The sequence below is a fragment of the Brucella sp. NBRC 14130 genome (assembly GCF_040371715.1).
GTDB lineage: Bacteria > Pseudomonadota > Alphaproteobacteria > Rhizobiales > Rhizobiaceae > Brucella > Brucella intermedia.
Genome location: NZ_BAABTE010000007.1, coordinates 1 through 227105, shown reverse-complemented (window position 1 = coordinate 227105; position 227105 = coordinate 1). Strand labels below are relative to the sequence as shown.

Sequence of the window (227105 nt, the reverse complement as noted above, 5' to 3'; positions counted from 1 at the left end):
ACCAGATTACGGGTCAATCGTGTGAAGCGTTCCAGAAGCTTTAAAAGATTTGGGACGGATTCCAAAGCTGTCAACTTGGTGCTATAAGATCTCACCTGGCGGTTCGGCCCGATCACTTTACCGCCTAATTTCGACCTGTTCTTTGGCACCCGTATCTGTAGTCGGTCCTCACCAAAAATAGGATGTTCACCGATCTGCGCCCAAGTTAAACCAAGTAATCCCTCCGCGTTGAAAAGTGTTTCAAAACCTAACAGAACGATATATGGAACAAGGTGGCGGACTGAAAAATGTAAACGGTCCATTACTTCACGGATTGTACCGTAAGGTTGCCTTAGAGACCGACTAAATCCAGGATAAACCTTCGGATCTATTTTGGTATAACTTGCATCAAAAATCTTAACCAACAAGTTTAGCTTGATACCCATTTCTTTGAACGGAACGACACTCCGCGAACGGATATCTGGTAACGATATAGTATTGTCATTAAGTACGTTGAGCGTTGTCTCGCGAAGCGCTATATCGGCAACGATTTCATTTATCGCGGCCGCACGGATTTTTGAACAGGATATTGGGTCTAGTATATTGGTCGCGATAATCTGATGATGTGCACCTGGCCAAAGATTTTTGCTTGTTAGAACTGAGCTAGGCAAGAGCGCTTTATAACGTTCAGATCTGGCCCAGTACAAAAAAATATTTCTAATCTTATTGTAATGCTTCGCTTTCACCGACTTCGTTAGTTGTTTTGAAGGATCATGTTCTATTTCCCGATTGCCATTCAGCCAGTTTCCAAACATTAGCAGAACGTTGTTGGGGAATTCGGCTACGCTCAACCGAGACCCGGTACTTTCGAGATCAAGCGAACTAAGGAAAATTCTAAACTTTGTAAGGCTCTTCTTGAACGAAATACGAGTGGTATGTGCTTGACCACGCCCCCAATCGGCCAAGTAGTCAGCGATACCTAAACCAATATCCCCGAAAGAGACCCAATCACTGAGATCTATTTCCCCAACCGTGTCATTTGGTCCATTATGAAAACGTACCTTGAGCATCCCAGCCCTTGAAATAACGCCAAATTCTTCATTCGTTTGAAGGGCGTGAACATTTGAGAACACCTTTGAAGGACGCTGCGTGAGATGCCTTGGTACACCGTTTGTCTTTCTTTTATCACCGAACGCCATACAAGCCCATCCTGGCATAGTGAGCGGTAATATCAGAGATTGCTGCTTCTTCCGTATCGATATACTTTAAGTATATTTTGCGTGTCGTTTCTGCGATCGAGTGACCTAAGAGTTGCCTCAGCTTCTCCCAAGGCTCACTGTTGCCCCGCAAAACTTCTGATTTGTAAAACATAACGGCGAACGTATGCCGAAGGTCGTGAAAGGTGTGTGCGGCAAGGTTTATTAAGAATGTGACAGGCCTGCCGTCTGAGTCGAGTAGTTTGTCTCCGCTTTCAGGGTCCAACTTAAAGCCTGAGCTTCTAATAATTAACCCTTCAGCCAACACAGCTTTGGTAAATGCTCTCGACGGCGTCTCGGCACTTACCGGTTTACCAACATCTCGAAAATTTGCACAAACCCCGTTGACGAATAGTTGTGTCGGCTCTTTAAAAGCGAGATGGTCCAGGTTATGCTTTTTTGCACAAAGAATTGCCTCATACCGTTCCGTGTCGTGGTACGTCACCAACGCTCTTAGCACGACTGAGGAAACAACCACTTTTCGCGTTGCTCGCCCCTTTGTTCGAACCGTAAGAACAAATTGCTGCCACTTGTCGGTCGAACTCAGTTTTCTTGCTTGATTAAGAACGTCCGATGTAGAGATGCTGGCGATTTCATCTACCCGCATCCCTGTGTGATAGGCGATTTCAGCCATTAAACGATTTCTCTTGGATGGATCCCCGACTTTCCATGGCAATACTGCACCATCAGAACCGAATATTCGGGGACCCAACCTATTCAGAACACCACGAAGTTCATTTACCTTAAGCGGTCTAGGATTATCTTCAGGATCCCGCCCTCGTGGACCTCTCCGTTTTCGTTGAACAATACTGGCGGTACCAAGATGTGGCAAAAGCGCTGATTTCGGGCCAATCGGAAATCTCGATATACTATCTTGACATCCCTCTTGAGGATTCTCCGACAGCATTCCTGTTTGCCACGCCCAAGAGTAAAAATTTTGGATACTAGCTAATCGGCGACTAACTGTACTTGTGCTGTATTGTCGATGGGTGAATGGCGAAACTGATTCTGCCATCAAATACCCGTACTCTGAAACATCTTCAGCACTAATGGCGTCCCATTCCAGATTATTGACTAAAACAAAACGCCACCATTGTGCCAAATCGTGAGCGATTGCTTTTTGAGTGTTTTGCCAACGAGCACTCTTCATCGGCTTATAGATTCTCTGCATTGAAAAAAGGTTGGCAGGCATGATGGGATGCCAATCGTTTGTGAAAAGCATCTGAAGCCCAGTTGGAGTAATCGTCTGTGGCTGAGGTAAAGGGCCAGCAACATCGTGACCATCCCGACGTGCTTTAACTACACGGACATCACAAACGTGAATAGAGATTGGTTCTGACATGTGTTGCTCCTCTCTTCTTCTAGCAATTCGAGTGGATTCAATATCTGCATACAAGCTGCAATTGTCATTTCTCACTGCAATTACCTGCTGCAGCGATACCGGAATAAGTAACAGGATCATGAATGCGAAAAGAAATAAATCAAGTATAAAATTAAAAATATACAATTATTTCAATATGTTAAACTATCAGAAAAACAAATTGTTAATCTAACAAACTAACAATAAACTATACTTCTCAGAACAAAATGGGGTTGCAATAAGTCGAGTGCTTGCACGGCAATACCAATTCCCAAATAACTGCTGCAGATCGTTAGATGAACTCGTAGTGCAAATTCGGATTTCACGAGAGGAAGCACTTTTCAAGTAAGAGTCAGCGCAAACTTTGATCGCCACGCGAGAATTCAAAATTCCAAGCGGCGATGCCGCCTAGAATTTCCAATTCTCTTGTGACGATGCTGAAAAGAGGGTGATTGAACGTAGCGCAGATATAAGGAAAGCTTAGCTTTCTAATCACTTTATACAGTTCGACTCCGTATAAAGTTCGAATCCCGCCGCTCCGACCATTTTTCCCCTTAAAATTTAATGCCTTGCGATTCCTTTCAATCGGGACTGCAATGGCATTGAAGGGAACGAAACGGAATCCAGGTCCCGTAAGGAGCGCCAGAAGTCCGGAATAATACTGAAAATTCCCGCACCGTTTCCCGACTCACTCCCCGCTGTTTCAAAAGAAAAATCCACTACCAGTAATTAGCCCCGCAAGGGGAATGTGGGTAGCCAATCCCCGAACACGGAAATTCGTTCAGAACGAGTGAAGAGGAGTTTGACTACACTATAAGATTGCGGTTACTTGCAGCGCGTTGGGGGAACGATCGGGAGGGGGCCAATGATCGCCAGGCGTGACAATAATCGTCGCAATTGGACGTATAGCGAATTTGCGTCAGAAAGATTTGGCGCGTGGGTCGGTTATAAACTCGACCCGATCAAGAAATCCGAAGGCAAGACCATTTATATTGCTGGAGCTGTTCGCTCCAATGGCAAGGTTATGGCTAATACCCAAATCGGCCTTGGTCACACGCCGGAATTCGCCATTGAGGAGTTTCTTAGAAATAACGGAATGCCGGTATCCGAAACAGCGCAGAAGAATCTCGCCGGGCTATTGTAAATTAAAACAAAGATTCGGAACGAGAGAAAAACTCGTGCGGCGCCCCCGTGTTCAAGTCAAGCGGGAGGCCAATCGCGCGTTTTCCAACGGTTGGATTTTTCACTTCGGATGCGCAACAAAATGACCCGATTGAAATGATCGAGCATCCCTGCAAGGGTTTGGAATAGTACCCGGCACAAACGCTTGTACTCGGAGAGATTTCAAAGTGTGGCGCTCGGCAGCATCGCGCAGTGAAAGCGAACGAATCAAGTTCTGTCTTCGAACCTATATTTTCGTACGATCTTTCCTTTGCACATAAAGTGCAAATCGGATTACCTCTGCCATGGTTGGCATGGAGGAGAGCATGAGGAACGTTCTGGTCACCGGTGGAAGTCGCGGCATCGGTCGCGCTGTTATCCTGCGCAGCGCGGCGCAGGGTTGGTCCGTGGCCTTGAATTATGCCGGGAACGAACGGGCTGCACAGCAAACAGCGGCCGAAGCAGCGAGGCTTGGTGCGAAAGCGCTGGCCATCCAGGGCGACATATCCAGCGAAGAGGACGTGATCGCCATGTTCGACAAGGCCGAAGCGGAGCTTGGTCCGCTGAAAGGCGTGGTCCTGAACGCCGGCATCGTGGCCCAGACGATGCCGCTTGCGGACATGAGCGCCGAGCGCCTGAAAACCATGTTCGACGTGAATGTTTACGGCACCTATCTATGCGCCCGCGAGGCAGCGCGACGCTTGCAGCCCGACAGCGCCATCGTCATCGTTTCGTCCATGGCGTCACGTCTCGGGTCGCCCTTTGAATATGTGGATTATGCCGGAACAAAAGGCGCGCTCGATACGCTGACCATCGGCCTGTCGAAGGAACTGGCGCCAAAGGGCATCCGGGTCAATGCGGTGCGACCGGGCCTGATCGATACCGATATTCATGCAAGCGGAGGCAACCCGGATCGCGCGGCGCGACTGGGCGCCGGTACGCCGGTGGGGCGGGCCGGAAAGGCGGAGGAGGTCGCCGAAGCCATTTTCTGGCTGTTGAACGACGCTCCCGCTTATGTAACCGGCACATTCATTGATGTTGCCGGCGGACGCTAGAGCGCTTCGGATTTAACGGAATCGCCGGAAGCGCTCCAAGTATTTGTTTTCCGCATTTTCCAAGGCAAAACCGCTTCGCACTTTTGCTGGAAATGCTCTGGACGAGCGGTCATCGCTCGAAACTATTTCTCACGGAGCTGATAGGTTTCCGCGATGTAGCGATAGCCCTCACCTTCCCGCTTGAGATAGGCCAAGGCGGGAAACGGCATATGATAGCCGATGAAGGGCAGCCTGTCCGTCGCGATCATGTCGAACATGCGCTTGCGGGTCTGGACGGCGGCTTCCTTGTCGATATCGAAGGAAACGTGCCATTCGGGCCGCTGCAAGGTGATGACGAAATGGTTTGCCGTGTCCGAGATGAGCATGAGTGACTTGCCGCCCGTTTCGATCCGGAAAGCGAGGTGACCCGGCGTGTGGCCGTAGGCGGCCACGGAACGGATGCCGGATACGACCTCGCTGTCATCCCCCAGAAACGTCATCTTGTCGGCCAGAGGCTTGACGTTTTTTGCCACCATTTCGGCAACTGTCTTCGCGGTACTGTCAAGCCGCGCGGGGTCTGTCCAGAAATCGAACTCCTTCTGTCCGGCCGCGTATCGGGCATTGGCGAAGGCTGGCTTGCCGTCTTCCATCAACCCACCGATATGATCGGGGTGGAAATGGCTCAGCACGACCAGCGAGACATCATCCGTCTTGTAACCAGAGGCTTCCAGCGCGCTGGCCAGCCTGCCGAGCCCCGCCTCGCGAGCGCCAGCCCCCATGCCTGTGTCGAACAGCACAAGCTCCTTGCCTGTATTGATGAGCACCGGTGTGAAACTGTTGACGAAACGGTCAGCGGGCAGAAGGTTTTCCTCGAGAAGTGCGGCGACCGCCTTCGGGTCCTGCCCCACCGCATAAGTCTTTTCAGGCGCCTCGCCTGCCCTGCGCCCATCGGAAAGCGTGGTGATTTCGAAATCACCGAACTGGAAACGATGGAAGCCCGGATTTTCTACCTGGGAAGGATTTTGCACTTTGGAACCGCCTGTTTCGGCTGCTGCCCTGGCAAGCTCCAGCGGCGACAAGGCCAGTCCGGCCCCGGCAGCAGATGCTGTAACAATGAAATTACGTCTTGAGATGGTCATCGATCGATCTCCCGGCATAATCTGTGGTTAAGAACGGTAGAATACGCGAAAAAGCTCCCTGATACATGGGATGCGAGATCAAGTTTCTGTTGAACGCTCCAGAAGCGTCAATTCTCTTGCCTCTCCCAGCAAGAATCACTATTTAAAATGCCGCGCGGGACGACCTGCGCCAGTGTTCGCATCGGGGACGGCCCCATAGGAGGAAGTCCTATGGCAGGACCGATCGAACAATTTGCAATCAAGCCCATCGTTGAACTTGGCGAAATCGGCGGACAGCCGGTTGCTTTCACCAATTCCGCACTTTTCATGGTGCTGACGGTGCTGGGCGCGGCTGCATTCATGTTCCTCTCGTCCAAAAGGGGCGGCGTGGTCCCCGGACGCTGGCAGTCCTCCGCCGAAATCCTCTACGAATTCGTGTCGAAGACATTGCGCGAGAATGCCGGTGAGAAAGGCATGACCTTCTTCCCTCTCGTCTTTTCGCTGTTTCTGTTCATCCTGTTCGCCAATCTGATCGGCATGTTCCCCTACGCATTCACGGTGACGAGCCATATCATCGTGACCTTCGCGCTGGCCATGCTCGTCTTTCTGACAGTGACGATCTACGGGCTTGTGCGCCACGGCTTCAGGTTCTTCCGCCTGTTCATGCCTGCGGGCGTACCGATCGTGCTCGCACCGATCATCGTGCCGATAGAGATCATGTCCTATATCTCGCGCCCCGTCAGTCATTCAGTCCGTCTCTTCGCCGTCATGCTGGCGGGGCACATCACGCTGAAGGTCTTTGCCGGCTTCGTCATCGGGCTCGGCAGTCTTGGAACGCTTGGCATATTGACCGCCGTACTGCCGCTTGCCATGACCGTCGCGCTGACGGCGCTCGAATTGCTGATGGCGATCATTCAGGCTTATGTCTTCACCATGCTGACCTGTATGTATCTCAACGATGCACTTCATCCGTCGCACTGATCAAGGACTTCGCGGGAAGGACGGCCTTCCTGCCCTCATCAACGAACGGGACGGCCCGTTCAGAACCCTCATCAGGGAGCATTAAAATGGCATGGATTTATCTGGCCGTGGCCGGGATTCTCGAAGTTGTCTGGGCCTTCTTCATGAAAAAATCGGAAGGGTTTTCCCTTCTCACACCGAGCGTCATCACCATCGTGACCATGATCGGCAGCTTCGCTCTGTTGTCGATAGCCATGCGCAGCCTGCCGCTCGGCACGGCCTATGCAATATGGACGGGCATCGGCGCGGTGGGCGCTTTCGTGGTGGGGATCGTCATCCTCGGCGAAGCAGCCACCTTCTTCCGCGTCGCAAGCGTGACGCTGATCCTCGCCGGTATCATCGGATTGAAACTCTCATCAAGTTGATCCAGTTCGGCTACAAAAGAAAAGGGAGGCAAAAGCCTCCCTTTTTCATGGGTTAGAAGTCGATCATCGCACCTGATCGAGAAGACGCTTGCATTCGAGCAGATCGAATAATGCCTCCTGCAGCAGCGAGCGATTATCCTTCGACGGACGCCGTCCATCGGCACCGATGGGACCATCTTCCTCGCCCTTCAGGAGACCGAAAAGCTTGCGGGCCGGTTGCGGCGCCTTGATGCCGCTTGGCAAAGCCATTTCATTATCCGCCGCCTCTTCGGCAGCGCGCTTGTCGGCGGCGGCCTGCTTCTGGCGCGTGATCGCCTCTATGGCCTGCACATCGCCATTGCCAAGCGCGATGATGAACTGCGCATTGTTTTCGCGGAGCAGACGCTGCACACCCTTGATGGTGTAGCCCTGATCATAGAGCAGATGGCGAATGCCCTTCAGCAATTCCACGTCGAGCGGGCGATAATATCGGCGGCCACCGCCACGCTTCATTGGCTTGATCTGGGTAAAGCGTGTTTCCCAGAAACGCAGCACATGCTGCGGAAGATCGAGGTCCTCCGCTACTTCGCTGATCGTCCTGAATGCATCAGGGCTCTTGTCCATTCCACTTGCCCTTTCCAGAGGTTCGGGTTTCGCCGTCGCGGCGCAACCTCGCCGATCCAGATAGTTCAACTCGCCAACGCGAACGCGCTTGCTACACAAAAGGCGTTTCAGCATCGGATTTTAAAGGACGGGAGTTAACAATCTCCAGCATGCAAAAAGGCACGGCTCAACGTCATTCAAAACCGGACGGCGCTCAACGCAAACTCTTTCTGAAAAACCTGCCGTTTTTCAGATTGCAATATTAGCAAAGCGATTCGCCCTGCAAAATCCATTATATAATATCAGAGCTTTATAAGCATCCCTTCACGCAGAACGGAAGGCAGCGCGGCTGGCACCGGCGCACAGTAAGAGCCGGTTCCTGTTCTAACAGAATCGCCGGAACCGCTCTGACTACTTGTTTTATCGCATTATCCAACACATCGAAGCGAGTTAAGAAATCAGTCCAGTGAACTGATTTCCCCGCGTAGACGTTTCACACTTTTGCTGGAAATGCTCCAGCCATGCAATGGCAACCTGCATCAGGCAAAAGCCAGTCCTTGCGCTTGACCCAGGGGCAAGCGCAGAAGGAACCGATGTCAGTTTGAGATGATGGCGCAAAAACAAAAATGCCGCCCGTTGGGCAGCATTTCAGGAATTATTTCTGGCTTTTGGCTTCGCGCTTCTGATGTTCCTGCAGGATACGCTGCTTGAGAACGTTGGAAGCTTTGAAAGTCATCACACGGCGGGGAAGAATTGGAACTTCCTCGCCTGTTTTCGGATTACGGCCAATGCGCTCGTTCTTGTCGCGAACCTGAAATGTCGCGAAGGACGACAATTTCACCGTTTCGCCGTTGACGATAGCGTCACAGACTTCGTCGAGGATCATCTCGACAAGAGCCGCCGACTCCGTTCTGGAAAGGCCTACCTTCCGGTAAACAGCCTCTGCCAGATCAGCTCGCGTGACCGTTTTACCTCCCATGACCGAACCTGCCTGGTTAGCGTTTGAACAGATAATATCCTTACGTGACAGGACGTTACACAAATAAAAGCGCAACGGTCAAGCAGCGAGTTTCCTCACGGCAGATCAAATTTATCGCTTACCAACGCAACAGAACCGCGCCCCAGGTGAATCCGCCGCCCATTGCCTCCAGAAGAACGAGGTCGCCCTTCTTGATGCGACCGTCCGCAACAGCGGTTGCGAGCGCCAGCGGAACCGAGGCAGCAGAGGTGTTGCCATGACGGTCAACGGTGATGACCACCTTGTTTTCCGCAATATTCAGCTTCTTGGCGGAAGCGTCGATAATGCGCTTGTTGGCCTGGTGCGGGACGAACCAGTCGATATCCTCGGCAGTAAGGCCGGTTTCGTCGAAAGAGGCCTCGATAACATCGGTGATCATGCCGACTGCGTGCTTGAAGACTTCGCGGCCTTCCATGCGCAGGTGGCCGACGGTCTGGGTCGTGGACGGGCCGCCATCGACAAAGAGCTTCTCCTTGTGATTGCCGTCCGAACGCAGGTTGGCGGCGAGAACGCCGCGATCCGAGGTCAGGCCATTGCCCTCGGCGGCTTCCAGCACGAGCGCACCAGCGCCATCGCCGAAAAGAACGCAGGTCGTGCGGTCACTCCAGTCGAGAATACGCGAGAAGGTTTCCGCGCCGATGACCAGCACCCGCTTCGCCATGCCGCCGCGGATATAGAGGTCCGCCGTGGTGATGGCATAGATGAAGCCGCTGCACACGGCCTGCATGTCGAATGCAAAACCACTGGTGATTCCCAGCTCGCGCTGGATTTCCACGGCACTGGCCGGAAACGTATGGTTGGGTGTAGAGGTGGCCAGCAAGACGAGATCGATATCGGTCGGCTGCAAGCCTGCATTCTCGATCGCCGCGCGCGCTGCTGCGGTGCCAAGCGAAACCGTAGTTTCATCGTCGCCTGCAATGTGACGTTCACGGATACCCGTGCGCTGCACGATCCATTCGTCCGAGGTTTCGATGATACCTTCGAAATCGGTATTCTTCATGACCCGCTTCGGCAATGCCGAACCGATACCCCGCACGACAGATCTTATCATCTCTTATTTCCTGTCCTTACATGCGACCGGCGCGGCGAACATCGTGCGCGCAGTCGAGAATTCTGGCCCTACACATAACCGGCAAAAGTTACTTCACCGCTTCGGCGCCGAAGGATATCCGGCAATCCGCAAGTCTTTCAAATGCACTTCCTGGATGGCGTTGCGGAATTCAAGCCTTCGCAGCCTCGTCACCTTCACTCGAAACATGCGGATGACTGTGGTGGAAATGCGCCAGATCGGCCTCGATCTTTTCCAGAAGGCGATTTCTCACCATGTCATAGCCGACTTCCACCGCCGAACAGAAGCCTTCGGCATTCGCGCTGCCATGACTTTTGATGACAATTCCGCTCAAGCCAAGGAAAACCCCGCCATTGACCTTGTTCGGGTCCATTTTCTCACGCAGGCGGTCGAACGCACCCTTGGCGAAAACATAGCCGATCTTGGCAAGCAGCGTGCGGCTCATGGCCTGACGCAGCAGCTCCGCCATCTGCCGGGCCGTACCTTCCGCGGCCTTGAGCGCGATATTGCCGGTGAAACCTTCGGTCACAACCACATCCACCGTACCTTTGCCGATGTCGTTGCCTTCAACGAAACCGGAATAGGCAAGTCCTTCAAGCGGCGTATCGCGCAGAATCTGGCCTGCCTCCTTGATCTCGTCGAGGCCCTTGACCTCTTCCGTGCCGACATTGAGAAGCCCGACGGTCGGCTTGCGCACCTCGAACAGGGCACGCGCCATACCGGCGCCCATGACGGCGTAGTCGACAAGCTGGCGCGCATCGGCGCCGATGGTAGCGCCAATGTCGAGCACGATGCTTTCACCACGTAGCGTTGGCCAGATGCCCGCAATCGCCGGACGTTCGACATCCGACATCATGCGCAGGCAAAACTTGGACATGGCCATAAGCGCGCCGGTATTGCCGGCGGAGATACACGCCTGTGCGTCGCCGGTCTTTACGGCCTCGATGGCCTGCCACATGGACGATTTGCCACGACCGGCGCGCAGGGCCTGGCTTGGCTTGTCGTCCATGCTGATGGCAACCTCGCTCGCGCGGAACTCCGATGCGGCCTTCAGCTTCGGATAGCGCGCCAGCACCGGCTCTACCTGCGCGGGGAGACCGAAGAATATAAAGCGGATGTCAGGATGACGCTCAAGCGCCTTCGCTGCGCCGGGGATGACCACTTCAGGGCCAAAATCACCGCCCATCGCGTCAATCGAAATTTTGATCACTCTTGATTATTCCTGTGCGACCCTGCTCCTGCTCTGCCTTTTGCAGCAGACAGGTTTTCGGCGAAAATAGTGCTTTTGCGTTTCCACACAACCAAATTCTGACAAACTCACTGTGAATTACGGCTTCTTTTGCCATTCCGAAAGTTTCGCAAATGGCGAAACGGGCTTCTCTTCCCCGTCATCGTCCCCGAAAACCTTCGGCTCGCTATCGTCCGGCAAACCCGGCTTGCGGGGATAGGGATCAATGGCGAGATCGAAGAATTCCTCCGCAATCGCACCGACATCGATCTTGTCGCCGACAAAAACTTCTGGACTGTCCGCGCCTTCCGCATCGAGCAGCATTTCGCCGCTATCATCAAGCTGAATTCGCGCCAGCCGTGAATTTTCCGGCACGAAAATCGTATCGACTTCCTCGGCAATGCTGTTGGTCAGCGGTTCCAGCGTCACGACGCAGGATTGAACGATTTCCGCGTCGATGCGGCCACGCACCCGGATACCGTCCTTTTTCCAAGGCGTAATCAGAAACTCCGCGGCAAAGGCATTCACGGCCTCAAGCCCATGGTCTGCCGCGAGCGCTGCGCGCTCTTTCTCATCCGTGCCTATTTTCACCGTCACGCCCTTTTGCGGCAGGTGAAGAACCGGAACAGGATAGGTGAGCGCCGGTTTATCAGTCATTCTCATTGGCCTTTTTCAGCATTGTTCGTTGGCGCAAAGTCGCCTTTGGCGCGCATCTTATCCGAAACCGTTTTACACTTTTCAGGATGCGCTCTTAAGTTTTGTTCCCAGGCAAGTCTCCCAAAACTGGTTCCCACTTTTAGGAGACATGCTTTAGTCTGCATCCATATAGGAAATGTCGCCTGCCGCCAAAGCGTCGTCTGCAATTTTTTGCAGCCGGTCGCGGCACGCCAGAACATATTCAGCCAAATGGTGGGCGTGCGGCCAGAATTCGAGGTCCGGGCGGATGTTTCGCGTCAGGGCCGCCGCCAGCGCATCGCCATCATTTGCGTCGAGCGCCTCGCCATAAGCCGCGACGCGGCCATAGAACATGCGCGCAAGCTTTTTCATGCGCTTCGGCACGCCCTGGTCGCCGATGCCCAGTTCGCGAAGCGAATGGTCGACATCCTTGAAAAACTCGTCGGCGATTTCCTGCGCGAGGTCGGCCAGCGCCCTGTTTTCTCCCCTCATGCGGTGAAGCGCGAGGAAAATATGCAGGGAAAGCATTTCATAACGGCCCAGCGGCGTGTCAGGCACCTGAAATTGTGCATAGAACCGTTTTTGCCGCGCCGCCGCCACGATCACCTCGTAAACGCGAAGCATAATTGCCTCGTTTGCTTTGGATTTGCGGCGGAAAAGTTGGAGAATCATATCCGTACGACCGTTCCAGTTGCATAAATAAGCAAGGTGGTTTACCGAAGTTCTCCCGACGGCGAAAGTGCCGCGCTGATTTAGAATGTATGGAGAGGTCTTTGTTGCAGCGAATTTTTCCAAGCATGCGCACGCAGCGTGCTCTTCTCGCAGGCACGACAATTCTCGTCTCAGTGGCGCTTGCGGGGTGCAATACTGCATCCACGCTCAATCCGTCCGAAACTCTGACAGAGGGTTACGTGCTCGATCAGAACGCGCTTGATTCGGTCCCTGTCGGCTCCAGCCGCGAGCAGGTGCTTCTGGCGCTCGGCACGCCGTCGACCACCGCGACCTTCGACAATGAAGTGTTCTATTACATTTCGCAGAAGCGTTACCGCGCCGCGCAGTTCATGAAGCCGAAGATCATCGAGCGACAGATCCTCGCCATCTATTTCGACAAGGACGGCAAGGTCGAGCATATCGCCAATTACGGTCTGAAGGACGGCAAGCTGTTCGACTTCGTGTCGCGCACGACGCCGACCGGCGGCAAGGACCAGAGCTTCCTCGGTCAGATCATTCAGGGCGTGTCCAAGGCCCCGACATCCCTGCCGGGCGCCGCAGGCGGCCCCAGCAACTGATCCTGCCGATACCTCCAAAACGAAAAACCCGCCTTCAAGGCGGGTTTTCTTTGTTTGAAGCTCAGTCCGTCAGGACATATGCGCCAGCACAGCCAGCAGCAACAGGGCCACGATGTTGGTGATCTTGATCGCCGGATTGACGGCTGGACCGGCAGTATCCTTGTAGGGATCGCCGACCGTATCGCCCGTCACCGATGCCTTGTGCGCTTCCGAACCTTTCAGGTGCTTCACGCCATCGGCATCGGTAAACCCGTCCTCGAAGCTCTTCTTGGCGTTGTCCCATGCGCCGCCACCAGATGTCATGGAAATTGCCACGAACAGGCCATTGATGATGACGCCCAGAAGCGATGCACCAAGGGCTGCAAAGGCCGCAGCCTTGGAGCCTGAAATAAGCAAAACGCCGAAATAGACGACAATCGGCGCCAGCACAGGCAGGAGCGACGGGATGATCATTTCGCGGATTGCCGCCTTCGTCAGAAGATCGACCGCGCGGGCATAATCCGGGCGTTCCTTGCCGGTCATGATGCCCGGCTTCTCGCGGAACTGGCGGCGCACTTCCTGAACCACCGCGCCCCCGGCCCGGCCCACGGCGGTCATCGCCATGCCACCGAACAGATAAGGGATAAGCCCGCCAAAGATCAGTCCCGCGACCACATAGGGGTTGGAGAGATCGAAGGAGACAGGCCCCATATCCGCGAAATAGGGATAGGTCTGCCCGTTGGCGGCAAAATAGGCCAGGTCGTTGGAATAAGCCGCAAACAGAACCAGCGCACCAAGCCCCGCCGAACCGATGGCGTAGCCTTTGGTGACAGCCTTGGTTGTGTTGCCCACGGCATCCAGTGCATCGGTGGCCTTGCGGACTTCCGGGTCGAGACCGGCCATTTCCGCGATGCCGCCCGCATTGTCGGTAACCGGGCCGAAGGCATCGAGCGCCACGATCATGCCCGCAATGCCGAGCATGGCGGTGACGGCGATAGCGGTCCCGAACAGGCCCGCAAGCTGGTAGGTCGAGATAATGCCGCCAACGATCACGATAGCCGGAAGCGCGGTCGATTCCAGCGAAACTGCCAGCCCCTGGATGACGTTGGTGCCGTGCCCTGTCACAGAGGCCTGCGCGATGGAATTGACCGGGCGCTTGTTGGTGCCGGTATAATATTCCGTAATCACCACGATCAGCCCGGTAACGATGAGACCGATCAGCCCGCAGATGAAGAGATTGGTGCCCGTGATGCTTTTTCCGGCGACCGTTCCGATCTCGCCCCAGCCGATTGTCAGCGTGTTGGCGACGGCAAGCCCGACAATAGAAAGCAGGCCCGTTGCGATCAGCCCCTTGTAGAGCGCGCCCATGATGGAGCCATCGACGCTGAGCTTGACGAAGAAAGTGCCCACGATCGACGTAATCACGCAGGCGCCGCAGATCATCAGCGGATAGAGCATGACGCTTGAAAGAACGTCCGATCCGTTGAAGAAGATCGCGCCCAGAACCATGGTGGCAACGACTGTCACCGCGTAGGTTTCAAACAGGTCGGCGGCCATGCCTGCGCAATCGCCGACATTATCGCCGACATTGTCCGCAATGGTCGCGGGGTTGCGCGGGTCATCCTCCGGGATACCGGCTTCCACCTTGCCGACGAGATCTCCGCCAACGTCTGCGCCCTTGGTGAAGATGCCGCCGCCAAGACGCGCAAAGATCGAGATAAGCGAAGCGCCGAAGCCGAGCGACACCAGCGCATCGATAACGGTGCGGTCAGAGGGCGCGTAACCAAGCCAGACGGTGAGAATGCAATAGTAGACGGAGACGCCAAGCAGCGCGAGCCCTGCCACCAGAAGACCGGTAATGGCCCCGGACTTGAAGGCCAGTTCAAGCCCTCCGGCGAGGCTGAGCGATGCCGCCTGCGCAGTGCGCACATTGGCGCGAACCGAAACGTGCATTCCGATGAAGCCGGTGACGCCCGACAGAACTGCGCCGATCAAAAAGCCGATTGCCGCACTGATCGACAGCAGATACCAGGCGGCGAGGAAAACCACGACGCCAACGATGGCAATCGTTGAATATTGTCTTGTGAGATAGGCTGAGGCACCCTCGCGGATGGCTTCAGCAATTTCCTGCATGCGCTGCGTCCCCTGATCGGCTGCGAGAACCGAACGGATCGCCCATATGGCGAAAAGAACGGAAAGCACGCCGCAGGCAATGACGAGAATTAAGACTGCCACTCCCATTTGCATAAAGGCCAACTCCCATTGAGCGCATCCCGAAAAATGTGAAACGATTTTCGGGAAATATGCGCGGCCACCCAGACAATTGGAGCGCCGGCCTGTCGCAACAGATCGGAACGCGCTCCATAGCTCGCGCTGGCTGCCGTCTGACCGCGAGCCGCGATTGTCGGCAGACACGTGCGCAGGATAGGCCCGAAAACCCCTCCCCGGACCCGACTGAGCGGCATGGAAGTGCCTGAAGCCAATGCAAGATACCGGGCTTCTTCGGTATATTCGCCAGGAAACTTACGCCTTGGATTCAATGAATTGGCGCGATTCCCTGCATTTCAGCATTCTCAATGCCGCGCGACCAACATGCGAAACGGTTTAACAAACGTCAAGTCGTTCTTTGCCAGCGTACAATGAAAGAAGGGCTGCGATTTCTCACAGCCCTTCTTTCATGATTATCGTCGGCGAAGCCGGATCAGCGCGGCTTCACGCCACGGCTCTCGCCACGAATGACAAACGCCAGACGATCGAGCACGGCATTGACCAGCTTCGGCTCTTCCTCCGTATAGAAGGCCTTGGCGATATCGACATATTCCGACACGATGACTGCCGTCGGCACGTCCTTGCGCGTCTGCAATTCCCATGCACCCGCGCGGAGAATGGCGCGCAGCGTCGAATCGAGACGCGACAGCGGCCAGTCCTCCGTCAGCGCCTGATGGATCATTGGGTCGAGCTTCAGCTGCTCATCCACGACACCGGCTACGATTGCGCGGAACCATTGCGGATCGGCGTCGAGATACTGCGTGCCGTCCACTTCCTTGCCGAGGCGGAAAGCTTCGTATTCGGCCACCACTTCCAGGACGCCCGTCCCGGCCACATCCATCTGATAGAGCGCTTGCACGGCAGCAAGACGGGCGACGCCGCGCTTGTTGGCCATGCGCGGTGCATTGGGAGTCGGGCGGCCTCCGGTAGAAGAACTCATAACGATCAGACTCCGAACTTCTTGCGCAGGTCGATCATGGTCAGTGCGGCGCGGGCAGCAAAACCGCCCTTGTCCTTGTCAGCGCGGCGGGCGCGAACCCATGCCTGCTCTTCGTTCTCGACGGTCAGGATGCCGTTGCCGATGGCGATGCTCTCCTCGACCGAAAGGTCGGTGAGCGCGCGGCAGGATTCATTGGCAACGATATCGAAGTGATAGGTTTCACCACGGATGACCGTGCCGAGCGCGACATAGCCATCATATTCCGTGCCGCCATTTTCTTCACCGTCGAGCGCGAAGGAAATCGTCGCCGGAATTTCGAGAGCGCCGGGAACCGTCACGACATCATAGGTCGCCCCTGCCTCATCCAAGGCTGCCTTTGCGCCATCCAGAAGCGCGTCGGCGAGATCATCGTAGAAACGCGCTTCAACAATAAGCAAATGCGGCGCATGCGCCTCGTGCTTGGACATGAGAGACTCCATGACAAATCTTGCGGACCGCAACGATTGCGGTCAACGCTTAAAATCGGGAAATGCTGTTACAGCTTTAGAGTTTTAGGCTCTAAGCCTATTTCTGATATTGCGCAAGCCTTGCTGCGTATCGTGCCAGCTGGTCGATCTCGATATTTACCTTATCGCCCGCTTTCCGCTCGCCCCATGTCGTGACTTCCAGCGAGTGGCGGATCAGGAGCACATCGAACTCGTTTCCATCGACACCATTGACCGTCAGCGACGTACCATCAAGGGCAACCGACCCCTTCTGGGCGATGAACGGCGCCAGTTCTTCCGGCGCGCGCAAGGTGAAACGCACGGCGTCGCCCTCTTCCTTGCGGTCGATGATTTCAGCCTGTCCGTCAACATGGCCGGAAACCAGATGACCGCCCATTTCGTCGCCAAGCTTCAGCGAACGCTCCAGATTGATGTTGCGTCCGTTCTGCCAAGCGGAGATCGTGGTGAGACGCAGCGCCTCTTCCCATGCCTCCACCTCGAACCAGCGGGCATTGGTGCCTTTTTCCGGCAGCGCCACCACCGTCAGGCAGACGCCGGAACAGGCAATCGACGCGCCCAGCTCGATCGTTTCCGGGTCATAGGCGGTCTCGATACGCAGAAGGACTCCTTCATTCAGCGGCTTGATCCGGTCAACCTTGCCTATATCGGTGATAATGCCTGTAAACATCAAATCTTCCTTACATATTCTGCATAGGCATCGTCGCCATAGCGCGCCTGCCTCAGAATTTTGAATTCGTCTGCGATATGGGTTTCAAGGCCGTCCACGGCAACCCCATGTTCCGAGCCGATTTCAACCGGCGAACGGAAGATGGCAAGCCGATCCACCAGCCCCTCATCCAGAAAGCTCTTTGCAACACCCGCGCCGCCCTCAACGAGAACCGAGGAAATGCCCTGCGCGGCAAGGTCGTCCATCAACTCGGGCAATGCGATGCGGCAATCGTCGGCTTCGGTCGCGAGGATGCGGCAACCGGCAGCCGTCAACTCATAACGCCGTTCGGGCGAGGCCTCCTCGCCGCAGGCGATCCACAAGGGCTGGGCATCGGTGGTCTGTACGAGTCTTGACGAAAGCGGCAGGCGCAATCCGCCATCGAGCACAACGCGGACCGGCGAACGCTGTTCCAGTCCCGGCAGGCGGCAGTTCAGAACGGGATCATCCGCAAGCGCGGTTTCAATACCGATCAGGATAACATCCGTCTGTGCGCGGAGGATATGGGACTGCGCACGCGCAATCGGTCCCGTTATCGCGACCTGTCCCTCGCCCCGCCTGCCGATCATGCCATCGGCGGAAAGCGCAAGTTTCAGAATCACTTCCGGGCGTTTCTTCGCAGATCGATTCAGATAGCCCGCCAGATCGTCGGCAGCCTGATCGGCGAGAATGCCGGGCACGACCTCTATCCCTGCCTCACGCAGGATGGCGAAGCCCTTTCCGCTGACCCGTTCGTCCGGATCGGTCGCCGCCGCCACGACACGCGCCACCCCTGCCCGCACCAGCGTTTCGGCGCAGGGCGGCGTGCGCCCGTGATGGGCGCATGGCTCCAGCGTCACATAAGCCGTCGCGCCACGCGCGGCGTCTCCCGCCTCCGCCAGCGCCTGTGGTTCCGCATGGGGCCTGCCGCCCAGTGCGGTAACGCCGCGCCCGACGATGACGCCATCCTTGACGATGATCGTGCCGACGGACGGGTTGGTGCCGGTCAGCCCCTTGTGACGGCGCGCATATCGGATCGTCGCCTCCATGAAGCGAACATCATCCGAAGTCACGTCCGAATGCGGAAACTTGCTGCCACTCATGCTCAAGCGTCCAGATCGTCCTCGGTTTCAGGAACCGTCAGCTCGTCGATGACATTGTGGAAATCGACAGCCTTGCTGAAATTGCGATAGACCGACGCAAAGCGGATATAGGCGATATCGTCGATGCCTTTCAGCGCATCCATGGCCAGCCGCCCGATCTCGTCGGAGGTGACTTCCGCTTCGCCTGAACTTTCAAGCTGGCGGACAATGCCTGAAATGGCCCGTTCAACCCGGTCATTATCGACATCGCGCTTGCGCAACGCCACCTCGATGGACCGCGTGAGCTTGTCGCGATCGAAAGGAACGCGACGCCCGCTTTTCTTCACGACCATCAGGTCGCGCAACTGCACACGCTCGAAGGTCGTGAAACGCCCGCCGCAAACCGAACAGACACGACGCCTGCGAATGACAGCACCGTCTTCCGCCGGGCGGGAATCCTTCACTTGCGTATCTTCAGACTGGCAATAGGGACAACGCATGGAACTCTTTCAATTTCAATATCGGCAGCTTCAAAACTGGCAACCTTAACACTGGCAATGGACCGCTCATATGTGGGGTCACTCCCCTTGAAAACTCAAGAGCGCGCCCTCCGTAGCCGATTCCTGCCAATCATAGCCGATTAGTGGCAATCCACCTACCGGATGGGAGAATGAAAAAACCCCGCTCAACAGGGTTGAACGGGGTTTTCTCTCGATCATGGAAACCGGCTTATCCTTGATAACCGTACATCGGGAAACGGTCGGTGAGCGCGATGACCTTTTCCTTCACTGCCTGTTCGACAGCGGCATTGCCTTCGTCGGAATTGGCAACCTTCAGGCCGTCAAGAACTTCGGCGATCAGCGAACCGATTTCCTTGAATTCAGCAACGCCGAAACCGCGCGTCGTGCCGGCAGGCGTGCCAAGACGAACGCCGGACGTAACAAACGGCTTTTCAGGGTCGAACGGAATGCCGTTCTTGTTGCAGGTGATGTTGGCGCGGCCAAGAGCAGCTTCTGCACGCTTGCCCGTCGCGTTCTTCGGGCGCAGGTCAACCAGCATCAGGTGGTTGTCGGTGCCGCCCGAAACAATGTCGAGGCCGTGGGACTTCAGCTCTTCGGCCAGTGCGCGCGCATTGTCGACGACGTTCTTCGCATAGAGCTTGAACTCCGGCTTCAGTGCTTCCGCGAAGGCGACAGCCTTGCCGGCGATGACGTGCATCAGCGGGCCACCCTGAAGGCCGGGGAAGACAGCCGAATTGATCTTCTTGGCGATGTCGGCATCGTTGGTGAGGATCATGCCGCCACGCGGACCACGAAGCGACTTGTGCGTCGTCGTGGTGCAGACATGCGCATGCGGGACCGGCGAAGGATGAACGCCACCGGCGACCAGACCGGCGATATGCGCCATGTCGACCATGAGATAGGCGCCGACTTCGTCGGCAATCTCACGGAAGCGCTTCCAGTCCCAGATACGCGAATAGGCGGTGCCACCGGCGAGAATGAGCTTCGGCTTGTTTTCGCGTGCAAGGCGGGCAACTTCGTCCATGTCGAGCAGGTGGTCGTCCTTGCGGACGCCATAGGAAACGACATTGAACCACTTACCGGACATGTTGACCGGCGAACCATGCGTCAGGTGGCCACCGGAATTCAGGTCGAGGCCCATGAACGTGTCGCCCGGCTGGAGCAGCGCGAGGAACACGGCCTGGTTCATCTGGCTGCCGGAATTCGGCTGAACGTTGGCAAATTCGGCGCCGAAGAGCTTCTTGGCGCGTTCGATGGCCAGTTCTTCCACGACGTCGACATACTGGCAGCCGCCGTAATAGCGCTTGCCCGGATAGCCTTCGGCATATTTGTTGGTGAGGATGGAACCCTGTGCTTCCAGAACAGCGCGCGAAACGATGTTTTCCGAGGCGATCAGCTCGATTTCATGACGCTGGCGACCGAGTTCGTTGCGAATTGCACCGAAAATCTCGGAATCGATGTCCTCGAGGCTTGCATTGAAGAAAACGTCGGAAGACGCGTTCTTGGCGGCGGCGTTGGCTTGAGACATGTTTCACACCCTCCGGGTTAGCCGGTAAAAGCTATATGGATGAGGCGCATTATCACACTTGAGCGCACAAGGCCAATGGCCGCAAAGCGAAAAGCTTATTCCAAAATGCGGCAAACCGATTTGATAATTGAGCCAAGACGAAAAAGCCGCCCGGAACGGGTCCGGACGGCTTGAAACTCGCAGTCGAGATGAGAATCAGGTGTCAGTGCCAAGCGCGAGGGCCGTTGCACCGTCCATCTTGTAAATGTCGTCGCGGAACTGCACCACGCCGTCGCCGGTGGACCATGCGGAAATGTAGACGAAGTGCAGCGGAACCGGATCGGCAACCTGGATCGGCGTGTTCGTACCCGACTTGATCGTGTTTTCGATGGTCTGGCGATCCCAACCAGCCGTGTTCTTCAACAGCCATACGTCGAGATCGCGGACATTCTGGACGCGGACGCAGCCGGAAGAGTCGAAGCGCATGAGCTTGTTGAAATAGCTCTTCTGCGGCGTGTCGTGCATATAGACCTGATGCTGGTTGTGGAAGTTGATCTTGGTCGAGGACATGGCGTTGATCTTGCCCGGGTCCTGACGGAACATCAGCTTAACTGCATCATCCGTGTTCCAGTCCACGGTTTCAGGCGCAACTTCCTGGCCGGACTGGTCGTAGAGACGAATCTTGTTTTTCGCCAGATATTGCGGATCCTTCCGCATCAGCGGAATGATGTCCTTCTGGATGATCGACTTAGGCGCGGTCCAGTAAGGATTGAGAATGACCTCGTGAATCTTTGAGTTCAGGATCGGCGTCTGGCGGTCGATCTTGCCGACAACCGCCGTATGACGCTGCACGACGCTGCCGCCTTCAACGGCTTCGATGCGCGCGGCCGGAATGTTGACCATCACGAAACGCTGTTCCTGCATGCCCTGATCGGCCAGAGGCGAAAGCCGCTGGAGATTGGTCTGGAGCTGTCCGAGGCGCGTATTCGCGTCCACGTTCATCGCGGCATAGGTGAACTGCCCCATGACGCCATCGGCAGGCAGCCCATGACGGGACTGGAAGCGCTTGACGGCTGCATCGACATAGGTGTCGAACGAGCTGGAAAGACCGGCTTCCTGTGGGAGGTCGCCGGAAATCATGAGACGCTTGCGCAGTGCCTGCACGGCGGGATCGGTCACGCCGATCTGGAGCTTTGCATTGCCCGGCACGCTCGGCCAGCCGCCGCGACCGGCAATGTCGGTATACTGCGCGATGGCAGTCTGGAGATTGCCGACCGTCTGGGGGCTCAGAACCGGCTGGTTGGTCGCGACGCGTTGCCCGCCCGTCGCACGGGCATCGAACTGGTCGTCCCAGTTGCCGCGCCGCGGCGCTGCGATAACATCAGTCAGAACCTGCTGGGCATAGGCCGAGGAAACCATGGCGGAGGCTGCCACGGAAAGGCCGGCGGTTGCCGCGCCGCGCAGGAAACTGCGGCGATCTACTTTCAAAGCATCGGCTGATCTGTCGGTCTTGGTCATCTTGCGTAGTCCCAAAAGGCTAACCGCTCGCGCGGGATCTTCCCAGAGAATATCAGCAATAGTTCAGCAAGGCGATATCCGGACAGAAAGCGATGCGACGATGCCCGCTTATCCGAAATTCGACTTTCGAGCCCATTCCTGAATGAAGGAGGCACAATATTGCCCGTGCCACTGTAAAACGCTTATGTCGTTTTTTATGGCTTAATCATGTCGCATGGCCGGAATTTCAAGCCATGCGCCTTACGATTGAGAGCTTCACAGCGCCTTATTCTTCTCAATGGCAGCCTGTTGTGACAGTTCTGCAACAAACCATCAGTCAGCCAGCGGCGGCGAGCCGCTCAGAGGCGGTATGCGATGCTGTCGTTCCAGAAGCGGTCGAGACGCTGCAGCGACTTATTCATCGCCATGAATTCATCGACCTGAATACCGCCAATCTGTTCGATGGAAGAGATATGGCGTTCGTAGAGCGCGGCCACCTGATCGGCGATGGCATTGCCCTTGTCCGTCAGGCTGACGCGCACCGAACGGCGGTCGACACGCGAGCGCTGATGATGGATGAAGCCCATCTCGACCAGCTTCTTCAGATTGTACGAAACGTTGGAGCCGAGATAGTAACCGCGCGAGCGCAGTTCGCCTGCCGTCAGTTCCGAATTGCCGATGTTGAAAAGCAGAAGCGCCTGCGTCGCATTGATGTCGCTCTGGCCGTTGCGGTCGAACTCGTCCTTGACGACGTCGAGCAGGCGGCGATGCAGGCGCTCGACCAGCTGGAGGGCTTCCAGATAAAGCGAGCGAAGTGCGGTTTCCGGTGTCGTGAGCGGAACGGACAAGTCCGTCTTGCGCTGTGCGTTGATCATTTCTTTTGCCTCTCTGCCGGAGCCACATTCCATGAAACCATGATGCAGCTCCCTGTCCTGTTTTACGCGGTGTATTGTTTCTCACCGTCTTGAGAGCAATTTGGGGGAGATGCATAAAATTCGACTTAAAAGTCAGCCTTAACAGTAACTTACCGGCAAAATTGGCCATTCAGGCTTAATGTTTGCTTACTCCGCGCCGTCCTTGAGCCTGCTCCGCAATGCGCTGTTTTGGCGTAAAATGCCGGTTTTCCGGGGCTTGGAAAGCGCGTCACATTAAACTTTCGTCATTTGAGAAGTATGTGGACAGGCGCTAGTTACCGGCTATCAACATTCCATTGGAGGGACCATGACGCTTCGTTTCGCACAGTATTTTGTGGTCGGCGGACTGATAAGCTTTACCGGCTTCACGAATTTTGCTCATGCCGAACCCGTTTTCGCCGCTCCGCAAATGACCATGTACAAGGACCCTTATTGCGGCTGCTGCGACGGCTGGGCCGAACATATGAAAGCCGCCGGGTTCAATGTGACCGTGAAGGTCGAGGAAGCGATGGAAAGCGTAAAGGCAAAACATGGCGTCGCCGCCAATCTTGCCTCGTGCCACACGGCGGTCGTCGATGGATATGTCATTGAGGGGCATGTGCCGGCTGGAGCGGTCAAGCGGCTACTGGCGGAACGTCCGCAGGCAACGGGGCTGACCGCGCCCGGAATGCCCATGGGTTCGCCGGGGATGGATATGCCGGGCAGCAATACCTATGATGTGCTGCTTTTCAAAGGGCAAATGACGAAGCCCTTCGCCCGCTATGAAGGAACGCAGCCCCTATAAATCTATATCGGCAGGCTCGCGCGGGCCTGCCGTTTCTTCTCGAAGAAGAGCAGAATACGAAATGCGATAAATATGACGATGCAGACCGCGTTGAACCCGACCGTCAGCGGCTTGTATTCGAAATGCCGCGAAAAAACGGAATAGATGGCGATTTCGCCGAGCGCTGCCACGAACCATAGCACAGGCCCCCAGGGCGCCCGCATCCATAGTCCCGTTGCCGCGACCGGCATCAGAACAGCCAGAGCGACCACCGCCGTCTGCCAGGTCCATGGCATCAGGTCGAACCGCCACAGAAGCCCGGGATGAATACCGATCAGCCTGACCCAATAGAACACACCGCTGGCCAGCGCCACGAGAGCGAGTATCCGGACGAACCATGTGAAGGCCCATTCGGTTCCGCTCGGCTGGATATGCTGGCGCAGCTCGTTCATATGCATCAGGAGATCCTCACAAGGTCAGTTCCCCGTCGCCGAGATTTGCAAAATAGGCGTTGACCTGTTCGGGCTTCACGTCATCGAGCGTTGCAGGCTTCCATGTCGGCGCGCCGTCCTTGTCGATAAGCAATGCGCGAACGCCCTCATAGAAATCATACCCTTCCAGCATGCGGTTGGCGATGCGGTATTCCATGCGCATGCAATCGTCGAGATCGAGCGCGCGCCCATCGGCAATCTGGCGGAAAGTGACAGCGACACTGGTCGGGGAGCGCGTGGCGATCACCTTTACAATGTCCATTGCGGCCTTGTTGCCGGCTTCCGCTTCCTTTTCCAGCGCGGCTATGCAGTCGGCAAGCGTTGCGCCGGAAAAACACTCCGCAATGATCTGGCGGGTTTCGACAGAGGTTTCAAAATCGGGGTACTGGCTGCGTGTCAGCGCCGCGTCGATGTCAGCGGTAGCGATGATGTCTTCGCGCAGGTCATGCAGATCGCTTGCGGCGACCGCATGGGTAGCGATCCCGCTCTGCAGGCAGTCGCCCCAGCGGATGCGGTTGCCGGTGAGCGCCAGATAATACCCGAAATTATCATGCAGATGCGGGAGGAACGCGCTGCCGCCTACATCAGGAAAGAAGCCTATGCCGGTTTCCGGCATGGCAAACATGGTGTTTTCGGTCACGATACGATGCGAACCGTGAACGGAGATGCCGGCGCCGCCGCCCATGACGATGCCGTTGATCAGGGAGATATAAGGTTTTGGAAAACGGCCAATGCGCGCATTGAGCCGATATTCGTCGCGGAAGAATTCGTAAGCTGGTGTTCCGGCCTGACCGGCCTTGTAGGCAGCGACCACATCGCCGCCGGCACAGAAGGCCCGCCCCTCGCCTTCGAGAATGACGCATGCCACTTCAGGATCGTCTTCCCAAGCCTGCAATGCGCGGTCGAGCGCCAGAATCATCTTATGCGTGAGCGCGTTGAGGGCTTCGGTCCGCGTAAGCTTCACAAGCCCCGCTTTTCCCTTGCGTTCAAAGCTGATTTCGCTGCCACCGCCGAAGTCAATCTGCATATCGTGTCTCCCGTTCCTGTAAATGGGTAGAAAGTGAGACGCCCCGCGTCAATCCTGCACAGGTCAATGTTCTTGGTTTCGGCACTTTTCCCATGATAAACGAAGCGCATCCGATACTAGTGGATTGAATTTGACGTTTGATATCCGTCCGATATTAATCCCGTTTCAAACGTCAAATTCGAAAATCCACTAGATTCATAAAGTTACCGGTGGTCTTTTTGACCAGCCCTGCGATTTCATGTTCCAGGGCCTCCATTCTCGGGAATAGCCTCATGACCGATCGCCAGTCCAAATATCTGCCCGCCAATATCAGCCAGCATGTCGATGACGTCACCGGCAGCAGACGCCTGCGCCGCATGCGCAAGGCCGACTGGTCGCGCAGGCTCGTGCAGGAAACCCGTTTGACGGTCGATGATCTTATCCTGCCGTTCTTCCTGACCTATGGCACCGGCGTTGCCGAGCCTGTCGAAGCCATGCCCGGCGTCGAGCGCTATTCGGTCGACATGGCAGTGCGCATGGCGGAGAAAGCCGCCAAGCTCGGCATCCCCGCCATTGCCCCCTTCCCGCGCGAGAAGCTGGAAGTGAAGACCGAGGACGGCGCTTTCGTCGCAAGCCCCGACAATCTGATCAATCGCGCCGTGCGCGCAATCAAGAAGGAAGTGCCGGAAATCGGCATCATCACCGATGCGGCGCTCGACCCGTTCACCACGCATGGCCATGACGGCATCCTGCGCAACGGCGAAATCATCAACGACGAATCCGTCGCCATGGTGGTTCGGGGCGCGCTTTCGCAAGCCGAAGCAGGTGCCGATATCATCGCACCTTCCGACATGATGGACGGCCGCGTCGGCGCCGTGCGTAAGGCGCTGGACGAACACGGCTTCTGCCACATTCCAATCATGTCCTATGCAACCAAGTTCGCTTCCGCCTTTTACGGGCCATATCGCGATGCCATCGGCACACAGGGCCTGCTGAAAGGCGACAAGAAGACCTATTATCTCGATCCGGCCAATCCGGAAGAAGCCGTGCGCGAAGCCGAGCAGGACATTGCCGAAGGCGCGGACATGCTGATGGTCAAGCCGGGCCTGCCCTATCTCGACATCATCCATCGCCTGAAGAGTGAATTCCGCCTTCCCACCTATGCCTATCAGGTGTCGGGCGAGTATGCGATGATCAAGGCCGCCGGGATCAATGGCTGGATCGACGAAGAAAAGGTGATGATGGAAAGCCTGCTCGCCTTCAAGCGCGCCGGCTGTGACGGAATTCTCACCTATTTCGCAATCGAAGCAGCTGAAAAGCTTAAACAGCAAGGCTGACCGGCAAGGCACGCTTTCGGGAAATCATCACATTTCCTTGAATCCGCCGGTTTTGGTTCCCATGTTGATGACTGTTCCGCCGAGGTGGCTGGGCAGCGCCGGTTGTCACATCCCCTGGGCGCTTCTTTTGAAACGACTGGAAGGAAAAATGTCCGACCATATCCTGCACGGCGAAGTCATGGGCCCGCGTTATGAAAGCCGCGCATTTTTTGAAGGCGTGCGCACGCGCCGCATTATGGCTTTTCTCATCGATTACCTGATTGTTTTCCTGCTCTGCATCCCGGCAGCAATCGTCATCGCGATCCTGGGCATAATCACGTTCAGCCTCGGCTGGATGCTCTACGGCATTATGTTCCCGATGGTGGCGCTGTTTTATGTCGCGCGGACCCTGGGCGGGCCGCAGCAGGCCACCAAGGGCATGCAGATGATGAATATCAAGCTCGTCCGGCTTGAAGGCGGCACGGTCGATCCCATGCTCGCAATCGTCCATACGGTCCTTTTCTGGGGTCTGAATGTCGTCCTGACGCCGCTGATCCTGCTTGCAACGCTGGTTCTCGACCGCAAGCGCACTGTGCACGATCTTCTGCTCGGCACGGCTGTCATTCGTTCTGATCGATAAACGACAGAGCATTTCCTGATTTTCATGAAACACCGGAAATGCTCTGCTTTTTATCGCGCATCCTGACCCGAAAACCGGGTCCCACTTTTCGGGGTGCGCTTCAGATCAAAAAAATTCAGAGCCGGCTGCGCAAAATGCCTATTGACGTTTTGTGCGGTCGGCTCAATCCTTACAAAAAGTATCGTGATGGTTTCGGTATTGCCATTTCGTGGATATTGAATGACCCATCAACCGCAACAGTCTCCGCAGTTCTTTCTGACAGCTCCGTCTCCCTGCCCGTACCTCGAAGGCCAGATGGAGCGAAAAGTCTTTACGCATCTGGTCGGCGACAAGGCGAACGAAATCAACGATCTCCTGACGCAGGGCGGTTTCCGCCGATCCCAGAACATAGCCTATCGTCCGGCCTGCGAATTGTGCCGGGCCTGCATATCCGTTCGCATCCTTGCCGAAGAGTTCAAGATGACGCGCAACATGCGGCGCGTCTGGACGCAGAACAACGATCTGATCGGACGCGTGCACAAGGCCCAGCCCAGCACCGAGCAATATGCGCTTTTCCGCGATTATCTCGATGCTCGCCATCGCTCGGGCGGCATGTCGGACATGACGGTTCTCGATTATGCGATGATGATCGAGGATACGCATGTGAACACGCAGATCATCGAATATCGCAAGCGCGGCCCGGAAAGCTTCATCAGCGCCAAGGGCGATGGAGAGCTGGTCGCGGTAGCACTCACCGACGTGATGGCCGACGGGTTGTCGATGGTCTATTCGTTCTTCTCACCGCATATGCATGAGCGGTCGCTTGGCACCTATATGATCCTCGATCATATCCAGCGCGCCCATGCGGCCGGCCTGCCGCATGTCTATCTCGGCTATTGGGTCGAGGGATCACGCAAGATGCAGTATAAGATCCGCTTCACACCGCAGGAGCATCTGGGCCCCCGCGGCTGGCAGCGGTTCGAGGGCTAGTCTACCAACGGCTTTTCCATGGGGTATGAGAGCTCTCCGCCGCGCCTTATCTCCGGTTCTCCTACCGCTACATACCCTCGGCCGGTATAAAAACGGCGCGCTGTTTCGGTACTGACAAGACGCGCAACAGCCACCTTTCGAAATAAAAGATATTCCTCGAGTTTTGAAATGAGCGCCTTGCTGACACCATGAAAGCGAAATTCCGGCGCAACATAATTCAGCAGGACTTCTCCCTCATCCGTCGCCAGTCCCACACCGGCCATGACATTCCCTATTTCAGCAACGAGCATCAGTTGAGATGGAGCTTCAATCCACTTGCACACGTTTTCAGGCGTCTTGTTGGCTAGCCACGGCGCGAGGATATCATCGCGATTATGGTGATCTGCCTCGCACAGTTCACTGATCGAACGCCTTAAAATCTCGCAAATGAGTACAGCGTCGTTGAGTAAGACCGGACGAACCTGCATGATTTTCTCCTTGCAACACAACCCGCTGGGTCGTGTTGCAAGTAAAGCCGCAATCAGCTCGAAAATCGATCACAACTTGTAGGCTCTCGAGCAGCCTCCAACTGCAAGTTTAAAACTTGCCTGAACGCGGGAAGCCCTTCGGCACCAGACGGCCCGCAGAGGCGCGCGCGCCGATCCATTCCACAAGCTCTTCCTTGCTGCGATTGAACGTGCGCTCTGCCGAATCCTGCCAGGAAAGCCCGTCGGAAATTGCAAAGGTGCGGACGTCGGACACACCGCCATCCTTGTATTTTTGCAGGCGCACGCCCTTGCCGCGGGTCATTTCCGGAATGTCGGAAAGCGGGAAGACCACCATCTTGCGGTTCTCGCCCACCACAGCGATATGATCGCCGGAAACACGCTGGCAAAGCTTCGCCTCGTCCGGCGCCTTGACGTTCATCACCTGCTTGCCCTTGCGGGTGTTGGCGACGGCCTCGCTTTCGGGAACGATGAAACCGTTACCCTCATGACTGACGAGAAGCAGTTTCGCCGCTGGATCGTGCACGAAGGCTGTCAGAATGTCCTGATCGTTTTCCATATCGACAAGGATGCGGATCGGCTCTCCATGGCCGCGACCGCCCGGAAGCGTGTTCGCGCCGATGGTGAAGAACTTGCCGCCTGTCGTGAAGAACAGGAGCTTGTCGGTCGTCTCGGCATGGAAAGCGAGCTTGAGCTTGTCGCCCTCCTTGAAGGCAAGCGTCGAGAAATCGGCCAGATGCCCCTTCATCGCCCGCAGCCAGCCCTTTTCGGATACAACGATCGTGACCGGCTCGCGCTCGATCATTGCCTGATGGATATCTTCCAGATCGTGGGTCGGCGCGTCGGCGAAGGTCGTGCGGCGCGCACCAAGCTCGGTCTTCGGGCCGAACTTTTCGCGTACCGACTTGATTTCGGCGCTGATCTTCTTCCATTGGCGCGTTCCGGAAGCGAGCAGCCCTTCAAGGTCCGTCTTCTCAACCGTGAGTTCATCGAACTCCTTGCGGATTTCGAATTCCTCAAGCTTACGCAACGAACGCAGGCGCATGTTGAGGATCGACTCGGCCTGAACGTCGGTCAGTTCAAAGGTGCGCATCAGGTCCTGTTTCGGCTCATCCTCCTCACGGATGATGCGGATCACCTCATCAAGGTTGAGATAGGCGATCAGCAGGCCGCCGAGAATTTCCAGGCGCCGTTCTATTTCCGCCAGACGGAACTGCGACCGGCGGACGAGCACTTCCTTGCGATGGTCGAGCCACTCGCGCAGGACAGCGCCCAGCGACAGGACATTCGGCACCTTGCCGTGCGACAGCACGTTCATGTTGAGCGAAACGCGGCTTTCAAGCTCGGTCAGCTTGAACAGCGATTCCATCAACAGCTCGGGATCGACCGTCCGGTTCTTCGGCTCCAGAACGATGCGAATGTCTTCCGCCGACTCGTCGCGAACATCGTCGAGCAATGGAAGCTTCTTTGCCAGAAGCAGTTCGGCGATCTTTTCGATGAGGCGGGACTTCTGCACCTGATAGGGAATTTCGGTGATGACGATCACCCAGGTGCCGCGATTGCCCTCTTCCTTTTCCCAACGCGCGCGGACGCGAAACGCGCCGCGGCCCGTGCGATAGGCATCGAGGATATTGCCGTGCTCTTCGACAAGAATGCCGCCGGTCGGGAAATCCGGGCCTCGCACCTTGCATTTCAGCAGAGCAGCCGGATCGGTCTCGGCTTCGCGCTTCAACTCTTCCCATTGTTCCGGCGAGGTCACAAGTTCCTCCACCGGCGCTTCGGGATGATTGATCAGATAGAGCGCTGACGAGCAAAGCTCCGCCACATTGTGCGGCGGAATGTTGGTCGCCATGCCGACCGCGATCCCGGCGGAGCCATTGGCCAGCAGGTTCGGAAAAGCGCCGGGAAGGACGATGGGTTCCTCGTCTTCCTCGTTATAGGTGGGGCGGAAATCGATGGCGTTTTCGTTGATGCCTTCGAGCAGCAGCGTCGCGACTTCCGTCATACGCGCTTCTGTGTAACGCATGGCGGCAGCATTATCGCCGTCGATATTGCCGAAATTGCCCTGCCCGTCCACCAGCGGATAACGCACCGCGAAATCCTGCGCCAGACGCACCAGCGCATCATAAATCGATGCGTCGCCATGCGGATGGAACTTACCCATCACGTCGCCGACGATACGGGCGCATTTCGCATAGGCCTGATCGGGATTGAGGCGCAGCAGGCGCATGGCATGCATGATGCGGCGATGCACGGGCTTCAGGCCGTCGCGCACGTCCGGCAGTGCGCGATGCATGATCGTCGACAGCGCATAAGCGAGGTAACGTTCCTCGAGAGCCGATTTGAGATCGACCCGCTCGATGTGTTCTTCGCCGTCGTCCGGCGGAATCAGACTTTTTCCCATGTCTCTTCGTACCAACTGCGCGATTCGCCAGCAAGAGTTCAGGAGAACCAATCCAGTACATTAGTGTGCAATAGTCGCAATCCTGCCGCCATTTGCGTCCTATAGAGCTATCAGGGTGAATTTCCCCCGCTGCAATCGCAGGCTGAGGAAATCATGTTGTTATTGCGAGTGATTTCCGCCTATGAATGCCGCGCTACATCAGAGCGCCGATCCGATTGGATCAGATCGGCGCTCTGATCCTTTGTTTTGATGCGCATCTCATCCGAAAGCCGTTTACGCTTTTCGGGATGCGCTCTAAAGATCAGGCAGGAGCTTCGAATGCAGGTTTTCGTCAATATCAGGCCAGCGGCACGTGTTCTGGCTGCCGGAACAGCGCTTTCGCTCGTATTCGGCAGTGCTGCCATGGCCGCAGACGCCAATGCAGTCGCCGAGCGCATCAAGGCGCTCTACGCTAAACAGGGTGGCGAACTGAGCTTCGCCAATGTCCAGGCGAGCGGCTCCGACATCGTGCTTCAGGGCACCAAGATCAAGCTGCCGACGATCGGCGAAAAGGAAACCGCCATCGGTGACGTGACGCTGCAGAACGTTCAGGATGCACCGGACGGCGGCTACAGCATCGAGCAGGTCACCGTGCCCGACCTGGCGCTTGCCGGTGAGACCGACAAGAACGACAAGGCCGAGATGAAGGGCCTTGCCATGCAGAACGTGCACATTCCGTCGGAAAAGGCCAAGGGCCCGCTCGACAGCATCGTCATGTATGACAAGCTGAAGATCGATGAAATCCAGTTCGGCACGCCGGGCAAAGACGGCGCCACGGTGAAGGGCTTCGATCTGTCGCTCGACACCACCAACAAGGCCGAGAAGATCGGCTATGTCTGGACCATCGCCAATATCGACGCGACATTTGAAAAGGGCGGCAAGAACCCGCTCGCGCCGCTCGACATGAACACGTTCAACGGCTCGCTGACCTCGAAGGGCAGCTGGTCGCCGACTTCCGGCGACACGTCGCTGGACCAGCTGGAGCTTGAGGCGAAGGAACTTGGCAAGATCAACATCACCGGCAGCCTCGGCGGGTATGATCTGGCATTCCTCGAAGCCGTCCAGAAGACTCAGGAAAACATGAGCAAGGCCGATGCGGACAAGGACGCCGCCGGTCTCGCCATTCTTGGTCTGGCGGAACAGCTCAACCTCAAGAACCTGTCGATCCGCTTCGATAACGATACCCTGACCCAGAAGGTCCTGGATTATTATGCGAAGCAGCAGGGCGCGGACGGCAAGCAGCTCGGCGAGCAGATGAAGATGATGGTTCCGCTGATGGCGACACAGCTCAAGAACCCGGAATTCGCCCAGCAGCTCAAGGTCGCGGCCGACAAGTATTTCACCGATCCGAAGTCGCTGACCATCAGCGCATCGCCGGATCAGCCGGTGACCTTCGCGTCCATCGTTGCAACCGCATCGCTGGATCCGACCAAGATTATCCAGCTTCTGAAAATCAGTGTCGACGCCAACAACTAGAGCATTTCCAGCAAAAGCGCGAAGCGGTTTTGCGCTGGATAATGCGGCGAAAACAAATACTTGGAGCGGTTCCGACTATCCCGTTTCAGTCGAAAGCGCCCCAGAATGAAAAAAGCCCGGTGCATTTCCACCGGGCTTTTCTCTCACCTAATAAAAAACCCGGCTCAAGGCCGGGTTTTTCTTTCTGTAAAACCGCTTAGCTCTTCTGTACCGGAGCCAGACGAATATGCAGGTCGCGCAGCTGCGCGGGCGTCACATCCGAAGGCGCGTTCATCAGGAGATCGAGCGCCTGCTGGTTCATCGGGAACAGCGAGATTTCGCGCAGGTTCTTCGCGCCGACCAGAAGCATGATGACGCGGTCGATGCCGGCGGCCATGCCGCCATGCGGAGGCGCACCGTACTGGAATGCGCGATAGAGACCGCCGAAGCGCTCTTCCACGTCCTGCTGGCTGAGGCCGACCTTCTCGAATGCCTTGACCATGACGTCCGGCAACTGGTTACGGATCGAGCCGGAAGCAATTTCAAAGCCGTTGCAGACGAGATCGTACTGGTAAGCCTTGATCGCCAGCGGGTCCTGGTTTTCCAGCGCGTCCATACCGCCCTGCGGCATGGAGAACGGGTTGTGCGCGAAGTCGAGCTTCTTGTTGTCCTCGTCCCATTCGTAGAACGGGAAGTCGATGATCCATGCCAGTTCGAAACGGTCACGATCGATGAGGTTCAGTTCTTCACCGGCGCGCGTGCGGGCGTCGCCCGCGAACTTGTAGAACTTGGACGGCAGGCCAGCCACGAAGAAGCAGGCGTCGCCATCGCCGAGGCCGAGCTGATTGCGCAGCGCTTCGGTGCGTTCTTCGCCGATGTTCTTGGCAATCGGGCCGGCGCCTTCAAGCTTGTCGCCTTCCTTGCGCCAGAAGATATAGCCGAGGCCCGGCTGGCCCTCACCCTGCGCCCAGGAATTCATGCGGTCGCAGAATGCGCGGCTTCCGCCGGTCTTGGCCGGGATTGCCCAGACTTCGACCTTCGGGTCGTTGGCGATCATGTTGGCGAAGACCTTGAAGCCCGACCCTGCAAAATGTTCGGTCACGGCCTGCATTTCAATCGGGTTGCGCAGGTCCGGCTTGTCCGAACCATAGGTGCGGATCGCATCGTCATAGGCGATGCGGCGGAATTTCTGCGTCACCGGCTTGCCTTCGGCAAACTCTTCGAAGATGCCGCGCATGACGGGCTCCATCGTTTCCCAGACTTCTTCCTGGGTCACGAAGCTCATTTCGAGGTCGAGCTGGTAGAACTCGCCCGGCAGGCGGTCGGCACGCGGGTCTTCGTCGCGGAAGCAGGGCGCAATCTGGAAGTAGCGGTCGAAACCGGCGACCATCAGAAGCTGCTTGTACTGCTGCGGCGCCTGCGGCAGAGCGTAGAACTTGCCCGGATGAATACGGCTCGGCACGAGGAAGTCGCGCGCGCCCTCCGGCGAGGAAGCAGTCAGGATCGGCGTGGTGAACTCGTTGAAACCGATCTCGGTCATGCGGCGGCGCATCGCGGCAATGATCTTCGTGCGGCTCATGATGTTCTTGTGCAGCGTTTCGCGGCGCAGGTCGAGGAAGCGGTACTTCAGGCGAATGTCTTCCGGATAGTCCGGTTCGCCGAAGACCGGCAGCGGCAGTTCCTTGGCAGCCGCCAGCACTTCGATTTCCGTTGCGAAGATTTCGACTTCGCCGGTCGGCAGGTTGGCGTTGACCGCATCGTCTGCGCGGGCCTTCACTTCACCATCGACACGGATAACCCATTCGCCGCGAACGGTTTCGGCAACCTTGAAGGCGGGCGAATCGGGATCGGCCACGATCTGGGTAATGCCGTAATGGTCGCGAAGATCGATGAAGAGAATGCCGCCATGGTCACGGACGCGGTGAACCCAGCCGGAAAGGCGAACGTTGGAACCAACGTCCGTCTTGCGAAGGGCTGCGCAGGTATGGCTGCGGTAACGGTGCATGATTTCTGCCTTTTGGTAAGATAAATCAGTGCAGGCAAAGCGCTGCAAATTCTGGCGGAAAAGCGCATTTTGACCAGGTTTTGTCAAGTCTGCACTCTCTGCAAGCGTCGAGGTTCGGGCGCCTTGACGCAAAGTATCGACAAAAAACACTATTTGCACTTGTTATACGGCGCGTTTTGCGCATTCTTTCGCGACAAGCGGCCGCGCTTTCTCTAAAAGGTAACCATGCATCTCATTACGACGACAGAGGCCCTCGAAGAGGCCGTATCCGCCCTTGCCAAATCCGATTTCGTCACAGTCGATACGGAGTTCATCCGCGAAACGACGTTCTGGCCGGAATTGTGCCTGATCCAGATGGCCTCGCCCGACCACACAGCGCTTGTGGACGCTCTCGCGCCCGGACTGGACCTCGCACCCTTCTTCCGCCTGATGGCCGACGAAAAGGTGGTCAAGGTTTTCCATGCCGCGCGGCAGGACATCGAAATCGTCTTCCACCTCGGCGACCTGATCCCCTCTCCCGTCTTCGACAGTCAGGTGGCAGCAATGGTCTGCGGGTTTGGCGACGCCATTTCCTACGACCAGCTCGTCCAGAAGGTTACGGGCAAGCACATCGACAAGTCATCGCGGTTTACCGACTGGCGACGCCGCCCCCTTTCCGAGAAGCAGCTCGACTATGCGCTGGCGGACGTGACCTATCTGCGCGACATCTATCTCTATCTGAAGCAGGAACTTGTGAAAGAGGGACGCAGCGAGTGGGTGAACGAGGAAATGGCGGTGCTCACTTCCCGCGAAACCTACGACCTTCATCCCGACGACGCATGGCGGCGGGTGAAGGCGCGCGTTCGCAAGCCAATCGAGCAGGCGATCGTGCAGGCCGTCGCCGCCTGGCGCGAGCGCGAAGCCCGCGAACGCAATGTGCCGCGCGGACGCATCATCAAGGACGACACGATTGCCGAAATCGCCCAGCAGCAGCCGCGGGACGCGGAAGCGCTTGGACGTCTTCGTTCCATCCCCAAGGGCTGGGAGCGTTCCGCGCAGGCTGCGGGTCTGGTCGCTGCGATCCAGTCGGCGCTTGAAATCCCGAAGGAAGACCTGCCGAAATTGCCAAAGCAGTCGCATTCGCCGGAAGGCAGCGCGGCGGCAGCCGATATCCTCAAGGTGCTGCTCAAGCTTGTGACAGAGGAACACGGCGTCGCGGCAAAGATCGTGGCGAGTTCCGACGACATCGACAAGATCGCAGCGGAAGGCGACAATGCAAACGTGCCTGCCCTGCATGGCTGGCGCCGCGAGGTTTTCGGTCAGAAAGCTCTCGATCTCATCGACGGCAAGATCGGGATCAAGTTCGAGAACCGGCGGATAAGGGCGGTGGAGTTAGGGCAATAAGGCAGTAAGGCAGTAAGGCAATATGTGTATGCTCGCGCTGAACATACTGCCTTACTGCCCTACTCGCTTACTGCCTTATTCCCTTGTCCCCTCAATCGCGCCGTCGCCGACCGCGAAATAGATGTTCTTGCCCGTCAGCTTCGCCAGTTGCTGCAACCGGCCTTCGGGGCGGTCCGAAATCAGATCGGCGAGATCGCCGGGGACGACCAGCGCAATCCCGTTTTCTTCCTCGCGCCAGAAAAGACGCGGGATGACGCCCGGCATCGAAGCCGACAGAAGGTAGACCACGCGCAGAAGCGCCCCGAGCAGTTTGGCCCGTTCGCGCAGACGCGGTGTGGCGAGCTGCATGATCTCCGGTGCGATTTCGTCCTCGATCAGTCCTTCGTGACGATAGTAATTGGCAAGCGCCATGAAGGAACGTCCCGCATGGTCGATGCCCCCGAACGAGCCGTGGGCGATGATGTTCAGCGCCTGCGAGCCGCGATAATCGGGATGCGCGCGCCAGCTTATGTCCGCCACGAGGCAGGCGGCCTGCCTGTATCGCGCCTCGTCGTCGGTTTCGTCAAAACCGAGTAACGGCAGGGACGACGTCGTCCACGTCGCCAGTTCACGGGCATGGCGCGGAGAGCGCGAGCGCAGAATGGAAAACTCTTCCGCCGAGGCCAGCAGCGGATCGAGAAGCTGCTCGTTCTTGGGCAATAGCGAATAAAGATAGCCTTCGCGCACGCCGAGCGCCGAGAAAACGATCTTGGAAGGCTTCATCAGGCGGATCGTCTCAAGCAGCACCGTCGCGCCATAGGACAAGAGCTGGCGGCGGTTCTTCGAAACTGCCTCGATGCCGCGCATCGTGTCGAGATTACCCTTGGCGACGCGCTTCAGGAAGCTTTGCGCTTCCACCGGGTTCATCTCGTAACCGTGCATGACGTGCAGCGGATAATTCTTCGCCGTCATATGCAGCTTGGCAAGGTTACGCCACGTGCCGCCCACGGCATAGAAAACCTGCCCCTGATGGGCTTTCAGAAGCGTCGCCTTCGCCAGTTCCGCGCGCGCAATCTTCGTCGCCTCGGGTAGTTTCTCGTTGGACATATCTTGCAAGCGCAGGCCGCCGAGCGGCAAGGTGATCCCCTCGCCCACCTCGTGGTCATCCACGGCGACCAGTTCAAGGCTGCCGCCGCCAAGATCACCCGTCACGCCCTTCGGCTTGTAGAAGCCGGAAATGATGCCGAGCGCTGAATAATAAGCTTCTTCCTTGCCGGACAATACCTCGATGTGCCGGCCAAGAATGGCTTCCGCCTGGGCGATGAAGTCGGGGCCGTTCTTAGCTTCACGCGCGGCAGCAGTCGCCAGCGCATGAATGGAAACCGCGCCCGCCTGTTCGGCCAGGGCGCGAAAGCGTTTCAGCGCGCGAAGCGCCGCCTCAACGGATTTCTCGTTGAGCTTGCCGGTCTTTGCGAGGCCTTTGCCAAGGCCGCAGAGAATCTTTTCGTTGAAAAGCACCGTCGGCGAACGGACGATGCCTTCATAAATGACGACACGGATCGAGTTCGAGCCAATGTCGATGACCGCAACGGGTTTCAGCCCCTTGAGGCGGCCTTGTGCTACAGCTGGACTCATGCAATCGTTTTTCTTTCCGCCTGCGCACGCTTGCGATGCGCGATAAGGCGGGGGGCCGAAGACTTCAGCGACTTTCCGCGACCCGACAGGCTAGGATTGGTCATGAAATATTCCTGCGCGTTGAAAGCTTCCTCTCCTGCCTCTTTTTCTATCCGGCGAGAGGTGCCGTCCGCAAGTAGCTGATAGCTCTGTTGGTTATCAATTATGTTGGCAAACATGATTTGCGACAGGATTTGCTGATGCACTGTGGCATTTGTGATCGGAACGAGGGTCTCCACGCGGCGATCAAGGTTGCGCGGCATCATGTCGGCGGAACCGATATAGACGATTGCCTTGTCGGAGGGCAGGTCATTGCCGTTTCCGAAGCAGAAAATGCGGCTATGCTCCAGAAAACGCCCGACAATCGACTTGGCGCGGATATTGTCCGAGAGCCCCGGAACGCCGGGACGCAGGCAGCAGATGCCGCGCACGACGAGATCGATCTGCACGCCCGCCTGGCTCGCCATGTAGAGCGCGTCAATAATCTGTGGATCGACCAGCGCGTTCATCTTCATCCAGATCGCAGCCGGACGTCCGGCCTTCGCATGCGCCACCTCATCCTCGATGTGCTTGAGGATTCGGGCGCGCAGCGTGAAGGGTGAAATCGCGATCTTCATTTCCTCGGCAGGCTGGGCATAGCCGGTGATGAAATTGAAGATATGCGCCACATCGCGCGCAATATCCGCGTCCGAGGTGAAGAACGACAGGTCGGTATAGATGCGCGCCGTGATCGGATGATAATTGCCGGTGCCCAGATGCACATAGGAGCGCAGCTTCTGGTCTTCGCGGCGCACCACGAGCGACATTTTCGCGTGTGTTTTCAACTCGATGAAGCCGAACACCACCTGAACGCCCGCGCGTTCCAGATCGCGGGCCCAGCGAATGTTGGCTTCCTCATCGAAACGGGCTTTCAGCTCGACCAGCGCCGTCACCGACTTGCCTGCCTCGGCTGCATCGACCAGCGCGCGCACGATCGGGCTGTCGTTGGAGGTGCGGTAAAGCGTCTGCTTGATGGCCAGCACGTCCGGGTCGGCTGCGGCCTGCCGCAGGAACTGCACCACCACGTCGAAGGATTCATAGGGGTGATGGACCACGATGTCCTTTTCGCGAATCGCAGCGAAGCAATCGCCGCCATGTTCGCGAATGCGCTCGGGAAAACGCGGATTGTAGGACACGAATTTCAGGTCTTCACGCGGGATCGAAACGATCTCCGAAATCATGTTCAACGCCAGCAGGCCTTCGTGCACGCTGATCCGGTTTTCCGAAACGCCCAGTTCCGTCGCCACGAATATGCGCAGCGCTTCGGGCATTTCGCCGTCGAATTCGATGCGGATCACCTGTCCGCGGCGGCGGCGCTTCAACGCCGTTTCAAAGAGACGGACCAGATCCTCGGCCTCTTCTTCCACTTCGATATCGCTGTCGCGGATGATGCGGAACGTACCGGCGCCACGCACTTCATAACCGGGGAAAAGCCGCCCGATGAACAGGCTCACCGCATCCTCGATGGTGATGAAGCGGTAGTCGTTGGTCTGCTCGGTCGGCAGTTGGATAAAGCGCTTCAGGGCGACCGGAATGCGCAGGAGCGCGGTCATCGGATGATTGTCGGCGCGGCGCGCAAGCTGCAACGCGATGGAGAAGCCGAGATTCGGAATGAACGGGAACGGATGCGCAGGATCGATGGAGAGCGGCGTCAGGACCGGGAAAATTGTTTCGAGGAAGTGATTTTCAAGCCATTCCTTTTCCGGCCGGGAAAGCGCGGAGGGGCGGACGATCTCGATGCTTTCCTGTTCCAGTTCCTCGCGTAGCGCGCGCAGACGCCCCTGCTGTTCTTCCTGCAGCCGCCCCACTTCGTCCAGAACGAAATCGAGCTGTTCCTGCGGCGTGCGCCCATCGGCACTGCGCAGCGCCACGCCGGCACGCACCTGTGCGGCAAGTCCGGCGATGCGAACCATGAAGAACTCATCGAGATTGGCGGCGGAGATGGACAGGAAGCGCAGGCGTTCGAGCAGAGGCTGGCGCATGTTGGCGGCTTCTTCGAGAACGCGGCGGTTGAACTGCAACCAGGAAAACTCGCGGTTCACGAAGCGGTCGGCGCTCTGCATCAGTTCGCCGTTCAAAGCTTTGTGAACCTCGGGGTCCGCTTCCATATCGGGAACGACGCTTGGGTTGGGGGCCAGTCCGGCTGTCATCTCGTGGTTCCCGCCTTCGGTCACGCTGGGGGTTTCGCTCGCCATAACGCTGTTTTCGCTCATGTTTCCTGTCCCGACCGCCACCGGAACATTCCGGCTCCGTCTGTCTGTTTCTCCGCGCATCCTGATCGAAAATTGCTTCGCACTTTTCCGGATGCTCGATAAACCTATGGCTGTCATATGACAGTTTGATAGCAAATAGCTTGAAATGTCCTCAGAATTGATGAAAACGCTTCCGGAAACAAGACTTTCGCGGTACACGCATGCCAATGTCCAGCATGATCCTGTCCGGCACCCGGCGCAAGACCATGCCCATACCGCCCATCGACCAGAACCGGAGCATGTTATGTCCGATCACATCATTCCTCACTTTCAGAACGACGCCGGCCATGCTGCCATCGAAATCGGCGTGAAGGAATTCATGTGCGTCGGTGCCAACCCGCCTTTCGATCATCCGCATGTGTTTCTCGACATGGGCGATGAAAGCGAAGCCGTTTGCCCGTATTGCTCGACGCTCTATCGCTACAATGCAAAGCTCCATGCCGACGAAACCGTTCCGGCTGGCTGCGCCTACGAAGCACCTGCCGATAAGGCAGCCTGATCACGGCTGTTGATCCGGGCTGAACTCCGGATGGTCTCACCGACATGAGCAAAGGGCGCATATTGATTGCCGGGGCCGGAGTTGCCGGCCTGTCGGCAGCGCTGGAACTGGCAGCACGCGGCTGGAACGTCCGGCTCGTCGAAAAGGCAGAAACCCTTTCGGAAGTCGGCGCTGGCCTGCAACTTGCCCCCAATGCAATGCGCCACCTGCAACGGCTCGGCGTGGCCGACCGTCTTTCCACCCAGGCTGTCACGCCGGAAGCGCTCTACCTCATGGACGGGCGCAAGGCGCGTCCCCTGATGGAAATGAAGCTCGGCGACAAGGCCCGCCAGCGCTGGCATCATCCCTACGCAGTGTGCCATCGCGCCGACCTGCAATCGGCATTGCTCGACGCCTGCCGCGAACAGCCGGGCATCGAGATCAGCCTCGGCGCAGAAATCACAGATCATCACGTCGAGAACGGGGCCGTTGCGGCCACCGTCCGCCATGGCAATTCCGAAGAGCCCGCCGACGCTGCCTATCTGATCGCCTGTGACGGGGTCTGGTCGGCTGAACGATCCAAGGCAGGTTTCAGCAAGGCGCGGTTCAGCGGGCATATTGCGTGGCGCACGACGCTCGCTACCAGCGCCCTGCCCGCTTCCTTCCTCAACGCCGTGCCGGAACGCAAAGCCGTCTCCGCCTGGCTCGGCAACAAGGCGCATTTCATCGCCTATCCGGTCAAGGGCGGCAGTTTCTTCAATTTTGTCGCCATCACGACCGGCGAGAATCCCGGTGAAGTCTGGTCCAGAACCGGCGACCCCGCGCGTCTGCGCTCCATCTATGCCAATTGGGGCGCGCCCGTTCGCGACGTGCTGGCGGCTGCCGATGAGTGGACCTACTGGCCGCTTTTTGAAATGCCGGATGCTCAATTCGTCGGGCCGGACCGGACGATTTTTCTCGGCGACGCATCGCACGCGATCACGCCTTTTGCGGCGCAGGGCGCTGCGATGGCGATCGAGGATGCGGCCGCGCTGGCGCAGGCGCTGGACGGCAGCGACCACGAATCCGGATTGAGGCGCTTCGATGCGGTCCGCAAGGAGCGGATCGCTGCGGTCGCCAAACGGGGCCAGCTCAACAGGTTTGCCTATCACGCCACCGGTATTTTTGCGCTTGGCCGCAACACGCTCTTCGCCCTGCGCAGCCCGGACAGTTTTCTCAAGGATCTGGACTGGCTTTATGGCTATGACGCTATTGCGGCCATGCGGGACCAGGGCAGGTCCTGACCCTAGGCCGCGTCGCGTGCGGCTTCCAGCGCCGCAACATCGATCTTGACCATCTTCATCATGGCATCGGCGACGCGCTGGCGCACGTCCGGCGGACCGTCCTGCAGGATATCCAGCAGCATGTCCGGCACGATCTGCCACGAAAACCCGTATTTGTCGGTCAGCCAGCTGCATTCCATCGGCGAGCCGCCTTCCAGCAGCTTTTCCCAGAACGCATCCACTTCCGCCTGGTCCCTGCATCGTACGATCAAGGAACTTGCTGGTGAAAACTTGAACTGGGGCCCGCCGTTCAGGCCGCATATTTTTTGCCCGTCGAGCGTAAAGTTCACCACAACCGGCTGGTTCTCGTTTTGCTGATGGCCATGCCTGAAAAGGATGGCCCCGTCGATCGAAGCCGGTCTTCCGCACGCGCGGAAGACCGAAACATAGTGGTTGGCGGCTTCTTCAGCATTTCCGTCGAACCAGAGACAAATCGTCAAACCTGACATTTTCTCCTCCATTGTCCGGGGTAGTCATTCTCCCGAATGCTAGCCCATGACCTTTTTGGCTTCTTCCATGTCCATCCACATGATCTCCCAGATATGGCCGTCGAGATCCTCGAAGCTGCGTCCGTACATGAAGCCGTAATCCTGCTTCGGGCCGGGGTCGGCCTTTCCGCCAGCGTTGACCGCCTTCTCCACCGTCGCATCCACTTCGGCCTTGCTTTCCGCCGACAGACAGACCAGCACCTCGCTGACCGTGTTGGCATCAGCGATCTTCTTCGGCGTGAACTGGCTGAACTTGTCGTGGTCGAGGATCATCACGTGGATCGTATCCGAAAAGACCATGCCGGAAGCCGTTTCGTCCGAGAACATGGGGTTCCTGGTGGCGCCGATGGCTTCGTAGAAGCTCGTCGACTTCGCGACATTCTTCACAGGCAGGTTCACGAAAATCATTTTCGGCATGGGATTTCCTCCGTTGGTGGGCCGGCGGCCCGCTCCTGTTTTTTCGATTATCTATCGCCTGCCCGGGTCCCCGGCGATATCAAGGTCGAGCCTTCCGGCGCAGAACTCACGCAATTGGCATCGGAAGAACTCAAAGTTCGCTTGTACATAATGGCATATAAGTTATAATTAGCAACCATGCAGTTAGAAAAAATAACCAACTCGCAAAAACCATCTGCGAAGCGCAGCTATGATGATGCTTGTGCGGCGGCCCATGCTCTTGATTTGATTGGGGAACGCTGGTCGCTTCTGGTGATGCGCGAATTGATGTTCGGCCCCAAACGCTTCAGTGATTTGCGGGCTGATCTGCCGGGCGTGAGCGCCAATGTCCTCACGCAACGACTTGAAGGGCTGGAAGAAGCAGGCATTCTTTGCAAGAAAAAATTGCCCCCTCCCGCCTCGGTCCAGGTCTATGAGCTGACCGAGTGGGGTTATGAGAGCGAACCTATTCTCCAGACACTGGGCCGATGGGCGGCGCGCTCGCCGAAACATGATCCCAACCTGCCGATTTCGACCGTTTCCTTCCTGCTTTCGCTGCGGACCATGATCGATCATGAGAGGGCTGCGGGCATGCGGGCGGTGATCGGCCTTCGTCTGGACGGGGAAGACTTTACGGCTCATCTTGACGATTCCGGGATTGGGATAGAACGCGGCGCGGCGCAGGAATATGACCTGCATTTCGAAAGTTCGCCGCGTATGCTGGCCGCTGCCATCTATGGCGGGCAACCTCTTTCGGCGCTGGAAAGCGCCAATGTTCTCAAGATCATGGGCGACCGTGCGCTTGCAGAAAAATTCGTGACGCTGTTCCCGCTTCCCGACAAGGCCCCACTGCCTGAATAGGATATGCAACTTTTTGGTTGCTTATTTTGCCCCCGCCCCTATATTGGCAACCGTAAAGTTGCCAATTACGGAGGATGCAATCATGACCGTTGAAAGCAATACCGACCGCATTGTGAAGACCGTGGACATCCGCGCGGGGATTGACCGCGTATGGCGCGCCCTCACCGACCATGAAGAATTCGGGAGCTGGTTCCAGGTCAAGCTCGACGGCCCGTTCATCGTCGGCACCAGGTCGACCGGTCACATCACCTATCCGGGTTTCGAGCATGAACCGTGGGAATCCTTCATCAAGGAAATGAAGGCTCCGTCCTATTTTGCCTTCACATGGCATCCTTACGCGGTGGACCACAGCATCGACTATTCCAAGGAGCCGCCGACGCTGGTGGAGTTCAAGCTGGAACCGATCGAGGCGGGAACGCGGCTGACGGTGATCGAAAGCGGTTTTGATGCCCTGCCCGCAGAACGCCGTCCGCTGGCGCTGCGTATGAACAAAGGCGGCTGGGAGGAACAGGTCGGCAATATCAAGAGACACGCCGAAAATGGATGATAGGCCAGAAATGACCGGCACGGCCATGTCCATGGTTTTCGCAGCGCTTGCCGATCCAACCCGGCTGGCGCTCATCGAGACCCTGAGCGACGGCGAAAGCCGCTCGATCGTGGTGCTGTCGCAGAATGGCAGCATCACCCGGCAGGCCGTCACCAAGCATCTGTCCGTGCTGGAGCAGGCAAATTTGGTCGAACGCGAAAAGGTCGGCCGGGAAAGCCGGTTTCGGCTGCATCCCGCCCCGCTTGTCGACGCCCGCGCCTATCTGGCAAGCGTTTCCAGCCAGTGGGACGATGCACTCCAGCGCCTGCGCCGGTTCGTGGAAGATTAGGGTTGCCTGAACAGAAGCGACGAAGTGCCCTTCACAAAGCCGAGCTTCTCGTAGAAGGGCACAAGCCGATCCGGGCAATAAAGCTCGAAGCTTTTCACACGCTTCAGCTTTTCATGGTGGAGTGTACGCTCCACAAGGGCCTGTCCGAGGCCCTGCCCGCGATGCTCTTCGGCCACAATGACATCGAAGATCATCGCCTTGAAGGTGAAATCGCTCAGCACCCGCGCAAAACCGGCAATACGGTCATTGCCATCAAGACAGAACAACAGCAGGTCGCAATGGGCCAGCATATGGGTGACGTCTTCAAGGCTGCGCTCCCTGGTCCACCATTCGTTGCAATAGAATGTGTGGAACTCCTGATAGCGCTCGGCTGGAAGCTCTTCGATCCATTGAATATCCGTCACCATGCCCCCCTCCCGTTCTCGTAAAAACACCCGCCGGCGGACCGGCGGGTGTTTTAATTTCGAGCGATGAGCCTGATCAGTGCAGGATCTGGCTGAGGAACAGCTTGGTGCGTTCGTGCTGCGGATTGTCGAAGAACTCGTCCGGCGAGTTCTGCTCGACGATCTGGCCCTGATCCATGAAGATCACGCGGTTGGCAACCTGACGGGCAAAGCCCATTTCGTGCGTCACGCAGATCATCGTCATGCCTTCGGCGGCAAGGCTCACCATCGTGTCCAGCACTTCCTTGACCATTTCCGGGTCGAGCGCCGATGTCGGCTCATCGAACAGCATGACTTTCGGGTTCATGCACAGTGCGCGCGCAATGGCGACGCGCTGCTGCTGGCCGCCGGAAAGCTGGCCCGGATATTTGTTGGCCTGTTCGGGAATCTTTACACGCGCCAGATAATGCATGGCGATTTCTTCAGCCTGCTTTTTCGGCATCTTGCGCACCCAGATCGGCGCCAGCGTGCAGTTTTCCAGAATCGTCAGGTGCGGGAAGAGGTTGAAGTGCTGGAACACCATGCCGACTTCGCGGCGCACTTCATCGATCTTCTTCAGGTCATTGGTCAGCTCGATGTTGTCCACGACGATCTTGCCCTTCTGGTGTTCTTCCAGACGGTTGATGCAGCGGATCATGGTCGACTTACCCGAGCCCGACGGGCCGGCCACAACGATGCGCTCGCCGCGCATGACCTTCAGATTGATGTCGCGCAGAACGTGGAACTCCCCGTACCACTTGTGCATGTTGGTGATTTCGATGGCGACATCGGTTTTGGAAACCTGCATCTTTGAACGGTCAACTTCCACTCCGAGCTCGGATTGCGGGAGGGCGCTTTGTGCACTCATTTCCATTATTCCCTTTATTCTTATCGTTTATGACCCGTATCGAGGCGTCGTTCCATGAATATAGAGTATCGCGACATTGCGAAACAGAAAATCCAGAAAACGAAGCCCGCAAAGATCAGACCAGTAGCAGGCGTCTGTGGAGAAGCCCAGTTAGCGTCGGCGAAGTTCTGACGGACGATGCCCAACAGGTCGAACATGCCGATGATGTAGACAAGGCTCGTATCCTTGAAGAGACCGATGAAGGTGTTGACGATTCCCGGAATGACCAGCTTCAGCGCCTGCGGCAGGACGATCAGTCCCGTTTTCTGCCAGTAGCTGAGGCCAAGCGCATCCGCGCCTTCATACTGCCCGCGCGGAATGGCCTGGAGGCCGCCGCGCACCACTTCCGCCATATAGGCCGAAGCGAAAAGCGCCACGCCGATCAAGGCACGCAGCAACTTGTCGAAAGTCACGCCCGGCGGCAGGAACAGGGGCAGCATGACGCTGGCCATGAACAGCACCGTCACCAGCGGAACGCCGCGCACCATTTCGATGAAGATGATCGAGAACGCCCTGATGACCGGCAGCTTTGAACGCCGTCCGAGCGCCAGCACGATCCCCAGCGGCAGCGACACGGCGATGCCGACAAAGGACAGGACAAGCGTGACCAGCAGCCCGCCCCACAGCGGCGTCTCCACATAGGGAAGGCCGAACCAGCCGCCGACCAGCAGGAAGAAGGCGACAATCGGAAAGACGAAGAAGAACAGGATCGCGTTGAGCCCCTTCTTCGGCGCCTTCGGAATCAGGAGCGGCACCAGAAGAACGGCGAAGATCAGCGCCGTCAGGTTGACGCGCCAGCGCTCCGAAATCGGATAGCGACCATAGAGAAACTGCTCGTATTTCGCATTCACGAAAGCCCAGCATGCGCCCGACCAGCCTTCCGGCTGTGCGCCGCCTTGCGCGACGGTGAGGCAGGCGGTGCGATCCGCACCGGTCCACACGGCCTTGACGAACAGCCATTCGATGATCGGCGGAAGAAACCACGCCACGACCAGCAGGCCGAGAATGGTCAGCGCCGCATCGACGGGCGTTGCGAACAGGTTGACGCGCAGCCAGTGGGAAAGCCCCTGCACCGAGCGCGGCGGCGCTTCGCCATCCACCATCTGCGTGCGTACATATTGGAGATCTGCATTTTCCATTGTCATCTCTCCACCAGCGCCATCTTGGCATTGAACCAGTTCATGAGGCCCGAGGTAATCAGGCTGATGCCGAGATAGATCACCATCCAGATAGCCACGACCTCGACCGATTGACCGGTCTGGTTGAGGATCGTTCCGCCGACGGCGACAAGATCGGGATAGCCGATGGCGATTGCGAGCGACGAGTTCTTGATAAGGTTCAGATACTGGCTCGACAGCGGCGGGATGATGATGCGCAGCGCCTGCGGCACGATGATGAGGCGCATCGTCTGGCCGGGACGCAGGCCAACGGCATAGGCCGCTTCCGTCTGCCCCTTGTTGACGCCCAGAACACCGGCGCGGACGGTCTCGGCAATGAAGGACGCGGTGTAGAAGGACAGCGCCAGGAACAGGGCCAGGAACTCCGGCTTGACCTGCGCACCGCCGGTCAGGTTGAAGGTCCCCAGTTTCGGCGTGTCGAACGAGATCGGAAAGCCGGTCGCGATCAGCGCGAGGATCGGCAGGCCGATGATGAGGGCCGCCGCCACGCGTATCGTGTGGAAAGGCTGGCCCGTCGCCATCTGGCGGCGCTTTGCCCAGCGCGCAATGACGATCGAAGCCACGATGCCGATGAGCAGCGCCACGGGCAGAAGCCACGCTCCCTCGCCCCATACCGGCGCGGGCATGAAGAAGCCGCGGTTGTTCATGTATGTGCCGAGCGGCAGGGCGATGCTGTCGCGAGCCTGCGGCAGCACCGAAAGCACGCCGAAATACCAGAAGAAGATGACGAGCAGCGGAGGAATGTTGCGGAAGACTTCGACATAGACCGTGCAGATCTTGCGGATCAGCCAGTTGCGCGAGAGCCGCCCGATACCGACCAGAAACCCGATGATCGAAGCCGTTACGACACCGAGCGCGGCGACGTAAAGCGTATTTATCAGGCCGACCAGAAAGGCCCGGCCATAGTTCGAGTCGCTGCTGTATTGAATGAGCGTCTGGCTGATATCAAAACCGGCGCGGCCACTGAGGAAACCGAAACCGGACGCGATGTTCGCACGTTGCAGATTGGTGACCGTGTTGCCCACGATCCAGTAGATTGCCCCGATGACCACCCCGAAGACGATCACCTGATAGAAGATGCCGCGAACCCGCGGATCATACAGGAGCGAGGTTCCGCCGCTATCCTGGCGGCGTTCAGTTGCAGAATAGGAAGCCATATGTTTCCTGTGCCTCTCGGCTGACAGCATCAAACCCGAAAAATTGACTTGGCCGCCTTTGCGGGCAACGCCTGAAATCGGAATATCGAATGCCGAACCGTTCGGTCCTGCCGTTCCTGTCCGGGCTCGGTTCGAGCCTTCGAGGACTGCAAGACGCGGTTGAATTCCAAAAAGCAGCTTGTCAGCATCCTATGCCCGGCAGATGCGGGATCGACAGCAAACGGACAAACTGCAAAGCCGACAAATCCGGCGGGCGCTGCTGCACCCGCCGATGATCAGTCCGGAGAGTAATGCCCGTCAGCGGACGGGGATGCCATATTGCAGGCCGCCCTTGTTCCACTGGGCATTGATGCCGCGTGCAATCTTGAGCGGGCTGCCGGAGCCGATGTTACGCTCGAAAATTTCGCCGTAATTGCCGACGCCCTTGATGATCTTCACCACCCAATCGTTCTCGAGACCGAGATCGGTGCCGATCTTGGTGTCCGCTTCCACGCCGAGAAGACGCTTGATGTCCGGGTTGTCAGACTTCTTCATCTCTTCGACATTGGCCTGCGTGATGCCATATTCCTCGGCGTTGAGCAGCGCGTTGTGCACCCAGCGAACGACGTCCGTCCACTTGGAATCGCCCTGACGAACGGTCAGGCCGAACGGTTCCTTGGAGATGATTTCCGGCAGGATGACATGATCGTCCGGATTGGCGAGCGCCAGACGAACGCCGTAAAGGCTGGACTGGTCGGTCGTATAGGCGTCGCAACGGCCGGAATCGTAAGCGGCGTTCGCTTCTTCGATCTTTTCGAAGACCACCGGATTATATTCCATCTTGTTGGCGCGGAAATAGTCGGCCATGTTCATTTCAGTCGTCGTACCGGCCTGAACGCAGATGGAAGCGCCCGAAAGCTGCAATGCGGAATTGATGCCCGACAGCTTCTTCGAATTGATCATGAAGCCTTGACCATCGAAGTAATTGATGCCGGCAAAATCGAGGCCGAGCGCGGTGTCGCGGCTGATGGTCCAGGTCGTGTTACGGATCAGGACGTCGATTTCACCCGACTGCAGGGCCGTGAAGCGCTCCTTGGCGTTGAGCGGCGTAAACTTCACCTTCGTCGGATCACCGAAAATCGCAGAAGCCACGGCACGGCAATAATCTACGTCGAAGCCGGACCACTCACCCTTGTCGTTGGGGGAAGAGAATCCAAGCAGACCCGTATTAACGCCGCACTGCAGAAAACCTTTCGCCTTCACATCGGAAAGCGTGTCAGCGGATGCTCCCGAAGCTACGCAAAACAGCGCCGCCGCACCCAATACACCCGTCATAAGAGTTTTTTTCATCTGGCCTGCAACCTTTTTCGTTCCCTGGAGAGCGCCGGACCTATGGCCCATGGCGTCTCTTGTTGCTTTATTTTTTGCATAAACCCGTTGGATAAGTCGCGTGACCTCCCAAGCCCATGCCCTACAACAGCTTGCCCTCGCCCGAGACCGCTATCCGGTCTTCAATTTTTCTTTTGAGCGCAGTGACAAACCTGTCGCCTTCACGGGTCTTATCGAAGGCGAAATTTTGTCTTTGGTCAAGGCTTTAACGCAGGCGGACGAAAAGGCTTTCAAAAAAGATGAGGGAGAAATATTCGAAAATTTACACGATTTCCCGATTTCTGGGTAGGAAGGTTGTCGGGTGCAGCCCACATTGCACGCGAGGACGGAGCACAAGTTTTTTAAAATAAATACAGATTGTTAGGCAGTACTACCATACCAGATGGGTCGCGATTCCGGCAATTTACGGTAGAAATCAGACGCGCGGCATCGTGCTTTCGTCATCCAGAGAAAAAATAATATTTCGCGTGGCCATATAGCGGGCCACCCACCAGGTCGTGACGAATCCGATCGTCAGGCCGGCGACCACATCCGTCGGGTAGTGTGCCCCGGCTGCGAGCCTGCTTATTCCGAAGAGAATGCAGATCATAACGGTAAGGATGCGCCAGCGCGGCAGGAATATCCAGAGCGAAAACATCATGACGCCAGCCATCATGGAATGGCCGGAAGGGAAGCTTTCATAGAGGAACTGGCCCTTGAAAGGCGAGAAATAGGCCGCGCCGACGTCATCGAGCAGAAACGGGCGCGCCCGGCCAATCGCGAGCTTGCCGATTTCGACCGGCACGCTTGCGACGACGATCGAGGTCAGGATGAGCGTTGCCCAGCCGTGGAGCTTCACCAGCCACGCTCTGGCGCCGGAACGCAATTTCGGTGAGAGCAGTATCGCCGTGGCGAGCCATACGACGATGCCGATTGCAAGCCAAACGACGGTGCGAATCGCATCCGTGACCGTCCGCAGGAACTGCATGATGAAATTGGTGCTTTGCGAGGTCACGCGAATGATGTCCGCATCCCACAGATGCAGCACGAGAATGATGAAGGGCAGAAGCACGACGATTGCTGTCATTTCCAGCGTCCACGAGGACGGCGCGCCCTTATAGGCCGGACGCAGAAGAGCTTGAAGGAGTTCCAGCGCTGCGCGAAAGGGATAAAGAAAAGTGCTTCCCGTGCCTGACGCCGCCATACTGAAATGTCCTTTCACAAGCTTATTACGCAACAAATGGCACGCGAGGTTGCATCCGGAACGCGCGCATCCTATCCAAGTATTCAAAATTTCCGCCGCGAACGGAATCGCAGATCTTTTTGCCGCAGCCGACCTTTATGCGACCCGGCAGAATCCTCTCTTTCGAGAATCGGCGGGCGAGAATCAGCGGGATAGCATGCAACATGGTCTGGAGGCATTTTCGTGACTAAGCAGCAGGTCAAGACAGAGAAGCTGGGTATAAACACGCGGCTCGCCCACGACGGTTATCAGCCGCGCGACTATCATGGCTTCGTGAACCCACCCGTTGTCCGTGCCTCAACCGTGCTTTTCCCCGATGCGGAAACAATGGCGACCGGCGGCCAGAAATACACCTACGGCACGCGCGGCACGCCGACCAGCGATGCCCTTTGCGCCGCGATCAACGCGCTGGAAGGTTCGGCCGGCACGATCTGCGTCCCGTCCGGCCTTGCCGCCGTCACGGTTCCACTTCTCGCTTTCCTGTCGCCCGGCGACCATGCGCTGTTCGTCGATTCCATCTACAATCCGACCCGCCATTTCGCCGATACGATCCTCAAGCGCTTGGGCGTGGATGTCGAATATTACGATCCGGAGATCGGGTCCGGCATCGCGAAGTTGATGCGTGCGAACACCAAGGTCGTGTTCACGGAATCGCCCGCCTCGAACACGTTCGAGATGCAGGATATCCCCGCTATCGTCGAAGAGGCGCACAAGGGCGGCGCCATCGTCATGATGGACAACACATGGGCCACCGCGCTCTACTTCAAGGCGCTCGATTTCGGCGTGGATATTTCCATCCACGCCTCGACCAAGTATCCCTCCGGCCATTCCGATATTCTGTTCGGCACGGTATCGGCGAACGAAAAATGCTGGCCGCAGCTTCTGGAAACGCACGGAACGCTCGGTCTTTGCACTTCGGCTGACGACACCTACCAGATATTGCGCGGCATGCGCACCATGGGCGTGCGACTGGAACAGCACCGCAAGAACGCGCTGGAAATCGCGCGCTGGCTTGAAGGCCACCCGGCGGTTGACCGCGTGCTGCATCCAGCGCTGGAAAGCCATCCCGGCCATGAAATCTGGAAACGGGACTTTTCCGGCTCGTCCGGCATTTTCTCCATCGTGCTTGCCGGCGGCGGGCAGAAGGAAGCCCATGCCTTCCTCGATGCGCTGGAGATTTTCGGCCTTGGCTATTCGTGGGGCGGCTATGAAAGCCTCGCGGTTCATGTCCGTCTCAATGACCGGACCATCGCCAGGGGCGACTATCCCGGACCGGTGATCCGCCTGCAGATCGGTCTGGAAGACGTGCCGGACCTCATTGCCGATCTCGAAAAAGGTTTCGCGGCAATTTGATACCGGGGCGCTGAGATACTCAATCGCCACAGGGGCTTAACAAAAACGCGATGAGTCAGGCTCATCGCGTTTTGTCTATGCGGGCTTTGCAGCGGTTGCCTTGCGCGACTGTGCGCGCGCCGTCTTGCCCGCTGCCTTCAGCGGCTTCGGCTTTGTTTCCGACAGCCCTTCAACGACGGCCTCTATCATGGTGCAGGCAACGAAATCCGCCTGCATCTCCTCCCGCAGCGCCTCCCGGTCGACAGATCGTGCTTCGTTCGGCTCATGCCACAGCACCACGCCGACCCTCACGGCGGGTTGCAGCCGCCGCAGACGGCGCACCGCAAACCGGGCGTGACGCGCCGCCTGCCGGTCCAGAAAACAGATCATCAGCGTATCCCTGCCGGAAATATCCAGAGCCTTCAATCGGGCGGGTGTGAGTGCATCATGCGCGACGGCCTCTGCGGAAGCGCCTTGCACGGCAAGCACCTGCGCCAGCATGACCGCCGCCGTGTCGTCGAGCCCCCTTCGCCCGCCGAAGGTCAGCAGCGACCGGCCTTCGCCGGAAGGAAGCTCCAGATCGGTTTTGCTGCCATCGCCATCGGGATTTTCAATCGCGATCTCTTCGTCGTCGCCCTCCTCCTCGGTTGCAATCTGCTCCAGATTGGCGACCAGCGTCTTCGTGCTTTCGGTGACGATCTGCAACTGCTGCTCCGTCAGCACGCCACGAAGCCGGTCGCGCTCCGCCATCAGAAGTGCGGGAACAGCCACCGAGCCGTAGAACTCGACCAGATATTTATGTTCCAGCATTTCCTCGGCATTGTCGGTGGCTTCATCCGGGTCGCCTGCAAGGAGGCGCTGATAGAGGCGTTCCTTCGGGTCAAGCACAGGCTCGTTGCCGAAGAGGATTTCCAGAAACTCGAATTTCGGCACATGACGGCCCAGAACCACGAGGCAGACCGTCAGAGGCGTCGACAGAACGAGCCCGACCGGACCCCACAGCCACGCCCAGAAAATGGCCGACACGATGATGGCAAGCGGCGACAGGCCGGTGCGTGAACCATAAAGCCACGGCTCGATCACGTTGTTTATGAGAAGCTCGATGACGACGAACAGCCCGATCGTCCAGAGAAGCAGGTTCCAGCCGGGCGCCACGGCAAAGGCAAGGAACAGCGGCAGGATGGCCGCGATGACCGGCCCGATATAGGGCACGAACCGCAAGACGATTGCCAGCATTCCCCACAGGGCCGCGTTGGGGATGCCGAGAATCCAGAGACCGAAGGCGAGAGGCACACCATAGGTTATATTCACCACAAGCTGCGTCAGCAGATATTGGCCGACCCGCTTTCCCGCATCCTGCAAGGCTTCGGTCGTGCGATGAAGATCGCCGTAACCCACCAGCCTTATGAAGCGGTCGCGCAGTTCCTCCCTTTCGAGCAGCATGAAAATCACCACGACAACGACGAGACCCGTCGTCGCCAGCGGTCCGATAAGCGGTTCGATGATGCTCCTCAGCGTTTCCACCGGATGGCGTGGTGCGAATATCTGGACAAGGAGCGGCTTTTCCTCGGGCTCATCGGAAGGGAGCGCCTGCGTTTTCTGCTCCGGCCGGTTGATTTCCGTGCCTATGCGCTCGGCGAAGCTGTTCAGCCTGTCGAAGAAACTGTTGTCGGAACCCGCTTCCTTGAGCGTCCTGATCTTCTCGATGATGTTGTACTGATAGTATGTAACATTCTGCGCGACTTCGGAAACCTGGAAGGCAACCACGGCGCTGAAAACGGCCACGATCAGGAAGCCGCCCGCCACGCTGGTAATCACCGCGAACAGGCGCGGAAGGCCCGCCCGGCGCAGAAAGGCGACGATCGGTGCCAGCGCGAATGTCAGCAGCACCGCGATGGCAAGCGGCAGAAACACATCCTTTGCAAAGTAAAGGATGGCGACGGCGACCGCCATTGCCGCCAACGTAGGCAGACGCGGCGGCGCCGACGTGATCGGCCGCACGGCTGAATCCGGATTGTCGATATTCTCCATGAACCCCTCTTTGCCGCTTTATGACTTTCGGCTTGTCAGCCGGGTAACTGCAAAAGGCGCGTTCGGTTCCATAGAACGAGGGAGCATATAATAAATTTAATTAGCGGATACTAATAGTAATATTATATGGAATAAATTGCCTGCAATGGAAGTCAATATTAATATAATTCAAATACAGAAATCGGTCAGGTTGGAGCATCCGCAGGAAATTATGGGGGACGCCGTGTCGTTAAAGGCAGCAACGAGTTTAATCAGTCGCAACTTATGGAAAGTTCTGCTTACTCTACTTTTGGTAGCAGCCTCTTCATTCGCACACGCCCAGCAAACGCCAAGGCCTGTTCAGGTGGGTGTGTATGTAAGCGAGCCTTTCGTCAACAAGGAGGGCGATTCCTACTCCGGCATGGCCATCGACATCTGGCACGATATCGCCACGCGCATGAATCTTGCTTCGCAATATGTGGAATATCCCAATTATGGGGAGCTGGTGAAGGCTGTTTCCGAAGGCAAGGTCGAAGCCGCCGTCACCAATCTCACAATCACGGAGAGCCGGGCTGAAATCATCGATTTCACGCATCCATGGTTCGATGCGGGCCTGCGCATCATGATCCACACCCAGGCGGGCAGCGGATGGGACGACCTGATCAATCGCCTGGACGATGCCGGGCATCTGGCGACCTATGCGTGGATATTGTTCATCCTCATCGCCGCCACGGTGGTGCTTACGATTTTCGACCGGCGTTTTGATGAAGGTTTTCCAAAGCGGTGGCGCGAGGGGCTGGCGGAGAGCTTCTACCACGTCGTTTCCATTGCCACTTCGGGCAAAACCTCGCGCAAAAACCTGTTCGGCTGGGTGGGACGCGTCTGGCAGACATTCTGGATGGTGTTCGGCATTGCTATCATCGCCTATGTGACTTCATCGGTTACCAGCGTCATGACGGTGGCCCATATCGACAACAGCATTTCCAGCCTGTCGGACCTGCAAGGGAAATCCGTGGGCGTACGCGCGGGCAGTGTCGCGGAGCAATTCCTGAAATCACGCTCCATCGCGACCGTGCCTTTCGATCACCTGCCCGAAGCCGTCGGAGCGCTCGTGAACGACGAGATTGCGGCAATCGTCGGTGACGGTCCGGTCCTCGACTATTATGCCCATCAGCATGCCGACCAGCCCATCGATCTCGTCGGCAATGTGTTCAGCCCGGACAAATATGGCTTCGCCTTCCCCCGCCAGAGCGAACTTGTCAAACCGGCGAGCGTGGCGATCATCAGTGCCCATGAGAATGAGGAAATCGCCAAGCTGAAAGCCAAATATTTCGGCCCCGAGAACTGATGCGCAGACAAAAAAAGGCGGCCACTGGCCGCCTTATTCATTTCCGCAGGTGATTTACCGACCCGCGACGATCGACGAAATGATGCCGGTTGCGATGCCGATCAGCAGGTAATCGTTGTTGACCTTGACCCAGTGATAACCACGCGGCGGCTGGCGCAGCTTGTAGCGCGAATAGTTGTTCACGACGTGACCGCGATAGTTCGGCGGCAGGCGGTTGCCCTTCCTCCAGCTCTGATGACGGCGGTCGTCATATCTGCGCGCATCATATTTCGGGCCGCCCTTGTGCATCTGGCCGTGAGACGGCTTGCCGTGATGCGAGGGATAAGACTGTGCCATCGCAGCAGGCGCGGCGAGAAATGAAAGGGCAGTGAGAGCAATAACGATCCGCTTCATATCGGCTTTCCTTTGTTACATTCGATGGGAGGACAATGCGCCCGCCAATGTGAATGCCAAGTGAATGCGCCCATTAATTTAATTTAATGATTTCATCGGTCTGGTACAAAGCAGCAGCCCCGCATTTCCCATCCGTGTAAAATGCGCTAGGTAAAGCCCGAATACATGCGCACCCGCAAGGGCAAGGCTCAGAGGACTGGATCATGATGAACTGGGTTTTCATTCTGCAAGGCGTTATCGCGTTCGGACTGGCCGCATTGGCCATCGCGGTCATTCTGCGCCATCGCCGCCACTGACGCCGGTTCGCACCGCTATATTTTTGCCTGGACCTTGCCGGTCTGGCGCAACCGAACTTGAGATCAATCGTTCATACCTGGTCTGGTATTTCTTCAGGAGGAGATGGGGATGCGGAAAGTAGCACTGGGGCTGGTTACCCTTCTGGCCATAACGGGCTGCACCACTACGGAAAAGGATCTTTCCATCGGCACGGGCGCCGGGGCCATCATCGGCGGCATTGCCGGTGGCGGACGAGGCGCCCTGATCGGCGCGGGCGCGGGTGCGCTGGGCGGCCTGCTGGTGCGTGAACTGCGCAACGGCAATTGCCAGTATCGCGACCGTCATGGCCGCATCTATGTGGCGCGCTGCCGGCGATAATCCCGAAACCGTGCAAGGTTGTCGAAAGCGCCGGTTCTCCGGCGCTTTTGCTTTTCGGGGATTTCGGCCCGCCTGCCCTCGCTGGAACCTTCCCGCGCCGATGGCGTTTTACTGGAAATAACGACAGGGAGAACTCCGATGAAGCTTGCTCTCAAAGCCGCCCTTGTTGCCCTGGGCGTGTTTGCGGCGGGCGCAGCGCAGGCGGCGAACGCCATTTCCACCACCAATCTCAATATCCGCACCGGCCCCGGCACGCGCTATGCGACGCTGGGCTCCATCCCGAGCGGAGCGCCCGTGACGGTGCGCGGCTGCACAGCCGGTTACGGCTGGTGTCAGGTGAGCTATGGCCCGACCTTTGGCTGGGCTTCGTCACGCTATCTCGCGTTCAGGGAAGGAACTTCAGGCGGATATTCCGACGATTTCGGTCGAACGGCTGCGTTGATCGGCATTCCGCTGATCGCGGGCCTTGCCATAGGCTCGGCCCTCAATGATCGTGACGATTACTGGTATCGCGACCGTCGCTATTACCGGAACAGACATTGGGATCGCCGCGACTGGCGTGACCGCCCGCGCTGGCATGGCAATCACGGGCCCCGCGTTTACCTGAGGCAGCGCGGACCGGACGGCCCACACGGTCAGTGACAAGCAATTCAGCTAGAGACGGCAAACGCCGCGAAGCGAACTACTTCGCGGCGTCTGCGCGCAGACTTGTCGTATAGTCGGATAAGAGGGGATGGCGGCATCACCCACATCCGCGGCTAGCCCGAGGTTTTGAAGTGTGCTGTGCACGTCAGTTGCACTGACCAATCGAATTTCGGCTCTTGTATCAAGAGTGGGTCGAGGCAGGTTAACTGAACCTTGGATACAGCTTACGAAAGGCTGCGCTGCTCCGAACAGGCTTGGTAGAAAAACGTGCTATTGTTCGATATACGCCACAACAAGATTTTTTCGTACCGCGACGTCAAAGGCACCGCTGTTTTTCCAATAGAGGCCAGGCGTATCTGCAAACAGGAAGATTAGCTCTCCATCGGCAGGCACGGTCCAATTGATCACCCCGGTGCCAATCGTATATTGCGTTGGGTCGTTGCCGATTAAGGCCACAAGCTTCAGGATGTGGTTATCCTCATTCAGGAAAAGTGGAATGGGAGCTGCCGGATTGGCCCAATGGGTATTATCAGCACCGAACCGCACATAACCCGACGCGACAACGCTGATGACGTCTCCCTTTTTCAGCATCACACCTGTTTTTTGCCCCTGTTCCAAATTGGCAGCAACTTTTCCGTTCCAGACAGTCTGTTCAGTCATTTTATCATTCCTTCAAGTTATTTGAAAATCATTTGAGTATATTGTTCCGCCGGGCAACCGCTGATGGTAATTGGAAAGAAATTTCAGCAATGTGTCGAACGGGATAAATAGGCTTAACTTTCCTCAAGAGACCGAAGATACCAGGGCCCTTTTGTGTTTTAGAACTGTGGCTGTGAAGTAGCCTACATTATCGGCAAAAAAACCTGGCTTATCGTCAACCAGAAGGATCAGCTCACCGTCGGTGGGAACTCTCCAATCGAGCACACCGGTACCAATCGGGTGCTTTGTTGGATTATTGCCAATCAGCGCCACCAGCACAGTCACTCCAGCCGGGTAGGTTCCATATGGCGGGATGGGGGATCTGGGATCAGCAAATTGGGTATCGCCTGCGGCGAAATTTATGTACCCTGAGGCTGTAACGGAAATGATGTCACCCGCCTTAAGCTGCACGCCGGTCTTCTGACCGCTTTCCAAGTTGCCAGGAACTTTTCCTGTCCATATTACCTGTTCATTCATTTTATTATTCCTTTTTAATAGATGAAATGCTCTGTCATCATTCTGAATATACAGAATAATCATCGTATAATTAATAAATTAACAAATATATGCTTAATAGATCGACTTAAATAATTTCAAATCAACCGATTATTGTTACTATCATTCTTCTTTGTACTTGAACTGTAACTTCGAATGCTCCGTGGTTGTCGCCATAATCACCAGGAGAGTCACGAAACAGGAAGCGTAACTCGCCATCGGTGGGAACACTCCAGTTCAGCACACCGGTTCCGATAGGATAGCGAATTCCATCATTGCCGATTAATGCCGTAAGTCTCGCAGTCGCAATTGGATAATACGGGTCATCACCAATTTCCGAGGGAATGGTACTTAGCGGATCGGAGATTTGACGACTTTTCGTGCCGTATCTTATGTATCCAGAGGCAACGACGGATATGAAGTCTCCCTTTCTGAGCTGAAGCCCTGTCGTTTGGCCACGCTCCTTGTTGGCAGGAACGAGTCCTGTCCATGAATTTTGTTCATCCATTGAGTATTCCTTCTAATAATTCTACCGATTAGGAAGTTTTAGTGACCTTACCGAATAAAAACATTAAAGAACGGCAAAATAAATTCTATCGGTGTTTTTGACAGGATGGATGAAGTAAATTTGGTTAACTCAAACAAGTACTACAATGGCTCTTTTTTGTTTTTGAACCGTGACCGTGAAGGAGCCGCTGTTGTCGGCATAATCACCAGGATTATCACGGACCAGAAAGGTCAACTCGCCATCGTATGGGACACTCCAGTTCAGCACACCGGTGCCGATAGGATAGCTAATTCCATCGTTGCCGATTAATGCCCGGAGCCTCGCACTTTCAAATGGATAATACGGATCAATGGGATCACTCGAGGGAATGGTACCGAGCGGATCGGAGAATTGGCGACTGCCCTTGCCGAATCTTATGTATCCCGTGGCGACGACGGAAATGAAATCTCCCTTTCTAAGCTGAAACCCCGTCTTTAGGCCATGTTCCTTGTTGGCCGGAACGAGTCCCGTCCATGAATTTTGTTCATCCATTGAGTATTCCTTCTAATAATTCTACGATTAAGAAATTTTTGTGACCTTCCCCAATAACAACATTAAAGAATGGCAAAATAAATTCTATCGGTGTTTTTGACAGGATGAACTCAATAAACCGAATCAGGTCATCAATGTTACGATGGCCTTCCTTTGTTTTTCGGCTGTCACTTCGAAGAAGCCAGTATTACCTTTATGAGAATTACGGTCATTAAACAGGAAGGTTAATTCACCATTGATCGGAACACTCCAGTTGAGCACACCGGTGCCGATCGGATAGCGAGTTTTGTCGTCGCCAAACGTAGCTACGAGCCCAACATAGTCGTTGGGGGGGCCGTACGGCGGAATGTAAGTAGACGGATCAGCCCACTGGATATCGAGAGGGCCAAACTTCACGTATCCCGAGGCAGCAACGGAAATCAAGTCTCCTTTTTTTAGCTGGATACCCGTCTTTTGACCTTGCGCCAGATCGCCAGGAACTATTCCGGTCCATGTCGTTTTTTCAACCATTCAACTAGTCCTTTCAATCAAGTGAGCAATTCGGCAAGTTCTCCCGAACCGATAAGATGCTCATCTTAATTATTCATCGAGTAGTTTCTATTGATGTTTATGACAGGATGATCTCGATAAACCGAATCAGGTCATTAATGTTACGATGGCCTTTCTTTGTTTTTGGGCTGTGACTTCGAAGAAGCCACTGTTGTCTCCATAAGAGTTAAGGTCATTAAACAGAAAGATTAGTTCGCCGTCCGCCGGAACACTCCAGTTGAGTGCACCGGTACCGATTGGATAGCGGGTTTTGTCGTCACCAAATGTGGCTACGAGGGCGGTGTAGGTGTCGCGAATGCCATACGTCGGAATGACGGTAGCTGGATCAGCGCACTGGATATCGAGAGGGCCGAATTTCACGTACCCAGAGGCGACAACGGAAATCAAATCCCCTTTTTTGAGCTGCAACCCGGTTTTTTGCCCCTGTTTCAGATTGGCAGCAACTTTTCCCGTCCATGTCGTCTTTTCGTCCATGTATATTCCTTTCGATTGCTGCCCATTGATGAAACTGGGAGAAAACCTAAGGGATCAATTTAAGAAATGGCCAAGGAAACGCTATTGGCGTTTCTGACAGGCTTTCCGGGAGCAGGTTTCCTGTCGCTCTTTTGGGGTCAAGCCGGGAGCGACCGAATTTATGCAACTTTGGATTGATCAGGACGGCGCGGTTCGACAACAGCCGACAGCGTTGTCTCTACATGGAAACGAGCATCGGACGCTTTAAAGGCAAATATTTCAATAGTTTAGCGGAGGGCAGTTGGAAGATGGCGATCCCGGCAGGATTCGAACCTGCGACCTACGGCTTAGAAGGCCGGTGCTCTATCCAGCTGAGCTACGGGACCTGATCTTTCGATCAAAATCGAAGATATTCAATGAATGCAAGGCTTTGATGGCAAAGCCCTGCCGAATTATCCTATTGCCGGGCCTGATGCAATTGTCAGGCCATACAGGCAATCAGTGCGTCCAGGGCATCGTCCGGTCGAACCGGAAATTGTCCGAATAGGAAACCTTGCGGCGCTTCGGCTCGTTCGGCTCGAAAACGCGGTAGGCGATGCCATTGCGCTTCGCATAATCGACGGCTTCCTCCCGGGTGGCGAAGAACAGACGAATCTGGCTCTTCATATCACCGGAAGACGTGTAGCCCATCAAAGGCTCGACCATACGCGGGCTTTCCGGCTCATATTCCAGAAGCCACTGGTCTGTCTTGGCCTGACCGGACTGCATGGCAGTCTTAGCTGGACGGTAAATACGTGCAACCATTTGAAGAACCCTGAACTGCTTTGCTCCGCCGGGGAGCTGAAAATCCACCAAGGCAATAGTTTACACGTGAATGCATGTCAACGCGATAAAGACGCACGCCACAGCCTCTGCCGGGGCATCCAAAGTGTCGACCATTTAAACCTTGGGGAAGATGGTCGGAGCGGCAGGATTCGAACCTGCGACCCCCTGATCCCAAATCAGGTGCGCTACCAGACTGCGCTACGCTCCGTCGCTTTCAAGCGGGTGCGGCTTCACTAGATAATCAAACGAGATAAAGCAAGAGGCAAAATTGTCAGATTGCGCTTTTTCCCTTCAATCCGAACAGGATGGCGGAAAGAGCGGGATTTCGCAGGTGTTTCGCTCGTCGCCCTCGACATCCCGCCAGCATGAGCGCAACCTCCGGCAGCAGAAGCCGCGCCGCTTGCAACGGGTAAAGCCTTTCTCCGTCCGAAAGTAGCAGAATCACCGAATTGACAGCGCTGGTAAAGTAAGCTTACCAATTATCTGCCTACATAAATTAGCAACGCACCAGATGACTGCCGTTCGGGGAGAGAACGGCCGTTCATTGCATAACCGCCGGCGAAATTGCGGCGGCGCATTTCATGTCAAGGAAAGGAACGCATATCCAGGAAGGGAGGACCGATGCCCTGGAATCAAGTTTATGACCCTTTGGGAAGCATGTTCTTGTCGACATTGCTTGCCGCCTTGCCGATTGTCGTCCTGCTGGGCGGTATCGGCTTCTTTCACATCAAGGCGCATACCGCAGCCATACTTGGTCTTCTTACAGCGCTTGTGATTGCAGTCGTCGGCTTCGGGATGCCCGCCGACATGGCAGGCGCCACTGCCGTTTACGGTGCCGCCTACGGACTTCTGCCCATTGGCTGGATCATTCTCAACGTCATCTTTCTCTATCGGCTGACAGAACAGACCGGCCAGTTCAACATCCTGCGCGATTCCATTGCGGGCATCACGCCGGACCGCCGTCTCCAGCTTCTCTTTATCGCCTTTTCGTTCGGCGCCTTTTTTGAAGGTGCCGCCGGGTTCGGCACGCCTGTCGCGGTGACTGCCGCGATGCTGATGGGACTGGGTTTTGCGCCCCTGCCCGCGGCAGGGCTTTCGCTCATCGCCAACACCGCGCCCGTCGCCTATGGCGCGCTTGGAACGCCGGTTATCGCGCTTTCGGCAGTGACGGGGATAGACCTGATGCAGTTGTCGGGGATGATCGGGCGTCAGCTCCCGTTCTTCTCCGTCATCGTGCCTTTCTGGCTGATCTGGGCCTTTGCCGGGCGCAAGGGCATGCTGGAAGTCTGGCCTGCGCTGCTGGTGGCGGGCGTCGCCTTCGCCATTCCGCAATATCTGGTCTCCAATTTCCACGGGCCGTGGCTGGTGGATGTGGTGGCTGCGATCTGTTCGATGGCAGCGCTGGCCGGGTTCCTGCGGGTCTGGCAGCCGAAGCGGATATGGACGTCGACGGGACAGGAAGGCGAAGTGGATGCAGGCCCCATGCCCGCACCGCCGAAACATTCCACCGGAACCGTTTTCCGGGCATGGACCCCGTGGCTTATCCTGTCGGTGTTCGTGTTCCTCTGGGGCACGCCGCAGTTCCGGACATGGCTCGATTCGCTGTGGGTGTGGAAAATGCCGGTTCCCTATCTGCATAACATGGTGTTCAAGGTTCCGCCGGTTGTGGCCGAAGCGCATTCAGAGGCCGCGATCTATACGCTCAACCTGCTTTCGGCCACCGGCACCGGCATCCTGCTCTCGGCAGTGGTGGGCGGGCTGGTGCTGGGCTTCAACCCGCTCCGGCTGCTGAAGGAATATGGGAGGACGGCCTATGTGGTCCGCTTCTCGCTGATCACGATCTCGGCCATGCTCGCGCTCGGCTATGTCACGCGCTTTTCGGGAACCGACGCGACGCTCGGCCTCGCCTTCGCGCAGACGGGCTGGGTCTATCCGTTCTTCGGTGCGATGCTCGGCTGGCTCGGCGTTGCGCTGACGGGCTCCGACACGGCATCGAATGTGCTGTTCGGCGGCTTGCAGAAGATCACGGCGGAACAGCTCGGCCTGTCACCTGTCCTGATGGCTTCGGCAAACTCGTCCGGCGGCGTGATGGGCAAGATGATCGACGCGCAGTCCATCGTCGTCGCCTCTACCGCAACGCAGTGGTACGGGCATGAATCGAAGATCCTGCGCTATGTGTTCTTCCATTCCGTGGCGCTTGCCGCCCTCGTCGGCCTTCTGGTGATGGCACAGGCCTACCTGCCGCCGTTTACCTCCATGGTCCCGACAGAAACACTACCGGCCATCACGCATTGACGTGATCGACCGGAAGGCAGACCCACGCGAGCCCCCGCTTGCGTGGGTTTTGTTTTGAGAAAGTTCCTTCCGGAACCAAATCACACGCGCTGGCGTTCTCACTTCACTACCAACCAGCTGGAGACTGAATGTGAACAGAAACGGGCTTTATCTGATTATTGGCGCGCTGATCGTCGTGGCCGCAGGTCTGGCGATCTATGTCTATCGCGAAGAGACCAAACCCGCCGGGATCGAGATGAAAATCGGAGAAGGCGGCGTTTCCATTGAGGAAAATTGAAATCGAATTCAAGTTATAACCATATAAACCGATTAAGATTTCAAGCGCTTACGCTTTGTGATGCAACGTTTTTGCCCTCGCCATGTTATTTGGGGCACCAGATAAAACGGAGGACCAAATGGGTATCCAGACTGTTTCCGATGAGCTTTATCGTCGTCATGAACGCGAATGGGCGGAGCTGCGCAACGCGGTTGAAGCAAGCGAAGCCAACCAACGGCAGCAGGAAAAGGCTTCCGGCCAGACCTCCTGCGATCATAAGACGTCTGGCCACCAGTAAGTCTTGCCACCCTGCCTCGAAACGCCGCGAAAGCGGCGTTTTTTGTTGCCGTCTCAGCGCTCGGGCAGCGCTCGGGCAGCACCCGCGGCAAGCCCCGGTAACCAAATGCGAAGGAACAATTGGTAGCGTCTCCCCATCGCGATTCGAACAGGAGACAGACGATGGCTGCACGCAAACGCACCACCCGCTCGCCCAAGCGCTCCACCAAGCGTTCAGCCAAATCTTCGGGCTCGTCCACTCCCCTGCTCGCGCTGGCCGCCATTCTGGGTCTCGGTGCCTTCAGCCTCTGGGCGACGTCCCAGCACAAGAGCCCGCAGGCTGCGATAACAGCGCTCTTCCAGCGCCCTGCTTCCAGGCCGGTTGCGCAGCCCGCCGCGAAAACGGAACCAAAGGCGACCGTCGCCAGCAAGGCCCCTGAAAGCAAGTTGCCGTCGAAGGATTATGGCGCTGCGGTCGGCACCGTGCCGCGCCCGTCTGCGCCCGTTGCGGCGCCCGCTCCGCAAAAACCGGTGCAGCAGGCTGCAATCCAGACCGCCACCCCGCCGCGCCCCGCAAATCAGGTCGTTGCGCCCCCGCCCCCGCCGCCCGCGGCTGCGTTGCGCTCAATGCCGCCGCGCGGCGTCAACACACCGGCAAGCTCGCCTTCGGTGATCTACGCCAAGGCGCGCCTCACCATCCACAAGAATGCCTGGGACAAGTCGCCATCCATCGGCGTCGTGGAAAAAGGCCGCGAAATGCGCTCCTATGGAAAGACCGGACGCTGGCATCGCGTGATCGTCCCGAAGACGAACATGATCGGCTGGGTGCATGAGGACCAGCTTATCGGCGGACGCAACAAGCCGGACAGCGCCAGCCTGATAACCGGCTCGATTGTCAAGAAGCAGCAAACCGCGACCGTGGCGCCGTCCAGACAGGCTCCGCGGACAGCGCATTCACGCATGGAGCCGCCAAAAGCTGTCGGTCAGAAGAATTGATCCAGAATGTTGGATCAGACCGCCTGCGCCATTGCTTCGAGCTGCCGGTCGCCCGGCAGATAATCGAATCCTGCTTCAATCAGTGATGAACTGTCTGCGACCAGATCGCCATAAAGCTGGTCATAAAGCCCGCTTTTGCCCGCTGCCGAAAGCAGGAGCCGCATGAAGACCGGCGGGACCGGCACAAGCCGCGAAGGCTTTCCCAAGGCAGTCCGCAGCTTCGTCACCAGTTCCTTCGTGGAACGTGGTTGCGGTTCGGCAAGATGAAACACGCGCCCGGCAACCTTTTGCGCAGGCGCAACGCTTAGAAATGTCAGCGCGCGCGCGACATTCTCCAGCGACACAAAGCTGCGCCGGTTGTTTGCCAGACCGAAAGGCAGCGGCAATCCGCTGTCGCAGAGCCTTATCAGCGCTTTCAGGTTCGCCCGCGCTCCCGGGCCATAGACCAGAACCGGACGTGCGATGACGATCTCGATCCCGCTTAGTTCCCGCAGATCGGTTTCGGCCCTGGCCTTGGCGCGCCCATAATCGTCACGCGGCTTCAGCGGCATGTCCGGCGTCAAGGGCGACGGGTTTCCCGCGACCGTATAGATCGTGGATACGAAAACGAAGCGCTTTACACCGGCCGCCTTTGCCCTGGCGGCAAGTTCCACCGCCAGCCGATGATTGACCGCATCGAATGTTGCGGCATCGGGACGTTCCGCGCCCGTCCGATGCGCGAGTGCCGCACAATGGACGACTGTTTCCACACCTGAAAGGTCCGGACCGGACAGCGCGTTCCGGGACAGAGGCAGCACTTCGTGCCCCTCACCGGCCAACATTTGCGTCAATGCGCTTCCGATGAAACCGCCCGCCCCTGTGACCGCTATCCTCATCCTCAGCGTTCCGGCTGTTCGCTGTCGGCCAGAACCTGTGCGGCGAGCGTGCGCGTGATGCGGCTTTTCTGCTCCAGCGCCGCGCGGTCGAGCTTGTCGACGATGCGGATTGCAGACAGAAGCGAGCGCTCTATCCGGCTGACCAGATAGGCGACGACATGGGGCTCCACGCTCACCTGCCGGTCAGCAAAGAGCTTGTGAATGACGCCTGAAAGCAGCAGGTCGTCCGGTTCGGCAATTTCAACGACGGTCGCAGCCTTGAGGCGCGACGCAAGATCGGGAAGCTTGACGTTCCAGTTCGCGGGCCACAGCCGTGAGGTCATGAGCAAGGAAGGTCCAATACCCTGGGCCGCATTCTGCCGGACGCTGTTGATAAGGTGGAAAAGCCCCGTTTCATCGAAAGGCGTGGCGCCGATATCGTCGATCAGCACGGGATATTCGGCAGCGCCATTCACGGCTTCTTCGGTGATGCTGGAAGGGTCGACCAAAAGCGCGCCCGTTCCGGCCCGCCAGATTTCCGCCAGATGCGTCTTGCCCGAGCCAGTCGGTCCGGCAAGGATGGTGACGGGCGACAGCCAGCTCGGCCAGCGGTCGATGAGGTCGACGGCGGCCCGGTTGGAGCCCGTGACGATCAGGTCCTCCCGGTGGTAACCGGGCTGATGCTCAAGGTTCAACGGAATCTGGCGCGGTGCCTCACGCATCGCAGCCTCCTGCACATCCTGTTGTAACGCCCGGCCCGTCACGACCCAATTTCATTTCTCTCTGCCCGCACTCTCGCCCGCCTCGATCAGCGGCCCCGCATCCGGGTCCGGCTGATGGTAGGCAGGATCATACATCGGTGAGTGGAGATAGCTATTCAATGCGAACCGCACAAGCACCCCGACCGCCGCCGCGGCAGGCACCGCGACCAGCATTCCGGTGAAGCCGAACAGCGAGCCGAAGGCGAAAAGCGCGAACATGAGCCAGACCGGATGCAGGCCCACGGACGAGCCGACGAGCTTCGGCTGGAGGATGTTGCCTTCCACGAACTGGCCAAGGAAAAACACGCCCGCGACGGCGCAGATCATGATCCAGTCGGGCCAGAACTGGACCAGCGCCACGCCGATGGCGAGCGCCAGCCCGACAAAAGAGCCGATATAGGGAATAAAGCTGATGAGACCGGCGAAAAAGCCGATCAGCAGGCCGAAATTGAGCCCCGTCAGCGTAAGCCCGATGGCGTAATAGGTCCCAAGAATGAGGCAGAGCGTTCCCTGCCCGCGAATGAATCCGGCAACGGCGGCGTTCATCTCGCGTGCGATGCGGCGCACGGTGTGAAGCTGGCGGCGCGGCACCCATGAATCGATGCTCGAGACCATGCGGTCCCAGTCCAGCAGCATATAGAATGCAACCACCGGCGTGACGACGAAAAGGCCCGCAATATCGATCAGCGATTTCCCCGAATTCCACAGGGACTGAAGCAAGGTCGAGAGGAAACCGGCGCCTTGCTGGAGCAGCGAACTCAGATTCTGCTGAATGACGGAACTGTCAATGCCGATATATTTCTTCAGCCACTGCGAATCCTCATTCGCCAGAAGCGATTGCAACTGGGTTATGTATTCGGGGATTTTGGAAATGAAATCCGCAAGCTGCGTTGCCAGGATCGGCACGACGATCATCAGGCCGAGGATCAGCGCCATCAGGAAGATGAGCAGGATGACGACCGTGGCGGCAAGCCGCGAAAGGCCGAGGCGTTCCAGCCGGTCCGCAACGGGATCGAGGAAGTAGGCCAGCGCCATCCCGGCCACGAAAGGCAGCAGGACGGAACTGAAAACGACGAGAAACAGGACGAAGACCGCGACTGCGCCCACCCAGAACATCGCCTGACGGCGCACCGAAGAGCCGGTCAGCGCACCGACTTCCACATTGACGTGAATGTCGCCGTCACGAACCTTCGCTTCCGATTGACGGATCGTTCGGCTGGCGGTGGTGCGCGTGGGTGTCGGTTTCTTGACCATGTGCGTCCATTTTAAAGGAAAACTATCGGATAGAACCAGTCCTGATAGCAGAACGGCGTTACGGATGTCTTATTGCAGTCGCGGACAAGTTAGAACGGTTGCCGAGGATTGCAATGTCTGTGCGAAAGGCCTGACGAAACACAACCTTCTGTCGGATGATGGGCAGCGCTTTACAATTTTAGTCGGAATTCTGCGCTGTTTCACTCTTTTCCGGCCTTGTGGCCTTGCAGGCAGCGCCGTCTCATGGCATTGCGCGCACATTCTCTGTTTATCGCATTTTTCGTGAGCAAAACCGTTATACGCTTTTGCCGAAAATGCATTAGACAACTGCGTGGATAAGCGCCCATTTCAGGAGCAGGCCATGACCATGGAAAACAAGCCCGCCAATAAGCCCGCCGACAAGTCTGCTGCCCATAATGGCCTGACCTATGCGCAGGCTGGCGTCGACATCGATGCCGGCAACCTGATGGTCGAGAAGATCAAGCCGCTCGTGCGGTCCACGCGCCGCCCCGGTGCGGACGGAGAGATCGGCGGCTTTGGCGGCCTGTTCGACCTCAAGGCCGCAGGCTTCAAGGACCCGGTGCTCGTTGCCGCCAATGACGGCGTCGGCACCAAGCTGAAGATCGCCATCGACGCCGACAAGCACGACACGGTGGGCATCGATCTGGTTGCCATGTGCGTCAACGATCTCGTTGTTCAGGGTGCAGAGCCGCTTTTCTTCCTCGATTATTTTGCGACCGGCAAGCTTTCGCCGGACCAGGGCGTGGACATCGTTGCGGGTATTGCCGAAGGATGCCGTCAGGCCGGTTCAGCGCTGATCGGTGGTGAAACCGCTGAAATGCCGGGCATGTACCGCGACGGCGATTATGATCTTGCCGGTTTCGCGGTTGGCGCCGCTGAGCGCGACCGCCTGCTGCCGCGCGGCGACATTGCCGAAGGTGATGTCATTCTCGGTCTGGCTTCGTCCGGCGTTCATTCCAACGGGTTTTCGCTGGTGCGCCGCATCGTCGAGCTTTCCGGCCTCGGCTGGAAGTCCGATGCTCCGTTCCAGCCGGGCGCGACGCTGGGCGAGGCGCTACTCACCCCGACGCGTATCTATGTGAAGCCGCTTCTCGCCGCGATCCGCGCTTCGGACGGCATCAAGGCGCTGGCGCACATCACTGGCGGCGGTTTTCCCGACAATATTCCGCGCGTCCTGCCGGAAGGTCTTGCCGCCGAAATCGACCTTGCCTCCATTTCCGTTCCGCCGGTCTTCTCCTGGCTTGCCAAAACCGGCGGCGTCGCGCCGAACGAAATGCTGCGCACCTTCAATTGCGGCATCGGCATGATCGCTGTCGTGAAGCCGGAAAAGGTCGATGAAGTCGTGGCCGCGCTTGCCGCCGAAGGTGAAAAAGTCGTCACGCTGGGCCAGATGGTCAAGCGCGAAAAGGATGGCGTCGTCTACAAGGGCCAGCTTGCGCTATGAGCCGCAAGCGGGTCGTCATCTTCATTTCGGGCGGCGGCTCCAACATGGAGGCGCTGATCCGCGCCACGCAAGCCGCGGATTTTCCAGCCGAAATAGTGGCCGTATTCTCCGACAAGGCAGAAGCTGGCGGTCTTGCCAGGGCGCAAGGCGCAGGCATTGCGACGCAGGTCTTCAAGCGCAAGGATTACGCCTCGAAGGATGAGCATGAAGATGCCATTCTGGAAGCCCTTGCCGCGTTGCAGCCGGACATCATCTGCCTTGCCGGTTACATGCGCCTTCTGTCGGGCCGCTTCATCGCTCCCTATGAAGGCCGCATTCTCAACATTCACCCTTCCCTGCTGCCGCTCTTCCCCGGACTGCACACCCATCAGCGGGCGCTGGATGCGGGCATGAAAGTCGCAGGCTGCACCGTTCATCTGGTGACCGAAGGGATGGACGAGGGCCCAATCCTGGCGCAGGCCGCAGTGCCGGTGCGCGCCGGAGATGATGCGGAAACACTTGCAGCGCGCGTCCTCAAGGCCGAGCACCAGCTTTATGCCGCCGCCCTTCGCAAATTCGCCGCCGGAGAGGCAGGGGATCGGGCAGTGATTCAGGCAGATAGCGTGATTGTCAGCGCCTGACCCGCGGCAAAATCATCACACACGAAGTTTTTTGTTAACAAAACTTTAATTTCCCGCAAAAAGCTCTAATTCCCCCTCGTAACGGAACTTGCTTCGGCAAACCCCGTTAAGAGTCGTGGAAAGCGATTCTTTCAATATGTTTTCAGAAGAGGACAAAGACATGTCTCTCCGTTTCTCGACTTCCTTCCTTTCGGCAATGGCCGTGGTTTCCGGCATTGCGGTTACGGCTCCAGCTCTCGCAGCCGACTTCGTAGCTCCTCCCGCTTCGGGTCGCACCCAGCCGCGCTCGGAAGTCGGTATGCTGTCCTGTGACATCTCCCCGGCTATCGGCGTAATCATCGGCAGCCAGCAGGATGTGGATTGCGTATTCCGGCCTGCCCGCGGTCGCGGCCCGATTGAGCACTACACCGGCACCATCACCAAGCTCGGCGTCGATGTCGGCTTCATCAATGGTGGCCGCGTCGCCTGGGCCGTATGGGCTCCGAGCGTTCGTCCGGAAGGCGCGCTTCAGGGCCGTTATGTCGGTGCTTCCGCCAATGCAGCCATCGGCGTCGGCTTCGGCACCAATATCCTGACGGGCGGTTCGTGGAAGACGATTTCGCTTCAGCCGATTTCGCTTCAGGGCCAGCGCGGCCTGAATGCCGCCGTGGGTGTTTCCAAGCTGAAACTGCGTTACGCCGGCTAACGGGCAGCGCGAATAAACAACAACGCCGGGGCGCATATATAGTTTATATATGCGCCCCGGCGTTGTTGGATTAATATTTATGCATTTATTTTGCGTATCCAGATCTTGGTATCGTGCACCGCAAGCCCGCCATAGGGAGCTGCCGGTTCGGCGCCGATCAGGATGTTGATCCCCTCGCCGCGCTCGAAGGTGGAATTGGGGAAAATGCCCTCGGAAACAACGACACCGCGTTTTTGCCCGGCGCGCAGCACGGCATGAAGCACCAGCTCGCCGCGATGATTGCCGATCTCGATGCGTTCGCCGTCCTCGATGCCAAGCTCTGCCGCATCGTCGGGATGGATCAGAAGTTCGGGCCGGATTTCCTTGGCAAGCGATGTCGGCGTCTCGGCAAAGGTCGAGTTCAGGAAATTATGGGCCGGTGAGGTCGTCATGCGGAATGGATGTTCGGCATCCGCCGTTTCGATCACTTCCCAATGGTCCGGAAATTCCGGAATGGACTGATGAGGCCCCTGAAGTCCCATGACTTCCGGCGGTTTGTTCGGCGAAGGGCTTCCGGTCCAGTCCGGGCGGAAGCGGAACTTGCCGTCCGGCCATTTGAAGCCGTTGATATAATGCGCTTCCTCGAAGGGCGGTTGCAGATCGACAAACCGCTTTTCCTTCAATTCGTCGAAATGCGGCAGATCGCTATTGGCATTCATGTTGTCGATCAGCGTGCGCTCGTCCAGGTCGAAGCCCGGCAGATGCCCTACGCCAAGCCGTTTTGCCAGCTCGTTGATGACGAAGATGTTCGGACGCGCATCGGCAAGCGGCTCGATCAGCTTCGGCCCGAGCACGACATGCTGCTGCCCGCCGCCGCGATAGATATCGTCGTGTTCGAGGAATGTGGTCGCAGGCAGGACGACATCGGCCATCTTCGCCGTATCCGTCATGAACTGCTCATGCACGGCAACGAACAAATCCTCGCGCGCGAAGCCCTTGCGGACCAGCCGCTGTTCCGGCGTCACATTCATCGGATTGGTGTTCTGGATTAGCATGGCCATGACGGGCGGGCCGCCATAAAGCGCTTCCGGGTCACCGGTCAAGATGCGTCCGATCTTCGACTGGTCGAGAAAGCGAAGGCCGACATCCTGCATGGCGCGACCTTCGATCTCGCGCTTGTCCATCTTGAAGATGCCGGAATTGGAATGAAACGCCCCGCCGCCTTCATGAAGGAAAGCGCCCGTCACGCAGGCGATCGAAGCGGCAGCATGCATGTTGACCGCGCCATTGCGCTGGCGGGTGAAACCATAGCCGAGGCGGAAATAGGTTCGCTTGGTTTTGCCGACGAGATGGGCAAATGCTTCGATCTCATCAACGGACAGGCCGGTGATCGCGGCTGCCCATTCCGGTGTGCGGGTCTGAAGATGCGCTTCCAGCCCCTTCGGATCGTCGGTGTAGCGCTCCAGATAATCCCAGTCTGCAAGGCCGTCGCGGAACAGCACGTGCATGACCGCACAGGCGAAGGCGCCATCGGTTCCCGGCTTCAGCACGATGCCCATATCCGCCTGCCGGACTGTCGCATTGGCATAAACGTCGATGACGACGATCTTGGCACCGCGTTCCTTGCGCGCGCGGACCGCATGGGTCATGACATTGACCTGCGTGGCGGCGGCATTGGTGCCCCAGATGACCACGACATCGGCCTTGGCCATTTCACGCGGATCGGGGCCGGTCAGGCTGCCGGTTCCGGCGAAATAGCCGGTCCAGGCCATATTGGTGCAGAAACTGTCGAACTGGTTGGAATAACGCTTGGCAAAGCGCAGACGATTGATGGAGTCGCGCTGCACCAGCCCCATCGTGCCTGCATAATAATAGGGCCAGACGCTTTCGCTGCCATAATCCTGTTCGGCTTTCAAAAAACGCTCTGCGATGAGATCAAGGGCTGCTTCCCACGAAGCCTGCTTCCATTGCCCCTCACCTTTTGCACCGGCGCGAACCAGCGGGTGCTTCAGGCGGTCGGGGTGATGCACACGCTCCGCATAGCGCGCCACCTTGGCGCAGATGACGCCAGCCGTGTAGCTGTTGTCCTTTGCGCCGCGCACGCGCCCGATGGTGCGCTCGTCGAGAATTTCCACGTCGAGTGCGCAGGTTGACGGGCAATCATGCGGACAGGCCGAATGACCGATCTTGATATTCGAAATGGGAGCGTGCTGGTTCATACTACTTTATTAGCTCAAGCCACTTGCCGCAGAAACGAATTTCTGCCGGAAGATTGTAACTGTGACGAAATAAATTTTCACGACAGGCGCAATGAAATCGCGCCGAAGACAATAAGCCCGGCAGCCACAAAGCGCGGCAGGCCGACTTTTTCTTTCAGTACCACGAAGGAAATGAGCACGCCGAAGAGGATCGCCGTCTCCCGCAATGCCGCCACGACGGCAATCGGGGCCATGGTCATCGCCCAGAGCGCCAGGCCATATGACCCCAGTGTGCCCACCCCGCCGATCATGGCCGGTCGCCAGTGATTGCGCAGGTAATGGATGAAGCGGTCCGGCTCGCGATAGAATGCCCAGCCGGCAAGCGGTATGGCGTTCATCAGGAACAGCCACAGCGTATAGGAAATCGGCTCTCCCGAAACGCGGACGCCAAGGCCGTCGATGATCGTATAGCTGGCAATGAAACCAGCATTGGTGAGAGCCAGCAAGGCCGTGCGGCTTGAAGCACCGCGATTTCTGCGCCGGGCATCAAGCGCCATCGCCAGCACGCCGGAACAGATAAGGATGATGCCAAGCCAGCTTTGCCAGCCCATGATCTCGCCCACCAGAGGCGCGCTCACCAGCGCCACCAGCAAGGGCGGCGTGCCGCGCATGATCGGATAGGCTTCGCTCATGTCGCCGGATTTATAGGCCGCTGCCACCAGCGACATATAAAAGGTCTGCGTGACCGTCGACAGAAGCATGTAAATCCAGCTTGCCGGGTTCGGCAGCGGCAGAAAAGGCACGATGAAAAGAGCGATCAGCCCGGCAGCGCCGGTAACGCTGGCGGCGCTGAAGAACTTGTCTCCGCTCCCCTTTACGATTGCGTTCCAGCTCGCGTGGAGGAACGCGCCAAAGAGGACGATCAGAAGGACGCCACCAGACATTTCGGGACTCGACTCAGAGGATAAGGAGCAGATGTTGATGGTTGTATGTCACATTTGTGACAGGAGAGATATTGCAGCAACGACGCAGTGTCCGTTCCAGAAGTCGCGATTTTCAAACCGGCCTGCCGCTTTTTGATTGAGACATCGGGGCGTTTTGCCATTCCCTGCCTCTTGCCGAAAACAGGCCGACATGAAACAAGCGCAGCCATGAATTATCGTCACGCCTATCACGCTGGAAATTTCGCGGATGTCGTCAAGCATGTCATCCTGACCCGTCTTGTCGAATATCTGAAGCGCAAGGATCAGGCCTTTCGCGTCATCGACACCCATGCGGGCATCGGCCTCTATGACCTGAAAGGTATCGAGGCTGGGAAGACCGGCGAATGGACGGGTGGCATCGACCGCATCGTGGATGCGGTGAAGAAAGGGCAGATCGAGCAGCCAGCGCTGGAATTGCTGGAGCCCTATCTCGCCGCCGTCCGCGCCGTCAACGAAGGCGAAAAGCTTCGTCATTATCCGGGTTCGCCGCTTGTCGTGCGGCATCTTCTGCGCAAGCAGGACCGTTTGTCCGCGCTGGAACTGCACCCGCAGGATTCGGCCAGGCTGGCAAAACTCTTTGATGGCGACTACCAGGTGCGCGTGACCGAACTCGACGGATGGCTGGCGCTTGGCGCGCACCTTCCGCCGAAGGAAAAGCGCGGCATGGTGCTGGTTGATCCGCCTTTTGAAAAGGAAGCCGAATTTGACCGTCTGGTCGACGGGCTGGCCAAGGCGCATAAGCGTTTCGGCGGCGGCATCTATGCGCTGTGGTATCCGGTGAAGGACCGCAGGGAAACCGAACGGTTCACCAAACGCCTGCGTGAAACCGGCATTCCCAAGATCATGCAGATCGAGCTTGCGATTCGCGCGCCTTCCGCAGAACCGCGCCTCGATGGCACGGGCATGATTGTAGTCAATCCGCCTTTTACACTCGAAAGTGAGATGCAAACCCTGCTTCCCTGCCTTACCAAGCTTCTGGCCGAGGAAAAGGGGAGCAATTTCAGCATCAAGTGGGTGCGCAGCGAGACGGATCGCACTTGACCCGGAGAAATTGCTAGCAGAAACTGCGCCTCGACGAGGCTTCGGTCATCACAGAATTCAGCGAGCTGGCTCGCAATTTCGGACAGGATAGAGATATGCAACGAACCCTGGATCGCATCGGACAGTTTTCACGCGCAGCCGCTTTCGCCGCAGCCGTCCTTCCCCTGACGCTGGTTTCCCTGCCAGCGAACGCCGCAGACTATCTTGCCCCGGCACCCGCAGGTGTTGCGGATGCGGGCGCGTGCAGCCAGCAGAGCGTGCTGCGCTCCGTGGTTTCCGATTTCGGCTATCAGGTGCGCCACGTCCCGAACCTGCCGCAGGTCGGCATTTCGGCCATGAGCGACGTTCAGCTGACGCGGTATGAGCCGAAGACCAACCCTGCCCAGATCGAGCGCACCTATTGCAAGGCGACCGCTGTTCTGAGCGACGGCCAGTATCGCTCGGTCTGGTATATGGTCGAGGAAGGCCAGGGCTTTGCCTCCATGGGCCGCAACGTCGAGTTCTGCGTCGACGGTTTCGACCGCTGGTATGTGTACGACGCCCGGTGCCGCGTTCTTCGCTAGTGGTCTGATCCGGCATTTGCATCCCTCGGATATAAGCGCCGAGCAAATGTCGGAATCAAAAAACCACTAGTATCTGCTCTTGGAGTCGCCATGCCGGTCTCCCGCTTTTTGATTCAGACACTGACGCCTTGAGCAACGATTGAGTGGAGGGCATATGCTGCGGAAGTTTGGCGCTGCTGCGATTACGTTGCTTGCAGCGGCAACGGCGAATGTTCTGGCAGCCCTGCCTGCACGCGCTAATGATATTCCGGGCGAGTTCGACTTCTACGTCCTCGCCCTTTCCTGGTCGCCAAGCTATTGCGCATCGGAAGGTCCGCGCGCCAACAAGCAGCAATGCGGCACCAGCCGGCCTTTCGGTTTCGTGGTGCATGGCCTCTGGCCGCAGAACGAATGGGGTTATCCGACGAACTGTCAGGTGGACAACAACCGAAGCGGCGGCAGCTATGTGCCGCGGCGGATTATTTCCAGCCTGTCGGACATCATGCCTGCTGCGGGCCTCGTCGCCTATCAATGGCGCAAGCACGGCAGTTGCTCGGGCCTTTCACAGAATGATTACTTCGCCACGCTGCGCAACGCTTTCGATCAGGTCAACATTCCGCCCAGCCTGCGCAATCTGGCCAGCGGGACGGCGGGCGGGCGACGCGTTGACCCTTTCCTTGTCGAAAAAGCCTTCATCGCAGCCAATCCCGGCATGAAGCCGGACGGTATTTCGATCAGTTGCAAGCGGAATTACCTGCAGGAAGTCCGCATCTGCATGACAAAGGACCTGCAATTCCGTTCCTGCGATGAGGTGGACGCCAATGCCTGCCGAAGCCGCTCCGTGATGATGCCCGCCACGCAATAGACCCTACATAGCCCGTTCAGGAAATTACGATGACACAGATTCTCTATTCACCCGCTTCGCCCTATAGCGCGAAGGTTCGCATGGCCGCCTATCACGCCGGCATTTCGTTTGAAAGCGTCATCGTCAACACTTCGGCGGAACCGGCGGATCTGATTCAGGCCAATCCGCTCGGAAAGATTCCGACGCTTTTGACGGATGACGGCAAGGGCGTCTTCGACAGCCGCGCGATCACCCAGTACCTGAACCGGGTTTCGGGCAACAAGCTTTTCCCGCGTAATGCGGAAAAGCGTACCGATGCCGAGCGCTATGAAGCCATCGCCGATGGTCTTTGCGACGTGCTGCTGGCCCATGTCTATGAACGGCGGATGCGCCCCGAAGAGAAGGTCCACCAGCCCTGGCTCGACCTGCAATGGCGCAAGGCCGAGCGGGCGCTCGACCTTCTGAACGAAGCGCCGCCCCGCCTTGCGGGCAAGCTGCATGTGGGACATATCGCCGTTGCCGCAGCGCTTGGCTATCTGTCGCTGCGTTTTGAAGGCAAGTGGGAGCGCAACCGCTCCAAGCTCAAGCGCTGGATGAAGCGTTTTCAGGAGCTACACCCGGAACTGACCGAACTTCTGCCGCGCGGCTGATTGGTTTGAAATGAAGGAAACCCCGGATTTTCCGGGGTTTCCTTTTGCGGGTCACTCGCTTTTATTGATCGCTTGCAAGATGCGATAAGCGGCCTTTATGCGCTCATCGTTTGGATAATTCCGGTTGGCGAGCAAAACAATGCCGGTCTTCTTCGCGGGGACAAAGGCCGCATAGGCGCCAAAACCCTTGGTCGAGCCGGTCTTGTTGATGAACATATCCGCCGAGGGCGCGTGTGGGGGATCGAATTTCTCGATCTTGTGCGATTTCAGCGCCATATCCGACGAATTGCCAGCGAGAAGCGTCTTGAGCGTGACCGGATAGGTATAGATTTCCCAGCCGAGACCCTGATTGTTCGCCCCGACACCGTAATAACCCGTATGCGTGGCGGCGACGGCTTTCTGGAAGTCGGGCGCAAGCGAGGCGCTGTCGATATTCAGCTCCACGAAGCGAAGGAGATCGGGCGCCGTGGTCTTGATGCCATAAGCCTCCGCATCCCGCGTGCCGCTTGCCACCCGGGTTGGCTTGTCGGCCTTGGCGTAGCCATAGGCATAGTCCTTCATCCGGCTTTCCGGCACATGAACGAAAGTGTTCTTCAGACCGAATGCGGGCAGAAGCTTCTGCTCCATCAACACATCGAACGGCTGGCCCATGCTGCGTGCTGCGAGGTAGCCGAACAGCCCGATGCTGGGGTTCGAATAACGGCGCTGGGTGCCCGCCTGGTAATCCGGTTTCCACTTTCTGAAATAGGCCAGCATGGAACTGTCGTCGGTGACAGCATCGGGGAACTGCAAGGGCAATCCTCCCGGCGTATAGGTTCCAAGATCCAGCATGGTGATCTTGTCGAAACTGCTGCCCGCAAGTTCGGGAGCCCATCTGGTCGCAGGATCGGACGGGGAGAATGCGCCGGTCGCCAATCCATAGCCGCCAAGCGTCGCGGTGAAGGTCTTGCTGATCGAGCCAATTTCGAAAATCGTATCCTTATCGACTTTCTGCCCGCTTTCCTTCGATGCCACCCCATAACCGAAGAAGTGGCTTTTGCCATCGATGCTTACGGCAACGCCCATGCCGGGGATTTTCTGCCCGGCCATGAGCGGGCGCACGGTTTCATCGACAATGCGGCGCAGTTCGTCGTCATTTATCGTGCCTGCCGCCAGCGCGCCGCCGGCAGGGATGATGGCTGAACCAGCAAGGAAACCAATCAAAAGCGTCGTAGATTTTCTCATGACAGATGAATAAACCTCATGATTATGCATTCGGCTGCGTCTCAACCGAGACATAGCCGCCGCTGCGCGATCCATTATACTGAAACCCGTTTCCCACGGTATATAGGCCTTTCAGGCCCTGCTGATATACGATGCTTGCGCTGCGGCGACAAACGACGTTATCTAGCATTTGACATTAGAAAAATTTGGGTCTTCATGGTTCGTCCGCATCTCCCGCTCAATTCGCTGCGCGCCTTCGAAGCGTCGGCGCGCCACCTCAGCTTCACCAAGGCCGCGATCGAGCTTTGCGTCACGCAGGCCGCTGTCAGCCATCAGGTCAAAAGCCTTGAGACCCGGCTGAATGTGACGCTGTTCGAGCGCCTGCCGCGCGGGCTGATGCTGACCAGCGAAGGGGAAACGCTGCTCCCCACATTGAAGGACGCATTCGACAGGATTGCCGGAACGCTCGAACGTTTCGAGGCGGGGCATTACCGGGAAATATTGCGGGTCGGCGCGGTGGGGACGCTTGCGGTGGGCTGCTGCTGCCGCGCCTGCCAGATTTCCAGAAAAGCTATCCCTTCATCGACCTGCGGCTTTCGACCAACAACAACCGGGTGGATATCGCGGCGGAGGGGCTGGATTACGCCATCCGGTTCGGCAGCGGCGCCTGGCACGGCATCGATGCAACGCGATTGCTGGAAGCACCCTTGTCGCCGCTTTGCATTCCCGAACTTGCGCGCGAATTGCGAACCCCGGCCGATCTTGCGCGCCACACGCTGTTGCGCTCCTACCGTGCCGATGAATGGACGCAGTGGTTTCTGGCGGCAGGCGTCACGGGCGACATGCCCCTGCCCCGGAGCATCATGTTCGATTCGTCGCTTGCGATGATGGAAGCCGCCATGCAGGGAGCGGGTATTGCACTTGCGCCGCCGCTGATGTTTTCCCGGCAATTGCTGTCGGAAACCATCGTCCAGCCATTCGAAACGACGGTGACGATGGGCAGTTACTGGCTGACGCGGCTGCAATCGCGCGCGGAAACCGAAGCGATGTCGGCTTTTCGCGGCTGGCTGATAGATGCCGCCACCAACTGAGCCCAAAAACGGCGCAACAAAAAACCGGGCAGTTTCCTGCCCGGTTTTCCGTGTTCAATTATCATATAATTAGAACTTGTAGCCAACGCCGACGCGGATGTCGTGGGTGTCGAGCTTGTTACGGACCGACTCGGTGCCAAGATCATAGGTCTTGTTGCCGAACTGGGTGTAACGGTATTCAACGCGGCCCAGGATGTTGTCCGTGAGCTTGGCTTCCAGACCTGCACCAGCAGTCCAACCAACGCGGAATTTGCTTTCGTCGTCAAAGCCGTTGTCGAGCTTGACCTGCTTACCAGCAACACCGGCGGTGATGTATGGCATAACCGGGTTCAGGTCGTAGCCAAGACGGCCACGCAGCGAGCCTTCGAAGCCTTCCTTGACTTCCAGGCCGTTCTTGGACTTCTTGGCCCAGGAGTAGCCGGCGTCGCCTTCAACACCGTATACGAACTGGTCCTGCTGGAAGTTCCAGCCAGCGTAAGCGCCAGCCTTCATGTCGTCCGGCTTGATGCTGCCGTCGGTGTTGGTCTTGACCTTGTTCCAGCCGTAGCCGAGGTACAGACCGGTGTAGCCGCCAGCCCAGCTGTACTGCGGAGCCATTTCGACCGGAGCCGGAACAGGAGGCTGTTCCTGGATGGCGTCAGCAGCGAAAGCAGTCGCAGAGAACGGCAGCAGCGCAGCCGAGGCGATTACGAGAGACTTAAGAGTGCGCATAGCATTCTCCTTACACAAATTACCTTTTGCGCGGTCCCTTATCGGGCGGGCGACATTGGGAGTAATCGTCCATGCCGCGCTGACAGGACCGACATATCGGCGGTAATTGCGGCACGAAATGCCCGCTTCTGTGGAGAGAACCTGACGAGAACGTGGCAAAATTGCGATGTTGCATTATCGCAACGCCCGTTGCGGGCACCTATATAGTGGGAGGATGGTGTGAGTGGCGCCGCACGCCGCCCGGCCAGACGAAACGAAGTCGCTGAAATCCCTACAAATTTGTCAGCTATGAATGTTGCGGACGCTATTTTTAGCTGCAATTTTCCGACCGAAGTGGCATGAAATCGATTGAAGAATCTCGATAAGAAAGTGTTTACCGTGTTGAATGATCACGAGCCTCGCCTGCTTGCCAAATGTCCGGTTCTGGTAACCGGCGGCGCACGGCGCATTGGAAAGGCAATCGTCGAAGACCTTGCCGCCCATGGCTTCCCGGTCGCCATACACTGCAATCACTCCGTCGATGACGGCGCGGCCCTTGCCGCAGCCATAAACGAACAAGGCGGAAAGGCCTGTGTCGTGCGCGCCGACCTTGCCTCGGAAGCCGATGTCCGCAACCTTGTCCGGGATGCAGCGAAGCAGATCGGGCCGATCCGGCTTCTGGTCAACAATGCATCGCTGTTTGAAGACGACCGTATCGGGCAACTGGACATGGCGCTGTGGGACAAGCACTTTGCGATCCACCTCAAGGCGCCGGTCCTGCTGGCCGAGGAAATGGCGAATGCCCTGCCCGACGGCGAGGACGCGCTTGTCGTCAATGTAATCGACCAGCGCGTATGGAAGCTCAATCCGAACTTCTTTTCCTATACGCTTTCGAAGACGGCGCTGTGGAATGCCACCCGAACCATGGCGCAAGCGCTCGCGCCGCGAATCCGGGTCAATGCAATCGCGCCGGGCCCCACATTGCCGAGCGAACGGCAGAAGCCGGGTGATTTTGAACAGCAGGTCGGACAACTTCTTTTGCAGCGCGCGCCGGAATTGTCGGAATTTGGGCGTACTGTTCGCTATTTCTGGGAAAGCCGCTCCGTCACCGGCCAGATGATCGCCCTTGACGGCGGACAGCACCTGGCATGGGAAACCCCGGATATTGCAGGAATTACCGAATGACTGGAAACCGGAAGAACAATGAGGATGCTGTCGCCAACCTGCCGCCCGACGACGAGCAGGACGTGGCCGGTATCATCATTGGCGACGCGGAGACCGAAGAGGATGACGAGAGCGACGATATAGTCGAAGCTCCCGCATCGCCATCGGCTGCGGATTCCATCCAGTGGGATTCCTCCGATGGCCTGCCGGATATCGAAGGCCTGAGCGGGCAGGACATCATCAATGCTTTCGTGAAGCGCCTGCCGAACAATCCGGGCGTCTATCGCATGTTCAACAGCGATGGCGACGTGCTCTATGTCGGCAAGGCGCGCAATCTCAAGAAGCGCGTGTCCAACTATGCGCGCGGCATCGGCCATTCCAATCGCATAACGCGGATGATCCGCGAAACGGTGACGATGGAATTCGTCGTCACCCGCACCGAGACGGAAGCCCTGTTGCTGGAAGCCAATCTCATCAAGAGATTGCGTCCGCGCTTCAACGTGCTGATGCGCGACGACAAGTCGTTTCCTTATATTCTGCTGACCGGCGACCATCGGGCGCCCGGCATCTTCAAGCATCGCGGCGCCCGGTCGCGCAAGGGCGACTATTTCGGTCCCTTCGCTTCCGCAGGTGCCGTAGGCCGCACGATCAACGCGCTTCAGCGCGCCTTCCTGCTGCGAACCTGCACGGATTCGGTTTTTGAAACACGAACCCGCCCCTGCCTTCTCTATCAGATCAAGCGCTGTTCCGGCCCCTGCACGCATGAGATCAGCGACGCGGACTATGCCGAGCTGGTGAGCGAGGCCAAGGCGTTTCTTTCCGGCAAGAGCCAGTCGGTCAAGGATCATCTGTCAGCCGCGATGCAGGCCGCATCGGCGGACCTCGATTTCGAGCACGCAGCCGTTTACCGGGACCGTCTGGCGGCGCTCTCGCATGTCCAGTCGCATCAGGGCATCAATCCGCAGACGGTTGAAGAGGCAGACGTTTTCGCCATCCATCAGGAAGGCGGCATGACCTGCATTCAGGTCTTCTTCTTCCGCACCGGCCAGAACTGGGGCAATCGCGCCTATTTCCCGAAAGCCGACAGTTCGCTTGGTCCCGCGGAAGTTCTCGGTGCCTTCCTGTCGCAGTTCTATGACGACAAGCCATGCCCACGCCTCGTCCTGTTGTCCGAGACCGTGGAGGAACAATCGCTCATCGCCGAAGCGCTCTCGACGCGCGCCGGACACAAGGTGCAGGTCAACGTGCCGCAACGCGGCGAGAAGAAGGACCTTGTCGATCACGCGCTCACCAACGCGCGCGAGGCACTTGGGCGGCGGCTTGCCGAAACATCGTCGCAGGCCCGTCTTTTGCAGGGTATGGCCGAGACCTTCGGCCTGTCGCAGCCGCCGCGCCGGATCGAGGTCTATGATAACTCCCACATCATGGGCACGAACGCTGTCGGTGGCATGATCGTCGCCGGGCCGGAAGGCTTCGTCAAAAATCAGTATCGCAAGTTCAACATCCGCTCGACCGACATTACGCCGGGCGACGATTTCGGCATGATGCGAGAAGTGATCGAGCGGCGCTTCTCACGGCTGGTCAAGGAACACGGCACGCCGGAAGAACCGGCCGACGCCGAAGTAACGGATACGTTTCCAGCCTGGCCCGATGTCATCCTGATCGACGGCGGGCAAGGCCAGGTGGGCGCCGTGCGGCAAATTCTTGGCGAGCTTGGCATCAGCCATCTTGTCAATGCCATCGGCATCGCGAAGGGCGTTGACCGCGAAGCGGGACGCGAACGCTTCTTCGTGGAAGGCAAGCAGGCCTTCACGCTGCCGCCGCGCGATCCGGTGCTCTATTTCATCCAGCGTCTGCGCGACGAGGCCCACCGGTTCGCCATCGGCACGCACCGCGCCCGGCGCAAGAAGGAAATGGTCAGGAATCCGCTCGATGAAATCGCGGGAATCGGCCCGTCGCGCAAGCGTGCGCTCCTGCATCATTTCGGGACCGCAAAGGCGGTTTCGCGTGCTGCGGTCGAGGACCTCATGCAGATCGACGGCATTTCGGAAGCCATGGCGCGGACGATCCACGACCATTTCCGGGATCGATGACACAAACTTGTCCGGGAATCATCTACAAGCGTCATTAGAGCGCATCCTGAAAAGTGTGAAACGGTTTTCGGATAAGATGCGCGTTAAAACAAAGGATTAGAGCGCCGATCTGATCCAATCAGATCGAAACGCGCTCTAAGTCTCGGGCGAACATGTTAGCGGGAGTTGATTTTATGTCATATCCCTGTTGATGTGCGACTGACAAACATGCGGCGGAACGAATGCAGAAGAATCATACCCTCTCCCTACCCAATATCCTTACTTATGGCCGGATCATCGCCGTGCCTCTTGTGGTGTTGTGTTTCTTTATCGAGGGACGGCTGGAGTCGAGCGATTTCGCCCGCTGGACAGCTCTCGGATTGTTCGCCGTCGCCAGCATCACCGACTTTTTCGACGGCTATCTCGCCCGCATATGGAAACAGACATCGACCATCGGCCGCATGCTCGACCCGATCGCCGACAAGCTTCTCGTATCGGCCATCCTGCTGCTGCTCGCCGCTGACGGCACGATTGCCGGCTGGACGCTCTGGGCCGCCATCATCATCCTTTGCCGCGAAATCCTGGTTTCGGGCCTGCGCGAATATCTTGCCGAGCTGAAGGTCAGCGTGCCCGTTTCGCGCCTCGCCAAATGGAAGACGACCGCACAGATGATCGCGCTTGCATTCCTGCTGGCAGGCCCTGCCGGTGACAAGATCATGCCCTATGTAACGGAAACAGGCATTGTCCTGCTTTGGGTATCGGCCCTTTTGACGCTTTACACGGGCTGGGATTACTTTAAGGCGGGCCTGAAACACGTGATGGATTGATCCAGTGGCGGTAAAACTCGTCTATTTCGCATGGGTGCGCGAGAAAATTGGCAAGGGCGAGGAGACTATCGAACTCCCCTCACCCAAAACGACCGTCGGTGATCTCATCGGCCATCTGAAATCGCTTGGGCCGGAATATGATGCCGCTTTCGAGCATGAGCATGTCATTCGCGCCGCGATCAATCAGGAACATGCCGAGCATGATGAACTGGTGAATGACGGCGACGAAGTCGCGCTCTTTCCGCCCATGACGGGAGGATGAGATGAGCGGGCAAGCTCCATGCCCACTGTTCGTCGGCATAAGAAGCGAAGATTTCGACACGGCGGCGGAACTGCGCAAGCTCGAACAGGGGCGCACGGATATAGGCGCCATTGTCACCTTTACCGGTCTTTGCCGCGATGAAAGCGGCACGCTTTCCGCGCTGGAACTGGAGTACTATCCCGGCATGGCCGAAGCGGAAATCACCCGCATCGCCCGACAGGCCATCGCGCGCTGGCCGATAACCGCGCTTACGATCATTCACCGTTACGGGCTTATCAGGCCCGGCGAGAACATCGTTCTGGTGGCTGCGGCCTCGTCGCATCGCCACGCGGCTTTCGAGGCCGCGTCGTTCCTGATGGATTACATGAAAACCGATGCTCCGTTCTGGAAAAGGGAGCATCTCGCCGACGGTTCTGTCGGCGGATGGGTATCGTCCAAAGAGGAAGACGAGAAGATACGCGAACGCTGGAAACAGTCATGAACTTCCGATCAGGGGGGTCGCTATTGATCTCAATTTTTCATTTTAATCGCGAATTAACTATTTAACCCCCTAGAATAGTGGGTAATTTAGCTGGCGTGTTCTTGCGCCGCCACAATTTTCACACGAAGATTTCGCTATTGTCGATATCATGAATCAGATGCCGACAGGCGATGATGACAGACAGACTGGAATCCGCATCAGCGCCATCTGTCTTGCAACAAACAACGCATGCGGGAACGGAAGTTTCGGGCTTTAACGATGCGAAATGGATTGGCGAAAACCCTTTCAATTGCGGCGGCACTTGTGGTCGGCATTGGCGCGCTTGGCGGCGCTGCCTTGTTCCTGACCACCTCGATGCCGACAAGCAGCCTGGCGGCGGAAAAGACCGTCAGCGGCAAGGTCGTGTATCGCGAGCGGATCGCGCTGCCGCCGGAAGCAAGCCTGACGGTCCAGCTTTCCGACGTCTCGCTGGCCGACGCCCCCTCGAAGGTCATCGGCGAAACGCGGATCGAATCCGTTCAGGGATCGCCGATCCCGTTTGCCATCAATTTCGATATGGACCAGATCCAGCCCGGCCATAGCTATGCCTTGCAGGCGCGCATTTCGGCGGGCGACACGCTGTGGTTCGTCAATGACGAACGCTATGCGATCGATCCGGAAAACCCCGGCGAACCTGCGGAAATAAAGGTTGTGATGGTGCGCAAGAGCGGTGACGAAGGCGCTGCCATCGGCATCGAGGGCAAGGACTGGCTCGCGGAGGACATTCAAGGCGGCGGCGTGATCGACAATGCCCAGACAACCCTGACGGTTTCGACCGATGGCGCGGTCAGCGGGTCGGGCGGCTGCAACCGCTATTTCAGCAAGGCGACCGTGACCGGGGAAAATATTTCCTTCGCCGAGATCGGATCGACCTATGTCCAGTGCCCGCCTGCCCTCATGAACCAGGAACGCAAGTTCCTCGACGTGCTCGGCAAGACCCGGTCCTACAAGATCGATATGGGCAAGCTCGTTCTCTTCGACGACGAAGGGAAGGAAGTGGCAAGGCTCGCGCAGAGCCTTTGAAACCTGTTTCCACGCATCGCCCAGACAACAAAAAAGCCCGCCGGGAAGGCGGGCTTTTTCTTTATATTCTCGTTGGGATCAGCCGACGATTTCGGTGCCCGAGAACCAGTATGCGATTTCTTCCGCAGCGGTTTCCGGAGCGTCCGAACCGTGTACGGAGTTTTCGCCGATCGACAGGGCGAATTCCTTGCGGATGGTGCCTTCGTCAGCGTTTGCCGGGTTGGTCGCACCCATGACTTCGCGGTTCTTGGCGATGGCGTTTTCGCCTTCCAGAACCTGAACGACCGTCGGGCCGGAAGACATGAATTCGGTCAGTTCGCCGAAGAAAGGGCGATCCTTGTGAACAGCATAGAAGCCTTCAGCTTCACGCAGGCTCATCCAGACGCGCTTCGAAGCGACGACGCGCAGGCCAGCTGCTTCGAGCTTGGCGGTGATTGCGCCGGTCAGGTTGCGGCGGGTCGCATCGGGCTTGATCATGGAGAAGGTACGTTCGATTGCCATTATGACACCTTGTGCTGGAATTTTCAGAAAAGTGAGGCTCTATACCGTCGATAGGCCCGATTGCCAAGAGGCGAACCGATTAGCACCTTGAGACGACAGAAAATTGATTGCATAGATGATGCCGCGCCGATTCAGCCTCGCGGAAGCGGTGCCGACGGGTGGTCAGGGGGTTCTCGTGGAACAGCATTTTCAAATGTTCGCCTATTACAACCGATGGGCAAATGAACTGGTCTATGCCGCCGCTGCCCAGTTGAGCGACGAGGAATATAGGCTCGATCTCGGTCTCTTCTTCGGCTCCATCCATCGCACACTCAATCATCTGCTCGTCGCCGACCGCATCTGGATGAAACGCTTCACCACGGAAGGCGATCATCCGAAGACGCTTGATGCGATCATTTCCGACAATTTCATCATGCTGCGCGATCTGCGGCAGGCGGAAGACGCGCGCATATGCCGCTATGCGGACTGCCTCGACGCGCAGAAACTCGGCGGTCGCTTCAGCTATACTAAACTCAATGAAATGCGCACGATAAGCCAGCGGCTCATGCCGTCACTTGCCCATATGTTCAATCACCAGACGCACCATCGCGGACAGATTCATACCGCGTTTACCAGACTGGGAATGGAAGCGCCGTCGCTCGATCTCATGCATTTCCTGCGAACGGAAGGCGGGCGGCGTTTCGCCTGACTGATGTTGATACTTGCGGAAACGCTTCAAGCCGTGCAAAAGCGCTTTCATCATGCTTATCCTTGACGACATCTCCGTAAGAATTGCCGGACGCCTCCTGATCGACCACGCCAGCGTAACGCTGCCGGCGGGATCGAAGACGGGTTTCGTCGGCCGTAACGGCACCGGCAAATCCACGCTGTTTCGCGTCATCACGGGCGATCTCGCGCCGGAAACCGGCAGCATCTCGCTTCCGAAGAACACCCGTATCGGCCAGGTCGCGCAGGAAGCGCCCGGCACCGACGAAGCGCTGATCGAAATCGTCATGAAGGCGGACAAGGAGCGCGCGGCGCTTCTGGAGGAAGCGGCCACCGCGACCGATCCGCACCGCATTGCGGAAATTCACACCCGCCTTGCCGATATCAACGCTCACTCTGCGGAAGCGCGCGCCGGCGCCATCCTGTCCGGTCTCGGTTTCAGCGCGGAAGCGCAACGCCAGCCGGCATCGGCCTTTTCCGGCGGCTGGCGCATGCGCGTCGCACTGGCTGCGGTTCTCTTCGCCGAGCCGGACCTGTTGCTGCTCGACGAACCGACCAACTATCTCGACCTTGAAGGCGTGCTTTGGCTGGTCGATTATGTGAAGCGCTATCCATACACGGTCATCATCATCAGCCATGACCGCGATCTCCTGAACTCGGCCACGTCGTCGATCATGCATCTTGACCAGAAGAAGATCAGCTTCTGGCGCGGCAATTACGACCAGTTCGAGCGGCAGCGGCACGAGATGCTGGAATTGCAGCAGAAGGCCCATGCCAAGCAGGAAGCCCACCGCAAGCACATGGAATCCTTTGTGGAGCGTTTCCGCGCCAAGGCTAGCAAGGCCCGGCAGGCGCAATCCCGCATGAAGGCGCTGGAAAAGCTCAAGCCAATCGAGCTTTATGTGGAAAGCAATGTGCAGCCGTTCCGCTTCCCGGATGCGGAAAAGAAGGCCGCCTCACCGATCATCGCTCTGGACAACGCCGATGTGGGCTACGTGCCGGGCAAGCCGGTGCTGCGCAATGTGACGCTGCGCATCGACAATGACGACCGCATCGCGCTCCTCGGTTCCAACGGCAACGGCAAGTCGACGCTGGCCAAGCTGATTGCCGGTCGCCTGACGCCCGAAAAGGGCACGCTCACGGTTTCGCCCAATCTGAAGGTTGCCTTCTTCGCCCAGCACCAGCTTGACGATCTGGTTCCCGAGGACAACGCCATCGAGCACGTGCGCAAGCTGATGCCGACGGAACCCGAGGCCAAGGTCCGCGCGCGCGTTGCGCAGATGGGCCTTTCGACCGAAAAGATGCTGACACCAGCCAGGGATCTTTCCGGTGGTGAGAAAGCGCGCCTCCTGATGGGGCTTGCGACTTTTCACGGCCCGAACCTGCTCATCCTCGACGAACCGACCAACCATCTCGACATCGACAGCCGCGAAGAGCTTGTGCATGCGCTCAACGCTTTCAACGGCGCGGTGATCCTGATCGCCCACGACCGCCATCTGATCGAAGCGACGATGGAACGGCTGTGGCTGGTCCGCGAGGGCGGCGTGAAGACGTTTGAAGGCGATCTCGACGAGTACCGGCAGATCGTTCTGGCCGACGCCAAGGGAGAACCGGTTTCCGACCGCGACGACAACGCCAGGGTCAACAAGGCCGAGCAGCGAAAACTCGCCGCCCAGAAACGCGAGGCCATGGCGCCGCTGCAAAAAAAGATCAAGGAAACCGAAGCCTTGATCCAGAAGCTGCAGAAACAGATTCAAGTCTTCTCGTCACAGCTCGAAGACCCGGCTCTTTACGAGAAGGAGCCTCAAAAGGCGATCCGGATCAACAAGGAGATGAGCGATGCACGCTCTGCCCTTGCGGATGCAGAGGACAAATGGCTGGAACTCTCCACTGAATATGAAGAAGCGATGGCGGACTGATCCGCCACCGCTGGCATGTCATTGCGCTGCAGTGGCAATCACAGCACGAAGAAAACTATATAGACCAAACCGATGATCGACGCGCCAGCGATCCGCAGTGCCTTCGGCAACGGGCGCGGCGCGTACCGCACCGCAAGAACTGCGAGAATGGCGGTCAGGATCGGAAAAGCCACGAACATGGCCAGATAACCGCTCGATCCCTCAAAGGACGAACCGAACCAGCCCAGTTCCGCCATCGGGACGAGCGCGATAAAGGCGGCAAGTGCGGACAGCAGCAACAGCAGAATGCGGTCGAAAATCGCAGCGCCCATCTGCGCTTCCTCAGCCTTGAGGACGCAGGCGCGTGCGCATCAATGCATAAAGCCCGAAGGCACCGAGGATCAGGCCGATGGTCGTATAGACCTCGTTGGGCGTTTCCGCCCCTCGCCGCAACACCAGATCGGCCTTTGAAATCTGAAGCCCGTCTGTATTGCCCTGCACCAGACGAAATCCATAAAGCCCCGGAATGACGGGATCGATGTCCCCGGCACTCTGGCGCAGAACACTGCCATCCTGCGGGCGGTCCGTGTTGATGGAACCGGTAGTCGAGGCAAAGTCGAGCCCCTGCGAGAGAACCGGCTGTCCGTCGCGGCTGACGGCAAGCGTCACCGCCGAGCGCCGTTCCGCAGGCACATAACCCGGCAGAGGCGTGGCATCGATGAACACGCGCACCGGCCCATCAGCCGCCGACAGCCTGACTTCCTGAATCTTGAAACCGCTCTGCCGGTTTTCCAGCATGGTCCAGCGGCCAATTTCGCTGCCGGTGAAATGGCGCACATACCACGGATAGCCAATGGCAAGACCAAAGCCGGCGACGGCCATCAAGATGAATAGCGTCCTCATTACGCTTTGCGCTCCCAGCGGCGGTCTGGCGTCTGCTGCCAGTAAGTCAAATCGTGGTTCTCCGCCTTGAAATTTTTCCATTGCCCCCGGGCAATATCGAGTTGCTCCTGATCGTGCCCGTCGAACATGACGACAAGGCGTTCATAGGCGCCCGCCTGTTCCAGCCCGGCGCCTTCGACGAGAAAGCGCACCGTCGCGCCATTCGGATTGGCTTCACTGGTGGTCAGCAATACCGGCTGGTGTTCGGGATGAGGCTCCTTGTCGGTGCCATGCGCCACGAAGGACGTGTCGGAAAAGGTCCAGAGCAAGCCGTCAAGCGCATCGCGTCTTTCCTCGCTGACGGTCTGGATCGTGACGCGCCAGCCGCGCCCGAGCGACCGCTCGACCAAGCCGGGCAAGGCTTCATCGAGTGTCGATTCCGTCAGGTGATAGAAGAGGATTTCCGCCATGCACTATCCGTTTCGCGAACGGATGGAGAAACTGATACCGCTTCTCCACCCATCCCTTTGTTCCAAAAAGATTTTAGCTTTCGAAATGATCCCGGACAAGGCGGTCCAGCAGGCGAACGCCATAGCCGGAAGCCCATGTCTGGCTGTATTCGTTTGCTGGCGAACCCATGGCCGTTCCGGCAACGTCGAGATGCGCCCAAGGGGTCTCACCGACAAAGCGCTTGAGGAACTGTGCCGCCGTGATCGATCCGCCGTAACGGCCAGCGCTGTTCTTCATATCGGCGAATTTCGAATCGATCATCTTGTCGTATTCGGTGCCGAGCGGCAGGCGCCACAGCTTTTCACCCGTCGACTGACCCGCATCGTAAAGCTGGTCCGCAAGCTCGTCGTCGTTGGAGAAGAGACCGGCATGATACTGGCCGAGCGCGACCATGACCGCACCCGTGAGGGTGGCCAAGTTGATGATGAAGCGCGGCTTGAAACGGTCGTTCGTATAGTGCAGTGCGTCGGCGAGGACGAGACGGCCCTCCGCATCCGTATTGATGACTTCAATCGTCTGTCCGGACATGGAGGTAACGATGTCGCCCGGACGCTGGGCGTTGCCGTCGGGCATGTTTTCTACAAGGCCGATAACGCCGATGGCATTGACCTTCGCCTTGCGGCCAGCCAGGGCGCGCATCAATCCGGTGACGGCTGCCGCGCCTCCCATGTCGCCCTTCATGTCTTCCATGCCAGCGGCAGGCTTGATGGAAATGCCGCCCGTATCGAACACCACGCCCTTGCCGACGAACGCGACCGGCTTTTCCTTGCTCTTCGCGCCCTGCCATTCCATGACGACCAGACGCGGCGGGCGGACAGAGCCCTGCGCCACGCCGAGAAGCGCGCCCATGCCGAGCTTCTTCATTTCCTTTTCGCCGAGGACTTCGACCTTGACGCCAAGCTTTTCGAGCTTTTCGGCTTCCTGCGCGAACTCCACAGGCCCCAGAATATTGGCAGGCTCGTTGACGAGATTGCGCGCCTGGATAACGCCGTCCGCCACCGCTTCAGCGACTTCGAGGGCCCGCTTCGCAGTGTGGGCATCCGCGACGCAGATGTTGATCTTCGCGGCGTGTTTCGGATCGCCGTTTTCCTCATCGTTCTTGCGCGTCTTGTAGCGTTCGAACTTGTAGGAGCGCAGCATCATGCCCAGTGCCAGATCGGCAGCTTCATCACCGGCGATGGTGGTTTCAGGCAGTGCCAGCGTCACGGTTGCGCGCTCCGCCTTGCCGATTCGTGAAAATGCCGCGCCGCCGATCTTCAGCCAGTCGTCATTGCCAAGCTTGCCCGGCTCGCCGACGCCGACCAGAACGATCTTGTCGACACCGCTGGAAGTCGTCTCGATCGCTTCCGCCGTCTTGCCCAAAGCACCGGTGAACCCGGAAATTTCGGCAATACGCTTGATCTTGTCCGCACCGCCAGCAGCCGCGGCCGCCTCGTCCGCAAAGCCGCCGCCCTTGGCGACGAGGACGATGGACACGCCTCTTTCCGGTACTGCAAAATCGCTGAAAGAGATCGAAGGACGTTTAGACATGACAACTCCAAACCTGATGTCGATTTAAGAATGACACGATTGTGTCGCGACTTTTCCCCACTCATGTGAGACGAATATGGCGAAACAGCAAGAGTAGAACCAAGATTGTTCCAGTTTTAGGCCGAGGAAAACCGTGCAAGACACAATTGCGAGCCTGTCTTACCCGCTCCATGCAAAAACTGGTTGCCTTGAGCCGACTCATCGCTCATTAACGGGACCCGTTAACAGGAACACGAGAGCTGGCATCTTCGTGATGGTTTTAGTAATCTGTTAACCGCGTTTATTGGGTCAATCTTAGCCAAGCGTCATTAAGTTTAGTCATTGTCACGAGTGCCGCAGCCTTTTTCGGATGTGCGCTCCTTCAACGGAACCGGGATGTAGACTCCACCTATGCGATTGATCGAGTTGTACATCCTGCGCCGGGTGGCGATCATGTTCCTCGCAGTGCTTGGCGCTGCGGTCGGGATCACCTGGACCGTGCAGGTGCTCCAGCGCATCGACTTCCTGACCACAAGCGGCCAGACATTCCAGACGATCGTTCAGTTCAGTTCGCTGTTGATTCCATCGGCTATTCCGCTCGTGATGCCGTTTGCGCTGATCATTGCGATCACGCAGACGCTGTCCACCATGAACCAGGATTCGGAGCTGGTCGTCATCAATGCGTCCGGCGCACCGCGCAGCGCGGTCATGCGCCCGATCCTGATTCTTGCCGCCGTCATTTCCGTCGTGTCGTTTCTGGTCGCCAACTATGTCGATCCCTATGCGCGCATGAACATGCGCGCCATGATCGCCAATGCCAGCGCCGACCTCATGAATGTCATCGTTCAGGAAGGCAATTTCCGCAAACTTGCCGACAATCTCTATATCCAGGTGGCGGAACGACGCGCCGATGGCAGCATTGGCGGGCTTTTCATCGCCGATTCCCGCGATCCGGCGCTCGATCTCATCTATTATGCCGCCGATGGCGCGATTGCTTCGACGCCGACCGGCGACATGCTGCTGATGCAGAACGGCGAGGTGCAGCGCCGTGACGTGTCGGATGGCACGGTTTCGATCATCAAGTTCAATTCCTATGCGTTCGACCTCAGCCAGTTTGCCTCTGCCGGCGATGATTTCGTCATCTATGCCAAGGACCGTCCGCTTTCCTATCTGCTGAACCCGGACCCGAACGACCCGATCCTCCAGACGCGCCCGCTGCGCTACAAGGCCGAATTGCACCGGCGGCTGACGCAATGGCTCTATCCGGTTGTGTTTGCGATGATTGCGCTGGCGTTCGCAGGCGATTCCCGTTCGCATCGCGAAGCCCGCGTGTCGGCGTCCTTCTCGGCGATCAGCACCGCTCTTCTCGTCTATTGGGCAGGCTATTTCGCCTCCGACCGCGCCGACAAGGATGCAGGATACATCGTCCTCATGTATCTGGTCCCGGCTGCCGTTATTCTTGTGACGGGCTTCGCGCTCGCCACCGGGCGGCGGATCGGCCTGCCGGACAAATGGAACGACCGCATTCTCGACGGTTTCGACAGTTTGAGACGCCGGGGCTCGGCGCTCTATGCCCGCCTCACCGGACGTTCGCGCAATAATGCCGGAGGAAAGGCATGATCGGCTGGACGCTTGGGCGCTATTTCTTCATCCGCTATGTGCAGATCACCTTCTATTTTCTGCTCGGCATTTTCGCCTTGTCACTGCTTCTCGATTTCACCGAGAATGCGAGCAAGCTTTCAAACCTGCCGGACTATTCCGTGTGGGCGGCGCTCGGCCTTTCCGCCATGCGCGTGCCCTTCATCATGCAGCAGATGATCCCCTTCGTCGCCCTGTTCTCGGCAATGGCGACGCTCATTTCGCTCAACAGAAAATATGAGCTGGTCGTCGCACGCTCCGTCGGCGTATCGGCCTGGCAGTTCCTCCTGCCCGCCTGTTTCGGCGCGTTCCTGTTCGGCATCGCCACGATCTTCATTCTCAATCCGTTCGCCGCCTATGGCTTCGCCAAGGCCGATGAAATCGCATCGACATGGAAGACCGGCAAGGTTACCGACGTTTCCGCGCTGCGCGATCCATGGCTGCGCCAGAAGACCGATGAAGGCGAGACCATCATCGGCGCGAAAAGCATTCTGGATCAGGGCGCGACGCTGGCCGACGCGACTTTCATCCAGTTCGATGAGAAAAAGAACATCAGGGAACGTTTCGACGCGCGCAGGGCGCAGCTCAGGGACGGTCACTGGGAGCTTACCGACGTGACGCGATTCGCGCGCGGTGAAGAGCCACAGAAAATGGCGAGTTTCCAGATCGAGACGCAGCTGCGTCCCGAATATGTGGAAGAGAAGCTCGCGACGCCCGACACGATCCCGTTCACGCAGTTGCGCCACAAGATCGAGGTCGCGCGTTCCTTCGGCTACTCCGCAAACGCATTTGACATGCAATACCAGTCACTTCTGGCTTTGCCGGCATTGCTGATGGCGATGACTCTCATTGCTGCAACAGTGTCGTTGAAATTTGTGCGATTTGGTCAGTCAGGAGCTATGATTCTGGGTGGCGTTATCGCAGGCTTCATGCTTTATGTCGTTTCGGTGCTGGTGAAGGCATTCGGGAATGCGGGATTCGTTCCGCCATTCGTGGCTGCCTGGGTACCGGTTATTATCGCGACATTTTTTGGTGTCTCCTTTTTGTTGCATAAGGAGGATGGTTAGTGGGTTCGAGTAACGCCCGCATGGTATTGCCCCATTCGCTCTCACGCCTGACGCGCGGGACGGCCTTGGCGTGCGTCCTTGCTTTACCTTTCATTTCTGTCGCAGCCCTGCCCTCACCCGCATTGGCACAGGACGCTCTCGGCGCCAATTACCAGAGCGATCCGAATGCGCGCATGCTCCTGCAGGCCGACGAACTCGTCTATGATCGTGACGTTAATACCGTCACGGCTCAGGGCAAGGTGCGCATCGAATATGACGGCAATCATCTTGTCGCCGACAAGGTGACCTACAACCAGCAGACGCGGCGCATGACCGCGACGGGCAATGTCGAGATCGTCGAACGCGACGGCAACAAGATCTACTCCGACCATATGGACGTCACCGACAGTTTCCGCGACGGCTTCGTGAACGGCCTGCGCGTCGAGACGACGGATAACACCCGTTTCGCCGCCGAAAGTGCCGAACGCAGCAATGGCGAAATCACGACGTTCAACAACGGCGTCTATACGGCCTGCGAACCCTGCGCGAAAAATCCTGACAAGCCTGTTCTCTGGCAGATCAAGGCGCGCAAGATCATCTGGAACAGCACGACCAAGACGGTCCGCTTCGAACATGGCCGCTTTGAATTCTTCGGCATGCCACTTGCCTATTTCCCGGCATTCGAAATGGCCGACCCAACGGTGAAGCGCAAGAGCGGCTTCCTGTTTCCGGGCTTCTCCTACAAGGACGATCTGGGCGTCGGCATCAAGAATTCATATTTCTGGGCGCTCGCCCCGAATTACGACCTGACGCTTTCCACGACTGGCTACACCAAGCAGGGCTTCCTGACGGAAGCCGAATGGCGTCACCGCCTGGAAAACGGCACCTACAATCTTCGCATCGCGGGCATTCATCAGAACAAGCCGGGTGAGTTTGATGTCAACACCGTTGACCGCGAAGAAGACAATCGTGGCATGGTCGCCTCGAAGGGTGATTTCGAGCTGAATTCGCGCTGGCGCTTCGGTTGGGATGTGATGGCGCAGACCGACCGCAACTTCAGCCGTACCTACAGCATTGACGGTTATAATGCAGGCACGCAGGTCTCCAAGATTTATCTGCAGGGGATCAGCAATCGCAATTATTTCGACCTGAACTTCTATCGCTTCAATGTGCAGGAATCGCTGCTGTCGAACAATCCTAATGAGATGCACTCGAAGCAGCCGTGGGTATTCCCGAGCCTCGATTACTCCTACACATTGCCGGAACCGGTCTATGGCGGCGAGTTGAACTTCAATACCAATCTGCAGGTTCTCTATCGGCAGAATGCGAATTACGCCGGAAGGTTTATTAACGTTCTGGAAGATGGCCGTTGGGTTCAGCGACCCAATCCGTATCCCCGCGTTCCCGGCTTTGACGGTACCAATGCGCGCCTGACCACTGAAGCGGAATGGAAGCGCACTTTCATCACGCCTGCCGGTCTGGTCATCACGCCCCTGCTGGCACTGCGCGGTGATGCGATTGGCGCGAACACGAACTTCAACCTGACGGATGCCGGCTATACGGATGCGGTCGTGCGTTCGGAAGCGCTTCGCGCCATGGCGACAGCCGGGCTTGAACTGCGCTGGCCGATCCTGTTCTCGTCCACCAGCTCGACCCACATTATCGAGCCGATCGCGCAGCTTTATGTTCGCAACAACGAACGCTATGCGGGTGAGTTGCCGAATGAAGACGCCCAGAGCTTCGTCTTCGACGCGACCAACCTGTTCTCGCGCGACAAGTTCTCCGGTTATGACCGTGTTGAAGGTGGCACGCGCGCCAATCTCGGTCTGCGCTATTCGGGCAATTTCAACAATAGCGACTGGGCTCTTTACGCCCTCGGCGGCCAGTCGTTCCAGCTGGGTGGCGTCAATTCGTTTGGCACAAGCGACTTCCTGAATGTCGGCGCAGATTCCGGCTTGCAGGATGCACGCTCCGACTATGTTGCCATGATCGGCACGTCCAACTCGACGGGTCTCGCCCTCGCTGCCCGCGGACGCTTCGACAAGGACAGCTTCTCGGTTCGTCGCGGCGAACTTGAAGCCCAGCAGAGCTGGCAAAAGCTGACGATCTCCGCGCAATATGCCTATATCGCGCCTCAGCCTGCTTACGGATATAACGATCTCCGTCAGGAAGTCACGGGTGCGGCCACAGCGCGCATCAACACGAACTGGCGCGTTTTCGGTTCGGGCACCTATGATCTGGTTTCCGAAACGCTGGTGCGCGCATCGTCTGGCCTTGCCTATGATGACGAGTGCTTCACTTACTCGATGAATTACGTCCAGACCCGTAACCCGGGCGATGACAAGGCGTCCCATGGCGTCGGGTTCAATATTTCGCTGCGCACATTGGGTGATATAGGCAGCGGTAACCAGACATTCTAAACTTGAGGGACCGGAAGCGTTGGAAATGCTTCCGGTCTTTCCATTTCATTCGACAAAGAAATTTTACACTTCACAGCTTAATCCGGCGTCCTTTTTGCAGTATTCAGAGGATGCAAGCTTCGCAAAATAGCTTTTGGGTCATTGTTTCGCCGCACTAGCTCATCTATACAGGCAGCTTATGATCAGCCGCTGATATGATTTTTGCTCGGCTGGATAGCGGCAATGACCATGATGGGATATGTCCGGTAAGGATTGTCGTTCGTCGACCGGAAGGAATCGGGAAAGAAAGATGATGATTGCAAGACCTCTCTTCGCCTCCATGCTGAGCGCCGCAGTCTGCCTGACGACGCTTGGGACGGTTGCAGCTCCCGCATTTGCGGCTGGCGCAGGTTCTGAGGTCAAGGTCATCGTTTCCGGCAATGCCATCACCAACAGCGATATCCAGCACCGCGTGGCCTTCTTGAAGTTGCAGCGCAAGGGCGGCAATCTCGCTCAGGTCGCCAAGCAAGAGCTGACCGACGAGATGCTTAAGCGCATCGAAATGAAGTCGCGCGGCATCGACATTTCCGACCGGCAGGTTGACGAGGCCTATGCAGGATTTGCCACCCGCAACAAGATGAGCCTGGCGCAACTGAACCAGTTGATGAATCAGTCGGGCGTGACGCCGGATCATTTCAAGAAATACATCATGGTGCAGATGGGCTGGGGCCGTCTCGTCAGCGCACGCTTCCGCGCAACCGGCATGGTCAGCGAGCAGGAAGCCGTCCAGCGCATGTTGAAGGACGGCGGCAAGAAGCCTGTCGCAACCGAATATCGCCTGCAGCAGGTCATTTTCGTGGTGCCTGCCTCGAAGCGCTCCCCTGCCTTGCTTGCCAAGCGCAAGCAGGAGGCCAACGCGCTCCGTTCGCGCTTCCAGAATTGCGACGCTACCCGCCAGCAGGCCAAGGGCATTCTTGACGTGACCGTTCGCGATCTCGGCCGCATCATCGAGCAGCAATTGCCGAACGAATGGTCGAAAGCGATCAAGTCCACTTCGGTCGGCGGCACCACCCCGCCGCAGGAAACCGAAAAGGGCGTCGAATTCCTGGCTGTCTGCTCGACCCGACAGGTATCTGACGATCGCGTTGCGCAGCTGGTTTTCTCCATGGAGGGGGCGGATTCCCCTGCCGGACAGGAAAAGAAGGCCGAACAGCTCAGCGAAAAATATCTGGGCGAACTGCGCGAGAAGGCGAAAATCATCAATCGCTGACAGTCAGCGCATCTTTCGATCTGATTGACTGCCGCTTTGACTGTTTGTTTTGGGCGCATCTTTTCCCGAAAATGGGCTACCGCTTTGGGGATGCGCTCTGGACGCCCTCATCCGTATTCAGTGGAATATTGAAGTGATGTCCGCAGCACCGCTTGCTCCTCTTGCCATCAGCATTGGCGACCCGTCCGGTATCGGCCCCGATGTTGCGCTTGCGGCCTGGCTGCGGCGGGACGAGCTTTCACTGCCGCCTTTCGCCCTGCTGGCGGACCCACAGCAGCTTGCCGCGCGTGCGCGGCATCTGGGGCTTGAAGTCCAGATCGAAGTCATCCCAACCATTTCTGCCGCAAACGACGTCTTTGCGCATGCTTTGCCGGTGCTTCCGCTCAATAACACACTGACGGACAGCGTCGGCAAGCCCTTGCCGGAAAACGCTGCGGGCATCATCGAAGCTATAGAACGAGCGGTCGAACTGACGCTGAAAGGTGAGGCTTCGGCGGTCATCACCTGCCCGATTTCGAAGAAGCCGCTTTATGAAGCCGGGTTTCGGCATCCCGGCCATACGGAATTTCTGGCGGAACTCGCGAGCCAGCATACGGGCAAACCGGTAACGCCGGTCATGATGCTGGCCGGTCCGCAGCTCCGCGCCGTTCCGGTCACTATCCATATCCCGCTAGCCGAAGTGCCGGTCCGTCTGAGCACTGCCGATATCATCGAAGTTTCGCGGATCACCGCCGCCGAACTGAAGCAACGCTTCGGCATTCCTGCACCGCGTCTAGCCATATCCGGCCTCAACCCGCATGCGGGTGAAGGCGGGGCAATGGGCCAGGAGGATGACGCCATCATCCTGCCTGCAATCGAAGTGCTGCGCCGCGCAGGGATTGACGCTCGCGGTCCCCTGCCCGCCGATACGATGTTTCATGCATCCGCCCGCGCAACCTATGACGCGGCGGTCTGCATGTATCACGATCAGGCCCTTATTCCTGCCAAAGCGCTGGCTTTTGACGAAACGGTGAATGTGACGCTCGGACTGCCCTTCATTCGCACATCGCCCGATCACGGCACGGCTTTCGATATTGCGGGCAAGGGCATTGCCCGTCCAGACAGTCTCGTGGCCGCGATTCGCCTGGCGCGGCGACTGGCGGAAAACGCAGCGAACGGAAACGCATGAGCATAGACAACCTTCCTCCACTGCGCGAAGTGATCGAGCGGCATGATCTGATGCCGAAGAAGTCGCTCGGCCAGAACTTCCTTTTCGACCTCAACCTGACATCGAAGATTGCCCGACAGGCCGGCAGTTTGCAGGAGCAGCCCGTGATCGAAGTGGGTCCGGGGCCCGGTGGCCTGACCCGCGCGCTCCTCGCACAAGGCGCTTATGTCACCGCAATCGAACGCGACGAACGATGCCTGGATGCGCTTGCGGAAATCGAGGCGCATTATCCGGGTCGCCTGCGCATCATCTCCGGCGACGCGCTTGAGCAGGATTTTTCGGCCTTGTTTCCAGACGGGCCGAAGCCGCGCATCGTTGCCAACCTGCCTTACAATGTCGGCACGCAGTTGCTGCTCAACTGGCTTCTGGTCGAGCCTTGGCCGCCCTTCTATTCGTCCATGACGTTGATGTTCCAGCGCGAGGTCGCCGAACGTATCGTCGCGACGCCCGACACCGATCATTACGGGCGCCTGGGCGTGCTTGCCGGGTGGAGAACCGTTTCAAAGATCAGCTTCGATGTGCCGCCTCAGGCATTTACGCCGCCGCCGAAAGTCATGTCGTCGGTCGTCCATATCATCCCGCGTGAAGACCCGCTGCCCTGCGATGCAAATGCGCTTGGTCAGATCACGCAAGCCGCTTTCGGGCAGCGCCGCAAGATGTTGCGCCAGAGCCTGAAACCGGTTGGCGGTGCCGAGCTTCTGGCCAAGACCGGCATCGACGGGACACGCCGCGCTGAAACGCTGAGTGTGGAAGAATTTGTCGCCCTGGCAAATGCCTATCGCCCGCCAAGATAATCAGCGGTGACGGCTGCCCTTCCCTGGAGCTGGCTTCGTGGATTCGGGCGCATTCGGAATGACGGGCAGCTTCATTTCGTTGACGATCTGCCCAACATGGTCGATTTCCTCTCGGAAACTGTTCAGGGACGAGCCCGTCAGTTTTTCGCCAGCATTGAGGCGCGCTGTCAGCGGATTGACATACTGATCGCCGACCTTGAGTTCGTAATAAAGATGCGGGCCGGTCGAGTAGCCCGTCGATCCCACATAGGCGATCACATCCCCCTGCTTGACATGTTCGCCGGGCTTCAAGCCCTTTCGTGCCGATGAAAGATGCGCATAGGTCGTGCTGTAGCCGCCCTGATGGCGTATGCGGACATATTTTCCATATCCCTTTTGATAGGAAATCAGCTCCACGACACCGTCACCCGCCGCCACGATGGGCGAGCCGATTGGCGCGTCGTAGTCGACGCCATTGTGGTGCTTGCGCACATGCAGAACGGGATGAACGCGCCAGCCGAAACCATCGTTGAGACGGCCATTCGGCAGGGGCTTGGGCATGAGATATTTCGCCATGGAAGAACCGTCTTCATTGAAATAGCCGGTGCCATTTTCGCTTTCATGACGGTAAAGGCGGCGACTATTATCGCCGGTCGTGAACTCGACAAAAACCAGTTCCGGTTCCGTCTCGGCGCTCCTGCGGAACAGCAGGTCGATCAAATCCGGCTTTCCGGCGCCATCCAGCGAAACGCCGTTCTGCGCGGCCAGCTTCCCAACTTCGTCGACGATCGCCTTCGGCGCTCCTGCTTGCCCCAGACGCGAGGCAATGGAGCCGCTGCTGTCCGGCGCACCTTGCGGGCTATAGGCCGTAAGCATGGCGTCACGTGAGAGGCGTGCAAACAGACGTTCATCGCCCGTGGCGCGAAAAACGCCATCGTCGGCCCGTCCATAGATTGCCTTGCCGATATCACCGTGCTCGAAACGGGCGAGAGCGATGTGCTGTTCTCCATTGGTGTGCTGTCTGGACTTATCGACCAGCAGTTCAAGATTGTCGCCGGGCACGAGTTCCGTCCGCGCCAGCGCTTCTTCCAGACGCTTGCTGTCTTCAACTGCGATACCGGCCGCTTGCAGCAACGCGCCCAACCGCTCACGTGACTGCGGCGCGACGATGATCTCGTGAACCTTTGCACCGGTAGCGGAAGCCGGTTTGGCGAGGCTGACATTGATTGGGACGCCGCGCTCCAGTTCTTCCTCGGGCCGTTTTGGAAGAGATTTCTGTGTGGAAACAGCACCGCGAAGCGTGTCGTCGATCTGGGCCCGGCTCTGGCCTTTCAGGTCAAGAACCACATGCTGGTAGGTGTAAAGGCGAGCGTCACCGTCCTCGACACCTTCCGCGATATCGATACGCCGCGATACGTTGCTCGCCGGATCACCGCCCATTGCGGGCGTCAGCCGCGCCTCTTTCGGTGCGGCGTGAGTGTGAACCAGGGTTGCCGGATTGACCATGACGGGTTGTGCGGCATGGCCGTGACGTACCAGAAGCCCTGTCGCAAACAGCAATCCCCCACCGGCAATGGCGGTAGCGGCCATCAGCGCCAGACAAAACCGCAGATGAGTGTGCAGGGAAAAACGGACCTGCCGGAATGGCTTGAGGCTTTTGGAGGAAAGCGGTTCGCCCTTCAGGGCAACGCCGAAGGCCGCAAGTTCTCGCTCCGCCGTTTCAGCAGACTGCGTTTCGCTTGCCGGGGCGCTTGGTTGGGCTGACCCGAAGACCATTCTTATATTTCTCTACCGCTGGATTATTGACGGATAAGCGGGAGAGAGAGCGGCTAAAATAAGGCTCGCTGTTGCGATATCCACCGGAAGAGAACCACATTCAGCGAATTGTGAAGATCAGGCCTTCGCCCGGCCCCGGCGATGTTCGACCAGCATCGACCAGGTATAGAGCGCAAGCCCTGCCCAGATCAGCGCGAACGCACCAAGCTGTGCTGCCGAGAACGGTTCGTTGAAGATGAAAATCGCAAAGAAAAACAACATCGTCGGCGTCATGTACTGCATGAGGCCCAGGGTCGTATAGCGCAGCAGCTTCGCGCCGCCAGCATAGAGGATCAGCGGGATGGCCGTGAAAGGCCCCGCCAGAAGCAGCATTGAGACGTTGAATGCAGGGCCGGTGAAGAAATGATCCTGACCGGTCGCCGCCAGCCACAGCACATAGCCCAGCGCCGGGATGCACAGAATGAGTACTTCAAGCGTGAAGCCCTGCAATGGCGGCATCGGCAGTGACTTGCGGAAGAAGCCATAGAGACCGAAAGTCAGCGGCAGCACCAGCGATACCCAGGGCAAACCGCCAGCGTTGACGGTCAGAAGCAGCACCGCTGCGAAAGCAAACCCGACGGCGACATATTGAACCCTGGTCAGTCTTTCCCCGAGGAAAAGACCACCGAGAACCACGTTGAACAGCGGATTGATGTAATAGCCAAGCGCGGCGCCCATCACCTGATCATGGGCAACGGCCCAGACATAGATCGACCAGTTGATGGTGATGAGCCCGGCTGTCAGGGCAGCCATTGCCAGCATGCGCGGCTGGCGCACGGCGTTGAGTATATCCCTGAACTGTCCAAGGGCCAGAAGAAGAAGAAGCGCGACCGGAACCGACCAGATCACGCGATGCGAAACCACTTCCATCGCCGGAATATGACCGAGCGCCTTGAGATAGAACGGCAGCGCGCCCCAGAGCCCGTATGCTCCCAGCGCCATCAGGAATCCGCGCGCGCCGTCAGAAAGGCGCATATCGGTGATGGTCTGGTCGGACATGCCTCTCTCCTCGGCGAAATCACAATTGTTCGCGCGCCGGATGAGGCAGGCGAAGCATCGAACTTCACCTGCTATGCGCCCAACAATTTATAAAATCCATTCAATTAAACTGATCGAAGCATCAATTGTTGTGAACGGATGACTTCACTCGGCAGCGGCCAGCCCCGCCATCGAGCGGTTCTTCATCAGCTTGTAATTGACCGAATCCATCAGCGCCTGGAAGGACGCATCGATGATGTTGTCGGACACGCCCACTGTACGCCAGCGCGCGCCTGTGGCATCCCCGGACTCTATCAGAACGCGGGTGATAGCCGCCGTGCCGCCATTGAGGATGCGCACCTTGAAGTCCACCAGCTCGAGATCCTCGATCTCGGCCTGAAAGCGCCCCAAATCCTTGCGCAATGCAATATCGAGCGCGTTGACGGGGCCGTGTCCTTCGGCCACCGACATGCGAACCTCGCCATCGACCTCCACCTTGACCACCGCTTCCGAAACGGTCTTCAACATGCCGTTGGCATCGAAGCGCCGCTCGACGAGGCAACGGAAGGAGTCGACCTTGAAGAATTCCGGCTGCGGCGTCAGCATGTTGCGAGCCAGAAGCTCGAAACTCGCATCAGCACCTTCATAGGCATAGCCTTCCGCCTCGCGCTCCTTGACCAGCGCGATCAGCGTATCAAGGCGCACATCGTCCTTCGCGACGCGAATGCCCCGGCGCTCGAGTTCGGCGATGAAATTGGATTTTCCACCCTGATCCGACACCATGACGCGGCGGCTGTTGCCAACCGATTCCGGCGGCACATGCTCATAAGTCTGCGGCTCCTTGAGCAGCGCGGAGGCATGAATTCCGGCCTTGGTCGCGAAAGCGGAAGTGCCGGTATAGGGCGCCTGCTCCGTTGGGGGACGATTCAGGATGTCATCGAAGGCACGCGAAATGCGCGTGATGCTCTTCAGTGCAGCGGGCTTGATACCGAGTTCAAAACGTTTCGCCCAATAGGACTTCAGCGCAAGGGTCGGGATCAGCGAAACAAGATTGGCATTGCCGCAGCGCTCGCCGATGCCGTTGAGCGTCCCCTGCACGTGGCGCACGCCCGCATCGATGGCAGCAAGCGAAACGGCAACCGCCTGTTCCGTATCGTTATGAGCGTGGATGCCAAGGCTCTCGCCGGGAACCACAGCCGTCACGGCAGCGATGATTTCGGCCACCTCCGATGGCTGCGTGCCGCCATTCGTATCGCAAAGAACGACCCAGCGCGCGCCTGCCGAATAGGCGGCCTTTGCGCAGGCAAGCGCATATTCGGGATTGGCCTTGTATCCATCGAAGAAATGCTCGCAATCGACCAGCGCCTCCCGCCCCGCCATGCGCGCAGCAGTGACCGAGGCAGTGATTGAATCGAGATTTTCCTCATTGGTGCAGCCAAGCGCGAGCCGGACATGATAGTCCCAGCTCTTGGCAACAAAGCAGACGGCATCGGCGGAAGCCTGTAGCAGGCTGGACAGGCCGGGATCGTTGGACGCCGAAACGCCTGCACGCTTCGTCATGCCAAAAGCGGCGAATTTGGCGCGAGCAGTCTGGCGGCGCTTGAAAAACGCCGTATCGGTCGGGTTGGCACCCGGATAGCCGCCTTCCACATAGTCGACGCCCAGCTCTTCCAGCAGCACGACAATCGACTTCTTGTCCTCCACGGAAAAATCAACGCCGGGTGTTTGCTGCCCATCCCGCAGGGTGGTGTCATAGATGTAGATGCGTTCGCGTGCCATTGTGCCTGCCTGTCGGTGGGTATGCTGCGGTCCGGTCAACCTTGCTGTTGCGGCCAGCTTTCAGTGTCGTGATCGGGATGCTGGTAGGAAACCATCGTTCTCACAAACTCGATGCTCTCCGGATCGCGTTCCGTTACATAGCCGGGAAGACTCGCAAGCTTCGGCACATAGGGCAGTTGCTTCTCGATCCCCCATTGAATGGTCGGCTCGATTTCCTCCGGGGCATCGAAAGCGCCGATGGCAAGCGCGATTCCGTCGGGCGCTTCATAGGTAAGCGGCGTGCCGCATTCAGGGCAGAAACCCCGCTGCACGTGATTGGACGAACGGAAGCGCTTCGGCTCGTTGCGGGTCCATTCGAGCTTCGCCTTGCTGACGGAGACCAGCGGCGCATAAAAATTGCCAAACGCTTTCTGGCACATGCGACAGTGACAGATCGATGGGGAGCCCATCGCTCCGTCGACCCTAAAGCGAACCGCACCGCACTGGCATCCGCCAGTATAGACCGGTTTATTATCAAGCGTCATATTATTCTCCCTGTTCCACAAGCCTGCCAGAGCGGTTCCGGTTAAGACGGAATGGCGGGAACCGCTCCAGGCATTAGCCTACCACATCCCAGCTGGTTATGCGTTCGCCCGTTGCCGGGTCCTTGCCATCCTTGAGCTGGATACCTTCGCCGAGCAGTTCATCGCGAATGCGGTCAGCTTCGGCCCAGTTCTTCTCATTTATGAAGCGCAAACGCTCCGCGATACGTGCTTCGACGGCTTCGCTATCCACCTCTGCCTTTGCAAAGACCGGAACGTCATCCGCCGTCACGAAATGCGGATCGAAAAGGCCCAGCAGCGCCATGCCCTCGCCCAACCCGGCGACATCCCGCGCCTTGAAAGCCTTGCGCAAGGCCGTGATAGCCGTCCAGCTGTTCAGGTCGTCAGACAGAGCCTCGACCACTTCGCCGACCGCCGTCAGCTTTTCCGGCACCGTGAAATTCCTGTCGCGCAGCAGGCCGTACCAGCGATGCAGCTCCTCGGCGGATTCCGCCAGCCGCTGCGCCGTCCAGTTGATCGGCTCGCGATAATGCGTCTGCAGCATCGACAGGCGCGCCGCCAGGCCGACCCAGCGGTCACGCACATCAACATCGTCCCAGACACCCAGTTGCGGCAAGCCATCATTCAGCACATCGCGAATGGTGATGAAATTGCCGAGCGATTTCGACATCTTCTGCCCTTCGACCTGCAAGAAGCCGTTATGCATCCAGATGCTCGCCATACGCTCCGTGCCGAATGCGCAGCATGATTGCGCAATTTCGTTCTCATGGTGCGGGAAGACGAGATCGATACCGCCGCCGTGAATGTCGAACTGGTTCTTCAGCGGATCATCGCATTTGAGGCCCCCGCCGAACGGCTCAAGCAGTTTGGCCATCGACATGGCCGAGCACTCGATATGCCAGCCCGGGCGGCCCAATACCGCGATCCCAGCAGGAGACGGCCAGCCTGGCTCCCCTTCCTTCGACGGTTTCCACAAAACGAAATCCATTTCGTCCCGCTTGTAGGATGCCACGTCGACGCGAGCACCGGCCAGCATCTCATCCAGCGAGCGGCGGGCAAGCGCGCCATAGCGCGGCCCCTTCCGCTCGTTCATGGCGGATGGCGAGAAGAGGACGTGATCCTCGGCCACATAGGCCACGCCAAGCTTCACCAGACGGTCGATCATGGCCCGCATTTCGTCCATATGCTCGGTGGCCCGCGGCTGCACACTCGGCGCCAGATTGCCCAGCGCCGTCACATCGGCCTGAAACTGCGCATTGGTGCTTTCCGTCACCCGGCGAATTGCTTCATTGAAAGGCAGGTCAGGGTAATCGCGGGCCGCGCGGGCGTTGATCTTGTCATCGACGTCCGTGATGTTGCGGGCATAGGTGACATGATCCGCGCCATAGACATGGCGCAGCAGACGAAACAGCACGTCGAAAACGATCACGGGACGGGCGTTGCCTATATGCGCGAAATCGTAAACCGTGGGGCCGCAGACATACATGCGCACATTGTCGGCATCGATGGGGGAAAAATCCTCCTTCGTGCGGGTCAGCGTGTTGTACAGACGCAGTTGCGGCGCATAAGCCATTGTAAATATTCCCCAAAAAGACCTGTGAAATCAGTGCGCGACTGACTGCAGCCGACTGGCCGGGGCGTTATCATCCAATTTTTATGAAGGGAGACGAAAACGGCCGGACCAGCAAGCTGCTAGCCAATAATAATCGCACAAATACAAATGATCGTGGTCGGCGTTTTCATGCCAGCACTTATCCTCAGTGGAGGTGCCGCCGTCAAGAACTTTCACGAGATGGCTGATAGTTTAGCGTCTGCGGGAAGCAGGTTTGGAGCCAGGTCCTCGCAGATCCCAATCACATCGCCGGAAATGTTGTATTTTTGCAACCCGCGACTGTCCTTTCCGGCGTTAACCGGAAAACCCCAAAACCGGCTCCAAACAGCCTTCATTCGGTCTCAATCCCTCACAAAATGGTGATCAGGCATTATCGAAAGGAAGGACAAATGTCTAAGAGTGAACTGCAACCCCGCCAAGACCGACTGGTTGATAAATACCGCGAGATCGGGCCTGCCGTGCTTGTTGCAGCATTGCTGAACGCAACGCGGCGCAGCAGCGACGGTCGCAACGACAATCGTCGGCGTTCCATTCTCGCCGTCAAGAAGACAGGTTGAGAAAGCTGATCCGGTTCAGCGCCCGGAGCGCCCACAAGTGAGGCGCCCGGAGTTGGTGGATGCGTAACAAACAGCGCCAATCCGGAAAGACTGGCGAATGCTGTCAGAACATCGAAAGCTGCCCGTCATTGCCATTATCGGAATCGGGCTTGCTCTTTCGCTTCGGCACTGTACGCTCCGAAGATAGCTGTTCCTCTACGCGATCCTGCAAATCGGGCGTCGTGTTGGCCACCTTGTTGACCCTGTCCGACACGGGAATGGCTTCAAAAAAATCATCCTGAGCCGGGCGCATTATATCCGCCACTTCACGAGGCAGGAACCGCTTGCAGTCCAGCCAGCGGGCAAAATCCTCGGGCTGCACGACAACGGGCATCCTCTCATGGATCGGTCGCAGCAGGCCGTTTGCGCTCGTGGTCAATATGCCTCCGGTATCGATCTGCGATCCGTCCGCACTGCTCCACGTCTCGACCAGGCCCCCAAAAGCCACCATACCGCCCCCGCGCGGGCGCACCCAATAGGCTTGCGCCTTGTTCTTTCCCTCGCGACGCCATTCGTAGAAACCCGATGCCGGGATCAAAACGCGCCGGTGGTTCAGGGCTGCGCGAAACGAATTCTTCTCCGCAGCGGTCTCGGAGCGGATATTGAACATGAGCGGCCAGTCGTTCGGGTCCTTGACCCACGACGGAACAAATCCCCAGCGCACCAGCAACCCGACGCGATCCGGCCTGTTGCTGCCCGGCGGCGGCGTTTCCCCGCACAGAATGGTCAATATAGGCTGCGTTGGTGCGATATTATATCGTGGAGGAAAATCCTCTGCGATCAATGCGGCCGCGAAGGCTTCCAGCTCATCCCGGCTTGCAGTCAATGAAAAACGTCCACACATAGTGGGCATGTTCAAGCTTTTTGGTAAGCGGTCAAGGGGTGCTTTGCCATTGCCAACCAGTGTCTGCACGATCATAGCTAGGGCATGATGAAAACAGTTCCCGTATTTCCGATTCCCGCCAAGGTTCATGGTGTGTCGCTGATCTGCCGGCGCGAAGGGCGCTTCCTGCTGGTCGAGCGCGGGAAAGAACCGTGGAAAGGCTGGCTCGCCTTTCCGGGTGGCAGTATCGAAGCAGGCGAAACGCCGGAACAAGCGGCAATTCGTGAACTGAAGGAAGAAACCGCGCTCGATGCAAAGGCCCTGTCGCATGTCATAACCGTGGATCTGGCGCTTGAGGGCAAGGCCTATGCCAGGAGCTATTACCTGTCGGTCTTCCGCGCCCTGCACGTGTCGGGCCGGGAGATTGCCGGGGACGACGCCGCTTCCATCCACTGGCTGACGATAGAAGAAATGGCCCTCGCGAAGGTAACGGACAGCACACTCGATGTCGCCCGGTCGGTGGCGGAGACAGAAGACAAATGTCCGGATATTAATCCTGTTTAGCGATCTGCCTTGAAGCGGCCCCTATTTGTGGCAATAGCTCATTTCAGGTGAGAGGTTTCGATTGAAGAGCATTCCGTTTTTTCGACCGGCTGCCTGCTTCTCGATTGCTTTGTGGGTCGGGGCGGCATTTCCGGCCTTCGCTCAGGATGCGCCCTATGAAGGGAAGATGTTGCGGCTCGCCGAAATTCTCGGTTCGCTTCATTACCTGCGCAATCTGTGCGGCGAAGCCGGCAGTGAATGGCGCGATCGGATGGATGCGATAGTGACGGCGGAAAAGCCTTCCGAAGCCGAACGGGTGCGGCTCGTTTCAAGCTTCAACCACGGCTATCGCGTGTTCAGCGACAATTATACCCGCTGCACACCCTCGGCGCTTGCGGCGATAGATCGCTACATGAAGGAAGGCGGGGACTTGTCGAACGAGATCATCTCACGCTATGGAAATTAACCAATCATTCACTCTTGTGCGGATTGACAGGATTAGTTCATTCAAATCTGTGATAATCTGTTAACACTGTCTTAAGAAGGCAGTCACGTTGCCAGGGTGGTTGAGCTCCCGCAAAACGGTGAGACACCGACAGCGCAACAGAAAGGCGAAAGCCAGGATGAAGTCTATGGAACATGCACCGGCCGATCTGGACGAAATGATTGCGCGCGAGAAAAAGCTCGTCGCAATCGAATATCATAACGAGGCCTGGGCAGACGGTATCTCTGAAGGTATCGAACCGGAAATCCTCGCTGAAGCGGCCTTTACGACCGCGCTTACCGAATTGATCCGCGAAGCCGGTGACGACTGTGCACTGGAGTTGATCGAGAAAATGCGTGAACAGATCGTGGCGGGAACCTTCCTGCCGCAGCGCGTTCTTCAGTAAACAATCCATATAACGCCGGTCGCGGGACCAGACCGGCGCAGCGGTTCCCTCCGGCGTCCCCCATTCCAGCGCCAAATGTCATTCTCGATCAGGAACTCCGCCTCGCCCCGAAATCTACTGGCAGGGATATTCCTTGCCTGCGGCATTGCCTTGCCCGCGGCGGCGGCAAACGCATTCGACGTCGCGCTGGCGGATCAGTCGGATTTCCTGCAACGCCCCGGCGCCCGCGTTGCGGCGGATGAAGACGACAACCCTTCCCCCATTCCCCTACCCGGCGCGCTTCCCCGCGCCGTGCCGAGAATTTCACCGGACAACGCACCTGCCCCGGCAGCATCCGCGAAGCCCATGCCGGAAATCCGCCGCGACTTCGACAAGCTGCCGGAGCCTGTCAGGCTGATGCGGGAGCGCATGTTGCAAGCCGCCCGTTCCGGCGACATAGAGCAATTGCGTCCGCTTCTCGGTATCGAGGACAAGGCTACACAACTGTCGCTGGAAGACCACGAGGAAGATGTTATCGATTTCCTCAAATCGCTTTCGGGCGACGAGGCAGGCCGCGAGGTGCTGGCGATCATTGTCGATCTGCTGGATACGGGCTATGTGCACCTGAATGCAGGCAAGGACGACGAGGTCTATGTCTGGCCCTATTTCTACGCCATGCCGCTCGACAGGCTGACGCCGCCGCAAATCGTCGAACTGTTCGAAATCGTCACCGCAGGCGATTTCGAGGACATGAAGAAGGCGGGTGGCTACATCTTCTACAGTATCGGCATCGGACCGGACGGGAGCTGGCGCTTTTTTACCGCTGGCGAATAATCAGACCGCAAGGCGAACCCGGCTCGGCGGCTCGTTGTAGATGCGCTGCCAGACCCGGCGAAATTGCCGTGCGGAAGCAAAGCCAGCCCTTGTCGCCACATTCTCGATATCGAGTTCGGAATTCAGAAGCATCTCGCGTGCGAGGCTGATCTTGAGCCTGTTGACGTAATCCGTCACCGTCATTCCGGCATATTCATTGAACAGGCGCGAGAAGTTGCGCGGGCTTGCCCCGCCGATATGGGCCAGCCGTTCCACAGACCAATCCGCTACCGGATCATGGGCGATGGCATCCTGTGCCCTGTGCACGACGGGGTTCATGTGATTTCGCCCCTCAAGCCAGGGCGATAACTGCGGATCACTGCCGCTGCGGCGCAGATAGACGACCAGATAACGCGCGACCGCCAGCGCCGTGGCGTGATCGGCAAGCCCTGCAACGATGTGCAGCATCAGATCGATCCCGGCAGTGATGCCGGCGCTCGTCAGCCGCTCGCCATCTTCCACGAAGAGCCTGTTTTCCTGCACCCGCGCAGCGGGCGCCAGCCTCTCAAGCTCGCCGATCGTCAGATGGTGGGTGGTGCATGAGTAGCCGTCGAGAAGTCCCGCACGCGCTGCGAGCAGCGCGCCGGAACAGATCGTCACCAGCCGCACGCCGGGACGAACCGCCTGCCGAAGCCACACAACGATGTCCTTTTCCAGCGCGGCATCGGTAGACCGGTCAGTCTCCGCATTTCCGAGCGGAACATCGGCTGCACCCGAAACAATGACCAGCGCGCCATCCGGCAGCGCCTGCGGCAACGGTTCCACGCCCGCGACCGGCAGGCCGATGGAACTGATCGCAGTCGGTGCGGGCCCGACATAGTGAACGTCGAACCGCACCTTGTTCTGTTCAAGATTTGCCTTGCGCAGAACCTCAAGCGGTCCCGCCACGTCGAGCAGAAGCACGCGTGGCGGGATGACGACATAAACCGGAATCAGCCGGGCAATGTCCGCGTGGTCACTCATGCCGCCTTCCGTTCTCCGGGCGCGGCAAGCGCCTGTTCCACGGTTACGATACGGGCAAAGCGATTGATCAGAACAAGCTCGGTGCGAGCCTTGATGTCCGCAGCGCTCCACTCATGGCCGCTTGCGTCAGTCATGGGAAAGGTCAACGTCGCTTCGCTGACGAAATCGACCTGATATCCAAAATCCGATGCCTGCCGCGTGGTTGTCTCGCAGCACTGTTCGGTACGAATGCCGGAAACCAGCACGCGGCGGATGCCATTGGCAACCAGCCAGACGTCGAGCCCGCTTCCGACCAGCGCGCTGTGGCGGCGCTTGCGGAAAACCGCATCGGGTTCAATGGATAGCGGCGAAATCGGCTTTACCAGACCCGAGGCTTCCGAGAACGGGCCTTCATTCTCAACATGAAAAATCTGGACCACCGGAATGCCGGCACGCTTTGCGCCGTCTATCAGCGCCTGCTGGCGTTCAATATAGGCACCCACCTCTTCGTCCCGGTAATAAGGCCGATGGCGGAATGACTCCTGAGCGTCGATAACCAGCAGGGCTGTATCGTGAGCGGACATTATCGTTCTCCCTATGAAAAGACTATAGGGAGAAAATACGCCTTGCAACCCGGACCGAAAGCCACCTTACGGACAAAGAGCGGACAGATCACGCCAACGCGCGGGGCCCGCAGCCCTTATCTACAGAGTATCGGCCAGAGCCGGCGCATATTTCACTGGGGTGAACTCGGTAACATCATAAGTCGCCAGCCCGTACTGCCTGAAAGGATCCAGGTTCAGTATCGTATCCAGCTCGTTTCTGCTGATCTTGCCGCTTGCGAGGATCACGCCGCCGTCGCGTGGATTTTTCGGTCCGGAAGCCAGAAAAATACCCTCCGCATACTGCCGGTTCAGAAAATCCCGATGCGCCTCGAGATGCCTCTCGATCTCTTCGAGAGGCTTGATGTAAGTCAGGTTGACAACGAACACGAGACGACCTTCAGCGATGCGGCAGCGCTTCGAGGAACTCCACCGGCTCGCCCTTGCTGGCGTTCACGATTTCCGCTTCCCACATCACCTTGATCCCGCGCACGAAAGTGCCTACCGGCCATCCGGTGACGGTCTTGCCGTGATAGGGCGTCCAGCCAGCTTTCGAACCGGCCTGTTCATGCGTGATCGTTTCGCGGCGCTTCATGTCCACGATGGTCAGGTCTGCATCGTAGCCGATCGCGATGCGCCCCTTGCGGGCCATGCCGAAAATACGGTTCGGGCCATGGCTGGAAAGATCGACGAAGCGCTCCAGTGTCAGCCTGCCCGCATTGATGTGATCGAGCATGATCGGCACCAGCGTCTGCACGCCCGTCATGCCGGACGGGGAAGCCGGATAGGGCTTCTGCTTTTCTTCCAGCGTATGCGGAGCGTGGTCTGAACCGAGCACATCGACAATACCCTGATCAATCCCTTTCCACACGCCATCGCGGTGGCGCTTGTCGCGAACGGGCGGGTTCATCTGAATGAGATTGCCGAGCGTCTTGTAGTCATCGGCCGACAAGGTGAGATGATGCGGCGTTGCTTCGCACGTCGCGACATCCTTGTGATCTTTCAGGAAGTCGATTTCCTCGGCAGTCGAGATATGCAGCACATGGATGCGTGCGCCGGTGTCGCGTGCGATGCGCACAAGGCGTTCCGTGCACTGAAGCGCTGCAATTTCATCACGCCAGACCGGATGGCTCGACGGATCGCCCTCTACGCGCAGACCCTTGCGCTCCTCCAACCGAAACTCGTCTTCGGAGTGAAAAGCCGCACGGCGGCGCGTGTTCTTGAGGATGGAGCGAACGCCGTCGTCGTCCTCGACCAGAAGATCGCCGGTGGACGACCCCATGAAAACCTTGATGCCGGCAGCGCCCGGCAGGCGTTCCAGTTCGGCAACGTCCTTCGCATTATCGCGCGTGCCACCAACCCAGAAGGCAAAATCGCAGTGCATGCGATGGCGGCCACGTCTCACCTTGTCTTCCAGCGTCTCGGCGGAAGTGGTGAGGGGCTTGGTGTTCGGCATCTCGAAGACAGAGGTCACGCCACCCAGCACGGCGGCAAGGGAACCGGTTTCGAGATCTTCCTTATGCTCAAGGCCCGGCTCGCGGAAATGCACCTGACTGTCGACCACACCGGGCAGGATATGCAGGCCGGTGCAATCGATCACCTCACCCGCCGCATGGGTGGAAAGGGAGCCTATGGCAGCAATGCGACCATTCCGAATCCCGATGTCTCGCTGGCCTATACCGTCGTGGTTGACGATGGTTGCACCCTTCAAAATCGTATCGAAAGTTTCGGCCATGGTTGTCTCCTGCCAGATTGATGGGACTTGCGAGCCTGTCCATTGGGGCTTACGTAACGAGGGCGCGAAAGGCAAGGACGAAGCGATGACGACGGCAGCTGAAACGGTAAATCTTTCCAACAGGGCGTTGGTTCATATCACGGGCGAGGAAGCGGAAAAATTCCTGCAGGCGGTGATCACCACCGATCTCGACAAACTCGGACCGGACGACCTGAAACCCGGAGCATTGCTCATTCCACAAGGGAAAATCCTGTTCGATTTTCTCGTTTCACGCATCGATGGCGGCTTGCGCTTCGATCTTCCGGCAAGCGTTGCCGCCGATTTCATCAAGCGGATCACCCTCTACAGGCTGCGCGCGAAAGCCGAGATAACCCAGCAGCCAGAATCAGTTGTCAGCGTTTCCTGGCAAGGTGATTCACCGCCTTCACAAGATGATTCAATCAAGCGCGACAGCCGCTTTCCGGCTGAACTGAATGTCCGCCGGATTTATGGCCGCGCAGATGGCACGACCGACCAGAGCGCGTGGACAAAGCTGCGGGCGGAACATGGCATAGCGGAAGGTGAAACGGATTTCGCGTACAATGACGTCTTCCCGCATGACGTCAATTTCGACCAGACGGGCGGCGTCTCCTTTCCGAAAGGCTGCTTCATCGGACAGGAAGTCGTTTCCCGAATGCAGCATCGCGGCACGGCCAGACGTCGCGTTCTGGTGGCGCGTTCGGAGGCCCCCCTTCCGCCGATGGGTACGCCGATTACTGTGGACGGGCGCGAGATAGGCACGATGGGAAGTTCGGCCGATATGGTCGGCATCGCACTCATGCGCATTGATCGCGTCAAGGATGCAATGGATGCCGGCAGCACCGTTCTGGCGGGCGAGACGCCCATAACGCTCACCTTGCCGCCGCATGTGCGGTTCGCGTTTCCGGAAGCCGAAGCAGGTAACGCCTGATGGCAAGCGCCGACCGATCTTCCGGCAAGACGCGCGCCTGGCAACGCATGTTGTCGGGGCGGCGCCTTGACCTGCTAGACCCGTCGCCGCTCGATGTCGAGATAGAGGATATAGCCCATGGTCTCGCCCGCGTGGCGCGGTGGAACGGGCAGACTGTCGGTGAACACGCATTTTCCGTTGCCCAGCATTCGCTGCTGGTGGACCAGATATTCACCCGGCTGGTGCCTGACGCCAGCATCGAGTGGCAGCTACTCTCGCTTCTGCACGACGCGCCGGAATATGTGATCGGCGACATGATTTCACCCTTCAAGGCGGTGATGGGCGGCAACTACAAGATGATCGAAACGCGGCTGGAAAACGCCATTCACCTGCGTTTTTCTCTACCCATAACCGTTCCCGCCCAACTCAAGACGCTCATCAAGCGCGCCGATCAGGTCGCAGCCTTCTTTGAGGCCACGCGGCTCGCAGGTTTCACCGAGGCGGAAGCCGTCAAATATTTCGGCCGTCCGCGCGGATTCGATCCGGCAGGGCTGGACATAACACCCCGCCCCACACAGGAGGTGCAGACGGATTTCCTCGCACGGTTTGCGGCACTGGAAGAAGCACGACAGAACCGATGAGTCTGATCGTCGTGACGCCCTTGTCGCAACTGGCGGCGCAACTCGCATTGCACCGGCCAAGCCATGTCGTGACGCTGGGAAGCGAGACCCCGGCAGCCTTGCCTGATGGCCATGATGCCAACCGTCTCACGCTGACATTCAACGATATTGTTGAACCGCGCGAGGGACTGGTTGCGCCCGATGAAACCCACGTGCTGCGGCTTCTGGACTTCGCGAAGGTCTGGCATATGGATGCGCCGTTGCTCATCCACTGTTATGCCGGCATTTCCCGTTCCACGGCCGCGGCTTACATCGCAGCTTCCGCTTTGAACCCGAAACTGGGTGAAAACGAGCTTGCCGCGATTATTCGCAGCCTCTCTCCTTCCGCGACGCCAAATATCCGGCTGGTGGCGCTCGCAGACGAAATTTTGGGGCGTCAGGGGCGGATGGTTGCAGCCATACGCGCGATCGGGCGCGGAGCAGATGCCTTTGAAGGCGAGGTTTTCAGCCTGCCTGTAAATCCACCAGATTCATAAAGTTACTAGTGGTCTTTTTGATTCCGGTATTTGCTCAGCGCTCATATTCGAGGGATGCAAATGTCGGAATCAGACGACTAGAGCGGTTCCTGTTCTAACAGAATCGCCGGAACCGCTCTCACTATTTGTTTTATCGCATTATCCAACGCAAAACCGTTTCACACTTTTGCTGGAAATGCTCTAGGCATTGATCGCCCGACCGAGGGCGTTCAGGAACCCGCCCCGCGCATCGGGTGGCGTTATCGCCCGTGGTTCCCAGACGTGCCGCATTAGAAAATAGCCTGTCATCGTGAAGGCATGGTCGATGTCGTCATAGGATGCTGCGCGAACGGCAGTATTATTGACGAAGCCCGGCAACAGCAGGAGCTTGTCGGCCCAGGGCGCACCCGCTTCGCGGCAGACCGCGCGCCCCGATTTTGGCGAGACATAGATCAGGTCTTCCTTGACGCCCGTCGCGGCGCATTCCTTCAGATCGAGGCCGAAGCCCAGCTCTTCCAGCATCATAACTTCAAAGCGCAATACCAGTTCGCCAGACGCAAGCGGGTCGTCGAAATGTTCGATAATGAGCCGAAGCGTCTCATAAAGACCGCGATGCGGGTCGCGCTCGGGCAAAAGGCGCAGGTGTGAAGCCGCAAGCTGGATGCCGTAAAGCGCCACTGGCGTTTCGATGAGGCGGGCGGCAGCAAACTCCAGCGGTTCGATGGTAAAGCTGCCCATATGCTCATCCAGCCGCGCCCACCATGTCACATCCACATGATTGCCCGGCTGCAGCAGAGGCTGCATGCGGCGGGAACGCCCGCCGCGCACCATACCCATATGGCGGCCATGCTCACGGGTCATCACTTCCACGATGGCGCTTGTCTCGCCATGGCGTCGTGTCCCGAGAATTATGCCTTCATCGCGCCATTCCATGGTCGCCAGTGTTATAATCTAGGTTGGGAAATCAAGCCCCATCTCGCGATAGCGTTCCGGGTCGTTACCCCAGTTCTCACGCACTTTCACGAAAAGGAAGAGATGAACCGTCTGTTCCAGTATTTCGGAGATTTCCTTGCGTGCGGATTGTCCGATTGCCTTGATCGTCTCGCCCTTGTGACCGAGCACGATCTTCTTCTGGCTTTCGCGCTCGACATAGATGACCTGTTCGATGCGAACGGAACCGTCCTTGCGTTCTTCCCAGCGCTCCGTTTCCACGGTCGACGCATAGGGAAGTTCCTCGTGCAGGCGCAAGTAAAGCTTTTCGCGGGTGATCTCGGCTGCGAGCTGGCGCATCGGCATGTCGGAGATCTGGTCTTCCGGATAGTACCATGGACCATTCGGAACATTGTCGGCCAGATATTTCGCCAAATCCTTGCAGCCGGACCCGTTCAAGGCCGAGACCATGAAAGTCTGGTCGAATGCGACAAGCTCGTTGGCCTTGCGGGCGAGATCCAGCAGAACCGGCGGATCGACGCGATCTACCTTGTTGAGCACCAGAACCTTCTTCTGGCGCACATCCTTCATACTCGAGAGCAGCGCTTCGGCATTTTCATTCAAGCCGCCTTGCGAATCGAGAAGGACCAGAATGATGTCGGCATCCTTGGCGCCGCCCCAGGCCGTGGTGACCATGGCGCGGTCGAGCCTGCGCTTGGGACGGAAAATCCCCGGCGTGTCCACCAGAACGATCTGCGCCGGACCTTCGATGAATATGCCGCGCACGAGCGCGCGTGTCGTCTGCACCTTATGCGTGACAATAGAAACCTTTGTTCCCACAAGCTGATTGACCAGTGTGGATTTCCCCGCATTCGGCGCCCCTATCAACGCCACGAAGCCGGAACGGGTTTGTCCTGCTTCGTTTTCGCCGTCAGCCGGCGTCGTCCGATTATTCATTGTTTATCCTTCCAGACGATATTTCCTTGCGGAACGCCGCCGTCCTCCAGCGCACGACGTCCCAGATACGACAAAACTGCTCGTGAAAGCGGCATTATCCGTATCAGACCATTATAACCGATCACGATTTAAAATTTGCCAATTCTTGCATCAAGCCGGATTGTCACGCTTCCAGACGCCTTCACGATAAAGCATCGCTTCCGCCGCGTGCTGCTCGGCTATCCGTTTTGAACGGCCCTCGCCCGTTTCCGCGGCAAAGCCCTTGACCGTCACCTCCACCATGAACAGCGGATCATGGTCCGGGCCGGTGCGGCTGACGATCGAATAGGCAGGGTGGACATTGCCCTGCTGATGCGCCCATTCCTGCAATTCCGTCTTGGCGTCACGGCGGGCGGCACCGGTTTGCAAAGACCGTTTCTTCCAGAAGCGCTTGACGAAGGGACGCACGGCGTCGAGTCCGCCATCCAGATAGATCGTGGCGATCAGCGCCTCCACGACATCGGCGCGCACGTTCAAAAGGCGTTTGTCATTCAATGATTTTATATCGGAACCCGTATGGATGAGATCGGCAAGCCCGATCTCGTCGGCAATCGCCGCACAGGTTTCCGCGTTCACCAGCGCATTGAGACGAACCGACAATTCGCCTTCGGGTGCTTCAGGAAACTCGTCGAACAGCATTTCCGCGACGGTTAGTCCCAGAACGCGATCGCCGAGAAATTCGAGACGTTCATAATTTGCCCGCGAGGGCGCTTGCACACTTGAGTGGGTGAGCGCACGATCCAGCCGCTTTACGTTGAGAAAACGGTGTCCGGTGCGCTCTTCCAGAATTGCTGCTGCCTGATTTGCCGAAGCCATTTCAGTTTCCGGTTACGGCTGTATGCGGTGTGCCTGCAACTGAACTGAACAGTCGGCCAAAGCGTACTTCAGTCGGCCATTTCCAGATTTCAAGCGGGCTCGCCTTGTCGGCGATGGAGAAGAAGATGATGTTCGCGCGTCCGACAAGATTTTCAAACGGCACGTAGCCAACGCTGAAGCGGCTGTCGAGCGAGTTGTCGCGGTTGTCGCCCATCATGAAGAAATGACCGGCAGGAACTTCAAAGACGCGCGTATCGTCGCCGATGGAATTCGGTGCGAGATCAAGCGTATCATAGGTCACGCCTTCCGGCAGGGTTTCCCGATAGACATCGACCGGACGGTTCTGCTCGGTCACATCGGGATTATCGATCGTGCCGATCCGCTCGCGCTTGACCGCCTGATCGTTGATGTAGAGCACGCCGCCGCGCATCTGCACGCGGTCGCCCGGCAGGCCGATCACGCGCTTGATATAATCGACCGATGGGTCGCTTGGCAGCTTGAACACCACCACGTCGCCGCGCTTCGGCTCCGTGCTCCAGATACGGCCCGAAAACAGGTCCAGTCCAAACGGCAGCGAATAGCGCGAATAGCCATAGGCATATTTCGACACGAACAGATAATCGCCTTCCAGAAGCGTTGGGCGCATCGAGCCGGACGGTATGCTGAAAGGCTGGAAAAGAAGGGTGCGGATGACCAGTGCCAGCAGCAGCGCCTGCACGATAACGCTGATGGTTTCGCCAAGGCCGCCGGATTTTTTTGTCTCACTCTTGCTGGACACGCTCATTGTATCTCCGCTTCCGATAACGCGATCTAATAACGACTATGAATGGATGACGCAATCACGCCGCCCGCAGAACGCGGGTTTATCGCACGATTATGAGCAGGAGTTATCTGCCACAATCACAATTATTCCGTCTCAGGCAGGGCTTCGATGATAACGAAGGCCTGAGCGAGAGGAAAATCATCGGTAATTGTCAGATGTATGGCGGCGCGCGTTCCAGCGGGCAAGAGTTTTTGCAACTGTTTCGCCGCACCGCCGGTCAGATGCATCGTGGGCTTTCCGGAAGGAGCGTTGACCACGCCCATGTCGCGCCAGAACACGCCCTGGGCTATGCCCGTTCCCAGCGCCTTGGCGCAGGCTTCCTTCGCCGCGAAACGCTTCGCATAAGATGCAGCGCGCTGCTTGCGTCCATCCGATTTCTTCTGCTCCACCTCTGTAAAGACCCGGTTGCGAAAACGGTCGCCATGCCGTTCAAGCGCGCTTTCGACACGGCGAATATCGATGAGGTCGCTACCAATCCCGACAATCATACTTTCTGGGGCTCCTGTGCGCGGTGCAGGCGGTGCTTTTCCGCAAGACGTTCGATACGGCGGCGACGGAAAGCCGAAACCGCAAACCGGGTGACAAAATAGACCACGACGGCGAATGCAGCACCCAGAATGGTGGAACCGAACAGCATGGGCTTCAGGAGCGGGGTCCAGATTTCATCGAAACGCATGGTTTCCAGGGCCCGCCCCAGATGGATCGGCGGCGCATCATCGATGCTTCCATTCATGATGAAGCGGCCAAGCTCGAACGTGCTCCCCCAGATGAACGGCAGCGTCAGAGGGTTGGCAAGTGTCGTGCCAAGGGCCGCAGCCGCGATATTTCCGGCAAGGACATAAGCCAGCACGATTGCGATGATGAGATGGAAGCCGAAGAAGGGCGTAAAGGCCGAGAACACGCCGACTGCCAGGCCGGCGGCCACGGCATGGGGCGAGGCAGTGATGCGCAGAATCCGCTTGCCACCGTACCGGAGGGAACGGGAGAAGGAGCGGCGCGGCCAGACCAGAAGCCTCAGGCGCTCTTTTCTGGTCGGGGGATTACGGCGTTGAAAAAGCATGTGGCCCTATTAATGCGCTCCAATCGCAGAGACAATTGTTATTATTCCGCCGCGACGCTATCGCTGCGTTCAAACGGAACAGTATCCAGCCGCGGCAGATAGAACCGCGGCGAAACTCCGAGCATCCTGCGGAACATCGTCGTGAAAGCGGAAACGCTGTCATATCCCAGATCCAGCGCCACGCTCGTCACCGCTTCCCCTTCCGTGAGGCGTGGGACCGCAGCGAAGAGGCATGCCTGCTGGCGCCAGACCGAAAGGCTTACGCCGGTTTCCCGCTGGAAATGCCGGGTGAACGAGCGTCGGCTCATCGCCATTCTGTCCGCCCAGTCGTCAATTGTGGCGCGTGAAGAAGGCTTTTTCACGAATTCCCGGCATAGTTTCTGCAAGCGCGGATCGGATGGAAAAGGCAGCCCCAACGAGCGCTGCGGCAATGTGTGAAGGTCCCGCAATATAAGCTCGATCACTAGAGCATCGCGACTGTCCGGTTCCGGCGTGCTGTCCTGCGCCGTTGCATCGGTTATGAGGCACCGCATCAGGTCGGTCAGCCCGACCACATGAAGATAATCCGGCACGCCGGACACGGCATCGACGCAGATATAGATCGACCGCATGAAGACTTCGCCGAGGATTTCGACCGAATGCTCCACACCCGCCGGTATCCACATGGCGTGATCGCTCGGGATCATCCAGCGTCCAGCGTCGGTCGTCACCAGCACCACCCCCTGGGAAGCGCAAAGAAGCTGCGCCCGGCTGTGACGGTGGCGCGGCACGAAATAGCCATCGGGATAGCGCGTCGGCAGGGCAATCACTGGCCCGCTCATGCCTTCCAGCATGGCAATGCGCTGCTCGTGGAACTTCTGCAGTTCCTCGCTTCCCGGAAGCAGCAGGCCCGGCGGCGACTTCGGTTTCATTGCAGCTCTGCCCCTTGTTTGGCCCACTCTCGAAACTATTGGACCAAATCACGAAAGCGGGCGAGAGGCAATAGTCCTATTAATAGCGTGCTGAGAATGGGTCGCGACATTCGCTGGCGGAATGAATTTGACGTTTGAGCAGGACACGTGCCTGTTCCGACATCAAATTCGCGAATTTTCGCCGGTTTCTCATCAAAACCCCGCAATTTCCTTGAGGTCTCGTTTCCAGCTGTCAGATAGTATCGGCAGGAAATACACCAGAAGACTGACTTCCATCTTCGGAGTAGCAGTATGAGCATGAGTGCTGCACAGCAGCCATCAAACAGCGGCGCGGACAATACTGTCCTCGCCATTATTCTGGCCACTAGCATGGGCCACTTCCTGAACGACATGATGCAGTCGCTCCTTCCGGCCATCTATCCGATGCTGAAGGACAATTACAGCCTGTCATTCTGGCAGATCGGACTTCTGACGTTCACCTTCCAGATGACGGCATCGATCCTGCAGCCACTGGTGGGTATCTACACCGACCGCAAGCCGATGCCTTATTCCCTGCCCTTCGGCATGGGTTGCACGCTTGTCGGCCTCGTCTTTCTGGCAACCGCGCATCATTATTCGATCCTGCTTCTGGGTGCGGCTTTCGTAGGCTTCGGCTCGTCTGTTTTCCATCCCGAAGCGGCCCGTGTGGCACGTCTCGCCTCGGGCGGACGACATGGCTTTGCGCAGTCCCTGTTCCAGGTGGGCGGTAATTTCGGCTCGTCGATCGGCCCCCTTCTGGCAGCGTTCATCGTTCTGCCGTTCGGCCAGATCAGCGTGTCCTGGTTCTCCGTTGCCGCGTTGATCGGCATGATGCTGCTCTGGTATGTGAGCAACTGGTACAATCGCTACCGGATTGCCAATGCCAGCAAGGCAAAGCCGGACAAGACCCTTCCGCTGCCGCGCAACAAGGTTCTCGTCTCGGTTGGCGTTCTGGCGATGCTGGTCTTCACCAAGTACATCTACATGGCCAGCCTGACGAGCTACTACACCTTCTACACCATCAGCCACTTCGGCGTGTCGGTGCAGTCATCGCAGTTGCTTCTGTTCCTGTTCCTCGGCGCGGTTGCCGCAGGAACGATCATCGGCGGCCCGATCGGTGACAAGATCGGTGCACGCAAGGTGATCTGGGCATCGATCCTCGGCGTCCTGCCGTTCACGCTTGCCCTGCCCTATGCCAACCTCGAAATGACGGCTATCCTGACGGTCATCATCGGCCTGATCCTCGCCTCGGCCTTCCCGGCCATCGTGGTATTCGCACAGGAATTGCTGCCGGGGCGCGTCGGCATGGTATCGGGCTTGTTCTTCGGCTTCGCATTCGGCATGGCCGGTATTGCCGCCGCCGTCCTCGGCGTCGTGGCTGACCAGAAGGGCATCGAGTATGTTTACAACATATGCTCGTATCTGCCCCTGCTTGGGCTGCTGACGATTTTCCTGCCAAAGCTGGAAAAGAACCGTAGAGCCTGATCCTTAGAGCATTTCCAGCAAAAGTGTGAAACGGTTTTGCGTTGGATAATGCGATAAAACAAATAGTTAGAGCGGTTCCGGCGATTCTGTTAGAACAGGAACCGCTCTAAACGCACAGCCCGAAAGCCATCCGGCTTCCGGCCTGTGCTCGAAAATAGTGGAGCACCGCACGTCCCCCAACGGCGGTGCTCCCATGCCACTGACCTTTTGACGGCCCGGTGCAGCAGCATTCTTTTGATAGAGCTTCTTTCGCTCTACCTCTTTGTTCCAGCGCAAGTTCAGACGGCAAAACTGAAGCCGTGCATCGTCTCCCTGCGAAATTCATCAAAAGCGGCAGCAACCAGACGGATCAGCGGCTTTCCGTCGCTCGTCGCGCTGATGACCCCGCCACGGATTTCCACCAATCCGTCGGCGACCAGAGGGCGCAACAGGGCCATTTCGTCGGAAAACTCCACGCCCGGCGCGGTCATGTTCAGATCGACCCGGAAATTGCACATCAACGCTGTGATGATACCGGCGCGGATACGGTCGCTTTCGCGCATGGCATAGCCGCGAACCGTTGCAAGTTCACCCGCTTGGACGCGTTTTGAATATTGCGTCACGTCCGAAATATTCTGGGCATAGCCGCCGGGGAACTGCGAAATCGATGACGGACCCAGGCCGATCAAAGTCTGGCAGCGATCATCCGTATAACCCTGGAAATTGCGGTGCAGCGTGCCGTTGCGCGCGGCAACGGCCAAACTGTCGTCCGGCAATGCATAATGGTCGATCCCCACAGGTTCATAACCGAAACCGATGAAGCTTTCCGCGACGACGCGCGCCTGGACGAAGCGTTCATCGGCATCCGGTAGGAGGCTCGCATCGATGAGGCGCTGGTTAGCGCGGCGCTGCGGAAGGTGCGCATAGCCGTAGCAGGCAACGCGATCAGGCTTGAGCGTGGCAACCTTTTCGCAGGTCTCGCGCAATGTCTCCACCGTCTGCAACGGCAGGCCATAGATGAGATCGAAGTTGAGCCGATCGATACCGACTTCGCGCAGAAGGCTCGCGGCCTTGGCAACCGTCTCTATCGGCTGAATGCGGCCGATGGCTTTCTGAACCTCGGCGTCGATATCCTGCACGCCGAGGCTGGCGCGATTGACGCCCATGAGCGAAAGCGTACGGGCGAGCTGTGGCGTGACCGTGCGCGGATCAAGCTCGATGGCATGTTCCATCTCGGGCGAAAAGTCGAACGCCACGCGCAGTGCAGCCAGAATGCTGGTAAACTGGCGCGGGTTCAAGATCGAGGGCGTCCCCCCGCCCCAATGAAGATGGACGACGTTCGGCCGCGCGGTCAAGCTCTTGCTGACGGTCTCGATTTCGCTCAGCAGAGCGGTACAGAAATTCTCGACAACATCGTTGCGGACAGCCATTTTTGCGTGGCAACCGCAGTAATGGCACAACTGCCGACAATAAGGCACATGTATGTAAAGGGAGACACTTTCCTCCGGTCCGATCTGGCGCAGCCAGCGATGCGTCGTCTCGACACCTACCGGAATGAAATCCGCAGCCGTTGGAAAGGACGTATATCGGGGAACCGCCAACGCCGCGTAGCGTCTTATCGCTTCTTCATGCATAGCGCGTCCACCTTAAGCGTTGGGCGCTCCGGCGAAGCCCGACCGGGGATACGCACACCCGAACCGGGGCGACATTCTGCGGGGCAAGACGGCATGATGCGGCAAGGAAGCCCGCATGCATGACAGCCGATATTGCAATTCCCAGCCACAACAGCACCTGTTTTCCCCATTCTGAACGGCGCGACCCTCAAGGCCGCGTCAACTTCCATGGTCAGGAATAGGCTGTTCCGCCGGACTCCGCATTGATTTGAATCAACGCAAACAGGCCCGGCGATGGCTCGAAATCAGAGTATTTTCTCAGAATTTTGCTGGAAAGCCCTAAAGGCTCTCCGGGTCCATTCCCGCAACAGCCGCCAGCGACCGGCGGGACAGGATTTCCACCGTATTGGCGTCTATCAACTGAATCAGGCCCTGGGTTTTCAGCTTTGTGAAGCTGCGGCTGACGGTTTCGATCGTCAGGCCGAGATAGTCGGCAATGTCTGTACGGTTCATCGAAAGATGAACCGGGTTGGGCTTCTCACCGCGCTTTTCCGCCCGGGCGGAAAGAACCAGAAGAAAGCTCGCGAGCTTTTCCACTGGCGCAAGGCGACCGAGAACCAGCTGGTTGTCGCGCGCCGTGCGAAGCGCGGCCCGCGTCATCTGATGCAGGCGCTCCTTCAGCTTGGGAAAACGCCCCATCAGGTCGTCCATCTCCCTGGTGGAAAAGGCGCACAGGACCGATGGCACCACAGCCTCGACCGACTGGGAGTAAGTCTCGTCGTCAGCCAGACCGAGATAATCGCCGGGGAACAGGAAACCCGCAATCTGCCGACGCCCATCGGGAAGCGACGTATAGATGCGCAGCATGCCGGAAGTCAGGCTGAAGACACGACGCTTCGGCTCGCCCTCCTCCACCAGCTGCTCATTGGCATCAAGCCGCTTGGAGGTCATGATTGCTTCCAGAGCGCCGAGATCCCCATCGTCCAGCGCAGCACAAACCGCCATCCGCCGAACATCGCAATCCACGCATACCCCACATGGCGCACGATAGGGCGACCTGGGATCGAATATGATAGGCGCTACACTCACGATGGAATCCTGTTTACGGGGCCGGAAGGGTGTCTTCGCGACACCCCCTAAATAGGTAACTAGAACGCGTCCCGCAAAGCGGAATTTCGCCGCAGGGGTGTATCCTCCCCTGCAGCGTGTGGAAAGCCGTCGGCTGGCCTGCTTAAATGTTGCGGCTACCGGGCTTCACAGCCGGTATTGCAGCAAGCTCCGGCGGCAATTTATCCGCAGGATAGGCTGGAACTTCATATTCGGCGAGCGAAATCAACCTCGTGCCGACATCGGCCTTTCCCGCCGAGCGGTCAACGATGCAGGCCGCGGCCACGACTTCGATACCGAGGTCCTTCATGCAGTCGATGGTTTCGCGAATGGAAAGCCCTGTCGTGACGATATCTTCCACGATGACGACGCGCGCGCCTTTCGGCACTTCGAAACGCCGCAGGCGGAACACCCCGTTCTCGCGCTCCACCCAGACCGACGGGACGCGCAGATGACGCGAGGTCTCATAGGAAGGAATCAGGCCGCCAATCGCCGGTCCGACCACGTAATCGATGTCCCCGAGATTTGCCGCCTCGATCTTTGCCGCCAGTGCCTTGCAGAGCTTTTCCGTCTTGTCGGCGTGCATGAAAACGCGCGCCTTTTGAAGAAAAACGGGGCTGCGCAAGCCCGATGTGAGAATAAAGTGGCCTTCAAGGATCGCTCCCGCTTCGCGGAAGACGGCAAGCACATCTTCGGTGTTCATCTTAGTCCTATCCGTTCACGCGTTTCGCGCCACTGACGCTCGCGCTTTCTTTCAATTGGGAAATGATACGGTTGAGATGCTTGAGGTCCCAAACCTCGACATCAATAATCATCTCGGTGAAATCCGGTGCGGTCCGCACCATGGAAAGATTGTGAATATTCGCGTCGTTGGCCGCCACGATCTGCGCGATCTCCGCCAGCGAGCCCGGCGAGTTGATGGCCGACACGCTGACGCGCGCAGGGAAACGCTCGCTCATCTGCTCGTCAATGTCCCAGCGCACATCGATCCAGCGCTCCGGCTGATCGTCATAGGCTGTCAGCGCGGGTGACTGGATCGGATAGATCGTGATGCCGGCGCCCGGCTGAAGAATGCCGACGATACGGTCTCCGGGCACGGCACCTTCCGGGGCAAAGCGCACCGGCAGGTCCGAATTGGTGCCGCGAATCGGCAATGCCTTTTTCCCCGGTTTCGGCGCGGCGTCGGCATCGGACTTTGTCGCGTCCTCGCTACCCTCCGGCACCTTGAATATCATGCCGGCTGCGTTCTGAATGTTAAACCAGCCCTTCTCGCCGGTCTTGGCCGGGTTATTCTGCGAGGTCACGCGTGTGTCCTGATAGTCGGGATAAACAGCCTTGACGACATCGGTCGACGGCAGTTCACCGCGGCCGACTGCGGCCAGCACGTCCTCGACATCCTTGCGCGCCAGACGGGGCAGCCCCGGCTTCAGGATATCCTTGCTGAATGGCTTTCCGGCGCGCTCGAAAGCGCGTTCGAGAATGCGCATGCCCAGTCCCGAATATTGCTTGCGGACTGCCGAGCGCGTTGCACGGCGGATGGCGGCGCGCGCCTTGCCGGTCGCGACAAGCGATTCCCAGGCGGCAGGGGGAACCTGCGCCTTGGAACGGATGATATCCACTTCGTCACCGTTCTTCAGCTCGGTCATCAGCGGCATGATGCGGCCATTGACCTTCGCCCCGACGCAGCTGTCGCCAATGTCGGTATGAACGGCATAGGCGAAATCGATCGGGGTCGCGCCGCGCGGCAAGGCGATGAGACGGCCTTTGGGCGTGAAGCAGAAGACCTGATCCTGAAAAAGCTCAAGCTTGGTATGTTCGAGAAATTCTTCCGGATTGTCGCCTTCGGAAAGCTGCTCGATGGTCTGGCGGAGCCATGCATAAGCATTGGTCTCGGTAGAGATCTTGTGCGGATTGTTCGCACTGCCGCGATCCTTGTAGATCGAGTGGGCGGCGACACCGAATTCAGCAATCTCATCCATTTCGCGCGTGCGAATCTGCAACTCCACACGCTGGCGCGACGGACCGATGATGGTGGTGTGGATTGACCGGTAGTCATTCTGCTTCGGCGTGGAGATATAATCCTTGAACCGGCCCGGAACCATCGACCAGGTCGTATGGATAAGACCGAGCGCACGATAGCAATCCTGCACCGTATCGACCATGACGCGGAAGCCGAAAATGTCGGAAAGCTGCTCGAACGACAGCCCCTTTGTTTCCATCTTTCGGAAGACGGACCAGGGCTTTTTCTGACGGCTTTTCACACTGGCCTTGATGCCGTGTTTCTCGAAAATCTCGGACAGGTCCTTCTCGATCTTCTGCAGCAGGCCGCGGTTCTTTTCCAGAAGTTCTGCCAGACGATCCGTGACCGCGCGCCACGCATCCGGGTTGATGTAGCGGAAGGCAAGTTCCTCAAGCTCTTCGCGCATGTCCTGCATACCCATGCGGCCAGCAAGCGGCGCATAGATATCCATCGTTTCCTCGGCGATGCGCAGGCGCTTGTCTTCCCGCATCACTCCCAGCGTGCGCATATTGTGCAGACGGTCCGCGAGCTTGACGAGAAGCACGCGCACATCTTCGGAAATCGCCAGAAGCAGCTTGCGAAGGTTTTCCGCCTGCACAGCCTTCTTTGAAACGAGGTCGAGCTTCTTGAGCTTGGTCAGCCCTTCAACAAGCTTGCCGATTTCGGGGCCGAAAAGCTGGTCGATTTCCCGTCGGGTTGCCGTCGTGTCTTCAATCGTATCGTGCAGAAGGGCGATCGCAATCGTCGCTTCGTCGAGATGCATATCGGTGAGGATCGCGGCGACTTCGAGAGGATGGGAAAAATAGGGATCGCCGGAAGCACGTTTCTGACTGCCATGCTTTTGCATGGCATAGACATATGCCTTATTAAGAAGCGCCTCATTCACGTCAGGCTTGTATCGCTGTACACGCTCCACAAGCTCATATTGGCGCATCATCTACGAAAACTCCCTTTGGAAACCGATACTTGCATGCATACGCGGCAAACATATCGGGCATTCTGACCCAAAATCGCCGAAAATCGAACAATTCTCGACATTCAGGTTTGATTTTCTGCCGACAATATTAATTTCCGGCGGAAATGGCCCGTCATTAAAGGGGTGCGCGTCCACTCGACGCACAAAGGATGCCTCCACCCACCGAAGCTGCGCGCCCGCCTTTCCGAAAATCGCAACCGATAGTTCAGGCTGCCACCGGCGCATAAAAACATGCGCCACGACCGGAAAGTCGCAGCGCATGCAAAAAGAATTAACCCAGAGGACGATCAGAAATCGTCGTTCTTCTCAGGCGCAACGAGGCCTTCGATACCGGCGAGCAGCTCTTCTTCCGACATGCGGTCGAAAGTAACCACATCTTCCTCAGCGGCTTCGGCAATGCCTTCCGCGACGTCTTCCGACGAAGAGGCGATCTGTGCAGGTGCAGCCGCTTCCGGCTCATCGACTTCCACATGCTTCTGCAGCGAGTGGATGAGGTCTTCCTTCAGATCGTCCGGCGACAGGGTTTCGTCGGCGATCTCGCGCAGGGCAACGACGGGATTCTTGTCGTTGTCGCGGTCGATGGTGATTTGTGCACCCTGGGAAATCTGGCGAGCACGGTGACCAGCCAGCAGAACCAGCTCAAAACGGTTCTCGACCTTATCTACGCAGTCCTCAACAGTGACGCGGGCCATGCGCGGTCCCTTTCATTTCTCGAACTTTAATGGATTTTTCCCCACATAACGCGTGTGGAGCCAAATTACAAGCAAAAGCGGAATTGCTCGTGCACCGGCGCATGAAATTTGCCAAAACAACGCCAATTTCATGGATTGGCCTCATAAAACACGGCGGAGCGTCAAAACGGCACAATATTTTATAATCTCGAAAGCGATTACTGAGCCAAGACTCCCTTACTGGTAATTTAGTGGGGGCAAATAACAACCAATGGTTGCTTGTTTTTCTATGATATGTCCTTAGAAGGCAATAAACGCACTGGTAAATTTCGATACCACCCGCCGTTTAGAAAACAAACTGAATAAGCGGTCGCCGGTCCACTCCCGTCCGGCCGTAGAGTGGATATATTGCACGATGTTCGATTCTCGTGAAAAGGTTGCGCTTTTTATTGATGGCGCCAATTTATATGCCGCCTCCAAGACCTTGGGGTTCGATATTGATTATCGGAAGCTTTTGAAGGCGTTTCAAAAGCGTGGCTATCTGCTCCGCGCTTATTATTACACTGCCCTTGTTGAAGATCAGGAGTATTCCTCGATCCGCCCGCTGATCGACTGGCTGGATTACAATGGCTACAAGGTCGTCACCAAGGCTGCCAAGGAATTCACCGATTCCACCGGACGCCGCAAGGTGAAGGGCAATATGGATATCGAACTGACGGTTGATGCCATGCAGCTCACCGATACAGTCGACCATTTCGTTATTTTCTCCGGTGATGGCGATTTCCGGTCGCTCGCTGAAGCTCTTCAGCGCAAGGGCCGCAAGGTTTCGGTCGTCTCGACCCTCACCACCCAGCCGGCCATGATTTCGGATGAGCTGCGCCGCCAGGCCGATCATTTCATCGATCTGGTCTCCCTCAAGGCCGAGATCGGCCGCGATCCGTCAGAACGTCCGCCGCGCCGTCAGGATGATGATCTCGACGAGAGCTATTGACGCCATCGTCGAGCCGGTTCATGCAAGGGCATGATTTCCGAACCATCTCCCAACTGTCACATCTGCCCGCGGCTGCACGCCTTTCTACAAGAATGGCGGCGCAAGGAGCCGTCGTGGCACAACGCCCCGGTTCCTCCGTTTCTTCCGGCAGATGACGCTGATGTCCGGCTCCTGATTGTGGGGTTGGCACCGGGCCTGCGCGGCGCCAACCGGACCGGGCGTCCCTTTACCGGCGATTATGCCGGCGATCTTCTCTACAGCACTCTGTGCGAATTCGGATTTGCGACCGGCAAGTTCGAGGCACGTCCGGACGACAGCCTGCGGCTGCTGGATGCCAGCATCGTCAACGCGGTGCGCTGCGTCCCGCCGGAAAACAAGCCAATCGGCTCCGAGATCAATAATTGCCGTCAGTTCCTGTCGCCAATGCTGACCCGGTTTCCCAATCTGCAAGCCGTCGTTACGTTGGGAACAATCGCGCATCAATCGACCGTTCGTGCCCTCGGCGCACCGGTTGCGCGGCACCCCTTCGGCCACGACAGGGCAAGCGACATTGGCACCTTGCGTATTTTTTCCAGCTATCACTGCTCACGCTATAATACGAATACCGGGCGACTGACGGATGCCATGTTCCGCACCGTGTTCCGGAATGTGCGTGATTATCTGAATCAAAAGAGCGCCTGAGGCGATCTTTCTACATTCCGGTGCTCAACCGCGGTCCCGCAGCAAGCGAGCCTTTTCGCGATTCCAGTCGCGCTTCTTTTCCATCTCGCGCTTGTCGTGAGTCTTCTTGCCTCGCGCCAGCGCCAGTTCCAGCTTCGCGCGGCCACGATCATTGAAGTAGAGCTTCAACGGCACCACGGTCATCCCCTCGCGGGACACGGAATTGAACAGGCGGGACATTTCACGCTTGCTGATGAGCAGCTTGCGCAGGCGCCGCGGCTCATGATTGAAGCGATTGCCCTGCGTATATTCCGGAATATAGGAATTGATGAGCCAGAACTCGCCATTTTCAAAGCTCGCATAGCTTTCCGCTATGTTGGACTGATTGGCGCGCAACGACTTGACCTCGGTGCCTGTCAAAACGAGACCGGCTTCGAGCGTATCGAGGATTTCAAAATTGAAGCGCGCCTTGCGGTTTTCCGCGATGATCTTGCGCACGGGAGAATTCTTAGGCTTGTTCATGATGGCACCATATAATGTGCAATGCCTGAAATGAAAACGCTCCCGAAGCTACGGGAGCGTAAAAATCAGCGAAAGCGGCACAGTTTGCAGGTCAGTTGACCAGACCCGCATGTTTCATGGCCTGATCGATTTTCTCTGCCGTCGCGGCTTCCACCGTCACCATCGGCGAACGCAGTGCATTTTCCACGCGGCCAAGTCGCGACAGCGCATATTTCGGACCCGACGGATTCGGCTCGATGAAGAGCGCCTTGTGCAACGGCATGAGGCGATCCTGCAATTCAAGCGCCCTGGCGAAATCGCCCGCCTGACATGCATCCTGAAATTCGGCGCAAAGACGCGGCGCGATATTGGACGTCACCGAAATGCACCCTACCCCACCATGGGCGTTGAAGCCGAGCGCAGTGGCGTCTTCACCGGAAAGCTGGATGAAGTCCTTGCCGCAGGCTGCGCGCTGTTCCGAAACGCGCTCAATCTTGCCGGTGGCATCCTTGACGCCCACGACGTTCTTGTGGTCGCGAACAAGGGCGCCCATCGTTTCCGGCGTCATGTCGATGACCGAACGACCCGGAATGTTGTAGATGATGAGTGGAATCGAGATCGAGCGGGCCACGCGCGAGAAATGTTCGTAAAGGCCACGCTGGTTCGGCTTGTTGTAATAAGGCGTGACGACGAGAACGGCATCGGCACCGGCCTTTTCGGCATGCTGCGCCAGCTCGATCGCTTCCACCGTGTTGTTGGAGCCGGCACCGGCAATGACCGGAACGCGGCCAGCCGCAACTTCGATACAGACCTCGATGACACGCTTATGCTCGTCATGCGAAAGGGTCGGCGTTTCGCCGGTTGTGCCCACCGGAACCAGTCCTTTGGTACCTTCTTCGATCTGCCAGTTTACAAATGCGCGAAAGGCTTTCTCGTCGAACGCTCCTTCGGAATCGAATGGCGTGACAAGCGCGGTAATTGAGCCCTTCAGCATTAGTGAACTCCTGAAAAAAGAAAAGACGGGACCTCATTCCGCAGTCATCTTGGGCATGCGACCGGGTCGAGGCGTTGCACAATAGTCTTGCAGCACGAGTGGAGCAAGCGGGGTATGCTGGCAAAACAGGCGCAATGCGGCAGTTTTGCGGCAAAATTTGTTACCGGTTCCGTGCACTGCCGATGATACGCCGGGATTGATTAAAGGACCATCAATCGTCACGCAGTGGCCGCGCCCCGCAGAGGTTGCAGATAACGCTTTGTTAAGGATAGATTCATTCCTTGAGCCTAACCTCGACGAAGAAATCGATGGCCAAAAGCCCGGCTAAGAAAAGCCTGATTTCAACAACATATTGCGCATCAACCAAGTCTTTGTTCTAGTTAGCCAATGTCAAAACAAGCCGCAGCGATATCCCTGACGAAAAAAGCACTCCTCGCGAGTTGCTTTATTGCGGTTGCCTTGCAGCCGGTGATTTCGCTTGCACAATCGTCGCTGCCGTCGGACATTCCAACCCCGCTCGCGCGCCCATTTGCACCGACCGCGACACATCAGTCGCCGATGAATCTGGTGACGCCGAAACCCCGTCCGGCTACGCCCGACCCGGTTGTGACATCGGCGGTCGGACGCATGGAAAATCCGGCCACCATCGGCGGAACGCTGAAAAGCGGGCTCGATGCTCTTTCTTCTCGTGATGCAGCAAGTGCGATCGCGTTTCGCAATGCCATGCCGCATGGGTCGCTCGACCGTCAGATTCTGACATGGGCGATCGCTACTTCGGGCCTCGACGGTGTGCCGAGTGCGGAAATTGCTGCAGCAGCGACGGATCTTCGCGGCTGGCCGGGAATGCCGGCTCTGCGCAGCAATTCGGAACGGGCCCTCTTCAAGGAAAATCCCGCGCCCGCCACGGTCATCGCCACGTTCGGCAACAGGCGTCCACAAACGACCGAAGGCATGATCGTTCTCGCCCGCGCCTATGTCGGCTCCGGCAATGCTGGCAAAGCGCGTGAACTACTTTCACCATGGTGGGCTACGCAGCGCCTTTCTGCCGATGACGAGCAAAAGATCCTGAAAGAGTTCTCGGGCGTCCTGACGCGTGAGGACCATCAGCGCCGTATTCTGCGCTCGCTCTATAATGACCGTATGCAATCGGCGAAATTACTTGCAGGTCCGGCGCAGGCTCAATCGCTCTACAACGCCTTTGCAGCAGTTGCACAAAAATCTCCGAACGCAGCCAAGGCGATAGCGGATGTCGACCGCAGCTGGCAGGGCAATGCCGCCTACCAGTTCCTGAAGATTCGCTATCTGCGTCGCGCCGAACGCTACAACGAAGCAACGGACCTCATGCTGAAAGCGCCGCGTCAGGCCTCGGCACTGGTCGATCCGGATGCCTGGTGGGTGGAGCGGCGTATCCTGTCGCGGGAGCTGCTTGATCAGGGCAAGCCGCAACTCGCCTACAAGGTGGTTTCGACCCACGCAGCCGAATCCCCGACAATGGCGGCGGAAGCTGAATTTCATGCCGGGTGGTATGCGCTCCGCGCCCTGAACCAGCCAAAGACAGCTGCCCCGCATTTTGCAAGGATCGCGGAAATTTCCTCGCGTCCCATTTCCGCATCGCGGGCTTTCTACTGGCTCGGAAGGTCGGCTGAGGCGGGCAGCGGCGGCGATGCGCGCGACTTTTATCGTCGCTCCGCTCATTTCGGCACGACATTCTACGGACAGCTTTCAGCAGCCAAGCTGAACGAAAAGGCACCGGAACTCATTTATCCGAAACCGACCGACGCGGATCGTACGCGCTTTGCCGGTCGCCCTGCTGTGCAGGCAATCAAGCGGCTGGAACAGGTCGGCTACAGCAATCGTGCAACCGCGCTCTATAACCAGCTTTCGCAGGAACTCGACAGCGTGGGCGAACTGGCCCTGCTGGCGGTCATGGCCGAACGCAACGAAAATCATTATCTGGCGCTGCGCGTCGGCAAAACCGCTGCGTTGCGCGGTCTCGATGTCGGCGCTCTGTCACATCCGCTCGGTGCAATTCCTGCCACGGCCAATATAAGCGGGTCCGGCAAGGCCCTCGCCTATGCAATCGCGCGACAGGAAAGCGAGTTCAACGTCGGTGCTGTTTCGAAGGCCGGTGCCCGCGGTTTGCTGCAATTGATGCCCGCAACAGCGAAAAGCGTTGCGACCCGCAACGGCATGAGCTTCTCCGCACCGCGTCTCACGACTGATGCAGGCTACAACGCGACGCTTGGCGCCCACTTCCTCGGAGAACAGCTCGACCGCTTCAACGGTTCCTATGTGCTCACCTTCGCCGGTTACAATGCCGGCCCTCGCCGCGCATCGGAATGGGTCGAGAAATATGGTGATCCGCGTGGGAAGCCTATCGATCAGGTCGTGGACTGGATCGAACGCATCCCCTATTCGGAAACGCGGAACTATGTTCAGCGGGTGATGGAAAACTACGAGGTATATAAGGCTCGCCTGACGGGCAGCGCCGATATCCAGGCTGACCTGATCCACGGTCGGCGTTAGAGTGGTTCCTGTTTTAACAGAACGACGGAAGTATCGCATTATCCGACGCAAAACCGTTTCAAACTTTTGCTGGAAATGCTCCAAGCGAAAATACAAGACAAAGAAAAAGCAGGCTATTCGCCTGCTTTTTTTGTCCGTCGCGGCTTGGGTTTGGCCGGCGCCTTGCGGGGCCTTTCCGCCTGCTTGGCGCTGGCTCTGTTCGCTGCATTCGCCAGTTTTGCAGCTTGCGCGATCCAATCCTCGCGCTCCACGCGGCGCGGGAAACCAATATTTCGCTCAATCCAGCGCGATTCTTCGTCGTTCCAGCTGGCAATCTGGTCATAGTGAAATACGCCGATACCGTTGAGCAAACCCTGAACAGCCCTGCCGATACCTTTTATGACGGTGAGATCGTCGGCTTTTCCACGACGCGCAGCTTCAAGAAGCTCCGGACGGCCGGGATCGAGAACCGGTTCCGCATCTACATCCGGGCTTTCGGCATCCAAGGTCCAACTTCCAACCACTTCTGCCTCGGGGACAGCTTTGACCGGAAGCGTCTCCGGCTCGCCCGGTTGTGTTGAAGCCTTGGGCTCTTCGGCTTCAGCCGGTGCTGCAGCTTCCTTGGGCGTTTCCGGCTTCTCATCGACAGGCAATGTAGCACGTGCTGCGGCAATGATTGTGCGTTCGCGATCGGGGACAGCAGCCTTTCTCCGCCTCACGAAGCGGCCCAGAAGGCACCCGATAATAAAAGCGACGGCAACAAGAACAGCCAGTTGAACAATCAGCAACGGCATATGGTTTCCTCGTACTCCAAATTACTCAAGCCCGACGAACATATTCGCCGTCAATTTTCCCCGTCCCAAATTTGCAACCATTACTTCGAACCGGTCAGCCAGCCCACGACCGCGCCGATCAGAATCGACACGACGAGAACCGGCCAAAACGATACGGTTAAATAAAGCATTGTCAGGTCCGCTTTCTATTCCGGAAACGGAACATATGCTCCGCTATGTCTATTCATAGTGCGAAAGGAAAGGCCCGAACAGACAGGCTGTCAATTCCGAACAGAAAACTGGCGGAGATGATTCCCAAATCTGACCCAGCCTGCCTTACTGCTGAAGCTCGGCTTCGCCAATCTCGACCTGTCCGGCCGTCAAACCGAAAGGGAGCGGCGAATTCAATCGGGACTGGAGCTTTTGATAGCTCGCCGTGTCTGCTGCCCTGCCCTTGATAGAAATATTGCGATCAGAAATCCCGATCTCCCCTTCCCGCAATCCCGACAGAAGTTGGAAGGCAAACTCCACCGAATCAGCAAAATCCGGCGGACTGCCGCGGCCCACTGCCATTTGATCATCAAGCGGAATGCCCGGAGCCGCACTTTCGGCGGCAGTCATGATTCGGTCTCTGACATCATTATCCGGAACTGAACCGGACAGGATTATTCCGTCAGCACTCTTCTTTATCTGCAATGCATAGGGCGACACGAGCGGCAAAACACTCGTCAGATCGGTGATCTCGCGAATCCCCCATACCTTTGCGAGCGCATCCTGCGCCGCAGATTGCGCCGCTGGATCGGGAGCAATTCCCTTCAGCGTCACATCGCGGCCGTCCATATCGAAGCCCGTCCACACGAATGGAGCAAGTGCTGCGCCGGTCCGCGTCGCAATATCCGTCTCGACCCGATCGGCCCCGAACCAGAGCGCAAGCGCTGTCAGCGCTGCGGTCCATGTTATGCCGGGCCAAAACCATTTGAACATATCGGGGCATCTCCACGCTGGGAATAATGAGAGGTGAAGCGACGAAACACGTATCGTCTTCTTATCCGTACAAAGACCGAGTTTTCGGTGAAAGCAAGATCACAACCGTGAAAATCAAAAAACAAAAAACCCGGCAGCAATGCTGCCGGGTTCTTTTTGAACAATCCCGAAGGATTAGAACGAGCGCTGGAAACGAACCATGCCCTGCCAAGCGTCCGAACCGTCGAGAACGGAATGTTCGTCGTCCCACTTGGTGTAGGAAACTTCCGGGGTGATGGTGAAGCCAGGAACCAGCTCGTAAGCAACGTTTGCGGTTGCAGCGAAGGTCTTGGTGTCGTCGTAAGCGAGCTGAACGTTGAAGGTAGCCTTGTCGGTTGCCTTGAACGCTGCGCCGCCCCAAACGGCCCAATCGCCGCCCCAGGTGCCGTAGAAAGAGTCGATGACGCGGATGCCCCGGAAACGACCGTTTGCATCGGTATAACCGATGTAGTTGTCGTCGTTGGACTTGTAGCCGCCCATCGCCCAGACCGAGAAACGGTCGGTGATGTTAACGTCGCCACGAACCTTGGCAGCCCATTCTTCGTTGCGGGCGTCATAAGCGACAACACCTGCGATCGAACCCCAGCCACCAGCGTACTTCAGACCACCAACAACGTGCGGCATGTAGTCCTTGAGCGTTACGTCAACGTCGGAGTCGCCGTTGCCGCCTTCTTCAAACGACACAATGGCCGAGAAGCCGTTGCCGCCGGTGAAGGTGTAGCTGATGAGATTGGTGCGGTAGCCGCCAGCCAAGATCACGTCGTCGTTGATGACGTTGCCGAGGTAACCAGGGAAGGTCACGAAGGCCGATTCATCGAGACCGACGCGCAGGCCGCCGAGCTGGATGTAAGCATAACGGAGCGAAGCATTCGTTTCGCCGCCCTTGTAGCTGTACTCTTCGCCGTCGCCATCGCCGCGCCAGTCATAACGCAGTTCGGTGAAGGTCTTCAGGGTGCCCAGTTCGGTTTCCGAAGCGGTCGAGAAGCGGATCGTTGCACGAGCCTGCTTATCCCAAGTATCGCGCTCACCGTTGAAGCCACCGCCGATGATGTCGCCAGCGTCGTTGCGAACGAAAGCGCCACGAGCATAAACGTCATCGCCGCCAATTGCGTCGTAACGAACATAGCCATGGATACGCAGGCAGGTTTCGGTGCCTGGGATGTAGAAGTAGCCGGCGCCGTAAGCATCGCAGACGCGGACATATTCAACGGCTTCTGGCTCTGGCGCGACGATTGCGTCGGCAGCCTGAGCGCCGGAAGCTGCAACCAGAGCTGCAGCGGAGCCAAGGAGAAGGCTCTTGATGTTCATTTCTGACCTCCAGTCAAGAATCGGAGGCTTTGTCAATAAGCTATATATTTCAATGGGTTGCTATATTTCTGAATCCGAGGCGCAAAAAGTCAGAAAATTGGCGGCCCGTCGGTCACGCGGCTGATATGTGCGAAAAGCCACATAATCGCCCGCGAGGAAGCGAATCCGGATCTGATTTTGTGAGGGATTGCGCGTGGAGCAACTGGCGGAGAGGATGGGATTCGAACCCACGAGACCCTTATGAGGTCTACTCCCTTAGCAGGGGAGCGCCTTCGACCACTCGGCCACCTCTCCGGTAAGGGCGAGATAGCCGGTACGCTTTGTCATTTCAAGCGAATTGCGCGCCAACTGGTAAAATTTCCTGCGAATTATCGCACTTTATATATGCGCAATCAGGAATGCGCGCGGAATCTTTGGCTTTCGCAGAACCTGGCGCTGTTGTTTTGCCGGCGCATAAGAAGGAAAGATTCGCCCTGATTTCGAGCAATGCGGCGGCCCAGGACGATAGTCTGACACATTCTACGTCCGAAGCGCCAGAAGACGTGGATTCGCTTGCCCAAAGTGGGGCCGATGCCAAAAAACGCGTGTTTTCAAGCGTTAAGACCCGTTAATTCCCATTTACTCATGTTAATAAACCCTAAATCTCTTGCCCGGAAACGGGCAATTTCGTGTCTTTTCTGCAACAGAGCTCCCTCATAGAAGCACCAGAAAGGTTGGGAGAGTGCATTCGATGTTGAAACGAGAAACCGGGCGAGTATCTTCACATCCAGAAGAAGGAGCGCTTCGGGGTGACTTTTTCAAAAGGGGATGGGGACAGGTTGTCCTTCAGCCAAATCAGAATGCCCAGACCCATTTTTAACTTTGACTGGAGGTCAGAAATGAACATCAAGAGCCTTCTCCTTGGCTCCGCTGCAGCTCTGGTTGCAGCTTCCGGCGCTCAGGCTGCCGACGCAATCGTCGCGCCAGAGCCAGAAGCCGTTGAATATGTCCGCGTCTGCGATGCTTACGGCGCCGGCTACTTCTACATCCCAGGCACCGAAACCTGCCTGCGTATCCATGGCTATGTTCGTTACGACGCAACCGGCGGCGATGACGTTTATGCTCGCGGTGGCAAATATTCTTACGATCCGGAAGATGGATATGCTCTGAAGGCTGGCGCCGGCAAAGATCGCGACACTTGGTCCAAGCTTGCTCGATTTGCTCTGAGGGTCTCGACCGCTTCGGAAACCGAACTCGGCACCCTCAAGACCTACTCCGAAATGCGTTTCCAGTGGGCTGACGGTGAAGACTCCGGCTCGACCGGCACCCTGCGCTTCGGCTACATCCAGCTTGGCGGTCTGCGCGTCGGCCTCGATGAATCGGCCTTCGTGACCTTCCCTGGTTACCTCGGCAACGTCATCAACGACGACGTGATCCTCGCTGGCGGCTACCGCACCGGCTTGATCAGCTACACCTTCACCGGCGGGAACGGTTTCTCGGCCATCCTGTCGCTCGAACAGGGCAACAAGGTTGACGTCGACTACAACGGCGTTATCGATGACTACATGCCGCATGTTGTTGGCGGCCTGAAGTATGCTGGCGGTTGGGGCTCTATCACCGGTGTGGCAGCTTACGACGCTCGTAATGAAGAATGGGCTGGTAAAGTTCGCGCAGACGTTAATGTCACCGACCGTTTCTCGGTTTGGGCAATGGGCGGCTACAAGTCGAACGACGACACCTATCTCCATCAGGATGCGACTGGCGGATATGTGCTGGATGGCGGCAGCTCCACGTATCGTGGTATCCGCACAATCAACAGCTTCTACGGCACGTGGGGCGGTGATTGGGCCGTCTGGGCCGGCGCGGCATTCAAGGCTAGCGACAAGGCTACCTTCAACGTGCAGGCAGCTTACGACGACTCCGAAACCTTCGCCGCAACCGCAAACGTTGCATATGAACTGGTTCCAGGCTTCACCATCACGCCAGAAGTTTCCTACACCAAGTGGAACGACAGCAAGTCGGTTCTCAAGGGTGAAGACGCTTGGCAGGGCATGGTCCGCTTCCAGCGCTCGTTCTAATCAGATCGGCGCTTAGGCTAAATGCGCCAACGGGAAACCGTTGGCGCACATTCATTTGAAACGATGCTCACGAATGCGTGAATTTGATCCTTTAGAGATGGGGATTTCGAAAAGGATCGAAAACCGAGGGGAGTGACGGGGGACGACATAAAGCTGGGGGCAAATACGGTCTTTTAGAAAGGTCCGAGCATGTCTCCGCACAAAGTTAGCTCACTTATCTTGTGCTCTGAGAATTATTTCATTAATTGTGCGTCTCATAAAGCTATGGGGGGCGTGCAATGATCGTCGTTGGGGAAACGAAGATCGACATGGGCGACAAGTTTACGCCGGTAGTCGACTACAACTTAAAGTACACATCCAGCAAAAGTCCGAACCACCGGCTTGTCGAACAATTTTCGGTGGCGGAACTGACGGGGAAATACATCAACATCCTGTGGGATGATGGATCACACAAGTATAATGTGAAGTCGTTTCTCGGCGAAATTGACGAGATTCTGAAAGGCGAGCGTTTTTCAGGTTTCGATCAGGAAATGCTTGACTCCGTCATCGGTTCGCTCCGTGAGCGCGGCAACAGCAATGCAACCATCAATAGAAAGATGGCTGCGCTGAGCAAGCTGCTGCGAAAGGCGCACAAGATGGGAGATATCTTCAATTTACCGGAGTTCGTCCGGCAGAAAGAGCGAGTCGGTCGCATTCGATTCCTTGAATATGAGGAAGAGAAGCGCCTGTTCGCCGCGATCAAATCGCGCTGCGAAGATAGCTACCGGCTTTCCCTGTTCCTTGTCGACACGGGTTGCCGTCTCGGTGAAGCAATCGGCGTTACCTGGAACGATGTTCAGGATCAGCGGGTTACCTTCTGGCTCACCAAGTCGAATCGTAGTCGCACTGTCCCCCTCACCCGGCGTGCACGAAAAGCAGCACATATCCCGCATGAGAAGCTCAAAGGCCCCTTCTCGATGCTCAATCAGGTCCGGTTCCGCCAGATCTGGAATGAGGCAAAGATGGAGGTTGGGCTGGGCACCGACGATCAGGTCGTTCCGCATATTCTGCGTCATACCTGTGCATCCCGTCTGGTCCGGGGCGGGATCGATATCCGTCGCGTTCAGATGTGGCTGGGGCACCAGACCCTCCAGATGACCATGCGTTATGCGCATTTGGCGACACATGATCTCGATTCATGCGTGAAAGTGCTTGAAGTCCACTGAAACACCTTGGAAAGCTGCGAAACGGTTTTCAGAAGATGTGAGACGGCAATCGGCTGGAATTCATTCCGTCGAACTGATCAAAATGCGTCCGGTGCGACTTCAACATTGTCGGGGATTTGACGGCCAACTGGGTTGGTATGGCAATGATAGTGGCGATGCCCATATTCGGACCTGCGCCCAGATCATTCAGTTTGGGTGGATCTGGAGTTCAACTTAGTCGAACGACTGCCAGCCTGATCGTTGCTTGATTATTCAGTCGATGCAGAATCATTGTGATGGCACCGGCCAATACAAGTTGCTATGCCTTTCTCATCAGGACAGGCGCGGTGACTGACAGCATTATCAGTCACTCGACTTGTCCGCATTTACAGGACCGAGAATCGACTGGAAATCGTCATGGGATCGCCTCGCCTTACGCCGCTCGTTGCAAACCTGCCGTCTACCGTTCCATTTACAGGTCCCGAGACGCTTGAGTTGCAGCGTGGAAAGCCATTCAAAGCGCGAATCGGCGCGAATGAGAGCAGTTTTGGGCCTGCGCCTTCTGTCCTTGCAGCTATTCAAGCCGAAGCAGGCGAGATTTGGAAGTATGGCGATCCTGAAAATTATGAGTTGCGTCACGCAATTGCGGCACATCACGGCGTAAAGCCCGAAAATATTATGCCGGGAGCCGGCGTGGATGCTTTGCTTGGCCTTGTGGTCAGGCAATATGTTCGGGAAGGCGACAGGGTCATCAACTCGCTTGGTGGCTACCCGACTTTCAACTACCACGTTGCCGGTTACGGCGGCAAACTGGTCACCGTTCCCTATATCGATGACAAGTCCGACCTCGATGGCCTGCTTGATGCGGCGCGCAAGCAAGATGCAGCGATTTTGTATCTCGCCAACCCTGATAACCCGATGGGGACTTGGCATGAGGGTTCGGATATCCAGTCCTTCATCGAGCGTGTGCCGGAAAGCACGCTGCTCATTCTCGACGAAGCCTATTGCGAGACAGGACCTGCATCCGCTTTCCCGCTCTTCGAAACCGACCGCCCGAACGTCCTTCGTATGCGCACCTTCTCCAAAGCCTATGGCCTTGCCGGAATTCGGTTTGGCTATGTTGTGGGCAGTGCCGAAGCCATCAAATCTTTCGATAAGATTCGGGATCATTTCGCGGTGAACCGGCTTGCACAGGCGGCAGCTATAGCTGCCCTCAAGGATCAGGCCTACCTGAACGACGTGGTTGGGAGAATACAGGCCGGGCGGGACCGTATCGCTCAAATCGCCGAGGCCAATGGCCTTTCAGCCATTCCATCCGCCACCAATTTTGTCGCCATCGATTGCGGCAGGGATGGAGCGTTTGCCACGGCAGTTCTAAACGGGCTCATTGCGCGGGACATTTTTGTCCGCAAACCCGGAGCTCCGGTTCTGGATCGCTGCATTCGCGTGAGTGTCGGCGTTGAAGAGCAGCTCGATCTCTTCGAGGCCGCCCTTCCTGCAGCTTTGGAAGATGCCCGCAAGCACGCAGACATTCGCGAAACTGCCTGAACGGTGGAGGTCCAAATTGCAGAAACGATCCGATAGCTGGCCTCAAAATATTCTTTTCAGCACGCTTGCCGGCTTGTGCGGCGCTTTTGCGATTGCCGCTTACGCAGGTGCTGCACACGGAGGAGAGAACCATCTGGGCAACATTGCTCCGCTGCTTCTCGGCCATGCGCCTGCCTTCCTCGCGCTGTCGCTGATTGTACCGGGAAGCCGCGTCGCTTATCTGGGCGGGGCATTGCTCGCTCTCGGCCTCGCCTTGTTCTGCGGCGACCTCTTCATGCGGGACATGACGGGTGACCGGCTTTTTCCGATGGCCGCACCGACCGGTGGATCATTGATGATTCTTGGCTGGCTCGTCGTCGCAGTCGCGACTTGGTTCTCAAGAACCAAATAAAAAGGGGCCGAAAGGCCCCTTCAGCCTGCTGACAAACCCCTGGCTATGCCGGAGGTTTTGTGATTCTCTGGGTCATGTTGAAGAAACCAGCCGCCGAACAGACCGCGCTCGAGATGGTGACGCTCGATCAACTGGTCCCGAAAGATCATCTGCTTCGCAAGATCGACGCGGTGATCGACTTCTCTTTCATCCATGATCGGGTTGCCGGGCTCTACTGCGCCGACAACGGCCGTCCGCCGCTCGATCCGACCTTGATGTTCAAGGCGCTGTTCATCGGCTACCTGTTCGGCGTGCGCTCGGAGCGTCAGCTGGTGCGCGAGATCGAGGTCAATGTCGCCTATCGCTGGTTCCTGCGCCTGAAGCTGAGCGATGCGGTGTTCGACGCCTCGACACTGAGCCAGAACCGGCGGCGGCGCTTTAACGACACCTCGGTCGCCCAGGATATTTTCGACCACATCGTCGAACAGGCAATCCGGCACGGACTGGTCGATGCGACAGTGCTTTATACCGACAGCACGCATCTGAAGGCCAATGCCAACAAGGGCAAATACGACCTTGAGATGATCGCCAGATCCCGGGCCGACTATTGGGCCGATCTTGATCGGGCCATTGATGCGGAACGGGCACTGCACGGCCAGAAACCGATGACGGACAAGCCGCGCGAGCAGGAGGCGAAGGAAACCAAGGTCAGCCGCACCGATCCGGAAAGCGGCTATATGGTGCGCGACGGCAAGCCGAAGGGCTTCTACTATCTCGACCACCGCACGGTGGATGGAAAGCTGGCCATCATCACCGATATCCATGTCACGCCGGTCAATGTGCATGACAGTCGCGTTTATCTCGACCGTCTGGATCGGCAACGCCGGCGCTTTGACTTCGAGGTTGGCGCGGTCGGGCTGGATGCCGGCTATGCGACAGCGGCCATCGCCCAGGGTTTGGAAGATCGCCATATCCTCGGCGTTACCGGCTACCGCACTCCAACGCCACCCAGGGATGGCATGATGCGCAAGTCGAGGTTCGCATTCGAAGCGGATGCCGATGGCTATCGCTGCCCCGAGGGCCAATTGCTCTCCTATGCCACGACCGACCGCAACGGTTACAAGCATTATGTATCTGATCCGGCCATCTGCCGGACCTGCCCGCTGCTCGCATCCTGCACGTCCAACGCCAAGGCCATCCGTACCATCACCCGCCATGTCTGGCAGGACGCCCGCGAACGCACTGACGCCCACCGGCTTACAGCGTGGGGAAAAGCGATCTACAAGCGGCGCAAGGAAACGGTGGAACGCTCCTTTGCCGACGCCAAGCAGCTGCACGGCCACCGCTATGCCCGCTTTCGAGGCCTTGTCCGCGTCGCCTGCCAATGCCTGCTGCAAGCCGCCGCACAGAACATCAAGAAGATCGCCATGGTGCTGACAAAGACGCCAAAGGCAGCCAGCGCATGAGCGGCTGCAGCCGTTTGCAACTCCTTGCGAAGGCAGTCACAAATGCGACCCCCTCCCAAAAACAAAACCCGCCGAAAAATATGGCGGGTTTGTCAGCAGTCTGAAGGGGCCGAAAGGCCCCTTCTCGTTCTCATGCGCCGAATAAATCAGGAGTTACCCTTCAGGCGCGCATTGCAGAGGCTGTAATAACCGCCGCCCTTCTGCACCCACTTCAGGCCACCCAGCGCATTGGCGTCCTTCAAAGCGTGGTACTGTTCGAGGCAGGTGTGCATACGAGCCTTGCCAGCGGATTCACTGGAAAACTTCGCCGATACGGCGGTCGGGAACTTTACGCCCTTCGGCGCGGCAACCGTCGGCGCCGCAGGTTCGGAATTACCGTCCGTGCTGAGCGCAACCGGATCGGCGCCCGGGCCGCACTCGGCCTTGCGGAAATCGTTCCACTTCGCGCCATTGTCCGTGCCGGCATCCTTCGCCGCCTGATACTTGGCACTGCACTGCTTCATCGTCAGGCCCTTGGCGCTATCGTCTGCTGCAGGTGCAGCGGCGGCCTTTTTGGCTGGAGCAGCAGCGGCGGGCGCAGCCGGAGCTGCGGCGGCATCCGCGTCGTCACCGCACTGAGCCTTGCGGAAATCGTTCCACTTCATGTTGCCAAGCGTACCGGCATCCTTCGCCGATTGATACTTTGCGCTACATTCCTTCATCGTCAGCGCATTGGCAGGCGAAGAAAAAGCGAATGCGGCGGCACTCATGATAATGGCTGTGCCGGACATAGCTGTGATGGATCGAATAGACATCTTGTCACTCCTGTCGAATGCAGCTCTTGCAATCACCCGGCATGTTTCATGCCTTGCGATCTTGCTAATATAGAAAAACGGCAGACGTCATCGTTGCTCTGACCCGTTCCGCTTATACGTCAACATTGCGCCTCGCAAAGTTGACTGTCAATCATCTTGGCAATATTACCCTCAACTCCAATACAAATTTTCTAACGGACTTTCTTTGCTCGTTATGGTCATGCGGGTGCCATGAAGTAAAATTACAGTACTTCGCTCCTCATGTCCGATTTTTATTCGAACAGAGCTAAAATCCGGGAACGAGACAGGTGATGAAGCGGATCATGATCATTGGCGGCGCCGGTTCCGGAAAATCAAGCCTTGCGCGTGTGCTCGGCGACATTACCGGCTTACCGGTCGTTCATATCGATACCCTCTATTGGCAGCCCGGCTGGGTGATGCGGCCGCGTGACGAGATCGGTCGCCTCACCATCGAAGCGGCAGATCGGGATGCATGGATATTCGAGGGAAATCATAGCGAAACTATGAATTATCGAGCCTCACGAGCGGATATGCTCATTTTTCTCGATATATCGACCGGACGGCGGCTATGGCGGGTCGTGAAAAGGACGCTAAGGCATTATGGCCGCTCCCGTCCGGATATGGCGAAAGGCTGCGTGGAGCGTTTCGACTGGGACTTCCTGAAATGGGTGGCGGGCTATCGCAAGAACGGTCGCATTCGTGCGCTCGCCTTTCTGGACAAGGCGCCCCCGCACCTCATCAAGCACCATTTGCGCAGCCCCCGTGAAGTGGAACGTTTTCTGTCGCTGGTGAAGCGCGAAATAAAATAAAACAAACGCACCCTCCGATAGCGACAAATCCACAAAGTCGACCGCGAAATAACAATATTTCAAGCAGTGCGAAGGGCCGAGGCGACTGTTATATTTGGCCGTCTCCCAAGACTTTACGCTGCGTGCCGCGGCCTCGCCATCTGCACAGCGCGAATGCATGACACACCGGATTTCTTTCCGGCACCGTAATCTTTTTGCCGGCTTGCCGGCTTCTCGCTGTTCTGGAGTTTACCCGTGGCCGATATCGCTGATAACGCCGCCCCGCTCATCGATGCGTCAAAATCCGCCGCGCCGGATCGTCACCGTCTCTATGAAGATGCGATGGCGATGCTGATCGGCACATCCTTCATCGCGCTCGGCATTACACTTTACAGCCAGGCCACGCTGATGACCGGGAGCACCGCCGGTATTGCACTGCTCATCCAGTATGCGACGGGCGCAGAATTCGGATTGCTTTATTTCCTGATCAATCTGCCGTTCTATTATTTCGCCGTGCGGCGGATGGGCTGGGCGTTCACTATCAGAACTTTCGTCGCGGTGGCGATGATGTCGGGCTTTGCCCGGTTGATGCCGCTCAGCGTCGATTTCTCAAGCGTCCATCCGCTTTTCGCGGCACTCATGGGCGGCACGCTTATTGGCATGGGCGTGCTGGCGCTCTTCCGGCATCGTTCCGGCGTCGGCGGCGTCAACATTCTGGCGCTCTATCTGCAGGATACTTATGGGATAAGAGCAGGCTGGTTTCAGCTCGGCCTCGATGGCGTGATCATGCTGGCATCGCTGTTCTTTATTCCGTGGGAAAACATGGTGCTTTCGCTGCTTGGCACCATTGCGATGAACCTCATTATCGCGATCAACCACAAGCCCGGTAGATATCTCGGCATAAGCTGAACAACAAAAAGCCGCCCGAAAGGCGGCTTTTTGTTACGAAAGATACTCGTCAGTGGGTGGTCATCCACTCGCGCGCGCCACGCAGGGCTGCAGCCAGTTCGCCCTTGCTCATAGTAGCCGCTACCTGATTGCGCATGCGGGCGGCTTTTTCGCTACCGCGGATGGCGGCGATATTCAGCCACTTGTGGGCTTCCACAACGTCGATCTCGCAATCACGGCCGATAGCGTATTTCATGCCCATTTCCAGAAGAATGCGATCCTGTGCAACTGCGCTGTTCTTATTCGTAAAGCCCTGAAACTGTGCCATTTTCTTTGTCCCTGTTAAATCCCGAGAACCGTCCGGTCTTTATTTTCAAAGCTCGATTTCATTGCTTTGAAACTGCCGTCTCTGTCGTTCCGTTCATGCTCTCAAATCTACGGGAAAGGGTTGAAATGCACGTTAAATCGGATGCTTAACGAGCAACCAACAAAATCCGAACAAGGGGTAAACTTGGGATTTTGTTAAACATGCAAGTGCCGCCGATTGCTGGATTTTTGCAAAAATTCGATTCAAATGCTCTTCGTCGAACGAAACCAGTTGCTAACTATAGACAACATTCAAACGCAGCCATCCGTATAGAAGCAGGCTGTTTCACGGATGATTTGCAGGCGCAACTATCCTCTTCCGCTCGGTCAAAAACTATATTACGTTTACGTTTGCGTAAGTTTGGCAGGTGGTCGAGGAGGCTTCTGTTTCAAACCTCAGAGCGCAGAACAGCGGTTTCATCGCTGCAACCGGCAATGCCGGGCCAGCAGCGACTTGGGAGGAACGAATGATCCGCACATTTATTCTTGGAATGACGCTTGCAGCCACTTTTGCCGCTCCTGCCCTTGCCGAGGAAGGAATTGTCGGCACGTGGAAACGCCCCAACGGTACGATCATCAGCTATGCATCCTGCGGCGCCAACAAGTTTTGCGGTACTGTGCAGACGGGCGAGTACAAGGGCAAGTCCATCGGCACGATGTCCGGCACCGGGGGCAGCTACAAGGGTGAAGTCAACAAGCTCGACGAAGGCAAGACCTATACCGGCAAGGCCAGTGTCAAAGGTAACACGCTCTCACTTTCCGGCTGCGTGATGGGCGGCCTGATCTGCAAGAGCGAGAGCCTCACGCGCCAATAATGGCGGCATCGGAATCGAAAAGGGCGGCCCGGGGCCGCCCTTTCTATGTTCGCCTCAGCGTGCCTTCTGGCCGAAGAGAATTTTCTGGGCTTCCTTGTCGGTTGCCAGATTGGATTTCTCCCGCTCCTCTTTTCCCACAAGCAGGCCGCGCTGCACTGCGGGACGAGCGTTCATCGTCTCATGCCAGCGCTTCAGGTTCGGGAAATCATCAAGGTTCTGGTCATAGTTCTTGTAGGCGTTGATCCAGCCTATCGAGGCCATGTCGGCAATCGAATATTCGCCCGCGATATATTCCTTGCCTTCCAGCTGCCTGTTCAGCACACCATAGAGGCGATTGACTTCGTTGGTATAGCGGTCGATCCCGTACTGAACTTTTTCCGGCGCGTAGATACGGAAATGCCCCGCCTGCCCCGACATCGGGCCAAGGCCGCCCATCTGCCACATCAGCCATTCATCGACGGCCACGCGCTTGCGCTCGTCAGTGGGATAGAACTTGCCGAATTTGCGCCCGAGATATTGCAGGATTGCACCGGACTCGAAAACCGAAATCGGTTCGCCGCCCGGACCTTCGGGGTCGATGATTGCGGGCATGCGATTGTTCGGGGCAATCTTCAAAAAGTCGGGCTGAAACTGATCGCCCTTGCCGATGTTGACATACTTAACCTCATAGGGAACGCCCAATTCTTCCAGCATGATGCTGATCTTGAAGCCATTCGGCGTGGGCCAGTAGTACAATTCGATGGGCTTGGTCTGTTGGGCCATGGGCTCTCTCCCGCTGATCCTGAAGTTGCGCGGGACACGGTCCCGCATTCCAATGATGGGAAACATAAGACCCTTTCGAACAGGCACAAGAGCCCTGTGCCGCAATAAACGGAACATCAATATTTTTGAACGCCGCATGAACGACGCTCTCAGGGGCGGTTCAGGCGCGGTCGCTAAATTGGCAAGGGAGAACGGAAATCTGAACGGCTTTGGGGTCAGTGGTATGCTTCGTCGTTTAACAATTGTCTGCCTGATGATCGCTGGCTTTGCGGCTGTCGCCAGCATTTTCGTCGGCCAGCGATACAATGTGTATCGGGACCAGCCGGTGATCTGGCCTGTCGCCGCATTCGCCCAGAAGCACGCCGGAGAACGGCAATGAGGCGAACCCAGGTCATCGCCGCAATCGCGCTTCGTGTTTTCCTTTTCAACGCCATTTTCACGGGTCCGGCAGCCACTTTCGCCTATACGCAGATCGGTCAGCATTCCCAGATGAGCGGCATCGGCCTCGTACTTTACGTCAGCCTGCAGCGCGCCGCATAAACTGGGTCATGTCATGGTCATAGACTTTGCTATACTGGCGTCCTGATTCTGAAATTTGCATTGGGCTGATATATCCAGCGAGATGCAAATTTCAGAAGCAAAGGGACACTAGCAGCGTGGTTTCCTAGTGTCGTTTCGATCTCGAAGTTCGGTTGCGACTACGATATCGAAACACAGGCGAACTTCGAGATCACGACACCAGGCCATGACACAGCGAATCGAACATCCATTTCTGACCGAGATCAAAACACCGCCGACGATTGACCCGGAGGTTTTCACCGATGCCGGTGCGGCGGTTGCCGCCCTGCAGAAACTCTATGATCGCAACACGGCCTTCCTGCGCGACGCGTTCGAGAAGGTTGCGCGCGGCGAGGTCCCGGCGCAGCGTTACCGCGCCTATTATCCGGAAATATGTCTGTCCACGTCCAGCTTCGCGCATGTGGATTCGCGGCTGGCTTATGGGCACGTCTCGACGCCGGGCGATTATTCCGCAAACATCACGCGCCCCGATCTGTTCGACCATTACCTGAACGAGCAGATTCGCCTTCTGATGCGCAATCACGGTGTGACCGTGACGGTGAAGGAATCCTCGACGCCAATCCCGATCCATTTCGCCTTCAAGGAAGGCACCTATGTCGAGGCATCTGTCGCGAGCGCCTTCACGCATCCGCTGCGTGATCTGTTCGACGTACCCGATCTGGCTGCAACGGATGACAAGATCGTCAATGCTGACTTCGAGCCCGCACCGGGCGAACCGATGCCGCTTGCGCCATTCACCGCCCAGCGCGTCGATTATTCGCTGCATCGGCTGGCGCATTATACGGCGACAAGTCCCGCGCATTTCCAGAACTTCGTGCTTTTCACCAACTACCAGTTCTATATGGACGAGTTCTGCGCCTATGCCCGCGAATTGATGGCAGAAGGCGGCGGCGGTTACGAACGCTTCGTGGAGCCGGGCAACATCGTCACGCTGGCGGGAGAAACCGCGCCCAGCAACGGCAACCCGCTCCAGCGCCTGCCCCAGATGCCCGCTTATCACCTGCAGCGGGCAGACCATTCGGGTATCACAATGGTCAATATTGGTGTCGGCCCGTCCAATGCCAAAACCATTACCGACCATATCGCGGTGCTTCGCCCGCATGCCTGGCTGATGCTTGGTCACTGCGCGGGACTGCGCAACAGCCAGCAGCTCGGCGACTATGTTCTGGCGCACGCCTACATGCGTGAAGACCATGTACTGGACGATGACCTCCCGGTCTGGGTGCCTTTGCCGGCGCTTGCGGAAATTCAGGTCGCACTTGAAGAAGCCGTCGAGGAAATCACCGGCCTGCAAGGCTATGACCTCAAACAGATCATGCGCACCGGTACGGTCGCGACGATCGACAATCGCAACTGGGAACTGCGCGACCAGCGCGGCCCGGTACAGCGCCTTTCGCAAGCGCGCGCGGTCGCACTCGATATGGAGTCTGCCACGATTGCCGCGAACGGGTTCCGCTTCCGCGTGCCTTACGGCACCCTGCTTTGTGTTTCCGACAAGCCATTGCATGGCGAATTGAAACTGCCGGGCATGGCGACCGAATTCTACAAGCGTCAAGTGGCGCAGCATCTGCGCATCGGCATCCGGGCGATGGAAAAGATTGCGGCCATGCCGGATGAGCGGCTGCACTCCCGCAAGCTCCGCAGCTTCTATGAGACGGCTTTCCAGTGAGGCAGGGAATAGGTGAGTAAGGCAACAGGGCAGTAGGGCAGTATGTGAGTTAGCGCTCTTAACATACTGCCTTATTCCCCTACAGCCTCACTGCCCTCACCTTCATCATCACGCCGCAATCGACACCTATGGGAATTTTCATGTCGAAAAGCCGTGAAAACCTTTCATTCCTGTTGCTGCTGGCTGCCGTTGCGCTGTCTGTCCCGCTCGTGCTTGGATTTCTGGGGGCAGTGCATCCGGCTCTCGATTCCTTCTCGCACTTCAGAGCCCATATCGCCGTCCTGCTGGCAGTGCTGACTTTGCCCTTGCTTTTCACCAGGATGCGGCGTGAAGCGGCTATGCTCCTGCTTTTTGCGGTCATGGCTCTCAGCACGACTATCGGTGCGGCACGCGATTTCCTCAGCGGGTCCACCGGCGCACAGGCAGACGAACAGGCTGGCGCGCGCTATAGCCTCGTCCAGATCAATCTGCGCGAAGACAATCCTGAGCCGAAACGCATTCTCCAGATGATCGCGCGGGAGAAGCCCGACGTCATCACCTATGAGGAAGCGAGCGACCAATGGATGAAATGGCTCACCATCATCCAGGGTTCTTATCCCTATCATCTTAATTGCGCTGACGACCCCAATACCTGGGGCGTGGGAATCCTGTCCAAACGGCCTTTCAGCGAAGAGGCGCAGACGGCCTGCGTCGGTGACGGCTTGCTGGCAATTGCGCCGATCAACTTCGGCGGAACCACCGTGCACGTGGCCGCCATTCACTTTTCATGGCCATGGCCGCGCTGGCAGCCGCATCAGCTCCGCTATATTGAACCGGAATTGCAGAAGCTGAACGGTCCGCTGATCATTGCCGGCGATTTCAATGCGGCTCCGTGGAGCAATGCCGTTCGCCGGGTCGAGTACGCCTCCGGAACCCGCCATTTGACCGGTATCGGCGGCACGTGGATGACGCACCTGCTGCCTGTTACGCTGGCGCCCTATATCGGCCTGCCGATTGATCAGATACTCGTAAGCCCCGAAATCGGAGGGGCGAAGGTTTCGGCCCGCGAGGACGCCGGCTCCGACCACCTGCCGGTGCGGCTCGAGTTTTCCGTTCCGCCGCCTGTTCGACCCGATGAAGAAGAACCGGAAACGCAGTCCGTGATGCTGCAATAAAAAAGGCGGTCGGGGACCGCCTTTTTCTTTTACATGTTCACGTAAACCGGTCCTTCGCCGACACTCCCTTAAACGCATTTTCGAAACGCAAAACCGGTACCCACTTTTGCTGGAAATGCTCGGACGGCGGACAAAACGGACGCCGTTTCCGCAAACATCACATGTTTACGTAAACGGGTCCTTCGCCGCCTTGTGGCGGCACCCAGTTGATGTTCTGGTTCGGGTCCTTGATGTCGCATGTCTTGCAGTGCACGCAGTTCTGCGCGTTGATGACAAACCGCACGTCCTTTGCCTGCGGATCGGCAGCGGCGTTACCGTCCGCATCCACCCATTCATAGACGCCCGCAGGGCAGTAGCGTGTCGAGGGGCCTGCAAAAACATCGTGCTCGGAAGTCTGCTGTAGTTTCATGTCAGCGACCTGGAGATGCACAGGCTCGTTCTCATCATGGTTCGTGTTCGACAGGAACACCGACGACAGCCGGTCGAATGTCAGAACACCGTCCGGTTTCGGATAGTCGATCTTCGTGTGCTTTGCGGCCGGTTCCAGCGACTGCGCATCGGTCTTGCCATGTTTCAGCGTCCCGAAGATGGAGAAGCCGAAAAGCTGGTTGGTCCACATGTCGAGACCGCCGAGCGCCACGCCGACAATCGTGCCGAACTTCGACCACAACGGCTTGACGTTGCGCACGCGCTTCAGATCCTTGCCGATCAGGCTCGAACGCCAGCTGTTTTCGATCTCCACCGGCTCGTCATTGGCGCGGCCCGCCGCAATTGCTTCTGCGATCTTGTCGGCAGCGAGAATACCCGACAGAACCGCATTGTGGCTGCCCTTGATGCGCGGCACGTTGACCAGACCAGCCGAACAGCCGATGAGCGCACCGCCCGGGAACGAAAGCTTCGGCACCGACTGGAAACCGCCTTCGGTAATCGCACGTGCACCGTAGGAAAGACGCTTGCCGCCCTCGAATACGTCGCGAATAGCCGGATGCGTCTTGAAGCGTTGAAATTCCTCAAATGGCGACAGATACGGGTTTTTGTAGTTGAGGTGCAGCACGAAGCCGACCGCAACCATATTGTCTTCCAGATGATAAAGGAACGAGCCGCCGCCGGTCTTCATGTCGAGCGGCCAGCCGAATGAGTGTTGGACCAGACCCGGCTTGTGCCTGGAAGGGTCGACCTGCCACAGTTCCTTGAGGCCGATACCGTATTTGGCCGGTTCGCGACCTTCATCGAGCTTGAACTTCGAGATCAGCTGCTTGGCAAGCGAGCCGCGTGCGCCCTCGCCGACCAGAGTATATTTGCCGAGCAGTGCCATGCCGCGCGTATAGTTCGGCCCGTGCGTTCCGTCGCGTTCAACGCCCATATCGCCCGTGGCGACGCCGATGACCGCGCCTTCATCATTATAGAGCACTTCGGTTGCCGCAAAGCCCGGATAGATTTCCACGCCCAGTTCTTCGGCCTTCGTGCCAAGCCAGCGGCAGACATTGCCGAGCGACACGATGTAATTGCCGTGATTGTTCATCAAAGGCGGCATGGCAAAATTTGGCAGGCGCACCGATCCAGCAGGCCCCAGCACAAGGAAATGATCAGCCGTCACCGGCGTCTTGAACGGATGTCCCTCCTCCTCGCGCCAGCCCGGCAGAAGCTGGTCGATACCCACGGGATCGACGACAGCGCCGGAAAGAATATGCGCGCCCACTTCCCCGCCCTTTTCGAGGACAACGACGGAAAGCTCCGGATTCGCCTGTTTCAAACGGATTGCCGCAGCAAGGCCCGCCGGGCCTGCGCCGACGATCACAACGTCGAACTCCATGCTCTCGCGTTCGGGAAGCTCCTGATTTGCATATTCTGGGGCTTCAGACATTCATCCCTCCGTCCGGTGTAATATCGTCTTCTCACTAAGATAGCCCAGACGACACATCCAATTGTTTTTGTGCATGATCTGATCGCGAATATCCATGAACCGACTGCCCGTCAGCACTGGCGGCACACGAAAGACCTGCCGTTTCCCCGTATTCCGCCTTACCCTGTCGCAGAGTTGGAGACTGTCGCAAATGCGTCCAATTGTCCAAAACGGACGTCTTACGTCCTCAAATATCTTGACCTTAACGTAAACGTCAAATCTATTCCATTCAAGAAGCTGCGATGAGCATTTGTCCGAACGGTAGGGAAGCATAACTTCATGTCATATTGAGGGTTCTGCTCAAGCCCGCGCAGGAAACAGGGTACGAACCGGAACTAATGGGCCAAACACCCCCAAAATCTGAACAGGGCTATTGCATTCACCTGCAAAATTCGCCACCTCAAAGGTGAGGTAGATAATGGCTGAAAATCGCGAAACGCTGGATATTGAAGGTTTGCTACGCTTCTATGCAGAAGCGGGCGTCGACATGCCGCTTTCCGAAACGCCGATAGATCGGTTTGCCGAGCCGCAGCGCCCTGCCCCGGCCCAGCCCGCCATGCAGACGCAAAGCCCGCCTGAACGCCCCCGGCAGCAGCCCCGCCCCGCACCAGCACCTGCTCCCACCAGCAGACCTGTTCAAGCTGCGGCCGATCTTCCCGATACGGCGCAGATTGCGCTTGCGCGCGAAGCGGCGGCGCAGGCTTCAACGCTGGACGAACTGCGGGAAAAGCTTGCCGCATTCGATGGCTGCAATCTGAAATTCACAGCGAAGAACCTTTGCTTTGCCGATGGCGATCCATCCTCCGACATCATGTTCATCGGCGAAGCGCCCGGACGGGATGAGGATATGGAAGGGTTGCCGTTCGTCGGAAAATCCGGCCAGCTTCTCAATCGTATGATCGAATCCATCGGTCTGAAGCGGGAAAGCGTCTATATCGCCAACACGATCCCGTGGCGTCCGCCGGGCAATCGTACACCGACGCCGCTTGAAACAGAGCTTTGCCGGCCTTTCATTGAAAGGCAGATCGAGCTTGCCGCGCCCAAGGTTCTGGTTGCGCTGGGCGGACCGGCGGGCAAGGCGCTCACGGGTGCGACGGAAGGCATCCTGCGGCTGCGCGGCAACTGGAAGATTCATCGGACACCATCCGGCATCGAAATCCCCGTCATGCCGACGCTGCATCCGGCCTATCTTCTGCGCACTCCGGCGCAGAAACGTTTCGCCTGGCGTGATTTTCTGGCCGTGAAGCTGAAATTGGCCGAATTGACGAGTTGATAACCGGATATTTCAGTGGCATCGGCAAGGACCCGGGCGGCATTGTCACCAACATGCCGCAAACATGGTCTATTCCGCCGCTTGCCAAAGCGCCTATCGGCGACATGTAGCCCTAAATTCTGGTTCATAGAGCGGAAAGCGCTCTATCTGTTTGTTTTATGCATTGTCCGACGCAAAGCCGCTTCGCACTTTTGCTGGAAATGCTCGAGTGGAGTTTTTCATGGCTGGCCAGCTCCTGCCCATAGCCGCTTTGCTTGCAAGCACCTTCCTCATGCTGCTTGCAGGCGGTCTTGCGGGCATTCTTCTGCCTTTGCGCGGCGGCATGGAAGGCTGGTCGACCACGACCATCGGCTGGATGGGCACGAGCTACTCCTTCGCTTTCACGATTGGCTGCATCGTGGTGCCGCATCTGGTGCGGCGCGTGGGACATGTTCGCGTTTTCTCCGCGCTGCTCACACTGCTTTCGATGGCGCTTCTTTTGCACGCACTGCTCGTCAACCCCGTCGCATGGATGATCTTCCGCGGCGTCGCCGGCTTTTCACTCGCGGGCAGCTACATGATTATCGAAAGCTGGCTGAACGAGCGCGTGACCAATGAATCGCGCGGCCGCATCTTCTCGATCTATATGATCATCACCATGCTCGGCCTGCTCTGCGGACAGTATATCCTGCCGTTCGGCGACGCAGGAACACAGACGCTCTTCATCATCTGCGCCATCATCTATGCCAGCGCACTGCTTCCGACCGCCCTTTCAAGCGCGCAATCGCCCAATCCGCTGACGCAGGTTTCGCTCGACCTCAAGGGGCTTTACCGACGGTCGCCCGCTGCTGCGGTCGGCTCGCTGATCGCCGGTATCGTTGCGGGCACGTGGAATTTCCTCGCAGCCATCTACGGGGAGATGAATGGCCTTTCCACCTTCGGCATTGCGACTATGCTTGCCTGCGCCATGATCGGCGGTGCGATCTTCCAGTATCCGCTTGGCCGGGGGTCAGACTTCGTGGACCGTCGCTATGTGATGGTGATAGCCGGGATCATCGGCTTTGTCCTGTCGTTGGTGATGGTGCTGTTCCATCCCACTTCGCCCACAGCGCTCTACATCATGATGTTTCTGTTCGGTTCGGTGATTTATCCGATCTACAGCCTGAACGTCGCCCATGCCAACGACTATGCAGACGCCAGCGAATTCGTGAAGGTTTCCGGTGGATTGCTGATTATCTACGGCGTGGGCAGTGTCATCGGCCCCGCACTTTCCGGCCCGTTGATGGATCTGATCGGCGCATCGGGCTTCTTCGTGACCATGGCTATCGCTTACGCCCTATATGGCCTGCACGCGTTCTGGCGCATCCGCCGCTTCGAGCGTCCGGCCATCAGCGACCAGAAGACCGAGTACAAGTTCCATACGCCGGACGGCCAGTCCACGCCGGAGACCATGCAGCTCGACCCCCGCGCAGAAGGCGCACCTGGCCAGAGTTGACTACTGCGTTTGCGGCGCATTCACCTTGTGCGGCGCGATGGAAAGCTTGTGCTCGCGATAGATGATGAAACCGCCAGCCGCCATGACGATGGCGCTGCCTGCCAGCATTTCCAGAGTCGGGATGTCGCCGAACAGCAGGAACCCGATGGCAAGCCCCAGCAGCATCGATGTGTATTCGAAAGGGGCAATGGTCGACATGGGCGCGTGGCGATAACATTCGGTCAGAAGGATCTGCCCGACCCCACCGGCAAAACCGGCCCCTATCAGCATGGCAAGCTGCGGCCAGCTTGGTACGATCCAGCCGAATGGAAAGCTCGCCAGGGAGATGACGCTCGCGGATATGGAAAAATAGATCACGATGGTCGATGTGCGTTCAGTCTGCACGAGATGGCGCACAAGCATCATTGCTACCGCGGACATGACCGCTCCACCGAGGGCGGCAAGGGCACCGATGGCTTCTTCAAACCCTATATCGCCGCCAGAGAACACCGTCAGCCGCGGCCATATGATGAACGTTACCCCGCCGAGCCCGATGAGCACCGCGCTCCAGCGATAAAGCCGCACCACTTCGTGCAGGACGACCGCGCCAAGAATGACGCTGATCAGCGGCGAAGCGTAATTGATGGCGATTGCTTCCGGCAACGGCAACTTCGTCAGAGCGAAAAAGCTCATCGACATGGAACAGACGCCGACCAGCCCGCGCCAGAAATGGCTGAAACCGTTCTGCGTGCGGAATACGCCCGAAAGTTGCCCGCGCCAGGCCAGATAGAGCAATATCGCGAAGATAGCGAAGAACGACCGGAAGAAGATCAACTGTCCGACCGGCACGCCATCAGTCGCCTTCAGCAAGGTGGACATGGCGACGAAAACGGCAACGGAAGCGATTTTGAGACCGATGCCAAGCATCGGGTTCGTTTCAAGATGGGCAGCCTCGACAGGCGCGCTCGTATGAGCGTTCACAACGCAATTCCTTAAAATATGATGCGCAGCTACACCCGAAATATTCGCGTGCCCGTCTTTCTTATTCCTGTTTGTGACACAGCACCAGTAGCTCAAAGGTCAAGTCGAAAAATATTTGGTAAAACATCCATCCTGCTGCAAAGCCCGGTTGGTTGTTCTGGAATTAAGTTTCCCTCGGCAGCAATTCCGGGTACGAATCCAGCATCGTGAGTTCAACGTGAGTTCAGGGAGAGAGTTTCCACTATGCGTACTGAAACCGGCCAGACATTTCGTCTCGAAGATTACCGTCCTACCCCTTACGCCATACCCGAGACGAAACTGGATTTCTCACTGGAACCGGAAAAAACCATCGTCCGTGCGACCCTCACCATCGAGCGCCGCGATGACACCCCCGTCGGTACGCCTCTGGTGCTGGATGGCGACGAACTGAAACTCGTCAGCATCGCCATTGATGGCAAGCGGCTCGCCGATAACAGCTATGGCGCAACGCCCGACCAGCTGGAAATCAGCGACCTGCCGGAAGGAAGTCGCTTCACGCTTGAAATCGTCACGGAAATCAATCCGACGACAAACCGCCAGTTGTCCGGCCTTTATCGCTCAAGCGGTGTTTATTGCACCCAGTGCGAGGCCGAAGGCTTCCGCCGCATCACCTATTATTACGACCGCCCGGATGTGCTGTCAGTCTATACGGTCCGCATCGACGCCGACAGGCAAGCCGCTCCAATTCTTCTGTCCAACGGCAATCCGGTCGACGGCAGATCGGTCGAAGGCAAGCCCGACAGGCATTTCGCGGTCTGGCACGATCCGCACCCGAAACCTGCCTATCTTTTCGCGCTCGTTGCCGGATCGCTCGGCGTCGTGAAGGATCACTTCACCACGCAGTCGGGAAAACCGGTCGATCTGGCGATCTATGTCGAGCATGGCAAGGAAAGCCGCGCAGTCTATGCGATGGATGCATTGAAACGCTCCATGCGCTGGGACGAGGAGAAGTTCGGTCGCGAATATGATCTCGATGTCTTCAACATCGTTGCCGTGTCCGATTTCAACATGGGCGCGATGGAGAACAAGGGGCTCAACGTCTTCAACGACAAATATGTGCTGGCCGACCCTGAAACCGCTACCGACGTTGACTATGCGGGCATCGAGGCGGTGATTGCACATGAATACTTCCACAACTGGACCGGCAACCGCATCACCTGCCGCGACTGGTTCCAGCTCTGCCTCAAGGAAGGCCTGACGGTCTATCGCGATCACGAATTCTCCGCCGATGAGCGCTCGCGCCCGGTTAAGCGCATCGCCGAAGTGAAAATTCTCAAGGCGCAGCAATTCCCGGAAGATGCCGGGCCACTCGCCCATCCGGTACGCCCGCGCGAATATCGCGAGATCAACAATTTCTATACGGCGACCGTCTATGAAAAAGGTTCGGAAGTCGTGCGCATGATCCGCACAATCATTGGGCCTGAGCTATTCCGCAAGGGCATGGACCTCTATTTCGAGCGCCATGACGGGGAAGCCGCAACAATCGAGGATTTCATCAAGGTCTTCGCCGATGTTTCCGGTCAGGACTTTTCACAGTTTGCGCTCTGGTACGATCAGGCCGGAACCCCGAAGGTGGAAGCTGCTTTCTCCTACGATGCTGCGAAGGAAACCTTCTCGATTGAACTGGCACAGTCGCTGGGGGCAACGCCCGGACAATCGGTCAAGAAACCGATGCATATCCCGATCACCTACGGTCTTATTGGGTCAGACGGCGAGGATATGGTTCCAACATCCGTCGAAGGTGGGGACGTGCGCGGCGATGTCATCCATCTGCATCGCTCATCGGAAACCATTGTCTTTCATGGCATCAAGGAACGCCCCGTGCCATCGCTGCTGCGCGGGTTCTCGGCTCCCGTCAACCTGACGGCGCCGTTATCGGACGATGACCGCGCATTCCTTGCCCTGAACGACAGCGACCCGGTCGCACGCTGGCAGGCACTGACCGGAATTTTCAGCCAGGTCCTGCTCGAAGGAGCCAAGCGCGTTCGCGGCGATCATGCACCGGCGATTGATGAGAGAAATGTGGAACTTGCGGGCAAGGTGGCGTCCGATGAGACGCTTGATCCGGCCTTCCGCGCGCTCTGCCTGACGCTGCCTACCGAAAGCGACATCGCGCGCGAAATGGGCAGCAATGTCGATCCGGACGCGATCCTTGCCAGCCGGAACCATTTCATCGATGCCATCGCCGCCCGCTATGCCGATGAATTTGCGAAGCTCTACGATGCCCTCAAACAGGATGGCGCCTTCTCGCCGGATGCCGATGCAGCAGGCAAGCGCGCCTTGCGAAACGCGCTGCTCGACTATCTGAGCCGTCATGAAAAAAGCCAGCAACGCGCCGCCGACCAGTTCGCCCTTGCCGATAACATGACCGACCGCTTCGCGGCGCTGACCGTGCTGGTGCATCGCTTTGGCGATACGCGCGAAGCAAAGGACGCACTGGCAAGCTTCGAACAGCAGTTCGGCAAGGATGGGCTCGTGATGGACAAATGGTTCAACGTGCAGGCGAGCCGTCCCGGCGAAGTAGCCTTGCAGGCCGTGCGCGACCTTACGAAACACGCCCTCTTCTCGCTCGACAATCCGAACCGCGTCCGTTCATTGATCGGTTCGTTCTCCGCGTCCAACCCGACCGGCTTCAACCGCAACGATGGTGCGGCTTACGAGTTTTTTGCCGACACGATCCTGTCCATCGACCCGGAGAACCCACAACTGGCGGCGCGGCTTCTGACTGCGCTCCGTTCCTGGCGCTCGCTCGAAGATACCCGCCGTGAACATGCCAGGGCAGCGCTGGCGCGCATTTCCGGCGCGGGCAAATTGTCGACCGACCTGCGCGACATCGTGGACCGCACTCTCGCCTGATTCGCGTTCCATCCTGCCATCGTGATGATTCGCCCGTTCCGGTTGCTGATATGCTACCGGAAAGGAGCTTTCCATGCGGACTAGGGCAAAGGTGGCGAGGCAGTCAGCTTTCATGAGTCTTTTCATGCGTTTAGCCGAATCAAATGCCACGCAGATTCCACTTAACAGCTTGAGATTCATGAATAAATTGGCCGGTGAATTTCCGATTTTTACGCCTCGTTAACGAATTCGCTGGACAGCGCGAATCACTTTTGATTCATTGATGTCATTCGGAGGTGGCGTATTCCGAATCACTTCACTCGCAGGGAATTCACGAGGGACCATTATATGGCGAGCACCGACGCGTATGGCGCGCCGGCGGGGACGCATTGCGAATCCGGTCGGAAAAGAAGAAAGGGCAAGCTTTCGGGCCATGTCAGTCTTCTTGCTGGTCCGGCCTATGGCAAATTCGTCTCGATCGAGCCTATCCTGCGACGTCTCGTACCTGCACTCATCATCATTTTCCTGATTATTCTCGGCGTTGCGCGCGTCTTTTCGATGCTGGCGTGGCGCGACGATATCGAGCAGCAGCACAAGGCATTTCTGTCGGCTGCAACGGCCAATCTTGCACAGATGATCGAACGCGCCGCCAATGGCACCGACGCCGGCGCGCAGTTATCCGCGAAGGACGTTCAGGACACGATGGCGGAGTTTCGCTCTCGCGGGCTGTCATCCCCGGGCATGACGCTTGCCGTTATTGACGGGCAATCGTCGGTGGTAGCGGCATCGGGTCCGGGCCCTGATATTTCCGGCAAACCACTCGACACAATCCTGTCGGATGCGCAGCCGCTGTTCCTGTTTGCAGAGCGTGCAGGTGTGCTGAAAGTCACGCTGCAGGCCGAACCGGCATTCGGCGCCCTGTCGAAGCCGCTGTCCCTGCCCTATTCCATTATCGCCGTGGAACCGGAAAGCACGATCTTTGCGGAATGGCGCCGGGCCGTGTCGCTCAATGTGACACTCTTTGCCGGTACGACGGGCGTCATGTTCGCCATTCTCTACGCCTATTTCAGCCAGGCGGCGCGCGCTCGCGAGGCCGACGATCTTTCCGGCCAGATCCAGCGGCGTATCGATCTGGCGCTGGCGCGCGGCCGTTGCGGGTTGTGGGATTGGGACATGGCGCGGGGCCGTATCTACTGGTCGCGCTCGATGTATGAAATGCTGGGCTATGAAGCGCAGGACGCAGTGCTGCCATTCGGCGATGTGGCTGCAATCATCAATACGGAAGACGGCGACCTCTATTCCATCGCCGAACAGGCAGCGGCAGGCGATATTTCGCATGTCGATCGTGTCTTCCGCATGCGCCATGCCGATGGTTCATGGGTGTGGATGCGTGTCCGCGCAGAAATTGCGAGCGAAGGCGACCTCCATTTGGTCGGCATTGCCTTCGACGTCAGCGAACAGCACCGTTTTGCACAGCAGACGGCGGAAGCCGACATGCGCATCCGCGAAGCCATCGAGAACATTTCGGAAGCCTTCATCCTGTGGGATTCCAACAATCGCCTCGTCATGGCGAACTCCAAATTCAGCGAATATGCAGGACTGCCGGTCTGGACGCTGAAACCCGGCGTGCCACGCAACGAAGTCGACGCCCATACGCGCCCATTCACCTTCGAGCGCCGCATGGCCAATGAGCATAACCGCGCCGGTGGCCAGACATTTGAACGGCAGTTGAGCGATGGACGCTGGCTTCAGGTCAACGAACGGCGCACGCAGGATGGCGGCCTTGTCTCCATCGGCACGGATATTACCCAGCTCAAGCTGCATCAGGAACGTCTGGTCGATAGCGAACGCCGCCTGATGGCGACGATTCACGACCTGTCGATTGCGCGAAAGGGCGAGCGCGACCGTGTGCGCGAGCTGTCCGAGCTTGCGCGCAAATATGGTCAGGAAAAGGAACGCGCTGAGGCCGCAAACCGCGCCAAGTCCGAATTCCTCGCCAATATGTCCCACGAATTGCGCACGCCGCTCAACGCGATCATCGGTTTCTCGGAAATGATCCAGGCTGGCACATTCGGTCCGCTCGGCTCCGATCGCTACGAAGAATATATCAACGACATCCATACGAGCGGCAACTTCCTGCTCAACGTCATCAATGACATTCTCGATATGTCGAAGATTGAGGCCGGACATTTCTCGCTGGACCGCGAGGAAATCGATCTCTGCCCGCTCATCAACGAGACAGTGCGCATGATCTCGCTACAGGCGGATGAGAAGAATATTGCGGTCAATACGCGCATCGAAGACGCGATGCAGCTTTATGCCGACCGGCGTGCGATCAAGCAGGTGCTGATCAATCTTCTTTCCAATGCGGTGAAATTCACCTCCTATGGCGGGCAGATCACGGTGCGGGCACGCAAGACCGGCTCGGCCCTGTTCATGACCATTCAGGATACCGGCGTCGGCATTCCGAAATCGGCGATCAAGAAGATCGGACAACCCTTCGAGCAGGTGGAGAACCAGTTCACCAAGACCCACACCGGTTCCGGTCTGGGGCTTGCCATCACCCGCTCTCTGGCCGAACTTCACGGCGGCTGGCTTCGCATTCGCTCGACCGAAGGCGTCGGCACTGTGGTTTCTGTCTGCATTCCTGACCGCAAGCGCGGTCTCGTTGGAAATGGCGCAGAAACTCACGCGGCTTGATCAGATATTCAAGAGCTTCTCGAAACCTGTCCGCACGTCGACAGCAACTTCCGCCAGATGATGCTCGACACGCTTTATATCGGGCATGTCTGCCGCACGGCATAACAGATCGATCATGCCTGGTATGAACTCCTCGCGCTTTGCATCGCTTCCAAGGCACAGGCGGATCGTCTGGCTCAGATTGGTATAGAGGCGGTGCGCACTCACCAGATTGTCGGCAAGCGCCGGATCGGCAAAGGACGGGTCGAGCGCTGAAAGGATTTCTTCTGTACCCAGGGGACGCGGCTTCCGGTCAAGCTTGTTCGCCAGCACGGCAAATTGGGCAATGAACTCCAGATCGACAATGCCACCGGGCTTGAGCTTGAAATCCCAATCATCAGCAGGCGGTTTTTCCTGATAGATGAGATCGCGCATCTCACGCACATCCTTGGCGATCTTCTTCACATCACGCGGCGTTGAAAGGACCTCGTCTATCTCGCTCCTGATGTGCTCCATGAAGGCCGCGTCACCGTGGATCGGGCGCGCACGGGTCAGGGCCATATGTTCCCATGTCCATGCTTCGCTGCGCTGATACTTTCCAAAGGATTCGATGTGGGTCGCAACCGGCCCCTTATTACCGGAAGGGCGCAGCCGCATATCGACTTCGTAAAGCACGCCTTCCGCCGTCGGCGCGGAAAGTGCTGCAATGAGCCGCTGCGTCAGGCGGATATAATATTGCGACGGAGCCAGCGGCTTTTCGCCGTCGGATTCATCCGTATCCCGGTCGTGATCGTAAAGCAGGATCAGATCGACATCGGAACCAGCGGTCAGCTCGCGACTGCCAAGCTTGCCCATCGCCAGAAGGGCGACTTTTGCGCCCTTCACCCTGCCGTGTCGCCGCTCCAGTTCTGCCTCGACAACCTCGAAAGCCTTGCCGATCATCAGTTCGGCCAGATCGGAAAAAGCGCGGCCAGCCCGCACGCCGTCAATGGCGCTAGTAAGCAAGCGAATACCGATCAGGAAGCGATGCTCGGCGGCAAAGATGCGCAGCCGGTCCAGAACTTCCTCATAGTCGGTCGCAGGCCCCAGAAACACGCGAAGGCGCTCTTCCAGATAGGCACGCGTGGGCATTTCGGAGAAGATCGCCGGATCAAGCAATCCGTCGAAAACATGTGGATTTCGCGTGATGATTTCAGCAAGCCGGGGTGCGGCGCTCATGATCATGACGAGAAGGTTCAGGAGGCGGGGATTGGATTGCAGCAGGCTGAAAAGCTGGATGCCCGCCGGCAGGCCTTTCAGAAAGCCATCGAAACGCAGCAACGCCTCGTCGGCACGTTTTGTCTCGGCAAAAGCCTTGAGCAGGGCTGGCGTAAGTTCGGTCAAACGCTCACGCGCTTCGGCAGATTGGGTCGCGCGATAACGCCCGAAGTGCCATGTACGGATCACGCGGCATATATCGCTCGGACGCTCATAGCCCATTGCGGCGAGTGTCTCCAGCGTACCCGGATCGTCCACATCGCCGGTAAAGACCAGATTGCCGGATGAGCTTCCAAGTTCGGGAGCCTGCTCGAACAGCGCCGCGTAGTGCTTTTCAACGACCCTGAGCGCGTCGAGAAATGCATCGGCGAAGACTGCCGGATCGGTATGGCCCATCATATGGGCGACACGCGCAAAGCCTTCATCGTCTTCCGGCAGTATGTGCGTCTGTTCGTCGGCAATCATCTGGATGCGATGCTCCACATCGCGCAGGAAATAATATTCCTTCGCCAGAGCGTCGCGGGCCTTCTCGGTGATCCAGCCCCGCTCCGCAAGTCTTGCCAGCATCGGCACCGTCTGGTTGCCGCGCAATTCAGGAAAGCGCCCGCCAGCGATCAGCTGCTGCGTCTGGACGAAGAATTCGATTTCACGGATGCCGCCGCGTCCAAGCTTCACATTGTGGCCGCGCACGGCAATATCGCCATGGCCCTTATGAGCGTGAATCTGCCGCTTGATAGAATGCACGTCAGCAATGGCCGCATAGTCGAGATATTTGCGCCACACGTAGGGGGAAAGTTCCGCCAGCACCTGTTTTCCGGATTCGCGATCACCGGCAACAGGCCGCGCCTTGATCATGGCCGCGCGTTCCCAGTTCTGGCCGCGCCCTTCGTAATAGTGAAGTGCCGCGCCGACAGGAATGGCCAGCGGCGTGGAACCGGGATCGGGGCGCAGGCGAAGATCGACACGGAAGACGTAGCCGTCACCCGTCCGGTCCTGCAGGATACGGACAAGGCGGCGCGTCAGCCGTGAAAAAGTCTCGACGCATTCATAAGGATCGCCAATAGCCGGTCGGGTTTCTTCAATGAAGACGATAAGATCAATATCGGACGAGTAGTTGAGTTCACGCGCACCGAACTTGCCCATGCCGAGCACGATCCAGCCACTGTCCTTGTCGGGATGGTTGCGGTCGGGAAGTTTGATCTTGCCCGCGCTATCCGCATCGAGCAGCAGGAAGTGAACGGCAGCGCCCGTGCAGGCTTCAGCCAGATCGGTGAGCCAACCGGTCGTTGCCTGCGTGTCGAAGATACCGGCGAGATCGCAGAGGGCGATCAGGACGTGTGCTTCGCGTTTCAAAACGCGCAAGCTCGTCATGAGCGAGGCTTCCGTCACGGCGTCGCTTGCAGCGCTGGCCGATATTTCCGACAGAATATCCTGCAACGCCGCCTCGGGCGTTTTTGCGACGATGCGGTCGAGAATGCGCGGATGGCGGGTCAGAGCTTCGCGAATGAACGGTGAGAGATCGAGAACAGCCGAAAGGAAACGGGCGGCTTCCGCCTTTCGCAGCAAGGCAACGACGCCCGTAAGCTCCTCTTCTCCGGCGCGTGCTGCAAGGTCGGCTAAAAAACCTTCCGTCCTTGCGGGATCAAGCGGCGTCAAAGCACGAATATCTCTGTCGAAAAACTGTGCCTTTGCGTTTTCTGCCGCCATGATCCCCTCTTACGTCACGTTATTCCACCTTCTCCGACGGCAACGGGAACTCCAGAACGGCGCGCAGGCCCGGATCGTTGCCTTCAAGACGAAGTGCGCCACCGTGCAATTTCATCACAGCCTTGGCAAGGCTTAAACCGAGTCCAGAGCCGGGTTGTGTGCGGCTTTCCTCAAGGCGAACAAAACGTTCCGTCGCCTGTTCGCGTTTTTCCTCGGGAATGCCGGGGCCGTTATCGGCAACGATAATGCGGACCCAGTTCGGATCACGTTCCATCGAAAGCCTGACAGTCGCGGTCCGCTCATCACCGCCCGCATATTTGATCGCATTATCCACGAGATTCGAAATCGTCTGCCCGACCAGTTCGCGGTTGATGTGAAGCGCTACTTCATCAAGATCGCCAAGCGTGAGATTCACGCCCGCATCTTCGGCGACCGGTTCGTACATTTCGGCCACGTCCCGAAGAATAGGCGCCACCGGCATGTTTTCGAGACTCTCCGATGAATAGCCCGCTTCAAGCCGCGAGATCATGAGGATTGCGTTGAAGGTACGGATCAACTGATCCGACTCGCCAATGATGTCTTCCAGGGCCTCACGATATTCCGGGCCAGCCTTCTTACCGGAAAGGGCTTCTTCCGCACGGTTGCGCAGGCGCGTGAGCGGTGTCTTGAGATCATGGGCGATATTGTCGGAGACCTGTTTCAGCCCTTCGTTCAATTCGAGAATCTTGCCGAGCATGACATTGAGATTGCCCGACAGGCGGTCGAATTCATCGCCGGAACCGTTAACCGGAAGCCTGCCCGTCAGGTCGCCATCCATGATGCGCTGTGAGGCCTTCGATACTTCATCGATGCGCTTCAAGGCGCGCCGCCCCACGAACAGCCATATCAGCAGCGCCCCGATTCCCATGATGCCCAGCGCCAGCATGAGCGACCGGCGGACCACATCGCGGAACCGTTCCGGTTCGCCAAGATCACGGCCAACCAGCAGCCGCATGCCATTCGGCAAGGCGATCACGACCGCAATGGCGCGGTGTTCCGTCTCGGTGCCCTGCTCGCCGTAGCGCCGATATTTGAAATCACGTTCGATAACGCCATTCGTGTCCAGAACACCGGGTTCCACGCTTTCGACATTGCCGGCAAGGATGCGGCCCGTCGGATCAGCCACCAGATAGAGGTAGGCCCCCGGCTGGCGCGAGCGATAGTCGATGGTCCGCACAAGCTGCGGAATGCCGCCTCGCGCATAGCTCTTGCCGATGCTGCCTATTTCCTCGCCGAGCGACTGCTGGGTCTGTGCAGCCAGCATGGAGGCGGACAGATTGGTCATATAGAAGACCAGTGCTACCGCACCCACAATGAAGAGCAGCAGATAAAGCGTTGACAGTCGAACGGCGGTGGTGCGCATGAGCGCGGAAAAGCGGCCCATTAGAGCATTTCTTGTTTAAACTGAATCATAGGAAACGCTCTTTCCTTTGTTTTTACGCAGTCTTTATCCCAAAATCGGTTCTCACTTTTGGGAGACATGCTCAATCCACCTTGGCGGCTGTGGACTGTTTCGACTTGCCAGCCTTCAGCATGTAACCGGCGCCGCGCACCGTGTGAAGCAACGGAACGTCAAAGCCCTTCTCGATCTTCGAACGCAAACGCGAGATATGCACATCGATCACATTGGTCTGCGGGTCGAAGTGGTAATCCCAGACATTTTCGAGCAGCATGGTGCGCGTGACGACCTGCCCGGCGTGGCGCATCAGATATTCGAGCAGGCGGAATTCGCGGGGCTGGAGGGTGATGTCCACATCCTGTCGGCGCGCGGTGTGCGCAAGCCGGTCAAGCTCCAGATCGCCGACACGGTAGATCGTATCTGCCTCTCGCGGGCTGGAGCGGCGCTGCAAAACCTCGACGCGGGCCAGCAATTCCGAGAATGCATAAGGTTTGGTCAGATAGTCGTCGCCGCCGGCGCGCAGGCCGGTGACGCGGTCGTCCACTTCGCCCAGCGCGGAAAGGATAAGTACCGGCGTTTCCATGCCCTTGGCGCGCAAACCAGCCACCACGGACAGGCCGTCGCGCTTCGGCAGCATGCGGTCGACTACGAGAACATCGTAGCTTCCATTTTCGGCCAGCGCATAGCCGGTCTCGCCGTCACCGGCGATATCGGCGGAATGTCCGGCCTCGGTGAAGGCCTTCTCCAGATAGCGGGCCGCTTCGCGGTCATCTTCGATAACGAGAATCTTCATGGCGCTACTATAATAGTGTTTGAGGATAAGGCGATGCCAGGCGGTGCACCGCCTGGCATCGAATTTCTCAGAGCCTTGAGCAGCCGGTCATCATCCCTGATCGATCGGCAGGGCTACGAAGCGGCTCTGGTCGTTGCTCTGCAATTGCAGCAGCACTGCCTTGCGACCCGACTTTTCGGCTTCGCTGATGGCGTTGTTGATGTCCTTGGCGCTCTTCACCGTCTGGTTGTTGACACTGACGATGATGTCGCCGGAACGGATACCACGGTCGGAGGCATCGCTGTCGGGATCGACATCGGTCACCACCACGCCGTTACCGTCTTCGGACGGGGTCACGGTCAGGCCATAGGAGTCGAGGGTCTCGTTCTGGCCGCCGCCATTGTCGGTCGAAGGGGTGGCCGACTTGCCCATATCGCCAGGCATCGCTTCGATGGTGACGCTGATTTCCTCGGCCTTGTTCTTGCGCCAGACGGTCAGAGCCGCCTTTTCACCGGGAGCAACGCCAGCGACCTTGCGCGCCAGATCACGCGTATCCTGCACGGTTTCGCCGTTGACTGCCGTGATCACGTCGCCGGACTGGATGCCGGCCTTGGCAGCAGGACCATCCTTCTGCGGCGAAGCGACGAGTGCGCCCTTCTCTTCGGCAAGGCCGAGCGAAGCGGCGATATCCTTCGTCACCGGCTGTATCTGGACGCCGATCCAACCACGTTCCACCGAGCCCTTCTTGATGAGCTGGTCAACAACCTGCTTTGCGGTCGAGGCCGGAATTGCAAACGCAATGCCCACGCTACCGCCCGAAGGCGAGAAGATGGCGGTGTTGATGCCGATGACCTGACCCGACAGGTTGAAGGCCGGACCACCGGAGTTGCCCTTGTTCACGGCTGCGTCGATCTGGATGAAGTCATCGTACGGACCGGCGCCGATATCGCGGCCACGAGCCGACACGATGCCGGAAGTCACCGTGCCGCCAAGACCGAACGGATTACCGACAGCCACCACCCAGTCACCGACGCGAATCTTGTTATCGTCGCCGAATGCGACATAGGTGAACTTCTTCTTCGGATCGTTGACCTTCAGTACAGCCAGATCGGTGCGCGGATCGGTGCCGATCAGCTTCGCATCGAGTTCGGTGCCATCGTCCATCACGACGCTGTAAGCATCGCCGTCGGAAACGACGTGATTGTTGGTTACGACATAGCCGTCTTCAGAAATGAAGAAACCTGACCCCTGGGCAACCGGGCGTTCGTGACCCGGACGGGGACCGCGCTTGCCGCGGCGATCCGGGCGCGCGTCAGGACGTGCATCGCCGCGCGGCTCCATGCCAAAATCGCGGAAGAAGCGCTTGAGTGGATGATCGTCCGGAAGCTGATCGAAACCGGGAGGGCCGAAGAACTGGCCGCCGCCACCACGGTCGGCGGTTTGCTGCACGTCCTTCTTGACACGGACGCTGACGACAGCCGGACGAACCTTTTCAACGAGATCGGCAAAACCCGCAGCCTGCGGCGGCGGCGTTACCTGCACGGCATCTGCACGGGCGTCATTGAGCGCGCCGATGGGACCGGTCGCGACAAATCCACCGGCGAGAACGGCCGACAATGCAATCGCGGCAACGCCCTTGCGATAGTTGGAAATCCTGGCTCTGGACATCTATTTCTCCTTACGAGCAGTAATCCGGCCGCGGCCCTGATCATTCAGGAAACGTGGACCTGTGAAACCTTTATAGAGCGTAAGATAGTGAGGGCTACCTTACCGCTCCGTTTCCACCACATGAAAGTTTCGTAAGGTTACGAATAACAAGTGCAGGCGACCAGTGCCTATTTGCCGTCCAGCAGGCGCGAGAGTTCAGCCTTTTCGCTTTCCGTAAGCGGCTTTGGCGCCTCCCCGACCCGCTTGCGTCCGCGAAAGGCAAAAACCAGCGCTACGGCACCGATCAGCAATATGACGACAGGAAATCCCCATAGCACAATGGTACGCGCACTAAGACGGGGCTTCAAAAGCACGAACTCTCCGTAACGGTCGACGATAAAGTCCATCACCTGTTCGTCACTATCGCCTTCCTTCAGCCGGTCACGGACCAGAATACGCAGATCGCGGGCGAGCTCGGCATTGGAATCGTCGATCGATTCGTTCTGGCACACCATGCAGCGCAGTTCGCCGGAGATGGCGCGGGCGCGCTTTTCAAGCACCGGATCGGACAGGACTTCATCCGGATTGACCGCGAGCGCCGCAGTCCCCTGAAAGGCCAGAGCGGCGCCAAGCAGGAGTGCTGCAAATGCCGACCGCTTTTTCATGCTGCGGCCTCCGCCTCTGGACGAGCCGATTTGCGGCTGCGCGACGGCGCGCCGACCCGGAGGCGACGATCCGCCAGGGAGAACAGCGCACCCGCCATCATGACAAGCGCGCCATACCAGATGAGCGTCACATCCGGCTTCCACCAGATACGCACCACGACCGAACCATCGCCCGGTTCATCGCCAAGCGCAACATAGACCTGGCTGAACCACAGTGTCTTGATACCCGATTCAGTCGTGGGCATCTGGCGCGCCGGGAAGAAACGCTTGGACGGTTCGATCTGTCCAAGGCTGCGGGAACTGGAATCGAGCAGCGTGAACGTGCCGCGATTTTCGGTGAAATTGGAGCCAGTCAGCGGGCGCAGGCCTTCAAAGCGCAGCGTATAATCCTGCACCTTGGCTGTGTCACCTGGGCGCATGATCAGTACACTTTCCGTACAGAAAGTGGTCACGCTCACAATGCCGAGCAGCGTCACGCCAAGCCCTATATGGGCAAGCGCCGTACCGAAAACCGAGCGCGGCAAGCCCTTGAAGCGTGCAAACGCCTTGCTTGCGGAGACCTTGCCTATACCAGCCTTGAGAACGAGATCCGTCAGGCTGCCGAAAATCAGCCACGCCGCAAGCCCGATGCCGCAGGCGGCGAGAACCGATTTCGCCGAGGTGCTCCACAGAACGATTGCCGCCGCCACGAGGGAGAGCGCAAAAGCCGCCATCAGACGCTGTGACACGCCGTAAAGATCGCCACGCTTCCAGGCGAGCAGCGGGCCGAAGGGAACCGCAAACAGAAGCGGGATCATCAGCGGGCCGAACGTCATGTTGAAGAACGGCGCGCCAACGGAAATCTTGTCACCGGTCATCACTTCCAGCAGCAGCGGATAAAGCGTGCCGATCAGCACGGTCGCAGCAGCGGTCGTCAGGAATAGATTGTTGAAGACGAGCGCGCCTTCGCGCGAAATCGGATGGAAGATGCCGCCTGCGGTCAGGCTCTGCACCCGGAGCGCGAAGAGTGACAGCGACCCGCCAATGAAGATCGCAAGAATTGCCAGAATGAAGAGACCGCGTCCCGGATCGGTGGCGAAGCTGTGAACCGAGGTCAGAACGCCGGAGCGGACTAGGAAGGTGCCAAGCAGCGACAGCGAAAAGGTGAGGATCGCAAGCAATACGGTCCAGATTTTCAGCGCCGAGCGCTTTTCCATGACGAGTGCTGAGTGGAGCAGTGCGGTGCCGACCAGCCAAGGCATGAAGGATGCATTTTCAACCGGGTCCCAGAACCACCAGCCGCCCCAGCCAAGCTCGTAATAGGCCCAGTAGGAACCCATGGCGATGCCGCCGGTCAGGAACATCCATGCGACAAGCGCCCATGGACGCACCCAGCGCGCCCATGCGGCATCGAGGCGCCCCTCCAACAGGGCCGCCACGGCAAAAGAGAAACACACCGAAAAACCGACATAGCCGAGATAGAGCAGCGGCGGGTGGATCGCGAGGCCGATATCCTGAAGGATCGGATTGAGATCACCGCCCTCCATCGGAGCCGGAAAAATGCGGGTAAAAGGATTGGACGTGAAGACGATGAACGCCAGAAACGCCACCCCGATCCAGCCTTGCACGGCGAGGACATTGGCGCGCAGCGTTTCCGGCAGGTTGCCGGAAAAAGCCGCGACCAGCGCACTGAAGAAGGTGAGAATGAACACCCACAGCAGCATGGAGCCTTCGTGATTACCCCAGACGCCAGTGATCTTGTAGAGAAGCGGCTTTTGCGAGTGAGAATTCTCGACAACATTCAGGACCGAGAAATCCGACACGACATAGGCATGGACAAGCACGGCGGATGCAAGGCAGATCAGCGCAAAGACTGCAATTGCCGTCGGCGCCGCGACTGACATGAGCTGTGTGTCGCGACGATGCGCGCCGACCACCGGCACGATCGATTGGACAATCGACAATGCCAGTGCCAAAACCAGAGCAAAATGGCCTATCTCGACGCTCATCTGCAGTCTCCATCAGGCACGCAACCGGACATCGCCGGTTGGACTGCCCCAACTGTTACTTGCCTTCCCAGACACCCTTTTCCTTCAGGCTGTCGGCAAGGTCCTTGGGAATGTAATTTTCGTCGTGCTTCGCCAACACGTTGTCGGCGCGGAAAACCCCGCCATCACCGAAACGCCCTTCGGCGACGACGCCCTGCCCTTCGCGGAAGAGATCAGGCGGAATGCCCTCGTACACGACCTTCACGGTCTTGATCGTATCGGTCACCGTGAAACGCAGTTCGCTGCCCTCGCGGCTGACCGACCCTTCCTCGACGAGACCGCCGAGACGGAACCGCGAGCCCGAGGCCATGTCCTGTTCCGTCAGGTCGGCTGGTGTGCGGAAGAAGCGAATGTCCTGACTGAAAGCCATCAGCATCAGCCCGACCGCGATGGCCAGAACTGCCAGCGCACCGCCGATCAGGAACAGGCGCTTGCGCTTTCTCTGGCTTACGGTACGGGCGAAATTGACCGCCGGTTTGCTTTTGCGTGCGTTGTCGTCTGCGGTCGCGCTCATTTTTGTGCGTTCCCTGCCTTTATATCTAGTCCAAGCCCGGCTGCGAAACTCTCAAGGTTCGACCGGCTTTCGCCTTCAAGGGCTGTCATTCCGCGATTGAGAGCGTCAAGTGCTGCATCGCGGCGATTGAGGATCATATAGGAGCGCACAAGGCGCTTCCAGCCTTCGACATCCCCGCTATTCTGGCGAAGACTTTCGTCGAGACGTTGAACCATGCCTTCGATCATCGCCTGCCGGTCTTCGGGGCTCATCGACGAAGCGGCATCGACATCGTCAGCCGTTGGCCCCTTCGACTGCTGCTGAACGGCAGCGGGATCGCGAAGCCGGGCGATGGCCTGTTCAATCTGGCCGCGCCACGGCGCGTCGGCGGGGGCTTTGTCGAGGAACGCCTGCAGGCGGTTGGCCGCCAGATCCATGCGACCATCCTGCATCTCACCCTGCGCGAGATAGAATTGCGGGCGCACATCATTCGGTTCGAGATCGGCAGCCTTCCTGAAGAAACCTTCGGCCTCGGCGGTTACGGTGCCGCCTGAAGCGGTTGCCAGTGCTTCACCCAGCCCCAGAACGCGCGGGAAATTCTCACCGGCGATGCGAATGGAGCTGCGATAGGCATTGACGGCATCAGCGGCGCGACCAAGCCGCAGATAGATCGGCGCCAGCACGTCCCATCCACGCACATCGCCCGGATTTTGCGCCAGATGCGCTTCGGCACGCGCTACCAGTTCATCGACAGAGCCGCGATTCGCACTGGCCGAAAGCCGTTCGGCGAGCGGCATGGAAGGCATGTCCGGTTTGCCGAAAAGCGGATAGATGCCCCAGGCGATCAGCGGCACTGCAAGCACGGCGATGAAAGCCAGCATCCGGCCCGGCACTGCCTTGCCCGCGGCTTCCGCAGCTTCCTTGCCGGACTTTTCAGCATTCAAAATGCGACGCGAGATTTCGATGCGTGCCTGTTCGGCGCTCTGCGGGTCGATCATGCCGCGTGCAGCGTCGGCTTCGACCTCGCGCAACTGATCCCGATAGACCTCAAGATCGTTCTTTTCAGCGGGCAAGAATGCCTGCTTGCGCCGCGTGAGAGGCAACAAAACAGCCAGAGTGGCTGCCAATGTCAGTAATGCTGCAATAAGCCAGAATCCCATGGCTACGACTTAAGCGCAGCCAAGGGAAAAACCAACTACTACCTGCAGTAAGTTGCTACCTAGGGCAATTCGCCGCAAAGGTAGGACGCGAGAGTTACGTCAGAGGAGTCCAGCTGCCGTCTGGATTGCGACATGCTGTTCCACGGGAAGTCTGCTGCGACCCGCCGATGTTGAAGCTGTGCGAATACTGGCGGCAATTCTGAGAGCCGACCTGATAAGGCTGCGCCGCCGTCACGTCGCCGGAATTCCACCCGCTCCCGCTCCAGGATACGGCCTTACCTGCCGGTGAATATTCAAGCGCACGATATTCAGCCTCAAGGGCCTTCTTGCGGTCGGCTGCGTTCAGCTGATTTGCGGCGCTGCCAAGGAGACCGTTTCCAAGAGACGTCAACAGGCTGGTTTCGGGCTTCTGTTCCGTAGAACCACCGCCCAGCGAAGCAAGACCAGTGCCCTTGCCGGTCGTGCCACAGGCTGACAATGCGAGCGCCACGGCAAGCATCATCGAAGCGACTGAAACTGGGTGAGAAAACCTGGATACCATCATCATAACAACCGGCCTTCATAAACAATTAGCATGCACACTATATCGGCATGTGACTTTTTCAGTTTATCTTCTAGTTGGCTTTCGACCAAAAACAACCTTCAATCTTCCGTCAGCGGCAACACGATCCGAACACCCAATCCACCAAACGCACTCTTGCCCAGATGCAGGCTGCCGCCATATTCGCGAACGGTATCCTGCACGATTGCCAGCCCAAGCCCCGTTCCCGGTTTTGTTTCATCGACGCGGCTGCCGCGCTTCAGCGCTGCCTCGATATTGTCTGATGCCAGACCTGGACCGTCATCTTCTATCAGGACTTCAAACTGCCGTTGCTCCCCAGAAATAGGGGCAAGCCCGATATTGATACGTTTGCGGCCCCATTTGCCCGCATTCTCCAGCAGATTCCCGACGATCTCTTCCAGATCTTCCCTTTCGCCAGCAAAGACCGCATTGGGCAGTTCATTCCTGAAGGTAACGCTGAAAGCCGGATTGAGTTTCGCCGTGACGCGCTGCATGCGTTCGAGAATCGGCGTCACAGGTGTACGGAACACCACACTGTCACGCTGCGCGGCAATGCGCGCGCGCTGCAGATAGTGCTGTATCTGCACCTGCATCGCCTCGCTCTGTTCCTGAACAATGCGTCCATGTTCACCACCCATGCTCCGTGCTTCATTGACCAGCACGGAAAGCGGGGTTTTGAGAGAATGGGCGAGATTGCCGACCTGCGTTCGCGACCGTTCGACAATACGGCGATTGTTTTCGATCAGCGCATTCATTTCACTGGCGAGCGGCGCAATTTCGACAGGCAGCGACGCATCGAGCTTGGACGAACGTCCCTCGCGAATATCGGCCAGCGCTTGACGCACCTTGTCGAGCGGACGCAGGCCGAACAGGATCACAGCGGCATTGATGAGGATACTGCCGATGCCGAAAATCGCCAGATAGGTCGCGAGGCTGGTTCTGAAATCGGATATCTCCTTCAGAACCTCGCTGAGATTGCCCATGACACGAAAACGCGCAACGCGATTGGCAGTATCCAGAACCACTTCGGTTTCAACGATGAAGAGCTCCTCGCCGTTGAGGCCGGGCAAGGTGTAGCTACGCATGAAGGAACTGTCGAAGGGTGCCTGCGAGACCGGCATTTCAGGTACGATGCGCCCTATCAGCGATGGCGATTGCAATTTTCCGGTCAGGTTCGGCGTGACGGGATCGACGGACCAGTACCAACCGGAGAGCGGGCTGGAATAGCGTAATTCGCCCAGTTCCGGGCGCCCCTGCAAGGAGCCCTCGCCCGACGTGCTGACGGCACCGACCAGACTGAACAGGTGGGCGGTCAACAGGCGTTCAAAATTGCTGCGCGCAGCTTCGCCATAAAGTGAGCCGATGAAAGTCGCCACCACCACAAGTGCCACGATGACCCAGATCGTCGAAAGAGTAACGACGCGGACTGCGAGCGAACGTAGCGGAGGAAAGACGCTAAGAAGCTTCAGCTGTCATCGCCTTTCGTTTCGTCCCCGCCCTCTTCAGAGCGGATGCGATAGCCCATGCCGCGCACGGTCTCGATCAGGTCGACACCCATTTTCTTGCGCAAGCGACCGACAAAGACTTCAATCGTATTGGAATCGCGGTCAAAATCCTGATCGTAGAGATGTTCGATCAGTTCAGTACGCGAGACCACCTCATCCATATGGTGCATCAGATAGGACAGAAGCCGATATTCGTGCGAGGTAAGCTTGAGCGCAACGCCGTTGACACTTGCCTTCGACGTTTTCGTATCAAGATAGAGCGGCCCGCAGACGAGTTCCGACGAAGCATGTCCCGCAGCGCGGCGGATCAGCGCGCGCAACCGCGCAAGCACTTCCTCGATATGAAAGGGCTTGGCCACATAATCGTCGGCTCCGGCGTCAATACCGGCAACCTTGTCGCTCCAGCGATCGCGGGCCGTAAGCATGAGAACAGGCATTGTACGCCCGCTGCGCCGCCAACGCTCCACGACGCTGATGCCATCCATACGCGGCAGGCCGATGTCGAGCACCACAGCATCATAGGGCTCCGTATCGCCGAGATAATGCCCTTCCTCGCCGTCATAGGCACGGTCGACCACATAACCGGCAGCAGCCATTGCTTCGGAAAGCTGCCGGTTCAGGTCCTTGTCGTCTTCAACGATCAGGATACGCAAGCGGACATTCTCCCTCAATCTACGAAAAACAGCGGCAAAAGCTGTAGTTATTGAGCGGGAACAGCCACTTCAACGCGGCGTGGACGCTCGCCATCGCGGCCTGGCACAAGCACCACGACCACGCACATGGGACGCCCGTTCTGAGTCGTGGCGGTGGCCTTGGCAAGCTGACCGCCCTGCTGGGCAGCCACCTGTTCGCCGACCGCCGCACAATCTCCGGCGGCAGCGACAATGAGATTGGATTTCTGCGGCGCAGTCATCGGCAAGGCACCGGCATCGACCGGCAGCAAGCCAATACTAACCGCTAGAAGCGCGAAAACTTTGAGTGCAGAATTTTGTTTCATCATGCCGCCTTATATAGCGCCCCACAGCTGAACGATGCATGAACAACCATTCCTCTTCCGGGCCCAAAGGAAAATTCAGCCCCTGACTATCACGCTTTGTGAAATTATGAAATGCGTGAAGTTACACCAATACGCCCGATTATCGTAACAATTCCGGCAATTGCAGTCGCCAATTATAGCAGAACATCCGTTAAAGCGCCCTGATCGATCAAGCCGGTTACAGGATCGAGAGCACATCAGGATGAAAGAAAACGGAAACGACATCGATTAATTCATATACTCAAAATACAGTCACGTATCTCAACCAACACCCCCACTCTTCTCAGATAATCATTGCCGAAATGCGGTCGACGACGGGTCCACCTGTCCGTTCCTTGTAACAATCCAAACAAAACTGAACTGGAAGCCCATAGCCGAGATCATTCCGTCTTTTCGTTTGCTCATAAGTGTCGACGTTTGACTAGTTCGCATTTATTACACCCCCGTAGGCGAGAGGCACGCGATATCCGAGAAGCTGCTGTCGGGCTCCCTCGAATGCCAATAAGGGCCTTTTAAAATTTCATCCATAATCAGGAATCGTCATCGCTCCTTTTTTCTTCGGGAAGCAGTCCGGGTATAGGCGCGTGTTTCAGCCGCTCGGACAAATGCTGAAAAACCCCGATCGCCGACCACGCCGCCAAGCTTGCAACCGCTGACCCTATCAACATCAATTCCGCCTGGCCAAGCAATCCGCCAAGAGCCAATACTTCGGAAATCTTGACGCCTGCCGCACCACCGAAAACCACGCCACAGATCACGCCGACCGCGAAACGGATCGCCGCGTCACGCTTTCCTCGCGGAAGGATGTAGGCGAGCGACGTGAAAGAGCCTGCCGTCGCACCGGCAATCTTGGCGAACCAGATCCACGTAACCTCTGAAGTAAATATTGTATGGTTAAGGATGGTCATGATGACTTCCTTTCGTGTTGCAGACCCAAATACGATCGAATGTCAACCGCACCATATTTTCTCTGTTTATGAAAAACCAAGCCCCAAGCCCCAAGCCCCAAGCCCACTGCCACAGTGAACTCCGTCCGACGTGTTTAATCGGGAATGGTGCTGCGCTTACCATGCGGCGCAAAATCATCTTTTCGTTGTCCCACGAAAAGAACACTCAACTTGCCCGATACCTCTTTACGTTTATTGCGGCAAAATCTGTATCCGCACCCTTCAGCCAAAAAAGACATCCAAAGGAGTACGCGTGAACAATCACATTTTTCCGACTGTATATAAAACCTAGCAAGGCACCGTTACGCAGTCAAGGATTATTTTCCTATTATTTGACTTTTTTCCTATAAGCAAAAAGCTGCTTGTGTTTTAACCATTTCACATGAGCTGTTGCTTATTAATCTGCTATGATGGATGGGTAAGTTCCGCCTGTCTCCGAAACCAACCATGCCGAAGTCAGTGTTTATGCGTAAAACGGCAGAAAAAGATTCCGGAAGCGAGAAGCGCAAACCGTTCAGGGTTTCGCGCCTGATCGGATTCGACGCGTGGATCGATTCCACCCTCTACAGCCTGCGCTATAATCTCGGCGAATGGTGGGAGAACATTACCATTTTCTCACGGCGTTTTCGCGTGCGCGGTTTCCGGCGTTTTGTGGTCGAGGTTCTTGACGAAGGATTTACGCTGGGCGTGGGCGGCGCAGTTCTGATGCTCGTCCTGGCCCTGCCCGCTTTCGAGGAAACCAAGAAGGACTGGCGTGCACAGGACGATTATGCCGTCACCTTCCTCGACCGCTATGGCAATGAAATCGGCCAGCGCGGTATTCTCCATCGTCAGGCCGTGCCGATCGATGAATTGCCGGATCACGTCATCAAGGCCGTGCTCGGCACCGAGGACCGACGCTTTTTCGACCATTACGGCATCGACTTCTGGGGCCTGACCCGCGCGTTCAGCCAAAACATGCGCGCCAATGGCGTCGTTCAGGGCGGCTCGACCATAACGCAGCAGCTCGCCAAGAATCTTTTCCTGTCCAACGAGCGCACCATCGAACGCAAGATCAAGGAAGCCTTCCTCGCGCTCTGGCTGGAAAGCAATCTCAGCAAGAAGGAAATCCTGCAGCTTTATCTCGACCGTGCCTATATGGGCGGCGGAACCTTCGGTATTGCGGCTGCTTCGGAATTCTATTTCGGCAAGAACGTCAAGGATGTCTCGCTGGCGGAAGCCGCGATGCTGGCCGGTCTGTTCAAGGCGCCCGCCAAGTTCGCGCCGCATGTCAATCTGCCCGCAGCCCGTGCACGCGCCAATGTCGTGCTGTCCAATATGGTTGAAAGTGGCTTCCTGAGCGAGGGACAGGTGGCCGTTGCACACCGTCATCCGGCAAGCGTCATCGACCGCGCCAAGAACGAGAGTCCCGACTACTTCCTCGACTGGGCTTTCGAAGAGGTGAAGAAGATCGCCGCCAATATTCCGCAGCACACATTGATCGTGCGCACGACGCTCGACCGCAACCTGCAGAAGGCGGCAGAGGAATCTCTCGAATATCACCTGCGCCAGTTCGGCAAGGACTATAATGTCTCAGAAGCGGCAACGGTCGTTATTGCCAATGACGGGTCCGTCCGCGCACTGGTCGGCGGGCGGGACTATGGTGAAAGCCAGTTCAATCGCGCCACCAAGGCATTGCGGCAGGCCGGATCTTCCTTCAAGCCCTATGTCTATGCAGCGGCGATGGAAAAGGGACTGACGCCGAGCACCATCGTTTCAGATGCTCCAATTAGCTGGGGCAACTGGTCACCGCGCAATTATGGCCGCAGCTTTGCCGGCCGCGTGGACCTGACGACGGCGCTTGTCCGCTCGTTGAACAGCGTACCGGTGCGACTGGCGCGCGATTATCTGACCACAGCCCCAATTGTTGCCCTGACCAAGGCGATGGGCGTGGAATCGCCGATCTCGTCACACAAGACCATGGTGCTCGGCACATCCGAAATGACGGTGATGGATCAGGCCACCGGCTTCAACGTGTTTCCAAATGCGGGCATGGCCGGCAACCGTCACGCCTTCACACAGATCGTTTCGTCGGAAGGCAAGGTGCTGTGGGATTTCGGGCGCGATGCCCCGAAGCCGCACAGGGCACTGTCGGAGAAAGCTGCACTCGAAATGAATTCCATGCTGGTGCAAGTGCCTGAACGCGGCACTGGACGCCGCGCGGCATTGCCGATGACGCGGGTGGGCGGCAAGACCGGCACAACGCAGAATTATCGCGATGCGTGGTTCGTCGGCTTTACCGGAAATTTCACGGCGGCGGTCTGGTTTGGCAACGACAATTTCACCCCGATGAAGGAAATGACCGGCGGCGTTCTGCCTGCCATGGCCTGGCAACGCATGATGGCCTATGCGCATCAGAATATCGAACTGAAGCCCATACCGGGTGTAACCCCCCCATTCCCCGCGCCGCCCAAGAAGAGCGAGCCGCAAGTGGCGAATGCCAAGCCGGCAGAAACCATGGCTGCGCCGCCGCGCGTATTGTCTCCTCTATCGACAAAAGTTATCAAGGAACTGCATGACCGCTTCCTTGCGGCCCCGCCTCTGCCTAAGATCGCCGAGCGCACGAAAATATCGGTTCTCTGAGGGGCGATGTTCAAGAGGATATTCAACACGGCGATTGTGCTTGTGCTGGCGCTTGGCGGCGGCATCTGGAGCGTCGACAGGGTTCTTGACCGGTTTGAAGGTTTCGGTGAGCTCAAGGTCGGGGTCTGGAGCGCCTATCCGGCGGCTGGCACGCCCGATGCCGACCCCTATTCCAAGGCCCGCGCTGCCCGCAAGGCCTATCTGGCGCTTGGAACGGCGGAAGGTCTTCCGTTCTATGCGCGCAGCGACAATAGCGGGCGCGCCCTCCGGCGCGGCTGCACTTATCGCCTGAGCGGCATGACACCGCCTGCCCGCTTCTGGACCGTCTATCCCGCTACGCCTGATCTGGAACCGATCAGGCCGCGTGAAGGATTGCAGGAAGCGCTGCATTCCCGCGAAGTCCTGTATGACGATGACGGTAGCGTCACGATCACCATTGGCCCCGATGCAGCGCCGGGCAATTGGCTGCCCGTCGAAGGCAGCGGCGATTTCGTTCTTGTCATGACGCTTTACGACACGCCTGCGGCATCATCTTCCGGTCTCTCTGATCTGGTGATGCCAGGCCTCGCCCGTATTGCGGGTGCAATCAAGGGGGCGTGCAGTGGCTAGAACTTTGCGCCTCGTTCTCCTCGGCATCGTGGGCGCTGCGATTGTTCATATCGCGGTTCTCTTCCTCGTCCCCTTTTATTCAGACAAAAATGCGTGGTCGCGCATCGAAGCTGGAAGCGAGCCATATCGTTTCCACAGGCTGGACGAAAAGACCGGTCCGGTCAGCGACAGTGACCCGCTGGTGCAGCAAGCCACCTGCCGCTTCGATCTTGCCGACGGGCCTGTGCACATTACGACCGGGGCGAATGTGCCCTATTGGTCGCTCTCAATCTATGCGCCCAACGGGGACAATCTCTACAGCCTCAACGACAGCGTTTCCAACGAACGCAAGCTCGATCTGATCCTTGCCGATCCCATCGGCATGGCAAGTCTGCGCTCGGATGGTTCGCAGGCCAATGCACGTTCGATCCTGATCGAGCCGAATATCGGCGAAGGTGCCGCCGTGCTGCGCGTTTTCGTGCCTGACGCAACTTGGAACATGGAAGTGCAGCGCTTCTTTGCGGAGGCGGGATGCGCGCCGTTTGAAGGGCTCTAGCTGCCTGAACCAAATGCTGTTTCTTTATGGCACGGTTAATGAGTTGCTAAGGCTTCAACGCTACTATCCGGAATACCGACCCATGCGGGGTGCATTTGCGCATCAACCGGCTGCTGCTGGATGCGTGATCTGCAATTTGGGGCGGGTGAGTTGTGTGCCTACCGGAGTATTCTGCGTGACAAATGAACAGTTCCGCGCCCTGGAGGATATTTCAGGCCACCGGAGCCCGTCGAATTCAAAAGCGGGGAGCAGCAAGGCGGACGACCTGCTGGCGGCCGCGATTTCCGCGTTTGCGGGTATCACGCGCCCCGGACGGCAGGATATGCAGCAGCTTGAAGATCTTGCCATGCCACTTCTCCAATGCGCTTCCACCCGCGGCAAGCGCCATGCGGCCAATGCGCTGGCACAATTGGAGGACGCGCCGCGTCGTCTCATTCTGGCGCTGGCCAACGAACCCGTCGAAATCTCCGCGCCTATTTTGCTGCGCTCTCCCCTTCTACGCCCTTCCGACCTCATCGAAATCATCGGCAAGAACGGTCTTGCCCATGCGCGCGCCATTGCACGGCGCCAGTCCGGTGACATCCTTCTGCAAGGCGTGCTGCGCAGTTTCGCCGACCCGGTCATCGACCGTACGCTGACGCTTCAGGAAAATCTCGCCAACATCGAGGCCGAACCGCTCGAAAGGCCGGATGTACCCGATCTTTCTGCAGCCAGAGCGCCGCTGATGAAAGAAGACAGCTCCGAACGACTGGCGCGCGCGCTTCAACAGCCTTTCTTCGAGGCTGGCGCGACCACCGGCTCGCAGCATCTCATCGACACCGCGCTTCTGATTGACAGCCAGTTTTTCCGCAATGCGCTGGCCGATGCGCTCGACCTGTCGTTTGAACGGTCCGACGCGATCATCGGGCAATGGCCGGATTCGCATCTGCCGATTGCACTCAAGGCGCTCGGATTGTCACCTGCCGAATGCTATCTCGTCATGACGGCCATTCTGGGTCCTATCGACACCAACCGCGATAGCCTGCGCGAGTTTGTGCATATTTATCGCTCCATCGACCGCGAAAAAGCGATGGCTCTCGTGCGGCGCTGGAAGGCGGACGACATGTCTGCCATGCTGCGCGGAAAACTGCGTGAAATGGCTGAATCCGAAGACGACGCGCCGCTCGTGGATGCTGCCAATTCTGATCACCCGTCGCTTCAGCGATCAGTGAAATAGAGCATTTCCAGCAAAAGTGCGAAGCGATTTTGCGTAGGATAATGCGTAAAACAAAAGGATAGAGCGGCTCTACTGATTCCGTTTTTACTGGAACCGTTCTATCCTCGCCAGTTTATATCGCTTCTCCGTCCTGCGAAATCGAGAACAGTGCCGATGCATCGGCAACATCTTCCAGCTCGACCAGCCACAGGTCGGGATCGAAGCGGGTTTCTCGCGCCATACAGTCGCCTGCCGCCATGTCATCAGCGTCTTGAAGAATGCGCAGAAACATGCGTTCTCCGTCATTATCCTCTTCATAGGAGGCTTGTGGCGCAGGCGAATACAGGTCGCATGTACCGAAGCGTGAGCTTACCTTGATGAAAATTGCGCCCGCCTCCGGTGAACCGCGACGGGCGAGATAGGCAAAGCCGCCCTCGCCCTGCACCTTGCGGATCAATGCCGAAACCCAGAAATCGGATGTCAGGCGCATCGGGAACCCATCAGCTTATGAGGCCAATCTCGCGCATCTTGGCGATCAGCGTTGCATCGATTTCGCCGGTTACCGGCATGCTGAACAGCTTTTGAAATTCGCGCACCGCTTCCTGTGTCGTCTTGCCGGATTGTCCGTTCACCGGCACGGTGTCGTTGCCGAATGCCTTCAACCCGGCCTGCACGCGGATAATATCCTGCGAACTGATTTTCCCCGATTGCACGGCGGGCGTTGCTGCCATCTGCTTTTTCGGTGCCGGTTTTTCATAAGATACGAGAGCGGGTTTTGGCTTGGAATCCGTCTCCGTCTTCAAGACTGCGGGCTGCGGACGCGGCGTCGGAACTGCTACCTCGATGGCTTTCGCCACATCGTCCTGAGCCGGGGTACTGTTTTGGGCATCGGCCTGCAACTGCGCGGGTATGTTTGCTTCCTGCACGCCGAGCTTCTGCTGCAAGGCGCGCCAGCGTTCCACTGCTTCGCGCGTCTGCGGCCCGGTGAAACCATCCACCGGTCCCTTGTAAATTCCAAGTGTCGAAAGTCGCTGCTGCAAACGTGCGATTTCCAGATCGGCATTGGGCGCAAGTGCCGGCAGCATGTCGTCAACCGATGCGCTCATGTTCAGCCGGTCCGCCGACATGCTGACTGCTTCCAGCGGCTGGGCAGTCTCAGTGTTTGCGGAGCTTGCAGGTTGGGCTGAGGCCGTCGCGGTCGGTTTCGGGGCGCTATCACTTGCTGATGCCGTGCCCGGCAGGACTGCGCGTGGCGTCGGCTTGAACACGAAATCCGGTCTGGTGCGGAAGAACACGGCGTTGTGCGCCTCCGGCTGATACCAGAGCGCATTGGCCGAGACGAAACTCAACACAACCAGAAACGCAGTTGCCCCGCCGGTCAGGACGGGGTTACGCACGATGAAATCTCCGGCGGCAATCGCCAGCGCGGAAGCCGATGTGAAGAAGAAGTGGAGGAGTCGCGAGCCGAGACTACGCCGTTTTGCGGGTTTGCGCATCTTTCTGCTCCCGGATTTGGCTGTTGTCTTCGTCGTTCTGCCAGTCATTACGCCTTTCCCCCTGGTGACGGTGCATGTCGATCACCGTGCCAAGTTCCTGATATTCATCGTCCCCCATGACAAACTGCGGGCCTGCCACCGGAAGGCGGATCGTGACGATCGTGCCTTCGCCAGGGCAGCTCTTGAGTTGCATGCTCCCCTGATGCAGTTCCACCAGCCCCTTGACCACTGAAAGTCCGAGGCCACTCCCCTCCTGCGTGCGCGTATAGTTATTGTCGGCGCGCACGAATGGCGTGCCGATGCGCTGCATATCTTCCGGCTCGATGCCGATGCCCGTATCCGACACGATGATTTCCAGCATCGGGCGGCCTTCGGCCATAATGCGGGTTGCATCAATGGTGACGCAGCCGCCGCTTTGCGTGAACTTCACCGCATTACCGGCAAGATTGAGCAGAATTTGCTGGACGGCGCGACGATCCGCTACCAGTTCACCAATGCCTGTGCCAACGCGATGGCAGAAGGCAACGCCTTTCTTTTCAGCCTGCGGCAGCATGACGGCGGTGCACATTTCAGCCGCATCACGGAAAGCGAAGTTCTGCGGGTCGATGCTGTAATGACCGGTTTCCAGCCGCGAATTGTCCAGAACGGCATTTACGAGTTCCAGCAGATAATGACCCGACTGATGAATGAGGCCCGCATATTCGCGCTGCTTCTCATTGGCCAGCTTGCCGCCCATTTCGTGCGACAGCATATCGGAAAAGCCGATGATCGAATTGAGCGGCGTGCGCAGCTCGTGGCTGACGGCTGCAAGCAGACGGCCTTTGCCGATGCGCTCCGATTCCAGCTCGGCTTTCAGCGTTGCAATTTCATCCAGAAGCTTCTGTTCGCCTTCAAGCGAGCGGCCAATCAACGTGATGGCGTGAGCGCTTGCGGCACCTTCGAGACGATAAGTGCGGAAGATCGTATCGCCGTTTTCGATGGAACGCAGACGCACATCAATCTTGCTGGAAGCGGAACCGGCGCGAAGATCGGCCAGGAGCGAAAGATATTGCACACGGTCGGCCACATGAACGCGGTCGATGAGCGCCGTGCCTTCCAGCATTTTGGGCTGTACGCCCAAAAGCTTTGCCGAATTCGTATCGACCGAGGATACCACGCCATCCGAATCAAGACCGAACTGCACGTCGCCTGCGGCAACAGCAACTTGCGGCGCGTTGATCCTGAGCTGCGCGGGCCTGGCGGCGCTCACAAAACCGCGCGCAACTAGGCTTGCAGCATAAAGCATGAGAACAGCGACGGACACATAGCTGCCGCCGGAAATGGCGCCACCGCTTGCCGTCGCAAAATAGCCGAGAATCATGGCCGCCAATGCGGCGCCCGCTGCTGCGGCAGCAGGCTTGCGGGTCGCAAACCAGACTTCAAGCGGCAAACCCGCCACCATCAGCCACAAGACCGCATTGCCATGAGAAAAAGCGCCGATGGCGGCGAGACCCGCGCCATAGGCAGCGAAGTTCAGGCCAGCCAGAACAGGTGCGGCGACGCTCATCAGCGACAGCGCGCAAAGGATCATGGCGACACCTGCAAAACTTGCTGCAAGAATCGCAAATTCCGTAAAGCCCGGCGTTACGCCAGAGGCGAGCACGGCCGCACAAAGCAGGACCGGCGCGGTGATGACCGAACCGATGACACGTATGGAGGCCGCATCGGGACTGGATACCCAGCGGCGGCAGAAACGTTCGTAAAAACGGCTGATCGCCTGCACATTCGTGCGGACGGTCTCGGCTGTTTTCAAAAGAATGGCGTTCAACGTGCCGTACTCACTCAATACTCTTGCATGGTCTAAACCGGAAAACCGTTCGCCGTAACGACGCTCTCCCAGCCAGCAACAGATTGCAGCCGAGGCTTTAAAGAAACGATAAAGCGAGACCGTCCAAAGCGGATAAGTGAAGCGTCGGGTCTGCTTTTCTGCCTATGGTAAACAGAGAGTAGCGATCAGGTGGCGAAACCACAGCCACGGCACAATTTTGACGTTCAAATGCTTTACCATGACACGTATCTTGTCCGAAAACCGTTTCACACTTTTCGGGATGCGCTCCAATAAACTGAACAGTTACGGAATCTTTTCCAATTCATCGGACATTGACGCAAACCGAGAGCACGCAACCGCAAGAAGGCAATGATCCGTTTTCTCCTCAAATCCGTATTCTGGCTGTCGTTGGCATTCATCGTGATGCCGCGCTTCTTCCCTGCGGATGAGCAAAGCAAGCCGCAGGAGAAGCCAGCTATTGCCGAGACGAAGCGGGAGCCGGATTCTATCGACCAGCTTCTCGCCAATGGCAAAACCGCCGTGGAACTGGGCAAGCTGTGCATCGACAACCCTTCCTTCTGCCAGAACGGCACCTCACTTGTTTCCAGCGCCGGAAGCGGCCTTCTGGAAGGAAGCCGCGCCGTGCTCGAATATCTGAGCGACCGTTTCGGCACAAAACCGCAACCGCCTGCGAGTGTGGAACCGGTTGCCACCGCACCTGTGCAGGCCGCAATCGGCATTCCCATCCCGACCTCGCGGGACGAAGCCCTGCGCGCACTGGACCGTCGCCCGACTGGTTCCATTCAACGCTAGAGCGTTTTTTAAACGCGCATCTTGTCCGAAAACCGTTTCACACTTTTCGGGATGCGCTCGAGTTTTCCGTGACCTTGCGGTGTTTCATGACTATATAAGCGGCAAGAAACTTCTTTCAGGCGAGTATCATGACCACGACCATCGATAGCATCATGTCCGATTTCGAATTTCTCGACGATTGGGAAGACCGCTATCGCTATGTCATCGATCTCGGCAAGGAACTGCCGCCCTATCCTGACGATGCGCGCGATGCTGCGCACAAGGTTCAGGGCTGCGTCAGCCAGGTCTGGCTGAAGACGCTGCCGCAAGACGGCAACGATCCGGTTATCGAATTTCTGGGCGATTCCGATGCGCATATCGTGCGCGGTCTGGTGGCCATCGTGCTGGCGCTTTATTCGGGCCAAAAGGCTTCGGACATTCTCGCCGTGGACCCGGAAGCCATCCTGAAAAAGCTCGGCCTCGATGAACATCTGACGCCGCAGCGCTCCAACGGACTGCGCGCCATGGTAGCGCGCATCCGTCGTGAAGCGGAGCTGGCGAAAGAATCAGCCTAAAAGTTTCTCGACCGACAAGGCTGCGGCAAGCAGCCTTTTGTCCGTGCCGCCGCGTGCGCTGAGCATGAAGCCGGTCGGCAGCGTCATGCCCGGCATCGGCACAGTGATGCTGCACAGGTCGAACTGGTTTCCGACCTGCGTATCACGCAACAGCAGCCCTTCCACACGGTCATATTCAGCCTCGTCATTGCTGACCGAAGCAATCGTCGGCGCAACAATCGGCGTGGCGGGCGTTACGAACATATCGAAGCCGCTCAGGCGCTCGTCCATTTCACGAACAAGCGTAGCGCGCGTTTCCATGATCCCGCGATAGGTTTCCATCGGAACCTTGACGCGAACAGCCAGAGGGCGCTTCACGCGAATATCGACATTGGCATCAGGATCGCCAAGCCAGGTCGACGCATGGATATGACTTGCCTCGATCCCGGCGATGGAGCCGACGCGGGTTGCCTCGCGCAAACGCTGGATCAGATCATCGACTTCCAGATCGGCAATGATCGCTCCTGCTTTTTCAAGAAGCGCAACGGTTGCCTCGAAATGTCTTGCGACGTCCGGCTCCATATCGGCCAGAAGATAGCCTTTCGGCAGTGCAATGCGCAGCCCCTTGAGCGGCAGGGAGTCCGGCAACACGGGCGCTTCGCCTGCCATAATCGCGTCGGTTATAATGGCATCGGCCACTGTCCTGGTCAGCGGACCAACGGAATCGAGCGACGGCGCCAGCGGAAATGCACCGTCCAGCGGAATGCGCCGCGCAGTCGGCTTGAAGCCGACAATGCCGTTCAGCGCTGCCGGAATGCGCACCGATCCGCCGGTATCCGAACCGATAGCGATTTCGCTGGTGCCTTCCGCTGCCGAAACGGCCGCACCCGACGACGATCCGCCCGGAACACGCGTCGGATCAATCGCATTGCCCGGCTCGCCGTAATGCGGATTGAGACCGACCGGCGTGAAAGCGAACTCCGTCATATGGGTCTTGCCGACAATGACCGCACCCGCATCGCGCAGACGCCGGACGATCGTGGCATCCTGCGTTGCCGGAGCCACATCGCGTCGAATAACCGAACCGGCAAGTGTCGGCTCTCCGGCAACATCGAAGAGATCCTTGATCGAAACAATACGCCCATCAAGCGGGCTGATGGGGTGCCCGTCGCGAAGGCGCGCATCGGCGGCATTCGCCTCAGCCCGCGCCTGTTGTGCATAGACCTTGCTGAAAACGTGTTCGCTTGCTGCCCGCGTTTCCAGTCGCGTCAGAATGCTTTCCAGCCGATCCCGTACCGAATTCATGTGATTTCTCCCCACTTCCCCAACGGGCACAGAGTCCCTTTGAGAAAGAGGCGATAGACCTGCCTCCGATAGCTGTCAATGAGGGTGCCGCCTCATCAGCTCATATAGTCTGCGGTCGCATCTGCGGCCGGTAGTCGTCGGTTCCCCAATGCAGGACAACCGCTCTTCCCCGCTCCTTTTCGAGGTGAGGATTATAGTGCCGGTGCAGCGCGGCCAGACCGACCTTGAGCAGCATCTTGGCCGAGCGAACCGGCCATTGCCGCTCACGTTCCACGGTTTCGAGCCCTTTCAGAAAGCAGCAGACATCGACAAGAACACCGTTCAGTTCCGGTCCGACCGCTTCCAGTGCCCGCTCGACACGGATGCGGCTGGCCAGCGCGATATCCGTCAGCTCTGCCATGCCGCCTGGCCCGCTGCGCCCACCTCCGACGCGGGTGTCCCAGCGCATGGTGACGGATGGCATCAGCGATCCGCGTGTATAGTCAGCACGCAGTCTTTCACCGGCCAGAAACTCGCTTTCCGAAATGAAGGACGAACCATTCGCATTCTTGCGCCTGTAGAGCACGGCAAGCGGCGATTCCTCCAGATTGATCTCAACCCTTTCGCCCTGCTCATGGTCGATAGTCAGCAGGGTTTTTGCCGGGCGGGGCAATGACTTGCCGCCATCTTTCAAAGGCCGGTTGGCGGGCTGCGATAGAACAAGCCGCTCCTCCTCCCAATGCAGCAATCCCCTTTTTTTCATGGCCTCCAGCTCGGCGCGGGAGGCGGCAATGGTCCCCTGTTCCGTCGCAAGCAAAACATGCGAAGCGCGAACGGAATCCTGAACCTCGCAGTCGCCATTCTTCAAAAACCGCATAATTCTCGTTTCGGATGCCGACAATTGGGTGGTCATGCCGCCATCCTCCAGGCCGTGAAGGCAATTTGCGCAATCCGTTCAAATGTCGAGACGATTGCATCGAAATCCGTATCGTCCCGCATGTCTTCCACCAGATGACAGGCATGCATGACCGTTGTCCGGTCCCGCGCAAATCCGGCGGCCACTTCGCGCATGGCCAGCCCGAAAGCCGTATGCGCAACATACATGCCGATCTGCCGAACACGGGCCACCTCACGCCTGCACCGCAGCGGCGACCGCAATTCAGCACCAGAAACACCGAACATAGCCACAAGCAAATCGATAAGGGCATCACAGAGCACAACATTCTGCTGCTCCCGCGAACGGTCGGCGATACCCTCCACCCTTTCGAGGCTAAGGCTTCGCCCATGCCGCGCAGCAAGCACCTTCAATGCTTCGAAAGCCTCCGCCCGCGTATGAATGACATCCGATAGTTCCAAAGACATTCATCTTTCCTCACCAGAATAGGAATATCTTCTTATACGGAGGAAAATGCAAGTGTGGATAAGTTTCGTGGAATAATTTGCCGTCTTTGGTTAGTTTCGACACTTCTAACATAAGCTAAGGCCTTGTCATCTCGGCATTAACTTGCTTCGGTCGATTGCGATCCATAACTATTTTACAGAAAAATCCGGCAAAATATAGGAATATTATCCAGCGCAATTCTGCATGGCTCATGCTCTTTCGCATCAGGAAATGAGGATAATTGCCATGGAAGCGGATCTGAAACACGCCCGCACCCTATTTTTTGCCCGGCAAAAACAGAATCAACTGGCTGCGATGCAGCGCATTGCCTTGCAGATCATCGCCGGTATCGATCTCGATGAGGTTCTCACGGCACCGCAGGAAGAAAAAGAGCGCACCAAACGGCGGCTGACGCGCCTTATGGAAAGGGAACGTTTGAAAGGCATGTGTGGTCACTGGAGTTATGACCTGAACCGGCACATTGCGTTGAAACAGGCTTTCGACCGGATCGGTTGAAAAGACCACTTGCTTCCGAAAATGCTGAACCCAAAACAAAATGGCCGCTATCGAAAAGCATAAGCTCAACGATAACGGCCATTTCTATAAAGTTTTCAGAACAGATGCGGTAAAGCGCAGCTCGCTCGAAATATCGGAGCGATTAAGCGTCCTTAGGCTTGCGGCCCAGGCCCATCTTCTTCGCCAGACGCGAACGAGCAGCAGCATAATTCGGAGCAACCATCGGATAATTCGGATCGAGATCCCACTTTTCGCGGTACTGTTCCGGGGTCATGTTGTAATGGGTCATCAGGTGACGCTTCAGCGACTTGAACTTCTTGCCGTCTTCGAGGCAGATGATGTAATCGTCATGAACCGACTTCTTCGGGTTGACGGCAGGCTTCGGCTTCTCAACGACGACAGGCGCTTCTTCGCGTTCGACGTGACGCTTGAAAGCGGCATGTACTTCAGCGATCAGCAGCGGCAACTCGCCAGCGCGAATCGAATTATTGCCGACATATGCGGCTACGACATCTGCAGTAAGGCTTAGAAGCAGTTCTGCGCTCTCGTCGTGCGTGTCCAGATTTTCCATAAGGTAGATTTCCTTCTTACTTTTTATTGTTGCGTAATCGACAACTGGAGATCCCCGCCTGCCATCGTCGTTACGTATTCCAAAACTCTGCCCCATCCGTTCGCGATTGCGAATATCAGTTGATAATGTCATTTGCAATAGAATTGTCAAACCACATTACATTACCAACAAGTCTTTCTTCTTGAATCGGCAAATAGAAAAACTCGAACTCAACCTTACTAAGATAGGGAAACTTTGAATCGCGATGTGTTCGCGTCGCCGCCCCTGTCATTTATTGAAGGATATGGATGAAGCCGCAGTTCACTGCCGTGCTTCCTTTAATTTGCCCGGCCAGCGTTAGCAATAGTTTTCTCCCTCAAGTTTTCTTGTACGTCGTGCAAGACTAACATGTTTCCGTTACGTAGCTTTTGGCCGCAGAATCGGGCCTCAAAAAGGCATTGCTCAAATATATTTCAACGGAATCAACTCGCTTTCGCCTTTTTGGACAACTATATAAACACCAGTATCACCCGCTAGTGGTCCGATTCCAACATTTGCATCCCTCGGTTCAAGCGCTGAGCAAATGTTGGTATCCAAAAGACCACTAGGAAGTATATGTATCTGGTGGATTTTTCGAATTTGACGTTTGAAACAGCATCTATGTCAGCCGGGATTCAAACGTCAAATTCAATCCACTAGAGCATGTCTCCCGAAAGTGGGAACCGGTTTCGGGAGAAAGACATGCGTAAAAACAAACAGATAGAGCATTTCCAATGATTCACTCAAAACAGGAAATGCTCTAGAAAGCACGGCTTACCGGCCTTGCAGCAAATCGAAACAGTTTTCATCGGAATTGTGGATGTCTCAAAGCTCCCCCCAACTTCAACCACCGCATGCAGCCAAACATCCGGTCAATGACACCCGCCACGGGATCACACGCACCGACGACTACGCCTGGTTGCGTGCGGACAATTGGCAGGAAGTATTCAAGGACCCGTCGGTTCTGTCCCCTGAAATTCGCACGCATCTGGAAGCAGAGAATGCATATCAGGCAGCGCTGATGAAGGACACGGAAGCGCTACAGAAAAGCCTGTTCGCAGAAATGCGCGGGCGCATCAAGGAAGACGACTCCTCCGTTCCCGCCAAGGATGGGCCTTTCGCCTATGGCGTGTCCTATCGCACCGGCGGCGAGCAGCCCTATTTCATTCGCACGCCACGCGATGGCGGCGCGGAAACTATCCTTCTCGACGGTGACGTCGAAGGCAAGGATAAGGCCTATTTCCGCCTTGCATCAGCCGATCATGCGCCGGATCACCAGCTTTTGATCTGGGGTTACGATGACAAGGGTTCGGAATTCTACAAGCTGAAAGTCCGTGACCTGTCGTCCATGAAAGACCTTGAAGACATCGTCACCGACACGAATGGCGGCGGTGCGTGGGATGCGGAGAGCAAGGGCTTTTTCTATACGCGCCTCGATGAGAACCACCGACCGTCCAAGGTTTTCTATCACAAGGTGGGCACGGACCAGTCTGAGGACCACCTGATCTACGAAGAGAAAGATCCAGGCTTCTTCCTCGGTGTCGGCGGCTCGGCGCTGGACGACTATATCTTCATCGACATTCATGACCATGAAACATCGGAATGCTGGTTCCTTCCTGCCAGCGATCCGGCGGCAAAACCGCAGCTCGTCATGGAGCGCAAGACCGGTACGGAATATGACATCGCGCCGGGTGGCGATGTGTTCTACATCCTGACCAATGCGGATGGCGCCAAGGATTTCAAGATTTGCCAGGCACCGGCATCAGCGCCGCAGAAGGAAAACTGGGTCGAGGTCGTGGCGGAAAAGCCGGGGCGGCTGATCCTGTCGCACTCCGCCTACAAGCATCATCTTGTCTGGATGGAACGCGATAACGGCCTGCCGCGCATCGTGATCCGTGACCGCGAAACCGGCAAGGAACATGCCATCGCCTTCGACGAGGAGGCCTATTCGCTCGGCCTTCACGGCAGCGCCGAATATGATACGGATGTGATCCGCTTCTCCTATTCATCCATGACGACGCCGGAACAGCTCTTCGACTACAATATGCGGACGCGCGAGCGGAAGCTTTTGAAGACGCAGGAAGTTCCTTCCGGTCATAATGCGCATGACTATGTCACGCGCCGGGTGTTCGCCAAGGCGTCGGACGGTGAACTGGTGCCGGTGTCCCTGCTCTATCACAAGGATACAAAGCTCGACGGCTCCGCGCCCTGCCTGCTTTATGGCTACGGCTCCTATGGCATCACCATTCCGGCAAGCTTCAGCACGTCGCGGCTCTCGCTCGTGGATCGCGGTTTCGTCTACGCCATCGCGCATATCCGCGGCGGCAAGGACAAGGGTTTTGCCTGGTATGAAAACGGCAAGCGCGACAAGAAGGTGAACACGTTCACCGATTTCATCGCTGCCGCAAGGCACCTCGTTGCCGAAGGCTTCACCAGTCATGACCGCATCGTTGCGCATGGCGGTTCGGCAGGCGGCATGCTGATGGGCGCGATTGCCAATATGGCCCCCGACGCATTTGGCGGCATCATTGCTGAAGTGCCATTCGTTGATGTGCTGAACACGATGCTGGACGACACCCTTCCGCTGACCCCGCCGGAATGGCCCGAATGGGGCAATCCGATCACATCGGAAACGGATTACCGGATCATTGCCGGCTATTCGCCCTACGACAATGTCAGCCGTCAGGCCTATCCCGCCATTCTGGCCGTGGCAGGCCTTACCGATCCGCGCGTCACGTATTGGGAGCCTGCAAAGTGGGTCGCCAGACTGCGTGAGCTCAAGACCGACAACCATCCCGTCCTGTTCCGTATCAATATGGATGCGGGCCATGCCGGGGCGTCGGGTCGCTTCTCGCGACTGGAGGAAGTCGCCTATACCTATGCCTTCGCGCTCAAGGTAACAGGCAAGGCGGGCGACACGCTCTGAGCCTCGAAAACAAGCATCGCATCCGGATTTTAGGATGCGATGCTTTCTTCATTTTTCGCATGTCTTGATCCCGAAACCGGTTCCCACCTTCGGGAGACATGCTATGGAAAAAGCACTATTTCGCTTATGATCTTATAGTATTGTTCAATAGCTATTCTTTTTAGGGAGAGACCGATGTTGCGTCAGTTCATTGCTGTTTGCCTCACTTCCGCATCGCTTGCGGTTTCCGGCCTTGTCGCGCTGCCGATGTTGGCTGAAGCGCAGGTACGCAAGGATGTCAGCGAATATGCGGGCCAGCGTTGCAGCGTGCCGAAAAGAGGCAGCGGCATTATCGTCGGCCAGTTCAGCGGCGTGGACGACTCGCCCTTCATCACAGGCGGCGACGGACTGGTTCCGATAGACCGTGTCCGGTGCTTCAGCAGCATGTCTGAATGCAAGGGCTGGCTCTATACGATGCAGAGCAAATATACCAATGCTGGCGCCGCTACTCTGGTGCGTTGCACCAAGCGCTGAAGCTGAACATAAAAACTGCGGTTTTCACGAAGCCTCACGAATGGCATCCTCCCAACACTTGATGCATCGCCTTCGGGCGTCATCTTCGGTTTGGGAGGATCGGAAATGCAGCAGGCCAGTTATGTACATGGTGCGAGCGACAAGCTTCTCATCGGCAAAACGATCGGTCGGCATCTCGACCAGATCGCGGAAAAATATCCCGGCCGTCCTGCCGTCATCGTCCGGCACCAGAATATCCGGCTGACCTATTCCGAACTGAGACAACTGACCGACCGGCTTGCCGAAGGCTTCCTCGCCATCGGGCTTCGCCCCGGCGAACGTCTCGGCATATGGTCGCCGAACAATCTCGAATGGATTCTCACCCAGTTTGCGAGCGCAAAGGCGGGTCTGATCCTCGTCAACATCAACCCGGCCTATCGGGCGCATGAACTGGAATATGTGCTGGGGAAAGTCGAATGCGCAGCACTCATCCTCGCGCCGTCACTGAAAACCAGCAACTATATCGATATCCTGCGCAGCATCGTACCTGAACTCGATGAGGCCCGCCCCGGCCATTTGATGTCCGAGCGGCTTCCCACCCTGCGCTGCGTGATCCGGCTGGGTGCGGAACAGACGCCGGGCATGCTGAATTTCGACGATGTCGCCCAATCCGGCGATGAAGTCACCGGGCAAGAACTGGCGCAACTTGCCGAAGAACTGCAATTTGACGATCCCATTAATATCCAGTTCACCAGCGGCACGACCGGCAGCCCGAAGGGCGCAACGCTCTCGCATCACAATATCCTCAATAACGGGTTTTTCGTCGGCGAGGCGATGCAGCTTTCCGAACAGGACCGGCTCTGCATCCCGGTGCCGTTCTATCATTGCTTCGGCATGGTGCTCGGCAATCTTGCCTGCGTGACCCATGGTTCCTGCATGGTGATCCCGAACGAAAGTTTCGATCCGCTCCTGACGCTCCAGACCGTTGAAGAGGAGCAATGCACCGGCCTTCATGGCGTGCCGACAATGTTCATTGCGATGCTGGATCAGCCGGAATTCAGCCGTTTCAACCTCACCAGCCTGCGCACCGGCATCATGGCCGGATCGCCCTGCCCCATTGAAGTGATGCGGCGTGTGGTGAGCGAGATGCACCAGAGCGAAATCACCATCGCCTATGGCATGACGGAAACTAGCCCGGTCAGCTTTCAGAGTTCGACGACCGATCCACTGGAACGGCGCGTTTCCACCGTCGGGCGCATCCATCCGCATCTGGAGGTGAAGATCGTCGATGCGGATGGCAAGGTGGTGCCGCGTGGCGAAAAGGGCGAATTGCTGACGCGGGGCTACAGCGTCATGCGCGGCTACTGGAACGATGCGGAAAGTTCAGCTGGCGCCATAGACGATGCGAGCTGGATGCACACGGGAGACCTCGCGACGATAGACGAAGAAGGCTATTGCAACATCGTCGGGCGCATCAAGGATCTCATCATTCGCGGCGGCGAGAACATCTACCCGCGCGAGATTGAAGAGTTCCTCTTCACCCATCCCGCGATCAGCGACGTCCAGATATTCGGCATCCCCGATAGAAAGTTCGGTGAAATCATCTGCGCCTGGGTCAAGCTGCACAAGGATGGCCAGCTTTCTGAAGAGGAACTGGCCGAATATTGCCGACAGCGCATCGCGCATTACAAGGTTCCGGCCCATATCCGATTCGTGGATCAGTTTCCGATGACCGTAACCGGCAAGATCCAGAAATTCGTCATGCGGCAGATCATGATCGAGGAACTGGAATTGCAGGAAATTCGAACAGCGTAATTATCTCGTCACCTCACGAGGCATATTCTCCTAGAGCGGGATGTTTGTAAGTTTTATCGCCGTCTCGCTCTAAGTTTTTGTTTGAGCATGATTTTATCCGAAAGCCGGTTCCCACTTTTCGGATACATGCTCTAATATTTTCGCTCATGGCGGCTTGCAAAGCGAAGGCGAGAATGCATATTACGTAAACGTAAGATTTTTGGGAGAGTTTCCATGGAAGAACTGATCGCACGCATCACCTCCAAAGTTGGCATCGATGCGGCAACGGCAGAAAAGGCAGTCGGCATGATCCTCGCCTTCCTGCAGAAGGAAGGCCCGGCAGCGGAAGTCCAGAAGCTTCTGGCAGCATTCCCCGGCGCTGAAGAAGCAATCGCGCAGGTCAAGGGCGGCGGCTTCCTGTCCGGCCTGATGGGCGGCGTGATGGGTCTCGGCTCCCAGCTCATGGGTGCTGGTCTGGGCATGGGTGAAATTTCCGGCGTTGCCAAGGAAACCATCCGCTTTGCCAAGGAAAAGGCTGGTGACGAACCAGTTGATGCCGTCATCGGCGCAATTCCGGGCCTCGGCCAGTTCGTCTGATTAAAGTTTACATGCTCGAAAAGGCCCCGGTTTCCGGGGCCTTTTTATTTGGACAGCCTGGAGCCTCTCCTGCTTTGATTGAACCATTGGAAATGCTCTCTCTTTGTCTTCACGCATGTCTTTATCCCGAAACCGGATGCAGCCGCGTGAATGATGGACTGATTTCCTCCGCAGGAGGCTCGCACTTTTGCTGAAAAACCTTCAGTATAAAACAATAGTATTTAAGTCATGTTTTTCACGATAACGTGAATCCAATGTATTAATCCCTATAAATTCAGAATGATACTTGCCACACTGGGGATTTACTCGATGCGATGATTGCAATGTCCAGGATTGTATCGGATATTTGAACCAAGGGAGAATTTTTGTTCATTTTTTAAATATGGAGAATCGTATGCGTTTGTTTTTCCTGACTGTCAGCTCTGCAGCGGTATTGATTGCCGGTGTCGCACAGGCTGACGTCATCGCTGATCGTCAGGCAATCATGAAGGACCTTGGACGTTCGGTTGGGTCGATTGCTCCCATGGTCAAGGGCGAGAAGCCGTTCGACGCAGCCACAGCTCTTGCTGCACTCGAAAAAATCGATGCCGACGCCAAGAAGCTGGACGTGGACACGCTGTTCCCTGCTGGTTCTGATCAGGGTGACACCGAAGCTTCTCCGAAAATCTGGGAAAACAAGGACGACTTCGTCAAGCACGTCGAAAAATTCCAGACCGATGCCGCAGCAGCACTGGCAGCCAAGCCGCAGGATCTGGATGCGCTGAAGCCAGCCTTCCAGCAGGTCGCCGCCAATTGTGGTTCCTGCCATCAGGCCTTTCGCGTCAAGAAGAACTGATCTTCACTGTTGACACAGAGCACACCGGACGGAAACATTCGGTGTGCTGGATGTGAGTGGCGCGGTGCCAATGCCCCGCGCTCTAACGACCCTGTTGAATGACAGCCATAAGAGCGGTCCGCAATCGCCGGAACCGCCAGACGGGAACGGATGGAATGGTCCGAAAACTGGCATATGTCGCAGGCGCCGTGGTCGTCCTTGGAGCTGCGGCTTTCTGGATTCTGACCACACCGCAAAAGGTGGACGCGACCGTGCTGGACGCGATGAAGCCCGGCGACCCCGTCAAGGGCGAACAGGTTTTCTGGGCGGGCGGCTGCGCTTCCTGCCATGCCGCACCCGGTGCCTCGGGTGATGCGCGCAAGGTGCTGGCGGGCGGCCATGAGCTGGTTTCAGATTTCGGGACTTTCATTGCGCCCAATATTTCCCCGTCCGAGCAGGGAATTGGAACCTGGACTATTCAGGATTTTGCCAACGCGATGCTGAAAGGCGTCGGAAAGCAGGATGAGCATCTTTATCCGTCCTTCCCCTACACCTCTTATACAAGGATGCAGCCGCAGGATGTGGCCGACCTCTTTGCCTTTATGAAAACGCTGCCGCCTTCCGACAATGTCGCGGCCCCGCATAAGCTCTCCTTCCCTTTCAATATCCGGCGAGGGCTCGGCCTCTGGAAGCAGCTTTACCTGACCGACCGGCCAGCGGTGGAAATCGCAAATGCTTCCGATCATGTGAAGCGCGGCCAGTATCTGACAGAAGCGCTTGGCCATTGCGGCGAATGCCACACGCCGCGCAACACAATTGGCGGGCTGGATACCGGCAAATGGCTGGCCGGAGCACTGTCACCGGAAACCGGCAGCGACGGAAAACGAGGCGTTGTTCCGAACATCACGCCGGACGAAGCGGGCATCGGCGGCTGGAGCGAGAAAGACATCTCCTACGCGTTGCAAAGCGGCTTTACCCCGGATTTCGATTCGCTTGGCGGCTCGATGACCGACGTGGTTGCGAATATGGCTCATATTGCCGAAGCGGATCGCAATGCCATTGCCGCCTATCTGAAAGCCATTCCGGCGCACCCGAACGGCTATCCGGCGCGTTGAGGGCCGCGATCCGGCATAATCTTATCGATCCTCGTTTCACTCCGGCCGGATTTTGCTCTATATCGTAAGCTATACCAAGTCTCATCGAGTTTGACTCATCGTGACTTGGTTAAGCCCGTGCGGCAATTGAGCATTTTCAGGGCGTGATGCCTTAGCATCTTGGCGCCCTGCTATTATAGTTGAACAGAGGGAGCAAGCTGCCTGATGACTGCCGAAGACGCTATTTTTCTTGGCGCGAGCCGCAAGCCTGACGACTCCTACCAGCAGCCGGAATATCTAGCGCTGAAATACGGCAACCGGCACGGCCTCGTCACCGGCGCGACCGGCACGGGTAAAACGGTCACGCTGCAGGTTCTGGCCGAAAGCTTTTCGGCGGCTGGCGTTCCCGTTTTCTGCGCCGACATCAAGGGCGACCTTTCCGGCATTGGCGCCATCGGCGTTCAAAATGACGGCCTCATCAAGCGTGCGGCGGAAGTGAAGCTCGACCCGTACGAAATGCGCGCCGCGCCTGTGATCTTCTGGGATATTTTCGGGGAACAGGGCCATCCCGTCCGCGCTACCATTTCAGAGATGGGGCCGCTGCTCCTGTCGCGCCTGATGAGCCTGACCGATGCGCAGGAAGGCGTGCTGAACATTGCCTTCCGCCTGGCGGATGAAGAAGGCTTGCTGCTTCTGGACCTGAAGGATTTGCAGGCCATTCTCGCTGAAATGGCGGAGCGCTCGGCAGAGCTTTCCGGTAAGTACGGCAATGTGAACAAGGCTTCGGTGGGCGCGATCCAGCGTTCGCTTCTGGTCCTCGATCAGCAGGGCGGCTCGAAATTCTTCGGGGAACCAGCGCTCAAGATTTCGGACCTTATGCGCACCACGACCGACGGGCGTGGCGTGGTGAGCGTGCTCGCCGCCGACAAGCTGATGATGAGCCCGCGGCTCTATTCCACCTTCCTGCTCTGGCTGATGTCGGAACTGTTCGAGGAACTGCCGGAAGTCGGCGATCCCGACAAGCCGCGGCTCGTCTTCTTCTTCGATGAAGCCCACCTCCTCTTCGATGAAGCACCGAAGGCATTGATCGACCGCGTCGAGCAGGTGGTGCGCCTGATCCGCTCCAAGGGCGTCGGCGTTTATTTCGTGACACAGAACCCGCTCGACGTGCCGGAAACGGTTCTGGCACAGCTTGGCAATCGCGTGCAGCACGCACTTCGAGCCTATACGCCGCGCGAAACCAATGCCGTGAAGACCGCAGCCGATACGTTCCGTCCGAACCCGGATTTCAACACGTTCCAGGCGATCACCAGTCTCGCCACCGGTGAAGCGCTGGTTTCCACGCTTCAGGCAAAAGGCGTGCCTTCCATCGTGCAGCGCACGCTCATGCGTCCACCTTCATCGCGCATCGGACCGCTGACACCGGAAGAACGCGCCAGGATCATCGCGGCAAGCCCGGTTGCCGGGCAATATGATCAGGTTGTGGACCGTGATTCCGCTTTTGAAATGCTGGCCCGCAAGGCGCAGAATGCAGCAGCAGCCCAGCAAAAGACCAAGGAAGAGGAAGAAGGCGGTGGTGGCATTCTTGGCGATCTCGTCGGCACCGCACTCGGCACTGGCCGTCGCTCCGGCCGCCAGACGGTTGCGGAAGCCGCGATGAAATCCGTCGTCCGCTCGGTCGGCAATTCGCTTGGCCGCGCACTGGTGCGCGGCATTCTCGGCGGCTTCAAACGATAGAAAGCGCGGGAGCATTTCCTGTTTTGACTGAACCAGTGGAAATGCTCTATCCGTTTGTTTTTCAAGCATGTCTCCCGAAATCGGTACCCGCGTTCGGGAGACATGCTTGAGAATCACGCCTTCGCCGGTTTGGCGAGAGCGTAGGCTACGAGGGCATTGGCGTGACCATGTCCCATCTCGAATTCCGACTTCAGCCAGTTGACGATTTCCATATGCTTGTCGCCCTTTCGCTGCTCAATCAGCGAAAGCCAATGCTGGACAGGCTGTCCGTACTTTTTCTCGATGGACGGGAAATAGGACGCAGGCCCCTTCACGGCTTCCTTGGCAGTTTTTTCCTCGGACATGACTTCCCTCCCCTTGTTCCGACGATTTGTCCGCGCGGAAAGTGACTTATTTTCAAGGCGGCGGCAAGTTGGCGCGGCACAATAGAAAAAGCCCCGGACAGTTAGCTGTCCGGGGCTTTGCAATCTGCCGTTTCGGCACTCGCAATTACATCACCAGAATTGGTGACTTCGCCGGAACGCGATCGTAGAGATCGATGATGTCCTGGTTCAGGAAGCGTACGCAGCCCGAAGAGACCGCCTTGCCGATGGACCACCATTCCGGATTACCGTGCAGGCGGTACAGCGTGTCTTTGCCGTCCTGGAAAATATAGAGTGCGCGGGCGCCGAGCGGGTTCTTGAGGCCCGGAGCCATGCCGCCGTTCTTGGCGCTGTACTGCACCAGTTCCGGCTGGCGGGCGACCATTTCATCCGGCGGGGTCCAGCGCGGCCACTGGCGCTTGTACTGGATCACAGCACGGCCAGACCATGCGAAGCCTTCGCGACCGATGCCGACGCCGTAGCGCATCGCCTGTCCATTTTCGAGGACGAGATAGCAGAAGCGGTTAGCCGTATCGATGACGATCGTACCGGGCAGTTCGCCGGTTGGGTCCTGCACAACCTGACGCAGGAAGCGCTTGTCCATCTTCTGGATCGGAATTGCCGGAAGCTGGAAGCCGCCATCCTCGACGGCGGCGTACATCTGCGCCCATCCGCCATAGGAAGAATCGACATTGGCCTGCGGGGTGCGGTTGATCGGGTTGCCCGACTGATCCACATCGATGATTGGAACATTCTGCCCCAACTGAGCGCAACCGGCCAGACCGGCGGCCGCTGTTGCTGTCATTGCCGTCAGAAAGGAACGGCGGGTAAGGGTCGTTTGCATATGAAAACCAGTTTGGTGACGGGAGGAGTTACAGATACACATTCAGGGTTAACGAATTGCGACCCGGCCAATTGTGGCAGATGCGCGGTGAGCTGTCGAAACGGCCTCAAACGGCTGTTTCCGGTGTTCGGTTGCACGGAAAACGCCCGAGAAATGTGGCGTACGCCCGTTCGTAATGCGGCCTAAACGTGGCGAAAGCCCACCAGCATGGCTCGTGTTGCAGCCGCGACACAATTTTGGGTGCAGGAGCCTGCTTTCCATAAACCGGGAAAGTTCAAATTTTAGTGATTACTCAATCAAGCAATTGGAGACTTGGCAGAATCAATGCCGGAGCGAACTGCTTGTATTCGTCGGGCTGGTTCGACCGGTTGATCCAGACCCCGCGCATACCGAACCGTACCGCACCTGCCACATCCCAGCGGTTCGAGGACTGGAACGAGATTGCGGAAGGATAAAGCCGCCATTGCAGGGTGACGAGCTCATAGACCGCCGGGGCGGTCTTGTATTTCCTGACTTCATCGACCGAAATCACATCATCGAGCAGGACGTCGAGCGCTGCCGAACGAACGGCGGATTCCAGCATCGCGGGTGAGCCGTTGGAAAGAATTGCAAGCCGTGCGCCCTTTTCCTTCAGGCTTTTGAGGGCCGCTGGCACTTCTGGATAGCAATCGAGCTTCCAATAGGCGTCGAGCAGGTCATTGCGCAGCGCCGGATCGACAGAAGGGTAGCGTGCGAATGCGAAATCGAGCGAATCCTCGGTCAGCTTCCAGAAATCGCTATAGGCACCCATCAGGCTCAGCACCCAGGAATATTCGAGCTGCTTTGCGCGCCACAGTTCGGAAAATGCCCGTCCGTCCGGCCCGGCTTTGTCTGCATGTCGCCGCACCGCCGAATGGACATCGAATAATGTGCCATAAGCGTCGAAGACATAAGAACTGTGGGACACCGTTTCCTCCTGTGAGGGTCCGCCACGCATCGCGAAGCATAAAATCTAGAATTGCGCCATCCTACTTTGATTTCAATAATAATTCATTGTCTTGAAGCTGAATTGCACATTCGCGCCATTGCCGCCCGCACCGATGCGGCCTATGTAGATTCCGCACGCAAGTTTTGAGGCAGCATCTGCTCGGCCCGCCGCAAGCTGCCCACGTAAATTGCCATGTAAGCAGAAAGAAAAGAGGAGAGTTTCCAATGGCTTTCGAACTGCCCGCCCTGCCGTATGACTATGACGCCCTTGCGCCCTTCATGTCGCGCGAGACGCTTGAACTTCATCACGACAAGCACCATCAGGCCTATGTCACCAATGGCAACAAGCTGCTTGAAGGCTCTGGCCTCGAAGGCAAGAGCCTTGAAGAGATCGTCAAGGAAAGCTACGGCAAGAACCAGGGCCTCTTCAACAATGCTGGCCAGCACTACAACCACATCCTGTTCTGGAAGTGGATGAAGAAGAACGGCGGCGGCAAGAAGCTGCCGGGCAAGCTTGAAAAGGCAATCGAGTCCGATCTTGGCGGCTACGACAAGTTCCGTGCGGATTTCATCGCTGCCGGTGTCGGCCAGTTCGGTTCGGGCTGGGCCTGGCTGTCGGTCAAGGACGGCAAGCTTGAAATCTCCAAGACCCCGAACGGCGAAAACCCGCTGGTTCATGGCGCAACGCCGATCCTCGGCGTCGATGTGTGGGAACATTCCTACTATGTCGATTATCGCAATCTGCGTCCGAAATACCTCGAAGCCTTTGTCGACAGCCTCATCAATTGGGAATTCGTCGAAGAGCTGTACGAAAAGGCCTGATGCCTTTCGTGCAGGAATAAAGAGAAACCCCGGTTTTGCCGGGGTTTTTTGTTGCTGCTATTCCTTGATTACCTGCACACCTACATGTTGCGCGCGCCCTGCTCCCCATCCGGCGATAGCAGCGCCCAACCCCAACACGGCGAAGAAGAGGCCACAGGCGGTAAAGCTGCCCGTCGCGCTGTGGATCAACCCCACGATCAGCGGGCCGATTGCGGCAAGCGTATAGCCCACGCACTGCGCCATGCCGGACAAATGCGCCGCCGTGTGCGAATCCGGCGCCCGCAGCACGATCACCATCATGGCGGCGGCGATGAGACCGCCCTGCCCGATGCCCTGAATGACCGCCAGTCCCCAATAGGTCCATAGCGGCAAATAGAGAAAGCCGATCAACGGCAAGGCTGCACAGGCGCAGAGAATGACATTGAGCAGGCTCTGGTTCTTCTGGCGCGTGGCAATGGAAGGCACTGCGAGACAGGTAATGACCTGCGCCAATATCGAAAAGGAAACCAGACCGCCTGCCGCTACTGGGCTGAGGCCCTGTTCGCGCAGGATAGGCGCCAGCCATCCGAAAACGATATAGGCAGTGGAGGATTGCAGCCCCATAAACAGGGTTACCTGCCAGGCCAGCTTGTCCTTCCACAAGCCGATCACCTTGAAACCCGAATGGGCGACATTGTGTTTCGCACGCATGGCCTGCGGCAGCCACAACAGTAGAACGACTGCCGCCGGAACAGCCCAGAATGCCAGAGCGAGGTTCCAGGAACCGCCGAGCATCCCCTTGATGGGAATGGTGAACCCGGCTGCGGAGGCAGCGCCGCCGCATAGCGCCATCGTATAAAGACCTGTCATGATGGCCGCAGTTTTCGGGAAATCACGCTTGACGACGCCCGGAAGCAGCACGTTGCCTGTCGCAATGGCGGCACCGGCCAATGCTGCGCCGATATAGAGCGAATAGAACGAACCGAAGCCGCGAATGGCGGTGCCAACAGTCAGCACGACCAGCACGAAAAGCAGGACACGTTCGGCGCCGAAACGCTGCGCCAGCCGTGGTGCAAACGGCGCAAAGACGCCAAGGCAGACAACCGGCAAAGTGGTCAGAATACCGGCCGCAATGGACGACATGCCGGTGGCATCGATGATTTCCGGCAAAAGCACGGAAACGCTGGAAAATACCGGTCGCAGATTGGCGGCGATCAGCACGAGGCTCAGACCCAGCAAAATGCGCATCGCCTTGCTTGGCGGTTGCTGGACTGGCGGCGGCGGAACGCTGTCCACCTCAGCGTCGACCAGCGCTTCTGGCTGCAGCATCGCCTCGTTTTCTGCCGCTTCCGACAGGGCTGTGTTCGTGTGGCTCATGATGCCAGCAACCTTTCAAGTTCTTCAATCAGGGGCGCCATGAAGCGACGAACCGTTGCACCGGCCTTGTCAGGATCACCCGAGGCGATGGCTTCAACGATCTGTCGGTGCGCTTCATGGTTTGGCTCGGGCAGTTCGCCGTCGAGCGTGGCTTCTATGGATTCGCGAATGGAGGCGGAGAAAAAGGCATAGACCTCGATCAGTGCGCTGTTGCCCGAGGCCGCAACAATGGCCTCATGAAAGGCAAAGTCTCGGGCCACGAAAGTTGCCCGGTCGAGTTCATCACGATTGCCGCGCTGTGCCAGCATTTTCTCCAGATGGACAATCCCCTTGGACGTGATGCGCAAGGCGGCGAGCCGTGCCGCCTCCGTTTCCAGAACTGCCCGGGTCTCGAAGCGGTCGCGCAGGCTGGTATGGCGGATGCGGTCGAGGCTGCGCGCCGTGTCGGCTGTGGAGCGGACATAGGTTCCCGAACCCTGCCGGGTTTCGAGCATTCCCTGTGCCACCAGCGCCCGCACAGCTTCCCGTACCGTGCCGCGACTGACATCAAGTGTTGCAGAAAGTGCTGCTTCATTTGGCAACTGGTCGCCTATCGTCCAGCGTCCGGACGTGATTTCTCCGCGCAATGCCTGCGTGGCCGAATCCGTCAATGTCTTGCGGGATATTGCCTTCATACCTTCACCAAAGTCATCTGATGACTTGATGAATTAGACCTACGTAATGAAGCTGTCAACCGTCATGAAGAAAGCTGATTGCGGGCTGGTGAGGCGGATTTGATAATCCTGTTGTCACACTGGTATCCACTGCCGCATTCCGTTAACAATTTTCGCGCAAAGTGCCCCATAATCCAGCCGCTCGAGATTTCGGGCCAGACTTCAGGTGCCAGTATGATCACACTTTACAGCCTTTCCGGAGACCACCTCGAACAAGTGGAAGTAGAGCCCGGTACTCCGTTGCCCGAGAATGTGATCTGGATCGATCTGTTTGCTCCCTGCGTCAACGAAGACAGTATTGTCGAGGCATGGATGGGCATTTCAATCCCGACCCGCGAAGACATGACGGAGATCGAGGAATCGAGCCGCTTCTATATGGAAACCGGCGCACAATATCTCACCGTGCCTATCCTGCACGCGGTCGATCTCGACCATCGCGAGCTTGCTCCGGTCACCTTCATTCTGCACGGATCACGGCTGATAACCGTGCGCTATGCCAATCCGAAATCGTTCAGCACCTATATCCTCCGTTCGACCAAGCCGGGCAGCGGGCTGATATCAGCCAAGTGCTCGGGCCTGTCGATCATGCTTGGCATCACCGAAGCCACCACGAACCGGCTTGCCGATATTCTGGAAGGCGTGGCGGGCAAAATCGATGCGGCCTCGCACTCCATCTATCGCCGCCAGCCGAAAGCCCGCCCGATGACGACGGAGGATTTCCGGCACATATTGACCCAGATCGGTGGACAGGGAACCTTCCTCTCGCGAATGCGCGAAAGTCTGGCGGGTATCAGCCGCATGCTGGTCTATCTGTCGGCCATCAACAATCCGGCAGCCGGCAAGAAGGAAACGCGTAGCTGGATCAAGTCGCTGGAGCGCGACACGCAATCCCTGACCGCCTATGTGGATTTTCTGTCCAATAAGGTTACGTTTCTGCTCGATACGATCGTCGGGCTGATTTCGGTTGAACAGAACGCCATCATCAAGATTTTCTCTGTGGCGGCGGTTGGTTTCATGCCGCCCACGCTCGTGGCTTCCATCTATGGCATGAACTTCTCCTTCATGCCGGAATTGCAATCGCCATGGGGCTATCCGATGGCGCTTGGTTTGATGGTCGCTTCTGCCCTGCTGCCGCTCTATTACTTCCGCCGCAAGGGCTGGCTGTAGCTTGTGGTGACAACACAGGCTCACCATGTTATATCATGCGTTATAACATAGGAGAAAAGCCATGAACGTAACCCTGCGCAAAATCGGCAATTCCGACGGTGTGATCATCCCGAAAGAAATGCTGGAGCAGTTGAACGTGCAAACTGGCGACACTCTGGTCCTGACCGCAGACAAGGATGGGCTGAGACTGACCAGGAGCACGGAAGACCCGGAAATCTTCGAGAAGAAAATGAAGATCGCCCGCGAGCGGATGAAAAAATACGAGACCGCTTATCGCGTGCTCGCTCAATGATTGAGTTTCATTCGCGGGCTTTCATAGAAGCGCTGCATCAGGAGCAGTTGCGTTTGCATGGCGGTGCAACCGGCATTCGCGATACCGGCTTGCTTGATTCAGCACTTGCGCGTCCGCTGCAAAAGGAAGCCTATGGCGATCCGGATATTTTCGACCTGGCGGCGGCCTATCTGTTCGGTGTGCTGAAAAACCACCCCTTCGTGGACGGCAACAAGCGAACAGGGCTGGCTGCCGCCGACTTGTTTCTTTATTTCAATGGTTTCAGTCTTGAGGCCGAACAGGAAGACATTATCCAACTCGTCCTGATGGTTTCGACGAGTGAAATTGATGAAACCGGCGCCGCAGCGTTTTTTCGTGACCATACGGTCGCGATAGAAGAAGACTAAACAACCTTCAGCGATACGATTTCCCATTCGACATTATTGATTTTCACGACATCGCCGACCGGCTTGCCGAATAACAGAATGGCAACGGGCGCCACGTGGGAAATCTTGCCGTTTGATGGGTCGGCCTCGTCCTCGCCCACGATGGTCCAGCGACGGACCTTGCCGTCGTCCAGATTTTCCAGTTCCACCGTCATGCCGAAACGCACGACATCACTGTCGGAAGCGGGAACCGAAAGCTCGGCATTTTCGCGCCGCGCTGTCCAGTAGCGCAGATCACGCGAGATACGCGCAATCGCCGAACGCTCGCCCGCCACATTGGCATCTGCCAGCTCACGCTGCAGCCGGGCGATTTCATCCTCGATCATCTTCAGGCCCGTCGGCGTGACGAGATTGCGATGCGGACTGACCGGGCGCTCGCCAAGATCGGTCGGCGCATCATCCTGTTCCTTGGTAAAAGCTCTGCTCATCAGTTGAATGTAAGCAGTTGGCACATCCCCGGCAAGCCTCCTTGCCAGATAAGCCACCCACTGTTGCGATGGTAAATGCATGATTTGCACATCTGGTTTTTATTGATTGATGAGTCAATCAACGTTAAACTGGCGGATAATTAGCCTGAGAGCGGACCACGATTATGCCCAAGATCGGGATGGAACCCTTGCGGCGGCGCGAACTGATCGACGCCGCCATTCGTACAATCGGCCAGCGCGGTTCGCTGGATGTGACCGTCGCGCAGATCGCGCATGAGGCGGGCGTTTCGCCTGCGCTCGCGCATCATTATTTCGGCGGCAAGGACAAGCTCATCCTGGCCACAATGCGCCATCTGCTGCGCGAACTGGGACAGGATCTCAACGCCGCCATCGGGCAAGCCGAAACGCCGCAGGAACGTATCGCGGCCATCATAGCGGTCAATTTTTCCGCATCGCAGTTCACGCAGGAAACCATTGCTGCCTGGCTTACCTTCTATGTGCACGCGCAGCAGTCGGAGGATACGCGTCGGCTCCTGCGTATCTATGCGCGCCGCCTGCATTCGAACCTCGTTTTCGCGCTTGAACACCTGACCACGCGCGAGCGGGCAAGCCGCATTGCCGAGGGCGCTGGTGCCATGATCGATGGCCTCTACATCCGTCATGCGCTCGGTGCGGATGCGCCCAATGCAGCCTCGGCGATTGCGCTGGTGGAGGATTACATCGCGGTTCAGCTTTTGGGCCAGTTTGCGGGGGAGAAATGAGTATGGAAGCGGATTTCGTCATCATCGGCTCTGGCTCCGCCGGATCGGCCATGGCGTATCGCCTGTCGGAAGACGGTCGCTATTCGGTGATCGTCATCGAATATGGCGTGCCCGATGTTGGCCCCCTGATCCAGATGCCGGCTGCCCTCTCCTTCCCCATGAATATGGAAACCTATGACTGGGGCTTTTCCACCGAACCGGAACCGCATATTGGCGGGCGCAGCCTTGTTACGCCGCGCGGCAAGGTGCTGGGCGGCTCATCTTCGATCAACGGCATGGTCTATGTGCGCGGTCATGCCCGCGACTACGACCACTGGTCGCAAAGCGGTGCGCGCGGCTGGGCCTATGCCGATGTTCTGCCCTATTTCAAGCGGATGGAAAATTCAAGCGGCGGTCAGGAAGGCTGGCGCGGCACCAACGGCCCGCTCTATATCCAGCGCGGCAAACGCGACAATCCGCTGTTCCATGCCTTTGTCGAGGCAGGCCATGAAGCGGGCTTTGAAGTCACGGAAGACTATAATGGCGAGAAGCAGGAAGGCTTCGGCCCGATGGAGCAGACGATCCATAATGGTCGTCGCTGGTCTGCCGCCAATGCCTATCTGAAACCGGCCCTCAAGCGCCCGAATGTCAAGCTGGTCAAGGGCCTTGCGCGCAAGATCGTGCTCGAAGGCAAGCGCGCGGTTGGTGTTGAGATCGAGGCAGGCCGCAGCTTCTCGACCATCCGTGCGCGGCGTGAAGTCATCATTGCCGCCTCGTCGATCAATTCGCCGAAGCTCCTGATGCTCTCCGGCATCGGCGCTGCCGCACAGCTGAAAGAACACGGAATTGAAGTGGTCGCCGACCGTCCCGGCGTCGGGCAGAACCTGCAGGACCATCTGGAAGTCTATATCCAGCAGGAATGCACGCAGCCGATCACGCTCTACTCCAAACTGAACCTGTTTTCCAAAGCGAAGATTGGTGCAGAATGGCTGTTCTTTAAGACCGGCGACGGCGCAACTAACCATTTCGAATCTGCGGCTTTCGTGCGCTCGAAGGCTGGCGTGGAATATCCCGATATCCAATATCACTTCCTGCCGGTTGCGATCCGCTATGACGGCAAGGCCGCAGCGCAATCACACGGTTTTCAGGCCCATGTCGGGCCGATGCGGTCAAAGTCGCGTGGCAGCGTGACGCTTCGCTCGGCCAATCCGCGTGAAAAGCCTGTCATCAAGTTCAATTATATGTCGCATGAGGACGACTGGGCCGACTTCCGCCACTGTGTACGGCTGACCCGTGAGATCTTCGGACAGGCCGCGTTCAATCCCTATCGGGGAGCGGAAATCCAGCCCGGCGCGCATGTTCAAAGCGACGATGAAATCGACAATTTCATCAAGGAACACGTCGAAAGTGCCTTCCATCCATGCGGCACGTGCAAAATGGGTGCGGTTGACGATCCTTTTGCCGTGGTCGATGCTGAATGCCGGGTGATCGGTGTCGAAGGTTTGCGCGTTGCGGATTCATCCATCTTCCCGCGCATCACCAACGGCAATCTCAACGGCCCGTCGATCATGGTCGGCGAAAAGGCTTCCGATCATATTCTTGGCCGCACACCGCTCGCGCGTTCCAATCAGGAGCCGTGGATCAATCCGCGGTGGCAAGTTTCTGATCGCTGACGCGATCTAGGGGAATAGGGCAGTAAGGCAGTAGGGCAATATGTGAGGTCGTGTTCCCCGTGCTTAAAAACATACTGCCTTATTGCCGTACTGCCCTATTGCCTTACACAAGGAACCAACAATGAAAGCACAACCCAAAGCCTCGCATTTTATCGGCGGCGCATTCGTTGAAGACAAGACAGGCAAGCCTTTGCCGGTCATCTATCCGGCAACCGGGGAGGAAATCGCCAGGCTCTATTCCGCGACGCCCGACGTGATCGAAGCGGCTTACGCGGCAGCGCTGAAGGCGCAGGACGAATGGGCCGCGCTGAAACCTGTCGAGCGCGGACGCATCCTGCGCCGCACGGCAGATATCCTGCGTGAGAAGAACAAAAAGCTGTCGAAGCTCGAAACGCTCGATACCGGCAAGGCGCTTCAGGAAACTCTGGTGGCGGATGCCGCTTCGGCAGCCGATGCGCTGGAGTTTTTCGGCGGTATCATTTCCGGCTTCAACGGCGAGTTCGTGGAACTTGGCGGTTCGTTTGCCTACACGCGCCGCGAAGCGCTGGGCATCTGCGTCGGTATCGGCGCATGGAACTATCCGATCCAGATCGCCGCGTGGAAATCGGCGCCTGCACTCGCCATGGGCAATGCCTTTATCTTCAAGCCGTCCGAAAATACGCCGCTTTCAGCGCTCGCATTGGCTGAAGCCTATAAGGAAGCCGGCCTCCCTGACGGCTTGTTCAATGTCGTGCAGGGTTTCGGCGATGTCGGCGCGGCACTCGTCAATCATCGCCTCACGGCCAAGGTTTCGCTGACCGGCTCGGTGCCGACCGGCAAGCGTATCATGGCCCAGGCAGGCGAACATCTGAAGCATGTCACCATGGAACTTGGCGGCAAGTCGCCGATCATTGTGTTCGACGATGCTGACCTTGAAAGCGCCATTGGCGGCGCGATGCTGGGTAATTTCTATTCGACCGGGCAGGTCTGTTCAAACGGCACCCGCGTCTTTGTTCATAAGAACCTGCGCGAGCGCTTTGTCGAACGACTGGTCGAACGCACGCGCAAAATTCGCATCGGCGACCCGCTGGATGAAGCCACCCAGATGGGGCCGCTCGTCAATGGAGCCCAGCGTGACAAGGTGCTGTCCTATATCGAAAAGGGCAAGGCAGAAGGCGCAACGCTTGCCTGCGGCGGTGGCGTACCGAAACTGCAAGGCTTCGATAAAGGCTATTTCATCGAGCCGACCATCTTCACGGATGTAACCGACGACATGACCATCGCTCGCGAGGAAATCTTCGGGCCAGTGATGAGCGTTCTGGAATTTTCCGACGAGGATGAAGTGATTGCGCGCGCCAACGATACCGAATTCGGTCTGGCGGCAGGCGTGTTCACCGCCGATATCGCACGCGGCCATCGCGTGATTGGTCAGATCAAGGCCGGTACGTGCTGGATCAATGCCTATAATCTGACACCGGTGGAGGTACCCTTCGGCGGTTACAAACAATCCGGCATCGGACGCGAGAACGGCATTGCCGCCCTCGCTCATTACAGCCAGATCAAGACCGTCTATGTCGAGATGGGCAAGGTCGACAGCCCTTATTGACCGCTGAAATCAGCCCGCGGAACCGCATTCGGTTCTGCGGGCGTCGGCATACAATCATAACGGTAAAGCTGCGGCGACGGCACCGCCTGCGGATAGACAATAGCACGCTGCGACCGTTGACTGGCGGGAACTGACGGTGAATTCCAGAGAGGCATGGCCCAGGACGGCCTCGTCACTGTACCGGAAGAACCGGTCCCCTGAATGGGGGTGCGTCGGCACTCGGTCCCGAGCGTACCGTTCAATCCCGCAGCTGTCGCAACACTCGTGCAGCTAACCAGGGCAAGCGCCAAAGCGGTAAAAAACAGTTTCATATCGAAACACTTTCAAAATAACACTGCCAAATGCCCCAGATTGACCGGGCTCAAGACTTTAAGGGGCCTCCTCAACCCGGCTCTATGGGTACCAGCAAGGCCATTCGGGACAGCTTCAGACCTGAAACCAAAGATAGAAGATTTATCCAAGCGTTCAACAGAGAGCCCTGTACGAGACGTTCAAACTTATGCGAACAAGCAGAAGTTTTATTCTGGCATTCTATCGAGAATAGTTCCTGTCCGGAATCAGACAAAATATGGTGATAGCTTCCACCGGGTTGAGTTTATCAGTCAAAATCGGGAGGCTTCATTTATATTAGAATTTAATAATATACGCTTGGGTGGCTGGCTAAAATCACCCCCCCATGCAAAAGAATTTATTTGTCCAACTACAAGAACGCATAACATCTACACCTAAGCAAAAAAATATTGATAATATTCTTACATGTTATCAATATTACACACATCGTGCGATTTCATATCAACAACCTGCCTTGGGCTGAACGACTTGTGATGGTTATGGAGATTTCAGTTTCGACCGACATGGTCGACGACAAGCTTCGCAATGAGTTTTGGCGAGCTGCAATCAAACCCATGTATGAAATAGTGACCGAGAACAAGAAGTACCAGTTTTCTGGAACTATTGCTGCTAGCGCGCTCGGCACTTTCCAGATCGGAACGACTTCCTTCAACACACAGAACTACTCACGTACACGCAAACTCATCGCAGAGGGTGGGCTCGATCACTATGTTCTGCAGCTTATTACGGGAGGCAATTTACGCGGCGATTTCAACGGGATCGATGTCGTGGTAAAACCCGGAGATATCATTATTATCGATCTGACACAGACCGTGGAAAGCCAGGCATCTGCCGGCTCACGCATCACAGTCACAATCCCCCGTAATGACCTGGAGGGGATGGTAGGCTGGCGTAATTTGCACGGGCTTATCTTATCAGCAAATGCACCACTGACGCGTCTGCTTTTTGATTATCTCCATAGTTTGCAATCGTTGATTGGCAAACTGGGCAAGGCCGAAGCAAAATCAGCGCAGGAAGCAATGCTGACACTGCTTGGCGCCGGCATCAACGGCGTTGACAGGGAAGAAATGCAGAGCCTTCCCGTCAATCTTCCCATGCGCAAAAGCATCCTCGCCTATATCGACGATAACCTGTTCAATCCTCTGCTGGGGCCAAATCTTATCGTCCAGAATTTTCGCGTCTCCCGCTCACGCCTTTACCGGACATTCGATACAAAGGGTGGTATTGCCACAATCATTCGTGAAAAGCGACTCGATCATGCCTATCGCATTCTGGTCGGCGAGCGCAGCAGACACGTGTCATTCAAGGAAATCGCTTATCGCTGCGGATTTCATGACGGCACACAGTTTACCAGGGCATTCAAAACTCGTTTTGGCATGTCCCCAAAGGAAGCGCGCGAGACAAAGGCCCCGCTGCTATCGTCAGATATGGGCAACTTCAATTATACGATACATCTTGCGGAAGAAGCCGCCAAACTCGGCGTTGTCAAACCGTAACCCATCAGCCGGGGGAAAGACGGTCCAGAAAGTCATCGCACCAGTGATTGACGTCGTGGGTGATCAGAAAAGCCATCATGCTTTCAAACCGTTCCTTGCGTTCGGCAAGCGGCATGGCAAGCGCGCGGGCCATGGCATAGGCCATCGCCTCGGTGTCATAGGGATTGACCAGAAGCGCGCCGTCGAGTTCCTGCGCGGCGCCAGCAAAACGGGACAGCACCAGCACGCCGGGATTTTCAGGGTCCTGTGCCGCGACATATTCCTTGGCGACAAGATTCATCCCGTCACGCAGCGGCGTGACCAGTCCGACAGCCGCCAGCCGATAAAGCCCGGCCAACACCTCGCGGTTCAGGGAACGGTTGATATAGCGTATCGGCGTCCAGTCGACCGTAGCGTTTGCACCGTTCACCCGACCGGCCAGTTCTGCCACGGCGCGTTGCATATCCTTGTATTCCGGCACTTCGGAGCGGGATTTCGGCGTGACCTGCAAAAAGGTGACCTTGCCGCGATTGCCGGGATCGACCTTCAGGAAATGCTCGAAAGCCTCCATGCGATTGGTGATGCCTTTGGAATAATCGAGCCGGTCTACGCCGATGATTAGATCGCGATCAAGCATGCTGTCACGCATGCGCTTTACGGTTGAATGACGTTGCGCCTTATCGGCGATCTTCGCGAAGGATGCCGTCTCGATACCGATACCGAAGCGCTCGGCACGAAACTGGTGCCCGAACGCTTCGAACAATCCGTCATCATTGAGCGGCTTGCCGATCTTCTCTCGCCGCAGGCAGCCGATGAAGTTATCGACATCGTTCTCGGTCTGGAAGCCCACCACATCATAGGATGCGAGGCCGCGCATGATGGTCTCATGCACGGGTAGCGTGAACAGGATATCGGCAGGCGGCCAAGGAATATGCAGGAAGAAGCCGATGCGGTTGGTGACACCGAGATTGCGCAGTTCGGCCGCCAGCGGAATGAGATGATAGTCGTGGACCCAAATCACATCATCCGGCTCGATCATCGGCAGAAGATGCTTTGCAAACAGGCGATTGACCCGAAAATATCCGGCCATGTCCTTGCGCGTGTAATCGATCAGATCCAGGCGATAATGACAAAGCGGCCAGAGCATGCGGTTGGCGAAGCCGGCATAATATTCATCGATATCCTTCTTGTGGAGATCGAGCAGCGCGTAACGAATGGAGCCCACATCGCGGATCGCCAGTTCCTGCACCTGGCGATTGGGAAGGGTCCTGCCGGACCACCCGAGCCATATGCCACCGCGTTCGCTGAGCGCGGCCTGCAATGCCACCGCCAGCCCACCCGCAGGAGCCTTGCCCTGTTCGTCAGGCAAGGGAACACGATTGGAGACCACGATCAGCCGACCCATATATCAAATCCTCTCATTGTTTTGCTTGTTCATCGCCACAAAGGCGGGATAGCCAGAGACGAAGCTCTGCCGGGTTCGCCAACCGCGCGGCGCCCGGGCGGTCGATTGCGCGACCGATCACGACCGCAGTGCCATCCAGTTCGTCTGCAGCGTCAAGCATCGATAAATCTGTCAGATCGTCACCGAATGCGATCGGTGCCCTACCCGCAAACGGCTCTTCCTTCATGAAGCGGCGCAAGGCCACGCCCTTGTCGCTGATCGCCGGGCGCAGCTCGAAAACCATCTTGCCTGATTGCACGATCCAGTCCGGCCCGGCGAGCTTCAGTGCCTTCCCGACGAGATCATGTGCCAGACCGGCTTTTTCTGGCGCGGAGCGATAATGAAGGGCAACCGCACTACCCTTGTCTTCGGCGAGAAAGCCGCTGACGCGAAGTGCAGCCTGTCGTAGAAAATCCTTCGCAATCAAAAAATGTTCGCCGGGTTCGATCAGCTCAACCAACCCGGATGCGTGCCGGAACTCGGCACCATGCAACGCGGCTATGGGGCCGCGATAATCGGGAAAGCGTTCTTCGATGAACGCAATTGCCCGGCCCGTGACCAGCGCCATTGCACCGGACAGCCGGTCGGAAATGAGCGAAAGCGATTTTTGCAGGCCAACTGGAACGATAACGCCATCGGGATTGGCAGCGATATCGAGCAGTGTTCCGTCCACATCGAAAAAAAGGGCGTTTTTTTGAAAGTCAATGACCGGCATACCGATCAGATCGGTAGCCGGGTCCTGTTCCGTGCTGGGCATGTAAAGGCAAACATCCGCGGCAGCGAATGGTTCCCGAATAAATGCAGCACGCACCGATTCCCTATTTACGTATCGCCGGTCAGGCGGCCCTACGTGCGCCCATAGACATCATCGAAACGCACGATGTCGTCTTCGCCCAGATATTCGCCGCTTTGCACCTCGATAAGCACGAGCGGCAGAATGCCCGGGTTTTCCAGCCGGTGGCGGAAGCCACAGGGGATATAGGTCGACTGATTGGTCGTTAGCAGGATCTCGCGGTCGCCGTTGGTAACTTTCGCCGTTCCCGAAACGACAATCCAGTGTTCGGAACGATGATGATGCGCCTGAAGGCTCAAGCGCCGTCCTGGTTTCACTTCGATCCGCTTAATTTTGAAGCCATCACCTTCCTCGAGAACCGTATAAGTGCCCCATGGACGATGCGCAGTGCGGTGAAGCTTGGCCGCTTCATGACCGCTTGCCCGCAGCTTGTTGAAGACCTTTCGCACTTCCTGCGCCTTGTCGCGATGCGCCACAAGCAAAGCATCCGGCGTGTCCACGACAAGCAGATCGTGAACGCCCACGAGGCTGACGAGCCGGGTTTCGGACAAGACAAAGCTGTCGGTTGTGTCCTCTATAACCGTTTCGCCACGCAGACGATTACCCTCATCGTCCGGCGCGATGAGATCGGCCATCGCTGCCCAGGAACCGATATCAGACCAGCCGCAGGACACCGGAATGCAGGCAATGTTTTCGGCCTTTTCCATGATCGCGTAATCGATGGAAATAGCAGGAGCCGCCGCAAAATCGTCCTTTGCGATTTCTACAGTCTTGGTCTCACCGTTGACGCCGCGCCGGGCATGTTCGAGCGAAGCCTGCACGGCATTGAAGATTTCCGGCGCAAAATGCTGCATCGCTGCCAACATGGTTCCAGTCGTGAAGCAGAACATGCCGGAGTTCCAGAAGTAACGGCCGCTTTCGACATAGGCCTGCGCGGTCTCGGCATCAGGTTTTTCGACAAAGCGCAGCACGTCGGTGCCATCATCTTCAATATAACCGAAGCCGGTTTCCGGATGATCGGGCACAATACCGAACGTGACGATACGACCGGTTTCGGCCATCTTCCGGGCCTTTGATACGGCCTCCGCAAATGCCGCCTCGTCCTCAATCAGATGATCGGCGGGCATGACAAGCAATGTCGCATCCAGGCCGTAAGTCGCTGCGGCATAGAGCGCGGCAACGGCAACTGCGGGTGCTGTATCGCGCCCGAGCGGCTCCAGCAGAAACACGTTGTCGACCTTGGGCGCCTTGGCATCAGCATAGACATCAAGCGTCAGAAACAGGAAATCGCGGTTGGTCACGGTGAGGATATGGTCCACACCGTCGAGCTGAGCCGCACGCTTGTAGGTCTTGCCGATCAAGGTGCTGCCATCGGGCAGTTCGATGAAGGGCTTCGGATGCGCATCGCGCGAAAGCGGCCACAATCTGGAACCGGAACCGCCGCTGATAATGACAGGAATAAAGCTCATTGCTCAGTTGTCCTTCGTTGCGTTGCCGGCGATGGCAAGTCCCGTTTCCAGAAGCTTCGCTGCCTGGCTCTCATCTGAAGCTTCCACATAGCATCGCAGTTCCGGCGCATTGCCGGAAGCGCGATAGTGAATTGCATTACCGGAATGGAAGAAGAGTTTCACGCCGTCAATCGTTTCGGAGCGGACAATCGGATCGTCAATCTGAAACAGTGCACTTCGCGTCGCCTCATTCTTCAACAAGGACAAAAACGCGAGGCTCTTTTCCTGCGGGACGTTCTGCAGCCTGTCGCTCAGCGCAATACGGAAATGGAAGCGGGCTGCGATTTCGGACAATGGTTTGCCAAGCTCCTTGACGGAACCAAGACTGCTGAGAATTGGCAGCAACGCATCGCGGGTCGAAAGCGCAGTCAATGTGCGATTGTCCCGGCTGATATCCGTACCCAGCAACACACCGCCATTGGCCTCAAAGCCGACCACCGCCGATATGCCCGAGGCGATGGCCTGCGCCATGCCTTCGATGACATAGGGCGACCCCACCCGTGTTCTGATGACCCGCTCGAAATTTTCTTCAAGAGCGGAGTTGGACGTCACCGGCGTCACAATCGTTTTGACGCCAAGCCAGTCGGCAGTGATCGCTCCCACCAGATCGCCCCGAACGAAACGGCCCTTATCATCCGCGATCAACGGGCGGTCGGCATCACCATCCGTGGAAACAATGGCGTCAAAGCGGCTTTCCTTCGCCCACTGGTCGAGAAGTTCGATATCCTCGGAGCGCAAAGCTTCCGTGTCGACAGGCACAAATACATCGGATCGACCGAGCGGTACGGCTTCTGCGCCAAGCTCGGTGAGGATACGGATAATGAGATCACGCGCCACAGACGAATGCTGATAGACCCCGACGCGCAAGCCGCGAAGGCTCTCAAGTCCGACAAAATCAACATAACGCTTCACATAGCGGTCGATTGCATCACTGCTAAGGGGCACATCATGCAGATGACGAAAGGCATGATTTTCTGGCAGAGCGGCATAGATCGCGCTGATCGCGCTCTCGTCATTCTTGTCGATTTCTCCGTCATTGCGATAGAACTTAAGCCCGTTGCGGTCGTCCGGAATATGGCTGCCCGTAACCATGATGCATGGCGCTTGCTGCGAAATCGCAAAGTGGCTCAAAGCCGGGGTTGGCAGAACACCGCAATCGACCGGCTGAAACCCCGCATCCTCGATTGCCGTCATGCAAAGTGCTGCAATAGCCGGACTGGATGGGCGAAGGTCTTGACCAACGAAAACCTTGTGGCCCTTCTGCAGCTTTCCAGCTTTCAACAGCATTTTAACGAAAGCAAGAGAATAGGCATAAGCGGGCAAACCATTCAGTTCGTCCGCCAGTCCCCTAAGACCGCTTGTGCCAAATTTAAGGGATGTGCCGCTCATGCTTTCCACTCATTCTTTTCGAACATCAAAAAAGCAACGCCCGCAAGCGCCCCCAGCTCAAAAGTTTTATCATCTTATAACGTGAACCTGAAAACTATGATCCCCACAATGGTGCAATCATATGCACCTTATTGTGGGTCATAATCCGTATAGGCAGGCAATTTCAAATCCTTAACGCAGTCTGCGTTAATAATTGCTGTGGAGTTTGGCACGTTGTTCTAATCGCGATGGAATTGACGCGCTCTTAAGTACTGAAATGGGCCGCGTGATCTTGCCCACCGGGACGCCTGGATTCCCAGCCAAGACAAATTCCTCAATGATTTCAACAAATCATTTTTTCACATTCGCCAAATGTGTCATAGGTTTGTGCTACAGTTGGCGCACGGCGTCAAGAGGCAGGCAGAGGCGGAAATTATTTCCGCCCGGTACCAAAAGTAGCGGCACCGCCCGTTGAGCGATGCCGCATTAAAAATTCTCACGTTAGAACGCTAAACCAGCCTTGCCACCACATCGCGCAATGACGACTGCCAATGCGGCGCAGACCAGTCGAATACCTGCTGGAGTTTCGCGGTCGACAGGCGTGAATTAGAAGGACGTGCCGCCTTGGTCGGATAGTCAGCTGTCGCAATATCCGTGACAGTCGCGGTTGGTCCACCAAGCTTAGCACTTTCACCGAATATGGCGCGTGCAAAGCCGCTCCAGTTCGTATCGCCCGTACCGACCAGATGATAAACACCATAAGCGGAGAAGTCTGGCGTTGCCGCTAAATGATCCGCCACCTGGATAACTGCATCAGCGATGTCGAGTGCGCTGGTCGGGTTTCCCCATTGGTCAGAAACGACAGAGAGAGCATCGCGCGTCTCCGCAAGCTTCAACATCGTCTTGACGAAATTCTTGCCAAAGGGGCTATAGACCCATGCCGTTCGCAAAATGATGTGCCGTGGATTAGCTAGCGCAACCAGACGCTCGCCTTCAAGTTTGGAACTCCCATAAACACTGCGAGGTCCGGTGCTATCCGTTTCCACATATGGTTCATCAGCGTCGCCCGCAAAAACATAATCCGTCGACAGGTGGATAACGGGAACGCCACAGATTTTCGCCGCTTCGGCAACTGCTTGTGCACCAGTGGCATTCACCGCAAAGGCAAGTTCCTGCTCATCCTCGGCCAGATCCACCGCCGTGTAGGCGGCGGCGGAGACAACGAGGTCTGGCTTGATTGCCTCAATAGCACTGCGCACAGTGTCCGGCTTTTTCAAATCCAGTTCCGGGCGACCCAGTGCAATCACCTCCAGATCCGGTCGCTGATCTGCCTTCTCAAGAAGGCTCTGGACAACCTGCCCTTCCCGCCCGGTGACGAGGATTTTCATGCCTTAACCTCTTTTGCTGGCGCACTACCCAAACGCTCACCGGCATAGGTTCCGCTGCGGATCGGTTCCCACCACCATGCATTATCGAGATACCATTGAATGGTTTTTTCCAATCCCGTCTCGAAGGTTTCCTGCGGCTTCCAGCCCAATTCGCGCTCAATCTTCGATGCGTCAATCGCATAACGGCGGTCGTGGCCGGGACGGTCTGTCACGAAAGTTATCAGATCGGCGTAGCTCTTGCCGTTTGCGCGAGGTCGCTTCTTGTCGAGAATGGAGCAGATCGTTTCTACGACATTCAGATTGGTGCGCTCTGCACGCCCGCCGATATTGTAGCTTTCGCCCAGCTTGCCCGTGGTCGCAACCAGTGTCAGAGCACGCGCATGATCCTCAACATAGAGCCAGTCTCGCACATTCGCCCCTGCCCCATAAACCGGCAGCGGCTTTTCATCGAGCGCATTGAGAATGACGAGCGGGATCAACTTCTCTGGAAAGTGGAAGGGGCCATAATTGTTCGAGCAATTGGACAGCACAACCGGTAGTCCATAGGTCTCATGCCACGCACGCACCAGATGATCGGACGCTGCTTTCGAAGCCGAATATGGCGACGACGGTTTATAAGAAGTTTCTTCAGTGAAAATACCGCTATCGAACGGCAAATCGCCAAACACTTCATCCGTCGAAATATGATGGAAACGGAAGCTCGATTTGCGCGGCTCCGGCAGTTCCCGCCAGTAAGCAAGAGCCGCATTGAGCAGTCGGAACGTTCCAACAATATTCGTCTCGATGAATGCACCCGGACCATCAATTGAACGGTCGACATGGCTTTCCGCCGCCAGATGCATAATCACGTCGATTTCATGGACGCGTAAAGCATCCAGAACGGTAGTGTCGTCACAAATATCAGCCTGGAGAAAGCTGTAATTCTGATGGTTTTCAATCTGGCGCAGTGAGGCCAGATTCCCCGCATAGGTCAGTTTGTCGAGATTGATTACATTGACCTTGGGATCAGTAGCCAGATGGCGGCAGACGGCTGAACCAATGAACCCTGCTCCACCGGTAACAAGAATATTCATATCATTTCCTCAAGCAAAAACTTCTGCGTCCGCAAAAAGCGGGGCCTTCTGATCCTTATCAGAAAGCTGGACGCCTGAAGATGCGATTGGCCAATCGATACCAATGTCCGGGTCATCAAACCGGATCGAGCGGTCGTGCTCGGGAGAATAATAATTCGTTACCTTGTAGATAACTTCAGTGTTCTCCACCAGCGTCATGAAGCCATGTGCGAAGCCCTTCGGCACCAGAATCTGGTTCCATTTTTCAGCGGAGACTTCCAACGCAACCCACTTCCCGAACGTAGGCGAGCTTTTGCGGATATCGACCGCAACATCCAGAATTGCACCGCGTGTGACACGAACCAGCTTATCCTGCGCAAATGGCGGCAACTGGTAATGAAGCCCGCGTACCACGCCTTTTGCAGCGGAATAAGAATGATTGTCCTGAATGAAATTCAGGTCGATACCAGCTTCTGCAAATGATTTCGCATTATAGGTCTCGGAGAAGAAGCCACGATCATCACCGAATTTACGTGGGCTAATCTCAAAAACACCGTCTAAATCTAACGAACGGGCTTCCATCAATCTTTTCCTAACTCATCAACACGTCGGCGCAGATAAGCTGCATATTCAGTCTTTCCGAGCTTAGCTGCCCGCTCAAGCACTGCTTCACTGTTCAGCCAACCTTTATCCAAGCCAATTTCTTCTGGACAGGCAATTTTAATACCCTGGCGCTTTTCAATAGTTTGGACAAAAGAAGACGCTTCGTGAAGGCTGTCATGCGTACCGGTATCCAGCCAAGCATATCCGCGTCCGAAACGCTGAACGTTCAATTCACCGCGCTCGAGATAAACGTTATTCACGGTGGTGATCTCAAGCTCGCCTCGAGCCGATGGTTTGATCGAACGTGCGATCTCGACCACTTGATTGTCGTAGAAGTAAAGTCCGGTAACAGCCCAATGGGATTTCGGTTTTTCCGGCTTTTCTTCAATCGATATAGCCTGACCTGTCTTGTTATCAAACTCCACGACGCCATAGCGGTGCGGATCATCCACGCGATAAGCAAAAACAGTTCCCCCCTTCATGGGTTGTGAAGAGAGTTGCGACAGATTGGAAAGGCCGTCGCCAAAATAAATATTGTCACCGAGAATCATGGCCACGCTATCGTTGCCAATAAACTCTCTGCCGATGATGAAAGCTTCAGCCAGACCGTTCGGATGCGCCTGTTCGGCATAAGAGAAATTGACCCCAAACTCGCGGCCATCACCGAGCAATTTCTGAAACAGAGGCAAATCGTGCGGTGTGGAAATGATCAGGATATCCTGAATGCCCGCTAGCATGAGAACGCTCAGCGGGTAGTAGATCATTGGCTTGTCGTAGATCGGGAGAATTTGTTTGGAAACGGCTATTGTAAGAGGATAGAGTCGCGTACCGCTCCCTCCAGCCAAGATTATACCCTTCATATGCGTCCCTTTAACAACATCGGAAATATTTATACACTGCCCTAACATTTTGATCGCCGTTTGGCGACCAATATGTAAAGCGAGCTTGCATACAAAATTTTTTGGGAATAGCGATCCACAATAATGCCACGAATGGCGAGCAGTAATGAAAATACTTCATGATTATCCGTAACGATCAAAACAACGACACCAAAAATCGCATAACCGGGATTGTGGTAACATTCAATCCAGATATCGCGTCATTAAAAAAATTGATAAACGCTGTCCGCACTCAATTACACCACCTACTCATTGTGGACAATGGTTCTCACGAAAATCTTGCACTCATCTTCAAAGAACAAACAGATATTGAACTGATCGCACTTAGTGAGAATTTCGGGATCGCGAAAGCACAAAATATTGGCATCGAACGAGCCAGAACCATTGGCTCCGACTATGTACTGCTTCTCGATCAGGACAGCATTCCAGCTCTCGACATGGTAAAAGAGTTATTAAAAATAGCGAAAACTCTGGAAAAAAAGGGGATATCCGTTGCTGGGGTCGGTCCATCTTACATAGATAGCCGGCAGGGCGAGGCTGCGGCGTTTGTCTATCTAGATGGTCACCGGTTAAGGCGTAGGGACAAGTTGTCTCCAGATGAATTCGTAGAAACCGACTTCCTTATAGCTTCCGGCTGCCTTACCCCGATAAAGAGTTTCGATGTCATCGGTTTGATGGAAGAATCTATGTTTATTGATTACGTCGACATTGAATGGGGACTGCGAGCCCGCCAACTAGGGTACTATTGCTTCGGCGCGTTCAACGCAAAAATGGAACACGCCCTTGGAGACGAATGGAAAGAATTTCGTGGTCGTCGGATTCCAGTGCATAGTCCATTGAGGCATTACTATCATTTTCGCAATGCTGTTTGGCTATGCCGTCGTCCGTGGCTTTCCTTCTCATGGAAAACCGTATTGTTTTGGCGACTGGCCCGCCAGTACCTCTTTTTCAGCTTTTTCGTCCCACAAGGAATAAGACATACGAAAATGATGACGTTAGGCCTATGGCACGGTATCATCAACCGAATGGGTCGAAAATAAGTAGTCTTTGAAAATGAATACCAGCTTGTCTTCAGTAAAGGAACGGATGTTTACAATTTCCATTGTGGCATACAATCCAGATTTGAGTGAGTTCCATACCTCACTATCCACACTCGCTGAAGCCCTTACACCATTTGATCCATCATCAGTTGCCATAACCATTATTGACAATTCAACCAACGACCTGATTTCGTCAATTATTGAATCGCAGCTTGCGAACTGGAAAACTACGCTCATTAATGGACAAGGTAATATCGGTTTCGGTCGCGCCCATAATTTGGCCTTAAAACATAGTGGTGAGTTCCACCTCATTCTCAACCCTGACATTGAGATGGAGCGTTCGGCCCTGCACAACGCCATCAACTTCATGCTAGCAAACCCCGACTGCGGACTTTTGTCACCTTGCGCTTATTGGCCAAGCGGCAAACGTCAATATCTTTGCAAGCGCTATCCGGCTGTTTTCGACCTCCTACTTCGCGGATTTATGCCAAAACGTATTCAACTGTTGTTTGACCACCGTTTATCGCATTACGAAATGCGGCGTGAAACCCAACAAGCGATATACTGGGATCCTCCCATCGTGAGTGGCTGCTTTATGCTGTTTCGCGGTGATATCCTCCGTGAACTAAAAGGATTTGACTCGCGTTATATGCTGTATTTTGAGGATTTTGATATTTCACTGAGGGCTGCGAAATTAAGTCACTCTACATATGTCCCTTCTGTCCAAATCATTCATAATGGAGGCAATGCTGCTAGAAAAGGACTGTGGCACATTCTTCAGTTTCTGCGATCAGCAGTTATTTTCTTTACTTCTCATAACATAAAACTATTCTAAATTTCGCCGTAAGAGGTGGTTCGGGAAATCTGGACAGCGGAGATAAGTGGAATTTCTGCCTGACTTCGGCTTAGATGCCGAGAACAGGAGATACCATGACGAGACGACCACGCCGGAACCACAGCCCGGCTTTCAAGGCAAAGGTGGCGCTTGCCGCCATTCGAGGCGAGCAGACACTGGTGGAATTGTCCCAGCAGTTCGACGTGCATGCCAACCAGATTAAGCAGTGGAAAGACCAGCTCCTTGAGGGGGCGACCGGCGTTTTCGGTGATGAGAACAAGGCGGAACCGACAGGGCCAACCGTTGATGTCAAAACGCTTCATGCCAAAATCGGCGAACTGACGCTGGAGAACGATTTTTTGTCCGGTGCGCTCGGCAAGGCGGGATTGCTGGGCGGAAAAAAATGATTGACCGCGCGCACAAGCTGTCGGTTGCAAGGCAGGCCCGGCTTCTCGGCTTCAGCCGTAGCAGCGTCTACTATTCTCCACGATCAGTGTCGGACAGCGATCTGGCTTTGATGCGGCGGATCGACGAACTGCATCTCGACTACCCTTTTGCCGGAAGTCGGATGTTGCAAGGGCTTTTGAGAGGAGAAGGGCTGGAAACTGGGCGGCTTCATATCGCAACGCTGATGAAGAAGATGGGCATTGAGGCAATCTATCGCCGCCCGAACACCTCGAAGCCAGCGCCAGGGCACAAAATCTATCCCTATCTCCTGCGCAAGCTGGCGGTCACCCGGCCCAACCAGGTGTGGGCAATGGATCTGACCTATATCCCCATGGCGCGTGGTTTTGTCTATCTCTGCGCCGTCGTGGACTGGTTCAGCCGCAAGGTTTTATCGTGGCGACTGTCGATCACGATGGAAGCGGCCTTCTGCATCGAAGCGGTTGAGGAAGCGCTGGCCCGCTATGGCAAGCCGGATATCTTCAACACAGATAGTCAGAAGATGATAGCCAGTTCCCGGGCGGTTTGTCTCAAACACCGATCGATCGCTTGGTAGGCTGGCGCTGCAAGGCGTCCAGGTGTGGCTTGACCCACACTCCGATCGACCAGCGTGTCTTTCCCTGGACCTGTCAGCCGCCCGGGAGCGCCTTGCGGTGAGGCTTTGCCTCGGCGTTTGCTTGTGACCCAAGAAGGGCCTGACCGCGTTGGTCACATGACTGTCCTGTCCATGCATATGCCCGTGGTTGAGCCGTGCGATAGCGGTCAAACTCCAGAGGTTACGGCATGGAACAGAAGAACAAGCGTGAGCGCGACGAACAACCCACCTTTTCTTTTGTGAATGAGGCCGCGAGATAAGCTCCTTCATCGATAGGAGCGGAATGGAATGGTTGGAGAACGCGCTGATGCCATGCTTGAAGTCATGGATGAAG

218 protein-coding genes, 3 tRNA genes and 2 pseudogenes (1 of these 223 running past the window's edge) are annotated in these 227105 nt (G+C 57.3%); 100 read left to right on the top strand and 123 right to left on the bottom strand.

The window, feature by feature from the left end; all coding sequences use genetic code 11:
• Positions 1 to 1178, bottom strand: the 5' portion of a protein-coding gene (locus tag ABWW28_RS16955; RefSeq protein ID WP_182520225.1) for a hypothetical protein. The gene continues 742 nt to the left of window position 1, outside the view; the window shows 1178 of its 1920 coding nt (coding positions 1-1178); the start codon lies at positions 1176 to 1178; its stop codon lies beyond the left edge, outside the window.
• Positions 1165 to 2577: a tyrosine-type recombinase/integrase gene (locus ABWW28_RS16950; RefSeq protein WP_182520224.1), complete on the bottom strand. Its 1413-nt coding sequence runs from the start codon at positions 2575 to 2577 to the stop codon at positions 1165 to 1167. The genes ABWW28_RS16955 and ABWW28_RS16950 overlap by 14 nt, the downstream gene beginning before the upstream one ends.
• An 883-nt stretch (positions 2578 to 3460) precedes the next feature.
• On the opposite strand from ABWW28_RS16950, the gene ABWW28_RS16945 reads away from it, so the two are divergent.
• Entirely contained in the window at positions 3461 to 3739 is a 279-nt protein-coding gene (locus tag ABWW28_RS16945) for a hypothetical protein (protein ID WP_112701486.1), read from the top strand.
• Between the two features lie 343 nt (positions 3740 to 4082).
• Complete coding sequence (locus ABWW28_RS16940; protein ID WP_353391518.1) at positions 4083 to 4811, top strand: SDR family oxidoreductase; 729 nt, start codon at positions 4083 to 4085, stop codon at positions 4809 to 4811.
• Positions 4812 to 4933: 122 nt separating this feature from the next.
• On the opposite strand, the gene ABWW28_RS16935 is transcribed toward ABWW28_RS16940, so the two are convergent.
• Positions 4934 to 5929 carry an MBL fold metallo-hydrolase gene (locus ABWW28_RS16935; protein ID WP_353391516.1) on the bottom strand — a complete coding sequence of 332 codons (996 nt, stop codon included), beginning with the start codon at positions 5927 to 5929 and terminating at the stop codon, positions 4934 to 4936.
• A 210-nt stretch (positions 5930 to 6139) separates the two neighbouring features.
• Between ABWW28_RS16935 and ABWW28_RS16930 the strand changes: the two genes are divergently transcribed.
• Both ABWW28_RS16930 and sugE read left to right on the top strand, forming a co-directional pair.
• Positions 6140 to 6889 carry a F0F1 ATP synthase subunit A gene (locus ABWW28_RS16930; protein ID WP_112701489.1) on the top strand — a complete coding sequence of 250 codons (750 nt, stop codon included), beginning with the start codon at positions 6140 to 6142 and terminating at the stop codon, positions 6887 to 6889.
• Positions 6890 to 6975: 86 nt separating this feature from the next.
• Positions 6976 to 7293 carry a quaternary ammonium compound efflux SMR transporter SugE gene (gene sugE / locus ABWW28_RS16925; protein WP_021587779.1) on the top strand — a complete coding sequence of 106 codons (318 nt, stop codon included), beginning with the start codon at positions 6976 to 6978 and terminating at the stop codon, positions 7291 to 7293.
• Between the two features lie 63 nt (positions 7294 to 7356).
• On the opposite strand, the gene ABWW28_RS16920 is transcribed toward sugE, so the two are convergent.
• The 6 genes from ABWW28_RS16920 to ABWW28_RS16895 all read right to left on the bottom strand — a co-directional run bounded on the left by ABWW28_RS16920 (position 7357) and on the right by ABWW28_RS16895 (position 12537).
• On the bottom strand, positions 7357 to 7896 hold the full coding sequence (locus ABWW28_RS16920) for a MerR family transcriptional regulator (protein ID WP_021587780.1): 540 nt from the start codon (positions 7894 to 7896) through the stop codon (positions 7357 to 7359).
• Positions 7897 to 8530: 634 nt separating this feature from the next.
• Positions 8531 to 8854 carry an integration host factor subunit alpha gene (locus ABWW28_RS16915; RefSeq protein ID WP_006472791.1) on the bottom strand — a complete coding sequence of 108 codons (324 nt, stop codon included), beginning with the start codon at positions 8852 to 8854 and terminating at the stop codon, positions 8531 to 8533.
• A 118-nt stretch (positions 8855 to 8972) separates the two neighbouring features.
• Positions 8973 to 9944, bottom strand: coding sequence for a beta-ketoacyl-ACP synthase III (locus ABWW28_RS16910; RefSeq protein WP_006472790.1), 972 nt, complete (start codon positions 9942 to 9944; stop codon positions 8973 to 8975).
• Positions 9945 to 10113: 169 nt separating this feature from the next.
• Complete coding sequence (gene plsX, locus ABWW28_RS16905; protein WP_006466495.1) at positions 10114 to 11172, bottom strand: phosphate acyltransferase PlsX; 1059 nt, start codon at positions 11170 to 11172, stop codon at positions 10114 to 10116.
• Between the two features lie 117 nt (positions 11173 to 11289).
• Positions 11290 to 11847, bottom strand: coding sequence for a YceD family protein (locus tag ABWW28_RS16900; RefSeq protein WP_006472789.1), 558 nt, complete (start codon positions 11845 to 11847; stop codon positions 11290 to 11292).
• A gap of 153 nt (positions 11848 to 12000) precedes the next feature.
• A complete protein-coding gene (locus ABWW28_RS16895; RefSeq protein ID WP_006472788.1) occupies positions 12001 to 12537 on the bottom strand; it encodes a ubiquinol-cytochrome C chaperone family protein in 537 nt (178 codons plus the stop codon).
• 101 nt (positions 12538 to 12638) lie between these two features.
• On the opposite strand from ABWW28_RS16895, the gene ABWW28_RS16890 reads away from it, so the two are divergent.
• Positions 12639 to 13154 (top strand): outer membrane protein assembly factor BamE, encoded by a 516-nt coding sequence (locus ABWW28_RS16890; RefSeq protein ID WP_036565756.1) that lies wholly within the window; start codon positions 12639 to 12641, stop codon positions 13152 to 13154.
• A gap of 69 nt (positions 13155 to 13223) precedes the next feature.
• Here the strand turns inward: ABWW28_RS16890 and ABWW28_RS16885 are convergent, their stop codons facing one another.
• The 9 genes from ABWW28_RS16885 to ldtR all read right to left on the bottom strand — a co-directional run bounded on the left by ABWW28_RS16885 (position 13224) and on the right by ldtR (position 23014).
• Entirely contained in the window at positions 13224 to 15380 is a 2157-nt protein-coding gene (locus ABWW28_RS16885) for a sodium-translocating pyrophosphatase (RefSeq protein WP_006472786.1), read from the bottom strand.
• Between the two features lie 454 nt (positions 15381 to 15834).
• On the bottom strand, positions 15835 to 16341 hold the full coding sequence (gene nusB, locus ABWW28_RS16880) for a transcription antitermination factor NusB (RefSeq protein ID WP_006466489.1): 507 nt from the start codon (positions 16339 to 16341) through the stop codon (positions 15835 to 15837).
• Between the two features lie 5 nt (positions 16342 to 16346).
• Entirely contained in the window at positions 16347 to 16808 is a 462-nt protein-coding gene (locus ABWW28_RS16875; protein ID WP_006472785.1) for a 6,7-dimethyl-8-ribityllumazine synthase, read from the bottom strand.
• Between the two features lie 97 nt (positions 16809 to 16905).
• Positions 16906 to 17514, bottom strand: coding sequence for a riboflavin synthase (locus ABWW28_RS16870; protein ID WP_006472784.1), 609 nt, complete (start codon positions 17512 to 17514; stop codon positions 16906 to 16908).
• Positions 17514 to 18635, bottom strand: coding sequence for a bifunctional diaminohydroxyphosphoribosylaminopyrimidine deaminase/5-amino-6-(5-phosphoribosylamino)uracil reductase RibD (gene ribD, locus ABWW28_RS16865; RefSeq protein WP_006472783.1), 1122 nt, complete (start codon positions 18633 to 18635; stop codon positions 17514 to 17516). Before ribD ends, ABWW28_RS16870 begins: the two co-directional genes overlap by 1 nt.
• 2 nt (positions 18636 to 18637) lie before the next feature.
• The gene (gene nrdR, locus ABWW28_RS16860) at positions 18638 to 19114 is read right to left on the bottom strand and encodes a transcriptional regulator NrdR (RefSeq protein ID WP_006466485.1); all 477 of its coding nucleotides are present in this window, start codon (positions 19112 to 19114) and stop codon (positions 18638 to 18640) included.
• Positions 19115 to 19343: 229 nt separating this feature from the next.
• The gene (glyA, locus tag ABWW28_RS16855; RefSeq protein WP_006466484.1) at positions 19344 to 20663 is read right to left on the bottom strand and encodes a serine hydroxymethyltransferase; all 1320 of its coding nucleotides are present in this window, start codon (positions 20661 to 20663) and stop codon (positions 19344 to 19346) included.
• 195 nt (positions 20664 to 20858) lie between these two features.
• On the bottom strand, positions 20859 to 22160 hold the full coding sequence (locus tag ABWW28_RS16850; protein WP_006472782.1) for a L,D-transpeptidase family protein: 1302 nt from the start codon (positions 22158 to 22160) through the stop codon (positions 20859 to 20861).
• 338 nt (positions 22161 to 22498) lie between these two features.
• Positions 22499 to 23014 carry a transcriptional regulator LdtR gene (gene ldtR, locus ABWW28_RS16845; RefSeq protein WP_006472781.1) on the bottom strand — a complete coding sequence of 172 codons (516 nt, stop codon included), beginning with the start codon at positions 23012 to 23014 and terminating at the stop codon, positions 22499 to 22501.
• A 346-nt stretch (positions 23015 to 23360) separates the two neighbouring features.
• Here ldtR and ABWW28_RS16840 point away from each other — a divergent pair, with 346 nt between their 5' ends.
• On the top strand, positions 23361 to 23837 hold the full coding sequence (locus ABWW28_RS16840) for a DUF411 domain-containing protein (protein WP_353391510.1): 477 nt from the start codon (positions 23361 to 23363) through the stop codon (positions 23835 to 23837).
• A 2-nt stretch (positions 23838 to 23839) separates the two neighbouring features.
• Here the strand turns inward: ABWW28_RS16840 and ABWW28_RS16835 are convergent, their stop codons facing one another.
• Together ABWW28_RS16835 and ABWW28_RS16830 are read right to left on the bottom strand one after the other, a co-directional pair.
• Positions 23840 to 24274, bottom strand: a complete 435-nt coding sequence (locus ABWW28_RS16835; RefSeq protein WP_113463044.1) for a DUF6163 family protein — start codon at positions 24272 to 24274, stop codon at positions 23840 to 23842.
• 10 nt (positions 24275 to 24284) lie between these two features.
• On the bottom strand, positions 24285 to 25334 hold the full coding sequence (locus ABWW28_RS16830; RefSeq protein WP_151658643.1) for an enoyl-CoA hydratase/isomerase family protein: 1050 nt from the start codon (positions 25332 to 25334) through the stop codon (positions 24285 to 24287).
• Between the two features lie 272 nt (positions 25335 to 25606).
• Here ABWW28_RS16830 and hemB point away from each other — a divergent pair, with 272 nt between their 5' ends.
• From hemB to ABWW28_RS16815, 3 genes are all read left to right on the top strand, one after another.
• Positions 25607 to 26650 carry a porphobilinogen synthase gene (gene hemB / locus ABWW28_RS16825; RefSeq protein WP_151658642.1) on the top strand — a complete coding sequence of 348 codons (1044 nt, stop codon included), beginning with the start codon at positions 25607 to 25609 and terminating at the stop codon, positions 26648 to 26650.
• Between the two features lie 148 nt (positions 26651 to 26798).
• Positions 26799 to 27269: an RDD family protein gene (locus tag ABWW28_RS16820; RefSeq protein ID WP_151658641.1), complete on the top strand. Its 471-nt coding sequence runs from the start codon at positions 26799 to 26801 to the stop codon at positions 27267 to 27269.
• 219 nt (positions 27270 to 27488) lie between these two features.
• Positions 27489 to 28238 carry an arginyltransferase gene (locus ABWW28_RS16815; protein ID WP_179504065.1) on the top strand — a complete coding sequence of 250 codons (750 nt, stop codon included), beginning with the start codon at positions 27489 to 27491 and terminating at the stop codon, positions 28236 to 28238.
• On the opposite strand, the gene ABWW28_RS16810 is transcribed toward ABWW28_RS16815, so the two are convergent.
• Entirely contained in the window at positions 28235 to 28705 is a 471-nt protein-coding gene (locus ABWW28_RS16810) for a GNAT family N-acetyltransferase (protein WP_151658639.1), read from the bottom strand. The genes ABWW28_RS16815 and ABWW28_RS16810 overlap by 4 nt on opposite strands.
• Before the next feature lie 109 nt (positions 28706 to 28814).
• Positions 28815 to 31127, bottom strand: coding sequence for a DNA topoisomerase IV subunit A (locus ABWW28_RS16805; RefSeq protein ID WP_151658638.1), 2313 nt, complete (start codon positions 31125 to 31127; stop codon positions 28815 to 28817).
• 318 nt (positions 31128 to 31445) lie between these two features.
• On the opposite strand from ABWW28_RS16805, the gene ABWW28_RS16800 reads away from it, so the two are divergent.
• Positions 31446 to 32642: an aq_1923 C-terminal domain gene (locus tag ABWW28_RS16800; RefSeq protein ID WP_151567607.1), complete on the top strand. Its 1197-nt coding sequence runs from the start codon at positions 31446 to 31448 to the stop codon at positions 32640 to 32642.
• A 196-nt stretch (positions 32643 to 32838) separates the two neighbouring features.
• On the opposite strand, the gene aspS is transcribed toward ABWW28_RS16800, so the two are convergent.
• On the bottom strand, positions 32839 to 34626 hold the full coding sequence (aspS, locus tag ABWW28_RS16795) for an aspartate--tRNA ligase (RefSeq protein WP_151567605.1): 1788 nt from the start codon (positions 34624 to 34626) through the stop codon (positions 32839 to 32841).
• A gap of 225 nt (positions 34627 to 34851) precedes the next feature.
• Between aspS and rnd the strand changes: the two genes are divergently transcribed.
• Positions 34852 to 36009, top strand: coding sequence for a ribonuclease D (rnd, locus tag ABWW28_RS16790; protein WP_151658636.1), 1158 nt, complete (start codon positions 34852 to 34854; stop codon positions 36007 to 36009).
• Positions 36010 to 36084: 75 nt separating this feature from the next.
• On the opposite strand, the gene ppx is transcribed toward rnd, so the two are convergent.
• Together ppx and ABWW28_RS16780 are read right to left on the bottom strand one after the other, a co-directional pair.
• The gene (ppx, locus tag ABWW28_RS16785) at positions 36085 to 37623 is read right to left on the bottom strand and encodes an exopolyphosphatase (RefSeq protein ID WP_112701498.1); all 1539 of its coding nucleotides are present in this window, start codon (positions 37621 to 37623) and stop codon (positions 36085 to 36087) included.
• Entirely contained in the window at positions 37620 to 39809 is a 2190-nt protein-coding gene (locus tag ABWW28_RS16780; RefSeq protein WP_424945377.1) for an RNA degradosome polyphosphate kinase, read from the bottom strand. Before ABWW28_RS16780 ends, ppx begins: the two co-directional genes overlap by 4 nt.
• A gap of 388 nt (positions 39810 to 40197) precedes the next feature.
• Here ABWW28_RS16780 and ABWW28_RS16775 point away from each other — a divergent pair, with 388 nt between their 5' ends.
• Positions 40198 to 40452: a zinc-finger domain-containing protein gene (locus tag ABWW28_RS16775; protein ID WP_006472410.1), complete on the top strand. Its 255-nt coding sequence runs from the start codon at positions 40198 to 40200 to the stop codon at positions 40450 to 40452.
• Between the two features lie 44 nt (positions 40453 to 40496).
• Entirely contained in the window at positions 40497 to 41714 is a 1218-nt protein-coding gene (locus tag ABWW28_RS16770) for an FAD-binding protein (protein WP_151658634.1), read from the top strand.
• Positions 41715 to 41716: 2 nt separating this feature from the next.
• Here the strand turns inward: ABWW28_RS16770 and ABWW28_RS16765 are convergent, their stop codons facing one another.
• Both ABWW28_RS16765 and ABWW28_RS16760 read right to left on the bottom strand, forming a co-directional pair.
• Entirely contained in the window at positions 41717 to 42202 is a 486-nt protein-coding gene (locus ABWW28_RS16765; RefSeq protein WP_244637714.1) for a VOC family protein, read from the bottom strand.
• A gap of 39 nt (positions 42203 to 42241) precedes the next feature.
• A complete protein-coding gene (locus ABWW28_RS16760; RefSeq protein WP_006472413.1) occupies positions 42242 to 42658 on the bottom strand; it encodes a VOC family protein in 417 nt (138 codons plus the stop codon).
• 177 nt (positions 42659 to 42835) lie between these two features.
• Between ABWW28_RS16760 and ABWW28_RS16755 the strand changes: the two genes are divergently transcribed.
• The 3 genes from ABWW28_RS16755 to ABWW28_RS16745 all read left to right on the top strand — a co-directional run bounded on the left by ABWW28_RS16755 (position 42836) and on the right by ABWW28_RS16745 (position 44412).
• The gene (locus ABWW28_RS16755; protein WP_151658632.1) at positions 42836 to 43537 is read left to right on the top strand and encodes a winged helix-turn-helix transcriptional regulator; all 702 of its coding nucleotides are present in this window, start codon (positions 42836 to 42838) and stop codon (positions 43535 to 43537) included.
• 82 nt (positions 43538 to 43619) lie between these two features.
• Complete coding sequence (locus tag ABWW28_RS16750; RefSeq protein WP_151658631.1) at positions 43620 to 44084, top strand: SRPBCC family protein; 465 nt, start codon at positions 43620 to 43622, stop codon at positions 44082 to 44084.
• 10 nt (positions 44085 to 44094) lie between these two features.
• Positions 44095 to 44412 (top strand): ArsR/SmtB family transcription factor, encoded by a 318-nt coding sequence (locus ABWW28_RS16745; RefSeq protein ID WP_151568618.1) that lies wholly within the window; start codon positions 44095 to 44097, stop codon positions 44410 to 44412.
• On the opposite strand, the gene ABWW28_RS16740 is transcribed toward ABWW28_RS16745, so the two are convergent.
• From ABWW28_RS16740 to ABWW28_RS16720, 5 genes are all read right to left on the bottom strand, one after another.
• Complete coding sequence (locus ABWW28_RS16740; protein ID WP_353391502.1) at positions 44409 to 44819, bottom strand: GNAT family N-acetyltransferase; 411 nt, start codon at positions 44817 to 44819, stop codon at positions 44409 to 44411. The genes ABWW28_RS16745 and ABWW28_RS16740 overlap by 4 nt on opposite strands.
• A 73-nt stretch (positions 44820 to 44892) precedes the next feature.
• Positions 44893 to 45702 (bottom strand): amino acid ABC transporter ATP-binding protein, encoded by an 810-nt coding sequence (locus ABWW28_RS16735; protein WP_021587807.1) that lies wholly within the window; start codon positions 45700 to 45702, stop codon positions 44893 to 44895.
• A gap of 20 nt (positions 45703 to 45722) precedes the next feature.
• Positions 45723 to 46880, bottom strand: a complete 1158-nt coding sequence (locus ABWW28_RS16730; RefSeq protein WP_006472419.1) for an amino acid ABC transporter permease — start codon at positions 46878 to 46880, stop codon at positions 45723 to 45725.
• 2 nt (positions 46881 to 46882) lie between these two features.
• Positions 46883 to 48076: an amino acid ABC transporter permease gene (locus ABWW28_RS16725; protein WP_353391500.1), complete on the bottom strand. Its 1194-nt coding sequence runs from the start codon at positions 48074 to 48076 to the stop codon at positions 46883 to 46885.
• Positions 48077 to 48373: 297 nt separating this feature from the next.
• Positions 48374 to 49405, bottom strand: coding sequence for an amino acid ABC transporter substrate-binding protein (locus tag ABWW28_RS16720; RefSeq protein WP_025091356.1), 1032 nt, complete (start codon positions 49403 to 49405; stop codon positions 48374 to 48376).
• A gap of 100 nt (positions 49406 to 49505) precedes the next feature.
• Between ABWW28_RS16720 and ABWW28_RS16715 the strand changes: the two genes are divergently transcribed.
• Positions 49506 to 49733, top strand: a complete 228-nt coding sequence (locus ABWW28_RS16715; protein WP_112701503.1) for a hypothetical protein — start codon at positions 49506 to 49508, stop codon at positions 49731 to 49733.
• A 126-nt stretch (positions 49734 to 49859) separates the two neighbouring features.
• Here ABWW28_RS16715 and lpxE read toward each other — a convergent pair whose 3' ends face one another.
• On the bottom strand, positions 49860 to 50627 hold the full coding sequence (lpxE, locus tag ABWW28_RS16710; RefSeq protein WP_353391497.1) for a lipid A 1-phosphatase LpxE: 768 nt from the start codon (positions 50625 to 50627) through the stop codon (positions 49860 to 49862).
• 222 nt (positions 50628 to 50849) lie between these two features.
• Here lpxE and ABWW28_RS16705 point away from each other — a divergent pair, with 222 nt between their 5' ends.
• On the top strand, positions 50850 to 52019 hold the full coding sequence (locus ABWW28_RS16705) for a cystathionine beta-lyase (RefSeq protein WP_006466455.1): 1170 nt from the start codon (positions 50850 to 50852) through the stop codon (positions 52017 to 52019).
• 75 nt (positions 52020 to 52094) lie between these two features.
• Here the strand turns inward: ABWW28_RS16705 and ABWW28_RS16700 are convergent, their stop codons facing one another.
• Positions 52095 to 54029: an AI-2E family transporter gene (locus ABWW28_RS16700; protein ID WP_353391495.1), complete on the bottom strand. Its 1935-nt coding sequence runs from the start codon at positions 54027 to 54029 to the stop codon at positions 52095 to 52097.
• A 343-nt stretch (positions 54030 to 54372) separates the two neighbouring features.
• On the opposite strand from ABWW28_RS16700, the gene ABWW28_RS16695 reads away from it, so the two are divergent.
• The gene (locus tag ABWW28_RS16695) at positions 54373 to 55356 is read left to right on the top strand and encodes a transporter substrate-binding domain-containing protein (RefSeq protein ID WP_051556941.1); all 984 of its coding nucleotides are present in this window, start codon (positions 54373 to 54375) and stop codon (positions 55354 to 55356) included.
• Positions 55357 to 55410: 54 nt separating this feature from the next.
• Here the strand turns inward: ABWW28_RS16695 and ABWW28_RS16690 are convergent, their stop codons facing one another.
• Entirely contained in the window at positions 55411 to 55749 is a 339-nt protein-coding gene (locus ABWW28_RS16690) for an RcnB family protein (RefSeq protein WP_006466452.1), read from the bottom strand.
• A gap of 405 nt (positions 55750 to 56154) precedes the next feature.
• Here ABWW28_RS16690 and ABWW28_RS16685 point away from each other — a divergent pair, with 405 nt between their 5' ends.
• Both ABWW28_RS16685 and ABWW28_RS16680 read left to right on the top strand, forming a co-directional pair.
• Positions 56155 to 56403 (top strand): YMGG-like glycine zipper-containing protein, encoded by a 249-nt coding sequence (locus tag ABWW28_RS16685; protein ID WP_353391492.1) that lies wholly within the window; start codon positions 56155 to 56157, stop codon positions 56401 to 56403.
• 138 nt (positions 56404 to 56541) lie between these two features.
• On the top strand, positions 56542 to 57045 hold the full coding sequence (locus tag ABWW28_RS16680; RefSeq protein WP_006472428.1) for an SH3 domain-containing protein: 504 nt from the start codon (positions 56542 to 56544) through the stop codon (positions 57043 to 57045).
• A 273-nt stretch (positions 57046 to 57318) separates the two neighbouring features.
• Here ABWW28_RS16680 and ABWW28_RS16675 read toward each other — a convergent pair whose 3' ends face one another.
• The 9 genes from ABWW28_RS16675 to ABWW28_RS16635 form a co-directional block, all read right to left on the bottom strand.
• Positions 57319 to 57708 carry a LecA/PA-IL family lectin gene (locus ABWW28_RS16675; RefSeq protein WP_121994396.1) on the bottom strand — a complete coding sequence of 130 codons (390 nt, stop codon included), beginning with the start codon at positions 57706 to 57708 and terminating at the stop codon, positions 57319 to 57321.
• Between the two features lie 123 nt (positions 57709 to 57831).
• Positions 57832 to 58224 (bottom strand): LecA/PA-IL family lectin, encoded by a 393-nt coding sequence (locus ABWW28_RS16670; protein WP_183514437.1) that lies wholly within the window; start codon positions 58222 to 58224, stop codon positions 57832 to 57834.
• 121 nt (positions 58225 to 58345) lie between these two features.
• Positions 58346 to 58750 (bottom strand): LecA/PA-IL family lectin, encoded by a 405-nt coding sequence (locus ABWW28_RS16665; protein WP_183514436.1) that lies wholly within the window; start codon positions 58748 to 58750, stop codon positions 58346 to 58348.
• A gap of 129 nt (positions 58751 to 58879) precedes the next feature.
• Complete coding sequence (locus ABWW28_RS16660) at positions 58880 to 59281, bottom strand: LecA/PA-IL family lectin (protein WP_183514435.1); 402 nt, start codon at positions 59279 to 59281, stop codon at positions 58880 to 58882.
• Positions 59282 to 59404: 123 nt separating this feature from the next.
• Positions 59405 to 59791 (bottom strand): LecA/PA-IL family lectin, encoded by a 387-nt coding sequence (locus ABWW28_RS16655; protein ID WP_121994399.1) that lies wholly within the window; start codon positions 59789 to 59791, stop codon positions 59405 to 59407.
• A 126-nt stretch (positions 59792 to 59917) separates the two neighbouring features.
• On the bottom strand, positions 59918 to 60304 hold the full coding sequence (locus ABWW28_RS16650; protein ID WP_121994400.1) for a LecA/PA-IL family lectin: 387 nt from the start codon (positions 60302 to 60304) through the stop codon (positions 59918 to 59920).
• A gap of 288 nt (positions 60305 to 60592) precedes the next feature.
• A tRNA-Arg gene (locus tag ABWW28_RS16645) sits at positions 60593 to 60669 on the bottom strand.
• Positions 60670 to 60781: 112 nt separating this feature from the next.
• Positions 60782 to 61087, bottom strand: a complete 306-nt coding sequence (locus tag ABWW28_RS16640) for an ETC complex I subunit (protein ID WP_006472429.1) — start codon at positions 61085 to 61087, stop codon at positions 60782 to 60784.
• A 152-nt stretch (positions 61088 to 61239) separates the two neighbouring features.
• Positions 61240 to 61316 (bottom strand) — tRNA-Pro (locus ABWW28_RS16635).
• Positions 61317 to 61729: 413 nt separating this feature from the next.
• On the opposite strand from ABWW28_RS16635, the gene ABWW28_RS16630 reads away from it, so the two are divergent.
• From ABWW28_RS16630 to ABWW28_RS16615, 4 genes are all read left to right on the top strand, one after another.
• The gene (locus ABWW28_RS16630) at positions 61730 to 63403 is read left to right on the top strand and encodes an L-lactate permease (protein ID WP_113474530.1); all 1674 of its coding nucleotides are present in this window, start codon (positions 61730 to 61732) and stop codon (positions 63401 to 63403) included.
• Positions 63404 to 63533: 130 nt separating this feature from the next.
• Complete coding sequence (locus ABWW28_RS16625) at positions 63534 to 63680, top strand: hypothetical protein (protein WP_353391488.1); 147 nt, start codon at positions 63534 to 63536, stop codon at positions 63678 to 63680.
• Between the two features lie 118 nt (positions 63681 to 63798).
• A complete protein-coding gene (locus tag ABWW28_RS16620) occupies positions 63799 to 63957 on the top strand; it encodes a hypothetical protein (protein ID WP_006472432.1) in 159 nt (52 codons plus the stop codon).
• 161 nt (positions 63958 to 64118) lie between these two features.
• Positions 64119 to 64931 carry a hypothetical protein gene (locus tag ABWW28_RS16615; protein ID WP_353391486.1) on the top strand — a complete coding sequence of 271 codons (813 nt, stop codon included), beginning with the start codon at positions 64119 to 64121 and terminating at the stop codon, positions 64929 to 64931.
• A 14-nt stretch (positions 64932 to 64945) separates the two neighbouring features.
• Here the strand turns inward: ABWW28_RS16615 and ABWW28_RS16610 are convergent, their stop codons facing one another.
• From ABWW28_RS16610 to ABWW28_RS16600, 3 genes are read right to left on the bottom strand one after another with little or no spacing between them, the layout of a single operon-like run.
• Complete coding sequence (locus ABWW28_RS16610; RefSeq protein WP_353391484.1) at positions 64946 to 65806, bottom strand: NAD-dependent epimerase/dehydratase family protein; 861 nt, start codon at positions 65804 to 65806, stop codon at positions 64946 to 64948.
• A gap of 2 nt (positions 65807 to 65808) precedes the next feature.
• Positions 65809 to 66507, bottom strand: coding sequence for a DnaA regulatory inactivator HdaA (gene hdaA / locus ABWW28_RS16605; RefSeq protein WP_121994404.1), 699 nt, complete (start codon positions 66505 to 66507; stop codon positions 65809 to 65811).
• A gap of 51 nt (positions 66508 to 66558) precedes the next feature.
• Complete coding sequence (locus ABWW28_RS16600; protein WP_021587824.1) at positions 66559 to 67800, bottom strand: AI-2E family transporter; 1242 nt, start codon at positions 67798 to 67800, stop codon at positions 66559 to 66561.
• Between the two features lie 361 nt (positions 67801 to 68161).
• On the opposite strand from ABWW28_RS16600, the gene purM reads away from it, so the two are divergent.
• The 3 genes from purM to ABWW28_RS16585 all read left to right on the top strand — a co-directional run bounded on the left by purM (position 68162) and on the right by ABWW28_RS16585 (position 70570).
• Positions 68162 to 69265: a phosphoribosylformylglycinamidine cyclo-ligase gene (gene purM / locus ABWW28_RS16595; protein WP_006472437.1), complete on the top strand. Its 1104-nt coding sequence runs from the start codon at positions 68162 to 68164 to the stop codon at positions 69263 to 69265.
• Entirely contained in the window at positions 69262 to 69885 is a 624-nt protein-coding gene (gene purN / locus ABWW28_RS16590) for a phosphoribosylglycinamide formyltransferase (RefSeq protein ID WP_353391480.1), read from the top strand. The genes purM and purN overlap by 4 nt, the downstream gene beginning before the upstream one ends.
• Positions 69886 to 70045: 160 nt before the next feature.
• Positions 70046 to 70570, top strand: coding sequence for a DUF992 domain-containing protein (locus tag ABWW28_RS16585; RefSeq protein ID WP_031347231.1), 525 nt, complete (start codon positions 70046 to 70048; stop codon positions 70568 to 70570).
• Between the two features lie 77 nt (positions 70571 to 70647).
• Here the strand turns inward: ABWW28_RS16585 and ABWW28_RS16580 are convergent, their stop codons facing one another.
• On the bottom strand, positions 70648 to 72768 hold the full coding sequence (locus tag ABWW28_RS16580; RefSeq protein ID WP_353391478.1) for a molybdopterin oxidoreductase family protein: 2121 nt from the start codon (positions 72766 to 72768) through the stop codon (positions 70648 to 70650).
• 77 nt (positions 72769 to 72845) lie between these two features.
• Positions 72846 to 73691 carry a DMT family transporter gene (locus ABWW28_RS16575; RefSeq protein WP_006466436.1) on the bottom strand — a complete coding sequence of 282 codons (846 nt, stop codon included), beginning with the start codon at positions 73689 to 73691 and terminating at the stop codon, positions 72846 to 72848.
• Positions 73692 to 73898: 207 nt separating this feature from the next.
• On the opposite strand from ABWW28_RS16575, the gene ABWW28_RS16570 reads away from it, so the two are divergent.
• The 4 genes from ABWW28_RS16570 to ABWW28_RS16555 all read left to right on the top strand — a co-directional run bounded on the left by ABWW28_RS16570 (position 73899) and on the right by ABWW28_RS16555 (position 76807).
• Entirely contained in the window at positions 73899 to 74771 is an 873-nt protein-coding gene (locus ABWW28_RS16570) for a 23S rRNA (adenine(2030)-N(6))-methyltransferase RlmJ (protein WP_353391476.1), read from the top strand.
• A 95-nt stretch (positions 74772 to 74866) separates the two neighbouring features.
• Positions 74867 to 75334, top strand: a complete 468-nt coding sequence (locus tag ABWW28_RS16565) for a phage portal protein (RefSeq protein WP_353391474.1) — start codon at positions 74867 to 74869, stop codon at positions 75332 to 75334.
• A 154-nt stretch (positions 75335 to 75488) separates the two neighbouring features.
• Positions 75489 to 76178, top strand: a complete 690-nt coding sequence (locus ABWW28_RS16560; protein ID WP_353391472.1) for a ribonuclease T2 family protein — start codon at positions 75489 to 75491, stop codon at positions 76176 to 76178.
• Between the two features lie 29 nt (positions 76179 to 76207).
• Positions 76208 to 76807 carry a glutathione S-transferase gene (locus ABWW28_RS16555; protein ID WP_353391470.1) on the top strand — a complete coding sequence of 200 codons (600 nt, stop codon included), beginning with the start codon at positions 76208 to 76210 and terminating at the stop codon, positions 76805 to 76807.
• A gap of 51 nt (positions 76808 to 76858) precedes the next feature.
• On the opposite strand, the gene blaOCH is transcribed toward ABWW28_RS16555, so the two are convergent.
• A complete protein-coding gene (gene blaOCH / locus ABWW28_RS16550; protein WP_353391468.1) occupies positions 76859 to 78031 on the bottom strand; it encodes an OCH family extended-spectrum class C beta-lactamase in 1173 nt (390 codons plus the stop codon).
• A 195-nt stretch (positions 78032 to 78226) separates the two neighbouring features.
• Here blaOCH and ABWW28_RS16545 point away from each other — a divergent pair.
• Positions 78227 to 79101: pseudogene (locus ABWW28_RS16545) on the top strand (LysR family transcriptional regulator).
• A 69-nt stretch (positions 79102 to 79170) separates the two neighbouring features.
• Here ABWW28_RS16545 and omp25 read toward each other — a convergent pair.
• The gene (gene omp25 / locus ABWW28_RS16540; protein WP_006472445.1) at positions 79171 to 79812 is read right to left on the bottom strand and encodes an outer membrane protein Omp25; all 642 of its coding nucleotides are present in this window, start codon (positions 79810 to 79812) and stop codon (positions 79171 to 79173) included.
• A 348-nt stretch (positions 79813 to 80160) separates the two neighbouring features.
• Between omp25 and ABWW28_RS16535 the strand changes: the two genes are divergently transcribed.
• The 6 genes from ABWW28_RS16535 to ABWW28_RS16510 all read left to right on the top strand — a co-directional run bounded on the left by ABWW28_RS16535 (position 80161) and on the right by ABWW28_RS16510 (position 85659).
• Positions 80161 to 80976, top strand: coding sequence for an SDR family oxidoreductase (locus ABWW28_RS16535; protein WP_353391466.1), 816 nt, complete (start codon positions 80161 to 80163; stop codon positions 80974 to 80976).
• On the top strand, positions 80973 to 83048 hold the full coding sequence (gene uvrC / locus ABWW28_RS16530) for an excinuclease ABC subunit UvrC (protein WP_312968774.1): 2076 nt from the start codon (positions 80973 to 80975) through the stop codon (positions 83046 to 83048). The genes ABWW28_RS16535 and uvrC overlap by 4 nt, the downstream gene beginning before the upstream one ends.
• Before the next feature lie 221 nt (positions 83049 to 83269).
• Complete coding sequence (gene pgsA / locus ABWW28_RS16525) at positions 83270 to 83854, top strand: CDP-diacylglycerol--glycerol-3-phosphate 3-phosphatidyltransferase (protein ID WP_006466426.1); 585 nt, start codon at positions 83270 to 83272, stop codon at positions 83852 to 83854.
• A 4-nt stretch (positions 83855 to 83858) separates the two neighbouring features.
• A complete protein-coding gene (gene moaD / locus ABWW28_RS16520) occupies positions 83859 to 84116 on the top strand; it encodes a molybdopterin converting factor subunit 1 (protein ID WP_006466425.1) in 258 nt (85 codons plus the stop codon).
• Between the two features lies 1 nt (position 84117).
• Complete coding sequence (locus ABWW28_RS16515) at positions 84118 to 84597, top strand: molybdenum cofactor biosynthesis protein MoaE (protein WP_006466424.1); 480 nt, start codon at positions 84118 to 84120, stop codon at positions 84595 to 84597.
• A gap of 258 nt (positions 84598 to 84855) precedes the next feature.
• Positions 84856 to 85659: a YbaY family lipoprotein gene (locus tag ABWW28_RS16510; protein ID WP_021587839.1), complete on the top strand. Its 804-nt coding sequence runs from the start codon at positions 84856 to 84858 to the stop codon at positions 85657 to 85659.
• Positions 85660 to 85737: 78 nt separating this feature from the next.
• Here ABWW28_RS16510 and ndk read toward each other — a convergent pair whose 3' ends face one another.
• Positions 85738 to 86160, bottom strand: a complete 423-nt coding sequence (ndk, locus tag ABWW28_RS16505; protein WP_006466421.1) for a nucleoside-diphosphate kinase — start codon at positions 86158 to 86160, stop codon at positions 85738 to 85740.
• A 175-nt stretch (positions 86161 to 86335) separates the two neighbouring features.
• Here ndk and ABWW28_RS16500 point away from each other — a divergent pair, with 175 nt between their 5' ends.
• Positions 86336 to 86848 (top strand): DinB family protein, encoded by a 513-nt coding sequence (locus ABWW28_RS16500; RefSeq protein ID WP_353391592.1) that lies wholly within the window; start codon positions 86336 to 86338, stop codon positions 86846 to 86848.
• Between the two features lie 52 nt (positions 86849 to 86900).
• Entirely contained in the window at positions 86901 to 88784 is a 1884-nt protein-coding gene (locus tag ABWW28_RS16495) for an ABC-F family ATP-binding cassette domain-containing protein (protein WP_006472351.1), read from the top strand.
• 38 nt (positions 88785 to 88822) lie between these two features.
• Here ABWW28_RS16495 and ABWW28_RS16490 read toward each other — a convergent pair whose 3' ends face one another.
• From ABWW28_RS16490 to ABWW28_RS16475, 4 genes are all read right to left on the bottom strand, one after another.
• Positions 88823 to 89095, bottom strand: a complete 273-nt coding sequence (locus ABWW28_RS16490) for a hypothetical protein (protein WP_006472350.1) — start codon at positions 89093 to 89095, stop codon at positions 88823 to 88825.
• Positions 89096 to 89105: 10 nt separating this feature from the next.
• Positions 89106 to 89666, bottom strand: a complete 561-nt coding sequence (bspB, locus tag ABWW28_RS16485) for a type IV secretion system effector BspB (protein WP_006472349.1) — start codon at positions 89664 to 89666, stop codon at positions 89106 to 89108.
• Positions 89666 to 90115 (bottom strand): DNA polymerase III subunit chi, encoded by a 450-nt coding sequence (locus ABWW28_RS16480; RefSeq protein ID WP_006472348.1) that lies wholly within the window; start codon positions 90113 to 90115, stop codon positions 89666 to 89668. The genes bspB and ABWW28_RS16480 overlap by 1 nt, the downstream gene beginning before the upstream one ends.
• Positions 90116 to 90188: 73 nt before the next feature.
• Positions 90189 to 91685, bottom strand: a complete 1497-nt coding sequence (locus ABWW28_RS16475; protein ID WP_353391461.1) for a leucyl aminopeptidase — start codon at positions 91683 to 91685, stop codon at positions 90189 to 90191.
• A gap of 390 nt (positions 91686 to 92075) precedes the next feature.
• Here ABWW28_RS16475 and lptF point away from each other — a divergent pair, with 390 nt between their 5' ends.
• From lptF to rsmA, 6 genes are all read left to right on the top strand, one after another.
• Positions 92076 to 93284, top strand: a complete 1209-nt coding sequence (gene lptF / locus ABWW28_RS16470) for an LPS export ABC transporter permease LptF (RefSeq protein ID WP_006466415.1) — start codon at positions 92076 to 92078, stop codon at positions 93282 to 93284.
• A complete protein-coding gene (gene lptG / locus ABWW28_RS16465; RefSeq protein ID WP_006472346.1) occupies positions 93281 to 94369 on the top strand; it encodes an LPS export ABC transporter permease LptG in 1089 nt (362 codons plus the stop codon). The genes lptF and lptG overlap by 4 nt, the downstream gene beginning before the upstream one ends.
• 20 nt (positions 94370 to 94389) lie before the next feature.
• Positions 94390 to 96768, top strand: coding sequence for an LPS-assembly protein LptD (locus ABWW28_RS16460; protein WP_039852466.1), 2379 nt, complete (start codon positions 94390 to 94392; stop codon positions 96766 to 96768).
• 289 nt (positions 96769 to 97057) lie between these two features.
• Positions 97058 to 98017 carry a peptidylprolyl isomerase gene (locus ABWW28_RS16455; RefSeq protein ID WP_039852464.1) on the top strand — a complete coding sequence of 320 codons (960 nt, stop codon included), beginning with the start codon at positions 97058 to 97060 and terminating at the stop codon, positions 98015 to 98017.
• A 136-nt stretch (positions 98018 to 98153) separates the two neighbouring features.
• Positions 98154 to 99185 (top strand): 4-hydroxythreonine-4-phosphate dehydrogenase PdxA, encoded by a 1032-nt coding sequence (gene pdxA / locus ABWW28_RS16450; protein WP_039852462.1) that lies wholly within the window; start codon positions 98154 to 98156, stop codon positions 99183 to 99185.
• On the top strand, positions 99182 to 100018 hold the full coding sequence (gene rsmA, locus ABWW28_RS16445) for a 16S rRNA (adenine(1518)-N(6)/adenine(1519)-N(6))-dimethyltransferase RsmA (RefSeq protein WP_006466410.1): 837 nt from the start codon (positions 99182 to 99184) through the stop codon (positions 100016 to 100018). Before pdxA ends, rsmA begins: the two co-directional genes overlap by 4 nt.
• Here rsmA and ABWW28_RS16440 read toward each other — a convergent pair whose 3' ends face one another.
• From ABWW28_RS16440 to cysS, 5 genes are all read right to left on the bottom strand, one after another.
• Positions 100019 to 101773 (bottom strand): M23 family metallopeptidase, encoded by a 1755-nt coding sequence (locus ABWW28_RS16440; RefSeq protein ID WP_006466409.1) that lies wholly within the window; start codon positions 101771 to 101773, stop codon positions 100019 to 100021.
• A 117-nt stretch (positions 101774 to 101890) separates the two neighbouring features.
• A complete protein-coding gene (gene rarD / locus ABWW28_RS16435) occupies positions 101891 to 102811 on the bottom strand; it encodes an EamA family transporter RarD (protein ID WP_006466408.1) in 921 nt (306 codons plus the stop codon).
• A 144-nt stretch (positions 102812 to 102955) separates the two neighbouring features.
• The gene (gene cimA / locus ABWW28_RS16430) at positions 102956 to 104569 is read right to left on the bottom strand and encodes a citramalate synthase (RefSeq protein ID WP_039852460.1); all 1614 of its coding nucleotides are present in this window, start codon (positions 104567 to 104569) and stop codon (positions 102956 to 102958) included.
• A 35-nt stretch (positions 104570 to 104604) separates the two neighbouring features.
• Positions 104605 to 105093, bottom strand: coding sequence for a GFA family protein (locus tag ABWW28_RS16425; RefSeq protein ID WP_006472338.1), 489 nt, complete (start codon positions 105091 to 105093; stop codon positions 104605 to 104607).
• 73 nt (positions 105094 to 105166) lie between these two features.
• On the bottom strand, positions 105167 to 106684 hold the full coding sequence (gene cysS / locus ABWW28_RS16420) for a cysteine--tRNA ligase (RefSeq protein ID WP_176026727.1): 1518 nt from the start codon (positions 106682 to 106684) through the stop codon (positions 105167 to 105169).
• Between the two features lie 428 nt (positions 106685 to 107112).
• Between cysS and ABWW28_RS16415 the strand changes: the two genes are divergently transcribed.
• Positions 107113 to 107280 carry a hypothetical protein gene (locus ABWW28_RS16415; RefSeq protein WP_010661656.1) on the top strand — a complete coding sequence of 56 codons (168 nt, stop codon included), beginning with the start codon at positions 107113 to 107115 and terminating at the stop codon, positions 107278 to 107280.
• A 103-nt stretch (positions 107281 to 107383) separates the two neighbouring features.
• Here ABWW28_RS16415 and ABWW28_RS16410 read toward each other — a convergent pair whose 3' ends face one another.
• Positions 107384 to 108163, bottom strand: coding sequence for an SOS response-associated peptidase (locus ABWW28_RS16410; protein WP_353391590.1), 780 nt, complete (start codon positions 108161 to 108163; stop codon positions 107384 to 107386).
• 87 nt (positions 108164 to 108250) lie between these two features.
• On the opposite strand from ABWW28_RS16410, the gene ABWW28_RS16405 reads away from it, so the two are divergent.
• The 4 genes from ABWW28_RS16405 (at position 108251) to ABWW28_RS16390 (ending at position 110388) form a co-directional block, all read left to right on the top strand.
• Complete coding sequence (locus tag ABWW28_RS16405; RefSeq protein WP_176026739.1) at positions 108251 to 108706, top strand: NUDIX hydrolase; 456 nt, start codon at positions 108251 to 108253, stop codon at positions 108704 to 108706.
• A gap of 70 nt (positions 108707 to 108776) precedes the next feature.
• The gene (locus tag ABWW28_RS16400) at positions 108777 to 109151 is read left to right on the top strand and encodes a TIGR02301 family protein (RefSeq protein ID WP_374846156.1); all 375 of its coding nucleotides are present in this window, start codon (positions 108777 to 108779) and stop codon (positions 109149 to 109151) included.
• 166 nt (positions 109152 to 109317) lie between these two features.
• Positions 109318 to 109575 (top strand): hypothetical protein, encoded by a 258-nt coding sequence (locus ABWW28_RS16395; protein ID WP_022568172.1) that lies wholly within the window; start codon positions 109318 to 109320, stop codon positions 109573 to 109575.
• Between the two features lie 75 nt (positions 109576 to 109650).
• The gene (locus tag ABWW28_RS16390; protein WP_176026728.1) at positions 109651 to 110388 is read left to right on the top strand and encodes a hypothetical protein; all 738 of its coding nucleotides are present in this window, start codon (positions 109651 to 109653) and stop codon (positions 110386 to 110388) included.
• On the opposite strand, the gene ABWW28_RS16385 is transcribed toward ABWW28_RS16390, so the two are convergent.
• The 4 genes from ABWW28_RS16385 to ABWW28_RS16370 form a co-directional block, all read right to left on the bottom strand.
• Complete coding sequence (locus ABWW28_RS16385; RefSeq protein ID WP_121994430.1) at positions 110389 to 111390, bottom strand: GlxA family transcriptional regulator; 1002 nt, start codon at positions 111388 to 111390, stop codon at positions 110389 to 110391.
• Positions 111387 to 111953: an isochorismatase family protein gene (locus tag ABWW28_RS16380; protein ID WP_176026729.1), complete on the bottom strand. Its 567-nt coding sequence runs from the start codon at positions 111951 to 111953 to the stop codon at positions 111387 to 111389. The genes ABWW28_RS16385 and ABWW28_RS16380 overlap by 4 nt, the downstream gene beginning before the upstream one ends.
• A gap of 120 nt (positions 111954 to 112073) precedes the next feature.
• Positions 112074 to 112361 (bottom strand): YciI family protein, encoded by a 288-nt coding sequence (locus ABWW28_RS16375; protein ID WP_151656178.1) that lies wholly within the window; start codon positions 112359 to 112361, stop codon positions 112074 to 112076.
• Positions 112362 to 112371: 10 nt separating this feature from the next.
• Entirely contained in the window at positions 112372 to 113706 is a 1335-nt protein-coding gene (locus ABWW28_RS16370; protein ID WP_006466396.1) for a dihydroorotase, read from the bottom strand.
• 85 nt (positions 113707 to 113791) lie between these two features.
• Between ABWW28_RS16370 and ygfZ the strand changes: the two genes are divergently transcribed.
• The 3 genes from ygfZ to ABWW28_RS16355 are packed head-to-tail and all read left to right on the top strand — an operon-like array spanning position 113792 to position 115790.
• Positions 113792 to 114655 (top strand): CAF17-like 4Fe-4S cluster assembly/insertion protein YgfZ, encoded by an 864-nt coding sequence (gene ygfZ / locus ABWW28_RS16365; protein WP_244637717.1) that lies wholly within the window; start codon positions 113792 to 113794, stop codon positions 114653 to 114655.
• Positions 114655 to 115275 (top strand): YfbR-like 5'-deoxynucleotidase, encoded by a 621-nt coding sequence (locus ABWW28_RS16360; protein ID WP_006472328.1) that lies wholly within the window; start codon positions 114655 to 114657, stop codon positions 115273 to 115275. Before ygfZ ends, ABWW28_RS16360 begins: the two co-directional genes overlap by 1 nt.
• Positions 115272 to 115790, top strand: a complete 519-nt coding sequence (locus ABWW28_RS16355; RefSeq protein WP_176026731.1) for a tyrosine phosphatase family protein — start codon at positions 115272 to 115274, stop codon at positions 115788 to 115790. Before ABWW28_RS16360 ends, ABWW28_RS16355 begins: the two co-directional genes overlap by 4 nt.
• Before the next feature lie 180 nt (positions 115791 to 115970).
• On the opposite strand, the gene recO is transcribed toward ABWW28_RS16355, so the two are convergent.
• The 7 genes from recO to ABWW28_RS16320 all read right to left on the bottom strand — a co-directional run bounded on the left by recO (position 115971) and on the right by ABWW28_RS16320 (position 121305).
• Entirely contained in the window at positions 115971 to 116702 is a 732-nt protein-coding gene (recO, locus tag ABWW28_RS16350; protein ID WP_100648312.1) for a DNA repair protein RecO, read from the bottom strand.
• 18 nt (positions 116703 to 116720) lie between these two features.
• A complete protein-coding gene (era, locus tag ABWW28_RS16345) occupies positions 116721 to 117656 on the bottom strand; it encodes a GTPase Era (RefSeq protein WP_006466390.1) in 936 nt (311 codons plus the stop codon).
• A 150-nt stretch (positions 117657 to 117806) separates the two neighbouring features.
• On the bottom strand, positions 117807 to 118511 hold the full coding sequence (gene rnc / locus ABWW28_RS16340) for a ribonuclease III (RefSeq protein ID WP_151658608.1): 705 nt from the start codon (positions 118509 to 118511) through the stop codon (positions 117807 to 117809).
• A 1-nt stretch (position 118512) separates the two neighbouring features.
• Positions 118513 to 119295: a signal peptidase I gene (gene lepB, locus ABWW28_RS16335; protein WP_151686539.1), complete on the bottom strand. Its 783-nt coding sequence runs from the start codon at positions 119293 to 119295 to the stop codon at positions 118513 to 118515.
• Between the two features lie 122 nt (positions 119296 to 119417).
• Complete coding sequence (acpS, locus tag ABWW28_RS16330) at positions 119418 to 119822, bottom strand: holo-ACP synthase (RefSeq protein WP_006466387.1); 405 nt, start codon at positions 119820 to 119822, stop codon at positions 119418 to 119420.
• Complete coding sequence (gene bspA / locus ABWW28_RS16325; RefSeq protein WP_006466386.1) at positions 119819 to 120394, bottom strand: type IV secretion system effector BspA; 576 nt, start codon at positions 120392 to 120394, stop codon at positions 119819 to 119821. The genes acpS and bspA overlap by 4 nt, the downstream gene beginning before the upstream one ends.
• A gap of 41 nt (positions 120395 to 120435) precedes the next feature.
• Positions 120436 to 121305, bottom strand: a complete 870-nt coding sequence (locus ABWW28_RS16320) for an AraC family transcriptional regulator (protein WP_006472322.1) — start codon at positions 121303 to 121305, stop codon at positions 120436 to 120438.
• A 291-nt stretch (positions 121306 to 121596) separates the two neighbouring features.
• Between ABWW28_RS16320 and ABWW28_RS16315 the strand changes: the two genes are divergently transcribed.
• Complete coding sequence (locus ABWW28_RS16315; protein WP_151658606.1) at positions 121597 to 122808, top strand: MFS transporter; 1212 nt, start codon at positions 121597 to 121599, stop codon at positions 122806 to 122808.
• Positions 122809 to 123086: 278 nt separating this feature from the next.
• Here ABWW28_RS16315 and hemN read toward each other — a convergent pair whose 3' ends face one another.
• The 5 genes from hemN to rpoZ form a co-directional block, all read right to left on the bottom strand.
• Positions 123087 to 124421 carry an oxygen-independent coproporphyrinogen III oxidase gene (gene hemN / locus ABWW28_RS16310; RefSeq protein ID WP_353391451.1) on the bottom strand — a complete coding sequence of 445 codons (1335 nt, stop codon included), beginning with the start codon at positions 124419 to 124421 and terminating at the stop codon, positions 123087 to 123089.
• A gap of 318 nt (positions 124422 to 124739) precedes the next feature.
• On the bottom strand, positions 124740 to 125405 hold the full coding sequence (locus tag ABWW28_RS16305) for a helix-turn-helix domain-containing protein (RefSeq protein ID WP_021587870.1): 666 nt from the start codon (positions 125403 to 125405) through the stop codon (positions 124740 to 124742).
• 226 nt (positions 125406 to 125631) lie between these two features.
• Entirely contained in the window at positions 125632 to 126210 is a 579-nt protein-coding gene (pyrE, locus tag ABWW28_RS16300) for an orotate phosphoribosyltransferase (protein ID WP_021587871.1), read from the bottom strand.
• 7 nt (positions 126211 to 126217) lie between these two features.
• Positions 126218 to 128464, bottom strand: a complete 2247-nt coding sequence (locus ABWW28_RS16295) for a RelA/SpoT family protein (RefSeq protein ID WP_353391448.1) — start codon at positions 128462 to 128464, stop codon at positions 126218 to 126220.
• 326 nt (positions 128465 to 128790) lie between these two features.
• The gene (rpoZ, locus tag ABWW28_RS16290) at positions 128791 to 129195 is read right to left on the bottom strand and encodes a DNA-directed RNA polymerase subunit omega (protein WP_006466379.1); all 405 of its coding nucleotides are present in this window, start codon (positions 129193 to 129195) and stop codon (positions 128791 to 128793) included.
• Positions 129196 to 129589: 394 nt separating this feature from the next.
• On the opposite strand from rpoZ, the gene ABWW28_RS16285 reads away from it, so the two are divergent.
• Together ABWW28_RS16285 and ABWW28_RS16280 are read left to right on the top strand one after the other, a co-directional pair.
• The gene (locus ABWW28_RS16285; RefSeq protein WP_353391447.1) at positions 129590 to 130165 is read left to right on the top strand and encodes a LabA-like NYN domain-containing protein; all 576 of its coding nucleotides are present in this window, start codon (positions 129590 to 129592) and stop codon (positions 130163 to 130165) included.
• 30 nt (positions 130166 to 130195) lie between these two features.
• A complete protein-coding gene (locus tag ABWW28_RS16280) occupies positions 130196 to 130846 on the top strand; it encodes a uracil-DNA glycosylase (RefSeq protein WP_021587872.1) in 651 nt (216 codons plus the stop codon).
• Positions 130847 to 130870: 24 nt separating this feature from the next.
• Here ABWW28_RS16280 and smpB read toward each other — a convergent pair whose 3' ends face one another.
• Together smpB and dapA are read right to left on the bottom strand one after the other, a co-directional pair.
• Positions 130871 to 131347 carry an SsrA-binding protein SmpB gene (gene smpB, locus ABWW28_RS16275; protein ID WP_031347244.1) on the bottom strand — a complete coding sequence of 159 codons (477 nt, stop codon included), beginning with the start codon at positions 131345 to 131347 and terminating at the stop codon, positions 130871 to 130873.
• Positions 131348 to 131438: 91 nt separating this feature from the next.
• Complete coding sequence (dapA, locus tag ABWW28_RS16270; RefSeq protein WP_021587874.1) at positions 131439 to 132320, bottom strand: 4-hydroxy-tetrahydrodipicolinate synthase; 882 nt, start codon at positions 132318 to 132320, stop codon at positions 131439 to 131441.
• Between the two features lie 387 nt (positions 132321 to 132707).
• Between dapA and ABWW28_RS16265 the strand changes: the two genes are divergently transcribed.
• The gene (locus tag ABWW28_RS16265) at positions 132708 to 134846 is read left to right on the top strand and encodes a lytic transglycosylase domain-containing protein (protein WP_279719134.1); all 2139 of its coding nucleotides are present in this window, start codon (positions 132708 to 132710) and stop codon (positions 134844 to 134846) included.
• A gap of 113 nt (positions 134847 to 134959) precedes the next feature.
• Here the strand turns inward: ABWW28_RS16265 and ABWW28_RS16260 are convergent, their stop codons facing one another.
• The 4 genes from ABWW28_RS16260 to ABWW28_RS16245 all read right to left on the bottom strand — a co-directional run bounded on the left by ABWW28_RS16260 (position 134960) and on the right by ABWW28_RS16245 (position 138223).
• Positions 134960 to 135619: a helix-hairpin-helix domain-containing protein gene (locus ABWW28_RS16260; RefSeq protein WP_353391443.1), complete on the bottom strand. Its 660-nt coding sequence runs from the start codon at positions 135617 to 135619 to the stop codon at positions 134960 to 134962.
• A 315-nt stretch (positions 135620 to 135934) separates the two neighbouring features.
• Entirely contained in the window at positions 135935 to 136582 is a 648-nt protein-coding gene (locus ABWW28_RS16255; RefSeq protein WP_265973963.1) for a BON domain-containing protein, read from the bottom strand.
• 174 nt (positions 136583 to 136756) lie between these two features.
• The gene (locus ABWW28_RS16250; RefSeq protein WP_112701526.1) at positions 136757 to 137929 is read right to left on the bottom strand and encodes a porin; all 1173 of its coding nucleotides are present in this window, start codon (positions 137927 to 137929) and stop codon (positions 136757 to 136759) included.
• Between the two features lie 203 nt (positions 137930 to 138132).
• A tRNA-Ser gene (locus ABWW28_RS16245) sits at positions 138133 to 138223 on the bottom strand.
• Between the two features lie 584 nt (positions 138224 to 138807).
• Here ABWW28_RS16245 and ABWW28_RS16240 point away from each other — a divergent pair.
• The 5 genes from ABWW28_RS16240 to ABWW28_RS16220 all read left to right on the top strand — a co-directional run bounded on the left by ABWW28_RS16240 (position 138808) and on the right by ABWW28_RS16220 (position 144554).
• Complete coding sequence (locus ABWW28_RS16240) at positions 138808 to 139986, top strand: porin (RefSeq protein ID WP_259697946.1); 1179 nt, start codon at positions 138808 to 138810, stop codon at positions 139984 to 139986.
• Positions 139987 to 140264: 278 nt separating this feature from the next.
• Positions 140265 to 141191: a tyrosine-type recombinase/integrase gene (locus ABWW28_RS16235; protein ID WP_121982496.1), complete on the top strand. Its 927-nt coding sequence runs from the start codon at positions 140265 to 140267 to the stop codon at positions 141189 to 141191.
• A 396-nt stretch (positions 141192 to 141587) separates the two neighbouring features.
• Complete coding sequence (locus ABWW28_RS16230; protein WP_353391440.1) at positions 141588 to 142718, top strand: pyridoxal phosphate-dependent aminotransferase; 1131 nt, start codon at positions 141588 to 141590, stop codon at positions 142716 to 142718.
• Positions 142719 to 142734: 16 nt separating this feature from the next.
• Positions 142735 to 143109 (top strand): DUF423 domain-containing protein, encoded by a 375-nt coding sequence (locus ABWW28_RS16225; RefSeq protein WP_121982494.1) that lies wholly within the window; start codon positions 142735 to 142737, stop codon positions 143107 to 143109.
• A gap of 74 nt (positions 143110 to 143183) precedes the next feature.
• The gene (locus ABWW28_RS16220) at positions 143184 to 144554 is read left to right on the top strand and encodes an IS1182 family transposase (RefSeq protein WP_353391587.1); all 1371 of its coding nucleotides are present in this window, start codon (positions 143184 to 143186) and stop codon (positions 144552 to 144554) included.
• A gap of 146 nt (positions 144555 to 144700) precedes the next feature.
• Here the strand turns inward: ABWW28_RS16220 and ABWW28_RS16215 are convergent, their stop codons facing one another.
• On the bottom strand, positions 144701 to 145348 hold the full coding sequence (locus tag ABWW28_RS16215) for an antifreeze protein (RefSeq protein WP_353391437.1): 648 nt from the start codon (positions 145346 to 145348) through the stop codon (positions 144701 to 144703).
• Between the two features lie 311 nt (positions 145349 to 145659).
• Here ABWW28_RS16215 and ABWW28_RS16210 point away from each other — a divergent pair, with 311 nt between their 5' ends.
• Together ABWW28_RS16210 and ABWW28_RS16205 are read left to right on the top strand one after the other, a co-directional pair.
• Positions 145660 to 146178: a P-loop NTPase family protein gene (locus ABWW28_RS16210; protein WP_266020149.1), complete on the top strand. Its 519-nt coding sequence runs from the start codon at positions 145660 to 145662 to the stop codon at positions 146176 to 146178.
• Positions 146179 to 146412: 234 nt separating this feature from the next.
• Positions 146413 to 147066 (top strand): YitT family protein, encoded by a 654-nt coding sequence (locus ABWW28_RS16205; protein WP_353391435.1) that lies wholly within the window; start codon positions 146413 to 146415, stop codon positions 147064 to 147066.
• 49 nt (positions 147067 to 147115) lie between these two features.
• Here ABWW28_RS16205 and ABWW28_RS16200 read toward each other — a convergent pair whose 3' ends face one another.
• A complete protein-coding gene (locus ABWW28_RS16200; RefSeq protein ID WP_353391433.1) occupies positions 147116 to 147373 on the bottom strand; it encodes a sel1 repeat family protein in 258 nt (85 codons plus the stop codon).
• Positions 147374 to 147878: 505 nt separating this feature from the next.
• Between ABWW28_RS16200 and ABWW28_RS16195 the strand changes: the two genes are divergently transcribed.
• The gene (locus tag ABWW28_RS16195; protein ID WP_006472674.1) at positions 147879 to 148226 is read left to right on the top strand and encodes a DUF2147 domain-containing protein; all 348 of its coding nucleotides are present in this window, start codon (positions 147879 to 147881) and stop codon (positions 148224 to 148226) included.
• A 54-nt stretch (positions 148227 to 148280) separates the two neighbouring features.
• Here the strand turns inward: ABWW28_RS16195 and ABWW28_RS16190 are convergent, their stop codons facing one another.
• Positions 148281 to 148988 (bottom strand): glutathione binding-like protein, encoded by a 708-nt coding sequence (locus ABWW28_RS16190; RefSeq protein WP_021587888.1) that lies wholly within the window; start codon positions 148986 to 148988, stop codon positions 148281 to 148283.
• 136 nt (positions 148989 to 149124) lie between these two features.
• On the opposite strand from ABWW28_RS16190, the gene ABWW28_RS16185 reads away from it, so the two are divergent.
• The 4 genes from ABWW28_RS16185 to ABWW28_RS16170 all read left to right on the top strand — a co-directional run bounded on the left by ABWW28_RS16185 (position 149125) and on the right by ABWW28_RS16170 (position 152390).
• The gene (locus ABWW28_RS16185) at positions 149125 to 149367 is read left to right on the top strand and encodes a hypothetical protein (protein ID WP_353391595.1); all 243 of its coding nucleotides are present in this window, start codon (positions 149125 to 149127) and stop codon (positions 149365 to 149367) included.
• Positions 149364 to 149528 (top strand): hypothetical protein, encoded by a 165-nt coding sequence (locus tag ABWW28_RS16180; RefSeq protein ID WP_353391431.1) that lies wholly within the window; start codon positions 149364 to 149366, stop codon positions 149526 to 149528. Before ABWW28_RS16185 ends, ABWW28_RS16180 begins: the two co-directional genes overlap by 4 nt.
• A gap of 205 nt (positions 149529 to 149733) precedes the next feature.
• Positions 149734 to 151236 (top strand): AMP nucleosidase, encoded by a 1503-nt coding sequence (locus ABWW28_RS16175; protein ID WP_021587890.1) that lies wholly within the window; start codon positions 149734 to 149736, stop codon positions 151234 to 151236.
• Positions 151237 to 151376: 140 nt separating this feature from the next.
• The gene (locus ABWW28_RS16170; protein WP_353391429.1) at positions 151377 to 152390 is read left to right on the top strand and encodes an endonuclease/exonuclease/phosphatase family protein; all 1014 of its coding nucleotides are present in this window, start codon (positions 151377 to 151379) and stop codon (positions 152388 to 152390) included.
• A gap of 157 nt (positions 152391 to 152547) precedes the next feature.
• On the opposite strand, the gene ABWW28_RS16165 is transcribed toward ABWW28_RS16170, so the two are convergent.
• Positions 152548 to 154254, bottom strand: coding sequence for an electron transfer flavoprotein-ubiquinone oxidoreductase (locus ABWW28_RS16165; protein WP_176588338.1), 1707 nt, complete (start codon positions 154252 to 154254; stop codon positions 152548 to 152550).
• 457 nt (positions 154255 to 154711) lie between these two features.
• On the opposite strand from ABWW28_RS16165, the gene ABWW28_RS16160 reads away from it, so the two are divergent.
• Together ABWW28_RS16160 and ABWW28_RS16155 are read left to right on the top strand one after the other, a co-directional pair.
• Positions 154712 to 155566, top strand: a complete 855-nt coding sequence (locus tag ABWW28_RS16160) for a uracil-DNA glycosylase (protein ID WP_006466355.1) — start codon at positions 154712 to 154714, stop codon at positions 155564 to 155566.
• A 220-nt stretch (positions 155567 to 155786) separates the two neighbouring features.
• Complete coding sequence (locus tag ABWW28_RS16155; RefSeq protein WP_031347247.1) at positions 155787 to 157040, top strand: MFS transporter; 1254 nt, start codon at positions 155787 to 155789, stop codon at positions 157038 to 157040.
• Here the strand turns inward: ABWW28_RS16155 and ABWW28_RS16150 are convergent, their stop codons facing one another.
• Positions 157041 to 158000: a DMT family transporter gene (locus tag ABWW28_RS16150; protein WP_353391426.1), complete on the bottom strand. Its 960-nt coding sequence runs from the start codon at positions 157998 to 158000 to the stop codon at positions 157041 to 157043.
• A gap of 243 nt (positions 158001 to 158243) precedes the next feature.
• On the opposite strand from ABWW28_RS16150, the gene pepN reads away from it, so the two are divergent.
• Positions 158244 to 160895: an aminopeptidase N gene (gene pepN, locus ABWW28_RS16145; RefSeq protein WP_353391424.1), complete on the top strand. Its 2652-nt coding sequence runs from the start codon at positions 158244 to 158246 to the stop codon at positions 160893 to 160895.
• 327 nt (positions 160896 to 161222) lie between these two features.
• The gene (locus ABWW28_RS16140; protein WP_353391422.1) at positions 161223 to 163574 is read left to right on the top strand and encodes a PAS domain-containing sensor histidine kinase; all 2352 of its coding nucleotides are present in this window, start codon (positions 161223 to 161225) and stop codon (positions 163572 to 163574) included.
• On the opposite strand, the gene ABWW28_RS16135 is transcribed toward ABWW28_RS16140, so the two are convergent.
• The 13 genes from ABWW28_RS16135 to ABWW28_RS16075 form a co-directional block, all read right to left on the bottom strand.
• A complete protein-coding gene (locus ABWW28_RS16135; protein WP_353391421.1) occupies positions 163575 to 166517 on the bottom strand; it encodes a bifunctional [glutamine synthetase] adenylyltransferase/[glutamine synthetase]-adenylyl-L-tyrosine phosphorylase in 2943 nt (980 codons plus the stop codon). It lies immediately after the preceding gene.
• Positions 166518 to 166536: 19 nt separating this feature from the next.
• A complete protein-coding gene (locus ABWW28_RS16130) occupies positions 166537 to 167940 on the bottom strand; it encodes a sensor histidine kinase (RefSeq protein ID WP_138725301.1) in 1404 nt (467 codons plus the stop codon).
• 100 nt (positions 167941 to 168040) lie between these two features.
• Entirely contained in the window at positions 168041 to 168748 is a 708-nt protein-coding gene (locus ABWW28_RS16125) for a response regulator transcription factor (RefSeq protein WP_021587901.1), read from the bottom strand.
• 90 nt (positions 168749 to 168838) lie between these two features.
• Complete coding sequence (locus ABWW28_RS16120) at positions 168839 to 170395, bottom strand: Do family serine endopeptidase (RefSeq protein ID WP_353391418.1); 1557 nt, start codon at positions 170393 to 170395, stop codon at positions 168839 to 168841.
• A gap of 167 nt (positions 170396 to 170562) precedes the next feature.
• Positions 170563 to 171039 (bottom strand): cytochrome c-type biogenesis protein, encoded by a 477-nt coding sequence (locus tag ABWW28_RS16115; protein ID WP_063882665.1) that lies wholly within the window; start codon positions 171037 to 171039, stop codon positions 170563 to 170565.
• Positions 171036 to 173027, bottom strand: coding sequence for a heme lyase CcmF/NrfE family subunit (locus tag ABWW28_RS16110; RefSeq protein WP_353391416.1), 1992 nt, complete (start codon positions 173025 to 173027; stop codon positions 171036 to 171038). The genes ABWW28_RS16115 and ABWW28_RS16110 overlap by 4 nt, the downstream gene beginning before the upstream one ends.
• Positions 173028 to 173082: 55 nt before the next feature.
• Positions 173083 to 173580: a cytochrome c maturation protein CcmE gene (gene ccmE, locus ABWW28_RS16105; RefSeq protein WP_176024414.1), complete on the bottom strand. Its 498-nt coding sequence runs from the start codon at positions 173578 to 173580 to the stop codon at positions 173083 to 173085.
• Positions 173577 to 174719 (bottom strand): c-type cytochrome biogenesis protein CcmI, encoded by a 1143-nt coding sequence (gene ccmI, locus ABWW28_RS16100; protein ID WP_353391414.1) that lies wholly within the window; start codon positions 174717 to 174719, stop codon positions 173577 to 173579. Before ccmI ends, ccmE begins: the two co-directional genes overlap by 4 nt.
• A 94-nt stretch (positions 174720 to 174813) precedes the next feature.
• Positions 174814 to 175266 carry an RT0821/Lpp0805 family surface protein gene (locus ABWW28_RS16095; protein WP_353391412.1) on the bottom strand — a complete coding sequence of 151 codons (453 nt, stop codon included), beginning with the start codon at positions 175264 to 175266 and terminating at the stop codon, positions 174814 to 174816.
• Positions 175267 to 175361: 95 nt separating this feature from the next.
• The gene (locus ABWW28_RS16090; RefSeq protein ID WP_151610289.1) at positions 175362 to 176672 is read right to left on the bottom strand and encodes an ATP-binding protein; all 1311 of its coding nucleotides are present in this window, start codon (positions 176670 to 176672) and stop codon (positions 175362 to 175364) included.
• Between the two features lie 74 nt (positions 176673 to 176746).
• Positions 176747 to 177439 (bottom strand): response regulator transcription factor, encoded by a 693-nt coding sequence (locus tag ABWW28_RS16085; RefSeq protein WP_012092446.1) that lies wholly within the window; start codon positions 177437 to 177439, stop codon positions 176747 to 176749.
• 47 nt (positions 177440 to 177486) lie between these two features.
• Positions 177487 to 177783, bottom strand: coding sequence for a hypothetical protein (locus tag ABWW28_RS16080; RefSeq protein WP_010661592.1), 297 nt, complete (start codon positions 177781 to 177783; stop codon positions 177487 to 177489).
• A 569-nt stretch (positions 177784 to 178352) separates the two neighbouring features.
• Positions 178353 to 178730 (bottom strand): DUF6107 family protein, encoded by a 378-nt coding sequence (locus tag ABWW28_RS16075; protein WP_256886183.1) that lies wholly within the window; start codon positions 178728 to 178730, stop codon positions 178353 to 178355.
• Between the two features lie 486 nt (positions 178731 to 179216).
• On the opposite strand from ABWW28_RS16075, the gene ABWW28_RS16070 reads away from it, so the two are divergent.
• From ABWW28_RS16070 to ABWW28_RS16055, 4 genes are all read left to right on the top strand, one after another.
• Positions 179217 to 181391: a penicillin-binding protein 1A gene (locus ABWW28_RS16070; protein ID WP_353391409.1), complete on the top strand. Its 2175-nt coding sequence runs from the start codon at positions 179217 to 179219 to the stop codon at positions 181389 to 181391.
• 6 nt (positions 181392 to 181397) lie between these two features.
• Positions 181398 to 182000 (top strand): DUF1214 domain-containing protein, encoded by a 603-nt coding sequence (locus ABWW28_RS16065; protein ID WP_256886181.1) that lies wholly within the window; start codon positions 181398 to 181400, stop codon positions 181998 to 182000.
• Positions 181993 to 182535, top strand: a complete 543-nt coding sequence (locus tag ABWW28_RS16060) for a DUF1254 domain-containing protein (RefSeq protein WP_256886180.1) — start codon at positions 181993 to 181995, stop codon at positions 182533 to 182535. The genes ABWW28_RS16065 and ABWW28_RS16060 overlap by 8 nt, the downstream gene beginning before the upstream one ends.
• A gap of 175 nt (positions 182536 to 182710) precedes the next feature.
• A complete protein-coding gene (locus tag ABWW28_RS16055; protein WP_353391407.1) occupies positions 182711 to 183751 on the top strand; it encodes a DUF2336 domain-containing protein in 1041 nt (346 codons plus the stop codon).
• Positions 183752 to 183863: 112 nt separating this feature from the next.
• On the opposite strand, the gene ABWW28_RS16050 is transcribed toward ABWW28_RS16055, so the two are convergent.
• From ABWW28_RS16050 to ABWW28_RS16040, 3 genes are read right to left on the bottom strand one after another with little or no spacing between them, the layout of a single operon-like run.
• A complete protein-coding gene (locus tag ABWW28_RS16050; protein ID WP_353391405.1) occupies positions 183864 to 184220 on the bottom strand; it encodes a DUF1491 family protein in 357 nt (118 codons plus the stop codon).
• A 10-nt stretch (positions 184221 to 184230) separates the two neighbouring features.
• Positions 184231 to 185226: a peptidoglycan-binding domain-containing protein gene (locus tag ABWW28_RS16045; protein ID WP_353391403.1), complete on the bottom strand. Its 996-nt coding sequence runs from the start codon at positions 185224 to 185226 to the stop codon at positions 184231 to 184233.
• A complete protein-coding gene (locus tag ABWW28_RS16040; protein WP_353391585.1) occupies positions 185201 to 187033 on the bottom strand; it encodes an ATP-binding protein in 1833 nt (610 codons plus the stop codon). Before ABWW28_RS16040 ends, ABWW28_RS16045 begins: the two co-directional genes overlap by 26 nt.
• Positions 187034 to 187402: 369 nt before the next feature.
• Here ABWW28_RS16040 and ABWW28_RS16035 point away from each other — a divergent pair, with 369 nt between their 5' ends.
• Complete coding sequence (locus ABWW28_RS16035) at positions 187403 to 187846, top strand: hypothetical protein (RefSeq protein WP_353391401.1); 444 nt, start codon at positions 187403 to 187405, stop codon at positions 187844 to 187846.
• A 128-nt stretch (positions 187847 to 187974) separates the two neighbouring features.
• Positions 187975 to 188400: a SufE family protein gene (locus ABWW28_RS16030; protein WP_061347215.1), complete on the top strand. Its 426-nt coding sequence runs from the start codon at positions 187975 to 187977 to the stop codon at positions 188398 to 188400.
• Here the strand turns inward: ABWW28_RS16030 and ABWW28_RS16025 are convergent.
• From ABWW28_RS16025 to ABWW28_RS16015, 3 genes are all read right to left on the bottom strand, one after another.
• Complete coding sequence (locus ABWW28_RS16025; protein WP_353391399.1) at positions 188392 to 189684, bottom strand: amidase; 1293 nt, start codon at positions 189682 to 189684, stop codon at positions 188392 to 188394. The genes ABWW28_RS16030 and ABWW28_RS16025 overlap by 9 nt on opposite strands.
• A 100-nt stretch (positions 189685 to 189784) precedes the next feature.
• The gene (locus ABWW28_RS16020; protein WP_353391397.1) at positions 189785 to 190576 is read right to left on the bottom strand and encodes a DUF6456 domain-containing protein; all 792 of its coding nucleotides are present in this window, start codon (positions 190574 to 190576) and stop codon (positions 189785 to 189787) included.
• Positions 190573 to 191019, bottom strand: a complete 447-nt coding sequence (locus tag ABWW28_RS16015) for a helix-turn-helix domain-containing protein (protein ID WP_353391584.1) — start codon at positions 191017 to 191019, stop codon at positions 190573 to 190575. The genes ABWW28_RS16020 and ABWW28_RS16015 overlap by 4 nt, the downstream gene beginning before the upstream one ends.
• 271 nt (positions 191020 to 191290) lie before the next feature.
• On the opposite strand from ABWW28_RS16015, the gene ABWW28_RS16010 reads away from it, so the two are divergent.
• A complete protein-coding gene (locus ABWW28_RS16010; protein WP_278514130.1) occupies positions 191291 to 191560 on the top strand; it encodes a cytoplasmic protein in 270 nt (89 codons plus the stop codon).
• A 142-nt stretch (positions 191561 to 191702) separates the two neighbouring features.
• Here ABWW28_RS16010 and ABWW28_RS16005 read toward each other — a convergent pair whose 3' ends face one another.
• A complete protein-coding gene (locus ABWW28_RS16005) occupies positions 191703 to 192131 on the bottom strand; it encodes a Ros/MucR family transcriptional regulator (protein WP_010661576.1) in 429 nt (142 codons plus the stop codon).
• Between the two features lie 838 nt (positions 192132 to 192969).
• Here ABWW28_RS16005 and ABWW28_RS16000 point away from each other — a divergent pair.
• From ABWW28_RS16000 to ABWW28_RS15970, 7 genes are all read left to right on the top strand, one after another.
• A complete protein-coding gene (locus tag ABWW28_RS16000; protein ID WP_353391393.1) occupies positions 192970 to 195075 on the top strand; it encodes a S9 family peptidase in 2106 nt (701 codons plus the stop codon).
• A gap of 174 nt (positions 195076 to 195249) precedes the next feature.
• On the top strand, positions 195250 to 195588 hold the full coding sequence (locus tag ABWW28_RS15995) for a hypothetical protein (protein WP_353391391.1): 339 nt from the start codon (positions 195250 to 195252) through the stop codon (positions 195586 to 195588).
• Positions 195589 to 195693: 105 nt separating this feature from the next.
• Positions 195694 to 197382, top strand: coding sequence for an AMP-binding protein (locus ABWW28_RS15990; protein ID WP_353391389.1), 1689 nt, complete (start codon positions 195694 to 195696; stop codon positions 197380 to 197382).
• A gap of 213 nt (positions 197383 to 197595) precedes the next feature.
• Positions 197596 to 197958, top strand: coding sequence for a DUF2267 domain-containing protein (locus tag ABWW28_RS15985; protein ID WP_010661572.1), 363 nt, complete (start codon positions 197596 to 197598; stop codon positions 197956 to 197958).
• Positions 197959 to 198352: 394 nt separating this feature from the next.
• A complete protein-coding gene (locus ABWW28_RS15980; RefSeq protein ID WP_151648630.1) occupies positions 198353 to 198793 on the top strand; it encodes a c-type cytochrome in 441 nt (146 codons plus the stop codon).
• A gap of 155 nt (positions 198794 to 198948) precedes the next feature.
• On the top strand, positions 198949 to 199887 hold the full coding sequence (locus ABWW28_RS15975) for a cytochrome c (RefSeq protein WP_151648628.1): 939 nt from the start codon (positions 198949 to 198951) through the stop codon (positions 199885 to 199887).
• Between the two features lie 204 nt (positions 199888 to 200091).
• Positions 200092 to 201603 carry a helicase HerA-like C-terminal domain-containing protein gene (locus ABWW28_RS15970; RefSeq protein WP_278434150.1) on the top strand — a complete coding sequence of 504 codons (1512 nt, stop codon included), beginning with the start codon at positions 200092 to 200094 and terminating at the stop codon, positions 201601 to 201603.
• Positions 201604 to 201716: 113 nt separating this feature from the next.
• Here the strand turns inward: ABWW28_RS15970 and ABWW28_RS15965 are convergent, their stop codons facing one another.
• The 3 genes from ABWW28_RS15965 to ABWW28_RS15955 all read right to left on the bottom strand — a co-directional run bounded on the left by ABWW28_RS15965 (position 201717) and on the right by ABWW28_RS15955 (position 203755).
• Positions 201717 to 201947: a DUF4287 domain-containing protein gene (locus ABWW28_RS15965; protein ID WP_151678639.1), complete on the bottom strand. Its 231-nt coding sequence runs from the start codon at positions 201945 to 201947 to the stop codon at positions 201717 to 201719.
• 145 nt (positions 201948 to 202092) lie between these two features.
• Complete coding sequence (locus ABWW28_RS15960; protein WP_061347206.1) at positions 202093 to 202809, bottom strand: L,D-transpeptidase; 717 nt, start codon at positions 202807 to 202809, stop codon at positions 202093 to 202095.
• 292 nt (positions 202810 to 203101) lie between these two features.
• A complete protein-coding gene (locus tag ABWW28_RS15955; protein WP_112590704.1) occupies positions 203102 to 203755 on the bottom strand; it encodes a haloacid dehalogenase type II in 654 nt (217 codons plus the stop codon).
• Positions 203756 to 204000: 245 nt separating this feature from the next.
• Here ABWW28_RS15955 and ABWW28_RS15950 point away from each other — a divergent pair, with 245 nt between their 5' ends.
• Positions 204001 to 204597: a superoxide dismutase gene (locus ABWW28_RS15950; RefSeq protein WP_012092469.1), complete on the top strand. Its 597-nt coding sequence runs from the start codon at positions 204001 to 204003 to the stop codon at positions 204595 to 204597.
• 57 nt (positions 204598 to 204654) lie between these two features.
• Here ABWW28_RS15950 and ABWW28_RS15945 read toward each other — a convergent pair whose 3' ends face one another.
• Entirely contained in the window at positions 204655 to 205905 is a 1251-nt protein-coding gene (locus tag ABWW28_RS15945) for a CynX/NimT family MFS transporter (protein WP_369798342.1), read from the bottom strand.
• A gap of 44 nt (positions 205906 to 205949) precedes the next feature.
• On the bottom strand, positions 205950 to 206627 hold the full coding sequence (locus tag ABWW28_RS15940; RefSeq protein WP_061347203.1) for a FadR/GntR family transcriptional regulator: 678 nt from the start codon (positions 206625 to 206627) through the stop codon (positions 205950 to 205952).
• Between the two features lie 213 nt (positions 206628 to 206840).
• On the opposite strand from ABWW28_RS15940, the gene ABWW28_RS15935 reads away from it, so the two are divergent.
• From ABWW28_RS15935 to ABWW28_RS15925, 3 genes are all read left to right on the top strand, one after another.
• Positions 206841 to 207833 (top strand): magnesium transporter CorA family protein, encoded by a 993-nt coding sequence (locus tag ABWW28_RS15935; protein WP_353391384.1) that lies wholly within the window; start codon positions 206841 to 206843, stop codon positions 207831 to 207833.
• Between the two features lie 61 nt (positions 207834 to 207894).
• Complete coding sequence (locus ABWW28_RS15930; RefSeq protein ID WP_061347202.1) at positions 207895 to 208125, top strand: AbrB/MazE/SpoVT family DNA-binding domain-containing protein; 231 nt, start codon at positions 207895 to 207897, stop codon at positions 208123 to 208125.
• Positions 208122 to 208511: a type II toxin-antitoxin system death-on-curing family toxin gene (locus ABWW28_RS15925; RefSeq protein ID WP_061347201.1), complete on the top strand. Its 390-nt coding sequence runs from the start codon at positions 208122 to 208124 to the stop codon at positions 208509 to 208511. Before ABWW28_RS15930 ends, ABWW28_RS15925 begins: the two co-directional genes overlap by 4 nt.
• Here the strand turns inward: ABWW28_RS15925 and ABWW28_RS15920 are convergent.
• Positions 208508 to 208978 carry a GreA/GreB family elongation factor gene (locus ABWW28_RS15920; protein WP_151648735.1) on the bottom strand — a complete coding sequence of 157 codons (471 nt, stop codon included), beginning with the start codon at positions 208976 to 208978 and terminating at the stop codon, positions 208508 to 208510. The two genes, ABWW28_RS15925 and ABWW28_RS15920, sit on opposite strands and share 4 nt — an antisense overlap.
• A 164-nt stretch (positions 208979 to 209142) precedes the next feature.
• Here ABWW28_RS15920 and betI point away from each other — a divergent pair, with 164 nt between their 5' ends.
• The 4 genes from betI (at position 209143) to ABWW28_RS15900 (ending at position 214823) form a co-directional block, all read left to right on the top strand.
• Positions 209143 to 209739 (top strand): transcriptional regulator BetI, encoded by a 597-nt coding sequence (gene betI, locus ABWW28_RS15915; RefSeq protein ID WP_061347199.1) that lies wholly within the window; start codon positions 209143 to 209145, stop codon positions 209737 to 209739.
• Positions 209740 to 209741: 2 nt separating this feature from the next.
• Positions 209742 to 211391 (top strand): choline dehydrogenase, encoded by a 1650-nt coding sequence (gene betA, locus ABWW28_RS15910; protein WP_353391381.1) that lies wholly within the window; start codon positions 209742 to 209744, stop codon positions 211389 to 211391.
• 121 nt (positions 211392 to 211512) lie between these two features.
• The gene (gene betB / locus ABWW28_RS15905) at positions 211513 to 212976 is read left to right on the top strand and encodes a betaine-aldehyde dehydrogenase (RefSeq protein WP_353391379.1); all 1464 of its coding nucleotides are present in this window, start codon (positions 211513 to 211515) and stop codon (positions 212974 to 212976) included.
• Between the two features lie 824 nt (positions 212977 to 213800).
• The gene (locus ABWW28_RS15900) at positions 213801 to 214823 is read left to right on the top strand and encodes a helix-turn-helix domain-containing protein (protein WP_353391377.1); all 1023 of its coding nucleotides are present in this window, start codon (positions 213801 to 213803) and stop codon (positions 214821 to 214823) included.
• A 4-nt stretch (positions 214824 to 214827) separates the two neighbouring features.
• Here ABWW28_RS15900 and otsA read toward each other — a convergent pair whose 3' ends face one another.
• The 8 genes from otsA to rfbA all read right to left on the bottom strand — a co-directional run bounded on the left by otsA (position 214828) and on the right by rfbA (position 223818).
• On the bottom strand, positions 214828 to 216207 hold the full coding sequence (otsA, locus tag ABWW28_RS15895) for an alpha,alpha-trehalose-phosphate synthase (UDP-forming) (RefSeq protein ID WP_140019914.1): 1380 nt from the start codon (positions 216205 to 216207) through the stop codon (positions 214828 to 214830).
• Positions 216208 to 216220: 13 nt separating this feature from the next.
• Positions 216221 to 217003: a trehalose-phosphatase gene (gene otsB, locus ABWW28_RS15890; protein ID WP_353391375.1), complete on the bottom strand. Its 783-nt coding sequence runs from the start codon at positions 217001 to 217003 to the stop codon at positions 216221 to 216223.
• 89 nt (positions 217004 to 217092) lie between these two features.
• Positions 217093 to 218508, bottom strand: coding sequence for a mannose-1-phosphate guanylyltransferase/mannose-6-phosphate isomerase (locus tag ABWW28_RS15885; protein ID WP_353391373.1), 1416 nt, complete (start codon positions 218506 to 218508; stop codon positions 217093 to 217095).
• A gap of 3 nt (positions 218509 to 218511) precedes the next feature.
• Positions 218512 to 219936 carry a phosphomannomutase gene (locus tag ABWW28_RS15880; protein WP_353391371.1) on the bottom strand — a complete coding sequence of 475 codons (1425 nt, stop codon included), beginning with the start codon at positions 219934 to 219936 and terminating at the stop codon, positions 218512 to 218514.
• A 488-nt stretch (positions 219937 to 220424) separates the two neighbouring features.
• Positions 220425 to 221303, bottom strand: coding sequence for a dTDP-4-dehydrorhamnose reductase (gene rfbD / locus ABWW28_RS15875; protein ID WP_114048321.1), 879 nt, complete (start codon positions 221301 to 221303; stop codon positions 220425 to 220427).
• Positions 221300 to 222376 carry a dTDP-glucose 4,6-dehydratase gene (rfbB, locus tag ABWW28_RS15870; RefSeq protein WP_114048322.1) on the bottom strand — a complete coding sequence of 359 codons (1077 nt, stop codon included), beginning with the start codon at positions 222374 to 222376 and terminating at the stop codon, positions 221300 to 221302. Before rfbB ends, rfbD begins: the two co-directional genes overlap by 4 nt.
• 9 nt (positions 222377 to 222385) lie before the next feature.
• Complete coding sequence (rfbC, locus tag ABWW28_RS15865) at positions 222386 to 222937, bottom strand: dTDP-4-dehydrorhamnose 3,5-epimerase (RefSeq protein ID WP_181834096.1); 552 nt, start codon at positions 222935 to 222937, stop codon at positions 222386 to 222388.
• On the bottom strand, positions 222937 to 223818 hold the full coding sequence (rfbA, locus tag ABWW28_RS15860) for a glucose-1-phosphate thymidylyltransferase RfbA (RefSeq protein WP_114048324.1): 882 nt from the start codon (positions 223816 to 223818) through the stop codon (positions 222937 to 222939). Before rfbA ends, rfbC begins: the two co-directional genes overlap by 1 nt.
• Positions 223819 to 223976: 158 nt before the next feature.
• Between rfbA and ABWW28_RS15855 the strand changes: the two genes are divergently transcribed.
• The 3 genes and pseudogenes from ABWW28_RS15855 to ABWW28_RS15845 form a co-directional block, all read left to right on the top strand.
• A complete protein-coding gene (locus tag ABWW28_RS15855) occupies positions 223977 to 224897 on the top strand; it encodes a glycosyltransferase family 2 protein (RefSeq protein WP_235822971.1) in 921 nt (306 codons plus the stop codon).
• Between the two features lie 13 nt (positions 224898 to 224910).
• Complete coding sequence (locus ABWW28_RS15850; RefSeq protein WP_210208035.1) at positions 224911 to 225732, top strand: glycosyltransferase; 822 nt, start codon at positions 224911 to 224913, stop codon at positions 225730 to 225732.
• A gap of 95 nt (positions 225733 to 225827) precedes the next feature.
• Positions 225828 to 226690 (top strand): annotated as a pseudogene (locus tag ABWW28_RS15845) (IS3 family transposase); the annotation flags it as partial.
• Positions 226691 to 227105: the final 415 nt, after the last annotated feature.

What these genes read in the sequence shown, in the direction of transcription:
- ABWW28_RS16810 (WP_151658639.1), bottom strand. Translation starts at nt 28,705, where the DNA reads ATGCAGGTTCGTCCGGTCTTACTCAACGACGCTGTACTCATTTGCGAG.
- ABWW28_RS16120 (WP_353391418.1), bottom strand. Translation starts at nt 170,395, where the DNA reads ATGTCCAGAGCCAGGATTTCCAACTATCGCAAGGGCGTTGCCGCGATT.
- ABWW28_RS16200 (WP_353391433.1), bottom strand. Translation starts at nt 147,373, where the DNA reads ATGGCACAGTTTCAGGGCTTTACGAATAAGAACAGCGCAGTTGCACAG.
- ccmI (WP_353391414.1), bottom strand. Translation starts at nt 174,719, where the DNA reads ATGGGATTCTGGCTTATTGCAGCATTACTGACATTGGCAGCCACTCTG.
- ABWW28_RS16585 (WP_031347231.1), top strand. Translation starts at nt 70,046, where the DNA reads ATGTCTCTCCGTTTCTCGACTTCCTTCCTTTCGGCAATGGCCGTGGTT.
- ABWW28_RS16560 (WP_353391472.1), top strand. Translation starts at nt 75,489, where the DNA reads ATGCTGCGGAAGTTTGGCGCTGCTGCGATTACGTTGCTTGCAGCGGCA.
- ABWW28_RS16010 (WP_278514130.1), top strand. Translation starts at nt 191,291, where the DNA reads ATGGAAGCGGATCTGAAACACGCCCGCACCCTATTTTTTGCCCGGCAA.
- nusB (WP_006466489.1), bottom strand. Translation starts at nt 16,341, where the DNA reads ATGAGTTCTTCTACCGGAGGCCGCCCGACTCCCAATGCACCGCGCATG.
- ndk (WP_006466421.1), bottom strand. Translation starts at nt 86,160, where the DNA reads ATGGCAATCGAACGTACCTTCTCCATGATCAAGCCCGATGCGACCCGC.
- ABWW28_RS16750 (WP_151658631.1), top strand. Translation starts at nt 43,620, where the DNA reads ATGACCGTTGAAAGCAATACCGACCGCATTGTGAAGACCGTGGACATC.
- ABWW28_RS16875 (WP_006472785.1), bottom strand. Translation starts at nt 16,808, where the DNA reads ATGTCCAAGCACGAGGCGCATGCGCCGCATTTGCTTATTGTTGAAGCG.
- ABWW28_RS15975 (WP_151648628.1), top strand. Translation starts at nt 198,949, where the DNA reads ATGGTCCGAAAACTGGCATATGTCGCAGGCGCCGTGGTCGTCCTTGGA.
- ABWW28_RS16280 (WP_021587872.1), top strand. Translation starts at nt 130,196, where the DNA reads ATGATTTCCGAACCATCTCCCAACTGTCACATCTGCCCGCGGCTGCAC.
- nrdR (WP_006466485.1), bottom strand. Translation starts at nt 19,114, where the DNA reads ATGCGTTGTCCCTATTGCCAGTCTGAAGATACGCAAGTGAAGGATTCC.
- ABWW28_RS16570 (WP_353391476.1), top strand. Translation starts at nt 73,899, where the DNA reads ATGAATTATCGTCACGCCTATCACGCTGGAAATTTCGCGGATGTCGTC.
- ABWW28_RS16065 (WP_256886181.1), top strand. Translation starts at nt 181,398, where the DNA reads ATGTTCAAGAGGATATTCAACACGGCGATTGTGCTTGTGCTGGCGCTT.
- ABWW28_RS16195 (WP_006472674.1), top strand. Translation starts at nt 147,879, where the DNA reads ATGATCCGCACATTTATTCTTGGAATGACGCTTGCAGCCACTTTTGCC.
- ABWW28_RS16355 (WP_176026731.1), top strand. Translation starts at nt 115,272, where the DNA reads ATGAGTCTGATCGTCGTGACGCCCTTGTCGCAACTGGCGGCGCAACTC.
- ABWW28_RS16045 (WP_353391403.1), bottom strand. Translation starts at nt 185,226, where the DNA reads ATGCGCAAACCCGCAAAACGGCGTAGTCTCGGCTCGCGACTCCTCCAC.
- ABWW28_RS15960 (WP_061347206.1), bottom strand. Translation starts at nt 202,809, where the DNA reads ATGCAAACGACCCTTACCCGCCGTTCCTTTCTGACGGCAATGACAGCA.
- ABWW28_RS15980 (WP_151648630.1), top strand. Translation starts at nt 198,353, where the DNA reads ATGCGTTTGTTTTTCCTGACTGTCAGCTCTGCAGCGGTATTGATTGCC.
- ABWW28_RS16690 (WP_006466452.1), bottom strand. Translation starts at nt 55,749, where the DNA reads ATGAAGCGGATCGTTATTGCTCTCACTGCCCTTTCATTTCTCGCCGCG.
- ABWW28_RS16565 (WP_353391474.1), top strand. Translation starts at nt 74,867, where the DNA reads ATGCAACGAACCCTGGATCGCATCGGACAGTTTTCACGCGCAGCCGCT.
- otsA (WP_140019914.1), bottom strand. Translation starts at nt 216,207, where the DNA reads ATGGGTCGGCTGATCGTGGTCTCCAATCGTGTTCCCTTGCCTGACGAA.
- ABWW28_RS16320 (WP_006472322.1), bottom strand. Translation starts at nt 121,305, where the DNA reads ATGAAACCGAAGTCGCCGCCGGGCCTGCTGCTTCCGGGAAGCGAGGAA.
- sugE (WP_021587779.1), top strand. Translation starts at nt 6,976, where the DNA reads ATGGCATGGATTTATCTGGCCGTGGCCGGGATTCTCGAAGTTGTCTGG.
- ABWW28_RS16170 (WP_353391429.1), top strand. Translation starts at nt 151,377, where the DNA reads ATGTCGAAAAGCCGTGAAAACCTTTCATTCCTGTTGCTGCTGGCTGCC.
- ABWW28_RS16005 (WP_010661576.1), bottom strand. Translation starts at nt 192,131, where the DNA reads ATGGAAAATCTGGACACGCACGACGAGAGCGCAGAACTGCTTCTAAGC.
- betB (WP_353391379.1), top strand. Translation starts at nt 211,513, where the DNA reads ATGAAAGCACAACCCAAAGCCTCGCATTTTATCGGCGGCGCATTCGTT.
- ABWW28_RS16135 (WP_353391421.1), bottom strand. Translation starts at nt 166,517, where the DNA reads ATGGCGGCAGAAAACGCAAAGGCACAGTTTTTCGACAGAGATATTCGT.
- ABWW28_RS16490 (WP_006472350.1), bottom strand. Translation starts at nt 89,095, where the DNA reads ATGGGCGCTGCGATTTTCGACCGCATTCTGCTGTTGCTGCTGTCCGCA.
- ABWW28_RS16600 (WP_021587824.1), bottom strand. Translation starts at nt 67,800, where the DNA reads ATGGTCAAGAAACCGACACCCACGCGCACCACCGCCAGCCGAACGATC.
- rfbA (WP_114048324.1), bottom strand. Translation starts at nt 223,818, where the DNA reads ATGAAGGGTATAATCTTGGCTGGAGGGAGCGGTACGCGACTCTATCCT.
- ABWW28_RS16745 (WP_151568618.1), top strand. Translation starts at nt 44,095, where the DNA reads ATGACCGGCACGGCCATGTCCATGGTTTTCGCAGCGCTTGCCGATCCA.
- ABWW28_RS15970 (WP_278434150.1), top strand. Translation starts at nt 200,092, where the DNA reads ATGACTGCCGAAGACGCTATTTTTCTTGGCGCGAGCCGCAAGCCTGAC.
- ABWW28_RS16555 (WP_353391470.1), top strand. Translation starts at nt 76,208, where the DNA reads ATGACACAGATTCTCTATTCACCCGCTTCGCCCTATAGCGCGAAGGTT.
- ABWW28_RS16755 (WP_151658632.1), top strand. Translation starts at nt 42,836, where the DNA reads ATGCAGTTAGAAAAAATAACCAACTCGCAAAAACCATCTGCGAAGCGC.
- ABWW28_RS16740 (WP_353391502.1), bottom strand. Translation starts at nt 44,819, where the DNA reads ATGGTGACGGATATTCAATGGATCGAAGAGCTTCCAGCCGAGCGCTAT.
- rnd (WP_151658636.1), top strand. Translation starts at nt 34,852, where the DNA reads ATGCATCTCATTACGACGACAGAGGCCCTCGAAGAGGCCGTATCCGCC.
- ABWW28_RS16660 (WP_183514435.1), bottom strand. Translation starts at nt 59,281, where the DNA reads ATGGATGAACAAAATTCATGGACGGGACTCGTTCCGGCCAACAAGGAA.
- ABWW28_RS16675 (WP_121994396.1), bottom strand. Translation starts at nt 57,708, where the DNA reads ATGACTGAACAGACTGTCTGGAACGGAAAAGTTGCTGCCAATTTGGAA.
- ABWW28_RS16780 (WP_424945377.1), bottom strand. Translation starts at nt 39,809, where the DNA reads ATGGAAGCGGACCCCGAGGTTCACAAAGCTTTGAACGGCGAACTGATG.
- ABWW28_RS16510 (WP_021587839.1), top strand. Translation starts at nt 84,856, where the DNA reads ATGCGAAATGGATTGGCGAAAACCCTTTCAATTGCGGCGGCACTTGTG.
- ABWW28_RS15850 (WP_210208035.1), top strand. Translation starts at nt 224,911, where the DNA reads ATGAATACCAGCTTGTCTTCAGTAAAGGAACGGATGTTTACAATTTCC.
- ABWW28_RS15940 (WP_061347203.1), bottom strand. Translation starts at nt 206,627, where the DNA reads ATGAAGGCAATATCCCGCAAGACATTGACGGATTCGGCCACGCAGGCA.
- glyA (WP_006466484.1), bottom strand. Translation starts at nt 20,663, where the DNA reads ATGTCTCAAGCCAACGCCGCCGCCAAGAACGCGTCTTCCGACGTTTTC.
- lptF (WP_006466415.1), top strand. Translation starts at nt 92,076, where the DNA reads ATGCGATTGATCGAGTTGTACATCCTGCGCCGGGTGGCGATCATGTTC.
- ABWW28_RS16260 (WP_353391443.1), bottom strand. Translation starts at nt 135,619, where the DNA reads ATGCCGTTGCTGATTGTTCAACTGGCTGTTCTTGTTGCCGTCGCTTTT.
- ABWW28_RS16685 (WP_353391492.1), top strand. Translation starts at nt 56,155, where the DNA reads ATGCGGAAAGTAGCACTGGGGCTGGTTACCCTTCTGGCCATAACGGGC.
- ABWW28_RS16455 (WP_039852464.1), top strand. Translation starts at nt 97,058, where the DNA reads ATGATGATTGCAAGACCTCTCTTCGCCTCCATGCTGAGCGCCGCAGTC.
- ABWW28_RS16035 (WP_353391401.1), top strand. Translation starts at nt 187,403, where the DNA reads ATGATCCGTTTTCTCCTCAAATCCGTATTCTGGCTGTCGTTGGCATTC.
- ABWW28_RS16425 (WP_006472338.1), bottom strand. Translation starts at nt 105,093, where the DNA reads ATGACGCTTGATAATAAACCGGTCTATACTGGCGGATGCCAGTGCGGT.
- ABWW28_RS16610 (WP_353391484.1), bottom strand. Translation starts at nt 65,806, where the DNA reads ATGAGGATAGCGGTCACAGGGGCGGGCGGTTTCATCGGAAGCGCATTG.
- ABWW28_RS16885 (WP_006472786.1), bottom strand. Translation starts at nt 15,380, where the DNA reads ATGCAAATGGGAGTGGCAGTCTTAATTCTCGTCATTGCCTGCGGCGTG.
- purN (WP_353391480.1), top strand. Translation starts at nt 69,262, where the DNA reads ATGAGCCGCAAGCGGGTCGTCATCTTCATTTCGGGCGGCGGCTCCAAC.
- uvrC (WP_312968774.1), top strand. Translation starts at nt 80,973, where the DNA reads ATGACTGGAAACCGGAAGAACAATGAGGATGCTGTCGCCAACCTGCCG.
- ABWW28_RS16240 (WP_259697946.1), top strand. Translation starts at nt 138,808, where the DNA reads ATGAACATCAAGAGCCTTCTCCTTGGCTCCGCTGCAGCTCTGGTTGCA.
- ABWW28_RS16050 (WP_353391405.1), bottom strand. Translation starts at nt 184,220, where the DNA reads ATGCGCCTGACATCCGATTTCTGGGTTTCGGCATTGATCCGCAAGGTG.
- pdxA (WP_039852462.1), top strand. Translation starts at nt 98,154, where the DNA reads ATGTCCGCAGCACCGCTTGCTCCTCTTGCCATCAGCATTGGCGACCCG.
- pyrE (WP_021587871.1), bottom strand. Translation starts at nt 126,210, where the DNA reads ATGAACACCGAAGATGTGCTTGCCGTCTTCCGCGAAGCGGGAGCGATC.
- ccmE (WP_176024414.1), bottom strand. Translation starts at nt 173,580, where the DNA reads ATGAGCGCGACCGCAGACGACAACGCACGCAAAAGCAAACCGGCGGTC.
- ABWW28_RS16820 (WP_151658641.1), top strand. Translation starts at nt 26,799, where the DNA reads ATGTCCGACCATATCCTGCACGGCGAAGTCATGGGCCCGCGTTATGAA.
- ABWW28_RS16395 (WP_022568172.1), top strand. Translation starts at nt 109,318, where the DNA reads ATGGAACATGCACCGGCCGATCTGGACGAAATGATTGCGCGCGAGAAA.
- bspB (WP_006472349.1), bottom strand. Translation starts at nt 89,666, where the DNA reads ATGAGGACGCTATTCATCTTGATGGCCGTCGCCGGCTTTGGTCTTGCC.
- ABWW28_RS16025 (WP_353391399.1), bottom strand. Translation starts at nt 189,684, where the DNA reads ATGAATTCGGTACGGGATCGGCTGGAAAGCATTCTGACGCGACTGGAA.
- ABWW28_RS16910 (WP_006472790.1), bottom strand. Translation starts at nt 9,944, where the DNA reads ATGATAAGATCTGTCGTGCGGGGTATCGGTTCGGCATTGCCGAAGCGG.
- ABWW28_RS16935 (WP_353391516.1), bottom strand. Translation starts at nt 5,929, where the DNA reads ATGACCATCTCAAGACGTAATTTCATTGTTACAGCATCTGCTGCCGGG.
- ABWW28_RS16620 (WP_006472432.1), top strand. Translation starts at nt 63,799, where the DNA reads ATGGGTATCCAGACTGTTTCCGATGAGCTTTATCGTCGTCATGAACGC.
- ABWW28_RS16220 (WP_353391587.1), top strand. Translation starts at nt 143,184, where the DNA reads ATGTTGAAGAAACCAGCCGCCGAACAGACCGCGCTCGAGATGGTGACG.
- ABWW28_RS16720 (WP_025091356.1), bottom strand. Translation starts at nt 49,405, where the DNA reads ATGAAAAAAACTCTTATGACGGGTGTATTGGGTGCGGCGGCGCTGTTT.
- ABWW28_RS16630 (WP_113474530.1), top strand. Translation starts at nt 61,730, where the DNA reads ATGCCCTGGAATCAAGTTTATGACCCTTTGGGAAGCATGTTCTTGTCG.
- acpS (WP_006466387.1), bottom strand. Translation starts at nt 119,822, where the DNA reads ATGATTGTCGGGATTGGTAGCGACCTCATCGATATTCGCCGTGTCGAA.
- ABWW28_RS16235 (WP_121982496.1), top strand. Translation starts at nt 140,265, where the DNA reads ATGATCGTCGTTGGGGAAACGAAGATCGACATGGGCGACAAGTTTACG.
- ABWW28_RS16930 (WP_112701489.1), top strand. Translation starts at nt 6,140, where the DNA reads ATGGCAGGACCGATCGAACAATTTGCAATCAAGCCCATCGTTGAACTT.
- ABWW28_RS16580 (WP_353391478.1), bottom strand. Translation starts at nt 72,768, where the DNA reads ATGAACCAGCACGCTCCCATTTCGAATATCAAGATCGGTCATTCGGCC.
- ABWW28_RS16255 (WP_265973963.1), bottom strand. Translation starts at nt 136,582, where the DNA reads ATGTTCAAATGGTTTTGGCCCGGCATAACATGGACCGCAGCGCTGACA.
- ABWW28_RS16850 (WP_006472782.1), bottom strand. Translation starts at nt 22,160, where the DNA reads ATGACCAAGACCGACAGATCAGCCGATGCTTTGAAAGTAGATCGCCGC.
- ABWW28_RS16165 (WP_176588338.1), bottom strand. Translation starts at nt 154,254, where the DNA reads ATGTCTGAAGCCCCAGAATATGCAAATCAGGAGCTTCCCGAACGCGAG.
- cimA (WP_039852460.1), bottom strand. Translation starts at nt 104,569, where the DNA reads ATGGCACGCGAACGCATCTACATCTATGACACCACCCTGCGGGATGGG.
- ABWW28_RS16730 (WP_006472419.1), bottom strand. Translation starts at nt 46,880, where the DNA reads ATGGAAAATGCAGATCTCCAATATGTACGCACGCAGATGGTGGATGGC.
- ABWW28_RS16665 (WP_183514436.1), bottom strand. Translation starts at nt 58,750, where the DNA reads ATGGATGAACAAAATTCATGGACAGGACTCGTTCCTGCCAACAAGGAG.
- ABWW28_RS16760 (WP_006472413.1), bottom strand. Translation starts at nt 42,658, where the DNA reads ATGCCGAAAATGATTTTCGTGAACCTGCCTGTGAAGAATGTCGCGAAG.
- ABWW28_RS15920 (WP_151648735.1), bottom strand. Translation starts at nt 208,978, where the DNA reads ATGAGCAGAGCTTTTACCAAGGAACAGGATGATGCGCCGACCGATCTT.
- ABWW28_RS16190 (WP_021587888.1), bottom strand. Translation starts at nt 148,988, where the DNA reads ATGGCCCAACAGACCAAGCCCATCGAATTGTACTACTGGCCCACGCCG.
- ABWW28_RS16835 (WP_113463044.1), bottom strand. Translation starts at nt 24,274, where the DNA reads ATGCATATGAACGAGCTGCGCCAGCATATCCAGCCGAGCGGAACCGAA.
- ABWW28_RS16515 (WP_006466424.1), top strand. Translation starts at nt 84,118, where the DNA reads ATGAGCGGGCAAGCTCCATGCCCACTGTTCGTCGGCATAAGAAGCGAA.
- ABWW28_RS16800 (WP_151567607.1), top strand. Translation starts at nt 31,446, where the DNA reads ATGCAGGTTTTCGTCAATATCAGGCCAGCGGCACGTGTTCTGGCTGCC.
- ABWW28_RS16155 (WP_031347247.1), top strand. Translation starts at nt 155,787, where the DNA reads ATGGCTGGCCAGCTCCTGCCCATAGCCGCTTTGCTTGCAAGCACCTTC.
- ABWW28_RS16080 (WP_010661592.1), bottom strand. Translation starts at nt 177,783, where the DNA reads ATGAAACAAAATTCTGCACTCAAAGTTTTCGCGCTTCTAGCGGTTAGT.
- ABWW28_RS16900 (WP_006472789.1), bottom strand. Translation starts at nt 11,847, where the DNA reads ATGACTGATAAACCGGCGCTCACCTATCCTGTTCCGGTTCTTCACCTG.
- ABWW28_RS16030 (WP_061347215.1), top strand. Translation starts at nt 187,975, where the DNA reads ATGACCACGACCATCGATAGCATCATGTCCGATTTCGAATTTCTCGAC.
- betI (WP_061347199.1), top strand. Translation starts at nt 209,143, where the DNA reads ATGCCCAAGATCGGGATGGAACCCTTGCGGCGGCGCGAACTGATCGAC.
- ABWW28_RS16765 (WP_244637714.1), bottom strand. Translation starts at nt 42,202, where the DNA reads ATGTCAGGTTTGACGATTTGTCTCTGGTTCGACGGAAATGCTGAAGAA.
- ABWW28_RS16495 (WP_006472351.1), top strand. Translation starts at nt 86,901, where the DNA reads ATGCTTATCCTTGACGACATCTCCGTAAGAATTGCCGGACGCCTCCTG.
- ABWW28_RS16075 (WP_256886183.1), bottom strand. Translation starts at nt 178,730, where the DNA reads ATGACCATCCTTAACCATACAATATTTACTTCAGAGGTTACGTGGATC.
- rnc (WP_151658608.1), bottom strand. Translation starts at nt 118,511, where the DNA reads ATGGCTTCGGCAAATCAGGCAGCAGCAATTCTGGAAGAGCGCACCGGA.
- ABWW28_RS16920 (WP_021587780.1), bottom strand. Translation starts at nt 7,896, where the DNA reads ATGGACAAGAGCCCTGATGCATTCAGGACGATCAGCGAAGTAGCGGAG.
- ABWW28_RS16735 (WP_021587807.1), bottom strand. Translation starts at nt 45,702, where the DNA reads ATGAGTGCACAAAGCGCCCTCCCGCAATCCGAGCTCGGAGTGGAAGTT.
- ABWW28_RS16410 (WP_353391590.1), bottom strand. Translation starts at nt 108,163, where the DNA reads ATGTGTGGACGTTTTTCATTGACTGCAAGCCGGGATGAGCTGGAAGCC.
- ABWW28_RS16215 (WP_353391437.1), bottom strand. Translation starts at nt 145,348, where the DNA reads ATGTCTATTCGATCCATCACAGCTATGTCCGGCACAGCCATTATCATG.
- dapA (WP_021587874.1), bottom strand. Translation starts at nt 132,320, where the DNA reads ATGCTGAAGGGCTCAATTACCGCGCTTGTCACGCCATTCGATTCCGAA.
- ABWW28_RS16655 (WP_121994399.1), bottom strand. Translation starts at nt 59,791, where the DNA reads ATGGTTGAAAAAACGACATGGACCGGAATAGTTCCTGGCGATCTGGCG.
- ABWW28_RS15945 (WP_369798342.1), bottom strand. Translation starts at nt 205,905, where the DNA reads ATGCTGCAGCCAGAAGCGCTGGTCGACGCTGAGGTGGACAGCGTTCCG.
- betA (WP_353391381.1), top strand. Translation starts at nt 209,742, where the DNA reads ATGGAAGCGGATTTCGTCATCATCGGCTCTGGCTCCGCCGGATCGGCC.
- lepB (WP_151686539.1), bottom strand. Translation starts at nt 119,295, where the DNA reads ATGAGCGTGTCCAGCAAGAGTGAGACAAAAAAATCCGGCGGCCTTGGC.
- ABWW28_RS16615 (WP_353391486.1), top strand. Translation starts at nt 64,119, where the DNA reads ATGGCTGCACGCAAACGCACCACCCGCTCGCCCAAGCGCTCCACCAAG.
- blaOCH (WP_353391468.1), bottom strand. Translation starts at nt 78,031, where the DNA reads ATGAGAAAATCTACGACGCTTTTGATTGGTTTCCTTGCTGGTTCAGCC.
- ABWW28_RS16180 (WP_353391431.1), top strand. Translation starts at nt 149,364, where the DNA reads ATGAGGCGAACCCAGGTCATCGCCGCAATCGCGCTTCGTGTTTTCCTT.
- ABWW28_RS15900 (WP_353391377.1), top strand. Translation starts at nt 213,801, where the DNA reads ATGGTTATGGAGATTTCAGTTTCGACCGACATGGTCGACGACAAGCTT.
- ABWW28_RS16700 (WP_353391495.1), bottom strand. Translation starts at nt 54,029, where the DNA reads ATGGAGAATATCGACAATCCGGATTCAGCCGTGCGGCCGATCACGTCG.
- cysS (WP_176026727.1), bottom strand. Translation starts at nt 106,684, where the DNA reads ATGGCTTATGCGCCGCAACTGCGTCTGTACAACACGCTGACCCGCACG.
- hdaA (WP_121994404.1), bottom strand. Translation starts at nt 66,507, where the DNA reads ATGCGTGAGGCACCGCGCCAGATTCCGTTGAACCTTGAGCATCAGCCC.
- ABWW28_RS16830 (WP_151658643.1), bottom strand. Translation starts at nt 25,334, where the DNA reads ATGCAGATTGACTTCGGCGGTGGCAGCGAAATCAGCTTTGAACGCAAG.
- ABWW28_RS16175 (WP_021587890.1), top strand. Translation starts at nt 149,734, where the DNA reads ATGACACAGCGAATCGAACATCCATTTCTGACCGAGATCAAAACACCG.
- ABWW28_RS16295 (WP_353391448.1), bottom strand. Translation starts at nt 128,464, where the DNA reads ATGATGCGCCAATATGAGCTTGTGGAGCGTGTACAGCGATACAAGCCT.
- pgsA (WP_006466426.1), top strand. Translation starts at nt 83,270, where the DNA reads ATGCAGAAGAATCATACCCTCTCCCTACCCAATATCCTTACTTATGGC.
- ABWW28_RS16680 (WP_006472428.1), top strand. Translation starts at nt 56,542, where the DNA reads ATGAAGCTTGCTCTCAAAGCCGCCCTTGTTGCCCTGGGCGTGTTTGCG.
- ABWW28_RS16360 (WP_006472328.1), top strand. Translation starts at nt 114,655, where the DNA reads ATGGCAAGCGCCGACCGATCTTCCGGCAAGACGCGCGCCTGGCAACGC.
- ABWW28_RS16575 (WP_006466436.1), bottom strand. Translation starts at nt 73,691, where the DNA reads ATGTCTGGTGGCGTCCTTCTGATCGTCCTCTTTGGCGCGTTCCTCCAC.
- lptG (WP_006472346.1), top strand. Translation starts at nt 93,281, where the DNA reads ATGATCGGCTGGACGCTTGGGCGCTATTTCTTCATCCGCTATGTGCAG.
- ABWW28_RS16950 (WP_182520224.1), bottom strand. Translation starts at nt 2,577, where the DNA reads ATGTCAGAACCAATCTCTATTCACGTTTGTGATGTCCGTGTAGTTAAA.
- smpB (WP_031347244.1), bottom strand. Translation starts at nt 131,347, where the DNA reads ATGAACAAGCCTAAGAATTCTCCCGTGCGCAAGATCATCGCGGAAAAC.
- ABWW28_RS16370 (WP_006466396.1), bottom strand. Translation starts at nt 113,706, where the DNA reads ATGGCCGAAACTTTCGATACGATTTTGAAGGGTGCAACCATCGTCAAC.
- ABWW28_RS16940 (WP_353391518.1), top strand. Translation starts at nt 4,083, where the DNA reads ATGAGGAACGTTCTGGTCACCGGTGGAAGTCGCGGCATCGGTCGCGCT.
- ABWW28_RS15995 (WP_353391391.1), top strand. Translation starts at nt 195,250, where the DNA reads ATGTTGCGTCAGTTCATTGCTGTTTGCCTCACTTCCGCATCGCTTGCG.
- ABWW28_RS16210 (WP_266020149.1), top strand. Translation starts at nt 145,660, where the DNA reads ATGAAGCGGATCATGATCATTGGCGGCGCCGGTTCCGGAAAATCAAGC.
- ABWW28_RS16315 (WP_151658606.1), top strand. Translation starts at nt 121,597, where the DNA reads ATGAGCATGAGTGCTGCACAGCAGCCATCAAACAGCGGCGCGGACAAT.
- ABWW28_RS16160 (WP_006466355.1), top strand. Translation starts at nt 154,712, where the DNA reads ATGGCTGAAAATCGCGAAACGCTGGATATTGAAGGTTTGCTACGCTTC.
- ygfZ (WP_244637717.1), top strand. Translation starts at nt 113,792, where the DNA reads ATGACGACGGCAGCTGAAACGGTAAATCTTTCCAACAGGGCGTTGGTT.
- ABWW28_RS16305 (WP_021587870.1), bottom strand. Translation starts at nt 125,405, where the DNA reads ATGGCGGTTTGTGCTGCGCTGGACGATGGGGATCTCGGCGCTCTGGAA.
- pepN (WP_353391424.1), top strand. Translation starts at nt 158,244, where the DNA reads ATGCGTACTGAAACCGGCCAGACATTTCGTCTCGAAGATTACCGTCCT.
- ABWW28_RS15885 (WP_353391373.1), bottom strand. Translation starts at nt 218,508, where the DNA reads ATGAGCTTTATTCCTGTCATTATCAGCGGCGGTTCCGGTTCCAGATTG.
- ABWW28_RS16480 (WP_006472348.1), bottom strand. Translation starts at nt 90,115, where the DNA reads ATGGCGGAAATCCTCTTCTATCACCTGACGGAATCGACACTCGATGAA.
- lpxE (WP_353391497.1), bottom strand. Translation starts at nt 50,627, where the DNA reads ATGGCGGCGTCAGGCACGGGAAGCACTTTTCTTTATCCCTTTCGCGCA.
- ABWW28_RS16115 (WP_063882665.1), bottom strand. Translation starts at nt 171,039, where the DNA reads ATGAAAAAGCGGTCGGCATTTGCAGCACTCCTGCTTGGCGCCGCTCTG.
- ABWW28_RS16475 (WP_353391461.1), bottom strand. Translation starts at nt 91,685, where the DNA reads ATGTCTAAACGTCCTTCGATCTCTTTCAGCGATTTTGCAGTACCGGAA.
- ABWW28_RS16000 (WP_353391393.1), top strand. Translation starts at nt 192,970, where the DNA reads ATGTCTCAAAGCTCCCCCCAACTTCAACCACCGCATGCAGCCAAACAT.
- otsB (WP_353391375.1), bottom strand. Translation starts at nt 217,003, where the DNA reads ATGCCCAGCACGGAACAGGACCCGGCTACCGATCTGATCGGTATGCCG.
- ABWW28_RS16640 (WP_006472429.1), bottom strand. Translation starts at nt 61,087, where the DNA reads ATGGTTGCACGTATTTACCGTCCAGCTAAGACTGCCATGCAGTCCGGT.
- rfbB (WP_114048322.1), bottom strand. Translation starts at nt 222,376, where the DNA reads ATGAATATTCTTGTTACCGGTGGAGCAGGGTTCATTGGTTCAGCCGTC.
- purM (WP_006472437.1), top strand. Translation starts at nt 68,162, where the DNA reads ATGACCATGGAAAACAAGCCCGCCAATAAGCCCGCCGACAAGTCTGCT.
- ldtR (WP_006472781.1), bottom strand. Translation starts at nt 23,014, where the DNA reads ATGATCAACGCACAGCGCAAGACGGACTTGTCCGTTCCGCTCACGACA.
- ABWW28_RS16895 (WP_006472788.1), bottom strand. Translation starts at nt 12,537, where the DNA reads ATGATTCTCCAACTTTTCCGCCGCAAATCCAAAGCAAACGAGGCAATT.
- ABWW28_RS15965 (WP_151678639.1), bottom strand. Translation starts at nt 201,947, where the DNA reads ATGTCCGAGGAAAAAACTGCCAAGGAAGCCGTGAAGGGGCCTGCGTCC.
- ABWW28_RS15925 (WP_061347201.1), top strand. Translation starts at nt 208,122, where the DNA reads ATGATTGAGTTTCATTCGCGGGCTTTCATAGAAGCGCTGCATCAGGAG.
- omp25 (WP_006472445.1), bottom strand. Translation starts at nt 79,812, where the DNA reads ATGCGCACTCTTAAGTCTCTCGTAATCGCCTCGGCTGCGCTGCTGCCG.
- rfbC (WP_181834096.1), bottom strand. Translation starts at nt 222,937, where the DNA reads ATGGAAGCCCGTTCGTTAGATTTAGACGGTGTTTTTGAGATTAGCCCA.
- ABWW28_RS16390 (WP_176026728.1), top strand. Translation starts at nt 109,651, where the DNA reads ATGTCATTCTCGATCAGGAACTCCGCCTCGCCCCGAAATCTACTGGCA.
- ABWW28_RS15950 (WP_012092469.1), top strand. Translation starts at nt 204,001, where the DNA reads ATGGCTTTCGAACTGCCCGCCCTGCCGTATGACTATGACGCCCTTGCG.
- ABWW28_RS15880 (WP_353391371.1), bottom strand. Translation starts at nt 219,936, where the DNA reads ATGAGCGGCACATCCCTTAAATTTGGCACAAGCGGTCTTAGGGGACTG.
- ABWW28_RS16185 (WP_353391595.1), top strand. Translation starts at nt 149,125, where the DNA reads ATGAACGACGCTCTCAGGGGCGGTTCAGGCGCGGTCGCTAAATTGGCA.
- ABWW28_RS16670 (WP_183514437.1), bottom strand. Translation starts at nt 58,224, where the DNA reads ATGAATGAACAGGTAATATGGACAGGAAAAGTTCCTGGCAACTTGGAA.
- ABWW28_RS16440 (WP_006466409.1), bottom strand. Translation starts at nt 101,773, where the DNA reads ATGGTCTTCGGGTCAGCCCAACCAAGCGCCCCGGCAAGCGAAACGCAG.
- ABWW28_RS16945 (WP_112701486.1), top strand. Translation starts at nt 3,461, where the DNA reads ATGATCGCCAGGCGTGACAATAATCGTCGCAATTGGACGTATAGCGAA.
- ABWW28_RS15990 (WP_353391389.1), top strand. Translation starts at nt 195,694, where the DNA reads ATGCAGCAGGCCAGTTATGTACATGGTGCGAGCGACAAGCTTCTCATC.
- ABWW28_RS16020 (WP_353391397.1), bottom strand. Translation starts at nt 190,576, where the DNA reads ATGACCACCCAATTGTCGGCATCCGAAACGAGAATTATGCGGTTTTTG.
- bspA (WP_006466386.1), bottom strand. Translation starts at nt 120,394, where the DNA reads ATGCTTTTTCAACGCCGTAATCCCCCGACCAGAAAAGAGCGCCTGAGG.
- ABWW28_RS16110 (WP_353391416.1), bottom strand. Translation starts at nt 173,027, where the DNA reads ATGAGCGTCGAGATAGGCCATTTTGCTCTGGTTTTGGCACTGGCATTG.
- ABWW28_RS15855 (WP_235822971.1), top strand. Translation starts at nt 223,977, where the DNA reads ATGATTATCCGTAACGATCAAAACAACGACACCAAAAATCGCATAACC.
- ABWW28_RS16140 (WP_353391422.1), top strand. Translation starts at nt 161,223, where the DNA reads ATGGCGAGCACCGACGCGTATGGCGCGCCGGCGGGGACGCATTGCGAA.
- rfbD (WP_114048321.1), bottom strand. Translation starts at nt 221,303, where the DNA reads ATGAAAATCCTCGTCACCGGGCGGGAAGGGCAGGTTGTCCAGAGCCTT.
- ABWW28_RS16870 (WP_006472784.1), bottom strand. Translation starts at nt 17,514, where the DNA reads ATGTTTACAGGCATTATCACCGATATAGGCAAGGTTGACCGGATCAAG.
- ABWW28_RS15930 (WP_061347202.1), top strand. Translation starts at nt 207,895, where the DNA reads ATGAACGTAACCCTGCGCAAAATCGGCAATTCCGACGGTGTGATCATC.
- ABWW28_RS16815 (WP_179504065.1), top strand. Translation starts at nt 27,489, where the DNA reads ATGACCCATCAACCGCAACAGTCTCCGCAGTTCTTTCTGACAGCTCCG.
- hemB (WP_151658642.1), top strand. Translation starts at nt 25,607, where the DNA reads ATGACCGATCGCCAGTCCAAATATCTGCCCGCCAATATCAGCCAGCAT.
- ABWW28_RS16285 (WP_353391447.1), top strand. Translation starts at nt 129,590, where the DNA reads ATGTTCGATTCTCGTGAAAAGGTTGCGCTTTTTATTGATGGCGCCAAT.
- ribD (WP_006472783.1), bottom strand. Translation starts at nt 18,635, where the DNA reads ATGAGTGGCAGCAAGTTTCCGCATTCGGACGTGACTTCGGATGATGTT.
- aspS (WP_151567605.1), bottom strand. Translation starts at nt 34,626, where the DNA reads ATGCACCGTTACCGCAGCCATACCTGCGCAGCCCTTCGCAAGACGGAC.
- hemN (WP_353391451.1), bottom strand. Translation starts at nt 124,421, where the DNA reads ATGCATGAAGAAGCGATAAGACGCTACGCGGCGTTGGCGGTTCCCCGA.
- ABWW28_RS16725 (WP_353391500.1), bottom strand. Translation starts at nt 48,076, where the DNA reads ATGGCTTCCTATTCTGCAACTGAACGCCGCCAGGATAGCGGCGGAACC.
- rarD (WP_006466408.1), bottom strand. Translation starts at nt 102,811, where the DNA reads ATGTCCGACCAGACCATCACCGATATGCGCCTTTCTGACGGCGCGCGC.
- ABWW28_RS16405 (WP_176026739.1), top strand. Translation starts at nt 108,251, where the DNA reads ATGAAAACAGTTCCCGTATTTCCGATTCCCGCCAAGGTTCATGGTGTG.
- ABWW28_RS16915 (WP_006472791.1), bottom strand. Translation starts at nt 8,854, where the DNA reads ATGGGAGGTAAAACGGTCACGCGAGCTGATCTGGCAGAGGCTGTTTAC.
- ABWW28_RS16070 (WP_353391409.1), top strand. Translation starts at nt 179,217, where the DNA reads ATGCCGAAGTCAGTGTTTATGCGTAAAACGGCAGAAAAAGATTCCGGA.
- rsmA (WP_006466410.1), top strand. Translation starts at nt 99,182, where the DNA reads ATGAGCATAGACAACCTTCCTCCACTGCGCGAAGTGATCGAGCGGCAT.
- ABWW28_RS16130 (WP_138725301.1), bottom strand. Translation starts at nt 167,940, where the DNA reads ATGGGCCGCTTTTCCGCGCTCATGCGCACCACCGCCGTTCGACTGTCA.
- ABWW28_RS16385 (WP_121994430.1), bottom strand. Translation starts at nt 111,390, where the DNA reads ATGAGTGACCACGCGGACATTGCCCGGCTGATTCCGGTTTATGTCGTC.
- ABWW28_RS16250 (WP_112701526.1), bottom strand. Translation starts at nt 137,929, where the DNA reads ATGAACATCAAGAGCCTTCTCCTTGGCTCCGCTGCAGCTCTGGTTGCA.
- ppx (WP_112701498.1), bottom strand. Translation starts at nt 37,623, where the DNA reads ATGAGTCCAGCTGTAGCACAAGGCCGCCTCAAGGGGCTGAAACCCGTT.
- ABWW28_RS16415 (WP_010661656.1), top strand. Translation starts at nt 107,113, where the DNA reads ATGTCTAAGAGTGAACTGCAACCCCGCCAAGACCGACTGGTTGATAAA.
- ABWW28_RS16460 (WP_039852466.1), top strand. Translation starts at nt 94,390, where the DNA reads ATGGTATTGCCCCATTCGCTCTCACGCCTGACGCGCGGGACGGCCTTG.
- ABWW28_RS16650 (WP_121994400.1), bottom strand. Translation starts at nt 60,304, where the DNA reads ATGGACGAAAAGACGACATGGACGGGAAAAGTTGCTGCCAATCTGAAA.
- era (WP_006466390.1), bottom strand. Translation starts at nt 117,656, where the DNA reads ATGAATAATCGGACGACGCCGGCTGACGGCGAAAACGAAGCAGGACAA.
- ABWW28_RS16805 (WP_151658638.1), bottom strand. Translation starts at nt 31,127, where the DNA reads ATGGGAAAAAGTCTGATTCCGCCGGACGACGGCGAAGAACACATCGAG.
- recO (WP_100648312.1), bottom strand. Translation starts at nt 116,702, where the DNA reads ATGGAATGGCGCGATGAAGGCATAATTCTCGGGACACGACGCCATGGC.
- ABWW28_RS16125 (WP_021587901.1), bottom strand. Translation starts at nt 168,748, where the DNA reads ATGAAGATTCTCGTTATCGAAGATGACCGCGAAGCGGCCCGCTATCTG.
- ABWW28_RS16095 (WP_353391412.1), bottom strand. Translation starts at nt 175,266, where the DNA reads ATGATGATGGTATCCAGGTTTTCTCACCCAGTTTCAGTCGCTTCGATG.
- ABWW28_RS16265 (WP_279719134.1), top strand. Translation starts at nt 132,708, where the DNA reads ATGTCAAAACAAGCCGCAGCGATATCCCTGACGAAAAAAGCACTCCTC.
- ABWW28_RS16770 (WP_151658634.1), top strand. Translation starts at nt 40,497, where the DNA reads ATGAGCAAAGGGCGCATATTGATTGCCGGGGCCGGAGTTGCCGGCCTG.
- ABWW28_RS16840 (WP_353391510.1), top strand. Translation starts at nt 23,361, where the DNA reads ATGACGCTTCGTTTCGCACAGTATTTTGTGGTCGGCGGACTGATAAGC.
- ABWW28_RS16380 (WP_176026729.1), bottom strand. Translation starts at nt 111,953, where the DNA reads ATGTCCGCTCACGATACAGCCCTGCTGGTTATCGACGCTCAGGAGTCA.
- ABWW28_RS15985 (WP_010661572.1), top strand. Translation starts at nt 197,596, where the DNA reads ATGGAAGAACTGATCGCACGCATCACCTCCAAAGTTGGCATCGATGCG.
- ABWW28_RS15935 (WP_353391384.1), top strand. Translation starts at nt 206,841, where the DNA reads ATGATCACACTTTACAGCCTTTCCGGAGACCACCTCGAACAAGTGGAA.
- rpoZ (WP_006466379.1), bottom strand. Translation starts at nt 129,195, where the DNA reads ATGGCCCGCGTCACTGTTGAGGACTGCGTAGATAAGGTCGAGAACCGT.
- ABWW28_RS16775 (WP_006472410.1), top strand. Translation starts at nt 40,198, where the DNA reads ATGTCCGATCACATCATTCCTCACTTTCAGAACGACGCCGGCCATGCT.
- ABWW28_RS16230 (WP_353391440.1), top strand. Translation starts at nt 141,588, where the DNA reads ATGGGATCGCCTCGCCTTACGCCGCTCGTTGCAAACCTGCCGTCTACC.